This window comes from Streptomyces lasiicapitis, from assembly GCF_014646335.1.
In the GTDB taxonomy this organism is placed as follows: domain Bacteria; phylum Actinomycetota; class Actinomycetes; order Streptomycetales; family Streptomycetaceae; genus Streptomyces; species Streptomyces lasiicapitis.
Genome location: NZ_BMNG01000013.1, coordinates 57,123 through 285,047 on the forward strand (window position 1 = coordinate 57,123; position 227,925 = coordinate 285,047).

The following is a 227,925-nucleotide window of genomic DNA, read 5'->3' on the forward strand; positions in this document are numbered from 1 at the left end:
CATGGGCGTCGGGGCCCTGGTCGAGGAGCGCGGGCACGACCGGCCCCACGGCGGCAGCCGCGTCCAGGTGCTCCACCACACGCGTGCCCGCGCCCCGCACCGCCTCCAGATAGCCCTCGGCGACGAGCTGCCCGAACGCCTCGACGACCACGCTGCGCGAGACGCCCAGGTCGTCCGCGAGGCGGCGGCTGGACGGCAGCCGGGTGCCGGGGTGCAGAATGCCCTCCGCTATCTCCTTTCTGATGAAACGCTGTATCTGCGAGGTCAGGGACTGCTTTGATTCCCTGACGACGTCCACCGCGATGTGCAGGGCCACGGCCCCTCCCTCTCCTGTGCTCCGTGAACTCCTTCGAGTTCTTCTGGAATTGGCCCGTACGGCTCCTCGGAAAGTGGTCTGGAATGTGCGTCCGCCGCTCTCCAGAATGAAAGGGACGTGCACTTCTTCTTCGAGGATTCGAGGAGAATTCCCGTGACTGCCGACGTGACTGGCGACGAGACTGCCGACGAGACACAGGGCCGTACCTGGCCGGAACTGCTGAACGCGCTGCTGAGCCGCAGGGATCTGTCCGCGGCGGAGACCGCCTGGGCGATGGATCAGGTGATGTCGGGCGCCGCGGGGCCCGCGCGGCTCGCGGGTCTGATGGTGGCGCTGCGCGCCAAGGGCGAGACGGTCGAGGAGATCGACGGTCTCGTCGACGCCATGTACGCCCACGCCGTGCCGCTGGACGTGGCCGGGCCCGCGCTCGACATCGTCGGCACCGGCGGCGACGGCTCCCACAGCGTCAACGTCTCCACGATGTCGGCCGTCGTCGCGGCCGGTGCCGGGGCGCGCGTCGTCAAGCACGGCAACCGCTCGGCGTCCTCCGCGTGCGGCTCCGCCGATGTCCTGGAGGAGCTGGGGGTCGCGCTCGACCTGCCGGCGCCGGAGATCGCGGACGTCGCCGAGGAGGTGGGCATCACCTTCTGCTTCGCGCCGCTGTTCCACCCGGCCATGCGGCACGCGGCCGGGCCGCGCCGCGAGCTCGGCATCCGCACGGTGTTCAACATCCTGGGTCCGCTGACCAACCCCGCCTCGCCCGTGGCCCGTGCGGTGGGCGTGGCCGACGCGCGGCTCGCGCCGCTGCTCGCGGGGGTGCTCGCGCGGCGGGGTGTCTCGGCGCTTGTCTTCCGGGGCGACGACGGGATGGACGAGCTGACGGTCACGACTACCTCCACGGTCTGGTCGGTCTCCGGCTCCGAGGTGCGCGAGGAGTCCTTCGACCCGCGGGACATCGGCTTGGCCCACGCCGGCGCGGACGCCCTGCGCGGCGGCGACCGGGCGCACAACGCGCGCGTGGCCCGGGAGTTGTTCGCGGGAACGCGGGGCCCGGTCAGGGACGCGGTGCTGCTGTCCGCCGCCGCGGGTCTCGCGGCGCTCGAACCCAGCGGACGCCCGGTGACGGAACGCATCGCGGACGGCATGGAGAGGGCGGCCGAGTCCATCGACTCGGGGTCGGCGGCCGCGGTCCTCGACCGCTGGGCGACGGTCACGACGAAGCGGCAAAATCACGGGAGTTGAGGGCGGGCGTGGCAAAGAAGCCGAGGGACTCTCAGGGAAACCGGGAGTCCCTCAGGTACGGGGCCCTTCAGGTACGAGAGCCCCTCACGTACAGCGGCCCCTCACGTACACAGCAGGTCCGTCACGGAGACGTCACCACCCCGCCCCGCCCGCCGCCAAGGCGCCCCGCGGCCACCAGCTCCGCCACCGCCTTCCTGCTGTCGCCCCCCGTCACCACGGATTCGCCGACCAGGATCGCGTCGGCGCCCTGCGCGGCGTACGCCACCGCGTCCTGGGGGCCGCGGACGCCGGACTCGGCTATGCGCACGACGCCTTCCGGGATCTCCGGGGCGAGGCGGGCGAACACGCCGCGGTCCATTTCCAGGGTGCGCAGGTCGCGGGCGTTGACGCCTATGACCCAGGCGCCTGCGTCCAGGGCACGCTTGACCTCCGTCTCGTCGTGCACCTCCACCAGCGGCGTCAGGCCTATCTCGGCAGCCAGGGCCAACAGCTCGGCGAGCAGCGGCTGTTCGAGGGCGGCGACGATGAGCAGCGCCAGGTCCGCGCCGTGCGCGCGCGTCTCCCAGAGCTGATACGCGTCGACTATGAAGTCCTTGCGAAGCAGCGGCACCCGCACCCGCGCGCCCACCGCGTCCAGGTCGGCGAGGGAGCCGCCGAAGCGGTGCCGCTCGGTCAGGACGCTGATCGCGGCGGCGCCGCCCGCCTCGTACTCGGCGGCGAGGCCCGCCGGGTCGAGGATGTCGGCCAAGCGGTCCCCGGGCCGGCACGGCACGCTCGACAGATGCGTCGGGCTGTTCCGCTTGACCTCGGCGATGACCTTCAGGCCGTCGGCCCCGGAGAGCAGCGCGGCGCAGTCGAGACCCGGGCCGACCTCGGCCACCCGGTCCGACAGCTCCGCCTCCGGAATCAGCCGGCGCCGCTTCGCCAGATCGGCGCGCACCGCCCCGATGATCTCGTCGAGCGCGTTCATCCATGCGTCCTTCCCCTATGCCAACAAACCTAAGGACGGCAGGAGCGCCGGACCACACCCTTTAGCGTTCGATGAAAGTCCCAGGTGGGACGGGTCGAACAGACAGCACAGACAGCACAGGCGGAAGGGTGGTCCGGCTCCCGGCCGCCGAGCCGCGAAGCCGCGCGCGACCCGCTTCCCCGTTGGGCGGGCCGCGCGGCTCAGGTCATCGACACCACCACCTTGCGCGTGCCGGTGAAGGACTCCCGGCCGTGCAGGACGGACATGTTGTCGACGATCATGATGTCGCCGGTCTCCCACGGCTCCGCGATCCGGTGCGCCCGCTGGGCCGCGCGCACCTCGGCCAGGTCCTCGTCGGTGAGCGGCGCGCCGTCGGCGTACGTGATCCAGTGCGGGAGTTCGTCGTAGCTGTCGATGAGGGAGAGCAGGGTCTCGGCCTCCTCCGGCGGCAGGTTGGACGGGTGCCACTGGTCGGCCTGGTTGAACCAGGTGTCGCGGCCGGTGCGGGGGTTCTTGCGGATGCCGGGCCGGTGCTGGCGCACCCGCAGGCCGCCGTCGCCGGTCCACTCGAACTCGGCGTCGGAGGCGGTCAGGAACTCCTCGACGACCGCCTTGTCCTCGGTCTCGAAGGTGGCCTGCCAGGACTTGCCGAGCCCGAAGCCGCCGTGCAGGAACTGGTGGTAGACGACGCCGTCCGCGAACCGCGCACGCACCTCGGGCGAAAGCCCGCCGAGCAGCGCCTCGCCGTCGCACACCGGGGTCGCGCCGCCGGTGTCGGGGGCGTCCAGGCAGCAGAAGTACAGCCGCGTCGGCCACTTGGCGGCGTACGACATCTCGTTGTGCAGGGAGATGTCGTAGCGCGCCGGGTACTCGGTGGACGTGAACACGCCGTCGGACACGGTGGCGCGCGGGGTGTTGCCGCCGCGGTAGCTGTCGATGAGGGAGTCGCCGAAGCGGGTGACGGTGCGGTGGAAGGCGGCGGCGTCGGCGATGCCGAGGCCGCGGACGAGCACCGCGCCGCACTCGGCGATCAGCTCGTCGGCCCGCACGCGCACTTCCTCCCAGGAGTCGGATCCTCCGCTTCCGGCCCCCTTACCCAGCTGATCGCTGCCGAAGTCTCCGTCCACGGAGCCGAGTTCCACACCCGCGGCGAAGTCCCACTCCGCCGCGAAGGCCCCGTCGACGTGCAGCACGGCAAGCGTCGTGCCTCCCACTGTGCGCCTCTCGTCACGCATCGCCGTCCGTCCCTTCCGTGGCCCGCTCCGCCGTGAGGGCGACGGGCAGACCGCTGTAGCCGTGCACGAAGTTGGAGTAGAGCCGCCGCGCGGGACCGCGCAGTTCGACCCGCGCGACCTGGTCGCGCAACGCCTCGACCATGGCGTTCACATGGACCCGGCCGAGGAACGCGCCGAGGCAGAAGTGCGGCCCGTGCCCGAAGACGACGTGCTTGTTGGGGCTGCGCCCCACGTCGAAGGAGTACGGATCGGCGAAGACGTCCTCGTCGAAGTTGGCGGAGCTGTTCCACAGCGTCACCACGTCGCCCGCCTTGATGACCTTCTCCCGCAGGGGTACGTCGACGAGGGCGCGCCGCCCGAAGTGCATGGCGGGCGTGGTCCAGCGCAGGATCTCCTCGGTGGCGCTGTCGGAGGTGACGTCGCCCGTCTTGAGGCGGCGCCACTGCTCCGGGTTCTCGGCGAGCGCGATGAGGCCGCCGGCCAGGGACATCCGGGTGGACTCGTCGCCGCCGAGGATGAGGCTGTAGCAGTTGAAGATGATCTCGTCCTCGGTCAGCGGCTCGCCGTCGACTGTCGCGGTGGCCAGGACGCTGATGACGTCCTCGCCGGGGTTCCTGCGCCGCTCGGCGGCGAGCCCGGAGAGATAGAGCAGGATCTCGTTGCGCGCCATCAGCGATTCCATCTCGCTGTCCGCACTGTCGTGCCGGGACAGCGTCTGGGTGTTCCATTCGACCAGACGCGGCCGGTCGGCGTAGGGGATGTCCATCAGGTCGCCCATGGTGTGGATCGGTACGTGATCGGCGACGTCGGTCACGAAGTCGGCTTCGCCCGAATCGACGGCGCGGGCGACGAGTTCGCGGGTGTGCCGGTGCACGCCGTCCACGACGGGCTGGAGCACGCGCGGCGCGAAGGACTTCAGCATGAGGTTGCGGATCGCGCGGTGCCGCGGCCCGTCGGTGACCGCGAGCATCTTGCCCGCGGCGGAGTCGCCGCCCTGGAGCAGCGTGGCGAGGACGTTGCCCTTCTCGGAGGTGAACCGCTTGTTGTCGCGGTAGACGGCGACGGCGTCCTCGTACTTGGACACCACCCAGAAGCCGGGCGCGCGCTCGGTGGCCGGGTGCCAGTGGACGGGGCTGAGCTCGCGGAACCGCCGCCACAGGGCGTGCGTGTCCACGTCGTGGAAGGTGCGGGGGTCGGTGAGGTCGACGGCCGCCGGGTCCGGCGGCGCCAACACCTGGGGTGCGGGCATGAGTTGACTTCCTTCAGGCTTCGCTTGCGGCTTCGGGGGGCGGCAGGCTCAGGAGCCCGCGGTACGGAACCGGCGCAGGCTCACGACCACGCAGGTCGCGAAGAGCACGCTCAGGGTGAGGGCCACGACGACCAGCGGATGCTCGCCGGGGAAGCCGCCGCCGGTGGTGGCCGGGTTGCCCCACAGGTCGCGGCAGGAGGCGATGACGGCGCTCACCGGGTTCCACTCGGCGACCGGCCGGACGGCGCCCGGCATGGACTGCGGCGCGAGGAACGCGCTGGACAGGAACGGCAGCACGACCACGATGAACGGCGCGACCACGCTGATGGTCTCCACGCTGCGCAGTGTCATCGCGAGCAGCACGCCGAGCCAGAGCATCGCGTACAGGAAGAGCGCGACGATCCCGAACCCGGCGAGCGTGGAGAGGAGTCCGGTGTGCGACCGCCACCCGAGGGCGAGGCCCGCGCCCGCCGTGACGGCGAGCCCGGCGAGCCCCACGAGGAGGTCGGCCAGCGTGTAGCCGAACGGCACCGCGGATCTGCTGATCGGCAGCGACCGGAACCGATCGACGAGCCCGCCCCGCAGATCCATGGCGATGGACACCGCGGTCGGCCCGACGCAGGCAAGACCGACCTGCACGGCGCCGCCCGCGAAGACGTACTCGGTGTACTCGCCGCCCGCGGGCAGCGTGATCGCGTCCCGGAACAGATAGCCGAGCAGCACCAGCGACACCAGCGGATTGAGTACGACGCCGATCGCGCGGCCGGGCGCCCGGCTCAGCCTGCGCAGGCGGCGCCCGGCGACGGCGAGGACTTCGGTGAGCACGGCGGCGGGCCCGGACCGGGCGGCCGGAAGACCGGGACCCGCAGAACCACCGGAGCCGCCAGGCCCCACGGGGCCGGGCCGCCCGCCGGGACGCCCCGCCCCGTCAGTACGACCCGACTCCGTCAGCGTCGTCGCCGTCATGACGTCTCACGCCCCTCCGACTCGGCCTGCGCGCGGTCCAGTTCGGCCCCGACGATCGGCCCGATCTCCGCCAGCGGGCCCGGGTCGAGCATGTCGTCGTGGGCGCACTCGACGCGGTGGACGGCCGGCTCGGCCGCGCAGTACGGCTCCCACAGCCGTTCCTTGTCCGTCACGTCGCCCCAGGGCGAGTGCTCGGCGAGGAACAGGAGCATCCGGCCGTCGAAGGCGCCCGGGGTGTAGTCGGGGATGATCGCCTGGTGCCGCGCCATGAGCCGCAGCATCCGGCCCATGCGCTCCTCCCCCAGCCGTGCGAGGGAGTTGCCGTCGCGCCGCAGCACGCCGATGACGTCGTCGGGGGTGAGGTCGCGGTCGCCGAACTCCGAGCGGTGGTGCCCGATCCCCTCCAGGAACCAGGCGAGCATGTTCTGCTCCCCACCTCGGGTGTCGGCCACTCCGGTACGCGGATACGAGTCGAGGTTGGCCACCAGACCGACCTCGTCCCCGGCCGCGCGCAACTGCACGGCGATCTCGTACGCGACGATCCCGCCGAACGACCATCCGACGAGGTGGTACGGGCCGGTGGGCCGTACGCCCTTGATGAGCCCGACGTACGCGGCGCCGATGTCCTCGATGCTGTCCGGCAGCGGGGCGCCCGCGACGACGGCCGGCGCCTGGATGCCGTACACCGGGTGCTCGGCGTCGATGTACGGGGTGAGCGGCAGGTACGACAGAGCGAGTCCGACGCCGCTGTGCAGGCAGAACACGGGCGGGCGCGAGCCGGTCCCGCGCAAGGGGAGCACGGTCGCGAAGGGGTCGGCGTCCTCGTCGTCCGCGGCCACCTCGTCGATGGCGGCGGCGACGATCTGCGTGGTGCCGCGCGGGGCCGGGGTCGGCTGCGGTGCGACGGCAGGTTCAGGAACCACGGGAGGTTCGGGAGCCGCAGGTGCGACCCCCGGCAGCGTCCCCGCCAGCGCCCGCACGCTCTGGTGCGCGAAGACGTCCGCGATGCTGATCGGAAGCCCGGCCTTGCGCGCCTGGCTGACGAGCCGCAGCGACTTCATGCTGTCCATGCCGCCCGGCGCCTCGAAGAAGTTCTCCTCGACACCGAAGGAGCCGACGCCGAGGAGCTTGGCGACGATGCCGCACAGCGTGTCCTCGGCGGTGCTCGGGCCGGCGTCCCCGCCGGTGGCGACAGCGGCCTCGGCAACAGACCCCGACACCTGCTCCGCGGCGACCCCCGCCCCGGACTCAGCCCCGGACTCAGCTCCGGACTCAGCCCCGGGCTCAGGCAGCTCGATCCCGCTCACCCGCACGTCCGGGTCGGCCGCGACGCTCCGCAGCACCTCCATGAACTGCGCGGTCATCCGCTCCACCGTGCCCCGCGCGTACAGATCGGTGCTGAAGGTGAGCAGTCCGCGAAGGCCTTCGTGGCCGGGCCAGGCGACGAGTTCGAGCAGCAGGTCGAGCTTGGAGTGGTCGGAGCCGACGTACTCGGGAAGGGCGGTCAGGCCGGGCAGGTCGAGCCCCGTGACGCCTTCGGTGCGTACGCCGAGGCCGATCTGGAACAGCGGGTTGCGGCTGAGCGAGCGCGCGGGCCGGAGCGCGTCGACGACCTGGTCGAACGCCACGTCCTGGTGCGCGTACGCCGCCAGGTCGGTCTCCCGGAGCCGGTCGAGCAGCTCGCGGAAGGTGGGGTCGCCGCTCGTGTCGCCGCGCAGGACGAGGGAGTTGATGAACATGCCGACGAGGTCGTTCAGGGCCTCGTCGGCCCGCCCTGCCACCGAGACGCCGAGGGGGATGTCGGTGCCCGCACCCAGGCGGGTCAGCAGGACCGAGAGGGCCGCCTGGAAGACGATGAAGTCGGTGGTGCCGGTGGAGCGGGCCAACGCGGCGAGAGTGTCGGCGAGTTCGGGCTCCACGTCGAAGAGGACGACGTCGCCGTGCGACGCGCTCACCTCCGGTCGCGGGAAGTCCGTCGGCAGGTCGAGCTCCTCGGGCAGGCCCGCGAGCGCGTCCCGCCAGAAGGCGAGCTGCCGCCCGGCCAGGCCGTCCGCACCCTCCCCGTCGAGGAGTTCCCGCTGCCACACCGCGTAGTCGGCGTACTGCACCGGCAGCGGCGTCCAGCGCGGGGCGTGCCCGGCGGCGCGGGCACGGTAGGCGGTGGCGAGGTCGTTCTGCAGGGGGTCCATGGACCAGCCGTCGAAGACGATGTGGTGCAGGACCAGGAGCAGTACGCACTCGTCAGGCCGCACCGGGAACAGGCGGGCGCGCCAAGGGAGTTCGGCGGTGAGGTCGAAGCCCTTGTCGGCCTCGGCGGCGAGCGCGTCGGCAAGCCCCGGCTCGGGCACGGTGACGGTCCTGAGGCCGGGCCTGCCCGCCGCGCCCTCGCGCACCTGGGGCGTGGGCACGCCGTCGGTCTCGGGGATCACCGTGCGCAGTACCTCGTGGCGCTCCGCCACGTCGGCGAGCGCCTGCTGGAGCGCGGCCGTGTCGAGCCGTCCGGTGAGGCGGAAGGCCAGGAGCGTGTTGTACGAGCCGTCGCCGCTGCCCTGGCGCCGGTTGAGGAACCACTGGCGCTGCTGGCTGTACGACAGCGGCCGCACGGCTCCCTCCGGTGCCGGGGTGAGCGGGGGCCGCGCCTGGGCGGCCGACTCGACGTGTCCGGCGAGGGCGACGACGGTCCGGGCGTCGAACAGCGCGCGGATGGGCAGTTCGACGCCGAGCGCGGTACGGGCCCGGCTGATGAGCCGCGTCGCGAGCAGCGAGTGCCCGCCGATCTCGAAGAAGTCGTCGTCGATGGAGACGTGTTCGGCGTCGAGGATGTCGGCGAACAGGCCGCAGAGGATGCCTTCGGTGAGGGTGCGCGGCGCGCGGCCGCGCGATGTCGCGCCGAGCTCCGGATCGGGCAGCGCCGCCCGGTCCAGCTTGCCCTGCGCGGTCATCGGCAGCGCGTCGAGGACGACGACGGCCGAGGGCACCATGTAGTCGGGCAGGGCTTGGGCGAGGCGGTCGCGCAGGGTGGTGGTGACCGCGGGGACTCCCGGCACGTCACGTGCCGCAGGGGCTCCGGACGCGGCGGCCGGTTCCGCCCCCGCTCCGGACGACGCCGCCGCCACTACGTACGACACCAGCCTGCGCTCCCCCGCCCCGTCCTCCCGCACGACCGTGACGGCCTGCTCGACGCCCGGCTGCGCGAGCAACGCCGAGGAGATCTCGCCGAGTTCGACGCGGATGCCACGGAGTTGGACCTGGTCGTCGACGCGGTCCAGGTAGTCGAGCTCGCCGTTCGGCAGCCAGCGCACCAGGTCGCCGGTGCGGTACATGCGCTCGCCCGCCGGACCGTAGGGGTCGGCGACGAAGCGTTCCGCGGTGAGCCCGGGGCGGGCGAGGTAGCCGCGGGCGAGGCCGCCGCCGACGTACAGCTCGCCGGGCACGCCGGGCGGGGTCGGCCGCAGGTCGCGGTCGAGGACGTACACGCGGTGGGCGTTGGTGGGGCGGCCGATGGGCGGGCGGCCCGACGGGGTGAGCGGGCCGCTCACGGTGCAGCCGACGACGGCCTCCGTCGGCCCGTACCCGTTGAACATCCGCACCGACCCGGCCCAGCGCTCCACCACCTCGGCGGGCACGGCCTCGCCGGTGCCGACCAGGCGCAGGTCGGCGGGGAGCGTGGCGCCCTCGGGGAGCGCACCGAGCACGACGGGCGGCAGCGCGACCAGGTTGATGCGCGCGTTGTTGATGAGGTCGACCAGGGGGTGCCCTGGCGCACGGCACTCCTCGTCGGCGATGACGAGGGTGCCGCCGGGCAGCAGCGCCAGCATGATCCCGAAGATCGACGCGTCGAAGCTGAACGACGCGAACTGCAACACCCGCGTGTCGGCGTCGAGTTCGAACCGGTCGGAGAGGCTGTCGACCATCGCCAGGAGCCCGGTGTGCGCCACCACGACGCCCTTGGGGCGGCCGGTGGAGCCGGAGGTGTAGATGATGTACGCCGGGTGCTCGGGCCGCAGCGGGGCGAGCCGGTCCGCGTCGGTGAGAGCGGTGTCCGCGAACGCGGCGAGCCTGGCTGCCGTCCCGGGATCGTCGAGGAGCACCAACTTACTTGAGCTGTCCCGCTGTTCGGCCCGGTCGGCGAGGTCGCCGTTGGTCAGGAACACCGTCGGCCGGGCGTCCGCCACCATGTACGCGACGCGGTCCGCGGGGTACTCGGAGTCCACCGGGACGTACGCCGCCCCCGCCTTGACGGCCGCGAGGGCGGCCACGATCAGGTCCGGGGTGCGCGGCAGCATCACCGCGACCGCCGTCTCGGGTCCGGCGCCGAGCTCGACGAGGAGCCGCGCGAGCCGGTTGGCGCGCGCGTCCAAGTCCGCGTACGACAGCTCCTGTTCGCGCAGTACGACGGCGGCCTTGTCCGGGGTCTCGGCGGCGCGGGCCTCGAACACGTCGGTGACGAGGCCGCCGCGCGCGGGCCGGGCGCCGCCGCTGCCCGACCAGTCGCCGAGGACCTGGCGCAGCTCGTCCTCGCCGAGCGCGTCGAGCCGGCCGAGGCTGGTGCCGGGGGCGGCGGCGAGCTGTTCGAGGACGCGGGTGAAGCGGCGTACGAAGACGGCGACCTGGTCGGTGTCGAAGATGTCGGGGCGGAACTGGGCTTCGAGGCGCATCCGGTGGCCCTCGACGGGGAACACGCCGAGCGCGAGCGGGTACTCGGCGACGACGCGGGCGTTCCAGTCGCGCATGGTGAGGCCGGGGATGTGCTCGCCCAGGGTGTCGAGGGCGCCCGACGGGTAGTTGTGGAAGCTGACGACGGTGTCGAACAACTCGCCCATGCCCGCGCCCTGTTGGACCTCGGCGAGGCCGAGGTGCTGGTGCGGCTCCAGGCCGAGCTGGCGGTCCTGGAGGTCGGTGAGCATCGTCTCGAACGGCACGGACGGGTCGAGCGTCACGCGCACCGGCAGGGTGTGCATGAACGCGCCGACGATCCGCTCCACGTCCGGCAGGTCCGCGGGACGCCCTGACGCGACCGCGCCGAAGGTGACGTCGCGCCGCCCGGTGAGGCGGCCGAGCGCGACGGCCCAGCAGCCCTGCATGACGGTGTTCAGGGTCAGTCCGCGCGAGTGGGCCCACGCGGAGACGGCGGCGGTCAGCTTCTCGGGCAGGTCGGCCGTGAGCGTCTCGGGCAGCACGGAGACGCGCGGGCGGTCGGCCGGGCCGAGCCGCGTCGGCTCGTCGATCCCGGCGAGGTCCTTCTGCCAGGCCTCCCGCGCGGCGGACTTGTCCTGCGCGTCCGCCCACTCCAAGTAGGCGCGTACGGGTGCGATTTCGGGGAGTACGGAGGTGTCGGCGCCGTTGGCCCACAGGGTCACCAGTTCGCTCGCGAGGACGGCCGACAGGGACCAGCCGTCGACGAGCATGTGGTGGGTGGTCCAGACGACGCGGTGCCGCTCGGCGCCCGCGCGGTAGACGGTGAAGCGGGTCAGCGGGCCCTCGGTGACGTCGAAGCGGCGCAGCCACTCCTCGTCGGTGCGGCGGGCGAGCTCGGCGTCGAGGGCGTCCGCGGGGACGCCGGTGAGGTCTGTGAGGTCGGTGAGGTCGACCTCGCTCCACGGGACGTCGGCCGAGCCCGGGATGAGCTGGACGGGCTCGCCCGCGTCCCGGTCGCGGAAGCGGGCGCGCAGCCCGGGGTGGCGGGCGACGAGGGCGGTGGCGGCGGCGCGCAGGGCGGCCGGGTCCAGGGGCCCGTCGACGTCCATGACGACCTGGAGGGTGTAGGCGTCCATGCCGTGCCGGTCGAACTCGGCCTGGAAGAGCAGGCCGCGCTGCAGCGGTGACAGGGGCAGGATGTCGTCGAGCTGCGCGAACTCCGCTTCGTACGCCTCGATCTCGCGCTGCCCGACGGTGACCAGCGGGAACTCGGACGGGGTCCTGCCCCCGGCGTCCGGCCGCTCCGCGTGCGCGGCAAGCGCGTCGAGCGCGCGGAACCAGCCGTCGGCGAGCGCCCGCACGTCGTCCTCGGCGAGCAGGCCGCCCGCCCACGTCCATTCGGCCACGAGCACCGGTCCCTCGGGGCGGTCCTCGGTGAGCGAGACCAGTTCGAGTGCGTGCCGCAGCGGGGTGTCCGGCGACGCGGCGAGGCCGAAGGTGCCGGCCTCCATGGACCAGTCGTGCCGCTCGCCCACGGTGAAGCGGCCCAGGTAGTTGAAGCCGACGCGCGGGGTCGCGGCGCGGGCGAGCACGGCGGCGGTCTGCGGGTTGAGGTGGCGCAGCAGTCCGTGGCCGAAGCCGTGGTCGGGCAGGGCACGCAGGGTCTCCTTGACGCGCTTGAGCGCGGCGGAGCAGGCGGGGCCGCCCGCGTGGACGTCGGCCAGGTCGATGCCACCGCCGTCACCGATGTCGAGGGCGACGGGGAAGACGCTGGTGAACCAGCCGACGGTACGGGACAGATCGGTGTCGTCGGCGGCGGCACCTGCGTCGGAGGTGTCCGCGAACTGCTCGCGCCCGTGCCCCTCCAGCTCGATCACCGAGCGGGTGACGGCCGGGCCGCCGTCGCGGCTGCCCCGCTCCGCGAGCGCCAGCGCGAGTCCGGTGAGCAGCACCTCGTTGACCTCGGTACCGAAGGCGGCGGGCAACCGGGTGAGCAGGGCGTGCGTACGGTCGGCGGGCAGCTCGACACGCAGCCTGCCCGCGGTGTCGTACACGTCGGCGGCCGGGTCGAGGGGCCGGTCACCGAGCGCGGCGGCGTCCGGCCCTGCCGCCGACTGGGCGGTCCACAGGGGCAGTTCGGCCACACGGCGCGCGCTGCGGGCCTCGTCGGCGAGCAGGGTCGCCCAGCGGCGGTAGGAGGTGCCGACGGGGTCGAGGCGGGGCGTGCGTCCGGCGGCGAGCGCGGTGTACGCGGCCTGGAGGTCGGGCAGCAGGATGCGCCAGGAGACGCCGTCGACGGAGAGGTGGTGGATGACGAGGAGGAGCCTGGGGGTGGCGCCCTCAAGCAGCACCGCCTGCACCATCAGCCCGTCCTCGGGGCGCAGCCGGGACCGGGCCGCCGCCACCTGCTCGGCGAGCACCGTGTCCGGGTCGGCGGACGCGTCGGGCGTGACCCGGGTGAGTACGTCGGCCGCCGCCACCGCGCCCTGCGGCAGGGTCTGGAGGGACCACAGGCCCGCGACCGGCACTCCGAGCCGCAGTCGCAGCGCGTCGTGGTGGTCGAGCACCGTCTGCAGGGCGCGCTCCAGGAGCGCGGCGTCCACGTCGGCGGGCACCGAGGCCGTCACGTACTGGCTGAACTCCCGTGTAGCGACGGAGAGTTGGGAGACCTCTTCGCGGAGCTGGTCGACGATGGGGGTGAGGGCGACCTCGCCCACGCCGTCCACCGCGCCGCCGTGGGCGGGGGCCGGCTTCGCGGTGGCGGGCCGGGCCACGGCCGCGATCGCGGCCGCCGTCCGGTGCTTGAAGACGTCCCGCGCGGTGACGACGAGGCCCGCGCGGCGGGCCCGGCTGACGACCTGGATGGAGCTGATGCTGTCGCCGCCCAGCTCGAAGAAGCTGTCGTCGGGGCCGACGCCGGGCAGCCCGAGCACGTCGGCGAGCACCCCGCGGAGGATGCCCGTCGCCCCGGACTCCTCCGAGGTGTCCGACGCGCTCACCGCGGGCTCCCACGTCGGCGCGGGCAGCGCCTTGCGGTCGACCTTGCCGTGGGCGGTCAGCGGGAGTTCGTCGAGGGTCACGAGCACGGACGGCACGAGGGCGGCGGGCAGCAGCCCGGCCAGCGCGGACCGCGACGCGGCGGTGTCCAGGTCGGCCGCCTCCGCGACCACATACCCCACGAGCCGCTGCTGCCCCGCCGGATCCGTGACCGCCGCGGCCACCGCGTCGGCCACCCCGGCAAGGCCCCGCAGCCCCGCCTCCACCTCGCCCAGCTCGATGCGCTGGCCGCGGATCTTGACCTGGTGGTCGCGGCGCCCCACGAAGGCGAGCTGCCCGTCGGAGCGCAGCACCACCTGGTCGCCGGTGCGGTACATGCGGGAGCCGTCGGCCGCGAACGGGTCGGGCACGAACGTGAAGGCGGTGCGCCCCGGGTCGTTCAGATACCCGCGCCCGACGCCCCACCCCGCGATGAACAGTTCGCCGGGCACCCCGCGCGGCACGGGCCGCAGATCGTCCCCGAGGACGTACAGACGGGTGTTGCGCAGCGGCCTGCCGATGGGCACGACCGGCGCGTCCAGGTCCGCGACGGAGCGGGCGTACGCGTGCGTGACGTCGTCGGAGCACTCGGTCGGACCGTAGAGGTTGGCGAGGGGGATGTCCGGGTGGCGGTCGAACCAGCGCGCGCACAGGTCGGCGGGCAGCGCCTCGCCGTTGGAGATCATCCACCGCAGACCGGGCAGCGCGGGCGCGCCACCGGCGGCGTCCCACACGTCGAGGGCGGCCCGCATCAGGGACGGCACGACTTCGAGTACGGTCAGCCGCTCGTCGGCGATGACGCGGAACAGGGCGTCGGGGTCGGCGATGTCCAGGCGGTTCACGGCCCGCACCCGGCCGCCGACCAGGAGCGTGGTGAGGGTCTGCCAGACGGTCACGTCGAAGGTGACGGGCGCGTTGTGCACGAGCGCGTCCGCGCGGTCCAGGCCGAACTCCTCGACCTTGGCGAGCATGTGGTTGACCATGCCGCCGCGCTGCACCATCGCGCCCTTGGGCTTGCCCGTGGACCCGGAGGTGTAGATGACGTACGCGAGATCGCCGGGGCCGCCGAGGACGGGCGCCAACTCCTCTTTCTTGTCCCAGAGTTCATCGAGTACGTGGACGGGGAGCGCGTCGCCGTCGACCGTGGCCGCAAGACGCTCGGCCAGCTCCCGGTGCGTGGCGTCGGTTAGGACGTGGCCCGCGCCGCTGTCCTGGAGCAGCGCGGTGAGGCGGGGCAGCGGGGCGCCCGGGTCGAGCGGCATGAAGGCGCGTCCGGCGCCGAGCACGGCGAGTTCGGCGGTGACGAAGTCACGGCCCGGCTCGGCGAGGATGGCGACGGGGCCGCGGCCGACCGCGACTCCGGGCCCCACGAGCCGTCGCGACACCGCGCTGGCGCGCCCCACGAGCCCCGCGTAGTCGATGCTGCCGCCGTCGTCGGTGACGGCCACCGCGGCCGGGGTCTCGGCGGCCCGCTGCCGCACGCGCTCCACGACACCCAGGTAGGGCGTCTCGCGCACGGGCCCTGTGAGGTCGGCGTCGCTCTCGCCGGGCGCGGCGACGTCGAGGTCGGACAGCGGGGTGTCGGGGGCCGCGCTCAGGAAGCGGTCCAGGTAGCCGGTGAAGCGGGTGAGGTGGTCGCGGATGTCGTGGGCGTCGTAGCGGGCGTCGTTGCCGCTGAGGTCGACGGCGATGCCGTCGTCGCCCTTGTCGACGACGGTGAACTCCAGGTCGTCGACGAGTCCGGGGGACGGCGTGTGGATGGTCACGGCGGCCTGGCCGATGCCGAGCCGCTCGGACAGCGGCAGGAAGTTGACGAACGGCCCGAACTGCCTGCGGTCGTCGCTGGTGAGGCCCATCGCGCGGCGGATCGAACTGACGCGGTGGCGCTGGTGCTTGAGGCCGTGGGTGAGTGACTGGTAGGCGTCCGCGAGGAGTTCGGCGCGCGTCGCTCCCGCGTGCGCGGAGAGGCGCAGCGGCAGGTAGTTGACGACGACGCCGGGCGTGGCCTGCATGGCGGCGCCCACGCGCGCGGTGACGGGCAGGGAGAGCAGTACGTCGTCGGTGACGGCCATGCGGCCGGTGTACGCGCCGATGGCCGCGACGAGCGCGGTCTGCCAGGTCACCCGGGCCTCCCAGGCCACGGACCGCAGCCGCTCGGCGACGTCGTCCGCGAGCACGGTCACCTCGCGCAGGAAGGTCTGCGCGGGCGGCACGTCACGGGCGGCGAGGGTCACGGGCACGGGGTGGTCGGCGACCCGCGCCTGCCAATACGCGCGGTCGCGTTCGGCGCGCGCCGTCCCCGCGTACGCCGCCTCCGCGTCGACCAGCGTCCGCAGCGGCGCGAAGGCGCCCTCGTCGAGCGGCGTACCGGCGAGCAGCGCGTCGTAGATCGCGGCGAGCCGCCGCCACAGCAGCACGACGCTGAAGCCGTCCGCGATCAGGTGATGGCTGACCAGGCTGAAGAAGGCCCGGTCCGGGCCGAGCGGGTACAGGCCCGCGCGGAAGAGGGGCACGTGCGGCGCGGCCGTCACCGCGAACGCGGTGCGCAGGTCGGCGTCGACGGCCGCGCGGGCGGCGGCCGCCGGGTCGGCGGCGCCGCTGACATCGGTGACCGTGTAGGGCAGGCCCGCGTCGAGCTCCTCGACGAACTGCCGGGGCGTGCCGTCGTCCCCGGCCTCGGCGAACCGCACGCGCAGGCACTCGGCCTCGGCGACGAGCCGCTCCAGGGCCGTCCGGAACAGGACGGGGTCCAGGGGGCCGCGTATGTCCCAGTAGGCGGCGGTGTTGTACGTCGCGCCGCCGCCGGACAGCTGCTCGTCGAACCAGATGTCCTTCTGGCCGGCGGTGAGCTTCAGGCCCTGCGACCCGGAGTCCTCCGTCGTCGCGTGGTCCGTCGGTATGTGGGTCATAGCAATCCCCTAGCGAAGGTCACTGATGTCACAGCCTCGATGGCCTCGATGGTCGGAAACCCGCGCTGACAGCGGGCTGATGCCTGTCTGACACCTGGTCCGTCAGCAGGTCCACGAACGCGTCGAGCCGGTCGAGGCCGAAGCAGCGTCTTGTTCCGTGGACGAAGAAGGGCACGCTGAACACGCCGTCGTCGCAGGCCTGGAGGAGGCCTGCGATGGCGTGGGAGCGCAGCGCGGGAACGTCGCTCGCGCGGGCCAGTTCCCTTGGGTCCAGGCCGAGTTCATACCCGATGTCGCCGACCGTCGCGCGGTCGCAGAGGTCGCGCCCCGACACGAACCGCGCCCGGAACGCGCCCTCGATGAAGTCGTGCCCGCGCAGGGCGGGCGCCCGGTGCCGGATCATCAGCTCTTGGTGGGCGAGCCAGGAGTAGGGGCTGCGGAAGGAGAAGTAGCAACGGGGCACAGGCAGTTCGGCCAGTTCCGGCATGGCGCGCCCGCCCCTCACACAACGAGTCCGCCGTCGACCCCGAAGACCTGGCCCGTGATGTACGAGGCGCGGTCGGAGGCGAGGAAGGACACGAGGTCGGCGACCTCCTGCGGGCGGCCGAAGCGGCCCAGCGGGATGCGCTCGGTCATCTTGCGCACATGCTCGTCGGACAGCTCGGAGAGCATGTCGGTCACGATGAAGCCGGGCGCGACGGCGTTGGCGCGGATGCCGTAGCGCCCCGACTCCTTGGCGAGCGCCTTGGTGAAGCCGATGATGCCGGCCTTGGTGGCCGAGTAGTTGGTCTGTGTCGCATTGCCGTAGACCCCGGCCACCGACGACAGGGTGATCACCGACCCGGCCCGGCGCTTCATCATCGCGAACACGGCGGCCTTGCAGAGGTGGTACGTCCCGTCGAGGTTGACGCGTACCACCTGGTCCCAGTCCTCGGGCGAGAGCATCACCAGGGGGTTGTCGCGGACGATGCCCGCACAGGACACGACGGTGTGCAGCGGGCCGAGGTCCTTCTCGGCACCACGCACGAAGTCACGTACGGCGTCATGGTCGGCGACATCGGCCCGCGCGGTGAACACACGGGCACCGGCCGCCGTCGCCTCCTCGACGACTGCGTCGGCGGCCTCCTTGTTCGACTGATAGCAGAAGGCGACGTCGTATCCGTCCTGGGCGAGCCGGATCACCACGTGCCGCCCGATGCCCCGCGATCCCCCGGTCACCAGGGCCACGCGTCGTTCGGTTGCGGACATGCTGCTTCTCCTCTGTTGTCAGCCCGTCGAGGGGGTCCCCCTGCTCCTTAAGAGCTTGGGGGAGTTTGAGGACGAGGCCGTTCAGGCCGATACGGGGGTCTGGGGGCGGAGCCCCCAGGGACGGCACCCAGGCCACGGGACAGGCCGTCACCCGCCAAGCAGGGCGCAGCCCACCGTGCCGTCGCGTTCGACCCCGGTGACCAGGGCAGTCTCGCCGGGGCCGAGGCCACGCGCCCCCGCCGCGGCGAGGACGGCTGCGATCTGCAAGCCGGTGGCGGCAGCCGAGGTGTCCCCGAGCAGCTCACTGACCCGCAGCCTCCGCGGCCGCACGTCGCCGAGCGCATCGGCGATCCCCTGCTCCTCCTGCCCCGCAAGGGCCCCGCCGAGGCCGAGCGGCGCGACGACGCGTACGGAGTCGGCGCTGACCCCGGCCGTCTCCAGTGCGGCAAGCACACACGCGGCGAGCGCCTCCCGCGCCCCGTCCGGCGCGTGGAAGGCGCGGAACCGGGTGGCGAGGATCCGCGCGAGCGGCCCCCGCCCCGCGGCACGAGCGCCCGCGGCGGGCTCCACCAGGAACACGGCGCCGCCCTCGCCGAGCGGCACGTCCCGCTCGGCCTCGCCGCGGCCGTGCCACTCCAGCCAGGCGCGCTGCGTGGAGTACTCCTCGGCGGCGCCGCACAGGACGCGGGCGCAGTGCCCGCCCTTGTAGAGCCGCTGCGCGTAGCTGAGGGCGAGCAGTCCGGTCAGGGAGCCGCCCGCGACGGTGGTGTTGGGGCCCTTGATGCCGTGCCGGATGGCGCTCTGCCCGGTGGCCCGGTTCATGACCGTGCTCGGGAAGCGGGCCGGGTCGACGTGGTAGGGCCGCTCCCCCGTCAGGGAGTCGCGGGTGAAGTCCATGATGCTCTGTACGCTGCCGGATCCGGTGCCGAGCACCAGGCCGACCTCGTCGGGGCGCTCGGTGAGGGCGTCGCCGCAGTCGGCGATCAGCCGGCCGAAGGCGGTGACGGCGATGGCGGTCTCCCGGTCCATGGTCCGGGTGCCCTTCTTGCCGACGTACTTGGCGGCGCTGAAGTCCGGGATCACGGCGCCGCGCGTGAACGGGCCGGGGTGGGTCTCGCGGTCGAGTACGGCGACGGCCTCGCTGCCGGAGGTGACGCCGGCGCGGAATGGCTCGCCGCCCACGCCGTAGGGGGTGACCGCCGACCAGGCGGACAGGACGAGGTCGTTCATCGCGCGGCCTCCCGGTGGTGCCGGCCGAGGATCAGCACGGCGTTGTTGCCCGCGAACGCGAGCGCGTTGTTCTGCACCACGTTCAGCTCGGCGGGGCGCGCCTCGTTCGGCACGCAGTCCAGACCGCACTCGGGGTCGGTCTCGCCGTGGTTGACGGTGGGCGGGATGAAGCCCTCGGTGAGGGCGAGGGCGCAGGCGGCGGAGGCGAGCGCGCTGGCCGCCCCCATGGAGTGGCCGATCATGGACTTGATGGAGACGGTGGGCGGCGGGGTTTCGAAGACCTGCCGGATGGCGCCGGTCTCGGTGACGTCGTTGGCGCGGGTCCCGGTGCCGTGCGCCGAGATGAAGTCGATGTCCTCGGGCTTCACTCCGGCGTTGCGGTGCGCCACCTCCATGCAGCGGGCCAGGGAGTCCTGGTCGGGGGCGACGGGGTGGTGGGCGTCGCAGTTGAGGCCGTAGCCGAGCACCTCGGCGTAGATCCGGGCGCCGCGGGCGAGCGCGGAGTCCAGGCTCTCCATGAGCAGGATGCCCGCTCCCTCGCCGGTGAGGATGCCCTTGCGGTCCTTGTCGAAGGGCTGGCAGACCTCGGGGGCGACGGTGCCGAGGCGGTAGAAGCCGACGAAGTTCTTGCGGCACACCGCGTCCGCGCCGCCGCACAGCGCCACGTCCACGTCGCCGTCGCGGATCGCGTCGAAGCCGTTGCCGATGGCGTAGTTGCCGGCCGCGCAGGCGGTCGGGATGGTCAGCGCCTCCACGTCGGTGAGGCCGAGCTCCCGGACGATGCCGGTGGAGAGCCGCCCGGCCTGCGCGCGGCGCGCCACCTTCGGGTCCAAGGCTTCGGGACCCTCGGCCAGTTGGACCCCGGTGAGGGCGTCCAGGTCGCGGGTCTCGGCGTCGGTGGTGCCGACGGACACCAGGGACCTGCGCGCCCTCAGCTCCTCCTGGCTGAGGCCCGCGTCGGCCACGGCCATGCCCGCGGCGGCCACCGCGAACTGGGTGGCGCGGCCGAGCCCGTCGGGGTCGACGTGGTGGATCCAGCGCGCCGGGTCGAAGTCGTCGACCTCACAGCCGTTCGCATGTGCGAACCCCGTGGTGTCGAAGCCCGTGAGGGGCTTGACCCCGCCGCGGCCGGATCGCAGCCCGTCGAGAAAGGCGGTCACGCCGAGGCCGATGCTGGTGACCGTGCCGAGGCCGGTGATCACCACGCGGCGCGGCCGCTGCTCCTTGTCGTACACCATGCCCTCCAGTGGTCCCAGTCGTGGATGGCCCGCGGGCCCGAGCACGAATTCCGCCAGTACGACGGCTAGTTGCCGTCGGCGGAACGGGCGGCGAGGGCTTCGGCGACCACCGCGACGATGCCGTCGAGGTGCACCATGCGGGGCAGGTCGGCCTGGTCGATGTCGGCGCCGAAGGCGCGCTCCAGCTGGGAGAGGATCTCGATGGCGGCCATCGAGTCCGCGTCGTGCTCCTCCTTGAACAGGCTGGTGTCGGTCAGCTCGTCCGGCTCGATCTCGAGGATGTCGCAGACGATGTCCTTGATCTTGGCGCGGTCCACCGCTGCCAGTTCATTGGCTGTAGTCATGCCGACGATGCTGGCGAAGGACCCCTGACAAGTGGCTGATTTGTGCGTGCCGACGTCCGGAAGCCCCGCCTCCGCCACACACGTCAGCCCCCGCGCCGCCGGGCGTGGCGGTGCGGGGGCTGACACATATACCCGTACTAAAACGAACGTTCTATCCAGGGCGTTCCCACTAGGAGGGAACGACCGGCGGCGTGAAGCCGTTCAACTCCAGGAAGTCTCTGGGGTGTTCGACGATCCAGTGCCAGTACCCGGGCACGGTGCGGGCGTACTCGCCGTAGTACTGGCGGACGGTGTCGACCAGCTTGCGCAGGGTCTCCCGGGGCACGGCGCCGCTGCGCCACACCAGGAGCATCTCGACGCGCTCGGGACCGGTGAGCGGCACCAGGCGCACGTCCGTGGTCGCGCCGGTGGGCGGGGTGAGCGCGGCGACGCCGAGGTCCCGCACCCAGTTCATGGCCTCGCGGTGCCCGTCGACGCGGTGCAGGACCTCCAGGTCCGGGTGGTCGAAGGCAGCGAACAACTGCCGTTCGATGGCGTGGAACCAGTGGTCCTGCGAGTAGCGCACCCAGCCGAGCGTCGCCAGCTCGCCGGGCTCCAGGATGTGCCGTCCGGCCAGCGGATGCTGCAACGGCAGGGCGAGCCAGACGGGTTCGCGCACGATCAGCATCTTGCCGAGGGCCGGCTCGGGGCCCTCGGCAGCTTCGGCGACGGTGATGCTCGGGACGAGGGCGGCGGTGAGCGTGCCGCTCTGCACCCCTTCCACGGCGGTCGCCGGGTCCATGGTGACCGTCTGCAACTCCACGGCGGGCAGCGCCGATTGGAGCGCGCCGCGCAAGGTGGGCGGCGTCCACTCCATGTTGCCGAACCGCAGCGGTCCCGAGGTGGGCGCGGCCGCCGCGGCCATCACTTCGTCCGCGCGTTTGACCAGGTCGGACAGCATGGGGATGAGCCGTTCGCCGAGTGCGGTGCGGGTGACCCCGGCGCGGGACCGGATGAACAGGTCGCCGCCCACCGCTCTTTCGATCCTGCGTAACTGTGCGGTGAGGCTGGGCTGCGGCAGATTGAGCTCGCTCGCTCCCTTGGAAATGCTTCCGGCACTGTCGATTGTGGCCACTATCCGCGCGTGGCGCAGTTCTATGTCCAAGTCCCCGTAACCCCCTGAAGGCAAATCCCCCGAACGCCTCACGGAAGTTGTTGAAGAGGTGCACTTGAACTGAAACGACCGCATGCGAGACGCCCAAGAACCTTAACCAGGAGGGGCGTTGACTGTCTACTGACCATCGCATTAACCGACGCCGGGTGAACGGAAGTTCACGGCGTTCAGGCCATACCGACAGGATTGGCCGACGATCCCCATTGGGGGTAATTCGTCAGGATGTTTGCCCCACGTAAGCAAGCGCCTGGCGGGGCTCGCCCAGGCCCTCGTCCTGCTGGAGGATCGCCTGGTAGACGCGGTTCAGGGCGCGGCCGGGCTCAAGACCGAGGTCGGTGGCGAGGCGCTGGCGCGCTCCGTGAAAGACCTCAAGTGCCTCCGCCTGCCGTCCGTCACGGTAAAGGGCGAGCATCAGAAGTTCACTGAGCCGCTCGCGCTCGGCGTGTTCCGTGGCGAGCTGGCGCAATTCGGTCACCGATACGCGGTGTGCCTCGACCGCGAGTTTGGCGGCGGTCAGATCCTCGTACGCGGTGATGCGGCGCTCTTCGAGCTGGGCCGCGCTGATGCGGCAGCGCAGTCCCTCGCAGGCGTCGAGCAGGGCGGGCCCGCGCCACAGCGCGAGTGCCTGTTCCAGGCGGGCGATGGCCGCGGCCGGGTCGCGGTGCACCAGGTCGGCGCCGGAATCCGCGAGCTTCAGGAATCGGTGCGCGTCCACCGTCTCCGGCGGTACGTCGAGGAGATATCCGCTGCCGACGGTGCGAATGAGGTCGACACCGCTGGTGCCGGTGATGGATTCCATGAATTTGCGCAGCCGGCCGACATTGGCGTGCAGGGCGTTGCGCGCATTCGCCATGCGGCGTTCGCCCCAGAGTTCGTCGACGAGCTGATCGGACGGAATCGGCTCCCGCGGTGTGAGTGCGAGAACGGTGAGCACGGAACTCACACGCCGGGACGCCATCGCGTACTGCTTGTCTCCATGGGACAGGAAAACAGAGCCAAGGATTTGAATTTCCATCGTGCCAGACCCCCGTAACGATTCGTCTGTCAGCTCGTGTTCCACATGGTGCCCCGGCGGCGACCGCGCCGGGAAATACCATCCGGCGGTGCGGCGGGGCGGGAGGTGGTATGGCCGCACGTGTCACAAGCTTGAGCGGCGCTCGTACGCAGGTCGAAGGCGCCGGACCGGCGGGGGATTCCGGTCCGGCGCCCGTCTCGGGGGGCGGGCTAGCGCGTGTGAGCAGCCACGACGGGGACCTTGGGAGCGTCCGTCACAGGAGCCTCGGGGGCAGCTGCGGGCTCGGCGGCCTCGGCGGCCTCGGCCGCGCGGCGCAGCCTTGTCGACGGCCACCAACTGGCCTTGCCGAGCAGGACCATGGCCGAGGGCAGGATCAGGATGCGGATGATGAAGGCGTCCAGGAGCACGGCCACGGCGAGGCTGAAGCCGATCTGCTTCATCTCCGCGAGGTGCAGGAAGACGAAGGTGGAGAACACCGTGACCATCACGACGGCCGCGCTGGTCACGACCTTGGCCGACTTGGCAAGACCGTCCATCACCGCCTCGCGGGTGGGCATACCGGCGAGCGCGGCCTCCCTGATGCGGCTGACGACGAAGACCTGATAGTCCATCGAGAGCCCGAAGAGGATCACGAACAGGAACAGCGGGACGCGCGAGCCGATCTCACTGGTGGCACTGGCCTCGAAGCCGAACAAGGTGGAGGCGAGGCCCCACTGGAAGAACACGGTGAGCACGCCGAACGCGGCGGCCACGGACAGCAGGTTGAGGACAACGCCGATGAGTCCGAGCACCACGGAGCCGAAGACGAGGACCGTCATCACGAAGGTGACGAGCAGCAGCACGCCGAGGATCAGCGGCATCTTGGAGTTCTGGTTGTCGAGATAGTCGCGGTCGACGGCGATCGGTCCGTCGACTCCGTACGCCGCTCCCTGGACCTTGCCGACGGTGGCGGGGACGTAGTCGTCCCGCAGATGGGTGAGGGAGTCCTTGGCCTGGTCGGAACCGAGTTTGAAGGGCACGCGCAGGGTGAGCAGGCTGGTCCTGCCGTCCTTGGAGGTGCGCACCTCGGCGGGGGTGCGGGCGAAGTCCGGGTCGGCCTTCGTCTTCTCCTTGAGCGCGGTGAGGGCGTCGCGGATCTCGCCCTGGCTGCCCTGGGGGCCGTGCACGACGACCCAGTGCTCGCCGCGCAGTTGCGGGAAGGCGTCGTTGAGGCGGTCGTAGGCGCGCATCTCGGGGATCTGGCGGGAGTGGGTGTCCTTGTTCAGTACGCGCAGCTCCATGCCGAGCGCGGGGGCGGCGAGGCCGAGCATCACCAGGACGGCGACGACGAGCGTGGCCACGGGCCGCTTCTGCGCGGGCTTCAACAGGGCTGCCCAGACACGGCCGTTCTTCTCCGGGGTGCGGCGCTTGAGGGGCTTGCCGCGCTCCATCGCGCGCTGCGCCTTGCGGTCCATGCGGCGGCCGATCTTCACCAGGAGCGCGGGAAGCACCGTGATGGAGCTGATCATCGCGACGACTACCACCACGATGGTGCCGGTGGCGAGCGTGGAGAAGATGGTGTCGTTGGCGAGGAAGAGCGTGGCGGTGGAGACGATGACGGCGAGGGCGGAGACGACGACCGCGCGCCCCGAGGTCGCCGCGGCGATGCCGACGAGGGCCTCCGGCGAGAGCCTGCCGCCGGCCAGCTCACGCTCCTCGCGCTCCCGCTTGAGGTAGAAGAGGGTGTAGTCGACGCCTACGGCCATGCCGATGAGCAGGATCATGTTCATCCCAAGGCCCGAGTCGGGCACGGCGTGCGAGACGACCATCGACAGGCCCACGGCGCCCACGATGGAGGTGAGCGCGAGGAGCAGCGGCACGCTGATCATGATGAGCGAGCCGAAGACCACCAGGAGCGTCACCAGCGTGACGGGGAACGTGATGAGTTCGGACTTGGTGAGGTCCTTGCCGCGCTGCTTCTCCAGGCCGTACGTCACCGACGCGTCGCCGATCTCCTCGACGACCAGGCCGGGGTGGGCCTTCTGTACGGCGGCGGTCTCGTCGAGCAGCGGTTCGATGTAGTCCTTGGCCTCGCGCTTGGTGCCCTTCATGGACACCTCCACGCGCAGCATCTTTCCGCTGTCGGCGGTCACTGGGTCGCGTACGCCGACCACTTCTGGGAGCTGCTTCATCCGGGCAGTGACGTCCCGGGCGGCGGCCTCGGCCTGCCCTGAGTCCAGGGCGCCGGACTTGGCGTAGATCATCACGTGCTCGGTGGGCCGGTCCTGCACGTCCGCCTTTAAGGCGATGGCTTCGGCGCGGCCGGACTCGCCGACCTGGAAGTCTCCGTCACCCGCGCGCTGGTTGCCGAGGGCGAGGCCGACGGCGAGGCAGACGGCGACGAAGACGAACCACCCCACGATCGCCTTGCCCGGGTGCAGGGCGCTCCAGTTGGCCACTCTCAGGACGGTCGGCTGCTTCTTCATGGCACCGGCTCCTCAACATCGGTCAGTACGTTCTTTCATGTGTAAGTTGAGGATTACAGGTGCCCGGAAGGGGCGTCAACCACGCCTCGGCCCGGCCCCGGGATCTGGCCGAGTCCCGACCGTCAGGGCCGGTCCGGCGACCGGAACGGCCTGGTCCGCGTGTTCTCCACCGGGAATTCGGGAGGCCGAAAACAGCCGTCGTGATCACCGGGACATCAGGGCACACAGAGGCCCGAAGCTATGCTTGCGAACTCCCGCTGACAGTTCTCTGACAAGCGCGAAGCACTCCGTGTGAACGGTCGCGTTCCTTCTCTTCACCTGCGAGTTTCGGTCGATGCTTAAGGACCTGGTTCGGCGCGAGGCGCACTCCTAGGCTCATTTTCAATCGTGAAGCCACCCGACGGGAGTCACCAATGCTCAACCGTGTAGTGATTGTTGGCGGCGGAACTGCAGGATGGATGACGGCCTCGTACTTCAAGGCCGCGTTCGGCGATCGAATAGACATAACGCTCGTGGAATCCGGCAACGTCGGTACGGTCGGCGTCGGAGAGGCCACGTTCAGCGATATCCGCCACTTCTTCGAGTTCCTGGGGCTCAAGGAGAAGGACTGGATGCCTGCGTGCAACGCCACGTACAAGCTCGCCGTCCGCTTCGAGGACTGGCGCGAGAAAGGGCACTACTTCTACCACCCCTTCGAGCAGATGCGGTCGGTCAACGGCCTGCCGCTGACCGACTGGTGGCTCCAGCAGGGCCCCACGGACCGGTTCGACAAGGACTGCTTCGTGATGGCCTCGGTCATCGACGCCGGGCTCAGCCCGCGCCACCTCGACGGCACGCTGATCGACCAGCCCTTCGTCGAGGGCGCGGACGAGATGCAGGGCCTGACGATGTCCGAGCACCAGGGCAAGACCCAGTTCCCGTACGCCTACCAGTTCGAGGCCGCCCTCCTCGCCAAGTACCTGACGAAGTACTCCGTGGAGCGCGGCGTCAAGCACATCGTCGACGACGTCCAGAAGGTCGACCTGGACGAGCGCGGCTGGATCTCCGGGGTCAGCACCACCGACCACGGCGACATCACCGGCGATCTGTACATCGACTGCACTGGCTTCCGCGGCCTGCTCCTGAACAAGGCCCTGGAGACCCCGTTCATCTCGTATCAGGACACGCTGCCCAACGACAGCGCGGTCGCCCTCCAGGTGCCGATGGACATGCAGAAGCGCGGCATCCTGCCGTGCACCACGGCGACCGCCCAGGACGCCGGCTGGATCTGGACGATCCCGCTCATGGGCCGCGTCGGCACGGGCTATGTGTACGCCAAGGACTACCTCTCGCCCGAGGACGCCGAGCGCACCCTGCGCGAGTTCGTGGGCCCCGCGGCCGCGGACGTGCCCGCCAACCACATCAAGATGCGCATCGGCCGCAGCGAGAACTCCTGGGTGAAGAACTGCGTCGCCATCGGCCTGTCCAGCGGATTCGTCGAGCCCCTGGAGTCCACCGGCATCTTCTTCATCCACCACGCCATCGAGCAGCTCGCCAAGAACTTCCCCGACGAGGCCTGGGAGCCGGCGCACCGCGACCTCTACAACACCGCGATCGCCAACGTCATGGACGGCGTACGCGAGTTCCTCGCCCTGCACTACGCCGCCGCCAAGCGCTCCGACACCCAGTACTGGCGCGACACCAAGACCCGCCCGCTGCCCGACGGGCTCGCCGATCGCATCGAGAAGTGGAAGGTCCAACTGCCCGACTCCGAGACCGTCTTCCCCTACTACCACGGCCTGCCGCCGTACTCGTACATGTGCATCCTGCTCGGCATGGGCGGCATCGACCTGAAGCCCTCGCCGGCCACCCGGCTCAGTGAACCGGACGCGGCGGCACGCGAGTTCGCCGCCATCCGCGAGAAGACGAAGGCCCTCACCTCGGCCCTGCCGCCGGCGTACGACTACTTCGCGCGGATGCGGTGACGACCGGCACCCCCGGCCGCGCCACCGACGTCCCGGGCACCCCGGCCGCGCCCCCCGCGGCCGGGATGCCCGCCCCCACCGAGCCAGGAAGGCCCTCCCATGAGCGATCCCGCCCTGCAAGTGGCCGCCGAGGCGACACCCGACGGCTTCCGCACGATGATGAGCCGCTTCCCCACCGGCGTCTGCGTGGTCACCGCGCTCGACGCCGCCGGTGAGCCGCGCGGCATGACCTGCTCCGCGGTGTGCAGCGTCTCCATCGACCCGCCCACCCTCCTCGTCTGCCTGCGCGCGGACAGCCCCACCCTCGCCGCCGCCCTGGAGTCCGGCGCCTTCACCGTGAACCTGCTGCACGAAGGCGCCCAGGACGTGGCCGAGCTGTTCGCCTCCGGCAACCCCGACCGCTTCCGCATGACGCCCTGGGAGCACACGGCCGAGGCCGCGGGCCCCCATCTGATCCGTGACGCGCACACGGTCGCCGACTGCGACGTGGTCCTGACCCAGCGCATGGGCAGCCACGTCACCGTCTTCGGCGAGACCCGCCGCATCACCCAACGACACGTACAGGAACCGCTGTTGTACGGACTCCGGCAGTTCCGCTCCTGGTCCCGGACCTGACCTCCCGGCCCACGGCACCCCTTTCGGCGCACGGCCCGACGGCACACTCCGCGACCCCGCCCCATCCACTCCCGACGAAGGACGCATTCATGAGCGGGACCTCAAGCCCCGACACCCAGGAAGTCGTACGGCTCGACGCCGTGCACAAGATCTACGGCGGCGCCAAGGGCCAGAAGAACCAGGTGACCGCCCTCGACGGCGTGTCCATCGGCCTCGACCGGGGCACCTTCACCGCCGTCATGGGCCCCTCCGGCTCGGGCAAGAGCACCTTTCTGCACTGCGCCGCCGGCCTCGACCGGCCCACGTCGGGCTCGGTGCGGCTCGACGGCGTGGAGCTCTCCGCCCTCAAGGAACGTGCGCTGACCAAACTCCGCCGCGAGCGGATCGGCTTCATCTTCCAGGCGTTCAACCTGCTGCCCGCGCTCAGCGTGCTCGACAACGTGACGCTGCCGCTGCGCCTCGCGGGCCGCAGGCCCAAGCAGGACGCCGTGGACGAGGTCCTGCAGCGGGTCGGGCTCGCCGGGATGCAGCAGCGCCGTCCCGGCGAGCTCTCCGGCGGCCAGCAGCAGCGCGTCGCCATCGCGCGCGCCCTGGTCACCGAGCCCGCGGTCATCTTCGGCGACGAGCCCACCGGCGCCCTGGACACGCACACCGCGCGCGAAGTCCTCATCCTGCTGCGCGAGGCCGTGCAGTGGGCGCGGCAGACGATCGTGATGGTCACGCACGACCCGGTGGCCGCCGCGCACGCCGACCGCGTGGTGTTCCTCGCCGACGGCCGCATCGTCAGCTCCCTGGAGCGGCCCACTCCCGACCAGGTGGCCGAGCGGATGACGCACCTCGGGGCGTGGGGGACGGAGCGGGTCGCGCCGGAGGCGGCGCAGGTGGCGGAGCGGGTGGCCGGGGCCGGGGTGGCCGACGGCGGGCTCGGGCAGGTCCCGGGTGCCGGGGGCGGGTCCGGGCAGGCGTCCGGTGGCCGGTCCGTGCGGCCGTCCGTGCAGGCGCCCGCGTGGGAGGGACTGCGATGATCAGGATCGCCCTGCGCACCCTGCGCCATCACCGGACGGGGTTCCTCGCCTCGTTCATCGCGCTGTTCTTCGGCGCCGCGATCGTCGTCGGCTGCGGCGGACTGCTGCAGAGCGCCCTGAAGAGCACGGCGCAGCCCGAGCGCCTTGCCGCCGCGCCCATCGTGGTCAGCGCCGACCAGCGCTATCTCGGCACCCAGAGCGAGGAGCCGTTCATCGAACGCGTCCCCGTGGACGCCGAGTTGGCCAAGAAGCTGAAGTCCGTCGAGGGCGTCGGCGCGGCCGTGCCGGACGTGTCGTTCCCGGCCGCGCTCGCGTCCGGTGACGGCAAGCAGGCCGCCGCGAAGGTCACCGGCCACGGCTGGTCCTCCGCCAAGCTCACGCCGTACCGCGTCAGTTCAGGCGCCGCGCCCTCCGGACCCGGCCAGGTCGTCCTCGACGAACGCCTCGCCGGGCAGGCCGGGTTGAAGCCCGGCGACCGCGTCCGGCTGCTCGTCGGCGGCGGCGCCCAGAACTTCGAGGTCTCCGGGCTCGCCCGGGGCGACGGCGGCTCCGGCAGCGTCTTCCTCAGCGACGCGCGGGCCGCCGAGCTCTCCGCCCGCCCCGGCAAGGCCGACGTGATCGGCGTGTTCCCGGCCTCCGGCGCGGACGCCGGACAGGTCGCGAAGGCCGTCGAGAAGGCCCTCGGCACCCCGGCCCTCACCGTCCTCACCGGCTCCGAGCGCGGCCGCGCCGAGAACCCCGACATCGTCTCCGGCGGCGACGACCTGGTCGCCCTCGCGGCGGCCTTCGGCGGACTCGCCGCGATGGTCACCGTGTTCGTGGTCGCCAGCACCCTCGGCCTCTCCATCCAGCAGCGTCAGCGCGAGATGGCGCTGCTGCGCGCGATCGGCGCCACCCCCGGCCAGCTGCGCCGGCTGATCCTCGGCGAGACACTGCTGCTCACGGTCATCGCGGCGGGCCTCGCCTGCGCGCTCGGCCCGCAGTTCGGCCGGATGCTGCTCGACGCGTTCGCCTCCGCCGGTGTCGTACCGGACAGCATGGAGTTCCACGCCGGCAGCCTCCCGCTGATCGCGGGCGCGTCCACGGCGCTGATCACGGCGGTCGGCGCGGCGTTCATCGCGGCCCGCGGCCCGGCCCGCACCCGGCCCACGGAGGCGCTGTCCGAAGCGGGCCTGGAGCGGCGCTGGTTCAGCTGGCCGCGCGTGGTCCTCGCGGTGCTCTGCCTCGGCGGCGGCGCGGCGCTCGCCGTGGTCACGGCCGGGATGGACGGGCCCAAGGCGGCCGGGGCGGCGACCCCCGCGGCGATGGTGTGGACGGCCGGGTTCGGGCTGCTCGGTCCTGTGCTGACGCGCGCCATGACGGCGGGCCTGTTCCGGCCGGTGAGCGCGCTGTCGGGCCTCTCCGGGCGCCTCGCCACCCTCAACTCCAAGGCGCGCACGGCACGGTTCGCGGGCGCGGTGATGCCGGTCATGCTCGCCACCGGACTCGCCATCGCCCTGATCTACATGCAGACCACCAACTCCCGTGGCGCGGAGCGGGCGTTCGACGACAGCCTGCGCGCCGACCTCGCCGTCACCTCCGACGCCGGGGGCCTGCCCCTGGACATGGTCGACACGGTCCAGAAGCAGAAGGGCGTCGCGGCGGCCTCCGCGCAGGTCTCCAGCATCGGATACGTCGAGCCGCGGACGCCGGTCGAGCCGACCGCCGACAGCGGCGAGGGCGCGGCCGACCCGCCCGAGATGGCGCTCGCGGGCGTCACGCCCGAGGGCATCACGAAGACCACGGCGTTCCGCGCGACCGAGGGCAGCCTCGGCGCCCTGCGCGGCAAGACCGTCGCCCTGCCCACCCGCTACACCGACGGCCACAAGGTCGGCGACATGGTCCCGATGCGCCTCGGCGACGGCAGCCGCGTCAGCCTCAAGCTGGTCGCCACGGTCAAGGGCGAGCGGGGCTACGAAACCGCGCTGCTGCCCGCCGCGTTCCTCGCCCAGCACACCGACTCCGGCCTGATCCCGCGCATCATGGTGACGGCCGAGCCCGGCACCGACCGCGCCGAGCTGACCGCGACGCTCGACGCGCTGTCCGAGCAACAGCCCGGACTGCGCGTCACCAGCCGCGACACCCTGGCCGCCGCCCAGGCCGAACAGGACGACACCCAGGCCTGGATGGCCTACCTCGTCCTCGGCGTCGTCGTCGGCTACGCGGTGATCGCCCTGGTCAACACCCAGGCCCTGGCGACGACCGAACGCCGCCGCGAGTTCATGCTCCAACGGCTCATCGGCGCCACCCGCCGCCAGGTCATGCAGATGATGGCGATGGAGGCCGCCCTGGTTGCCCTCGCGGGCATCGTCCTCGGCTCGATCGTCGCGGCCCTCACGCTGGTGCCGCTGAGCATGAGCGTCCTCGGCACGGCCACACCGGAGGGCTCCCCCTGGATCTTCGCCGTGGTGGTCGGGGCGGCCTTCGCCCTCACCCTGGCCACGACCCTGATCTCGGCCCTGACGGTCCTCAGGAACCGGCCGGTGGAGGCGGTGGGGGTACGGGAGTAGGCCCCGGGCACGCCCGGGCCCCCGGGCACGAAGGAACCCCCGACGCGGGATGCGCGCCGGGGGTTCTTCGTACGGCTTGGCTTACTTCGTACGGCTTGGCCTACGAGGCGTGCCGCACGGTGCGCTGGGCCGGTATGGCGTCCAGGACGCGCAGCCGCGGAGCGGACTGGGTGCGGCGGCGGGGCGTGTGCTGCTCGGTGGCGGGACGTGCGGCCATGCCCTTGAGCAGGGCGACGCCCAGCGGGGTCAGCGTGTGAAGGACCGTGTTGCGGATGCGGCGCGTGGTGATGAGGCCGGTCTGGCGGAGCACCGCGGTGTGCTGGCTGGCGCCGGCCGCGGAGATGCCGAGGCGGTCGGCGAGCTGGCTGGTGGTGCAGCTGGCCCGCAGCACGTGCAGGGCGGCGGCGCGGGTCTGGCCGACCAGGGCGCCGAGGCTCTGGGCGCTCTCCTCGGCGTCCGGCTCGTCCCACAGCGCGGCCGCCTGCTGCACGTCCGGGGGCGTGGCGAAGGCGAGGACGACCGGGCTGTTCTCCCCCAGCTTCCTGGTGACGCGGCCCGCACGGTGGTTGAGGAACACCGACGGCGTGAGCACGAGACCGCGCCCGCCCAGGTGGATGTCCTCGTCGGGGCCGTCGTGGATCTCCAGGACCGGCGCCTTCCACGTCATCTTGGAGTGCAGGGTCGCGAGCAGCAGATCGACGCCGCCCGCCATCACCACCCGGCCGCGCGCGTCGCACTCGGCCTCCAGGTAGGCCACGATGCGGTCCCAGTACGGCGCCACGACCGCCTTCCACAACTGCGACAGCTCACCGGGCGCCTCCTGCGCGGGCACCTGCGGCACCGGCGCCGCCGCGTCCAGGAGATCACCGCTCATCGCCCGGTCGGAACGCTCGATGCCCCGCAGCAACGCGTCCAGGTCGGGCAGGTCGCCCGCGCCCGCGAGCAGCCCCGGCCGCTGCGCGAGGCGCTTGCCGACCTGGCTGCGCCAGCGCGCGAACGGCGCCCCGATGCCGCGCCCGAGCAGCCCGTACGCGAACGCCGTCTCGGCGAGCGGCCCGGCCGTCGTCTTCAGACGCGTCCGCGCGAAGTCCGCGGCGGTGAAGTGGATTCGTTGCATGGCGTTGCCCCCAGGTGTCCCGCGTGCCCCGTGTCCCTTGTGGGTCCCGCACGAAGAGAAGAAGTAGGAAGTGGTGAGAGGAAGAAGAAGGTGGGCCCGGTCCGTCGGGCTCGTGGGCCGTCGGCACCGTCGGCCGTGCGACCCGACCGGCGGGTGCTCGACCTGGCAGGCCTGGCAGGCCTGGCGGCCCAGGTGGCCCGGCGGTCCCGGTCGACGGCGGGCCCGTGCTCGCTCAGGCCGTCACGCCGACTACGTCGACTTGCCGGTGAGCGTGACGAACACGTCGTCCAGCGTCGGCCTGCGGAGCGCGAAGTCGGCCACCTCGACGCCCTGTTCGCGCAGGGCGACCGCGGCCGTGGCGAGTCCGCCCATGCCGTCGCCCAGGGCGATGGATATGAGGCCGTCGGCGTCCACGGACGGCTCGTCCGCCGACACCGCACGCAGCGCGGTCACCGCGGCGGCCACGCCGTCCAGCCGCGCCACCGACACCTCGAGCCGCTCCTCGCCGACCTTCCGCTTCAGCTCGTCCGGCGTGCCGTCGGCGATGACCCGGCCGGAGTCGATGACCGTGATCCGGTCGGCCAGGAAGTCGGCCTCCTCCAGATACTGCGTCGTCAGCAGCACGGTCATCCCGTCCGCGACCAGCTCGCGCACCACGTTCCACAGCCCCATCCGGCTCACCGGATCCAGGCCCGTCGTCGGCTCGTCCAGGAACAGCACGGACGGCGTGGCGACCAGACACGCGGCCAGGTCGAGCCGCCGCCGCATCCCACCGGAGTACGTACGCACCGGACGGTCGCCCGCCCCCGTCAGGTCGAAGCGGTCCAGCAGGCTCTCCGCCCGCTCCCGCGCCGACCGCCGGCCCAGGTGCAGCAGCGTCCCGATGAGGACCAGGTTCTCCCGGCCGGTGAGGTGTTCGTCCACCGCCGCGTACTGACCGGCCAGGCCGATCCTGCGCCGCACCTCGCGCGGCTGCCTCACCACGTCGAAGCCGGCCACCTCGGCGCGGCCGCCGTCCGGTTCGAGCAGCGTCGCCAGCATCCGCACGGTCGTCGTCTTGCCCGCGCCGTTCGGCCCGAGCAGGCCGAGCACGGTGCCGCCCGGCACCTCCAGGTCGACGCCGCCGAGTGCCTCGGTCTGCTCGTAGCGCTTGCGCAGACCCTCCGCCTGAATCGCCATGCCCACGAGTACTCCTCCAGCTCCCCGCTCCGGTGACCGACGGCCCGTCAGGCCGCCGTACTGCCCGACGACTCGCGCAGGCTGCTCGGGCGCATGTCCGTCCAGTGCTCCTCGACGTACGCGAGGGCCTGATCCCGCGGGCCCTCGCCCCACGCCACCGTCCATCCGTCCGGTCGCGGCGCGAACGCGGGCCACAGGGAGTGCTGGCCCTCGTCGTTCACCAGCACCAGGAAGGTTCCGTCCGGGTCCTCAAAGGGGTTCGACACGTCGCACTCTCCGTATCCGAGTCGTCAGGGCGGGCCTGGCGCTTGGTGCGGGAGCGCACGCTCCTGGCCCGTAGCGTCATGTTCTCGGCACGGCGCTGACAAGCCGCTGACACTTGGCGGAGCGGGCAAGTCGGCCTTCGGCCTCGACCTCAGGCGCCGGACGGGCTGAAAAACCGCCGGGTGGGGTGCGCCTAGTCGTCCAGCTGGCGGCGCGTCGCTGCTACATCGCACTTGCCGTTGGCGTTGAAGACTATGTGCGGGACCAGGCTGACCGACTCGGGGACGAGGGCCGAGGGGAGGGCCGCGGTCAGGGCTTCTCGGACCGTGTCGGGGAGGTCGGTGGCGGTGGTGGTGCCGTCCTTGGTGCGTATGAAGAGTTCGAGGCTGTCCACGGGGCCGCGGACTATGTCGAAGGCCGCGTCGGCGACGCCCGGGACGGACAGGACGTGGTGGCGCAGTTCGCCCAGTTCCACTCGGTGGCCGTTGACCTTCAGCTGGTCGTCGCCTCGGCCCAGGTACAGGAGGGCGCCTTCCGGGAGCAGTTCCACCATGTCCCCGGTGCGGTAGGCCCGGCCGGGTGCGCCGCCCAGGTCCCCTTCGTCGAGGAACTTCGCGGCGGCGTCCCGGCCGCCGAGATATCCGGCGGCTACCGCGCGGCCCGCGATGACCAGCTCGCCGGCCTGGCCCGGCGCGACCGGCCGGAGCTGGTCGTCGACGACATAGGCGCGGGTGTTCCAGGCGGGGCTGCCGATCGGAACCGTCGGGGTCGTGGGCACGCGGGTGCTGTCGAAGGCGTAGGCACAGCAGCCGATCGTGGTCTCCGTCGGGCCGTAGTGGTTGAGGAGCCGGACGCCGTCCAGGCGGGGGGCGAGCGAGGAGATGAGCGCCGGGTCCAGGCCCTCGCCGCCGAACATCAGCAGCCGCGTCGCGAGGTCGTACCTCGGCGGCTCCGCCAGGACGTCGAAGAAGCGGGCGTGCGACGGCGTCAGCTTCACGAAGGTGTACTTGTCCTCGCGGGCACCGAAGAGCGTCCCCTGGTCGTGCAGCCCTGACACCGTCACCACCCGCAGGCCCCGGGCCAGCGGCACCCACAGCGATGTCATCGCCAGGTCGAAGCCGAGGCTCGCGAACAGCGGGCTGCCGACGCCCGCGCCGCCGACCAGTTCACCGCACCACGACACGTAGTTGGCGAGGGAGGCGTGCGGCACCATCACGCCCTTGGGCGTGCCGGTCGAGCCGGAGGTGAAGACCACGTACGCGATGTCCTCCGGGCCCGGGAGCTCGGGCTCCGGCGGCGCGACGGCACCCGGCCGGCCCGCCGCGACCGACGCTCCCGCCGCCACCAGCTCCCGCACGTCGAGCACGGGCACCCGCACCTGGGGCAGCCGGGCCGCGGACGGACCCCCGTCGTGCAGCAGGGCGGATGGGTCGGCGCCCGCGAGGACGGCCGCCGTGCGGTCGCCCGGGTGGGAGGGGTCGATCGGTACGTAGGCAGCGCCCAGCGCCATCACGGCCAGCGCTCCGGTCACCACTCCGGCCGTGCGATCGGCCCACAGGGCAACGCGGTCGCCGGGGCCGACACCAGCCTCCTTCAGTCCGGCGGCCACGGCCAGGGCATCACCCCATAGTTGACGGAACGTCAGGAAGTGGCCGGCCGATTCCACGGCCACCGCGTCCGGCCGCAGCAGCGCGTGCTCACGCACCATCCGCACCACCGAGTCGGCTTCGACACGGCGTACGGCGCCGGACAGCACGCTGGGGTGTACCACTGACGAGACCATCGACGTCACCATCGTCCACTCCTGTCATCGTGCCGGGGCGCGCCCGGTCATCAGGGCCGGGAAGTCCCCGGCGTCCCTGGTCTCTCTCCGGTCCGCCGCGGGCCGGTCCATGCGGCGCAGCTCCGCCGTGACCACGGCGAGCAGCAGGACGTCGAGGACCAGGTCCTGGACGGCCGAGAACTGGTGGATCGTGAAGTTCAGGACCTGGCCCGGCAGCAGGTCGATCAGGACGCCCGTGCGCAGAGCGCGGAAGGCAGCGGGGCGGTCGCGGCGCAGCTTGCGGACCGCGTGCACGTACAGGCCCCAGGTGACCGCCGCGCAGGCCATGGCCACCACCAGCGCGTTCCACTCGCGCTCGCTGTCCGGACCCCCGAGGCCGCTCGCGGCCAGGCGGCCCAGGCGCAGGAAGCCGAACAGCACCGCGAGGACCACCGCCGCCCTGACCACGCCGGTGCGGGCCGCGAGCCCGCCGAAGCGGCGGCATATCTCTTCCCAAGCGCCGTGCCATGCACGGACCTTGGGCTCCCGCTGCGGCAGCGTGTCCAGGGCCCGCAGCAGCGCGCGGTCGGTCTCCCGTGGCGACCCTGCGAGAAGCAGGCGCGCCCTGGCCTTCTCGGCGGCCGTCAAGCCGTCGTCCACGCCGTGCAGCAGCAGCTCGGCCGCCTGGGACGTCCGCGTGGCCGCAGCGACGTCGGGGGCCTCGCGGCGCCCGCCCGGCAGCTTGTCGTCGGCACGCCAGGCGATCACGACGAGGACGGCGAAGCTGAGGTAGATCAACCCTGCCGCCGGGGCGTACAAGTACCCCTCGTTCGACACCTGTTTGCCGACCTGGTCTATGAACAGGCCGAAGCCGACGCCGCCGACCAGGGCCGCGCCTCTGCGCAGCCTGCGCCCGGCGAGGCCGAGGAGGGCGATCTGGCTCAGCGCCATCAGCAGCCCGCCCCACAGCATGTGCGAGATGTGCACCGTGGCGTCCGGGTCCTTGCTGCCGAGCTTGGGATAGCCGGCGAGCGCGAGGAAGGCGCGGGTGATGAGGACGGTGAGGATGCCCGACATCACGAACAGCCGCAGCAGGGGCGCCGAAGTGGCGGATCTGCGGGCGCCGATGGAGGTCAGTGGCTTCATGATTCGAGTGTTCCCGCGGCACGCCGCCCGCCATATCCGGACTGTCCCCCAGCCCGCCCTGACCCGACCCCTACGGGTCGCGTCGAACGGATCCCCCGCAGCACCTCCGCGCCCAGTGCGGTCGCCGGATTCCCCAGGTCGAAGGGCAGGTCGAAGTGGTGGCGCCCGCGCACGACCAGGTCCGTGACCTCGGCACGGCCGAGTCGCGCCCGACGCACGAACTCCTGCTGCTGTCGGGCGAATTCGCCGGTCTCGTTCTCGCCGCGGGCGACGATCAGGCGGGGCAGGGCGGGCACCCCGGCCGCCGGAGTGGGCGCCCCGGACGCCTCCGGCAGCAGCCTCATCGGGCTGCACTCGCGTGCCTCCGCCCCGTCCATGCCCAGCGCGTCGTTGACGTACGTGTGCCGCAGCAGTTCCAGGTCGTACACCCCGCTGACGAGTGTGGCCGAGGCGACCGCGGCGGACGGCTCGGTCCCCGCCTGCCGCCAGCCCGCCGTGTCGAGCAGCGCGGAGGCGACGAGGTGCGCGCCGGCGGAGTGCCCGGCCAGGTGCACCGTGCGGGGCGCGCCCGGCAGTCCGGCGCGGCCCGTGCAGATCCGGCGCAGGGACTCGACCGCCGCCGCCGTGAGCCGGCGCATCGAGTACGCGGGCGCCAGGCCGTAGCCGAGGGCGGCGAAGGAGATGCCCGCCGCCACGAAGTCCCGGGCGGCGAAGGCGGCTTCGGACTTGCTGAGCTCCTGCCAGTAGCCGCCGTGCACGAAGACGAGGAGGGGGGCGTCGGCGTCGGGCGCGGGGAAGTAGTCGAGGGACTGCTCGGGCAGCGGGCCGCAGGGGATGTCCCGATGGACGGTCAGTTCGGCACGGGCTCGGGCGCTGTCGGCCGCGTACCGGTCGAGGTGGTCGGTGAGGTCGTCCACGAGGGAGCTGGGCGAATACTCGCGATCGAGCTCACGTCGCTCCTCCTCGCCGCGCGGCGCACAGGGGGCAGTGGGCGCGCCCGGCGCAAACGGTGCACCCGGCGCAGCCGATGTACCCGGCGCGGTCGGTGCACCCGTCACGACGCCGCCGCCCACACATCCGGCAGCACCCTGCGCCGCGCCGCGAGCCAGAGGTACTTGGCGCCGTCCGACCCCGCCGTCCCCGTGGCACCGCCGAGGAAGCGCTCGGCGAGGACCGCGTGCCGGGCGCGCCATATCGCGAGCGCCTCGTCGAAGTCGATCAGCGCTCCACGGACCTGCTCGACGGCGGCCGGGTCGGCGCAGCCCTCGACGAAGTCGCGGTACGCCTCCTGTACGGAGCGCTCCTCCAGACGGGTGCGCAGCCGCGCCCGGTCGCCCTCGGAGAATCCCTCGGTGTTCAGAAAACGCGTGTCCCGCAGCCCGCAGAGATATTCGACCTCCCGGAACTGCGCGGACTGGAATCCGCTCGCGCTGCCCAGCTCCGTGCGTATCGCGTCGAATGCCGCGGGGGTGAGCGTGGCGAGGCCGTCGAACTGTCGCGTCAGCGTGCTCACGATGATGGGAAGCGGCGCGACCCGACGGGCGGCGAGAGGAGCGTCACCCGCGTCGAGAGCGGCGCGGACCGCCTCCAAGTGCCGCAGCATGACGGCGAAGAAGATCTCGCACGACTGGTGCGTGGCCAGGAACAGGACGCTGTCCACGTCGTCGTCTTCGTGCACGCGCGCGCTCTTCAGGAGTTCATCGAGCTGGAGTATCTGCCCATAGGACGGTTCGACGGCTCGGCCGTTCACAGCAGACCCCTTCCTCGCAGACGGAAGGGTCTGCGCTTGCACGCGCGCACCGAATTCCCGGCGGTCGCGTAATGGCGTGGCTTTGGGTTCGTATGACGTCGGCTTCTTATGGCGCTGAGACTTCGTACGACGTTGGCTTCGTGTTGCGAGCCTAACCAGCGGAAATTCCCCAAGCACCGTCATCAAGTGCACACTTAAAAGCGCACCTCACCACGGACCGCAAGCACGGAATACCAGGACGGTCAGATGCCCCGCACCACCCGCACCACCCGCACCACCCCGCTGGCCGCCCTCGCCCTCGCCGCCGCCCTCGCGGTGCTCACGAGCTGCTCGACCGACACCGGCTCCGCGAACGAACCCGCGAAGCGGAACCGAACCTCCGCGGACAACACCCCCCGCCCGCCGTCCCCCGACACCGCCTTCGACTACCAACTCGGCGGCGCCTACCCGCCCCCCGACGGCGTCCGCGCCGTCTCCCGCGACCGCTCCGCCAAGCCCGTCCCCGGCCGCTACAACATCTGTTACGTCAACGCCTTCCAGGCCCAGCCGGGCAAGGAGGCCGCCGCCTGGTGGGAGGACAAGCACCCCGGCCTGATCCTGCGCGACGACGACGGCGACCCGGTGATCGACGAGGACTGGGACGAGCCGCTGCTCGACATCTCGACCGCCGCCAAACGCGAGGAACTCCTCGGCGTCGTCGGCCGTTGGATGGACGACTGCGCTCGCGACGGGTTCGACGCGATCGAGCCCGACAACCTCGACTCCTACGCCCGCTCCGACGGCCGCCTCGACCCGGCCGACGCGACGGCGTTCGCCCGGCTCCTCGTCCGCCGGGCGCACGAGCAGGGCCTCGCGATCGCGCAGAAGAACACGGCGGAACTCCTCGGCAAGCGCATCGGATTCGACTTCGCGGTCGTCGAGGAGTGCGGACAGTACGACGAGTGCGGGGCGTTCTCGTCGGCGTACGAAAGGAGGGTCTTCGACATCGAATACGAGAAGAAGGGGTACGACGCGGCGTGCCGCCGCTGGGGCGGAAAGCTGTCCATCGTCCTGCGGGACCGGGACGTGCGGGCGGCTGGAGAGAGGGGGTACGTGTACCGGCGGTGCTGAGTCTCGCCGGGGGCGGTCCGCGTGGTCCGAGGTGCACCTCGCCCTGCGTGTCCGGCGCCCCGCGTGTCCGGCGCACTGTGTGTCCGGCGCCCTGCGTGTCCCTCACCCTGCGTGCCCCTCGCTCCGCGTATCCCGCGCGACGCGCATCCCGCGCGACGCGCATCCGGCGCGACACGCATCCGTCGCGACGCCTATCCCGCCCACCGCATATCCCTCGCACCGGTGAGGACGTGGCCCCTCGGCCGCCGCGATACTGGCAGCCGCCTCCGCCCGGGAGCCGCCCCATGCCGCAGCGCCGCAACCGTCCCGACCAGCCGTCCAACTCCTCCCACCCGACCGCCCTTTCCCGTCCCACTCGCCTTTCACGTCTGACCAAGCTGACCAAGCTGACCAGCCTCACCGGTCGGCATCCGTACGTCGTGGACTCCGCGCTCGCCGCGCTCGTGCTGTTCGCCGTGTCGATGCAGTTCGTCTTCCCCGACGACGGCGGCGACCGGCTGACGGTGCTCGGCTTCCTGCTCGCCGCCGGGACGGCCGTGCCGCTCGCGTGGCGGCGGCGGGCGCCCATGACGAGCGTCTATCTCGTCAGCCTGTTCACGCCCGCGATGGCGATCTACCGGCAGCCGCCTCCCGATGTGGCGTACGGCGGGCTCGTCGCGCTGTACACGCTGGCGCTGGTCGGGCGGCCGGTGGAGCGGCGGGTGGTGTTCGCGGTGTGGCTGGTCGCGTCGACGGCCACGATGACGTTCCGGGAGCGGGCCGATTCGTTCGAGTACGCCTTTCATCTACTGAGCTTCGTGAGTGCGTACGGGTTCGGGGTGCTTGCTCGTGTGCAGCGGGCGTACACGGCGGCGCTGGAGGACCGGGCGCGGCGGCTCGAGCGGGAGCGGGCCAGTGAGACGGCGCGGGCGGTGGCGGAGGAGCGGGCGCGGATCGCCCGGGACATGCATGACGTGCTGGCGCACGCGGTGAGTCTGATGGTGGTGCAGGCGGAGGCGGGGCCCGTGGTGGTGCGGAGCGATCCGGACCGGGCGGTGGGGGTGTTCGACGCGATCGGCTCCGCCGGGCGGGACGCGATGGTGCAGTTGCGACGGATTCTGGGGGTGTTGCGAGAGGCGGAGGACGCGTCGGCGCGGGAGCCGCAGCCGACGTTGGCGGCGTTGCCCGCGCTCGTGCGGGACGTGGAACTTGCCGGGATGCGGGTGGAGTTGCGGGTCACCGGGGAGCCGGTTGCCCTTCGGGCGGATGTGGGGGTGGCGGCGTATCGGGTGGTGCAGGAGGCGCTGACGAATGTGCTGAAGCATGCGGGGGCTGCGTGCGTATGCCTCGAACTCGCTTGGGGCAAAGGCGAGTTGGCGCTCACCGTCACGGATGACGGGGCAACGGATGACGGAGCAGGGGGCACTGTCAACGGTGGTGCGCGCGTTCACGGCTCCACCGGGGGCGGCCTCGGAGGGCACAAGGGCCAGGGGATCGTGGGGATCAGGGAGCGGGCGGCCGCCTGTGGGGGCTTCGCTGAGCTCGGGCCCGTCTCCGGTGGGGGATTTCGTGTCGCTGTGCGGCTGCCCACGGCATCCTTGACGGATGAGCATCCGCGTAGTGGTGGCCGACGACCAGGAGCTGGTCCGTAGCGGCTTCACGATGATCCTTGACGCGCAGCCCGGCATCGAAGTGGTGGCGGAGGCGGGTGACGGCGTCGAGGCGCTCGAAGCGGTGCGCCGCCACACCCCGGACGTGCTCCTGCTGGACATCCGCATGCCGGTGATGGACGGCATCGAGGCCGCGCGGGCCGTCTGCGCGGAGTCCACCTGCCGCGTGGTGATGCTGACGACGTTCGACGTCGACTCGTATGTGTACGACGCCCTGTACGCGGGCGCGAGCGGCTTCCTGCTCAAGGATGTGCGCCGCGACGACCTGGTGCACGCCGTGCGCGTGGTCGCCGCGGGCGACTCGCTGCTCGCCCCGTCCGTGACCCGGCGCCTGATCGCCGACTTCGTACGCAGGGGACGTACCACCGAGTCCGTGTCCGTCACGACGTCCCCCGCGCAGCGCCTCGCCGTGCTCACCGCCCGCGAGGAGGAGACGCTGCGCCTGCTGGCCCGCGGCCTGTCGAACGCGGAGATCGCCGCGGCCTTCGTGGTCAGCGAGCACACCGTGAAGACCCATGTCAGCAACGTCCTCTCGAAGTTGGCGCTGCGCGACCGCGTACAGGCGGTGATCTGCGCGTACGAGAGCGGCCTCGTCGTGGCGGGAGAGACGACGGACGCCAACGACTGACCGCGTGCGGTGACCTGGCGGCGCCTCCCTGCCTGAGGGCCCCGCCGACCCGAGACTCCGCCGACCCGTGCCCCTGTGGCCCCACCAAATCCTGGGCCCCGCCACCCCAAGGCATCCCCCGCCCGAGGGACCCCTCGCCCGCACGGGCGAGCCCCCAAGACCGCTCCGCACGGCGATCCGCGACCCCGCCCGCCCCGGCGAAGCTGTGGCCGACAGCAATCGTCAGCCGGCGCCGGTCGTCAGTCGACGCCAGCCGTCACTCATCAGCCATCGCCAGCCATCACCCAAGGATCCGGGGACAGGGACAAGCACAAGGCCGCCAGGGTCAGAGCGCCGCCCAAGGCCCCGGGGCCGGTAAGGAGCCACCATGCTCGCCCCCCTCGCGCGAACGGCGACCCGCCGCCCGCGCACCGTGCTCGCCCTCTGGTTCCTGCTGCTCGTCGTCGGACTCGGCTTCGGTACGCGGGTGTTCGGCGACCTCACCTCGACGGTGGAGGACGTGCCGGGCAGCGAGTCGCTCGTCGCGGACGAGCTCCTCGCGCGACTCGACCCCGACGGCGACGAGTTCACGGCGGTCGTCACCGGTGGCCCGGTCCGGGACGGCGCCGTGCGCGCGGCGGTGTCCGGGGCCCTCGCGGACGTACGTGAGAGCCCCGGCATCGCCCGTGCGGCCGACCCGTACACGACCGAGGGCCTGGTGGCCGCCGACGGCAGCGCGCTGCTGATACCGGTCACGCTCAAGGGCGGCCTCGACGACGACGCCGAGGAGGACGCGGTGGGCGACGCCGCGGACCGGCTGCGGGAGATCGCCGCGGCCCCGCTGAGCAGCGGCGACCGCGTCGACGTGGCCGTCAGCGGCGATCCGCTGCTCGGCGAGCAGATGGGCGGCCGGGCCGAGGAGGACGTGGCGCGGGCCGAGTTGATCACTCTCCCCGCCGTGCTCGTCGTGCTGCTGCTGATCTTCGGCGGGCTGCGCGCGGCAGGGCTTCCGCTGCTCGTCGCGGTGAGCGGGGTGGCGGGCGCGTTCCTGACGCTGTTCGGGTTCGGCCAGTTCACGGAGATATCGGTGTACGCGGTGCAGGTGGTCACGATGCTGGGGCTCGGCCTCGCCGTGGACTACGCGTTGCTGATGGTGATGCGGTTCCGCGAGGAGCGCGTACAGGAGAGCGATGTCGTACGGGCGGTGCGCGCGACGGTCGCGCACGCCGGGCGGACCGTGCTGTTCTCCGGACTGACGGTGGCCGTGTGCCTGTCGGGTCTTGTGTGGTTCCCGAGCCCGTTCCTGCGCAGCATGGGCCTTGCGGCGGGCGCGGTGGTCGTGGTCGACATGCTGGCGGCGCTGACGCTGCTGCCCGCGCTGCTCACGCTGTTCGGCGGCAAGATGACACCACGCGAGCGCCGCGTTCGTAAGCTGCCCAAGCTCAGTACGCAGCCCAAGCTCGGTACCCTGCCCAAGCTCCGTACGCTCCACAAGCTCCGTACGCGCACCGCCGCGGCGCAGCGCGAACCCGGCGCCTTCTTCGCGCGCCTCGCGCTCTTCTCCGTACGCCGCCCCCTGGCCGTCGCGACGACCGTCGTCGCCGCGCTCGCCGTGCTCGCGCTGCCGGTGTTCGGCATGCGCATCGAGATCGGCGACGCCCGCCAGTTGCCGCACGACACGGAGGCGCGGCAGTTGTACGACGCCGTGCGCGAGCACTTCCCGCCCGGCACGGACACCAACACCGTGGACGTGCTGATCAGGCCGGGCGCCGAACCGGACTGCGAGCGCAAGATCCGCGCGCTGCCGGGCGTGACGCGGGCGGAGAGCGAGCGGCTGAGCGACGGCACGACGCTCCTGAGCCTGACCCCGAGCGGTTCGGCGGACGGTCCGGCCGCGACCCGCCTGGTGGAGCGCGTACGAGATCTGCGGGGCGCCGAACCCGTCGAGGTCACCGGCACCGCGGCGAGCCTCGTCGACTTCCGCGGGATGCTCGCCGAACGCGCCCCGTGGGCCGTACTCACCGTCCTCGCGGGCCTGTTCGTCCTGCTCTTCGCCTTCACGGGCTCGCTGCTCAGCCCGCTGCGCACGCTCCTGACGACGCTGCTCAGCCTGGGTGCCGCGCTCGGCGTGGTGGTGTGGGTGTTCCAGGACGGGCACGGCGCGAGCCTGCTCGGCGGCGAGGGGCTCGGGGCGCTCAGCCTGACGGCGCCGCCGCTGATCATCGCGATCGCGTTCGGTCTGGCGATGGACTACGAGCTGTTCATCCTGGCGCGGATGCGCGAGTCCTGGACGTCGGGGCCTGCGGCGGGCGACCACCGGGCGGCGATCGTGGCGGGGCTGCGCAGTTCCGGTCGGGTGGTGAGCTGCGCGGCGCTGCTGCTTGCCATCGTCTTCGGCGGGTTCATGACGGGCGGCTTCTCACCGATCCTGCAGATCGGGCTCGGCCTGACGCTGGCGGTCCTCATCGACGCCACGGTCGTACGGATGTTCCTGGTGCCGGCGGCGATGGCGTTGCTCGGCCGCCGCGCCTGGTGGGCGCCGCCGCGGCTGCGGCGCCTGCATCAGCGGTACGGGCTCTCCGAGACACCGGAACCCACTCCCGAACCGACCCCGCAAGCACACTGACGGACCGCCGCCGTCAGGACAGCACCACCACATCCATGAGCAGGGCCGCGACCAGACCGGCACCCATCAGGTAGCTGCCGAGTCTGGTCCGGCCGCGTCTGCTGAGCTCGATGACCAGGCCGCAGAGTATGAGAAGCAGCCCGTACACGCCGACGACCAGGACGGACGACCGGCTCGCGAGCCGGATCCCGAGCAGCACCCCGGCGGCGGCCATCAGCAGCGAGGCCGCGGCGATGCGCAGCCGGCGGGCCTGGCGCGGGGTGAGTCCGGCGCGTTCCGGCTGGTCCGGCGGCACTTGGTCGGAGTCGCTCATGCCGAGATCGTAGTCGAGGGGTACACGTCAAAACGTACGAAGGAACTCAGCGAGGAACTCACCGAGGGACTCACGGACGTGCGGGCACTCAGGCCCGCAGATACGCCAGCACCGCGAGCACCCGGCGGTGCGTCCCCTCGGTGACCGGCAGGTCGAGCTTGGCGAGGATGTTGCCGACGTGCTTGCCCACCGCGGCTTCGGTGACGACGAGTTCGGCGGCGATGGCGGCGTTCGACCGGCCCTCCGCGACGAGCGCGAGCACCTCGCGCTCGCGCGGCGTCAGCCGCTCCAGCGGATCGCGCCGCCGCCGCAGCAACTGGCGTACGACCTCGGGGTCCACGACGGTGCCACCCTCCGCGACCCGCGTGAACGCGTCGACGAACTGCTCGACCTGCCCGACCCGGTCCTTCAGCAGATAGCCGACGCCGCCGCCGTCGCCCGTGTCCAGCAACTCGGCCGCGTACGACCGCTGGACGTACTGGCTGAGCACGAGCACGGGAAGCCCCGGCCGCTCGGCGCGCAGGGCGATCGCGGCGCGCAGCCCTTCGTCCTGGAAGCCGGGCGGCATGCGGACGTCGGTGACGACGACGTCCGGTGCGTACGTCGCCACGGCGTCGCGCAGCGCGTCCGCGTCGCCGACCGCCGCGAGGACCTCGTGCCCGAAGCGGCCGAGTACGCCGACGAGGCCCTCGCGCAGCAGCACGCTGTCCTCGGCGAGGACTACGCGGTGGCTTCGGGGCCGCTCGGTGGGCGCGGGCTGCACGGGATCTCCAAGGTCAGGACGGTGGGGCCGCCGGGCGGGCTGGTGAGCGTCAGTGTGCCATCGAGGACGGCGATGCGGTCGGCGAGGCCGGTGAGTCCGGTGCCGCGGGCGGGGTCGGCGCCGCCGGTGCCGTCGTCGCGGACGGTCAGGCGCAGGGCGCCTTCGGCGTGCCGGGCGCGGACTTCGGCGCGGGTGGCGCCGCTGTGCCGGGCGACGTTGGCGAGGGCCTCACGGACGGCGAAGTACGCGGCCGACTCGACGGGTTCGGGCAGCCGGGGCAGGTCGGCGTCGACGTCGACGGGGACGGCGGAGCGGTCGGCGGCGTCCTCGACGGCGGCGGGCAGGCCGTAGTCGGCGAGGACCTGGGGATGGATGCCGCGGATGAGTTCGCGCAGTTCGGCGAGGACGGCGTCGGCCTCGGTGTGGGCGGTGGCGAGGCGGGCGGCGAGCGGTCCTTCGGGGGCGGCGTCGAGGCGGGCGAGGCCGAGGGTCATGCTCAGCGCGACCAGGCGCTGCTGGGCGCCGTCGTGCAAGTCCCGCTCGATGCGGCGGCGTTCGGCCTCGAAGGCGGTGACCAGGCGGGCCCGGGAGCGGGTCACCTCGGTGAGCCGTGCCTGCGTCTCCGCCTCGCGCGGGGCGAGGAGCAGGCGGGCGAGGGCGGCGCGGGCGGCGGCGTACGCGCCGAGGGGGTAGAGGAGGACCAGGAGCAGGGCGAGGCCGAGGGCGGCGGTGCCGCAGGCGGCCGGGTAGCCCTCGACCAGCCAGAGCTTGGCCGGTCGTACGCCGCCGTTGTCGGGCCCGCCCGCGAGGGCGAGGTGGGCGGGGGCGGCGGCGAGCAGGAGCGGCAGGGCGAGGGTGCAGGCCGCGACCGCGAGGTCCAGGGGCCACAGGACGAACGCCATCAGGACGGTGTACGCCAGCTCGCGCCAGGTCGCCTGTTCGCGGGCGCGCAGACGGAGCCAGGCGGTGAGGCCCGGGGTGCTCGGGGGGAGGTGGGGGGTCGGCGCGGGTGCCGGATCCACGAGGCGCAGCCTGCGTCGTTCCAGGGCGCCCATGGGTACGCCCGCCAGGGCCAGGAGCGCGAGGAGGGGTAGGCCTACGGCCACGATGCTGAGGACCACGGCGGTGGCGAGGCCGGCCGCGAGTACCCCCAGTAGGGGTATGCCCAGGACGGCTCCTCCCGCCACATACGCGGCCGCCCTCCAGGGAGCGGCTCCGCGGAGGTAGTCCCGCCTCGGCAGGGCGGCCCACACACTGTCCCGTTGCATGGGTGCACGTTATTCTCCGCCGCTCCGCGGCGGTTTCCCACCCGCCCGCCGTGACTTGCCCTCCAGGACGCAGTCGGCACATCAGCCCCTCCGCGGCGGCCGAAGGGCCCGGCCCCTACCCCAGCAAGCCCTCCCTCCCCCTCTCCCTGAACTCCCCCACAACCCCCGCCACATCAGCCTCCGCAAACACCCGATACGCCCCGCCCCCACGCGGCCGCCACCACACCTCGCCGTCGTCCGCGCAGCGGAACCCCTCCCCCCGCAAAACCCCCCGCGCCACCTTGTTCGTAGCAGTCACCGGCAACCGCTCCACAACCCGCACGAACCTGGGCGCCATCTTCGTCCCCAAATCCCCCTGCGCCAGCAGGAACTCCGCGAAGCCCACCGGATCGAAATCCACCCCGTCGCGCAGGGCGAGCGCGGCCATGACCTGGTCGCCGGCGACGGGGTCCGGGACGGCGTACACGGCGACGCCGACCACCGGCTCCCAGCGGGCGAGGATCGCCTCGATGACGGCCGCCGCGAGGTTCTCGCTGTCGACCCGCAGCCGGTCGTCCGCGCGCCCGGCGAAGTAGAAGTACCCGTCCGCGTCGCGGTAGAAGAGGTCGCCGGTCCAGTACCACCCGTCACCCCGCACCCGCTCCGCGTCCGCCGCGGCATTGCGCCAGTAGCCCTCGAAGGGGCTCCGCCCCCGGTTGACCAGCTCGCCGATCGCGGCGTCCCCGTTGAGCAGCCGCCCGCCGGGCCCGAACGCGGCGGCGGCGCACTCCGCGCCGGTGCCGGGGTCGAGGACGGCGAGGTCGTCCCCGGGCGCGGCCCGCCCGATCGCGCCGTCGGGCGTCCCGGCCGTGCGCTGGATGGCCGCGCCGCCCTCCGACGACCCGTACCCCTCGACGAGCCGCACCCCGAACCGCTCCTCGAACCGCCGCGCGTCCACCGCCCCGGCCTCCGTGCCGAAGCCGACGCGCAGCGGGTGCGCGCGGTCGTCGTCGCGGGCGGGCGTGTCGAGGATGTACTGCACGGCACGCCCCACGTACGTGAAGTACGTCGCCCCGAAGTCCCGTACGTCGTCGAGGAATCCGGACGCGGAGAAGCGCCGCCGCAGCGCGGTCCCGGCACCGGCGGCGAGCGCGGGTGCCCAGTCGGCGATCACGGCGTTGCCGTGGAACATGGGCATGCAGATGTAGTGCACGTCGTCGGGGCGTACGTCGAAGTGCGTGACGAGGGAGCGGCCCGCCGCCGCGAGCCTCCGCTGGCTGCACACGGCGGCCTTGGGCGCGCCGGTCGACCCGGAGGTGAAGTAGAGGAGCATCCGGCTCGCCGGGGAGACGGTCGCCGACACGGACGGCTCGGCGCCCTCGTACGGCGCGAGGAGCTCCGCGTACGCCGCGGAGTCGGTGACCAGAACGCGTACGCCCGGCAGGTCGAGGCCGGTCAGCAGCGGCAGATGGACCCGCTCGGTGAGCAGGACCTGGCAGTCGGTGTGCCGGATGTCGCGGGCGAGTTCGGCGCCGCGCCGCGTCGGGTTGATCCCGGCGACGGCCGCCCCGGCCAGTGCCGCGGCGCTCAGCCACAGCGGGTACTCGGGGGTGTTGTCGAGCAGGATCCCGATGTGCGGCTCGCGGCGCGCGTCCAGCAGCTCGCGCAGCAGCGCGGCGCGTGCCGCGGCGCCCGCGGCGACCTGGTGGTGACTGAGCACCAGGTCCTCGAAACGCAGCCCGGGACGGTGATCGCCCCACCGCGCGAGCACCAGTTGCGCGACCGTGCCGTCGAGTTCCATGGCAGGGCACGGTAATTGATGGACCGTCAGATGTGGAGGGACACGGAGCGGCCGCACCCCGGGCAGAAGCCTGCGCACGCCGCCGTCATGAACGTACGGCGTGCGCAGCACCTACCCGTGGGGGGTGGCAAGACTCCTGAAGAACCTCGGAACCTCAGAACCTCAGCGCCTCGGTGTCAGAACCTCAGAACTGCACGTCCGAGCAGGCGTAGAACGCGTTCGACGTGTCGTGGACGGTCCACACCGCGACGATCACATGGTGACCGCTGCGCCCGCCCGGGATCGTGCCGCTGTGCGACAGCGTCGCCGGCGGCTGCTGACCGCCGTAGGGCACGTTGAGGAACGGCTGGGAGTCGAGCGCCGCCCGCGTGATCGGCTGACCCTCGTTCCAGCCCTGCTTGGTGATGTAGTACTTGAAGTCCGTGGTGCGGTGACGGGCCGTGAACTGCCAGCGGAAGCTGTAGTTCTGGCCGCCCGAGACCTTCGTTGTCGGCCAGGCGCCACCGCCCGGCTTGCTCGCCTTGTCGAGCGAGCTGAAGCCCGCGATGCCGGCGGAGCATATCTTTCCGTCGGCCGGACCGCCGCCCGGGAAGCCCTTGGGCCCCTCGACGCTCTGCGGTTCGTACTGGATCGCGCCGCAGCCGGTCACCACGCCCTTGGCGCAGTTGATCTGTCGGCTTGCTGGCAGGTCGGTGTAGCCATGGCTGCTGGCGCCGCCGGTCGAGAGCACGAACGCTCCCACCGTCGCCATCCCGAGCATGGCCGCGGTGATCTTCTTTCGCATGCTGCCGCTCCTGAAGAACGTGGGGGTGTTCCATGAGCCGTGCGCGCGCTAACGGTCGTGCGTCGCCCGCCGAGGCACCGTCGGTTCCCGAGACTGCTGCGTACCTCTGAGGCGATGGAGGTGTGCTGTGACTGTTGCACTTACTGAGACTGCTGGTAGAGCTGAGATGTGCGGGGAAGTGCGGTCTAGACCAAGTCTCAGATTATTGCCGTCAGTTGAACATGTCCATACCAATAGTGGAGAGGATCCGCTCGCACCGATCGCGCGATTCCTCCACAAGTTCACCGTTCGGAGCGTCGTTGTCCGCCACCCACGCCCGCGCCTCCGTCACCCCTCGACCACCGGTCAACTGCCGCTCCACCAGCCGCTTTTGTCGTACGTCACGAGGCGCGTCGACGTACCAGCAGGCCGCCATCAGCTCCCGCGCCGCCCGCCACCCCGGCAGGTCGCAGGCCAGGTAGTTGCCCTCGGTGACCACGATCCGGGCGGTGGGCGGGACGCGGTGGCGCGCGGCGACGGGCTCGTGGAGGGTGCGGTCGTAGTCGGGTACGTAGATGTCGAGATCGGTGGCGGTGTCGTCGAGGACCCGGCGGAGCAGGGCCACGTACCCGTACACGTCGAAGCTCGGCTCCGAGCCCTTGCGGGAGGTCAGGCCGAGGCGCTCCAACTGGGCGTTGGAGAGGTGGAAACCGTCGAGGGGCAGATACGCGGCCGCCGCACCGATCTCGGCGACCAGCGCGCGGGCGAGCGTGGACTTCCCGGCGCCGGGCGGGCCGGCCAGGCCGAGGACGACGCGGGGGCCGCGGGCGGACCCGGTCAGCGCGAGGGCGTCCCGCGCGAGAGCGGCCAGGTCGGGCGACGGGCGCCCCGGCTCCGTCGCGGTCCCGGTGTCCGTCGAGCTCGTCGCGGTCCCGGTCTCCGTCGAGTGATCAGCGTTCTCCATGCCCCGTATAGAACGCCACCGTCAGATCCTTCACCAGCGCCTTGCGCTCGTAGTCGTCCAGCTCGACCAGGCCCCGCGTGGTCAGCCGGGTCACCGTGTCCTCGACGGAGTCGACCACCGACGTGAGCACGCTGTCGCGGTGGCGCGCGTCGAGCGCGGCGATCCGGCGGCGGTGCATGGCGGCGGCGACCTCCGGCGCGTACTCGATGCGCGTCGGCTGTACGGAGAAGATCTCCACGCCGACCGGTTCCGCCTGCGCCGCGAGGGCCCGCGTCAGCGCCTGGCCGACGGCCTCCGCGTCCCGCAGCGTCGGCGCGTCCGCACAGAAGGCATCGCCGTGGAAGGCGTCGGCGGGCAGCCTGGACAGGACCCGCGCGGTGCTCGCCTCGACGCACTCGCGCAGATACTCCTGGTGGTCCTCGACCGCGAGCGTCGCCCGCGCGGTGTCCTTGACCCGCCACACCACGAGCACCACGACGCACAGCGCGACCCCGGCGCGGTCCACCGCGGGCATCGGCTCGCTGCGCCAGTGCCGCAGGCGTACGTCGACGCGGCGCCGCAAAAGCAGCGGGTTCACCCACAGCAGGCCGGTACGCCGCACGCTCCCCCGGTACCGGCCGAACAGCGAAAGCACCCACGCCCCGCCGACCCGCCCCCGCGCGAGCCCGCCGAACCCGAAGAGCGCGAGCGCCCCCGCCCCGGCGAGCGCGGCCCACTGCGCCCCGGAGATCCCGGCCGCCCCGGCCCCGCCGTACCCCGGCAGCCCGGCGAGCCGCACCACCGGTTCGGGCAGCACCCCCGCCCACCACAGCACGAGCACACACCCGACCGCGCCCACACCGCCACCGAGCACCCCGGCCGCCCCGGGCAGCACCCGGGCACGCCGCTCGACGAGCCCGGAGTCGACGACATCGGGAATGGACGGAGCGGTCGATGCAGCCCGCGCGGCCCGCGCAGACGAAGCAGCCGCAGCCGTAGACGAGGCAGCCACGGAATCCCCCGACGGCCGCTCCACCCTCCGCACCCCACCCGAAAGCACCGGCCCCCGCCGCACCACCGTCGGCCCGACCGACGCCGCCCCCATGTCCTGGGGATCGTCACGGAAGAGCAGGTGGACGGGGATCTCCGTCGTGGCCTCACTGTGAATCAGCCGCGCCGGACGGCCGGAGAACCCGGAAGGCCCGGGCACACCGGAGGAACCAACCGGACCGGCCGAACCGACCGGACCGGCCCCCTCGCCGGAATCAGGCGGCCACTCTGTCGTCGTACTCATCCGCGCCTCCGTCATCCGTCATGCGTTCCGTCATCCGTCATGAGTTCCGTACCGCGCGAGAGCCCCTCACGCGAAAACAAGGACCCCTCACGCGAAGAGCCGCCGCCACGTCTCCGGCCCCGGCATCCCGTCGGCCGCCCCGCCCCGCCACCCCTGCGCCCGCTGGAACGCCTCGACCGCGCGCCGGTCCGCCTCGCCCCAGCGCGGCCCGGGGCCCTGGGCGTAGTGCTTGCCGAAGCCGCGGCGCACGAGCTGCCGGCCGAGCTGCGTCACGTACGCGTTGGACTGGCCGGGACGGAAGTGCGCCTTGCCGGGGAAGGCCGGGACGCCGGCCGGTCCGGGACGCCCCGCGGTCGAGGGCCCTGCCCCGGCCGGAATGTCCTTGCCCTTGCCGCTGACCAGGTACGACCACGTCGTCGGGCCGGGCAGGCCGTCCGCGTCGGCGCCGGTCCAGCCCTGGGCCCGCTGGAACGCCCGGGTCGCCTTGAGGTCGGCGTCGCCCCAGCGCGGGCCGGGGCCCTTGCGGTAGAAGCGGGCGCCGCCGCGGGCGATCAGCATCTCGCCGAGCCGGGTGACGTGCTTGTTGTCGGCGCCGGGCCCGAAGTAGGCCGCCCCGGGGTAGCGCGCCGCGGCGGCCGTGCCGGAGCCGCCCTCAGCCGAGCCCGAGCCGGAGCCGGACTGCCCGGTCGGCCGCAGCCCCTTGTATCGGTAGGCCAGATAGTCGTCGCCGTCGGTCCAGTACGCGTACGGCGTGGCCTGCCTGCGGGCATGCGGGCGGGCCTGTTCGTAGGCGAGGTAATAGGTACGGGTGTAGTCGGTCCAGCCGCCGAATAGCGTCACGTGCGAACCTCTCTCCGGGTTCGCCGGATTGTGGAAGAGGAGAATGTCGCCGGGTTTCAGCTCGTCCTTGGAGATACGCGTCGCGTACTGGTCGAGGCTGCCCGTCCATTCGTTTCCGCCGAGATTCCAGGCCATCGAGACAAAGCCCGAACAGTCCTGCCGGTATCCGTCGGACCAGAACTTCCGCATGCTGTACGGCACCTTCGCGGTGACCCACAGCTTGGCCCGGGTGATGATCTCGGCGCGGGTGGTGGAGCGGGGCGCGGCGCTCTTGCCGGGCGCTCCGTGCAGGGCGCTCCGGCCGCCCTGCGGGGTGTCGGGGCCGTCCGCTCCGGGCAGCCCGGCCGGGGCCGCGGCGCCGCCCGCCCACCCGGCCCCACCAAGCTGCCCCGTTCCTCCCGCCACCGCTCCCACCTGCTCGGATGCCACCGCGGGCAGGCTCTGCCCGGCGCCGATGACGGAGCCCGCGGCGGCCGCGACGACGAGGGCGCGGCGGGCGCCGTGGGCGGCCGGGTGGCCGCCGAGCCGGGGCGGCAGGGCGTGCGCCCCGGAACGCCGCAGGTGGACACAGCCCGGACAGTCGCAGTCGCTCGCGGGCTCGAATTCCTCGAATACCGGAGCAGCCTCCATGCGATTCCCCTCACACTCCGGGCCCTTCCCGACGATGTCGGCGAATGGTCCCGGAAAAGCCTCTGAGCGCATCTGCACATCCGTCAGCTTCTCAACTGTCCGGGGATATCGCATGTTGACGGTCCGAATGATGGAGTGGCATCGCCCGCACCCGCCCCGGGGCCTCTCCGGCATGCGCCCCGGCGCCGCCCCGGGCACCCAGAGGCAGACCCCGGGTGGTCGGAAGCACCCTCCACCATCCGGTAGAGTTATCCAGGTCAGCAGGCGCCGCTAGCTCAGTTGGTTAGAGCAGCTGACTCTTAATCAGCGGGTCCGGGGTTCGAGTCCCTGGCGGCGCACAGACAGCGAAGGCCCTCCACTCCGGTGGAGGGCCTTCGTGCTGCTCCGGCGCAGATCCTTCGTACTGGTCACGCGACTCCCCTGTGCCGCCAGCGCCCCCGCACACCCCTGGGTCCGGCCGGGCGCGACCGCTACGGTTGCGCCATGGCACGCGACCTCCAGGAGCGGATCAAAAAGCTCATCATCGACCAGCGGCTGCCCTCCGGGTCCCCGCTGCCCACCGAGCCGGAACTGATGGAGCGGCTCGGCGTCAGCAGGAACTCGGTGCGCGAGGCACTGAAGGCGCTGCAGGCGATGGGCATCGTCGAGATCCGGCACGGCTTCGGCACCTATGTCGGGCCGATGTCGATGGCGCCCATGATCGAGGGCCTGACCTTCCGCACCGTCGCGGGCCACTACCGCGGCGAGGACAGCCTGCTCCAGCTCCTGGAACTGCGCGAGGCCGTCGAGGCCGGCCTGATCGCCCGCCTCGCCGGTTCCATACCGGCGGCGGACCTCGCCGACCTCGACGCCCTGGTGGACCGCATGGACGCCGAGGCCGCGGGGCCCGCCGGCGCCGTGCGCGCCGAGACCGACCGCGCCTTCCACGCCGCCCTCTACAGGTGCCTGGGGAACCGCCTGCTCAGCGAGGTCATGGAGGCCTTCTGGGACGCCTTCCACAAGGTCCGCACCGATCTGGTGGACGTGCCGCAGGACCCCAAGGTGACCTGCCGGCAGCACCGCGAGATCCTCGACGCGGTGCGCTCCTCGGACGTCCTGCGGGCCGAGCGGGCGATACGGGAACACTTCGGTAACATTCGCACCCGCCTGAACGCTCCCGCCTCAACAGCCCTCCCTCACCCCAGTTATGACCGGTAAACTGCTTGTTTCGCTCTTGCGATCATGCATAGGCGCGTAGAACCCTGACGGGAAGCCTGGGCACGGCCCGGTTCTCATGAGGCGCGCGGTACGGGGCAGTTGGGGGGCCTGTACGCCGACCGCACGAGAGCCCGTATGAACGCCTGGACGGGGGTCCCCGCGTTCATGAACGGATGCCGAGGGGGGCATCATGCAACCGGAAGGTCGTCTTTCGCTGTCTTACGCGAGGGTGGCCTGCCACTGACGCGTCCGCGAGGTCGAGGGGGGACCGGGCGGCCTACCAGGACCGACGAACGCGCGGGGAGCCGCGTGCGGGGGGATGACTCATGACGTCGACGCCGGAGGGCGAGCGGCACAGCGACCCGTCTCAGACGACCCAGTTGCGGGCTCTGACACACCGGACGGGCGGCTTCAGACGTATCAAGAAGTCGCTGCCACGCTACGACTACGAGCACTACAGCCGCCTTGCGGGCCCCCTCACCCAGCCCGACCCGGCGAAGCCGTACAAGGTCCAGTACCGCACGCTGCTGTCCCAGGAACCGCACCGCATCCGCGCCGCGCTGATGCTCGGCGCGGCCCCGCTGCTCTCCCTCGTCCTGCTCGCCTGGCTGCTCCAGCCCGAGCACTGGACCGAGCGTGACTACGTCGCCAACGACTGGCTGCCCACGCTCGACATCGTCATGCTCGTCTCGATCGGCCTGATCGAATTCTTCCGCTGCATGAACGTCCTTTCGAACGCACACGCCACTCTCGTGGCCCGCGACCCGGTCCCCGTGGTGCCCGAGACCGGCACCCGCGTCGCCTTCCTCACCTCGTTCGTGCCCGGCAAGGAGCCGATCGAAATGGTGACGAAAACCCTGGAAGCGGCGGTCAAATTGCGCCACCGCGGCCTCCTGCACGTCTGGCTGCTCGACGAGGGCGACGACCCCGAGGTCAAGGCGGTCTGCGCGCGCCTCGGCGTGCACCACTTCTCCCGCAAGGGCATCGCGAAGTGGAACCAGGCCAAGGGCCCGCACCGCGCCAAGACCAAGCACGGCAACTACAACGCCTGGCTGGACGCGCACGGCGACGGCTACGACTACTTCGCCTCCGTCGACACCGACCACGTCCCGATGCCCAACTACCTGGAGCGGATGCTCGGCTTCTTCCGCGACCCGGACGTCGGCTTCGTCATCGGCCCGCAGGTCTACGGCAACTACGACACGTTCGTCACCAAGGCCGCCGAGTCCCAGCAGTTCCTCTTCCACGCCCTGATCCAGCGCGCGGGCAACGCCTACGGCTCCCCGATGTTCGTCGGCACCTCCAACGCCGTACGCATCAGCGCGCTGAAGCAGATCGGCGGTCTGTACGACTCGATCACCGAGGACATGGCGACGGGCTTCGAGATCCACCGCCACCGCAACCCGGGCACGGGCAAGAAGTGGAAGTCGGTCTACACCCCGGACGTGCTCGCCGTCGGCGAGGGCCCCAACGCGTGGACGGACTTCTTCACCCAGCAGCTCCGCTGGTCGCGCGGCACGTACGAGACGATCCTCAAGCAGTTCTGGAAGGCGCCCTTCTCGCTGCCCCCGGGCCGCCTCTTCAACTACACGATGATGGTCATCTTCTACCCGATGTCCGCGATGAACTGGATCCTGGCGGCGCTCAGCTGCGCCCTGTTCCTGGGCCTGGGCGCATCCGGCGTGAACATCGACCCGACCATCTGGCTGATGCTGTACGGCAACGCCTCGGCGCTCCAGATCGGCCTGTACATCTGGAACCGCCGCCACAACGTCTCGCCGCACGAGCCCGAGGGCTCCGGCGGCATCGCGGGCATGGTGATGTCGGCGCTGTCCGCGCCGATCTACGCGCGCTCCCTGCTGGACGCCGCGCTGCGCCGCAAGTCCAAGTTCGTCGTCACGCCCAAGGGCGACTCGGCGAGCCCGGACACGCTGTTCGGCACGTTCCGCATCCACTTGTTCTTCATCATGGTCTTCGCCGGTTCCATAGCGGCGGCGTACGTGTACGACCACGCGCATCCCGCGATGATCATCTGGGCCACGTTCGCGCTGCTCGTCACGGCCGCGCCCATCTTCGCCTGGCGGCACGGCATGCGGCAGGACAAGAAGAAGCAGAAGCCCGGCGCGCACGCGGGACCGCCCGCCGGAACGGGCCCGCAGGAGACCCGCGTCCCGCAGCCGCGGTACGCCGCGCCGACCGCTCAGGCACCGCAGGCACCGCAGCCCATCCCGCAGCACGCCCAGCCACACGGCCAGCCGGGTGCGCAGCCGTATCCGCAGCAACAGCAGCCCCAGCAGTACCCGCCGCACTCCGCGCCCCAGCACGCGCGCCCCGCGCCGCACGCACCGCAGCAGAAGCCCAGTTGGGCCTCGAATGACGAGACCATGCAGATCGCCCTCGGGAGCCACGAACAATGAAAGACCCGTCCAGCCGCCGCCGCGCCCGCCGCATCGCGATAGGCGCGGCGGTCGTCATAGCTCTGGCCGGAATGAACGGCCCCTGGCTGTGGCGCGTGGGCTCCGAGAAGTACCACAACTACAAGATCAACCAGCCGGAGTACAAGGCCGACAACGGCCACTGGAAGGTGATCGACTTCCCGGAGGAGTACCGGCAGAACACGATCCACGCGTCGCTGCTCCACACCGGCAAGATCCTGATGGTGGCCGGGTCGGGCAACAACCAGAAGAACTTCGACGACAAGAAGTTCGACACGCGCCTTTGGGACCCGGTCAACAACACGATCAAGAAGATCCCGACGCCGGTCGACCTGTTCTGCACGGGCCACACTCAGCTCGCCGACGGCAAGCTGCTCATCGCGGGCGGCACCAAGCGCTACGAGAAGCTCAAGGGTGACGTCACCAAGGCCGGCGGCCTGATGATCGTGCACAACGAGAACCCGGACAAGCCGATCACGCTGCCCGCGGGCACCAAGTTCACCGGCAAGAAGAACGGCAAGACGTTCGTGTCGAAGGACCCGGTGGTCGTCGAGCGCGCGAAGAAGGTCTTCGACAAGCAGACCGGCGCGTTCCTGCGCAACGACCCCGGTCTCGGCCGCATCTACGTCGAGGCGCAGCAGAGCGGCGCGAAGCACGAGACCGGCACGCAGGACAACTACCGCGTGCAGGGCCTCAGTGGCGGCGACACCCGCAACACGTACGGCATCGCGCAGAAGCTCGCCCTGGACAAGAAGGACTTCCAGGGCATCAAGGACACCTTCGAGTTCGACCCGGTCGCCGAGAAGTACATCAAGGTCGACCCGATGAACGAGGCCCGCTGGTATCCCACGCTGACCACGCTCACCGACGGCAAGGTGCTCAGCCTCTCCGGCCTGGACGAGATCGGGCAGTTGGTGCCCGGCAAGAACGAGGTGTACGACCCGAAGACGAAGAAGTGGACGTACACCAAGGGCATCCGGCAGTTCCCGACCTACCCGGCGATCTTCCAGATGGCCGACGGCAGGCTCTTCTACTCCGGCTCGAACGCGGGCTACGGCCCCGACGACGTCGGCCGTGACCCGGGCGTCTGGAACCTGCGGACCAACAAGTTCAAGAAGATCCCGGGCATGAGCGACCCGGACCTCCTGGAGACCTCCAACACCGTGGAACTGCCGCCCGCGCAGGACCAGCGGTACATGGTGGTCGGCGGCGGTGGCGTCGGCGAGTCCAAGGACTCCTCGCCGAAGACCCGGATCGTGGACCTGAAGGACGCGAACCCGAAGTTCACCGACGGCCCGGAGCTGGAGAAGGGCACCCGCTATCCGCAGGCGTCCGTCCTGCCGGACGACTCCGTCCTCGTCTCCGGCGGCTCCGAGGACTACCGCGGCCGCGGCGCCTCCAACATCAAGCAGGCCCGTCTCTACGACCCGAAGACCAACAGCTTCGACAAGGTCGCCGACCCGCACGTGGGCCGCAACTACCACTCGGGCTCGATCCTGCTGCCCGACGGCCGCGTGATGTTCTTCGGCTCGGACTCCCTGTACTCCGACAAGGGCAACACCAAGCCGGGTGTCTTCGAGCAGCGTGTGGAGATCTATACGCCGCCGTACCTGTACCACGGCTCGCAGCCGACTCTGGGCGAGGGCCCGAAGTCCATCAAGCGGGGCGGCTCGGGCACGTTCCCGACGGAGCACGCCTCGTCCATCAAGAAGGCCCGCCTGATCCGGCCGTCCGCCACGACGCACGTGACGGACATCGACCAGACGTCCATCGCCCTCGACATGAAGAAGCAGGGCAACAAGCTGACGGTCACGGTCCCGAAGAACCGCAGCCTGGTCGAGTCGGGCTGGTACATGCTCTTCGTGACGGACGACCAGGGCACCCCGAGCAAGGCGCAGTGGGTTCACATTCCGTGAGGTAGTCCACTAAGGGGCGCGGGAAATCCCGCGCCCCTTAGTGGACTTTCCTAGTCGCTGGCCTTGGCAAGACCCAAGGCGTACTCGGGCCACCACTGCCCCGCCTGCGGGCCACCGCGACACGTCCCGTCGGACTCGCCAGGGCGCTTGACCCACACATAGGCGTCGACGAGGTCATCACCAGTCTTGGTGGTGGGCGCCTCACCAAGGGCCCGCCCCGGCGGATTGCACCAAGGGTCCTTGCCCTTGCCCGTATAGGGCCCGCGCCCGTTGCGGCTCGTGTCGACGATGAACGGCTTGTCGCCCACCTTCGACGACAGCGTCTTGCCGTACGCCTTACTGGCCTCGGTGGTCTGGAAGTTGGACACGTTCACGGAGAACCCGTCGGCCTGCTCGACGCCCGAGCGCTTCAGGGGGTCGTGGAGCGAATCCGGCTTCGACCAGCCCGCGTTGCCCGCGTCCAGGTACACCTTCGTGTTCTTCAGGGACTTGAGCTTGGCGACGGCGCCCTTGAGGAGGTCGTACCGCTCCTCGTGGAACTCCGGGGGCGTGCACTGGTCGACCATGTGCAGCACCGCGTCCGGCTCCAGGATGACCGTGGCGGGGCGGTCGCCGATGCCCTTGGCCACGCCGTCGATCCACGCCCGGTACTCGTTGCCGTCGGCCGCGCCGCCCTTGGAGAACTGGCCGCAGTCGCGGTGCGGGATGTTGTAGAGCACCAACAGGGCGTCGCGGTCGGCCTTCTCGGCCGCCTCCGTGTACCCGCGGGTCTGCTTCTCCGGGTCCTCGGGGAGGATCCACTCGGCGACGGGCTGTTCGGCGATCTTGCGGATCTGCTCGGCGTCGTCCTTCTTCCCGTCCTTCTCGTACGCGGCGACCTGCTTGGCCGCGTTCCCCTCGGGATTCACCCAGAACGGGTCCTTGCCCTTGGGCTGTTGACTCACGCCGCTGCCGGAATCCTCCCCGTCCTTGCCGTCACCGTCGGAGGAGCAGCCGGACAGCAGCAGCGCCGCTCCCGCGAGCGCGACCGTCGCCGTCACCCCCCTGGCCGCGAAGCCCCGCCCGCGACCTGTGTGTTTGAGGTACATCCACTCCCCCTTGGGTGCACTGTCCGGTGCTCAATCCTGACATAACTACAGACGGCCCACGAGGCCCGGCCATCCGGGCGACGTACCTGTAGGAGACCTGTTACAGCACGCCGAACCGGGGTAGGCGTGGGGCGTTGGGGGGCGGGCAAGAAGGGGAGTGCCATGCAGGACCGCACCCCTGCGCACAGGCTGGCGCAGGTCCTGGTGGAAGCCGTGGACACGGTTGCCGACGACTTCGACACCGGGCGCCACCTGCGCCGTGTGTCCCAGCACTGCGCCGAACTCCTCGGCGCGCTGGCCGCGGGCGTGATGTACACCGACGTCGGCAGCACCGTCCGCATCGCCGCGAGCACCCGGGGCGGTGAGCTGGCCCGGGACCTCCTGGAGGCCCAGCACCTGGGCGGGCCGTGCCTGGACGCGTACGGCACCGGCCGCCCCGTGCCGCCCGTGCGGCTGGCCTCGGCGGACGCGCTGACCCGCTGGCCGGCCTTCACCGAGCGGGCCCGCGCGCAGGGCGTGGGCGCCACGTTCGCGGTGCCGCTGCGGGCCCGGGAGCGGGTGCTCGGCGTGCTCAACGTCTTCTCGGCGGCGGCCTCGAACGGGGCACGGCCCGCCGCAGGACCGCAAGAGACCGAAACCGACAGCGCGTTGGCGCTCGCGCAGGCGCTCGCCGACGCCGCCGCCGTCGGGTTGCACAACCACCGCGCGTACGCCGGCTATCGCAACCTCTCCCGGCAGCTGCAGGCCGCGCTCACCAGCCGCGTCCGGATCGAGCAGGCCAAAGGGATACTCGCCGAGCGCTGGGACACCGGTCTTGACGTGGCGTTCGAGGCGCTGCGGAGGTACGCGCGACGGGAGCGCCTGGTGATGGACGTGGTCGCCGGAATGGTGATCAAAGGTGCCCTTGACGACGCGACGCTGCGCGGCAACGGGCCGCCTCCGCCGCCGGCCGCCCGCGAGAACCCGCCGAACCCGTAGAAAACGCAACGACACGCGGGCGTGCGTACCCATGCGACCTGCGGTAATAACGCGCCGGATGCAAAAGGTGGCTTGGCGTCAAACCCCCTCTAGGCCACGGCCGCCTGACGTTCTAAAGTCTGTCCTACGGCCCAAGCCCCCGGCCCGAGTTGACCATTTCCACACCGTTCTCACACCGCTGGAAACACCCAAAGACCTCCCGTGCCGGCGCCGGGTTTCTCCCGCAGCTCGTGCGCGCGCGGTCGAGGACCAGCCCGGTCGACGGCTCCGGGGGGAGCGGGTCGTTGGCCGGGCCAGGTTGTGTCCGGGTCCGCCGCGCGCCGGGGTGCGCGCCGTGCGCACGAGTCCGCACGTCAGGGGTGCGAGGACTGGTTGACAGTGTCCATGACCAACTGGGACTCTCCGGGCGACAAGTCCATACATCGAGGCGACGGTTGCCAGGAACCCGGTGCGAACTCCGGGACGGTCCCGCCACTGTGACCTGCGCGCGTACCGCTCACGCGCGCACGGAAGTCAGGAACTGACCCGTCGTCCTCCTGCTTTGGGGCGTGGAAACCCCAGAAGGAGGCCCACCCGCATGTCTGTCACGTCTGCGCACGGCACAGCACACAGCGACACGGCGGCGATACAGTCCGCGACGATCGAGACCCGCGACTGGCTGATCGCCGCGGCCGCGGCGATCGTCGCACTGATCGCGCTGTACGCCGTCTTCATGGACAACGGCTCGCTGATCTCGGCGACCGGCGACTACCTGCACGAGTTCGCGCACGACGGCCGGCACCTCTTCGGTGCCCCCTGCCACTGATCGGGGCCGCGCGCACCATGACGAAGTCCCCCGAATCCCCGGACTCCCCCACCGCTCCCCGCACCACCTCCAAGTCCCCCTCCCCTACTACCACTTCCTCCCCCGTGCTGCCGCTGCTCGGCCGCGGTCTGCTGGCGGGCGGGATCGGCGGCCTTGCCGCGGGCCTGTTCTCGCTGCTGCTCGCAGAGCCGCTGATGGACAAGGCGATCCGCGCCGAGGAGGCCCGCGCGCACGAGCACGAGCCCGCGGGCGGTGCCGTCGAGCACCACGAGGAGCTGTTCTCGCGCTCCACGCAGCACGCGGGCCTGGTCATCGCGCTGGTCGTGGCGGGCCTCGCGATCGGCGTCCTTTTCGCCGTCGCGTACGCCCTCGTGCACCGGCGTGATCCGCGCGGCAACCCGTGGCCGCGGGCGCTCGCGTTCTGCGCGGCCGCGTTCTGTGCCGTCTCGCTGTTCCCCGCGTTGCGCTATCCGGCGGCCCCGCCCGGGGTCGGTGACGCGGGCACGGTGGGCGACCGGCAGCAGATGTGGCTCGGCGCGGTCGTCATCGGTGTGCTCGGCATGTTCCTGGTGTGGCAGGTGTACGTACGTCTCGCGCCGCGTCCCGTGCCGTTGCGGCAGGGCGCGGTGGCCGTGACGGCGGCGCTGGTACTCGCCCTGCTGTGGACGCTGCCCGACAACCCCGATCCGGTGCCGGTCAGCGCGACCCTGCTGTGGGACTTCCGGATGCTGTCCCTGGCGTCGCACGTGCTGATGTGGGCGGTGTTCGCGGCGGTCTTCGGCGGCCTCGGACTGCGTGCCGTCCGCGCGAAGGCACCGGCCCCGACGGACACAGCGGACGAGGCGGAGTCGGTGGAGGCCGACTACGGTTCGGTCGCGCCGGTGAGATAGGCGGACACGACCACATTGGCCGAGTAGGTGCGGCTGGTGCGGTCGAAGGTGCCGCCGCAGGTGATCAGACGGAGCTCGGCCCGGCCCTCCTCGCGGGGGCCGTAGGCCGTCTTCGCGCTGAAGCCGTCCCGGCCGAGCACCTGCACGTCGTCCACCGTGAACTCGGCGAGCGACCCGTCGTCCCTGGTCACCCGCACCTTCGCGCCCGCGCGCAGGGCGCTGAGGTGGTAGAAGACGGCGGGTCTGCTCTCGGTGTCGACATGGCCGACGAACAGCGAGGTGCCCTTCGCGCCGGGGCGCACCCCGCCCCCGTACCAGCCGACGACGCCGGGCTGCGCGTACGGCGGCGGATCGATGGCTCCGGCCTGGTCCAGGCCCCGCGCGACCACGGGAGCGCGCACGCCGAGCGCCGGTACGTCCACGCGCTGCGGGCGGGCCGCGGCCAGGGGTTCGCGCGCGGGCGGGAGTTCGACGCCCGCGGGGCGGCCCACGGCGGCGACGTCGCCGGTGGTGGGGTCGGAGAGCCCGCCGCGTACGTCGGTGATCTCGTTGCCCCACAGCCACAGGCCCACGAGCAGGAGCGCCCAAGCGACGCCCATGACGAGGCGGCTGGAGCCGGGCGGAGGCGGGTTCTCTTCCGTCTCACTCACTCCGGGCGGCGTCGGCGGACGCTGCGCAGCGCCACCGCCACGGCCGCGACGGCCGCGAGGACCAGGCCGATGACCGCGTGCCGGGTGCCGGGTCCGGTCTCCTCCGGGGCGGCCGCCGCCGAGGTCAGGGGGGCGGTGCCACCGCCTCCGGCGTGCACCGGGGCGGTGGGGGTCTGCGGGGCGGCGCCGCCCACCTGGACGGTGCCGACGCCCTGGTGCGGGTGTCCGTCACAGGTGACGGTGATCTCGTACGTTCCGGATACGCCCCGCTTGACCCGGGTGGTCCCTGTCAGGGTGTTCTGCTTGCCGTCGCGGCCCGTCAGCTCGGCGTCCCGGGTGAACGCCCCCGACCCGGCCGCCCCCGTGGTGCCGCTGCACCCCTTGACCCGCACCTCGACCTGACCGCCCGGCGCCGCGTTCTGGGGGGTGACCTGGGCTTTCACCTGGTCCTGGTCGTGCGCGGATGCTGGCGGGGGCGCCCATACGGCGATGAGGACGGCGGCTCCCGCGCCACGCACGGCAAGCGAACATATACCCATCGTGAACCTCCTGTACCAGCAGGTTCCCGCCCTCCCGGGACCCTCGCATCCCCGACACACCCGTCCGAGGCGAGGAGCGCCCCGTAAGGGGCGCGGGGAACTGCGCGACCAGCCACGAAAAAGCCGCAGACGCGTCTGCTCGCTGCTCGGCAGATGCGTCTGCGGCTTTTCTAGGGCTGAGCGCGCAGTTCCCCGCGCCCCTTAAAAAACGGTCCCTCGGGTCAGACCCGGTCCACCAGGTCCGCGATGGAGTCGACCACGTTGGACGGACGGAACGGGTGGCGGTCGATGTCCGCGCGGGACGTGAGACCGGTGAGGACCAGGAAGGTCTCCATCCCGGCTTCCAGTCCGGCAAGGACATCCGTGTCCATGCGGTCACCGATCATGGCGCTGGTCTCGGAGTGCGCCCCGATCGCGTTCAGTCCCGTCCGCATCATCAACGGATTCGGCTTCCCCGCGAAGTACGGCTGCTTGCCGGTCGCCTTGGTGATGAGGGCGGCGACGGCGCCCGTGGCGGGCAGCGGGCCCTCCGTGGAGGGGCCGGTCTCGTCCGGGTTGGTGCAGATGAAGCGGGCCCCGCCGTTGATGAGCCGGACGGCCTTGGTCATGGCCTCGAACGAGTACGTCCGGGTCTCGCCGAGGACGACGTAGTCGGGGGCGTGGTCGGTGAGGACGTACCCGATGTCGTGCAGGGCGGTGGTGAGACCCGCCTCGCCGATGACGTACGCCGTGCCGCCGGGACGCTGGTCGTCGAGGAACTTCGCGGTGGCGAGCGCGGAGGTCCAGATGTTGGCGACGGGGACTTCGAGGCCCATGCGGGTCAGCCGGGCCTGGAGGTCGCGGGCCGTGTAGATGGAGTTGTTCGTGAGGACCAGGAACGGCTTGCCGGAGTCGCGGAGCTTCTTGATGAACGCGTCGGCGCCGGGGATCGGCACGCCTTCGTGGATGAGTACGCCGTCCATGTCGGTGAGCCACGATTCGATGGGCTTGCGCTCTGCCATGGGGTGCACTCCTGCGTTCTGCGCGAACTGATGCTGCTGGGGGCGCCGGGACGACTGTGTGCCGACGCCCCCAGCCTAATCACGAAGCGCTGATCTTCACCCCGTCGATCACCCAGAACCAGTTGTTGCCTCCGGTGTAGCGGAACCGGACCTGAGCGGTCCGCGCGCCCGCCGGGACCTGGAGCCGCAGGGACTCGACGACGGAGGGGGTGTCGGCGGCGTACGTCTTCACGACGACCGGCGTCCCGCCGTCGTAGGAGACGAGCACTTCGCCCTTCTGCGGCGCCTCGTGGCGGTAGAAGGTCGTGTACGTGAGGGTCGCCGCCGCCCCGCCCCGTACCTCGTACGCGGGGCTGATGAGCGTCGAGTCGAAGGTGCCGGTGACGGCCTTGTCGGACCACTCGTCGCCGTCGGCGACGGCGAAGACGTTCCGGGCGCGGATGTTGAGTTCGCGCTGCTGGTCGCGCTGGGTCTTGGTCCAGAATTCATCTGTCGTGAAGGACCAGCCGCGCCACTCGGTCATGCCGCCGCCACCCATCCGGGAGTTGTCGACGGACCAGCCGCTCGGCGGGGTGTGCGTGAAGCCGATGACGCCCGCGCCGACGCCGGTCTCGTCGACGGGCGGCTTCAGGGTCGCCCGCAGCGCGTCGAAGTCGTCCGGCGACGGCTGCTGGAAGGCGCGGCCGTCGAGGCCCCAGGCCGGGTCGACGGCGACACCGAGGTGCGCGAGCGCGCTGACGGCGACGTCGGGCATCCGCACGTCGTGCCGCACCGACCCGGCCGTCGTCCCGCCCCCGCGCGCGATCAGGAACGTCTGCCGCTCGGGCCAGCTCGACCCGCCGTGGCCGCCCGCGTCGGTGTGCCCGTGGTCGGCGGTGATCATGATCAGCCAGTCCTCGTCGCCGTACGAGGCGCGGGAGGCGACGGCGTCGAGCATCTGGCCGACCTGGCCGTCGGCGGTGCGGATGGCGTCCAGGTACGCCTGGCTCGCGGCGCCGTCGCTGTGCCCGGCGTGGTCGATGTTGTCGAGCTGCACGAACACGGCGTCCGGGTCGGTGTCCTTCAGGCGGGCGACGGCGCGCGTGGTGGTGCCGGTGTCGTACTCGGCGGCCGGCGTGGACACGCGGGCGTCGACCTTGGGCGAGAAGATCGTGTCGGTGATCGGCGCCCAGGACGAGACGGCGTACGTGTTCAGGGACGGCTTCGCGGCCTCGATCCGGGTCATGAAGTCCGGGTAGCGGGCGAGGTCGTGGCCGGTGAAGTCGTTGTTGAGGACCTTGTGCTTGTCGGGCCAGACGCCGGTGATGAGCGTGGACCAGCCGGGCCCGGACGAGGTGGGCGCGAGGGGGCCCGCGTAGAGGGCGCTGGGGGCGGTGAGGCCGTCCGCCATCAAGGACTTGAGGGTGGGCGCCGCGGCGTCCTTGATGCGGTTCAGGAGCGCGCCGTCGAGGCCGATGATCAGGACCTTGGGCTTGCGCGCTGCGGCGCGGGCGACGGCGGCCAGCGGCCCGGCGGAGACGGCGACGGCCGCCCCGAGGGACGCGGCGGAGACGAGGAGCGAGCGGCGCGACGGACTGTGGGACACGGTTCCTCCAAGGGGAGTTGGCTCGAGCGGGACATGCGGGCACGCCAACGCCCCTGGCGGAGCAGGGGCGTTGGTCCAGACTCGTTACCGTCAGGGGCGACGGCGGGGGTGCTCAGCTGCCGGTGGCCGACTTCCAGTCCTCGACGTACGACTTGAGGTTCTTGGAGATGTCGTCCCAGTCCGGCTCGAAGACCTCGACGCCGTCCATGAGCTTGTCGAGGGCGATGGCGTTGGCGTCGGTGGCCTTGATGTCCTTGCGCGCGGCGAAGCCGCCGCCGACCTCGCTGACCTGCTGCTGCGCCTTCTGGCTGAGCAGGTAGTCGAGGAACTTCTTCGCGTTGGCGTCGTGCGGCGCCTTGTTGACCAGTCCGGCGGCGTAGGGCAGCGCGAAGGTCGTGGGCTTCTTGCCCTGCTTCGCCGGGAACCAGATGCCGAGGTTCGGCATGTCCTTGGACTGCGCGTAGTTCATCTGTACGTCGCCGTTGGCCACGAGCAGTTCGCCCTTGTCGACCTTGGGGGCGAGCTTGCCGGTGGAGGCGGACGGGCCGACGTTGTTGGACTGGAGCTTCTCCAGGTACTTCATGGCGGGCTCCTTGCCGCCGAAGTCGTGCATCGCCTTGATGAGGACGGCGGTCCCGTCGCCCGCGACACCGGGCGTGGAGTACTGGAGCTTGTTCTTGTACGTGTCGTCCGTCAGCTCGTCCCAGGTCTTGGGGGCCTTGGAGCCGCCGAGTTCCTTCTTGTTGTGGATGAACCCGAAGTAGTTGTTCACCACGGAGGTCCACTTGCCGTCGGCCGCCTTGTTGGCGCCGTCGACCTGCTCGGACCCCTCGGGCTCGTACGCCTTGAGCAGGCCCTTCTCGTCGGCCTGCTGGATGAAGGGCGGGAGCGTGATGATGACGTCGGCCTGCGTGTTGGACTTCTCGCGGACGGCGCGCTGCACCATCTCGCCGGAGCCGCCCTCGACGTACTTGACCTTGATGCCGGTCTTCTTCTCGAAGTCCTTGAAGACCTTGTCGTACCAGCCGTCGCCGTTCTCGCCCTTGAGGCCGTCGGCGCTGTAGACGGTGACGACCTTGGCGTCGGACGCGGCGGAGTCGCCGCCGCAGGCGGTGAGGGTGCCGGCGAGGACGAGGCCGCCGGAGAGGGCGGCGAGCGTGCGGACGGGGACGCGGGGGTGGCGGGACATAACGTGTCGTACTCCTAACGAGTCACGAGTCACAACGGGACACAGGGGCAGGGGAGTTGGGGAGGGCAGCGGAGGTCAGCGGTAGGAGGCCTTCGTACGGATCCGGGAGACGGCGAAGAGGACGAGCAGCGTCGCCGCCATGAGGACCACGGCCAGGGCGGCGCCGGTGAAGGTGGCGCCGCGGTCGGTGGCGGCGTAGATCCGCACGGGCAGCGGGGTCCAGTCCGGCGGGTAGAGCATCATCGTGGCGCTCAGCTCGCCCATGGACAGGGCGAAGCAGAGGCCCGCGGCCGCGGTCAGGGACGGCAGCAGGAGCGGCAGCTTCACCCGCCACAGGACGTACGCGGGCCGGGCGCCCAGGGACGCCGCGGCCTGCTCGTACGCCGGGTCGAGACGCAGGATGGCGGCCGAGACCGACTGGTAGGCGAACGCCGTGACAAGAATGGCGTGCGCCAGGACGACGATCGTGGACGTGCCGTTGAGGATCATCGGCGGCTTGCTGAAGGCGACGAGGACCGCGAGGCCCACGACCACCGACGGCACGGCGACGGGCAGCATGAACAGGGTGTCCAGGGTCCGCCCGCACAGCCGCGAGAGCCGGGTCGTGCCGTCCCCGCGCTGCTTCAGGCGGGCGGCGGCGAGGGCGGCCCAGGTGCCCGCGGCGAGCGCGATGAGGCTGGCGCCGAGCGCGGTGAGCAGGCTGGTGGTGAGGGCCTGGAGGGATTCGCCGCGGGTGGCGGCGGAGTAGTGCTCGCCGGTGAAGCCGGAGGGGAACGCCCCCGACCAGTGCCCGGCGAACGACGCCGCGACGATCACCAGCAACGGCAGCGCGAACAGCGGCAGGAACAGCACGAAGAACGCCGCCCACGTCGCCCACTTGCCCTTGCGGCTATGCACCAGCACGACGGCTCACCACCCGGTACAGGCCGTAAAGGCCCACGGAGATCGCGATGTTGACGACGGCGACGACACAGGCCGCCGGGTAGTCGGACTCGAGCATCGCCTTGCTGTAGACGAGCATCGGCAGCGTCGTGACGTCCTTGGCCCCGGTGAACAGCACGATCCCGAACTCGTTCAGGCACATCACCAGGACGAGGCTGCCGCCGGCGGCGAGCGCGGGCAGCGCCTCCGGCAGGATCACCTTCCGTACGACCCGCAGGGGCCGCGCCCCCAGCGAGGAGGCGACCTCCAACTGCGCCGTGTCGATCTGCGAGAACGCGGCGAGCAGCGGCCGCATCACGAACGGCGTGAAGTACGTGATCTCGGCGAGCAGCACGCCCCACGGCGTGGTGAGGAACTGGAAGGGACCGTCCCCGCCCGCCCCGGTCGCGCCCGTCCACATCCCGTTGGCCATGCCCTTGGTGCCGTAGATGAACAGCAGCGCGAGCGTGATCAGGAACGACGGGAAGGACAGGAACACGTCGATGAACTTGGCGACGGCCTTGCCGCCCGGGAACGGCACGAACGCGATCACCAGCGCGAGCGCGAATCCCAGCACGAGACACCCGACGGTGGCCCCCACCGCCAGCCACACCGTCGTCCCCAGCGCCTCCCGGAACGACTCGGAGGCGAACACGTCGGAGTACGGCTGAAGCGAGGTCCCCCCGGTGTCGGGCTGCACGGACTGCTGCACGACGAGGGCGAGGGGTACAGAAAGACGAGCCCGAGGAGGGCGACGGGCGGCAACGCCCACACCCATGTGGGCACCTTGAGAGGGGACTTGGCCTTCTCCGGCGGTGCGGTGAGCGTGGCGCTAGTCATGGGTGACTCCCGCGGAGAGCAGCACCGCGTCCTCGGGGGCGAAGTGCACCGTGACCTCCTCGCCGAGCGAGGGCGGCTTCCTGAGCTCGCGAAGGTCGGCCTTCACCGACTGCCCGTCCACGTCGACGTAGAGCCGATGCGTGGCGCCGCGCCACTGGACCTCGGTGACGGTCCCGGCGAGCGCGTTGGGCCCGGGCCCGAGCCCGACCAGATGCGGCCGCACACACAAGGTGGCGGAAACCCCCGCGGCCACCTCCCCGGTGTCGACCTTCACCTCGGCCCCGCCCAGGGAGACCGACCCGACCCCCACCGAGACCGGAAGCAGGTTCGCGTTCCCCACAAAGGAAGCCGTGAACTCGTTCCGCGGTCTCCGATACAGCTCCTGCGGAGTCCCGCAGTCCTGCAACCGGGCCCGGTCCATCACGGCGATCCGGTCGGCGAGGGTGAGCGCCTCGACCTGGTCATGGGTGACGTACAGAATCGAGACGTCGGGCAACTCCCGGTGCAGTCGCGCCAGTTCGGCGAGCATCCCGGACCGCAACTGCGCGTCGAGCGCGGACAACGGCTCGTCGAGAAGCAGCACCCCCGGCCGGATGGCAAGCGCCCGCGCGATGGCGACCCGCTGCTGCTGCCCACCGGACAGCTCGCGCGGAAACCGCTTGGCGTACGCGGCCATCCCGGTCATCGACAGGGCGTCGGCCACCCGCCCGGGAATCTCCGCCCTGGCCACCTTCTGCGCCTTCAGGCCGAAGGCCACGTTCTCCTCGACCCGCATGTGCGGGAACAGCGCGTACTGCTGGACGACCATGCCGATGCCGCGCCGATGCGGCGGCAGCGAGGTGACGTCGCGGTCGCCGATGAACACCCGCCCGGACGCGGGCCGCACGAACCCGGCGACGGCCCGCAGCGCGGTGGTCTTCCCGGACCCGGAGGGCCCGAGCAGCGCCATCACCTCACCGGGCTCGACGGTGAGATCGAGGCCGTCGAGCACGACATTCTTGCCGTACGCGACCGACACCGAGTCGAACCGTATGCCGCTGCTCATCGCGCGAGACCTCGTCCGGAATCCCGGAGCAGCGCGGGCAGTTCGGCCACCGAGCCGAGGACGTGGGTGGCCCCGGCGCCCGTGAGCGCGGCCGCGTCGTGGGCGCCCGTGAGGACACCGGCGACGACCCCGGCCCCGGCGCGCACCCCGCTGCGCATGTCGTACGCGGTGTCACCGGCGACGGCGATCTCGCGGACGGAGTCGGCGGCGCCGGTGCGCAGGAACGCGGCGAGCACCATGTCGGGGTAGGGCCGCCCGCGCCCGCCCGCGTCGGCGGGGCACAGGGTGAGGGCGACGAGGTCGCGCCAGCCGAGGGCGTCGAGGATGGCGTCCTGGGTGACGCGGGCGAAGCCGGTGCTCAGCGCCACGGTCAGGCCGTCGGCCCGCAGCTCCTCGACGGCCTCGCGGGCCCCGGGGATCGGGGCGATCCGCCCGCCGTCCACGAGCTGCCCGTACGCCTTCTCGAAGGCCACGTTCGCCTGCTGCGCGAGCGCCTCCTCGCCGAACAGGTGCCGGAAGACGGAGATCTTCGACTCGCCCATGGTGGCGCGGACGTACTCCAGCTTCGCCTCGTGGTCGGCGGAGCCCTCCTCGACGCCCAGCTCGCGCGCGGCGGCGGAGAAGGCCTGCTCGACCAGGCCCCCGTCGGCGACGGTGGTCCCGGCCATGTCGAGCACCACGAGTCGTACATTGTCGGTCGGCTTGTCCGTCATTTTCGTTACCATCCCAGCTCGTCGGCGGTCTTCTCGGCGATCGCGGGCGAGCAGGTCATGCCGCGCCCGCCGGGCCCGGTGACCAGCCACACGCCGTCGCGCACCTGCTCGCGGTGGACGACCCGGCTGGTGTCGACGCACTGCGCGTACACCCCGGCCCAGCGCCGCCGGATCTTCGGCAGCGGCCGTCCCAGGAAGCCCTCGACGACCTCGGTGAGGTGGTCGTAGGGGTCTTCGAGGGTGTCGAAGGCGAAGGGGTGCTCGTATTCGTGGGTGTCGCCGATGGTCAGTCCGCCGTCGGCGCGCTGCACCATGAGCAGCTGCATCTTGTGGGCGGCGGCGGTCGGCTGCTGCGTCTGCCCCGCGTTGAGGGCGTCCAGCTCCGGTGACTTGTACGCCGGGTAGTACCGGAAGCTGTCGGCGTCGGCGACCGAGGTGGTGAGCGGCTCGCCCAGCGGATCGGTCTGCATCATCTGCAGCCGGACGCGGCGCACGGGCAGCTCGGGGGCGAGCTCCCGCACCAGACCGCCGAGCGAGGCGCCGGTGCACAGCACCACGACGTCGCCGGTGTGCACCTCGCCGTGATCATCGCGCACCGAGCCGACACCGACGACCTCGCGGACCTCGCGCCCCGGCAGGAACGTGTAGTTCGGGGAAGCCAACAGGGCCTCGCGCAGCCGCAGTTGAGCGGTCCGGGGCTCGACCGCGGCGTCCCGCTCACACCACAGCGCGCCGGTGAACTCGCCGCGCAGCGCCGGGTTGATCGCGCGGGCCTCGTCCGCGCCGAGCAGCTTGTAGCCGCGGGCGGCCGCGTCCGGGCGGGCGAGCGCGGCCTCGGCGACGGCCCGCTCGCGCTCGTTGCGTACGAGGGTCAGCGAGCCGATGGCACGGAAACCGAGCCCCGGCACGCGGGCGCCGATGTCCTCCCACAGCTCACGGGCGCGCAGCGCCGTGTCCAGCTCCTCGCCGCCCGCGCGACCGCTGACCCATATCTGCCCGAAGTTGCGGAGCGACGCCCCGCGGGCCTCGCTCTCGCGCTCGATCTGTACGACCTCGTGGCCGCGCTCCACTGCGTGCCAGGCGTGCATGGTTCCCACCACGCCGGCTCCTACGACGATGACTCTCACGACGGCAACGCTCCTGTCGACGGGTGACCCGGCGGGGGCCACTTGGCAACGGGACGGTGAACGGCCCATCAAGCTTGGCCTAGACCCGTTATCGTTCCGTAACCATGAGGGGTCGGCGGGCGTACGGGAAGAGGGTCGACTGGCTTACCGGCAGCGGGAGTTCAGCCCCTGCTGGCCAGGTGCGTCGTGAAGGAGAAGCGGTCGCCGCGGTAGAGGGTGCGCACGCGCTCCAGGGGCTGCCCCTCGGTGTCGCGCGAGACGCGGTGGATCAGGAGCATCGGCAGCGCGGGCGGCGTACCGATGAGCAGCGCCTCGCGCGGCGTGGCGAGGACCGTCTCGATGCGTTCGTCGGCGTCGCCGAAGGAGATGCCGAGGCGTTCGCGCAGGTAGGCGTAGAAGGACGAGTCGGGCTCGAAGTCCTGGTCGAGGCGCGGCACCCGCTCCACCGCCACGTAGGTGGACTCCAGGCCCACCCGCTCCTCGTCCGCGAGCAGCACGCGCTCCATGTGCCAGACGGGCTCACCGACCGGGACTCCTATGTCGGCGGCGAGCGCGGCCGGGCAGGGGAAGCGGTCGAGCGAGATGAGGTTGCGTCCGGGGGTGCGGCCCTGTCTGCGGACGCCCTCGGTGTAGCTGGCGAGGGAGAGGGGCTGCTCCAGCTTGGGCCCGGCGACGACGGTGCCGCGGCCCTGCCGGCGAAGGCGTCCTTCGAGCAGCAGCTCCCGCAGCGCCTGCCGCACGGTCTCGCGCGCGACCTCGTACCGCTCGGCCAGGTCCCGCTCGGTCGGCAGCGGCTGCCCGTCGCCCAACTCGTCGATCAGCTCCGCGATGCGGGCCTTGACGGCGTAGTACTTCGGGATGCGCCCGTGCTCGGGGATGCCGGAGCGGATCGGCGCTCCGGGGGCCTGGTCGCGCAGATGGTCGGGCGGGGCGGCGTTGGGGTTGTCCACGGGCAGATGTTCGCACGTCGGCCGGGTACGAAGACGCCGGGCGCGAGGTGACCGGGTACGGAGAAGGCCGGGTCCGTGCCGCCGGTCTTGCTTGGCTGGGGGCGGCGCGGACTCGGCCTTTCCGGCTGGGCGGGACCGGCTGATCAGCTCCCTCTGGCCCGAAGGCGCCGAGATCCCACCACAAGGGCCGTGCCGCCGAGGAGGAAGGCGGCGGCGGTGGCCCCGAGCCCGAGGGGTCGCCCCGGGCCGGTCTGCGCGAGCTCACCGGCGTAAGGACCGGGGGGCCCGCCCGCGTCGACGATGTCGAACGCGTAGTCGTTGGACGCGCCCACCCAGTCCCCGTCGTCGGCGCGGCGCCGCACGACGGCGGCACTGGCGACGACCCGGTCGGGCGCGGCGTCGGAGGTGAAGGCGAGGCGGAGGCCGACGGTGACGGTGCGGCCGGGGGCGATGGTGAAGCCGGGGAAGGGGGCGGGGTCGTGGGCGCCGTCGGGGTCCTGCACCCCGCGGGTCCCGTCGATCCCGCCGGCCCCATCGCTCCCCTCGCCGCCGTGGGCCCCGCCCGTCGCACCGGTCCCGTCCCCGAGCACGCCGACGTTCTCGTCCCGGTCGGTCCGCTCGAACCGCACCGGCCGCCTGCGCTGCCCGTCGTCGAACTCCAGCAGGATCTGCCGGGGCCGCAGCGACTGCCCGCGGTCGACGAGTACGACGACGGGGTGGACGTTTCCGCAGGTCTCGCCGGTGGTGTTGGTCAGCTCCAGGGACCAGCCGCGGAAGCCGCCGCCCGGCTCGTACGTGGCGGGGCCGCCATCGATCCGCGTACCGATCGGGAAGTCGTCGCCGGCGGCGGTGGCGCAGGTGGGCCGGAGGGCGCCGGGCCCGCTCTCGCGCGGCGGTTCGCCCGCGGCCGCCGGCACCCCGGCCACGGCGGGCGCGAGGGTGACGGCGGCGGCGACGGCGACGCCTGCCGCGAGAGAACTGCGAAGTCGCATGGAGGGCCCTTGCTGGCGGCCGACCGGACGCGTTGCGGCACCCGGAGCGGCCAACTGACGGCGGAACAAAGCCCGTTGAGGGGGGCGGCGCGAGGGCCGGGAATCAACGGGTCGCGGCCCAGACCCTGCCACGCGCGCGCGACCCCGCACAGGGCTCGCCGCCCCCAGGGACCCGTTCGGCTGGCCGATTCCCCCCTAACAGCCGATTCTTCCGATCCTTCGTCAAGTCCGATTGGCGGGAAAGGCGACGCTCGCGCGGCCGAACAGCGGGGCGAGGACGAGCTGCGCCGCGCCTTCCGCGACGGCCCGCTCCCCGCCGGGCGCGACGGCCACGCCGACGGGCGCGCGGGCACCCTCGCGCCGGGCGCGCTCGGCGACGACGGCGCCGACACCGCGTACGAAGAGGTCCTCGGCGGCGGCGACGGTGCGGCCCCCGAGCAGGACGAGGTCGATGTCGAGCAGCGCGACCAGGTTCCCGGCGGCGGTGCCGAGCACGCGCGCGGCCCCGTCGAGGTCGCCGCGCGCGACGGCGGCCAGACACAGCGCCTCGACACACCCCCGAGCACCGCACCCGCACGGCGGCCCGTCCAACTGCACCACCTGATGCCCGAACTCCCCCGCCCCCGTACGGGCCCCGCGATACAACCCACCCCCCAGCACGAGCCCGGCTCCAAGCCCGGTCCCGAGATGCAGATAGGCGAACGACTCGGCACCCCCACCAAGCGCGAGCCCGAGCGCGGCGGCGTTGGTGTCCTTGTCCACGGCCACGGGCAGCCCAAGGCGCCGGGCCAGCACGTCCCGCAGGGGATACCCGTCCCACTCGGGAAACCCGGTGACGCGATGCAGCACACCGGAGGCGTGGTCGAGCGGCCCGGGAAGAGCGACCCCCACGCCGAGAACAGCCGTCCCGACCAGCGCGGCGACCGCGTCCGCGGCCACCTCCACGACGGAGTCGACCCCGCCCGCGAAGTCCAGCGCGGCCCGCCGCTCGGCGACGACGACCCCGCTCAGGTCCACCAGCACGGCGACCAACGAGTCCCGCTCGAGCTGTACCCCCACGGCATACCCCGCCCCGGGGACGAGCCGAAGCAGCGTCTGGGGCTTGCCCCCGGTGGAGGCCCGGCGCCCCGCGTCGGCCACGAGCCCCTCCCCCCGCAGCCGAGCGACGATCTTGCTGACGGCCTGCGGCGTGAGCCCGGTCCGCTCGGCGAGCTCGGGCCGCCCGACCCCGGCGCCCCCGGCGGCACGCAGCAGATCGAGCACCAGCGCCGCGTTGTGCCCGCGCAGCCCCGGCAGATTCACCCCGGCCCCCGGCCTGTACTCCCTGTTCACATCCCCATTGTCGCCCGCGCTTGCACTTTGGCAACACCGTTGCCAAAGTAGAACCATGACTGTAGGCACGAACGACCTCCGCGTGGGCCTGATCGGCTACGGCCTCGCGGGCTCCGTCTTCCACGCCCCCCTGATCGCCGCGACCGAGGGCCTGACCCTGGACACGGTCGTCACGTCGAACGCCGAGCGGCAGGCCCAGGCCCGCGCCGAGTTCGGCGACGACCTGCGCTGCGCGGCCGACGCCGACGGGCTGTGGGCCCGCGCGGACGAGCTCGACCTGATCGTCGTCGCGTCCCCGAACAAGACGCACGTACCGCTCGCGACCGCCGCGCTCAAGGCGGGCCTGCCCGTCGTCGTGGACAAGCCGCTCGCGGGCACCGCCGCCGAGGCCCGCGAGCTCGCCGCCCTCGCGGACGAGCGCGGCCTGCTGCTCTCCGTCTTCCAGAACCGCCGCTGGGACAACGACTTCCGTACGCTGCGAAAGCTCATCGCCGACGGCGAGCTCGGCGACGTATGGCGCTTCGAGTCCCGTTTCGAGCGCTGGCGCCCGCAGCCCAAGGGCGGCTGGCGCGAGTCCGGCGACCCCGAGGAGATCGGCGGTCTGCTGTACGACCTCGGGAGCCACGTGGTCGACCAGGCCCTGGTGCTCTTCGGTCCTGCGGTGCAGGTGTACGCGGAGGCGGACGTGCGCCGCCCCGGCGCGCAGGCCGACGACGACACGTTCATCGCCGTCACGCACGTGGGCGGCGTCCGCTCGCACCTGTACGTGAGCGCGACGACCGCGCAGCTCGGCCCGCGCTTCCGCGCGCTCGGCTCGTCCGCGGGCTATGTGAAGTACGGCCTCGACCCGCAGGAGGCCGCGCTGCGCGAGGGCAAGCGGCCCACGGACGAAGGCCCGTGGGGCGTGGAGCCCGAGGCGCTGTGGGGCACGGTCGGCGCGGGCGAGTCCCCGCTGACCGGCGGCGGCCGCCCCGAGCCCACGCTCCCCGGCGACTACCCCGCGTACTACGCGGCAGTGGCCGCGGCCCTGCGCGGCGAAGGCGACAACCCGGTCACCGCACAGGAGGCCGCCGCGGCGCTCGACGTCCTCGAAGCCGCGCGCCGCTCGGCCCGCGAGGGCGTGGCGGTGACGCTGTGAGCACGAAGCCCGCCGAGAACGCCGCACCCACACCCCCCGCCGCCCCCTCCATCCCCGAACTGGAGGACCAGGAGCGCCGCCTGACGCTCCCTCACTTCACGTACGAGGACGCGTGGGCGCTCGGCTCTCTCCTCGTGGAGATGGCGCGCGAGCGCGAGGCGCCGGTGGCGATCGACATCCGGCGCGGCGGCCAGCAGCTCTTCCACGCCGCGCTGCCGGGGTCGACGCCCGACAACGACGCCTGGATCGACCGCAAGCGCCACGTCGTCGAGCGGTACGGCTGCTCGTCGTACCTGGTGGGCAGCCGGTTCCGGGCCAAGGGCACGACGTTCGAGGACTCCTCGCGCCTCGACCCCGACCGGTACGCGGCGCACGGCGGCGCGTTCCCGATCGCGGTCGAGGGCGCGGGGGTCATCGGCACGGTGGTCGTCTCGGGCCTCCCCCAGATCGCGGATCACGCGCTGGTGGTGGCGGCCCTGGAGCGGTTCACCGCGTCCTGACGCGCGTCAGTCGGCCTGGTCCTCGGCGCGGCGGCGCATCATCACCACGAACCCGACACCGGTGCCGACGAGGGCGGCGGCGATCGCGCCCACGAGGGCGAGCTCACCGGACGAGGTGTCCGTGCCCGTGTGGGCCATCTCGTCGTCGGTCTTGGACGGGTGCGGGTGGGGATGCGGGTGCGCGGACGACTTGGACGGCTCCGGGCTGGGCCAGGGGTCGTCGCTGTCGGACGGGTCCGGGCTGGGCCAGGGATCGTCACTGTCCGACGGGTCCGGGCTCGGCCAGGGGTCGTCGCTGTCCGACGGGTCCGGTGAGGGCTCCGGGCTCGGGCCGTCGCTGTCCGAGGGGTCCGGAGACGGTTCGGGGCTGGGCCCGTCGCTGTCCGAGGGATCCGGAGACGGCTCGGGGCTCGGCCCGTCACTGTCCGACGGATCCGGAGACGGCTCCGGACTCGGCCCGTCACTGTCCGACGGATCCGGAGACGGCTCCGGACTCGGCCCGTCACTGTCCGACGGAGACGGCGAGGGCTCCGGATCGTCGCTGTCCGACGGGTCCGGTGACGGCTCCGGGGACTCCGACGGCGACACCGACGGCGTGGGGGACGGCGACGCGCACGACGGCAGGTCGCCGTTGAACGGGTACGCGTGGATCTCCTGGCCGCCGCCCACCAGCGAGCTGTGGGTGAGGGAACCCACCGTGAAGAAGCGCCCGTTCATGCCGGGCAGCGTCACCGTCGTCGCGCTCCCCGGCGACCCCACGAGCACGCTCCCCTGGAACTGCCCGCTGCCCGCGAACCGCACCGTGCTGGCGTCGGGCACGTTCCACAGGAGCCGCTCGCGCAGGCCGGCCGGCAGCGCGCCGATGTAGGTGCGGACGGTGCGGGCCTCCCCGAAGAGGTTCACGAGGACGGTGGCGCCCGCCGGGATGTTCCGGAACGCGATGCCCTGGTCGCCGCCGCTCCTGCTGACCATGTCGAAGTCGACGTTGAAGACCTGGATCTCGGAGCGGCCGTCGCCGGTGAAGACGGTCTCGCTGCCGTTGTTGACCGCCGAGCCCGTGACCTCGCGGGGCGAGCCGTTGTCGTACGCGTAGCACTGGCTGGCCGCCGTCAACTGGTCGGGCAGGCCCGCGTACCTGTCGCCCGCGGCCGGGTCCTGGACCGCGCGCGGCCTGACCGTGCCGGTGAGCGTGCCGCCGTACCGTACGACTCCGGAGACCGCGCCCTCCTCCGCGAGCAGCCGCTGGCCGGGGGCGACTGTCACGTCGTTGCCCGCGGTGAGGAAGTCGGAGCCGTTGGGCGGCGGCACCCTGGAGCCGACGCCGGCCACGCCCACGTTGTAGACCTGCGAGGCCCCGGCGCGCTTGTTCATGTCGAAGTCGCCGAGCACGACGACCTTGCCCTCGGCCTCCGCCGCCGCCTCGCGCACCAGCATGTTCTCGCCGACGAAGACGTTGATGTTCTCGTCGCGGCCCGCCACGGGGCCGTTGCCCACTTCCGGGTACCTCTCCGGACAGGCCGAACCTTTGCAGGGGCCGAGGCCGCCGGGCAGCGGGTCCGCGACTCCGAGCCCGGCCAGGCCGCCGACGATGGCGGCGGCCGCGACGGTGACTGCCGCCGCCACATACGCTGAACGTTTTCTTCGCATACACGGAAATATGCGTAATTCAGACAAAAGTAGCGGGCGACACGCTCGGCGCCTCCCCCAGTCAGGCCCCCTCGGACCCTCCTGGCCGGGATCGGGTCACGCCCCCTTCAGCTCCTGACGCTGCCGCCCGAGCCCGTCGATCTCCAGCTCCACGACGTCCCCCGCCCGCAGGAACGGCTTCGGCTCCGGCTGGCCGAGGGCGACGCCCGCCGGCGTACCGGTGTTGATCACGTCACCGGGGTACAGCGTCATGAACTGGCTCACGTAGCGCACCACTTCCGCGACCGGGAAGATCTGCTGGGCCGTCGTGCCGTCCTGCTTCAGCTCGCCGTTGACCCAAAGCCGCAGGCCGAGGGCCTGCGGGTCCGGCACCTCGTCGGCGGTGACCAGCCAGGGGCCGAGCGGGTTGAAGGTCTCGCAGTTCTTGCCCTTGTCCCAGGTGCCGCCGCGCTCGATCTGGAACTCGCGCTCGGAGACGTCGTGCGCGACGGCGTACCCCGCGACGTGCGCGAGCGCCTCCTCGTGCGACTCCAGGTAGCGCGCGGTGCGCCCGATGACGACGGCCAGCTCGACCTCCCAGTCCGTCTTCACCGAGCCGCGCGGTACGAGCACGGTGTCGTTCGGCCCGACCACGGTGTCCGCCGCCTTGAAGAACACGACGGGCTCGGCGGGCGGCTCCGCGCCGGTCTCGGCCGCGTGGTCGTGGTAGTTCAGGCCGATGCACACGACCTTGCCGATGCGGGCGAGCGGCGGCCCGATCCGCAGCCCGGCCGGGTCAAGGACGGGCAGCGTGCCCGCGTCGGCGGCGGCGCGGACGCGGTCGAGCGCGGCGTCGTCGGCGAACAGTGCGCCGTCGATGTCGGTGACCGTGCCGGACAGGTCACGCAGGGCGCCTCCGGCGTCGAGCAGGGCCGGACGCTCGGCGCCCGCCGTACCGACTCGCAGCAGCTTCATGGTCTGACTCCCTTGGGTCGGACTGGGCACGACCGATGGTTGCGGCATCGGAGGTTGGTCGATCCTCCAAGCTGGTCGTCCGCTCCGCAAGACCCCGTTCACGTACTGGACCGTCACATCCCGTCACACGGGGACCGTCACATCCCGGCAGCGACCCCCATGGCAGCACCGGTCCCGGTCGGCATGTCCCGGTACAGGAAGGCCCGCTCCACCGCGCTCCACGTCGTGCTGGTCACCACGTACAGCGCCGCCGCCAGCGGCACCACCGCCACCGTGAACAGCGTCATGAACGACATCAGCGGCATGAACTTGGTCATGGCGGCCATGGCACCGGCGCCGGGCGCCTGCTCGCCGCCGGGCGCACCGGGCACGGCCGGCGGGTTCGCGGCGAGCTGCAGCTTCGTACGCCGGTAGTTGAAGGTCGCGACGGCGGCGACGAGGGCGAAGAGCGCGAGGTAGAGCAGCCCGGCGGTGCCGAAGGGACCGCCGTCGCCGAGCGCGTCGGCCCAGCGTCCGCCGAGGGGCGCCGTGAGCAGGCTGTGGTCGAGGAGTTCGTTGGCCTTGCCGCCGATGTTCGAGCTGGAGAACAGGTGGTAGAGCAGGAAGAAGGCGGGGAGCTGGAAGAGGCCGGGAAGGCATCCGGCCAGCGGGGACACCTTCTCCTTGCGGTGCAGCTCCATGAGCGCCTTCTGGAACTTCTCCGGGTTCTTGGCGTGCTTCTTGCGCAGCGCGGCGATCTGCGGCGAGAGCTTGGCGCGCGCCTTCTGGCCGCGCGCGGCGGCCCGGGACAGCGGATGGACGAGCAGGCGTACGCAGACGGTGACGGCGACGATGGCGGCGGCCATCGCCGAGCCGTGGAAGAGCGGTGCGAGCAGGTCGGCGAGGTCGGCGACCAGGCTGGCGAAGACGGACATGGATGAGCCCTCCGGGGGTCTCGTCGTGCCGGGAACGCCTCGGGGGGAGGCGTGTGTGCGTCGGCATGACGACCCGCGCGGGGTCGGGCAGAGGTGGAGCCCGGGTTCCCTACGCGGCCGTCAGGAGGGAACGGCCGGGTGCTCGCGGGCGGGTGCGCCCACGGGCGTCGGGATCGCGCTGCGGCAGGAACGCGGTGCGTTGCTCGCGGTCGCGGATGGCCGTACGCACCCGGGTGCGGGGCACGGCGGGCGCGCAGCGCGCGGCGAGCAGCGAGCACAGGGCGAGGGCGGAGCCCGCGGCGGCGGTCGCGGCGAGCGCGACGGCGGCGGAGAGGCTGCCGGTGTCGACGAGGACGGTCTCGACGAGGAGGAAGAGGAACAGGGCGGCGGGGCGCAGCGCGGCGGTCCACTTGCCGATCACGTTCCTGACCGGGTTGCCGGTCCGGTTCTTGATCACGTCGCCACCTCCTGCCGTCGCCCTCGTCCACGTACGCCGTATGCGTACGAATGTGCTGCTGCCGTTATACAGGATCGATCTCGACCGGCTGAAGGAGCCTGCGGGGCTTGAGCAGTTCACGGCTGACCGGATCCACCGGGTCCGGATCGAGCCCGGGGCCTGGCAGCATCTCGACGTCCTCGACCGGCACGAGGCCCCCGCAGGCGGGACACTCGCCGACGGGGCCCAGTTCCGTGCCGCACGCGGCATGCCGGAAGTACCGCGTCGGCCTGTCGTGGCCGAAGGTGTCCATGCCCCAGGTGCCCAGCACGCACAGCGTCGGCCACAGGGCACGGCCGCGCTCCGTGACGACGTACTCGTGCCGGCCCGGCCTGCGCTCACAGGGCCGCTTCTCCAGGACGCCCGCGGCGGTCAGCGTCTGCAGCCGTGTGGCCAGGACCGCGCGCGGAATGCCGAGATGGGCGAGGAAGTCGTTGTAGCGCCGCACGCCGTACAGCGCGTCGCGCACGACGAGCAGCGTCCAGCGCTCGCCGACGACCTCCAGCGCGCGGGCGACGGAGCACTCCTGCGCCGCGTAGTCCTTGCCGAGAGCCATGGCCCCCACTGTAGTCACTTTGCCGAGCTTAGGTTCAGTCATTGAACTCCAAATGCTACGGTCACCTCGCGACCGCAGGTTCAATGACTGAACCCACAGGTGAGCCCGCGGCCGGACCACCCCGTCCCCGCATCCCGAAGAGGCCCCCATGCCACGGCCCGCCACCACTCCCGCAACGCCCGCGCCCGCCCCCGCGCACGCCGCACCACCGTCGCCCGCATCACCTCCCACCGCCCGCCCCACCGCCACCCTGGCCGTGACCGCCGCCGCGACCACCGTCACGCTCATGACGTACAGCGCGCCCATGGTCACGCTCTCCGACACCGCCGCCGCCCTCGGCACCCCGCTCTCCGCGCAGGCCTGGCTCCTGAACGGCGCCCCGCTCGGCCTCGCCGCCCTGCTCCTGGTCACCGGCAGCCTCGCCGACGACTACGGCCGCCGCCGGACCTTCCTCGTCGGCACCTTCGCGCTCGGCCTCACCACGGCCCTCGCCGCCCTCGCGCACACCACGCTCCTGTTCACGCTGGCGCGCGTCGCCCAGGGCGCGGCGAGCGCCGCCGTCCTCACCAGCAGCCTCGGCCTGCTCGCGCACGCGTACCCGGCCGGGCCCGGGCGGATCCGGGCCATGGGGGTGTGGGGCGCGAGCGTCAGCGGCGGCATCGCGGTGGCCTCGCCGTTCTCCGGCGGGCTCGCCACCCTCGCCGACTGGCGGCTGCCGTACGCCGTGCTCGGCCTGCTCGCGCTCGCCGTCGCGGTCGCCGCGCCGCGCGCGCTCAGCGAGTCCCGGGCCCCGCGCGCGGGCCGCCCCGACCTGGCGGGCGCGCTGGCCCTCGGCCTCGCCATGGTGGCCCTGCTCGCCGCGCTCACCCTCGGCCGCGACGGCTGGCTGCGCGCCCCCGTCGGCGTGCTGCTCCTGGCGGCCGTGCTCCTGACCGCCGTCTTCGCCTATGTGGAGCGCCGCTCGGCCGCGCCGCTGCTCGACCTCGGCCTGCTGCGCCGCCCGCCGTTCCTGGCGGCGACCGCGGGCGGCCTGTTCACCGGCTTCTCCGTCATCGGCCTGTTCAGCTACCTGCCGACGCTCCTCCAGGCCGCGAACGGCCTCTCGGCGATGCACGCGGCCTGGCTCTTCGCGTTCTGGTCCGGCGTCTCGCTCCTTGTCGCCCTCCAGGCCAGGCGCCTCGCGGGCCGCGTCCCTGCCCGCCACCAACTGGCCGTCGGCTTCACTCTGCACGCGGCGGCCCTGCTCACCATGCTCGGCGCGTTGGCGGCCGACTCCTGGGTCCGCCTCCTGCCCGGCCTGCTGATCTCCGGCGTGGGCAGCGGCCTCCTGAACGCGGCCCTGCCGCTGCTCGCCGTCGAGTCCGTGCCCGCCGACCGGGCCGCGATGGGCTCCGGCGCCAACAACACGGCCCGCTACCTCGGTTCGGCGGCGGGCGTCGCCCTGATGATCGCGGTGGCGACGGCATCGGGTTCGTCTCCGGACGACCTCGCGCACGGCGCGGACACCGCGCTGGTGGTGGCGGCGGGCCTCGCGGCCGTGGCGGCGGTCAGCGTCGTCCTGCTGCGGGAGCGCCGCCCGGCACGGAGCTGAGGTCGCCGCCGGGACCGTCGCGGTCGTCGTCCGCCGGGTCGCGCGCGAGCACCTCCCCGTCCGGCCGACTGTCCTGGTCGACAGGACCCGCGTACGAAACCGCCAACGCCACCGCCAGATTGGCCGCCAGCGCGAGAATCCCCGCGTTCACGCCGAACACCGGGTCGTGCTCGGTGAACACGAGCCCGCACACGACCGCCACCCCCACCACGAGCCCGCTCACGGCCCCCGCCAGGCTCAGCTTCCGCCAGACCAGGCCGAGCAGCAGCATCGGGACGAGCTGCGCCATCCCCTCGTACGAGATGAGGGAGAGCCGTACGAGGGTGTTGGGCGCGGTGTACGTCATGACGAGCGCGACCGCGCCCGCGACCACGACGACCGCCTGCGAGGCCCGCTTCTGCCGCACCGGCGCCTGCCACCGGGGCAGCAGCGACACCACGCTGCTGCCCCACATCGTGCCGATGACCAGCATGAACACGGCCATCGGCACGATGGACGACAGCGCGGCCGCGACCCCGACGACACCCACCAGCCAGGCCGGCAGCGAGTCTACGACCAGCTTGAACAGCGCCAGGTTCGACCCGGCGCCGGTGAGCCCCGGCACCACGAACAGGGCGGCCATGCCGAGCAGCATCGGGACGAACAGCAGGATGTTGTAGGCGGGCAGCAGGACGGCGTTGCGGCGCAGGCCGTCGGCGCTGCGGGCGCCGAGGTATCCGGCGACGGTGGTCGGGAAGATGCACACGGTGAGGGCGTTGAGGAAGGTCGTGGTCGCGAACCAGGCCTGCCCATAAGGACTTTCACCGGCCCCCGGCAGCGTCAGCCACTCCCCCTTCTCCTGTACGACCCGGTCGAGGAAGTCCCCGTACCCGTCGAAGTAGTGCAGCGGCACGTACACGACGAGGAACGCGAGCGTGCCGATGACGAGCACGTCCTTGAGCACCGACACCCAGGCGCTGCCCCGCAGCCCGCTCACCACCACGAACCCCGTGGTGACGGCGAAGCCGATGAAATAGGCCCAGTTGAGGCTGATGGCGCCGTACGAGATCGTCGAGACGACGACGCCCATGCCCGTGATCTGCAACTGGATGTACGGCAGCAGGAACACCGTCACCATGACGGCGACCGCGGCACCGAGCCAGGGCCGGTCGTAGCGGTGGGCCACCATGTCGGTGATGCCGACGAGCCCGTGGCGGCGGGCGTAGGCCCAGAGCATCGGCCCGACGACGTACCCCACCGCGTACCCGCACGACATGTAGGCGACGACGTACAGCACGGGCGCGCCGTAGTTGTACCCCCACCCCGCGGCGCCCAGATAACTGAAGCTGGTGTAGCCCTCCCCCGCCATCAGCACCCAGATCAACACCGTCCCGAGGGACCGCCCGCCCACGGACCACTCGGCGAGCGCGCCCTTCGGGGAGCTCTCGCCGGAGCCCTTCTTCCGCCCTCGCACGGCAAGCAGCCCGAGGGCGACGGTGGCGACCATGAAGAAGCCGAAGATGGTGGTGGCGGTCGTGGCATCGGCGTTCATGAGGCCCGCCGCTTCTGGTCACCGCGGTAGGCGAGCCACACGGCGACGGGCGTGAGCAGCGTGGCCGCGAGCAGCCACGCGAACAGGAACGGCAGCCCGAGCACGAGCGGCCGTACGCGATTGACGAAGGGCAACGCCCCCACGTACAGCACGAAGGGCACGAGGAGCCAGAGGAGGTGGGGGCGGCGCTTGATCACGGAGCAGGAGCTTAATCGGGCCGCTCGGCCTGGGCTGCGGTGGCGTCTCGCTGCCGGTCGGCGGGCCGCGTGTGGCGTGCCGCGTGCCGCGTGTCGCTCAGCGGGGCCGCATGGACGTCAGCTTTCCCCAGACCACAAGGCGGTACTTGGAGGTGTACTCCGGGGTGCAGGTGGTGAGGGTGAGGTAGTACCCGGCCCGGTCGTACCCGTGCCCCCGCCGGACCGTGCTGCGCGGCACGGGCGCGATGACTCCGCCGTCGCGCGGGGCGGTCCGGGCGAGGGTCTTGTCGACGGTGTACGTGTACACGGCGTCCCGGGTCCCGACGGTCATCCGGTCGCCGGGGCGCAGCCGGTTGATGTACCGGAACGGCTCGCCGTGCGTGTTCCGGTGCCCGGCCAACGCGAAGTTGCCGGGGCGGCCGGGCTGGGCGGTGCGGGGGTAGTGGCCGACGTACCCCTTGTTGAGCACCCCGCCTTTGCTGACGCCTTCGGCGACGGGGGCGCGGAGGTTGAGGCGGGGGATGCGGAGGACCGCGTAGGCGTGGTCGGTGGGGGGTCTGGCGGGGGCGCCTTGGGCTGGGGTGTCTTGGGCGGGGGTGTTCGGGGCCGGGGGCGCGCCGGTGTCATTCCCGGGTGAGACGGGGTCGCCGCGGTCGCGGACGGCACCGCGGCCACCCCCGCCGGGCGATCCCCGACCGCCTTCCTCCCCCTCCCTCTCCCCCTCCCCCCACTCCCTCTCCAGGGAATCGACCTTGCTCTCCGCCGCGGCGCGGGCCTGACGGTTGGTCCACCAGAGCTGGTGTACGACGAGGAGGAGCAGGACGAGGCCGAGGGTGAGGGTGGCTTCGGCGGCGTACCAGAGGGCTCGGGCGAGGGGGCGGCGCCGGGCGGAGGCCTGCCCGTGGACGACGACGGGGACCCGCGTCCGGGATCGCCGTACCCATGGACGTACCACTGGACCGCCTCCCTCCGGGCCGGGCAGCCGCAAGATAGGCGCGGCGCCCCCAACAGACCAGACCCACGACACCCCCAACAGACCAGACCCGCGACACCCTCGACGAACCGGAGCCGCACGCGACCGGACCCGTAATGACGCCACCGCGCCGCACCCCATACACCCCACCCGGGGAACGGCAGTACGGTGTCACCCATGCGCCCCGACACGCCTGCCGACCACGTCGACCACATCGCCGAAGCGGAGCGCCTGGAGCGCACCGCGGGCCTCTACCCGGAGGACGCGGAACACCTGCTGCTGCAGGCCGCGGCCCACTTGGAGCTGGCCGACGCCCGTGACCGCGCGACGACGCTCTACGACCGCCTGATCTCACCCTCGGCCCCGCACCCGCCGGAGAACCCGACCCTGATCCGCGCCCTGAAGGCCGCGAACCTCTGGGAGTACGGCCACGAGGCGGAGGCGCGGGCGATCATCGAGGGAGTCCGCGGCACGGCACCGGCGGACGCGGCGCCGTGGGTGATCGTGGCGGAGGCCCTTGAGGCCCACGACGAGCTGGACCAGGCGCACGAGACGTTCACGCAGGCGCTGACGGCTCTGCTCCCGTCGACGAGCGCGGATGCGGGGGCCGAACCCCCGTACCCCACCCACCCGTTGCTGTTCGGCCGCCACCGCGTACGCCGCCTGCTCGGCGCGGAGCACGACGCGTGGGACGGCCTGGCGGACCGGGTGCACCGCTCCCGCGCCGCGGCGGCGGGCCGCACCCCCGTCCCCCTGGACGAACTCCACGACCCCAAGCGCGTCTGGGCCCTGGGCTCGGAGAACCCCGCCGACCTCCGAGCCGAAATCGCCCGCCTCCAGGCGGAGTTGGGCTCCTACCGCGAGGCCCTCTCCCGCCCGTTCCCGGTAGCGGTCCTGCACTGGCCCGCCACGGAACTGACGGAACTCCTCACGGCGTACCCGTCCCTCTCGACGGAATACCCCTCCCACGAGACCCACTTGGCGACCATAGAGTCCTCCCTCCGCGAACTCTCCACCTCGGGCACCCCCAACTTGGGCATCGTGACGGGGACGGTGCCGTCCTACGAGGCCTTCGCCGCCTCGGAGGGCGCCTCTCCGGGCGATTCGTCGCTGCTTCCGCTGTACGCGACGACGCTGGCTGCGCGGGGGCGGGCTGCGGGGTGGCCGCCGGAGGTGGGGGGTGGGTGTTGGTGTGGGTCGGGGCGGGCGTACGGCGACTGCCACGGGGGCGAGTGACGGCATCGGCCGGCGCCACCGATTCCTGCCCCGGGCCGGACCGCCGGCACAATGCCCCCGTGCCCGACGCAGCCCCGTCCTCCCCCTCCGTCTCGGCGCGCATGAGCCGCCAAGGCTCTCGCGACACGGCCCCCGAGATCGCCGTCCGACGCCTCCTGCACGCAGCCGGGCTCCGCTACCGGGTCAACGTGCCCGTGCCCGGAATGCCCCGGCGCACGATCGACATCGCCTTCGCCAAGGCCAGGATCGCGGTGTTCATGGACGGCTGCTTCTGGCACGGCTGCCCTGACCACGCGACGAGCCCGAAGGCGAACGCCGAGTGGTGGCGGGCCAAGCTCGACAAGAACATGGCCCGCGACCGGGAGACCTCCCGACACCTGGAGGCGGCGGGCTGGACCGTGTTGCGCTTCTGGGAGCACGAGCGCCCTGAGGACGTCGCCGCAGCAGTCGACCGCGCACGGCACGACAGCCACGCTCAGACATAGCCGGGGCATCGACGCCATCCCGATTTACGGGAGTTCTGCCCTGTTGTCCGACCTCTGCACTACGGTCAAAAACGCTTGATTGACCTACATGGCCGCGGCACCCACCACGGCCATGTCCGCATATGACCGAGGACGTTCATGCGCAGCAGCACACTCACCGGCATAGGCTTCACCCCGTTCCCTCACCAGAAGGACATGCTGGAGCGCTTGGAGGTCGAGCGCGCAGTCCGTGGCCGTCGCCGCAACCTTCTCGTTGCCGCGACAGGGACGGGTAAGACGGTGATGGCTGCACTCGACTACGAGCAGTTGTCGCGCAAGGCGCGCCGCAGGCTGCGGCTCCTCTTCGTCGCGCATCGCAGGGAGATCCTGGAGCAGTCGCGGGACACTTACCGGCGCGTCTTGGGCGACGAGGCTTTCGGCGAGTCGTTCCACAGCAGCGAACGTCCCGAGGAGTGGGACCACGTCTTCGCCAGCGTGCAGTCGCTCAACTCTCGCGCGCTGGAACGGTTCTCGCCTGACCACTTCGACGTCATCGTCATCGACGAGTTCCATCACGGTACGTCCCCTACGTACCGGAAGATTCTTGACCACTTCGCACCCACGGAACTCCTCGCGCTCACCGCGACACCCGAGCGCATGGACGGAAAGAACATCCAGGACGAGTTCTTCGAGGGGCACATCACCGCAGAGATGCGCCTGTGGGAGGCCCTGGAGAACGAACTACTCAGCCCTTTCCGGTACTTCGGGATCAGCGACGAGACCGACTTGAGCGCCGTGGAGTGGAAGCGCGGAGCGTACGACTCAGGACAGCTCAGCAATGTACTCACCGGAAACGATGCACGCGCCCGACTGATCGCGAAGGCCGTGCGTGACAAGGTCAAGAATCCGAGATCCATGCGCGCGCTCGGGTTCTGCGTGTCCGTATCGCACGCCCGCTTCATGGCCGAGCACTTCACCAGGGATGAAATTGCTGCCGTTGCCCTCTCCGGCGAAAACCACCGTGATGAGCGCAAGCAGGCCCTCGATGATCTCAAGGACGGGAAGATCCAAGTGATCTTCTCTGTCGATCTGTTCAACGAGGGACTCGACATCCCCGACGTCGATACGCTGCTCCTCCTCCGCCCCACGGAGAGCGCCACGCTCTTCCTCCAGCAGCTTGGCCGAGGCCTGCGGCGCACACCGGACAAGGACGTACTCACGGTCCTCGACTTCATCGGCCAGCACCGCAAGGAGTTCCGCTTCGAGAATCAGTTCCGGGCGCTGACGAACCTCACGCGGAAGCGTCTGTTGAACGGCCTTGAGCAAGGGTTCCCCATGCTGCCGTCCCGCTGCCAGATCATCTTGGAACCCAAGGCCAAGCAGACCATCATCGGCAACATCAAGGACCAGCTCAAGGTCAACGCCACTACACTCGTCCGCGAGGTGTCCACGTACGCCGAGTTGCGGCTGGCTACCTACCTGGAAGAGAGCGGTCGGGAGATCAAGGAAATCTACCGCGGCAATGGCAACTCGTGGACCAAGCTCCTACGTGGCGCCAAACTCCTCACTGGGACTGCACCTGAAGGCGAGTTGGAGCTGCTGAAGCGCGCCCCTTCCTTCCTTCACGTCGATGACAAGGAACGCATCGATGCCTACCAGCGGATCCTGGCCGACGATGCCCCCGCGTACGACGCATTGTCCCCGCGGGAGCAGGCGTACGCCCGCATGCTCTTCTTCAACATCTGGGACAAGGCCGGTGGTCACTCCACCTACCAGGAGGGGCTTTCTTCACTTCGCAAGCACAAGCCCGTTCGCGAAGAACTCCTCCAGGTTCTTGACCACTGCCTCGCCCACGCGGACCACTTCCCCTTGCCGCTGAAGGGTCCGCACAGCGAGCTCCCCTTGAAGGTGCACAGCTCGTACAACCGATCCGAGATCCTCGCCGCCCTCGGCGTAGCGCGCTTCGGCGGTCAGATGCCGGGCTCCTTTGCCCAAGGGGTCGTTGAGGTGAAGGACATCAGCACCGATGCCTTGCTCATCACCCTGGAGAAGGACGAGAAAGAGTTCTCGCCCACCACGCGGTATCAGGACTACGCCATGAGTCCGACCCAGTTCCACTGGGAGTCGCAGAACGCGACCGCCGAAGACTCCGCCACGGGGCGCCGCTACCGCGAGCACGCCCAGCGCGGAAGCCACATCTTGCTCTTCGTCCGCCGCTACAAGAACACCGACATCGGCGGCGCCGAGCCTTGGATGCTCTTGGGACCCGCACGCTATGTCGCGCATGAGGGCAGCAAGCCCATGGCAATCACTTGGGAGCTTGAGCACGAGATGCCGGCGGACGTGTGGACGTACTCGTCGATCCCATCGAGCTGACCAGTCGGAACAGCCACGCTGTCAGCTCCCCGCCTCCACCTCCGCCTCGAAGTGCATCTGCGCTCGATCTAGCGCTTCGTCGGGGTCGCAGCCATGGGCCTGGAGCCAGTGAAGGAGGTCGGCGATCAGATCGATCGCCGTCTCCTCAGCCACAGCTACGCCAAGACGTCCTGAGGGAGAGACCAGCCCAGAGCGCTCGGCGCCATACAGCGCGAGGTGACCTTCCGCCCGCGCCGCCCGTGGGCCTTCAGTGTGATCAGCCGAGGGGACAAGGTCCGTCGCCAACTCACACCACACGACCTTGGATGCTTCGCGAGGGATGACGCCCCAGCGATGGTCAGTAATCGCATCCACGAGAGCCATGCCCCGCCCGGATTCCGCGTCGCGCCCAGGAGCGAGGAGCGTCGGTAGCGCTCGCGCATCAGGGTCGAGCATCTCGATGCGGACGAAGGTGCCCGCCATGGAGATCGTGAGCGTCACAGGTGTACCGGCGCCCACGTGCTTGATGACGTTTGAGGTCAGTTCCGTGACACACATTTGAGCTGCCTCAACCACCTCCGGCAGACCCCACAGAGTCAGCCGCATCCACACCGCTCGCCGCAGGCCTGCAACTTCGCAAGGCTCCGCCGCGAAGGACCGTCCCCAGGGGTCCCGCCCACCGAATTCGCTGGCGTAGATCATCGCCCCTACCTCCTGCGCACCCCATCGTGCACTGCGTGACCATCGATCACTCTTAGTGAGAGAGTCGCAGCGCTCATCCCGCCATGCAACATGCATAAAGAGATTCCCCCAATGGGGTGATTGGCCTTTCGCGTCACTTCCGATGGGATGGAACATCCGCTACAGCACCAGGAGTTGACATGGCAGGCTCCCCCACCGCACGCCGCCGTCGATTGGCCATCGAGCTCAAAAGGCTCCGCGAGGACAACGGCTTCACCTGCAGTCAGGTGGGCAAGGAGCTGGACTGGAGCAGCTCCAAGGTCAACCGCATGGAGACGGGACAGGGCCGCGTCCAACCATCCGACGTCGAAGCTCTGTGTCGCTTCTACGCCACCTCCGACGAGCTGCGCGATCTCCTCAAGTCCTTGGCCAAGGAGTCAAAGACGAAGGGGTGGTGGCACGCCCACGGAGACGCCGTCCCCTCCTGGTTCTCCGTCTACGTAGGCCTGGAACAGGCAGCATCGAGCCTGCGCAGCTACCAGGGCGAGTTCATCCCAGGCCTACTCCAGACACCTGCGTACGCATCGGAGCTCAGTTGCGCCTGGGTTGATCACACACCCGAAGACGTACAGCGCATGGTCGAGGTACGGATGCGACGACAGGACCTGCTACTGGGTGACAGCGCACCGGATCTGTGGGTCGTCGTGCACCAGAGCGCTCTTATGCACGTCATCGGAAACCGTCAGGTCATGGCGGGCCAGCTCGAACGTATGCTGGAAATGGCGGAGTTGAGGAACGTGACGGTTCAGGTCCTACCGTTCGACGCGGGCGCCTACCCCACCACAGGATCGTTCACTGTCCTTGGCTTCCCGGAGCAGGAGGACCCGGACATGGTGTATCGAGAAGGGCTGACAGACTCCGTCTACCTCGAACACCCCCAGGACGTGGACCTCTACGCGAAGGCGTTCGACCACCTCAGGGCGCTGGCCTTGAGTCCACAACGGTCAGTCCTGCTGATCAAGAGAACTCTGGAGGATCACTCCCGATGACGCTGCCCTCAACCACCAGGTGGCGGAAGAGTAGTTACAGCAACGGCATGGGTGGCGAGTGCGTTGAGGTTGCTTCGTTCCGTGGCGAGATATCCGTGCGGGACTCCAAGGCCGCACCTGGGCCGTGGATCACTGTTGCCACCAGCACCTGGGAATGCTTCGTGGGCGCCATCCGGGAGGAGAAACCCACCAGGCGTGCGACAGAGTAGTGAGTCCTGACTGCTAGGCGACGGGCTGGTCGGGGTCGCGGAGCACCTCACCTGCTCGGTCAAGGAACTGCGTACGAACGTCAGTCACGTGCTCACTCCTCTCCATCCAGTCCTGCCATCGAACCTCAGATTCCACAGCCCCCTGGCCCGCCTCCTGCTCCGCGAGCTTCAGTGCTTGCGCCGCGTCGGCCGTCGCCGCCCTGAGCACTTGAGCCAGGACCACTACGGCCTCCGGGCCCCAGAGGGCTAGTTGGCTCGTGCAGGACTGCATGGCGGAGACCTGGCCTCGGAATGCGTCGCGCTCAGCGGCGGGGAACTGCTCACCTCGGCGTATGGCAACGGCTGCCCGCTTCAGTGTGTCCTCGGCTGCCGAGTGAGCATCGAGCAGCTTGGCGCAGGCTTGTTGCCGCTGCTCCTTAACCCACTGCTGATGCCCAGTCGCGGCTTGCCGATCTACTTGGGCAAGCGCCGCTTCCACGCCCTTTTCACCGCCAATGCGTGCACCGCGAACGCTGGCGAACGCACCTACAGCTGCTCCGCCCACCGCACCGGCCACCCCGACAACTGCGGCAACTATCGCCGCCGTCCCTCCATCCATGCGGCCATCATCCCCCAAGACTCCTCCGCTCCACCTGCGACGGCTAAAGAACCCGGGGTACGTCAGGCGAGTTGAGGTGCTACGTGTCAACGCCGCCTACTAGCCTGTGCACATGTCAACTGTTGCTCCCTCCTTCCAGCCTGGCGACATCCTCACGCGAGCGGATATCCGCAAGGAGTTGGGAGGAAGCCCACAGGGCGGCATCTGCCCATCCGTGGAGAAGAAGACGGTGGTCCTCTACTCCGACATCAAGTCGGGCGAGCAATACGGCTACCACGACGGATGGCATCGGGAAGAGGATCGGCTGGGTCCCCTCTTCGAGTACACCGGAGCTGGAACTGAGGGGGATCAGACGTTCACTGGAGCCACCGGTGCGGGCAACGCGGCGATACTCCAGCATGCTCTTGACGACCGTACTCTCCACCTGTTTATCGGGCATGGGAAAGTCCCTGGCACGGGCATTAGGACACATCGATATATTGGCGCGTTCGAGGTGGATCGCGAACGCCCTTACGTCATAAGACAGGCTCGCGACAAGTCCCAGCAGGACCGCGACGTCATCGTCTTTCGACTGCGCCCACTCGGCACATACCAGCGGTCCGAGGACGACGTGATCCCGCCGGTCACCCAGACCAGAGTGAATTTTGTTCAGTCTGGAACCAGACGTCGCCCGGAGGCGCCAGCCCGTCTCCGGCAAGCATGGGAACGAGACAGGTCGGCGGCAACTGCAACCTACCGCCGTGAGCAAATAGCGGCCGAGTTCGGGGACATACTCACCAACCGCCAACACCGCGTTGGCCGCTTGGAAGTACAGGTCAGAGGCGTGGAGGAGGCGATGGAAGCAGCCCTCTTCGACCAGAGCGAGCGCACCATCTATGAGCCAGCAGACAGCAACTCGCGGCAAGCACTGAGGGACGCCCTAATGCAACTCATGGACCTCAGAATGCACTTGAGCAGAATCGAGAAAGGAATGCCGATTCGCTGCATGGTGCTCGCGCCTGGGCCACCCAGCGAGGATACGCGCCAACTGCTGTCAGAGTACGGCGTGGGAGTTGTCTACCGTAACGCGAATGGAGACTTCAGCGAGCTGCCAAACGATGGGCAGAACCCTCCGACGGACGGAGTTCCGAGTACCTTCCCTTGCGTTAACTGCCCAACGCGCTCGATCTAGACGAGCCAGACTTGAATGAGGGTGCCCCGCCATGGCCAGTGACTGGGAAGTCGACGTACAGCTGCTGCTCGACGTCACCGACGATGAGTGGGCGCGGCTCCAGGAAGGCATGGTCGACGCGATGGAAAAGGAACCGCAGTACGAGATCGTGCCGACCGCCACGTCCAATAGCCCGACCGGAGCCCTCTTCTCTGTCGGCGCCACCGTGCAGGTCTCGGCCGCGACGCCCGGCGAGGCAACGGACACCGCTGTCGCCGTGACACGGAGGGCTCTCCAGTCGGCTGGAGGAAGCGTGGATCGCGGCGTAGCGGAGATCAACGTCCGCCGAGGTGGCGTCGACCCCCGGCTCCTGGGCCGGTAGGTCCACGCGTCATCCTCTTGGGCCGGGTAGGCCCACGCGCCGTCCTTTGGCTCTCCGTACGCCACGAAATAGCCACACGTTACGCTCAGGCCATAGCTACAGATCCCTTCCCCAACAGGGTGAAAGCGAGGCAGGCATGGCGAACGTGGTGGCGAAGGTGCCGGCGGCCGCGGTGGCCGCGGGTGGGCTGGTCGGTGGGTACGCCGTGGCCCGGTTCACCAAGAAGCGCCCCCTCGGCGGAGCCGTGCTGGCCGTCGCCGGGGCCGCGGCCGCGCAGCAGTGGCGGCAGCGGGCCGGGGCGAAGACCGGCGCCGCGCTCAGCGCCGCGTACGTCGCCGGGTTCGCCGGGTCGCATCCGCTGGCCAAGAAGGTCGGCGCCTGGCCCGCCGTCCTCGGGGTCGCGGGGAGTGTGGCGCTCGCCTCTTGGGTGATGGTGGACCGCCGTCGCTGATCGCGGTTCGGCCGACGTCGGGGCCTCACGTGCGGCTGTCGTCGGTCAGTCCTCGTGTGCGAGGGGCCGGAAGGGCTCCGTACGCACCGTCAGCGACAGCAGCGCCGCCGTAGCGCACAGCGCCGCCGTCCCCACCCACACCAAGTCGTACGACCCGAACGCGTCCCGGGCCGCGCCGCCGAGGAACGCGACGGTGCCCGCGCCCACCTGGTGGGCGGAGTTGACCCAGCCGAAGACGACGGCCGCGTCGGGGCCGAAGTGGGCGCGGCACAGGGCGATCGTCGGCGGCACCGTCGCCACGTCGAGCAGCCCGAAGGCGATCACGAAGGCGACGAGCGGCGGTCGCACGGTCGCGGTGAGCAGCAGGGGCAGCGTGAGCAGGGCGAGGCCGCGCAGGGCGAAGTACGCGGCGAGGAGCCGCCGCGGGTCCCGGCGGTCGGTGAGCCAGCCGGAGGCCACCGTGCCCGCCACGTTGAAGATCCCGATCAGAGCCAGGAGCGAGGCGGCCGCCGTCATCGCCATGCCGTGGTCGTGCGCGGCGGGCGCGAAGTGCGTCCACATCACGCCGTTCGTCGACGCCCCGCAGATCGCGAAGGTCGCGGCGAGCAGCCAGAAGGGGCCGGTGCGGGCGGCGCGGAGCAGGACGCGTACGGCGCGGCGCGCGGCACCCGGGACCGGCGCGGGCCGCGGCACGAACTGCGCCGACCCGTACGGGCGTTGCCCCACGTCCGCCGGATGGTCCCGCAGCGTCAGCCACACCAGCGGCCCGGCGAGCACCGCCGCGCCCGCCGGCGCCAGCGCGGCCGCCCGCCACCCGTACCGCCCCACGACCTCCGACAACACCGGCAGGAACACGAACTGCCCCACCACGCTCGCCGCCGTGAGCAACCCCGTGACCAGCCCCCGCCGCGCCACGAACCACCGCTCGGTCACGGTGACCGCGAACGCCGTCGCCGTGGCGCCGGTGCCGAGCCCCACCAACACGCCCCAGTAGACGGCGAATTGCCAGGCCGCCGTCATCGCGGTGGCGGTGAGCACGGCGCCGACGCCGACGAGACCGAGGGCGCCCGTCGCCACGTACCGCATGCCGAAGCGGTCCATGAGCGCGGCGGCGAACGGCGCGGTCGCCCCGTACACGACCATGTTCACCGCGCTGCCCACCCCGATCGCGCCGCGCGACCAGCCCAGCTCGGCGTGCAGCGGCCCGACGAGGAGCCCGGCGAGGGTGGTGAAGGCGCCGGCGGTGACGAGGGCGAGGGCGGCGGTGGCGGCGACGGTCCAGGGGGTGAGGGGGAGGTGCGGTGTTCGCCCTGCCTCACCCGTGGCCGTCGGCTTGGTCCGCCCGGTCGGCTTGCTCAGCGACGTACTCATGAACTGAGCGTCCGTCCGACGAGGTGATCGCGACGAGTGGCCAGATGGCCAGGATGTGCAAGTATCTGGCCATGGCGACACGGCGGACTGCAAAACCGGAAACAGGGCGCCGCACCATCGCTGTCCTCGTCCGCGACGGCGTCCTGCCCATGGAACTCGGCCTGGTCCACCAGCTCTTCGGCAGCGCGCGCGACCCCGCGGGCGCCCCCCTCTACACGCCCCTGACCTGCGCGATGCGCCCCGGAATGGTCGACACCGACGCCGACTTCCCGATCCGCGCGCCGCACGGCCCCGAGGTCCTGGCCACCGCGGACACGGTGCTCGTGCCCGCCTCGCACCACGAGGACGAGTCGCTGCGCCCCGGGCAGCTGCCCGCCCCGCTGGCCGAGGCCCTCGCCCTCGCCGCGTCCGCGCGCCGCATCGCGTCGATCTGCACGGGCGCATTCGTCCTGGCCGCCGCGGGCCTCCTGGACGGCCGCCGGGCGACGACGCACTGGCTGTCGGCTGACCTCTTCGCGCGCGCCTTCCCCGCCGTCACGGTCGATCCGGATGTTCTGTACGTCGACGAGGGCGCCGTGCTGACCTCCGCGGGCGAGGCGGCCGGGGTCGACCTGTGCCTGCACCTGATCCGCCGCGACCACGGGGCGGCGGTCGCGGCGGCCGTGGCGCGCCGCACGGTGGTGCCGCCGCACCGGGAGGGCGGCCAGGCGCAGTACATCCAACGCCCGGTCACCGAGCCCGCGTTGACGTCGACGGGCCCGGCGCGCGCCTGGGCCCTGACCCGCCTCGGCGAGCCCTTGACGCTGGCCGAACTGGCCGCACAGGCCTCCATGAGCGTCCGCACCTTCAGCCGCCGCTTCCGCGACGAGACGGGCCTGACCCCCGTCCAGTGGCTCACCCAGCGCCGCGTGGACCGCGCCCGCCAGCTCCTGGAGGAGACCGACCACACGGTCGACCGCATCGCCGCGGAGTGCGGCTTCGGTACGGGGGCGTCGCTGCGGGCGCACTTCCAGGCGGGGTTGGGGGTGTCGCCGGGGGCGTACCGGGCGACGTTCAGGGGGCGGCTGAGTTCAGGTGAGTGATCGCGTACGCATACGCGGCTGAGTACGCGTACTCAGGCACGGCCGCGTCCGGACCGTCACCGTCGTACACATGAACGCATCGAGCTCGCTGCTGAACGTACCGACTCCTCGGCGGAACGCACTGCGCCTGCTGCGGAACGCCTTCCGCCCGCTGCGTGGCCGGCCGTTCGCCGAGCGCTGGGCGACGCGACTGCTCGGCGCGGGTGCCGGCGCCGCCGCGTACCTCCTCTTCATCCCCTGGGACCTGCGCAACCGTGTCGAGACGCCGGGCGCGATCAACGAGACCTCGCCGGTGACGGACACGGGCATCACGCTCCTCGTGGTCACCGTCGTCGCCCTCGCCGCCTACTTCGGCTTCCGCGACCGCGTGCGCTGGATCCTCCCCGTGGTGGCCGCCCCGCCCGCCGCCCTCCTCTACGCCTCCTTCGCCACGCACAAGACACTGGACGCCTCGCCGTGGCCGGTGGCGTGGCTGGTCTTCGTGATGGCGGGGAGTGGGGTGGTGCTGGCGGTGGCGGGGTGCGCGCGGCAGTTCAGGGAGGACGGGGCTGCGGGCGGGTCGGCCGGGTCGGGAGTCTAGGGCCGGACGGGTCGGGCGGGTCGGGGGCCTAGAGCCGGACGGGTCGGACAGGTCGGGGGCCAGGGTCGGCCGCCCGGTGGGGCGGGGGTGTGGCCGCGCGGGGGCGTACGAGGCGTACGGATCGGGGCAGTTGACGCCCCCGGGACCGTCACCCCTGCCGTCCCCGCCACGCCTCCCCCGCCCACGCACTCCTCCCGTACCAGGAAAGGTCCCGGCCCCGGCGAGGTGGGACGCCCCGCGGCCTCCTCACACCTCCGCGCCCACCCCTGGCCGAACAGGCGGACACGCACCGCGACGACCAGCCGTCCCAAAGGCCCGCTCTACGACCGAAAGAGCCTGTTACGTCACACCAGTACGCCGCCTACGTTGAGGTCCGCCCGGTTGCACACCGCCCCTCTCTCGTACGGAGGTTGACGCATGGCTCCGATCATCCCGGACGGCGAATACTGGATCAGGAACGCCGCGTTCGAGGACCTGTACGTGGACCTGAGCGGCAGCTCCACCTCCCCGAACACGCCGATCAGCGGCTGGGAGCTGCACAAGGGCACCAACCAGAAGTGGCGCATCTCGACCACCAACGGCGTGAACCAGTACGTCATCAAGAGCGCCGCCGGCGAGTCGTACATCTCGCAGAGCGACATCCGCATCTACCCGCCCCTGATCGCGGGCCAGCCCGTCCCGCTCCAGTGGTCGATAGAACCGGTCGGCGAAAACCTGTTCCGCATCGCCTTCGTCTACGCCAACGGCGTCATCACCCTCCCTTCGAACAGGAAGGGGACGCAGCTCAACTTGGAGGAGTGGGTGGGGGAGCGGAACCAGAAGTGGTTGTTCGAGTCGGCGTGACGGTCTGAGGAACTGTCGGGGAAGCGCGGCCCCGTGCACCGGATCGGTGCGCGGGGCCGTTCGGGGTCGAGGCGGGAGCAAGTGGTCAAACGTAAAGGTGCATGCATATCCGACAACTTGGAAGAACACGGTTAACAGTGGGGCAACTCCGTTGGAAAGCTGGGAAGTTGACGTGTGGCATGGCTCACTCGCCTGGGACTGGAATGGTCCAGACCAACGGGTAGAGTCCCGTGCTCGGTGCGGCGGATAAGTTCCGCATCAAGTCAAGTGAACTGGAACACAGTGAAAAACCCGATATCTCTATGTTCTCCCCAAAGAAGGGCATCTGTCGTAGCCGGGGTCATCGCCCTGGCGACACTCTTCGGCCCCGCAGCGACCCATGCCGCCGCCCTCGACGACCTGCGGACCACCACCGCCGCCACCGGTGCGGGGTCGTCGGCCACCGCTCCCGTCGACGAGCGGCCATCGGCGACACCGCCCCACGTGTTCGGTGAGCCCGCTCCCCGGTCGTCCGGCGCACCGAGCGCCGCAGCAGCCGCCGCCAACCGTGCGCCGAACACCCCCAAAGCACCTGAAGTCGGCCCGCCCTTCAAGCAGGCATCCGGCGTATGGCAGACCAATACGCTGACCCCCACCTTCCGCAACACCGTGGTGGACCCGGACAAGGACAAGACGACCAGCACCTTCGAGGTGTGGACCGCCAAGGCGGACGGCACCGCCGGGTCCAAGGTGAACCTCACCGACGACAACAAGTTCGACGTGCTCGTCTCGGGCTTCGCCGCCTCCGGCACGCCGGCTTCCGTCACCGTTCCCAAGGGGAGGCTGAAGGACGGTTCGACCTACCTCGTCCGTTCCTCGGCCTATGACGGCTCCGCCTACGAGGCGGACTGGTCGCCGTGGGCGAAGTTCAAGGTCGCCGTTCCCCCCGTGGTCCCGCCCGGTCCCGTCACCGATGGGCGCGATGACGTTCCGGCCGATGTGAAGGCGCAGTGGCAGAAGCTCGCCAAGGACGCCCTGGCCTCGTACGACAAGGACCAGGCCGAGCTCGCTCGGATCAAGTCCGGGGGCTCCATCGCCTCCGGCGCGGCTGCCGTCAAGCAGCTGAACATGAACGACGTCAAGCTCCCCGACAACGGCTACTTCGGTGTGCCGCGTCAGTTCATGGCCGCCCGCGTGTACGACTCCCGCGCCACGGACAACCCCACGGTGTCCATGGTCGGCGCCTGCGAAGGTGCGCTGCACTGCACGCAGAAGTTCCGCCTGGACTACACGCTGCGCGTCGACACGTTCTACTGCACCGCTCAGGATGCGGCCGCGAACGTCGGCTCCAAGTGCCCCGAGAACGAACTGCACTGGGTCGGGTTCTCCGCCGAGGCGCAGTCGGAAGAGTTCACCCGCGAGTACAACCGGATCACCGACGGCTTCGACAAGTTCCTGGACCAGATGGTCGGAGACCTGCCGAAGATCTTCACGCAGTGCGTCACCGGTGACACGTCCACCACTGAGCCCCCGGTCGTCGCGGCGCCGCGGCCCCCGGCCGTCGGGGTCCTGCGGGCCACGGCCGACCAGTGCGCCGAGGCCGGCATGCAGCTCGGCGCCCTGCTGCCGCTGGGCCGGGTCGGCGGAGCCGCCAAGGTCGTCTCCGACCCGCTGGTGGAGGTCAACTTCACGGCGGCGCAGATCGCGAAGGCCAAGGGCGCGCTGAACGAGCTGAAGCTCGCCCAGGGCAAGAACCAGTACGCCACCGCCCTGCGGGACGTGATCGGCGCGGCCGTCAAGGCCGACAACACCGGTGGCCTGTCGTTCACCCTCAAGCAGGTCATCGACCTGCCGAAGATCACCGCGAACATGCGGCCCGAGCCTCAGAAGCTGATGACCGGCTACAAGCCGATGGGCAACATGACCATCGAGCAGTGGTTCCACAAGTTCTGGGACAAGGACGCCAACTGGTTCAAGTACCCGCCGCAGAACGGCTTTGAGGGCGCGGCCAAGGTGCACCTGCCGAAGGTCGGCGACCACATGGACCGCTTCGGCGGCCCGAACGGAGGGTTCCTCGCCCCCAGGGACGGCACCCCCTACACCGAGCGGGCCCTGCCCCCGTCCAACGTGAGCGCCGACGCCAGCGCGAAGGGCCCGGGATATCACGCCTACCGGTGGGCCAGGGACTGGGGACCGGCCGAGGTCGCGCAGTACGGCAACATCCAGGGCGGCAAGATCGCGCCGTGGTTCGGCCAGCCGGGCGGCGGCACCCAGTACCTGCTGCCGAAGGGCATCAACGTGCAGTGGCTGCTGGACAACAGGTACATCGCGGAAGTCACGGACTAAGTGACGGCCTACTAGGTGATGGCCTACCAGGTGACGGACTAGTGGACACCCGGTAACTCCGGGACCTGAGTCCGGTGGGAGGGGATTGCTCCGGCGCCCCTCCCACATTCATGTTCAGGAGTCGACAGGATGACGGTCGACGTCGTGAAGGCCGAGGCCGGAGAAGCGCGTCTCGACGGTGGCACGGAAGCGCTCCGCCCAGGCCGGGTTGACCGTGTTCAGCAGCTGCAGCTGCTTGGCGACCCACGCGATACGGGGGTCGAAGTCCGGGTCCTCGACCGATCCCGTGCGGTGTGCGAGCTCCCAGTCTCTGGCCAGGCCGGATGTCGCCTCCTCGGCCAACTGGTACAGGAAGTCGTCGAGGTCGGTGTAGACGGCGATGAGGTCCACGTCGGCGCGTTCTCGTACGAGGTAGTGGACTTTGCCGTCGTGCAGTTCGGCGTACGGCCACCCGTCGAGGGGTGGGTGGAAGGGGATCACGGTGTCCGGGTCGACGCGGAGCGCGGAGGCGATGGCGCGGGCGCCGGCGGTGATCTCCGCCTCTGTAATCGTCATACTGACATTATAGGGCTGGCTCGAGAGCCGCGCGTGTCACGGCGACAGCGGCGTCCGGGCCAGGAAACGCCCTAACCCCCCAACGCCCGCGAAACCGTATAGATCACCAACCCCGCGAGCGAACCGACCACCGTGCCGTTGATCCGAATGAACTGCAGGTCGCGCCCGATATGAGCCTCGATCTTCTTCGAGGTGTGTTCGGCGTCCCAGCCCGCGACGGTGTCGGTGATGAGGGAGGTGATCTCGTCGCGGTACGTCGTCACGACGTACACCGCCGCGCCCTCGACCCAGCCGTCGACCTTCTCCTGGAGGCGGGCGTCGGTGGACATGCGCCGGCCGAGGGAGAGGAGGGCGGCGCGGACGCGGAGGCGGAGTTCGCTGCGTTCGTCCTCGGCGGCGGCGACGATCATCTGGCGGACCGCGGACCAGGCGGAGGCGATCAGGTCCTGGACCTCGCCGCGGGCGAGGACCTCGCGCTTGAGGTGCTCCACGCGCGCGCGGGTGTCCGTGTCGGACTGGAGGTCGGAGGCGAAGTCGGTGAGGAAGCGGTCGAGGGCGCCGCGGGCGGGGTGCTCGGGCATGTCACGCATCTCGGTGACGAAGCGGAGCAGTTCCTTGTAGACGCGCTCGCCGACTTTCTTGTCCACGAAGCGTGGCGTCCAGCCGGGCGCGCCGCCCTGCACCGCGACCATCACCGAGTCCCCGTGCGTCACCAGCCAGTCGTGGGCGCGCACGCACACCAGGTCGACGACCCGCTTGTGGCCGCCGTCCGCGACGACCTTCTCCAGCATCTTGCCGAGGCCGGGCGCGATCTCCTGGGCGTCGGCGCGGCGCGTGATGGCCTCACCGACGACGGCCTGCACGTCCGAGTCGCGCAGCACGGTCAGCGCGCCGCGCAGCGCCGTGGCCAGCTCGGCGGTCACGCGGTCGGCGTGCTCCGGCTCGGCCAGCCAGGTGCCGAGGCGGCTGCCGATGCCCACGGCGCGCAGCCGCTGGCGTACGACCGTCTGGGAGAGGAAGTTCTCCCCTACGAAGTCGCCCAGGGACGCGCCCAGCTGGTCCTTCTTCTTCGGGATGATCGCCGTGTGCGGGATGGGGATGCCGAGGGGGTGGCGGAACAGCGCCGTCACGGCGAACCAGTCGGCGAGCGCGCCGACCATGCCCGCCTCGGCCGCCGCCGCGACATAGCCGGCCCAGGCGCCGGCGCCCGTGTTCTGCGCCCACTTCGCGAGGACGTACACGACCGCGACGAACAGGAGCAGGCCCGTCGCCGTCAGCTTCATCCTGCGTACGCCGCGCTGCTTCTCCTGGTCGGCCTCGCTGAAGGCGCCGGGTCCCGACGGCCCGCCGCCCGTGCTTGGGGGACGGCCGGCGCGGGCATGCATGTCCCTGCCCGTCCCGGCCGATTCCGCCGTCTTCGTACGTTCCATCCCTGGCGCCCCGTCTTCGCGTCGCTGTGCGTTTTTGCTCGTACGTGTCCCCGTACGCATTGTCCTTCCAGCCGTCCTTCTAGTCCGACTCCCGGAACGAACCACAAGTTCCCGGCGTCTGAGTGAGCGGAGGGGGGCACCGTCGGCCCTCTCGCGGCCCATGACGCATCATGGGGTGTTCACACCGGAGCCTCGGGCTCCCCCTGCCCGAGGAGACACAGCCCGCATGACCAAGCGTCACGGTTATGCCCTCCTTGCCGCCGTGCTCACGGTCATAGTGGTCGTTTCCGCCGCCATATACATCGGCGTCACAGGCACCGACGACGACACGAAGGACCAGCTCAGCGCCAGTCCGCGCGGGCCCCGCAACTCCGCGGCACCGGCCTCGTCGGGCACCTGGGTCGGCACCTGGTCGGCCTCCCCGGCAGGGGCCGAGCCCGGCACCGAGTCGCACGGCATGGCGGGCCGCTCGGTACGCAACGTGGTGCACACCAGCGTCGGCGGCGAGAGCGCCCGCATCACCCTGTCGAACCTGTACGGCACGCAGCCGCTCACCATCACGCACGCCTCCGTCGCCGTGGCCGCCGCCTCGAACAACCCGGCCGCGGCCGTCGACACGCTGCGCCGCCTCACCTTCCGCGGCGACACCTCGGTGGTGATCCCGCCGGGGCAGCAGATCGTCAGCGACGCCGCCCGCCTGCGCGTGCCGCACGACGCGGACCTGCTGGTCACGACGTTCTCCCCGGCCACGTCCGGGCCCGTGACGTACCACCCGCACGCCCGTCAGATCAGTTACGTCGCCGACGGCGACCACACCGAGGACCCGAGCGGTTCGGCGTACCACGAGCAGAGCCCCTACTGGCGCTACCTCTCCGCCGTCGACGTGCTCAGCAGCGAGAGCGACGGGACCGTCGTCGTCATCGGTGACTCCATCACCGACGGCATCTCCTCCACCATGGGCACCAACCGCCGCTGGACCGACGTTCTCGCCGACCGGCTGCGCGAGGAGTCCGGCGCGCCGCGCTACAGCGTCGTGAACCAGGGCATCAGCGGCAACCGTGTCCTGTCCGACGGGAGGCCAGGGCTGCGCGGCGGGCCCGGCGCGAACCCGAGCGGGCTCTCCCGCTTCCACCGCGACGTGCTCGGCCGCACCGGCGTGAAGGCCGTCGTCATCGCCCTCGGCATCAACGACATCCTGCGCAACCGGGAGACCGACGCGCGGCGCGTCGCCGACGGGCTGCGTGAGCTGACCCGGCAGGCGCATGCCCGCGGGCTGCGGGTCGTTGGGGCGACCCTCACGCCGTTCGGCGGGCACCGCGGCTTTACGCCCGCTCTTGAAGGCGTACGTCGTTCCGTGAACGACGAGATCCGCTCCGGCAAGGTCTTCGACGAGGTCGTCGACTTCGACAAGGCGCTGCGCGATCCGTACGACCCCCGCGCCCTGCTCGACCGCTACGACTCGGGCGACCACCTCCACCCCAGCGACGGCGGCTTCCGCCGCATGGCGCAGACGTTCAACTTGACCCACTTGAAGGGCACGTCAGCCGCGGAGCTGTAGCCCGTCTGGGGCTCCGCCCCTCTCCCCCTGTCGGCGCTCCGCGCCTCGTCCTCAAACGCCGGACGGGCTTTCCCCCACCCACCCGCCCTTTTAGCCCGTCCGGCGTTTGAGGACGAGGCCGTTCAGGCCGATAGCGGGGTCCAGGGGCGGCAGCCCCTGGTTTCGGGAAGGGGCGGGGTTGGGGAGGCCCCCGGCAGGGTCAACGCCCCCGCCGCTCCTCCCGCCGCCGCGCATGCAACGCGTGCCGTTCCTCCCGCCGCCGAGCCTGCAGCTCCCGCCGCTCCTCCTTGAGCCGCGCCCGCACCTCCTTGCGGAGCTTCCGCTCGACGCCCACCCCGCCCATGAGGGCGAACCCGGTGACGACGACACGGGGCGACCCAGGCGTGCCGGCCCCGGTGGCGTCGTCGCCGAAGCCGCCCATGATCCCGAACCCCTTGACGGTGACGTCGAGCTCGGGCGGCACGGTGACCTGAATGCCGCCCATGAGCGCAAAGCACCGGATGACGACGTCACGCTCGGCGAACCGCGCCTCGCGCAAGTCGATCTCCCCGCCACCCCACATCGCGAAGGACGTGAAAAGGCGCCCGACCGTCCACCCGCCCTTGCGGGAGAACCCGCCCCAGATCGCGACGGCCCCCGTGGACGAGGGCTCACCGCCGACGACCCGCTCGGCCCAGTCGATCTCCCCGGAGTCCCCGTCCTCGGGGCGCTTGACCATGGACACCTTGGGTGCGGGCGCCACGGCGGAGGGCAGATCGCGGGTGAGGGGCGCCAGTTCCCCGTACGTACGGGCCTGATACACCGCGTCGAGCCGCTCGCCGAACTCCTCCATGTCGAGCCGCCCCTCGGCCACCGCCTCGCGCAGCACCTCGGCGACCCGCTCACGGTCGGCGTCGGAGGCCCGCAGCTCGGCGTGGCTCGGCTCGGCGGGGGCCGACCGGACGGCAGGCGGCTGAGCCGCGGGCTGCTGAGCCGCGGGCGGCGGACCGGAAGCATCCCTTCCGGATGAGGGCGGCTCCTCCGGCGGTGGTGTGGGCTCGGCGTCCGTCATGGCCGCAAGCCTACGAGGTCGCCCGGTCGGCGTACATCTTGGCAATCACGGCCTCGATGTCGGGCTCCCGCACCGAGAGGTCGACGAGGGGATAGCGCGCCGCGACGGCGGCGACCAGCGGCGCGGCCGACGCCGCGGCCGGGAACGCCAGCCACTGCCGCGGCCCCTCGACCTTCACGACCCGGGCCGACTCGACCTCCAGGGGCGGCAGTTCGCGCTCCAGGTCGACGACGAGGGTGCGCTCGCTCTCGCCCACCTCGTGCAGCCCGGCCAGCGGCCCGTCGTACATCAGACGCCCGTGGTCGATGACCATCACGCGCTTGCACAACTGCTCGATGTCGGTGAGGTCGTGGGTGGTCAGGAGCACGGTGGTGCCGGACTCGGCGTTCAGGTCGCGCAGGAAGGTGCGGACCTTCGCCTTGCTGACCACGTCGAGCCCGATCGTCGGCTCGTCCAGGTACAGCACCTCCGGGTCGTGGAGCAGCGCAGCCGCGATGTCGCCGCGCATCCGCTGCCCGAGCGAGAGCTGGCGTACGGGGACGTCCAACAGCTCGCCCAGGTCGAGGAGTTGGACGCACCGGTCGAGGTTCTCGGCGTAGCGCCGGTCGGGGATGCGGTACATGCGGTGCATCAGGCGGTACGAGTCGATGAGCGGCAGGTCCCACCACAGGGTGGTGCGCTGGCCGAAGACGACGCCGATGCGGCGGGCGAGCCGGGTGCGCTCGCGCGCCGGGTCGATGCCCGCGACCCTGAGGCGCCCGCCGCTGGGCGTGAGGATGCCGGTCAGCATCTTGATCGTGGTCGACTTGCCCGCGCCGTTGGGCCCGATGTAGCCGACCATCTCGCCGCGCGGCACCCGGAAGGTGATGCCGTCGACGGCCCGCACCTGGTGCCGCTCGCGGCGCAGGAAGCCGGTCTTCTTGCGTACGTCGAAGACCTTCTCGATCCCGTCGAGCGCGATGAAGTCGGCGTCCGGGTCGGGGTCGGGGTCCCGGTCGGGATCGGGGTTCAGGGCCGTGTCCATGGCGTATCAGCTCCCTGTGCTGCGGTACGAGCGGAGTCCCGCGCGCCACGCGAGCCCCGCGAGCGCGCAGCAGGCGACGGCGACCAGCGGCGGCGTGAAGGCGGCCCACGACGGCAGGTCGAGCGGATAGGGGCGGCCGAGCACGTACAGGCCGGGCAGCCAGTTCACGAAGGCGATCGGTACGAGGAAGGTGGCGCCGCGCACCAGGTCCTTGCCGAACACGGACGGCGGGTACTGCAGGAGCGTGTTGCCGCCGTAGGTGAACGCGTTCTGCACCTCGGAGGCGTCCTGCGCGAGGAACTGGAAGGCCGCGCCCGCGATGAAGACGGACATGAAGATGGCCGCGCCGCTGACCAGCATCAGCGGGATCAGCAGGACCTTCAGGGGCGTCCACGTCACGTCGAGGGCGAGCAGCGCGAATCCGAGGATCAGCAGGCCCTGCGTCACCCGCCCCAGCCTGCGCAGCGCGAACCGGTCGGCCGCGACCTGCGCGAGCACCGGCGCGGGCCGCACCAGGAGCGTGTCCAGGGTGCCGTCGCGCACCCGTCTGCCGAGCCGGTCCATCGAGCCGATGGCGAGGTCGGCGAGGCCGAAGGCGGTGGACGAGGCGCCGTACAGGAAGGCGACCTCGGGAAGGCGGTAGCCGCCGAGCGCGTCGACCTGCGAGAACATCAGCAGGATCGCGACGAAGTCGAGGGCGGTCGCCGCGAGGTTGCCGAAGGCCGTCATCGCGAAGGACGCGCGGTAGGCCATGGTGGAGCGGATCCACATCGCGGCGATCATGCGGTAGGCGCGAAGACCGTCCCGCGCCCGGTCCAGCGGGCGGTCGGGAACGCCGTCGGCAAGCCGGCCCGGCCCCGCAAGGTCACCGGCCTGCCCCTTCTCGTGTCGCAGCAGCTCAGCCACCCTGCACCACCACCCGCCTGGTCGCGACGGCCTGCAGCAGCCGTCCGGCCGTGAGCAGCACGGCCGCCCATCCGGCCTGGAACGCGTACGTGGCGAGCAGGTCCATGCCCTGGTGCTTGCCGAGGAACACGTCGGCCGGGACCTGGATCAGCGCGGACCAGGGCAGCGCGCGGGCGATCTCGCCGAGCGCCCCGGGGAAGACGTTCAGGGGCAGCAGCATTCCGGAGAAGAACGTGCTCGCCAGCCAGGCCACCTGCGAGACGCCCGCGCCGTCCAGGAGCCAGAAGGCGCTGAGTGCCACCAGGAAGCGCAGCGCGAAGCTGACCACCACCCCGAGCAGCACGGCGAGGGTCGCCGCCAGCCACGTCAACACGTCGCCCGGAAGAGCCAGTTGGAAGCAGAGCGCGCCGAACGCCATCGGGACCGCGCCGCGCGCCAGGCACTGGAACGCCGCCCGGCCGACGTCGCCCGCCAGCCACCAGGCCTGAAGATCGGCGGGGCGGTAGAGGTCGATGGCGACGTCGCCGGTGCGGATGCGCGCCATCAGCTCGTCCTCGAAGCCGCCGCCCATCACCGCGACGGTCGTCAGGAGTGCCTGCCCGAGCCACACGTACGTGAGAGCCTGCGCCTGGTCGTATCCTCCAAGTCCAGGCTTCTCGTCCCACAGGGCAATATAGGTGTAGGTCAGGATCACTCCGAAGACAGTGTTGGTGAACACACCCGCCACGGTCGCGATCCGGTACGTAGCGAATCGCCGGAAGCTGCCTGCGGCGACGGCCGCGTACAGGCGGAACCGTCCTGTTCCCACGAACATCCCCTTCAGAGAGCCTCGTCCCGTCCCAGGCCACCACGCCCGGTCCGATTCCGGACCGAAGCGCAGGAGCCTAGTGCGGTCGGGGCCGCCCGTGCCAGGCAATTTCGCCGCACGGTGCGTGCCTGGTCAGTGAGGCACGTGATGACAGTGTGCAATGGGTCGTACGAGGCCTACTGGATGTACGAGGCGTACGAGATGTACGACGCGAACCGGGAGTTCCGCGAGACATGAGCAGCGACGAGCCACAGCGGCAGCCGGGCGACGGGCAGGAGGAGCCCGCCGCCGGTCCGGACGAGCGGACCTCCCGGCCGGGGCCGAGCGACTCTGCTTCCGGCGGTGAGGCGCGTACATCCGGGGCGTCCGGTGGGTCGGGCGGGTCCAGCACGTCCGGCGGGTCGGGCGGATCCGGCGGGTCCGGTGCGTCCGGCACGTCTCGCGGGTCCGGTGCGTCTGGCGCGTCCGACGGGCCCGGCAAGGACAGTGCCGCGGCCCCGAAGGACGGCCCCTCCACCCAGCAGCTCCGCCCGATCCGGCCGAGCGGTCCCGCGCCTCGGCAGAACGGCGCCTCGGCCCAGCCGAGCGGTCCCGCCCTCGGCAAGGGCGCGCCCACTCCCCCGCCTCCCGGCCCCGGCACGCCTCCAGGCGCCCCCCGACCCTCCGCACCGCAGGCCCGCACCGCCTCGGCCCAGGGCGCCCCCGACCCCTCCACCCAGCAGCTCCGGCCCGTCACCGCGAAGACGCAGGGGCAGGGCCAACAGCGTCAGGGGTGGGCGCCCCGTGAGCCGGAGCAGGGCCCCGGCGCGAGCGCGGCCTCGCCCGACGCGGCTCCCGGCGCCCCGGGCGGTCCGGCGGGCCCGCCCGGCGCCGTCCCCGGCACCAAGGGCAAGAACGGCAAGAAGAAGCGCCCCAAGCGCAAGGGCTGGCGGCGCCTCTTCCCGACCTGGCGGATGGTGCTCGCCGGGTTCATCTTCGTGGTCCTGCTCCTCGTGGGCGGCTTCACCGCGGGCTATCTGCTGATCGACATCCCGCCGGCGAACGCCATGGCCACCAAGCAGGCCAACGTCTATCTGTACGCGGACGGCACCGAGCTCGCCCGTGACAGCAGCAAGGGCGCGAACCGCGAGAACGTCCCGCTGTCCCAGGTCCCCAAGCACGTACAGCACGCCGTGCTCGCCGCCGAGGACCGGGACTTCTACGGGGAGTCCGCCGTCGACCCGAAGGCGATGCTCCGCGCCGCCTGGAACACCGTCACCGGCAAGGGCAAGCAGTCCGGCTCGACGATCACGCAGCAGTACGTGAAGAACTACTACCTGGGCCAGGAGCAGACCGTCACCCGCAAGGTGAAGGAGTTCTTCATCTCGATCAAGCTGGACCGCGAGGTGAGCAAGGACGACATCCTCGAGGGCTATCTGAACACCAGCTACTTCGGCCGCAACGCGTACGGCGTGCAGGCCGCCGCCCAGGCGTACTACGGCAAGGACATCGAGAAGCTGTCGGTCGCCCAGGGCGCGTACCTCGCCACGCTCGTGAACTCCCCGAACGCGTACGACGTCGCGACGCACCCCGAGAACAGGGCCAACGCCGAGGGCCGCTGGAACTACGTGCTGAACGGCATGGTCAAGGAGGGCTGGCTCGACTCCGCCGACCGGCAGGAGCAGAAGTTCCCGATGCCGAAGCAGGCCAAGGGCGCGGCGGGCATGTCCGGGCAGCGCGGCTATGTGAAGGACGCCGTGAACGACTACCTCATCGCGAACAAGATCGTCGATGAGAAGGCCCTCAACAAGGGCGGCTACCGCATCACCACCACCCTGCAGAAGCCGAAGCAGGACGCGTTCGTGGAGGCCGTCGACGAGCAGGTCATGTCGAAGGTCGACAAGAAGGCCCGCAAGATCGACAAGAACGTGCGGGTGGGCGGCGCCTCCGTGGACCCGAAGACCGGCAAGGTCGTCGCGATGTACGGCGGCATCGACTACACCAAGCAGTTCGTCAACAACGCGACCCGGCGCGACTACCAGGTCGGCTCGACCTTCAAGCCGTTCGTGTTCACCTCGGCCGTGCAGAACGGCTCGACCACGCAGTCCGGCCAGACGATCACGCCGAACACCGTCTACGACGGCAACAACCGCCGTCCGGTGCAGGGCTGGGACGGCGGCCAGTACGCGCCCGCCAACGAGGACGACGGGATGTACGGCGACATCACCGTGCGCGAGGCCACGGACAAGTCCGTGAACTCCGTGTACGCGCAGATGGCCGTCGACGTCGGCTCGGACAAGGTCAAGGACACCGCGGTCGCGCTCGGCGTCCCGGAGAAGACCCCGGACCTCACCGCGTCCCCGTCGATCGCGCTCGGCCCGTCCACGGCGTCCGTGCTCGACATGACGGAGGCGTACGCGACGCTCGCCAACCACGGCCAGCACGGCTCGTACACGATGGTCGAGAAGATCACCAAGGGCGGTGAGGAGGTCGCGTTGCCCGAGCGTGGGGAGCGGACCGCGGTGAGCCGCGAGGCCGCCGACACCACCACGTCGATCCTGCGCAGCGTCGTCGACTCCGGCACGGGCACGGCGGCGCTCGCCGCGGGCCGCCCGGCGGCCGGCAAGACCGGCACCGCGGAGGAGGACAAGGCGGCCTGGTTCGCGGGCTACACGCCGGACCTGGCGACCGTCGTCGCCATCATGGGCGCGGACCCGGCCACGGCCAAGCAGACCCCGTTGTACGGGGCGCTCGGCGAGGCGCGCATCAACGGCGGCGGCTATCCGGCGCGCGTCTGGGCGCAGTTCACCAAGGACGCCCTGGAGGGCAAGCCCGCCAAGGAGTTCGACCTGGAGCTGGAGGCCGGCGCGGACGTGCCGGTGCAGCCGGACCCGTCGGACGGCGCCGAGGAGCCGGGGACGGGTGACGAGGACACCGGCGGTGCCACCGGCGGCGACGAGGACACCGGGGGCACGGCCGACGGCGGTGCCACGGACGGCGGCGCCACGCCCGGACAGGACCAGGGCGGCCAGACGCAGGGCCAGGACCAAGGTCAGACGCAGGGCCAGAACCAGGGTCAGAACCAGGGGCCGACCGGGGGTCAGGACCAGGGACAGACTCAGGGGCAGACCCAGGGTCAGAACCAAGGGCCGACCGGGGGCGGCGCCGACGGCGGCGCGGCCGACGGAGGTGCCGCGGACGGCGGGGCGGACCAGGGCGGCCAACAGGGCGCCCTGGGCGGGCTCACGCAGGGCACGACCACCGGGCGGGGCGGCGGCAGGAACGGCGACTGACCGAGTGCGGGACTGGCTGTGGCCAGTCCCGCACCCCCGCACTCAGTGGCCCGACGTCGCCTTCAGGCCCACGACGGCCACAAGGAGCAGACACACGAAGAAGATCCGCGCCGCGGTGGTGGGCTCGCCGAGGGCGAGCATGCCGACGACCGCGGCACCCGCGGCGCCGATGCCGACCCAGACGCCGTAGGCGGTGCCGATCGGCAGGGTCTTGGCGGCGTACGACAGCAGGAACATGCTGGCGACGATGCCCGCGCCGGTGAACACACTCGGCCACAGGCGGGTGAACCCGTCGGTGAACTTCATTCCGATCGACCAGCCGACCTCGAGCAGACCGGCGACGACAAGCAGGACCCAGGCCATGACGGCACCTCCGAAAAAGGGACTTCAGGGGTGCGTCGTCTTTGCGGATCCCGGTACGGCGCGTCTCGTCGGGGTCCTTCCAAGGTAGCAAGGGGAATGCGAAAGGGGCCGGTGACGATGGTCACCGGCCCCTGAGGCGCAGGTCGAAGGCCTGGCAGCCCCGCCAGAGGTCCCCGCTACAGGTACAGCCCCGTCGAGTCCTCGGACCCCTCGAAGCGGTCCGCCGCCACGGCGTGCAGGTCGCGCTCGCGCATCAGGACGTACGCCACGCCCCGCACCTCGACCTCGGCCCGGTCCTCCGGGTCGTACAGGACCCGGTCGCCCGGCTCGACGGTGCGCACGTTCTGCCCCACGGCGACGACCTCGGCCCAGGCCAGGCGCTTGCCGACGGCCGCGGTCGCGGGGATCAGGATGCCGCCGCCGGAGCGCCGCTCGCCCTCCGCCGTGTCCTGGCGCACGAGCACGCGGTCGTGCAGCATCCGGATCGGCAGCTTGTCGTCGTGGCTGCTTGGTTCATGTGTCTTGGCGCTCACGCCCCGAACCTACCTGCCCGCGAGCGCCCTGTACGCCCCCGGGTCAGCCCCTGCGGCGCCTGGAGCCGACCGCGAGGAGCCCCACGAGGCCCACCACGACCAGGGCCACCGGCACGATCCGCTCCAGGCGCGGCGCGCCGTCCTCCGCGACGAGCTGGCCCTTCACGTCGGAGACGAAGCGATTCGCCCCCACGTAGGCCCGCCCGAGGGAGTGGTCGACGCTGGAGGCGATCTTGGCCTTGGCGTCGCCGACGATCGTCTTGGGGTGGACCCTCACGCCGATCTCGTCGAGGGTCTCGGCGAGCTGGTCGCGCCGGAGCTTGATGTCCGCCTCGATCTGCGCGGGAGTCCTGGCATCCGCATCCGCATCCGACACCGCGCTGCCTCCGTTGGTGTGTTCTGGTCCGGTCGTTCCGGTCGTCGCCCAGTCTGTCAGCTTCGCCCTCGTCGCACCCCATGGCACCCCTATTACGCTCGACTCCGTCACCACATCCCGATGCGTACGCACCCGCGTACGAGCTGTCCGAGGAGACCGAGCATGAGCGAGCGACTGCAGCCCGGCGACACCGCCCCCGCCTTCACCCTGCCCGACGCCGACGGCAAGGAGGTCTCCCTGGCGGACCACAAGGGCCGCAAGGTCATCGTGTACTTCTACCCCGCAGCGCTCACCCCCGGCTGCACCAAGCAGGCCTGCGACTTCACGGACAACCTGGACGTGCTCGCGGCCGCGGGCTACGACGTCATCGGCGTCTCCCCCGACAAGCCGGAGAAGCTCGCGAAGTTCCGCGAGAAGGAGAACCTGAAGGTCACCCTCGTCGGCGACCCGTCCAAGGCGACCCTGGAGGCGTACGGCGCCTTCGGCGAGAAGAAGCTGTACGGCAAGACCGTGACCGGCGTGATCCGCTCGACGGTCGTCGTGGACGGGACGGGCAAGGTCGAGCACGCCTTCTACAACGTCAAGGCGACGGGCCACGTAGCAAAGATCATCAGGGACCTGGGCGTCTGACCTCCCCGGCCACCTGACAAGTTCTGACTCCCCGGGCAGGCGCGGCCGGGCGGCCATTACGATGGCTCCGGCACGCGGCCGTGGTGGAATTGGCAGTCACGCTGGGTTTAGGTCCCAGTGGGGTAATACCCCGTGAGGGTTCGAGTCCCTCCGGCCGCACGCGTCACGAAGGGCGCCTCGGTGAGGCGCCCTTCGCCGTGTCCGGTCCCGTGTCGTGCCGTGTCCGGCAGCCGGGCTCAGCCCAACAACTCCCGCACCACCGGCACCAGCGCCCTGAACGCCTTGCCGCGGTGGCTGATCGCGTTCTTCTCGTCCGGGGTCAGCTCGGCGCAGGTGCGGGTGTCGCCCTCGGGCTGGAGCACCGGGTCGTAGCCGAAGCCGCCGGTGCCCGACGGGGTGTGCCGCAGGGTGCCGAGCAGGCGGCCCTCGACGACCCGCTCGGTGCCGTCGGGCAGTGCGAGGGCGGCCGCGCAGGCGAAGTGGGCGCCGCGGTGCGGGTCGTCGATGTCGCCGAGCTGGGCGAGCAGGAGCTCCAGGTTGGCGCGGTCGTCGCCGTGCCGGCCCGCCCAGCGTGCCGAGAAGATGCCGGGGGCGCCGCCGAGCACGTCGACGCAGAGCCCCGAGTCGTCGGCGACGGCGGGCAGTCCGGTGGCCTGGGCCAGGGCGTGCGCCTTGAGGAGCGCGTTCTCGGCGAAGGTGACGCCGGTCTCCTTGACGTCGGGGATGTCCGGGTAGGCGTCCGCGCCGACGAGCTCGTGGTCGAGCCGGGCGTCGGCGAGGATCGCCTTGAGCTCGGTGAGCTTGCCGGCGTTGCGGGTGGCGAGGATGAGGCGGGTCATGGGACAAGTATCCGGCCCGTCGGCGGGCCCGGTGTCCCGCCCGCCGCGCACCGCCCGCCCCGTCCCGTCACCGTGACAAAGATCGGCTCAGTCGGTGCAGACCTTCGTCAGTTCCTTGGCCGCGTCGCCGACCGGGCTCATGTCGGGCGTCTTGTCGCCGCCGTCCTTGGTGGAGTCGCGGATGTTGTCGACGGCCTTCTCCAGGTGGTCGATGGCCTTGTCCACGTCGGAGTCGTCGGACTTGTCGCGGATGTTGTCGAGGTTGTCCTCGATGTCGTCGAGCGACTTGTCGGCGTCCCCGGGGTCCAGGGCGGCGTCCTGGACGGCTTCCTGCATGTCCTGGATGTTGTCGTGGATCTCGTCGGCGGTCTTGGCGCAGTCGATGGCCTTGTCGACGGGGTCGCAGGCCACGAGGCCGGCGCCCGCCGTGACGGCGATCAGAACGGTGGCGATGGCGGTAACGGTACGGCGGTGGCGCGCGGCCATGCGTGAATCCCTCCCCGGTGCGGGCAGGCGTACGGCTTGGCCCGTACGCCCGCACTCGTAAGAACGCCCGTCCGGGCCCCGAAGGTTGCTTCCCGCGCCGCGCGGCCCGAACCACAACTCGCCCGCACCGCACGCCACTTGACCGCGACCCGCACCCCCACACACAGGTGCCGGTTATGCCCTACTTGACCTTTTCGAGCGCTTCGTTCTGGTACGCGGCGAGGTCCACGCAGCCGCCGACGGCGAGGTCGAGCAGCGCGTTCAGCTCCTCGCGGGCGAACGGCTCGGCCTCGGCGGTGCCCTGGACCTCGACGAAGCGGCCGTCGCCGGTGCACACGACGTTCATGTCGGTGTCGGCCTTCACGTCCTCCTCGTAGCAGAGGTCGAGCAGCGGCACGCCGCCGACGATGCCGACGGAGACGGCGCTGACGGTGCCGGTGAGCGGCTTGCGCCCGGCCTTGATCAGCTTCTTGCCCTGGGCCCAGGCGACGGCGTCGGCAAGGGCGACGTACGCGCCGGTGATGGCGGCGGTGCGGGTGCCGCCGTCGGCCTGGAGGACGTCGCAGTCCAGGACGATGGTGTTCTCACCGAGCGCCTTGTAGTCGATGACGGCGCGCAGGGAGCGGCCGATGAGGCGGCTGATCTCGTGCGTACGGCCGCCGATCTTGCCGCGGACGGACTCGCGGTCGCCGCGGGTGTTGGTGGAGCGCGGCAGCATCGAGTACTCGGCGGTGACCCAGCCCTCGCCGCTGCCCTTGCGCCAGCGGGGCACGCCCTCCGTCACGGAGGCCGTGCAGAAGACCTTGGTGTCGCCGAAGGAGATGAGGACAGAGCCCTCGGCGTGCTTGCTCCAGCCGCGTTCGATGGTGATCGGGCGGAGCTGTTCGGGGGTACGGCCGTCGATTCGAGACATGGCGTTGAGCCTAGCCTTTGCGCCGAACCGGGGCTGCCGCCCCTGGACGCTCGGGCGAGGGAAGCCCGTCCGGCGTTTGAGGACGAGGCGCGAAGCGCCGACAGGGGGAAAGGGGCAAAGCCCCAGACGACGATCGGCGGCACAAGACGGCACACACGAGGGCCCCGTTCCGGCAACCGGAACAGGGCCCTCGACGCACGCTCAGCTCAGCGCAGCGTTACATCATGTCTTCGATGTCGGCGGCGATCGGGTCCGCGTCGGTCCCGATGACGACCTGAATCGCGGTGCCCATCTTCACGACGCCGTGCGCGCCCGCGGCCTTCAGGGCCGCCTCGTCGACCAGGCCCGGGTCGTTGACCTCCGTGCGGAGGCGGGTGATGCAGCCCTCGACCTCTTCGATGTTGTCGATGCCGCCGAGCCCGGCAACGATCTTCTCAGCCTTGCTGGCCATGGTGTTCTCCCTGCTCTGAAAAGGACGCGGCCTCACGACACCGTAGGTCCGCTTTGTCACGGTAACGCACGGTTGGCCCATCTTCGCGGGCGGTCACGGCACTCGTCCTCAATCATGACGATCAAGGTGTCACCCCTTGTGGGGGCGTACCGACCACCCGTCCGCAACTGGTCTACACCAGTTTTCAACGCCCGCCAAACCTGGCTGGTTCCGGGAGGAACGCAGATGAGTTCCGACGCCGCCGCGGTGCCGCGGAACGTGCCGCAGAAGAAGTGGTGGAACGGCCTCTTCCAGGGGCTGCAGAAGATGGGCCGCAGCCTCCAGCTGCCCATCGCCGTGCTGCCCGCCGCCGGCATCCTCAACCGGCTCGGCCAGCCGGACGTCTTCGGCGACGACGGCCTGGGCTGGACCAATGTGGCGAAGGTCTTCGCCGCCGCGGGCGGCGCCCTGCTCGACTCCTCGCTCGGCCTGCCCCTGCTGTTCTGCATCGGCGTCGCGATCGGCATGGCGAAGAAGTCGGACGGCTCCACGGCACTCGCCGCGGTCGCGGGCTTCCTCGTCTACTACGCGGTCCTGCGCGCCTTCCCCGACGACTGCCCCGCGGGGGCGGACTTCGCGGGCGCGGGCATGTGGAGCGGGGTCTGCGTGGCCGAGGACGGAACCCCGGCACAGGCGGCGTACCAGAATCCCGGAGTCTTCGGCGGCATCGTCATGGGCCTGCTGTCCGCCTGGTTCTGGCAGCGCTACCACCGCGTGAAGCTGGTCGACTGGCTCGGCTTCTTCAACGGCCGCCGGCTCGTCCCGATCATCATGGCGTTCGTCGGCCTGATCTTCGCGGGCCTGTGCGTCTGGGTCTGGCCGCCCATCGGTGACGGCCTCACCAGCTTCTCCAAGTGGCTGGTGGACCTCGGCTGGCTGGGCTCGGGCATCTTCGGCGTGGCCAACCGCGCGCTGCTCACCGTCGGCCTGCACCAGTTCCTGAACACCTTCGTCTGGTTCCAGTTCGGCGACTACACCAAGGCCGACGGCACGGTCGTGCACGGCGACATCAACCGCTTCCTGGCGGGCGACCCGACCGCGGGCCAGTTCACGTCCGGCTTCTTCCCGATCATGATGTTCGCGCTGCCGGCCGCGGCCCTCGCGATCACGCACGCGGCCCGTCCCGAGCGCCGCAAGGTCGTCGGCGGCATGATGCTCTCGGTCGGCCTGACGTCGTTCGTCACCGGCATCACCGAACCGATCGAGTACTCCTTCCTGTTCATCGCCCCCGCGCTGTACGCGATCCACGCGCTGCTCACCGGCGTCTCGATGGCGGTCACCTGGGGCCTCGGCGTCAAGGACGGCTTCAGCTTCTCCGCGGGCCTCATCGACTACGTCATCAACTGGAGCCTGGCGACGAAACCCTGGCTGATCATCCCGATCGGGCTGTGTTTCGCAGCGGTCTATTACGTCTTGTTCCTCTTCGTGATCAAGAAGTTCAACCTGGCCACTCCAGGACGTGAACCGGAAGAAGAGGCAAAGGCGTTGGACGAGGAGCAGACCAAGGCGTAGGCACGCGCGGACACGGAAGCGGAACCTTCCGCGATACCCTTTCTCAGGCCCTCGGACCCTATGGTCCGGGGGCCTTTCGTCGTGGATGCGGCGCTATGGCCGACTTATGGCCGACCCCACAGGAATCGCGGGTTCCTTATGTCGCCTTGACCGTGTTAAAACAGGTCTACACCACTGAGTGGTGTAGACCACCTGGATGCTGTCGCACCCCCTGAACTGTCCCCTGACAGCACCCGCACATGGAGGAAGTCATGAGTACGGCCACCGCCAAGGCGGCGCCCGCGAAGAAGCGGGGCTCAAGTCTGTTGCAGGGTCTGCAGAAGGTGGGACGCAGCCTGCAGCTGCCCATCGCCGTCCTGCCCGCGGCCGGCATCCTGCTGCGCCTCGGCCAGCCGGACGTGTTCGGCGCCGACGGCCTCGGCTGGGGCAAGGTCGCCACGGTCTTCGCCAACGCCGGTGACGCCGTGTTCGCGAACATGCCGCTGCTGTTCTGCATCGGTGTCGCGATCGGCTTCGCGAAGAAGGCGGACGGCTCGACGGCGCTTGCCGCGCTCGTCGGCTTCCTGGTCTACACGAACGTACTGAAGGCGTTCCCGGTCACCGAGGCGAAGATCACCAAGGGTGCCGACATAGCCGCGACCTACAACGACCCGAAGGTCTTCGGCGGCATCATCATGGGCCTCATATCCGCCGTGGTCTGGCAGAAGTTCCACCGCACCAAGCTGGTGGACTGGCTCGGCTTCTTCAACGGCCGCCGCCTGGTCCCGATCCTCATGGCCTTCATCGGCACCGCCCTTGGCGTCTTCTTCGGCCTGGCCTGGGGCCCGGTCGGCGACGCGATCACCAGCTTCGGCGAGTGGATGACCGACCTCGGCTCGGTCGGCGCGGGCATCTTCGGCGTGGTCAACCGCGCGCTGCTCCCCGTCGGCATGCACCAGTTCGTGAACACCGTCGCCTGGCAGGAGATCGGCTCCTTCACGGACTCCGCGGGCGCCGTCTGGCACGGTGACATCCAGCGCTTCATGCACGGCGACCCGACGGCCGGCCAGTTCATGTCCGGCTTCTTCCCGATCATGATGTTCGCGCTGCCCGCGGTGGCCCTGGCCATCACGCACACCGCCCGCCCCGAGCGCCGCAAGGTCGTCGGCGGCATGATGATGTCGCTCGCGCTCACCTCGTTCGTCACCGGCATCACGGAGCCGATCGAGTTCGCGTTCATGTTCATCGCCCCGGCGCTGTACGTCATCCACGCGGTCCTGACGGCCGTCGCCATGACGGTCACCTGGGCCCTGGGCGTGCACCACGGCTTCACGTTCTCGGCCGGCGCCATCGACTACATCCTGAACTGGAAGTTCGCAGAGAAGCCCTGGATGATCATCCCGATCGGGTTGGTGTTCGCGGCGATCTACTACGTCGTCTTCCGCTTCGCGATCGTCAGGTTCAACATCCCCACCCCGGGCCGCGAGCCCGAGGAGGAGATCGAGGACCTCACGAAGGCGTGAGCCGCACCTCGACGGCAGCATGACGTGGGCCCCGGAACCGTTCGCTCGGTTCCGGGGCCCATGTCGTCGTACGGCGCTCCCGCCTCAGACCTCGTACGTCGCCCCCGCGGCCGCGAGCTCCGCGGGACCGCTGAAGACCTCCCGCGCGTCCGCGAGGTTGACCTGCGGGTCCGTCCACGGCGGGATGTGCGTGAGGACCAGGCGCCCGGCGCCCGCGCGGCGGGCGGACTCGCCGGCCTCGCGGCCGTTGAGGTGCAGGTCGGGAATGTTCTCCTTGCCGTGCGTGAACGCGGCCTCGCACAGGAACAGGTCGGTGCCGGAGGCGAGTTCGTCGAGCGCCTCGCAGGCACCGGTGTCGCCGGAGTACGTCAGCGAGCGGCCGCCGTGCTCAAGGCGGATGCCGTACGCCTCGACGGGATGGCACACCTTCTCCGTACGCACGGAGAAGGGGCCGATGTCGAAGGCCCCGGGCTTGACCGTATGGAAGTCGAAGACCTCGCTCATCGAGGACGCGGAGGGCGTGTCGGCGTACGCCGTGGTCAGGCGCTGCTCGGTGCCCTCGGGGCCGTACACCGGGATGGGCGCGCAGCGGCCGCCCTCGTGCCGGTAGTAGCGGGCCACGAAGTACGCGCACATGTCGATGCAGTGGTCGGCGTGCAGATGGCTGAGGAAGATCGCGTCGAGGTCGTACAGACCGATGTGGCGCTGCAGCTCGCCCAGGGCGCCATTGCCCATGTCGAGCAGCAACCGGAAGCCGTCGGCCTCGACGAGGTAGCTCGAGCAGGCCGAGTCCGCGGACGGAAACGACCCCGAGCAGCCGACGACGGTGAGCTTCATAGAGCTGGAACCTCCACGCTGGCGGTCGGGGGGAATCGGGGGCGTGCGGTCCGTCGAGCGTAAGGCGCAAAACGACGGCTCGCTCCTCCGTCGTGTGCCGTTGTGGGCGAAGTCACCGGTCACGTCACTCTTCCCCCGTAGTTCCGGGGGGTGGGCGTAACCCTGCGCGGCCCGAATCAGCACCGGGTCAGCACGGTGCCGCAGAACCCCCGCTAGGCGGCCAGGCTCAGCACGCCGTGCAGCGCGCGGGCTCCCCGCTCCGTGGAGTCGGGAAGGAGGTGACCGTAGATGTCCACGGTCGTGGTGATGCTCTTGTGCCCAAGCCAGCGGGACACGTCCAAGATCGGCAGACCGGCCGCCAACGAGGCCGACGCGAAGAAGTGACGGAAGTCGTGGGGCGTCCATCCACGCTCTCCGTAGCCTGCCGCGTTCCGGGACTTGGTGAAGGCGTCCCGGAGCGGGTTCTCACTGAGCAATCCTCGGGAGCGGATGCCCCTGAAGATCACCCCATCGGCCCCCGTACCGAACCGGCGCACATGCCACTGAAGACGGTCAGCGACGACTTCGGGAACGGGTACGTCACGCCACTCGCCCGCCTGTCGGTGCTTGAGCGGTACGAGGGCGGGTCGGAGCAGCCCTTCCTTGTCCTTCCGGCGCTGCACCTGCTGCCGAACCCGCAGGACTCCCGGACGGAAGTGGGGCTCCGCCACCCCACAGACCTCCCCGATCCGCAGACCACACCCCGCCATGAGCCAGGGCGCCAGGGCGTACTCAGCAGGCATGCCACGGGACACGGCATCGATCTCCGCAGCCCCAGGGAGCTGCGTCTCATCGACCGCAGCGGACGGCATGGCCGGAAGATCAGCACCCCGGAACGGGGACTCGACGATGACCCGCCGCACCACGGCGTGATGGAAGATCGACCGCACAGGGATGAGCCGCGTGAGCGCGGTCGAGACTGCCAGACCTCCCTTGGTCATCGACGTGAAGACGTCCTCGATGTCGTCGGAGTGAACTCCGGCCATCGTCTTGGACCCGATGACGGGTAGGACGTGGAGCCGGAGGGCGGTGTCATACCCCTCGTAGGTGCGGACCCCTATCTGCTGCCGGGCCAGCCATTCCTTCGCGTACACCTTCACTGGCGTACGCCCCTTGTCCGGATCGATATACACCCCCGCCCGCTTGTCGTTCTCCATCTTGACGCCGTAGTCGCCAGCTTCCTTCTTCGTGGGGAACGTCTTCTCCCGCTGCCGTCCCGCACGGCCACCGGGCTCCCTGTAGCGGACGGTCCAAGCGTGTCCGCATCTCGCCTTGGCGCAGGGATCTTCCGTGGCTCTCTTGCACTTCTGGAAGACAGTTGCCACTAGTTCCGTTACTCCCCTTCTATTGGCTTTTCCTGTGCGGTTTCTGCGGCGACGTCGACGATGGAGATCCGCTCACCACCTGGGACGACCCGGGTCAGAATCGCAATTGCTTTGAGAGTGAGCACACCACCAGCGCGCCCCGGAGTCCCGATGAGCAGCCCCCGCTTCCGCGCTTGCCAGAGGTGCCCCTTGATCGTCGACTCGCCCTTGCCGACACGTTCGGCGAGGTGCGCCAATGGGCCCTTCCCGCCGCCGCTCAGGTAGTTGACATAAGCGCTGGCCAGCATGGCCAGGTACTCATCCGTCACCCCCTGAGCCAGGGCCTGCCGAAGACGTTCGGTACGCCCTGCCTCATATTCCTCACGGGCCTGGGATCGCATCTCAGAAGTCGCCGCTTGGGCGCGCAACCTCTCGGCCGCTGCCTTGAAGTCGATCTCACGCAGCACGGTGGAACTGATGCCGCCAAGCGGCCGGTTTTCCCTGTCCTTGGGCCGCACCACGAGCACAGCGGGCCCACCCTGCGTCACCCCCTCCGGCCACTGCATCTCGACCACCCATGGGCCGATGTCCTGCGCGACGACCGGGCCGCCCTGCTCTCCTTGCTGCTCACTCATGGGACGAAGCTAGCATGCCCAACCAGTTTGGCAAACCTGGTTGACTGAGTGGGTTGATCGGCGTACTTCTGGAGTCAGCCGGACAGCAACGGGCGGAGAGGCCGCCCACTGGATGGCCATGGGGAGGGACCTTTGGACAAGCTCATGACGCTGGACGACGTGGCAGCGCATCTGGGGAAGCCGCGTTCCTGGGTCTATGGGAACTGGCGTAGGGAGGAGATCCCGTTCCGCAAGGTCGGACAGGCACTTCGCTGCCGACCGAGAGACTTGGACCAGTGGCTCGACGCACAGGGGGCAGAGTGAGCTACCGCTTCGCCAAGGTGTATCGACCGGAGCACCGCAACCCGGCCATCGGAAGTCCTGGGCTGCACCTTGAACTCCGTATGTGGCTCCTGGCAGTCGATCGCATGCAACGCGGGGGCCACGCACCGCTCGGCTCCGGAGAACTTGAATTGATCCTGGACAAGGACGACGGCAACCCCTACAACCCGAGTCGTTACCGACAGGCCAGGGGCAATCTGATCAAGGCAGGCTTGCTTGCTCCGTCAGCCAACGCTCGGTGCCTGCTCGTGCCGCACACGGTTGCCTCAATGGACGCACGGTCAAGGAAGAAGCGGGAGGAGTGTGCGAGGCATGGCCACAACATCCCCTGGGACGGCCAGCATGGTGACTGGCTGTTCGAAACCCAGGAAGCGGCCCACAGATGGGAAGCCGAGTGCGACAACATCGGCAGACGCGGCAGTTCGTTCCCCACGGGTGAGTGGGCGCGATCGGTGCGCCTGCAAGCCGAGGAGAGCGTTAACAGATCGGAGCCCTCAGCGGCTTGATACCAAGGGGCAGTACTACGCCCCTTCTTGTATAAGCATTGGTCGCCCCGCACGGGGCGAGCCTAGGCTGGTTCCAGATCCAGATAAGAAGACAGCTTCCCCTTAAGGGGTAGTCATTGTTAGACAGTTAAACCCCCCTCCCCTTAAGGGAGGGCGTGATGTTGCACCGACGCACCCTGTTCCTTCAACTGCCGCTAGCCCAAATTTCCAGAGCAACCACGACGACGGATGCGAACGCGGCTAGCTTCGACAGGATCCGAGCGAAGGTCACGGACCTCCCAAGGGCATGAGAAAGACCCCCAGAGGGGGCCGGATGCATGTATGCAGGACTGAGAACAACGGGCCAAAGGGCGTGGCCTAAGGGGGACGTGTGGCGAACAACAACGCAGATCGACGGGTGAGGCTTCGACTGGCACGGCAACGGCCTCGGCCTAGTGCAGTGCGAGCACGGGAGCGGGACGGCTCACAGGACCAGACGCCGGAGCGCGGACGATGGAGACGCCTCAACTGGTGGGTTCAGGCCGGGACCGCCCTCGCAGGACTCGCGGCCATCGGAGGCATCGTGTTCACCGGAATCGCCACCTACTACAGTGCCCGAACTGCGGAAGATCAGTTGAAGCAGTCCCGCGAGGAAACGGATGAATCAGCGCGCTCTCAGGCATCCAGGGTCACATTCTACGGTGACGTTGAAGAGGATCTTAAAAGTCATCAATACTACATCGTTAACCGGTCGGCAGACCCAGTATCGAAATTGAACGTGATGCTTGAGGCCAGTGTCGAACGGAAGGAGGAGGGAACTGCTGAACCGCAACGAGAGCACAGGTACCTGGTCCTCGGGATTTGGAGTATTCCACCCTGCTCCCGCATCGTCCTGCGAAGCGTGAACTTGGCTATCGATCCGGCAAGGGAAGGGAATGGAACAGTCGCTCGCAGTACTGTGATTATTCCGGGGCAATACTTCAAGGCCGATCGAATCTATTTCACTGACAGTGGCGGGAGACGTTGGAAGAGGAGTCTCTTTGAACTAGTAAGCTGGTCGAAGCCGTTCGACCACTCCCCATCTACATCAGGGGCGATTGAGAACACTCTTCCCATCTTCGTCAAACTGGTCAAGAGTCCAAGGATTCAGACAGCGGAGGCAAAGCCCTGCGGTGGCTCCTAGTGGTGATCTTGATCTGAACTAGCACGCTTCTGCTGGCAGGGGCACGGGGGAAGCTGCGCGGCCGGGACGGCGGCCGTTCTCGTCGAGCTGGGCGAAGCCGAGCGGACGACCAAGACGGCTCTGAGCCACCTCCAGGCCCCGACTCTCGACCTGTCACAGCACTGCTGTGGATCTTGGTGGATAACTCATCGGTTGTGGACAACTCCGTCATCCTCCTGAGAGAGGATGGGCCGAATTAGCCTCTCGTGACTGGTGATCCGATCTTCAGTTCGGGACAGCCTGGGTTGGCGAGCCCAATAGCCGATGGGAACGGGACTGGGGGATCCGATTCGGCTGTGCGTGCGTCTCTGCCTGTGGCACCAACGCAGGTAGGGGGGACGATGCCCGCCGACATGGGACACCGACGTACACGGGCGCGCCTTGCAAGACAGCGCCCTCGGCTGGACCGAGTAGGCCCGCGGCGACGTTTGCGGAGGACATCCGGGCAACGGAGATGGCTTCGAGTCGACTGGGTCAAGGCCGGTGTTGTTGTCACGATCGTTGCCAGCATCGGAGGGCTTCTCTTTACGGGAGTGGCTACCTATTTCGGAGCCCTCGTTGCAGCAGATCAGCTAACAGAATCCCAAGAAGTCACTCGCACCAAGGAACGCGATCAGGCCAAAAGGATCACCTTCTGGGTAACTCCTGATCACAAAGGGAATGAACGGATGCATTTTGCCAACAGGTCACCTGACCCTGTAACCAAGGTATCCGCACACTTCCTTATCAACGCTGACGTCGGAGGAGAGCGGGAGAGCGCGGTACCGATCATCTCCTTCGGCTATCTAGCACCATGTTCGGAGGTAACCATCAACAGGAATGATCTGAAGAGCTGGGATACAAAGAGAGAGATTCCATATGGGGACAGGACGCGTATCGGCATCATGGCTCTCGTGTTCACAGACAGCAGCGGCAAAGAGTGGGTTCGAACCCCGTGGTCCCTGGACAACGATGTGTCCGTTCTTCCGGGCATCACAAGGATCAAGCATCTGGGTACCAAGCCCTTAGTCACCATGCGATCGATCAGCCCTTGTGGAGTTGCAGTCAGTCCTTAGTGGCCCGTTGAAGTCACCGGCTTCGGAATCTTTCATCAACATCCCCACCTTCAGGGGTGGGGATGGATCAGATCAGTAGTCATCTAGCGGGGGGTATATAAACCCCCCGCATAGATAATGTACGTGTCCTGTGTTGTCTGCCAGGACAGCGATGTGACGCAGGCAACAAGGCGGAGTTTCGAAACCCGTACATGGGGACCGAACGGCGCCCCTGCGGTCCTCATGGGGTGAGAGCCAAGGCATTACCCCCAAGATGTCAGCCGCAGGTGCACCGCAGGTCCCGGGGGCCGTAGTTCTTCGGCTTGTGGCACTGAGGGCAGTCCTTCAGCACAGGCATTCCCGATCCACCGCCCTGTCGTCGTGAGCACCCGAGGCATGGTCACGGATCTCCGTGCTGGCCTTCACGGCCGCACCCAGGTCGTCACGGCTGATGGCTTCGGCGCGCTGCTGCCAGAGGGCTGCACACACACCGCAGTAGGCCACTGGCGCGCAGTCGAGCAGCCAGGCATTGAAGCCTGCCGGAATGGTCGCAAGGTGGGGAGGGAGGTTAGTCCGCGTTCTGGGGGTCATGGGTCATCAGGATCCGCACCGAGGGCCGCCGTAACGACGGCATCCGGGGTGTCATCGGAGCGTCACTCAAAGGCGTCATTTCGGTGTCATTTCAAGGCTGTTGGACCTACCTTGGTTCGTATGACGACGACCGCTCAGCACGTACCCAACGATGTTCTGCGGGCCGTTCGTATCGGCCTGCGCATGTCCCAAGACGACTTCGCCAAGGCGCTCCGCAGGGCTGGGGCGGAGCTGGGTGAGCCGAACGAAGCCAGCAAGCGGCTCGTGCAGCGCTGGGAGTCCGGGATCAGTAGGACGCCGCGAGGGGTCTACGCGCGGGCCCTGGCGCATGTGACGGGGCGTCCGATAGAGGCACTGGGTTTCTCTCTCCCCGTGCCCATGGCACGCGTCCACGAGGACGGCACTGGAGGTCATGACATGGCTGCTGGGTCGGAGGGAGTCGCAGAGGCTTCGGGGAGCGTTCAGACGGCCGCTCAGGCCGTTACGGAGAACTACTCAGGGGTCTGGCTCTCCCGCTATGAGTTCTACTCGTCCAGCCGTGACGAGACGTACGAAGCCAAGCACTACATAGTGATCGTTCAGCACGGGAATCGACTCACCGCTCAGAGCCTGCCCGGGGCGTCGACGAATCCTGACTCGCCTCTGGCTCTGGATCTCACCGTTGATCGGAGCGTCGTCACCGGCACCTGGACGGAGCAGACAGCCTCTGACGGGTACTACCAGGGGGCCCGGTACCACGGCGCCATTCAGATGCTCGTGGAGCCCACAGGGCGCCGTATGGCCGGTAAGTGGGTCGGGTTCGGCAAGGACTTCGATGTGAACACCGGGCCCTGGGAGCTGCGGCTCATGGATACGTCGATGTCCAAGGCGACGCTGGAGCAGTACTCCCAACAGCCTGACTGACCAGGGGTTTTGCCCCTGTCGAGGTCAGCACCAGCTCAGCACACGGCCCCTCAAAGCACGAAAACGGCCCGGAACGCTCATGAAGAGCGACCGGGCCGTTTCCCTTCTGACCTGCACGCTTGCCTGGTGTGACCAGGGGTGCTATCCACCCCTCCACCCTCACGGATGTGAGTCGTGGGCGAACTCACCTGCGGTGTCACCGGTTCGGGGGCCCCGGGGCGGCGTGGTGGGGCGGTGGGGCGGCGGTACCGTCGTGGCCATGGACACGTCGTGGTGGCTCGCGTTGGTCGCCGTGGTGGTGCTCGCGTTCGGCGTCGCCCTCGTGGACGGGTGGGCGCGGTCCGGGCGGCCGGCGCGGCGGCGGGGGGTGCGGCGGCCTCCCCGGCGGGAGCGGGGTGGGCGGCCTCGGCCCCGGGCCGGGGAGATCTGGTGGGCCCGGGTGCCCTATGAGGGTGGGGGCGGGGGGAAGGATCGGCCCTGTCTCGTGCTGGTTGTCCGCGGGGACAGCGTGCGGGTTGCGAAGATCACCAGTAAGTACCGGGATGAGCGGGCCGGGGTGATTCCGTTGCCGCCCGGGGCCGTCGGGGACGCGCATGGGCGGGCCAGTTTCCTGGAGACCGATGAGTTGCGGGAGGTTCCCGTGTGGGACTTTCGGCGGCGGGCGGGGGTTGTGGATCCTGTGCTTTGGGATCAGGTGCGGTATCTGGCCGGGTAGGCCCTGGCGGGGCATTCCCCAGTCCCGCCCCTCCCCGTAACCAGGGGGCTGCCGCCCCCTGGACCCCCGCTATCGCCGCTTCGCGGCTCGTCCTCAAACGCCGGACGGGCTAGAACACCCAGCCGCGCCGGCGTTTGAGTCTCCGGCAGGGCTCACGCCCACAGCTGGCCCTGTACTGCCGCGATGGCCTCCTCGTCCGTCGCCGCCGTGTAGACGCCCGTCGAGAGGTACTTCCAGCCGCCGTCGGCCACGACGAAGACGATGTCGGCGGGGGTGCCCGCCTTGACGGCCTTGCGGCCGACGCCGATCGCGGCGTGGAGTGCGGCGCCGGTGGAGACGCCCGCGAAGATGCCCTCCTCGCGGAGCAGCTCCCGGGTGCGCGTGACCGCGTCGGCGGAGCCGACGGAGAAGCGGGTGGTGAGGACGGACTCGTCGTAGAGCTCGGGGACGAAGCCCTCGTCGAGGTTGCGCAGGCCGTAGACGAGGTCGTCGTAGCGGGGCTCCGCTGCGACGATCTTGATGTCGGGGAGCTGCTCACGGAGGAAGCGGCCGACGCCCATCAGGGTGCCCGTGGTGCCGAGGCCCGCCACGAAGTGGGTGATGGACGGCAGGTCCGCGAGGATCTCGGGGCCGGTCGTGGCGTAGTGGGCGCCCGCGTTGTCCGGGTTGCCGTACTGGTAGAGCATTACCCAGTCCGGGTGCTCCGCGGCCAGCTCCTTGGCGACGCGTACGGCCGTGTTGGAGCCGCCCGCCGCGGGCGACGAGATGATCTCCGCGCCCCACATCGCGAGGAGGTCGCGCCGCTCCTGCGAGGTGTTCTCCGGCATGACGCACACGATGCGGTAGCCCTTGAGCCTGGCCGCCATCGCGAGCGAGATGCCGGTGTTGCCGGAGGTGGGCTCCAGGATGGTGCAGCCGGGCGTCAACCGGCCGTCCTTCTCGGCCTGTTCGACCATGTGGAGCGCGGGGCGGTCCTTGACGGAGCCCGTCGGGTTGCGGTCCTCCAGCTTGGCCCAGATCCGCACGTCGGCCGACGGGGAGAGCCGGGGCAGGCGGACCAGCGGGGTGTTGCCGACGGCCGCGAGCGGGGAGTCGTATCGCATCGGCGATGAGCCTGTCAGGCCATGCCGCCGGCGACGGCCGGCAGGATCGTGACGCTGTCGCCGTCGGTGAGCTTCGTGGAGACGCCGTCGAGGAAGCGGACGTCCTCGTCGTTGAGGTAGACGTTCACGAAGCGGCGCAGGCTGTTGCCCTTGTCCTTGTCGATCAGCCGGTCCTGGATGCCCGCGTGCCGCGACTCGAGGTCGGCGAAGAGCGCGGCGATGGTCTCGCCGGTGCCCTCGACGGCCTTCTCGCCGTCGGTGTAGGTGCGGAGGATGGTCGGGATGCGGACCTCGATGGCCATGCGGTGGGCTCCTGTCGGGAGTCGGTTCGGAGTGGTGCAGGGGCCGGGACCGGTTGGGTCCGGTGCGGGATTCGGGCTTCGGGCTTCGGGCTTCGGGCTTCGGGCTTCGGGCTTCGGGCTTCGGGCTTCGGGCTTCGGTGCAGATCGTGGCACGGGCGCGCGAAACCCTGTACGCGGCGGGGTGCGGAGTGCGCGTTGCGGCGCCGCGGCACACGGCCGCGGGCGGCGGGGTGGCGCCCGTCAGGGCCGACAGATGGCGCTGGCGAGACGGCACAGGTCGACGTGCAGCCGGCCGACGAGCAGAGCGCCCGGCGTCGTATCGATGCTCACGTCGTTCGAAACCATGCGGTCATCGTATCGATTCCCGGTCCGGGACCTGGAATGTGATCTCGGATGCCGGACGGATCCCGTTCGGTGGGCGGACGGGGGCGGGGTGCTGCGGCCGTCAGGGGCGGATCGCGCCCGGTACCCCGGGGAGATACGTCACCGTCGGCGCCCCCGTCGCAGGATGCACCGCCACCTCCGCCGCCACCCCGTACACCTCCGCGAGCAGCTCCCCGGTCAGGACGTCCTTCGGCGGCCCGGAGGCGACGACGCGGCCGGCGTCGAGGACGTACAGACGATCGCAGTAGTACGCGGCCAGCGTCAGGTCGTGCAGGGCGAGCAGGTTGGCCGTGCCCAGGTCGCGGACCAGGCCGAGGATCTCCAGCTGGTAGCGGATGTCGAGGTGGTTGGTCGGCTCGTCGAGGACGAGGACGGCCGGTTCCTGCACCAGCGCCCGCGCGGTCAGGACGCGTTGGCGTTCGCCGCCGGAGAGCCGGGCGAAGGAGCGTCCGGCGAGGTCCGCCGCGCCCACCCGCTCCAGGGCCCCGCGCACCAGCTCCCCGTCGGCCGCTGTGTCCGCCTCCCAGAAGCGCTTGTGCGGGGAGCGGCCCATGGCGACGATCTGGCGGACGGTGAGCTCGAAGCCCGCCTGGCCGTCCTGCGGGACCGTCGCGATCCGGCGCGCACGGGCCTTGGCGCCCGCGTCCGCCAGGTCCTCGCCGTCCAGCAGGACCCGGCCGCCGGTGGGCCTGAGCGCGCCGTACACACAGCGCAGGAGCGTCGTCTTGCCGCTGCCGTTGGGGCCGACCAGGCCCACCGTCTCGCCTGCGGAGACGGTGAGTGAGACGGCGTCGACCAGGCGGCGGCCGGAGGGGATCTCGTACGTGAGGTCTTCGGTGCGCAGTCTCATGCCGGCGCCCCCTCCCGTGCCCGGCCCCGCCGCAGCAGCCACAGGAAGAACGGGCCGCCCGTCAGCGCCGTCAGCACGCCCACCGGGATGTCCTGCGGCGCCGCCACCGTGCGTGCCGCCAGGTCCGCCACCACCAGGAACACCGCCCCCATCAGCGCTGCCACCGGCAGCAGCGCCCGGTGCGCGGCCCCCACCAGCATCCGCGCCGCGTGCGGCACCATCAGGCCGACGAAGCCGATCGCCCCGCTGTGCGCGACGAGTACGCCGGTCACCAGCGAGGTCAGCACGAAGACGCCCGCGCGGAACCGGGCCGTGTCCAGGCCGAGGACCGTCGCGCCCTCCTCCCCCACCAGGAGCAGGTCCAAGGGGCGGGCCAGCGCGATCAGCAGCGCCGTGCCGACCGCCAGGACCGTCAACGGCAGCGCGAGCATGTCCCAGCGGGCGCTGCCCAGGCCGCCGAGCGTCCAGTACAGGACTTCCTTCAGGTGGTCCGCGCGTGCCGAGACGACCAGGATCAGGCTGGTCAGGGCCGACAGGACGTACGACACCGCCACGCCCGCGAGGATCAGACGGGTCGTCGTGAAGCCGCCGCCCGGCTCGCGCGCGAGGGCGTACACCACCAGCAGCGCGAGGAACGCTCCCGCGAAGGAGGCCGCCGGGATTGTCACCGTTGTCGCCATGCCCGCGCCCACGCCGAGCACGATCACCGAGACCGCTGCCGCGGAGGCTCCCGAGGAGACGCCCAGGAGGAAGGGGTCCGCGAGGGGGTTGCGGACCAGGGCCTGGAGGGTGGTGCCCACCACTGCCAGGCCTGCGCCTACGGCTGCGCCGAGGATGACTCGTGGGAGGCGGACGTCCAGGACGATCGTGCGGTACGGGGAGGGGTCCGCGTTGCCCGTCAGGATCTGGATCACGTCGGCTGTGGGGATTCTTACGGAGCCCAGGGCTAGGGCTGCGAGGGCTGCGGCCGTGAGGGCCAGGACTAGGGCCGTGATGACGAGGGTGTACGGGAGGGTGCGGGTGGGGGGCCCTGCCGGGGGCTCCCCAATCCCGCCCCTTCCCGAAACCGGGGGCTGCCGCCCCCGGACCCCCGCAATCGCCGCTTCGCGGCTCGTCCTCAAACGCCGGACGGGCTGGAATTCCCTCACCTGAGCTGCTCCGCCAGCTTCCCCACCGCCCCCGGTGCCCGCACTCCCAACACCACATCCGACAACGGCAACACCGCGAACCGCTTGTTCTTGATCGCCGGGACGTCCTTCAGAGCCGGGTCGTCCAGCAACCGCTTCTTCTTCTGGGCCACCGTCGACGCGCCGTAGTCGTAGATGAGGATGACGTCCGGGCGGCGGTCCACCACCGTCTCCCAGGACGCGTCGCCGAAGGACTTGTCGAGGTCGGACATCACGTTGCGGGCGCCGGCGCGCTCGATGATGTCGTTGCCTATGCCGCGGCCGCCCGCGGTGAACGCGGTCTTGTCGCCGCTGTCGTAGACGAAGACGGCGGGAGCCTTGCCGCGCTTCGCCGACTTCTTCGCCGTGGCGGCCAGTTCCGCCTTCGCGCCGCGCACCCACTTCTCCGCCCGGTCCCTGACCCCGAACGTCGCCCCGGCCTCCCGTACCTCTTGGTACACGTCGTCCATCGTGACCGGCTTCTTGGCGCAGCCCTCGATGTTGAGGCGGGTCTTGATGCCGGACTTGGCGAGGGCGTCGCGGGAGCGGCCGTCGCCCGCCGCGAAGGCGCTCGCGTAACCGCCGTACACGAAGTCGGGGTTGGCGGCGAGGAGCTTCTCGTAGGAGGGGTACTCCTTGGCGAGGACGGGCGTTGATCTGTACGCCTTCTCGTATGTGGGGAGCACCTTGTCGTCGAGGTAGGCGGTGCCGGTGATGCGGTCCTTCAGGCCCAGTTCGAGGAGGATCTCCGTCGCGTGCTGGTTCATCGTGACGGCTCGCTTCGGGGGCGCTTCGTACGTCGTCTTCTCGCCGCAGTTGGTGACGGTGTACGGGAATCCGGCGGCTCGCGAGCCGGGTTTCCCGTCGGAACCGGAACCGGAACCGGACTCCGAAGACGAGCAGGCGGTCAGCGGGAGCAGGGTCGCCGCCGCGACGAGCAGCACGCGGGTACGCATGACTGTGCGGTCCTCCTCGAGGGGATTTCCGCGTCCCCTGCGTCAAGTGGGAGGAGGCGGCAGGTCAGTTCCTGACTCCCGGGCCCGAGGGGTCCGGTCACAGTGGCGGGACCGCGCCGGATTCGCACCGGCTTCCTGGTTCCCGCCGCCTCAAGGGTGGTCGAGCGAAAGCTCGTGCTCAGTATGCCTGGACCACCCGCACGTCCTCCTCGGTGACCTCGCCCTCGACGATCCGGAACGAGCGGAACTGGAAGGGGCCCGCGTCGTCCGTGTCCGCGGTGGAGACGAGGACGTAGTGGGCGCCCGGCTCGTTGGCGTACGAGATGTCGGTGCGGGAGGGGTACGCCTCGGTCGCCGTGTGCGAGTGGTAGATGATCACCGGCTCCTCGTCGCGGTCGTCGAGGTCGCGGTACAGCTTGAGCAGGTCGGTCGAGTCGAACTCGTAGAACGTGGGCGAGCGGGCCGCGTTCAGCATCGGGACGAAGCGCTCGGGGCGGTCACTGCCCGCCGGGCCCGCGACGACGCCGCACGCCTCGTCGGGGTGGTCCTTGCGCGCGTGCGCGACGATCTGGTCGTGCAGGGCCTGGGTGATGGTCAGCATGTCGGCCAGGATAAGCAGCGGGGCGGCCCCGTACCGAAGTGTGGTACGAGGCCGCCCGCATGCTGGACAGAAGGTGTCCGGGGTCAGTCCTTGGTGACCGGTGCGGCGTCCGCGGCGTTCTCGACGCCCTGGCCGGTGTGCACGCGCTTCTTGAAGGCGGCGGCCTCCGGGTTGCGGCTCTTGAGGACCAGGTAGGACACGCACAGGATCGCGGCCCAGATCGGGGCGCAGTACAGGGAGATCCGCGCGTCCTTGTCGACGCCCATCATCACGATGACCATGCCGATGAAGGCGAGCGCGAACCAGCTCGTGTACGGGGCGCCCGGCGCGCGGAAGGTGGACTGCGGGACGAGGCCGCGGTCGGCCTTGCGGCGGTAGTTGATCTGGGAGATCAGGATCATGATCCAGGCCCACATGCCGGAGATGGTCGCGAAGGAGACGACGTAGTTGAACGCCTCGCCCGGCCACTGGTAGTTGATCCACACGCCGACCAGCATCAGCGCGGCCGAGGCGGTGGTGCCGACCAGCGGCAGGCCGTTCTTGGTGAGCTTGGTGAAGAACTTCGGACCCTGGCCGTTGAGCGCGAGGTCGCGCAGCATGCGGCCGGTGGAGTACATGCCCGAGTTGCAGGAGGAGAGGGCGGCGGTAAGCACCACGAAGTTCACGATCGCGGCGCCGACGCCGAGGCCCATCTTCTCGAAGGCCGCGACGAACGGGGAGACGCCCGGCTGGAACGACGTCCACGGCACGACCGACAGGATCATGATGAGGGCGCCGACGTAGAAGACGGCGATGCGCCACGGCACGGTGTTGATCGCCTTGGGCAGCGTCTTCTTCGGGTCCTTGGACTCGCCCGCGGTGACGCCGACCAGCTCGACGGCGAGGAAGGCGAACATCACGATCTGCAGGGTCATCAGCGTGTTGCCGATGCCGTTGGGGAAGAAGCCGCCGTTGTCCCACAGGTGCGAGACGGACGCGGTGTCACCGGCGTCGGAGAAGCCGATGGTGAGGATGCCGGCGCAGATCAGGATCATGCCGATGATCGCGGTGACCTTGACCATGGAGAACCAGAACTCCAGCTCACCGAAGAGCTTCACGGAGATCAGGTTGGCGCCGTACAGAATGACCGTGAAGATCAGCGCGTACGCCCATTGTGGAACGGAGCCGTGTGTCCAGTACTGCATGTACTGGGCGGCCGCCGTGACTTCCGTGATGCCGGTGACGACCCAGAAGAGCCAGTACGTCCAGCCGGTCACGAACCCGAAGAACGGGCTGACGAACTCACGGGCGTACTCCGAGAACGAGCCCGACACGGGCCGGTACATCAGGAGCTCGCCGAGCGCGCGCATGATGAAGAAGATGACGAGTCCCGCGATCGCGTACGCGAGGATGAGGCTCGGTCCGGCCTTGTGAATGGCCTTGCCCGCGCCGAGGAACAGGCCGGTGCCGATGGCACCGCCGATCGCGATCATCTGGATCTGCCGGGCGCCGAGCCCGCGCTGATAGCCCTCGTTGTCGCCGGACGCGCCCTCTGTGGCCGCCGCGGCCTCATTGCCGTCGTGGTGTTCTTCGACCTGCACTGAGGTCATGGTGACGCCTTTCTCCATGCTGATCCGCGCCGCGAACTGCGGTTTCGCCGCGGACCAGGTCCTGATCCCCCCGGATGGTGATGGAGTGCCGCCGACGGTCTGCCGGCCCATAGCGCCCCCGGCGACATGGGTGGCGTCACCGAGCGGTCGTGAAGATTTATCACGACCGTCACGGTGATCGAATGAGCCACGTGTGGGGCACACCACAGGAAGAAGCGGACAAAAATCACCCGACGCCACATAAGCGGGCAACGAGGTGACAGGATCGTTATGCGGATTTGAGCGTCCGTTGAGCGGACGCCAACGATCTTCAAAAAGACGTCACGCGGGCGTCGGGAATCCGTCACACCATCGGCGCGGAATCCGCCGGTGCGGGAGCGGTGTTCGTCACGTCACCGACGCGCGCGCCTCACGACATCAACGTCTCGACGAGCGTCTCCTGGAGCCCGCCCAACCACAGATACGCCATCACCATCGGCTTGCGCGGGTCGGAGTCCGGCAGCCGGTAGAGGATGTCGGTGTCCTCCTCGTCGGTCACGTCGAGCCGGGCGCCGATCGCGAGCCGCAGGTCGTTGAGCGCGCCGAGCCAGCGCCGCGACTCCTCCGGGGACAGCTTCAGGACGGCGCCGCCCTCGCCCGCGACCGTGAGCGCGTCGAGGGAGCGGATCACGGCGAGCGCGTCGTCCCGCTTGCGGGCCCGCAGGTCGTTCTCGGTGAAGCGCCTGAACTCGGCGGAGTACGCCCGCAGTTCGTCGGCGTGCTCAAGGGAACCGGTCTCGCTGCCCGGACCGCCGTACGCGTCCGGAAGGAGCCGCTTGAGCACCGGGTCGGTGGGCGGCTCGCTCGGGCCCTCGGCGAACAGCTCCGCGAACGGGTCGCCGTCGTCGCCGGCCGGCTCGTCGCCCGGACCGATCAGCTCCAGGAGCTGCACGGCGAGCGAGCGGATGATCGAGATCTCGACCTCGTCGAGGGCGACGGCGGCGCCGCCGCCGGGGACCGCTTCGAATTGTCCTGGCATCAGTCGCGTCGCTACTTCCGGTCCTGCTGGAGCGTTGCCCACAGCCCGTATCCGTGCATCGCCTGCACGTCGCGTTCCATCTCCTCGCGGCTGCCGCTGGAGACGACGGCCCGGCCCTTGTGGTGCACGTCCATCATCAGCTTGGTGGCCTTGTCCTTGGAGTACCCGAAGTACGACTGGAAGACATAGGTCACGTAGCTCATCAAATTGACCGGATCGTTGTGCACGAGCGTGATCCATGGGACGTCCGGCTCGGGGACAGCGAAGGTCTCTTCTTCCGCGTCCGGGCGGGTGATCTCTACGGGAGCAGCGCTACTCACTTGTCCCATGCTGCCACCCGGGAGGGCCCACCGCACAAACGGGCCCCCGAAATCGTCAGAGTGACGAGATGCGGGGTAGCATCCTTGTCATGAACTCTGGGGAGCATGATCTGGGGTTGCCGGTGGACGTCCCGTCCACCGCGCTCTTCACGGATCACTACGAGTTGACGATGTTGCAGGGCGCGCTGAAGTCGGCCACCGCCGACAGGCGCTCGGTCTTCGAGGTCTTCACCCGCAGACTGCCCGAGGGCCGCCGCTACGGAGTGGTGGGCGGCACCGGCCGGGTCCTGGACGCCGTCGAGAACTTCCGCTTCGACGCCGGTGTCCTCGCGTTCCTGCGCGAGCGCGCCGTGGTGGACGAGCCGACGCTGGAGTGGCTGGCGTCGTACCGCTTCAGCGGGGACATCTGGGGCTATCCCGAGGGCGAGGTGTACTTCCCCGGCTCGCCGATCCTGCGGGTCGAGGGCAGCTTCGCCGAGTGCGTGCTCCTGGAGACCGTGATCCTCTCGATCCTCAACCACGACTCGGCCATCGCGGCCGCCGCGTCCCGCATGGCCTCCGCCGCGGGCGACCGGCCGCTGATCGAGATGGGCGCGCGCCGCACGCACGAGCTGGCGGCGGTCGCCGCGTCCCGCGCCGCGTACGTGGGCGGGTTCACGACGACCTCCGACCTGGCGGCCGGGTTCCGCTACGGCATCCCGACCGTCGGCACCTCCGCCCACTCCTTCACGCTCCTGCACGACAGCGAGCGGGACGCCTTCCGTGCGCAGGTCGACGCGCTCGGCCGCGGCACCACGCTGCTCGTCGACACCTACGACGTGAGCGAGGCGGTCCGCATGGCCGTCGAGATCGCGGGCCCCGAGCTCGGCGCCGTGCGCATCGACTCCGGCGACCTGCTGCTCGTCGCGCACCGCGTGCGCAGGGAGCTGGACGAGCTCGGCGCCACCAACACCAAGATCGTCGTCACCTCCGACCTCGACGAGTACGCCATCGCCTCACTGGCCGCGGCGCCCGTGGACGCGTACGGAGTGGGCACCCAGCTGGTCACCGGCTCCGGGCACCCGACGTGCTCCATGGTCTACAAGCTGGTGGCCCGCGCCCGCTCCGCCGACCCCAAGGCGCCGCTCGAACCCGTCGCCAAGAAGTCGCTCGGCGGGAAGTCCTCGCTCGGCGGCCGCAAGTGGGCGGCGCGGCGCGTGGACGCGGACGGGGTGGCGGAGGCCGAGGTCGTCGGCACGGGTCCGGTGCCCACCGACCTCGCCGACCGCCAGCTCCTCGTCGAGCTGGTCAAGGGCGGCGACGTCGTCGCCCGCGAGCCGCTCGACACCGTCCGGGAGCGGCACGCGGCGGCGCTGGGGCGGCTGCCGCTGTCGGCCGCCCAGCTGTCCCGCGGTGACGCGGTCATTCCCACGGAGTACGTCGCGTGAGCGCCCCCTCCCGGAACGGCCCGGGAGTCTCTAGGCTCGGTTCATCCAGCTAGCTAAGGAAACCGCCATGCGTCGCGCCCTGATTGTCGTGGATGTGCAGAACGACTTCTGCGAAGGGGGCAGTCTCGCGGTCTCCGGCGGGGCGGATGTGGCTGCCGCCATCACCGAGCTGATCGGGCAGGCCCCCGCCTGCTACCGCCACGTCGTGGCCACCCGTGACCATCACGTCGATCCCGGTGGCCACTTCTCCGAGCACCCCGACTTCGTCGACTCGTGGCCGCCGCACTGTGTGGCCGGGACGGAGGGGGTGGGCTTCCATCCGAACTTCGCGCCCGCCGTGGCGTCCGGGGCGATCGACGCCGTCTTCGACAAGGGGGCGCACTCCGCCGCGTACAGCGGGTTCGAGGGGGTCGATGAGAACGGGGTCTCGCTCGCCGAGTGGTTGCGGCAGCGGCAGGTCCGTGCGGTGGACGTCGTCGGGATCGCCACCGACCACTGCGTGCGGGCCACGGCGCTCGACGCTCTCCGGGAGGGTTTCGGCACCCATGTCCTGCTGGACCTCACGGCCGGAGTGTCCGAGGCGACCACGGAGCGGGCCCTCGACGAGCTCCGCGAGGCAGGCGCAGAACTGACCGGCAAGCCGGTGGTGTGACCCTCGCGGGGCGCCCCAGCCCCGCCCCTTTCCCGAAACCAGGGGGCTCCGCCCCCTGGACCCCCGTATCGGCCTGAACGGCCTCGTCCTCAAACGCCGGACGGGCTGGAAGCTTGCCGCAACGGGCACATATTCAGCCCCTCCGGCGTTTGAGGAGCGGGGGTCTGGGGGCAGAGCCCCCAGTTTCGGGAAGGGGCGGGGTTGGGGGCTACGCAGCAGCGGACCGTCTCAGCAACGCCCGGATCGGGTGCCACAGCTCCTCCGCCGACGTGGCGTGACCCGGCGCCGTGCGCCATATGAGGCCGTCGGGGTGGTGCAGGACGGCGGTGACCTCGTCAGGGGTCGGAGGCTCCGCGTTGCCGCGGAGGTAGACGGCGCGGAGGCCAAGGTTCCGGAGCCGGGTCAGCGCGCGGGCCCGATTGGCGGCGTGCACAAGCACGCGTACGCTGCCGCCGGCCCCGACCGGCGAACCGGGACTCGGCAGGGTCATCGCCACCACCACACTGCCGTTCGGCAGCTTGCAGAAGCCTCCTGCGGCCATGGTCTGTCACACCCCCGTGAGACGTCGTGTCAATAAGAGAACCACAGGACGCACTCAAACACGATCGGCCGCCGCCCGCTAGAGGGCGACGGCCGATCGGCAAGAAACAGGCCTCTGACCTGCGATGACGCAAATTACTTCGAGGAGGGGCCCACCTCGAGCGTGATCGTCGAGCCATCCTTCGGCTGCTTGACGATCTTTATCCGGGTGTTGGTGTCAGTGACCTTGACACTTCCCGTGGGGTTCTCCGCGTACCAGTAGGTGCCCTTGCGGTCGTCGAAGACGGAGACACCCTTCTTCGACTTGATCTTGAGGGCGACGTCGGCGTTGTGAAGGGTGAACGCGTCCGTCGCGTACTTCGAGAACGGCGCGTCGAACGGCTGGATCTTGTTGCGCAGGAGCGAGCCGTCCTTCCACTTCATCGGCTTGGCGTGGGCGTCGACCGGGAGGATCAGACCCTTGCCGGGGTGCTGGCTGACGTTGTTGTCCTTCTGGGAGGTGTCCCACTGCCAGACCATCAGGCCGGTCTGGTACGGGTAGTGCTCGACCCAGTCGGGACGGGAGGCGGAGAAGCCGAAGTTGTACGGGCCGACCTTGAGGGTCTTGTCGTACGACACGTACTGGCGGTTCTCCGCGAGGTAGTACTGCTCGTACTGCTTGGTGAAGGACTCGCCGATGCGCGAGAAGCCCTTCGTCCTCCAGCCGTTGTCGTCGCCCTCGGCGCCGTCCTCGACCAGCTTGGCGCCGTCCGCGGTCAGCGTGATCGCGTCGGCGGTGAAGCCCTTGAGGGCGGTGCCGCCGTCGGTGGCGTAGCGGAAGCGGACGTCGATCTTCTTGCCGGCGTAGGCGTCCAGCGGGAAGACCAGCTTCTGGTACTTCGTCGAGGAGCCCGTCAGCGCCGGCTTGTCGCCCGCGTCGCGGGTGATCTGCTTGCCGTCGGCCGTGCCGTCGACGGGCGTCCAGTTGGCGCCGGAGTCGGTGGACACCTCGGTGTAGAGGTAGTCGTAGTTGGACTCGATGTCCCACCAACCCTGCAGGGAAAGCTCGGCCTTGGACTTGCCGGTGAGGTCCACGCTGCGGGTGAGCGTGTTCTTCAGGTCGTCGTCCTGACCGCTCCACCACTGCTTGGTGCCCTCGGCGGGCTTCACGACCGTCGTGGTGACCGCCTTCTTGGGCAGGTCGACCAGGAGGGCCTGGCGGTGGCGGGTGTTGTACTCGGACACGCCGAGCTTGTGCTCGGACGTCGTCGCGGCCTTCGCCTTGGCGTAGTCGAGCCAGCCGAGCTGGAACTTGTCCCAGGCCGTCATGTCGCCGGGCAGGTCACCGATCGCGTTCTTGCCGGTGCCGAGCCAGGAACCGGCCGACATCAACGACCAGAAGCCGACGGAGTTCTCGGCCTTGCCGGTGGTGTCGTACAGGTCGGGCAGACCGAGGTCGTGGCCGTACTCGTGGGCGAAGACGCCGAGGCCGCCGTTCTCCGGCTGCATCGTGTAGTCGCCGACCCAGATGCCGGAGTCGCCGATCTGGGTGCCACCCGACTTGTTGTCGGACGGTCCCGTCTTGCCCGCGTCGTTGCCGTACGCGTACCAGCGGTGCGCCCACAGGGCGTTCTCGCCCTCGGCGCCGCCGCCCGCGGACTCGTCCTCGCCCGCGTGCACGATCTGGAAGTGGTCGATGTAGCCGTCGGGCTCGTTGAAGTTGCCGTCGCCGTCGAAGTCGTAGCGGTCCCACAGGTCGTACTTGGCGAGGTCCGCCTTGATCTGCGCGTCCGTGCGGCCCTTGGCCTTCTGGTCCTTGACCCAGGCCGTCGTGCCGTCGCGCACCGCGTCCCACACGTTGGCGCAGTTGGTGTCGCCGCAGTAGTTGGAGCCGTAACGGGCCTCGTTGTAGTCGACCTTGACCCAGTCGGAGACTTCGCCGTCGACCGAGTAGCGGCCGGAGGAGGTCTTCTCGTAGTACGTCTTCAGCGAGTGCTTGGGCTTGCCCTTGGCGTCCTTGCCCTCACCGAAGTACAGGTCCTTGAAGTGCTTCTGGTTGTAATCCGCCTGCCAGGCCGTGCTGTTGTCCTTCGCACGGTCCGGCTTGGCTATCTTGTTGTGCGCGGGGCCCGCCTTGCCGCCGTACTTCTTGACCGGCTGCTCGGGTCCGTCGGGACCGTCGGGGTCGTACATGGTGGTGTCGTCCACCTTGTCCCCGAACTCCACCAGGATCGTGAAGATCTTGTCGGTCTTCTCGCGGCCCAGCTCGACGTACTTCTTGTCGTCGAGCTTCACGACGTTGGAGCCGCCGCGCTTCTGCACCTTGGCGTCGCCCGCGACGACCTGCTCCAGGGCGGCCTTGCGCTGCTGGGCCTGCTGCTTGCTGAACGGCCCCTCGAGGTCGTGGTCGACGTGGGCCTTGGCGTCCGCCGGGTCTCGGCGGTCGATTCCGGACGCGGGCGCCTTGCCGCCGCTTCCGCCGTCGTCGGCAGCCGCACTTCCGTACGCCGAGAACGTCGCGGTCGCCGCCGCGAGGGCCACCGCGGCCGCGGTGGCTCTGAACGTCCGTCTTTTGATGGTCACTTGATGCTGTTCCTCCCCCGCGCCCGCACTACGGACCGAAATTTCCCGGTCGAGGAGGTCCGCGCGCGATATGCGCGTCACAAGTGACGACATTCGACCGGAGAGAGGGGAGAAAAGACAGACCTTGACTTGAACAGGCCAAGTGCTCTATGCGGCCTCGACCGTCCGTCATGCGAACGCGGCCACGATGGCGCGAGGCGGCGCACCCGGGTCGCCCGCGGTCTCCTCAACGGGCGCGCCGCACCGTCCAGTTGGCGGGACGCATGAATCCATGCGCCCCCTGTGCACCGGCACCGTGGGTTAGGTCACGCTTACCGCACGTTCCCGTCGGGCATGCAGGCGAATAGAGTCATTTCGACGGTGCGCACGGGTACTCGGCGAAGCTTCCAAGTCGCCACCTTTGAGCACCCTTTGATTCGTATACGTACATATCGTCTCGCAGCGTCTAGATCTTCTCGACCGTCTCGATCGTCTCGACCCTCTTGACCGCCTTGATCTTCTGCGACTTGCTGAATCCCCCGCACCGCTGTCCCGAGGACGGATCACGCCATGCCTCGCCCCATGCCTCGTCCGACCGTCGCACAGCTCGCCTACGGTTCCGCGACCGTCATCTGTTCCGCGCTCGCCATGCTGCTGCTCTCCCAGGCCGGTTCGGTGGCCGGAATCGCGGTCATCGTCTTCGCCGCGTTCGGCCTCGGGCTGCTCGTGGCGTTCACGGTCCCGTTGCCCAAGCCGGCGCCGGAGCCCGTGGCCGCTCCCCTGGAGGAGCGGATTCCCGTACAGCGCACGGTCATCGCCTCCGAGTCCTTGCCCGCGGCCGCGCCCGCCGCGGTACACCACCCCGTACGCGAACCGGCGGGTCCGTGACGCCCCACGTGCCTCGCACGTGACGTCGACGAACCCGCCGGAGGTACCGCCCGGCGCCGCCGCAGCGCCGGGCCATAGCCGTGTTCGGCCTCAATTCACGGTGACCACCACGGTCTTGGCCGCCTTGTCGTGCAGGCCCTGTTTGTACGGCTTGTCGAAGAAGCTCCAGCCGCCGCAGATGGCCGTCCAGACGCAGGCGCAGCAGAACGCGAACGGCAGCCACAGGACCGCGGCGCGCACGAGCGCCGTCTGCAGGGTCGGGTTGGCGCCGTCGTTCAGGTTCGCCACCCGCAGGCCCAGCCACTTCTTGCCCAGCGTCTGGCCCGTCTTCGAGATCAGATAGCTGTCGTACGCCATGTAGAGCACGGCGGCGAGCAGTCCCTGGCCGAACGACTTGCCCGCCTCGATCTTGTCCGGGTCCAGGTCGTACTCGTTCGTCCGGAACAGCAGGGTGAGCAGCCAGACGACTACGCCCACCAGGAGCATGTCGATGATGCGGGCGAGGACGCGTTTGCCGCTGTCCGCCAGCGGGGGCATCCCCGCGAGGGGGTCCTGGCCGCCGGGTCCGCCCCCGTAGGGGTCGCCTCCGTAGGGCGGGGGCGGGGTGCCGCCGCCGTAGGGGTCGCCGGGGCCCGGCGGGGGCGGCTGCTTCTTGAACGGGTCGTTGTCGTCCGGGTCCGGGGGGCCGGGGTATTGCGGCGGTTCGGTGCTCATGGGGTGAGTGCACCTCGAAGTGGGGGCTTGCGCGAGTAGCGGGCGGCTGTCCGGGTGACCCGGCTGGGAGCTCCCGAAACTGGGGGCTCCGCCCCCTGGACCCCCGATCGGCCTGAACGGCCTCGTCCTCAAACGCCGGACGGGCTATTTCCCACCCACCCGCCCAAACTTGCACGACGGCACGCAGCCGGCACTACCAGCCCGTCCGGCGCTTGAGGACGAGGCGCGGAGCGCCGACAGGGGGAAAGGGGCGAAGCCCCAGACGAGGAGCGGGGGTCCAGGGGGCGGAGCCCTCTGGGGGCTAGCCCGCGACGAACGTGTTGGCGGCCTTGTCGTGCCAGCACTGGCGCCACGGCCGGTCGAAGAGGCACCAGACCACGCCCACCACACCGATCAGCAGCACACCGGGGACGCTGTAGACAAGCCACCGCTTCAACGCCGCCCCGAACGACGGCGCCGCATGCTCCTCGATGTCCCGCACCTCGACCCCGCACACCTTCTTGCCCAGGGTCCGCCCCCACTTCGCGGTGGGCACCGCCTCGTACAGGACGCCGAAGACCAGCAGGACCCCGAGCACGATCCCCAGGTAACCCGCCGTCGTGCCGTCGAGCAGCCACACCGTGACCTTCTCGCCGGACAGCTTCGCCGCGTCGATCTTGCTGTCGATGTGGTCCGCGGCCCGCGTACCGAGCGGCAGCGCCGCCCCGGCGGTGACGGCGGCCAGCACGACCGTGTCGATGAGCCGCGCGGCGAACCGCCTGCCGAGCCCGGCGGGCCGAGCCGACGCCTGCGCCTGCGCCACCGCCGCGAAGGGATCCGCGGCCACCGGCTTCCACGGCAGTACGGGCCCCTCGCCCTGCGGCGCCGACTGCCCCTGCGGGGGCGTGCCCTGACCGGGCGACTGGGCGAGCTGGTGCACCTGCTGCGCCCACGACGCCGACCCGCCCCCGGGCCCCGACGTCACCGGCGACGCCCCGGCCCCACCGGGAGCACCGGAAGCACCGGCCTGCGGCGGCACGGCCTGAGAAGGGGCACCGGCCTGCGGCGGCACAGCCTGGGAAGGGGCAGCGGCCTGGGGAGCCGCGGCTTGGGGAGGCGAAGACTGCTGGAACCCGGCCTGCGGCGGCACCCCACCCTGCACACCACCCTGCTGCTGCGGCACCGCAGGCGCCGCCTGAGCCGCCGCCGCAGGCGAACTCGCCGCGGAGGGCGCCGACTTGGGCCGCAAGGCCCGAATCGCCATCGTCCCGTCCGTGCCACCGTCCGCGTCCGGCGTCCCGGACCCCGCCGGCTTCACCGGCCCCGCCGGCCGCCGGAACGTCACGGTGCCCTCACCCGTGGTGGGCCTCGGCACCCCGGGCTTGACGGCCCGGATGGTCACCGTGCCGGGACTGTCGCCCTCGGCCGGGTCCGGCCGGTCGCCGGGCGCCGGAGCCTGCGACTGTTGCCCCGGCTCCTGCCGCGCAGCGGGCTGCCCTTGCGCGGGCACGCGCCGCGCGCCGCTCTCGGCCGCACTCCCCGCGTCCGCTCCCGGGGACGCCACCGCGCCGGGCGCCGCCCCGTCATCGGCCGACCGCGGGTCTCGCGGATCACGCGGGTCCGGCTGGCCGGGCGCACCCCACGACACCCACTGGTCCCGCTCGCCGCCGAGCCCGGTCTGCCGGGCCGAGTCCGCCTGCCAGGCCGAGGCGGGCTCGGGCCTGGCCCCGTGCTGCCCGGCCGCCGCCGCACCGGAGTCGGCGGCGGGCGTCGCCCCGGTCTCCTCGGGGCCGATCTGCGTCACCCCGCCCGGCTCCTCGTCGAAGAACACGGGACCGGTCTCCTCCGCCACCGCGGGCGCAGCGGAACGCGGCGGCGCGGGCAGCGGTTCACCGTCGGACGGCGCCGGACGGCTCGTGCCCGGCACCCAGGCCGCGCCGTTCCAGTACCGGACATATCCCGGAATGGACGGATCGGGGTAGTAGCCTTCGCGGGGCCTGTCGTCGCCGGGGGCCGGGGTTGGGGCGCTCATGTCCGTCGTCCCGTATCTGCTCGGGGGTCTTGTAAGGCTCCACATCTATCAGACCTGCGCGCCCCGTCGGGCGGCTCCCGCCGCACCACCCCCGTCCGTGCACGGTTCCTCCCCGTCGTACGAACGCACACTGCCGACCCTCGCGACCCGCTCCGGAATCGTCCGGGAAGCCGGTCCGAAAAAACTTCCGCGAAGTCGCGTAATGATCGGCCGCCCACGCGCTCTGACTCTCTGCGGGCCTGATTCCAGGCCCCGTACACGGACCTGCTCGCCCGGGTCCGCGTACGCCGCAGCGAGAAAGGAAGCGCAAGCGACATGCACACCGTGGTGGAACGCGAGCTGGAGCTAAAACTCGTCCTCTCGCCGGAACGGTCGATCCCCGTCCCGGCCCGGCTCAGCTACCGCACCGACGATCCGTACGCAGTCCACATCTCCTTTCACATCGGGTCCGAGCACCCCGTGAACTGGACGTTCGCCCGCGAGCTCCTGGTGGAGGGGGTGTTCAGGCCGTGCGGCCACGGCGATGTGCGGGTGTGGCCGACGAAGGTCGAGGGGCGCTCCGTCGTCCTGATGGCGCTCAGCTCGCCCGACGGCGACGCGCTCCTGGAGGCGCCGGCGCCCGCCGTGTCCGCCTGGCTGGAGCGCACCCTGCGGGTGGTCCCTCCGGGCTCTGAGGCCGAGCAGCTCGGCATCGACGACGGCCTGGCCGAGCTGCTCGCCCCCACACCCGGCCGCGCGGACGACCTGTGGCTGCGCGACCCGTGGCCGAGCGACGAGTCGAAGGACGGTGAGTGAGCACTAACGACACGGGGGGTCAGAAGAGCTTGCCCGGGTTGAGGAGGTGGTGCGGGTCGAACGCGGCCTTGACGGCGCGCTGCATCTCCACGCCCACCGGTCCGAGCTCGCGCGCCAGCCACTCCTTCTTCAGGACGCCGACGCCGTGTTCACCGGTGATGGTGCCGCCGAGTTCGAGGCCGAGGGCCATGATCTCGTCGAAGGACTCGCGGGCGCGCCGCGACTCGTCGGGGTCTGCCGCGTCGAAGCAGACGGTGGGGTGGGTGTTGCCGTCGCCCGCGTGCGCGCAGACCCCGATGGTCAGGCTGTACTTCTCTGCGATGCGCTCCACTCCTTCGAGCATGTCGCCGAGCCGGGAACGGGGTACGCAGACGTCGTCGATCATCGTCGTGCCCTTCACCCCTTCGAGGGCGGTGAGTGACAACCGCCGCGCCTGGAGCAGCAGTTCGGACTCGGCCGCGTCCTCCGCCGGGACGACCTGGGTCGCGCCCGCGGCCTCGCACAGGGCGCCGACGGCAGCGAGGTCGGCGGCCGGGTCCGGGGTGTCGAAGGCGGCCAGGAGCAGGGCCTCCGTGGTCTCCGGCAGGCCCATCTGGGCCAGGGCGTTGACGGCGCGGATCGTCGTACGGTCCATGAGTTCGAGGAGGGACGGCACGTGGCCGCCTTCCATGATCCGGCACACGGCGTCGCACGCCTCGGCCGCCGAGCCGAACTCGGCTGCCAGGACGAGCTGTTGGGGCGGTTGCGGCTTCAGCGCGAGGATCGCGCGGACGACGATGCCGAGGCTGCCCTCCGAGCCGACGAAGAGGCGGGTGAGGTCGTACCCGGCGACGCCCTTGGCCGTGCGGCGTCCGGTGCTCATCAGCCGCCCGTCGGCGAGGACCACGTCGAGGCCGAGGACGTACTCCGCCGTCACCCCGTACTTCACGCAGCACAGGCCGCCGGAGGCCGTGCCGATGTTGCCGCCGATGGTGCACGTCTCCCAACTGGAGGGATCCGGCGGGTAGTAGAGGCCGTGCTCGCCGACGGCGCGCGAGAGCGTGGCGTTGACGACGCCGGGCTCGACGACGGCGATCCGGTCGACGGGGCTGATCTCGATGATCCGGTCCATCTTGACGAGCGACAGGACGACGCAGCCGTCGCTCGCGTTCGCCGCGCCGGACAGGCCCGTGCGGGCGCCCTGCGGGACGACGGGCACGCGCAGCTCGGTGGCCGTGCGCATCACGTGCTGCACCTGCTCGACGGTGCGCGGCAGGACCACGACGGCGGGGGTGCCGGCCTCGCAGAAGCTCGCCATGTCGTTCGCGTACGAGGCCGTGATGTCCGGGTCGGTGAGGACCGCCTCGGCGGGGAGGCCTGCGCGGAGGCGGTCCACGAGGGTCGCGGGGTCCGCGGGGTCCGCGGCGACGTTCCCGGCGGGGGTGTCCGGCGTGCTGTGCGTGCCACTGCTCATGATCACAGCCTCGCACTCGGGGCCATCGGTGTGAACCCGTGTGCGACGCCGTTCGCGTGCCGGGACGCACTCTTCGTATTGACGCACAGTGAGCGCCATGGAGACCGAGGAGAACCCGCAGGCCGCGGCCGCTTCGCCGCCCCCGTCGCAGGCGTCGGGGCGGCCTGCCGCGCAGAGCTCGGGGGTGCCCGCCGCGCAGGGCTCGGGGCTGCCCGCCGTGCAGAGCTCGGACGGCCGGATTCCGCGGCGCTCGCGGACCTCGCTCGGCGGTCCGGGGCCGCGGTCCCCCCTGGGCCCGCGCCGCTCCCCCGTCGTGCGGCGCGCGCTGATCGCCGCCGTCGCGGGGTGTGCCGTTCTCGGCGGGGTGCTCGTGCTGCTTCCGGACGGGGGCGGGGATTCGGCGCCGCCCGCGCTCGGGCCCGCCGGGCGGGCGATGGCCGCGGTGGGGGCGGGGGCGCCGGCCGCGCTGCCCGATCTCGCGGTGCTCATCGGTGAGCGCGAGGCCCAGGTGCGCAGGCATCCGCTGGACGACGAGTCGTGGGCGGTGCTGGGCTCCGCGTACGTCGAACGGGGGCTCAGGACCGCCGACTCCGCGTACTACCCGAAGGCCGAGCACGCGCTGCGTACGTCCCTGAAGGCGCGGCCCGAGCGGAACCTCCCCGCCCTCACCGGGCTCGCCGCGCTCGGCAACGCGCGGCACGACTTCCGGGCCGCGAAGAAGTGGGGCGAGCAGGCGGTGCGGCTCGCGCCGAAGCGGTGGTCGGCGCATGCGGCGCTGCTCGACGCCTATCGGGGGCTCGGGGACGCCAAGGGGGTCGGGCGGGCGCTCGAACGGGTGCGGGAGTTGCGGTCGGGGGCGGCGGTGCGGGTGCGGGCCGGGGCGGTGTACCGGGACCGGGGGTGGCGTGAGGACGCGGCGGCGGCGCTCTCGGAGGCGGCCGCGCTCGCGACGAGTCCGGCGCAGCGGGCGGCCTGCCTCTACCAGGTCGGGGAGTTGGCCTGGGAGCGGGGCGAACCCGGCGACGCCCTGCGCTACTTCGACGCCGCGCTGGCCGCCGACCCCTCCCACCACCCCTCGCTCGCCGCCAAGGGCCGCGCCCTTGTGGCCCTCGGCCGCACCTCGGACGCGTTGCGCGCCTATCAGGGCGCGCTGGCCCGGCAGCCCGCGCCCGAATACGCCCTGGAGTTGGGCGAGTTGTACGAGTCCCTGGGCCTGCGGCCGGCCGCGCGGGCGCAGTACGACCTGCTGCGGGCGCGGGTGAAGCAGGCCGGACTCGGCGGCGTGAACGACGAACGCGTACTAGGCCTCTTCGAGGCGGATCACGGGGACGCGGAGGCGGCGGTACGACGCCTGACCGCGGAGTTCAAGCGCCACGGCAGCCCGGAGAACGCGGACGTGCTGGGCTGGGCGCTGCACCGCTCGGGGAAATCGAAGGCGGGCCTGAAACACATCGAGACGGCCGTGAAGAAGGGCCCTCGCAGCGCCCTCTTCGCCTACCACCGAGGCGAGATCGAACGCGAACTCGGCCACTACGGCGCAGCCCGCCGCCACCTGAACGAGGCCCTGCGCATCAACCCGCACTTCTCCCCCCTGGGAGCCCCCGCCGCCCGGGACGCCCTGGAGGCACTGGGCGACCCCCCGTCGGGCGGCCCGGCCGAGGTCTACCCCCCACACCCCATCCCGGCAAGCGAACGCACCCCGACCCGCCCACCCAAGCCCAAGCGAAAGCCGTCCCCCAGCGTTCGGTGAACGGGCGGGCGGATGTCTCCCACCCACCCACCCGCAGACAAAGACCCGCTCAGAGGTTGCCGCGCTTCTCCTGCTCGCGCTCGATCGCCTCGAACAGCGCCTTGAAGTTGCCCTTGCCGAAGCCCATCGAGCCGTGCCGCTCGATCATCTCGAAGAAGACGGTCGGCCGGTCCTGGACCGGCTTGGTGAAGATCTGGAGCAGGTAGCCGTCCTCGTCGCGGTCGACGAGGATCTTCTGCTCGCGCAGGGTCTCCACGGGCACCCGGGTCTCACCGGCCCACTCGCCGAGGGTGTCGTAGTAGCTGCCGGGCACGTCGAGGAACTCGACACCCGCGGCCCGCATGGCCTTCACGGTGGCCACGATGTCGTTGGTGGCGAGCGCCATGTGCTGGACGCCGGGGCCGCCGTAGAACTCGAGGTACTCGTCGATCTGCGACTTCTTCTTCGCGATCGCCGGCTCGTTGATCGGGAACTTGACCTTCTTGGTGCCGTCCGCGACGACCTTCGACATCAGGGCGCTGTACTCGGTGGCGATGTCGTCGCCCACGAACTCCTTCATGTTCGTGAAGCCCATGACCTTGTTGTAGAAGGCGCACCACTCGTTCATCTTGCCGAGCTCTACGTTGCCGACGCAGTGGTCGATGGCCTGGAAGGTCCGCTTGGCGGGGGGCTCCACGATCGGCTGCGCGGGGACGAAGCCGGGCAGGTAGGGGCCGTCGTAGCCAGTGCGCTCGACGAGGGTGTGGCGGGTCTGGCCGTACGTGGCGATGGCGGCGCGTACGACGGTGCCGTGCTCGTCCTTCGTCTCGTAGGGCTCCTCGAGGCCGGTGGCGCCGTGCTCGACGGCGTAGGCGTACGCGGCGCGCGCGTCCGGGACCTCGATGGCGAGGTCGACGACACCGTCACCGTGCTCGGCGACATGGCCCTCGAGGAAGCGGCCCCAGTCGGTGGAGGCCTTGATGACGGAGGTGAGGACGAAGCGGGCGGCACCGCTCTCCAGCACGTAGCTGGCGGTCTCGCGGCTGCCGTTCTCCGGTCCGGAGTAGGCGACGAGCTTCATGCCGAACGCCGTGGAGTAGTAGTGCGCGGCCTGCTTGGCGTTGCCCACGGCGAAGACGACCGCGTCCATTCCCTTCACCGGGAAGGGGTCGGCCTCGCGCGCGGTTTCGGGGGTGGTGTGTGTGGTCTGAGTCATAGAGGGAGGCTCCCGCCGAACCACAAGATGCGCAATAGTTCGCGTATTCACTGAGCAATCTGCCCAGCATTCGACCCGAAGCAGCGGGCGTTCTGTACACGATGCTCATTACGGAGGCGGCATGGCGATCGATCATCTGGACGGCAGGCTCATCGTGCTGCTCGCGCGCGAGCCGCGGATCGGCGTCCTGGAGGCGTCCCGGCGCCTGGGGGTGGCGCGCGGCACGGTGCAGGCCCGGATGGACCGGCTTCAGTCGAACGGAGTCATCCGCGGCTTCGGCCCGGACGTCGATCCGGCGGCGCTCGGCTATCCGGTCACGGCGTTCGCGACGCTGGAGATCAAACAGGGGCAGGGCGCCGACGTACGGGCCCATTTGGCGACCGTGGCCGAGGTCCTCGAACTGCACACCATCACCGGCCACGGCGACATGCTCTGCCGTCTGGTGGCCCGTTCCAACGCCGATCTCCAACGTGTGATCGACCGGGTGGTGGGTTTTGATGGCATCGTCCGGGCCTCCACGGCGATCGTCATGGAGAACCCGGTCCCGCTGCGGATCATCCCCCTGGTGGAACAGGCGTCCGACGACACAGGACCTGGGTAGAGACGACGGGTACGGCACGCGGCTGCCGGGAGACTCCCGGTGCCGTCCGAGCGCTCTCGGCGAGGTGAACGGCACGGATGAACTTCTGGGACTACCTCGGCAACCGCCATCAGCAGTTGCTGACGGACGCCTTCCAGCACGCAAGCGCCGTCTTCCAGTGCATGGTGGTGGCCACGGCCATCGGCGTGCTGATCGGCGTCCTCACCTACCGCAGCGAGTGGGCGGGCAATCTGGCCACCACCGCGACCTCCACGATCCTCACCATTCCGTCGCTCGCCATGATCGGTCTGCTGATCCCCGTCGTCGGCCTGGGTGTCGCGCCGACGGTGACGGCCCTGACCCTGTATGGCCTGCTGCCGATCGTGCGCAACTCCATCGTCGGCCTGCGCGGGGTCGACCCGACCCTGGTGGACGCCGCGAAGGGCATCGGCATGTCGCGGGTGCACCGTCTCGTACGGATCGAGCTGCCGCTCGCGTGGCCGCCGATCCTGACCGGCATCCGGGTGTCCACGCAGATGCTGATGGGCATCGCCGCGATCGCCGCCTACGCCTCCGGGCCCGGCCTGGGCAATGAGATCTTCCGCGGCATCGCGTCCCTCGGCAGCAAGAACGCGCTCAACCAAGTGCTCGCGGGCACGCTGGGGATCGTCGTCCTGGCGCTGCTCTTCGACGCCGCGTACGTCCTGATCGGCCGGCTGACGATTCCGAGGGGTATCCGTGTCTGAGACGTCCGAGACGAGCACCACCACCACTGTTCCGGAGGAGGCGCCGAGCCCGCACGCCACCACCGGCGCGACGATCGAGCTGGAGCACCTCACCAAGCGCTACCCGGGCAGCAGCGACCCGGCCGTGGACAACGTGAACATGGAGATCAAGGCGGGCGAGATCGTCATCTTCGTGGGCCCCTCGGGCTGCGGGAAGTCCACCACGCTGAAGATGATCAACCGCCTGATCGAGCCGACCAGCGGCCGCATCCGCATCAACGGCGAGGACGTCACGGACATCGACCCGGTGCGGCTGCGCCGCAAGGTCGGCTACGCGATCCAGTCCTCGGGCCTGTTCCCACATATGACGGTCGCTCAGAACATCGCCCTCGTACCGAAGATGACCGGCTGGGGCAAGCAGAAGATCAAGGCGCGGGTGGAGGAGATGCTCGACCTGGTGGGCCTGGACCCCGGCGAGTTCCACGGCCGCTACCCCCGCCAGCTCTCCGGCGGCCAGCAGCAACGCGTGGGCGTGGCAAGGGCGTTGGCCGCCGACCCACCCGTCCTGCTGATGGACGAGCCCTTCGGCGCGGTCGACCCGATCACCCGCGACCACCTCCAGGACGAGCTGATCCGCCTCCAGCACGAGCTGCACAAGACGATCGTCTTCGTCACGCACGACTTCGACGAGGCCATCAAGCTGGGCGACCGCATCGCCGTCCTGCGCGAGCGCTCGCACATCGCCCAGTTCGACACCCCCGAGGCCATCCTCACCAACCCGGCCGACGACTTCGTGTCCGGGTTCGTGGGCGCGGGGGCGGCCCTGAAGCGGCTGAACCTGACGCGCGTACGCGACGTGGAGATGGCGGACGTACCGACGGTGACCGTCGACGACCCACTCCAGACGATCTTCGACAAGCTGCGCGCGAGCGGCACCAACGAACTGCTCCTGCTCGACAAGCGGCGCCGCCCCTACAAGTGGCTGCGCCGCGGCGACCTGATGCGCGCCAAGGGCTCCCTGGCCCGCGCGGGCACCCTCGTGCACGACACGGTGACCCGCGACGCGACGCTGCGGGACGCCCTGGAGGCCGTACTCACCGACAACGCCGGAAGGGTCGCCGTCACCGGCCGGCGGGGCGAGTACACGGGCGTCGTCGACATGGAGACGCTGATGAACTCCGTGCAGGAGATGCTGGAGGCCGACCGGCTCGAAGCCATGGAGCACCAGCACGAACTGGAGGAGCAGCGCGCCCAGTTGACCCACCAGGAGCAGGAGGGTCACGCAGGGGAGGCGAAGGCGTGAGCCCGACCCCCGGGGGCGAACCCCGCATCCCCGAACGCAGACCCGCCGCCAAGGTCCCCGCGCGCCCGCGGGGCGAGCACGAGGTCAAGGGCCTGGCGTTCCGCGACGACGGCGAGGCCGAGCAGGAGGCGCCCGCGCCGCCGGTGGCCGCGCGGCAGCCGCGCCGCATCACCTGGCAGAAGCTGACGATCCTGCCCGCCGTGCTCGCGGCCGTCCTCCTCGCCACCTGGCTCTGGTTCGAGCAGGCCGACCTGGACTCGATCTCCGAGAACGCGCTGTCCAACGGGCAGGTGGGCAAGGCGCTGCGCCAGCACATCGAGCTGACGGCGATCTCCACGTTCTTCGTGCTGATCATCGCGATCCCGCTGGGCATCCTGCTCACCCGCGGCGCCTTCCGCAAAACCGCTCCGGTGTTCATGGCCCTTGCCAACATGGGCCAGGCGACCCCGGCGATCGGTCTGCTGGCCCTCCTCGTCATCTGGATGGGCATCGGCGAGAAGGCGGCCCTGACGGGCATCATCATCTACGCCGTCCTGCCCGTGCTCTCCAACACCATCGCGGGCCTGCGCGCCAACGATCCCACCCTCCTGGAGGCCGCACGCGGCATCGGCATGTCCCAGCTGGGCGTGCTCGCCAAGGTCGAACTCCCGCTCGCCGTACCGCTGATCCTCGCCGGTGTGCGCACCGCCCTGGTCCTGAACGTGGGCACGGCGACGCTCGCGACCTTCGGCGGCGGCGGGGGCCTCGGCGTCCTGATCACGACGGGCATCACCAACCAGCGCATGCCGGTCCTGATGCTCGGTTCGATCCTGACGGTGGTCCTCGCCCTGCTGGTGGACTGGCTGGCCTCCCTGGCCGAGCTGGTGCTCAGTCCGCGCGGCCTGGAGGTGCGGTCATGAGGCTCGTGATGCGTACGCGTACGAAGGCGCTCGCGGCCGTGGGCGGGGTGCTGCTCGCGGCCGCCGGGTGCGGTCTGACCAGCGGCTCGCCCATGGTGGACGACGTGAAGCCCGGCATCGTCGGGCAGGGCAAGCCGCTGGAGGGCGCCGATCTCACCGTCACCTCCAAGGAGTTCACCGAGCAGCTCATCCTCGGCGCGATCATGGGCATCGCCTTCCAGGCGGCCGGCGCGGACGTCCTCGACCGGACGGGCATCCAGGGTTCCATCGGCGCGCGCGAGGCCGTCAAGGGCGGTGACGCGGACGCCATGTACGAGTACACGGGCACCGCGTGGATCACCTACCTGGGCAACTCCGACCCCATCCCGGACGCGCACCAGCAGTGGGAGGCCGTGAAGAAGGCGGACGCGAAGAACGGCGTCTCGTGGCTGCCGCCCGCCTCCCTGAACAACACCTACGCCCTGGCGATGAACGAGTCCAACTTCAAGAAGTACGGCACGAAGACCCTCTCCGACGTCGCCGCCCTGTCGAAGTCCGACCCGAAGGCGGTCACCCTGTGCGTGGAGGGCGAGTTCGCCAACCGCGCGGACGGCCTGCCCGGCATGCAGAAGAAGTACGGCATGAAGCTGCCCACCGGGAACATCACGCAGATGGACACCGGGATCATCTACACCCAGGCCCAGAAGGGCAGTTGCACCTACGGCGAGGTGTTCACCACCGACGGCCGCATCAAGGCGATGAACTTGACGACGATGGCCGACGACAAGCACTTCTTCCCCATCTACAACGCCGCCCCCGAGATCAACAGCAAGACCCTGAAGAAGCACCCGGAGATCGCGGAGGTCCTCGCCCCCATCACCAAGAAGCTCAACAACAAGGTGGCGCAGGAGCTGAACGCGAAGGTGGATGTGGACGGGCAGGATCCGCACGGGGTGGCGCTGGACTGGATGGTGGAGGAGGGGTTCGTGAAGGAGTAGACGGGCCACTGGGCCTTCGGCCGTCTGCCTCTCAACATACAAAGATTCCGTTGCAAAGAAACCGTTGCAACGGAGTCTTTGCATGCGTACGCTGCTGAGCATGACGGAGAAGGAACAGTCGCCCGAGGAGGCGGCGTCGGCCCGGAAGGTCCTCCACCTCGACCCGCGCTCGCTGCGCGGAATCGCGCACCCGCTGCGGATGCGGATCCTCAGGTCGCTGCGCATGGACGGCCCCGCGACGGCCTCCCAACTCGCCCAACGCATGGGCGAGTCGAGCGGAGCCACGAGCTATCATCTGCGCCAGCTCGCGGAGTACGGCTTCGTGGAGGACGACCCGGAGCGCGGCAAGGGGCGGGAGCGGTGGTGGCGCGCCGTCTATGAGGGCACGCACGTGGGCGACGATCTCAGCCGGGACGCGGACCCCGAGGTGCGCGGCGCCTACAGCACCTTCATGCACGAGCACGCGACGAACCACGCCGAAGAGACGTCCACCTGGATCGCCACCGGACACGAGTGGTCGCGGGACTGGGTCGAGAGCGCGGACATCAGCGACTTCACGCTGCATCTGACGCCCGACCGCGCCGCGGAGCTCAAGGCGAAGATGCACGAACTCATCGAGGGATACCGGGCGTTGGCACCGGAGGACGGCACCCCGGACGCCGCCAAGGTCCGCGTGCACACCCACCTGATCCCCACCCGCCACACGGACTGAGGAGGCACCCGCGCCATGCACCCCGACGCACATCTGTACGTTCACCATGCCCGCGCGGCGGAACTACAGCGCGCGGCGCCCGCCCGGCGACCTCCGCGCTCCCCGATCCGTACTCAACTGGGCTGGACCCTGGTCGAGTTGGGCCTCCGGATGGTCAGCAGCTCGGGACCTTCTCGCCCTTCTGCAGGGCTCGCAGCGCGTCGACCGTACTCGCCAGCGTAGTCACCGGGACGAGCCGGAGGCCCTTGGGCTTCTCGGCCTCGGCGTCCGAGCACTCGGCCTCGGGGACGAGGAAGACCGTGGCGCCGTCGCGGGCCGCGGCCTGCGTCTTCATGGAGACGCCGCCGACCGGGCCGACCTTGCCGCTCGCGGAGATCGTGCCGGTGCCCGCGATGGTGCGGCCGCCGGTCAGGTCGCCGCCGCTGCCGTCGCCGTCGCCGTCCAGCTTGTCGATGACGCCGAGCGACAGGAACAGGCCCGCGCTGGGCCCGCCGATCTTGCCGAGGTCGGCCTTGACCTTGATCTTGTCGGTGCCGTCCACGCCGTTCGCCCGCAGGTAGCGGAGGGCCGCCTTGGTGGCGTCGTCCTGCGATTCCCGCATGTCGCCGAGGTTGTGCTCCTCGACTTCCTTGACGTTGTCGCCCTCCGGGTAGACGGAGTCCTTCGGCATCACGGCCCGGTCCGTACGGAACCAGCCGTCGATGACGTCGCCGAGCCGCACGTCCATCTGCGGGCCCGTGGCCACGATGGTCGTCATCCGGAGCTCGCCCTCGGTCTTCCGGGTGGGCGCGCCGCTGATCGTCAGGACCTGCTTGCCCTTGTACTCCCCCAGTACGTCAGCGGTGCCGCCCGGCTGGGCGACGGCGAACGGGAGCGGGGCGAGGGCGGTGACGCCGAGCAGGGTGACGACGGGCACGGCGGCGACAGCCAGGGCCTGGGGGCGGCTCAGACGAGCGAGACGAGACAGCACGCGTCCAATCTAACGCGAGGGGAGATCAAGCCCGTCCGGCGATTGAGGACGAGCAGGCCGAAGGCCGCGATCGACGGCGCGCGGGCGCGGCCTCAGCGCAGCGCGTCTGCTACCTCCCGGGCGGCGTCCACGACTCGCGGCCCCACCCTCTCCGGTACGGAGTCCGCCAGCATCACCACACCCACGCTCCCCTCTATCCCGGTCACCCCGACCAAGGGGGCGGCGGCGCCACTCGCACCGGCCTCCAGCTCGCCGTGGGTGAGGGCGTACCCAGGATCAGTCACCTGCCCCTGCCGGGCGGCGAGAATCGCCTTGCCCGCGGCGCCCCGGTCGAGGGGGTGACGGAACCCCGTCCGGTACGCCACGTGGTAGTCGGTCCAGGTGGGCTCGACGACGGCGACGGCGAGTGCCTCGGTGCCGTCGACGAGGGTGAGGTGCGCGGTCGCCCCTATGTCCTCGGCGAGGGAGCGCAGGGCGGGCAGCGCGGCCTCCCGGACGAGCGGGTGGACCTGTCGGCCGAGCCGCAGGACGCCGAGTCCGACGCGGGCGCGGCCGCCCAAGTCCCGCCGCACGAGGGCGTGTTGCTCCAGGGTGGCGAGGAGGCGGTACACCACGGTGCGGTTCACACCGAGCTTGTTGGACAGCTCGGTGACGGTCAGGCCGTGGTCGGTGTCGGCGAGCAGCTTGAGGACGCGCAGTCCTCGGTCGAGCGTCTGAGATGTCTCCGCGGTCACGACGCCCACTCCTTTAGTGGTGAGGGTCGACGGCCCCCTCTGCGGCGGGCACCGGCTGCGCTCCGCGGCGGCGCTGCCACGGGGCGTTGTGTAGCGGGGACAGTAGCGAGGGCGTCCCGCTCAGCGGAAGACTCCGTCCAGAATCCGGTCAAGGGGAAGGAAAGAGCGACCGGAATACCCCGATACGTCCCGCCGTATATGGACGCAGCGCGCACAGTGTCTGCACGTGGAGCGCACGATTCCTTACGGGACGTACGCAGGACGGACGGTGACGCGCTGGGCCCGCCTACTGGCGGGTCACTTCATGCGCGTCGCCCACTCCTGGACCTTCGCGACGCGCTGGCGGAGCTGGCCGGCCGTGGCCTCCGCGCTGGGCGGCCCGCCGCAGGTGCGCCGCAGCTCGGTGTGGATCACGCCGTGCGGCTTCCCGCTCTGGTGGGAGTACGCGCCGACCATCGTGTTGAGCTGCTTGCGCAGTTCGAGCATCTCCTTGTGGGAGACGACGGGCCGCCGCTCGGCGGGGATCTCCAGGAGGTCGGCCTCCTCGGCAGGCTTCTTCTTGCTGTGCGCGATCTGCCGGGCCTGCCGCTTCTGGAGCAGCATCTGCACCTGGTCGGGTTCGAGCAGCCCGGGGATGCCGAGATAGTCCTGCTCCTCCTCACTCCCCGGGTGCGCCTGCATGCCGAACTCGGCGCCGTCGAAGAGCACCCGGTCGAAGACGGCGTCGGACTCCAGGGCCTCGAAGGAGAACTGCTCCTGCTCGCCGGTGTCCTCGTCCTCCTGGCGGTTGGCCTCGTCCATCTCCTGCTCGGACTCGGCGTACGGATCCTCCTCGCCCTGCTTCTTCGGCTTGTCGAGCACGTGGTCGCGCTCGACCTCCATCTCGTTGGCGAAGCCGAGCAGGTCGGGGACGGTGGGCAGGAAGACGGAGGCGGTCTCGCCGCGCCGCCGTGAACGTACGAAACGGCCCACGGCCTGGGCGAAGAACAAGGGCGTGGAGATCGTCGTCGCGTACACACCCACCGCGAGCCGCGGCACGTCCACGCCCTCCGAGACCATCCGCACCGCGACCATCCACCGGTCGTCGCTGCCGCTGAAGTCGTCGATGCGCTTGGAGGCACCGGCGTCGTCGGAGAGCACCAGAGTGGCCTTGGTGCCGGTCAGCTCGCGGATGAGCTTGGCGTAGGCGCGGGCGGAGTCCTGGTCGGAGGCGATGACGAGGCCGCCGGCGTCCGGAATGGCCTTACGCACTTCGCTCAGGCGCTGATCGGCGGCCTTGAGCACGTTCGGCATCCAGTCGCCGCGCGGGTCGAGCGCGGTGCGCCAGGCCTGCGAGATGGCGTCCTTGGTCATGGGCTCGCCGAGCCGGGCGGCGATCTCGTCGCCCGCCTTGGTGCGCCAGCGCATGTTGCCGCTGTAGGACAGAAAGATGACGGGCCGCACGACACCGTCGCCGAGGGCGCTCCCGTACCCGTAGGTGTAGTCGGCGGCGGACCGCCGAATCCCGTCATTCCCCTCCTCGTACGCCACGAAGGGGATCGGGTTGGTGTCGGACCGGAAGGGTGTGCCGGTGAGCGCGAGCCGCCGGGTCGCGGGCTCGAACGCCTCCAGGCAGGCCTCGCCCCAGGACTTGGAGTCACCGGCGTGGTGGATCTCGTCGAGGATGACGAGGGTCTTGCGCTGCTCGACGCGGTTGCGGTGCAGCATGGGGCGTACGCCGACGCCGGCGTACGTCACGGCGACGCCCTGGTACTCCTTGCTGAGCGGGCCCGCGCTGTACTCGGGATCCAGCTTGATCCCTATCCGCGCGGCCGCCTCGGCCCACTGCTTCTTCAGGTGCTCGGTGGGCGCGACCACGGTCACCTGCTGCACCACGTGGTGGTGCAGGAGCCAGGACGCGAGCGTCAGCGCGAACGTCGTCTTGCCGGCACCGGGCGTGGCGACCGCGAGGTAGTCACGCGGCTGCTCCTGGAGATAGTTCTCCATCGCCCCCTGCTGCCAGGCCCGCAGCTTGCTCGCGGTGCCCCAGGGGGCGCGGCCTGGGAAGGCGGGGGAAAGGTGGTGGGACGAGTGTGACGAGGAGGCGGCGGTGGTAGTCACGGTCTCCGGTTCGTTCGGGCTCGGCGGCACGGCTACGTATGACAACCGGGCCACCTTACCGGTGCGACTCCGGGGGCGTCGGGTCGACGACCCCGGGGGCGGGGCGGGTGGGACACGTCTCACACCGGGAAGCGCTATCGCTTTCCCCCAGCCCACCGGCACCCTCCCAGCCCACCCCGGCTGGCTTTCAGCCCGTCCGGCGCTTGAGGACGAGACGCGAAGCGGCGATACGGCGGGGTCCTGACCCACCCGCCCGGGACCTCCACCCTTCAGCCCGTCCGGCGCTTGAGGACGAGGCGCGGAGCGCCGATCAGCGGGGGTCCAGGGGGCGGCAGCCCCCTGGTTACGGGAAGGGGTGCCCGCGCGCGGAGCGCGCTAATGGACGCAGTGGGGGCTACGCAGCCGCGTCCCCAACCACGCCCCGGCCAGCGCGACCGCCGCCATCGGCAGGAACACCGCCGTGAAGGCAGCGGGGTGAGAGCCCGCCACCTCGGCGGTGTGGCCGGCACCCGCCATCCCCCCACCGAGCGCGGCGAACGCGGCGCCGCCCCCGGCAAGCAGCAAGCTGTTGGACAACCCGTCGGAAATCTGAAGCGCAGCAGAGTTCGACCCCGCATCCTCGGGCGGCGAAAGCCGAAGCAACAGCACGCTGGTAGAGGCAATCACCATGCCCATGCCGAGGCACCCGAAGGCCCAGGCAACGGCGATGGTCCACACCGGAACGGCGTCGATGAGAACACTCGGCGCGGTGGCGATGGAAGCGGCCACAAGAACCATGCCGCTGACGACGAGCTTCTCCCGATGCGGCTCCATACGGGGCCGCGACTGCACGTACGACCCAAGAGCCCACGTCGCACCGCCCGAAGCCAACGAGAGCCCGGCCAACGTCGGGGACAGCCCACGCTCGGTGACGAGCATCAGCGGCACGAAGGACTCGGCGGCGATGAAGGACCCCGCGGCGACGCCGCGAAGGAGCACGACGGAGGGCAGCCCGCGCGCAGCCCGGTAGGTGCCGCGCGGCAGCAGCCCGAGCACGGCGGGCACGAGGACGACGGCGCCGACCACGGCGGGGAGCAGGGACAGCCAGCGCAGATCCTGCCCGGCGTACTGAAGCAGCCCGGCACCGAGCGAGATGCCGAGAGCGAGACGGATCCGGCGCCGATCGAAGGCCTCGACGGGGGCGTCAGGATCAACCGGCCCCGCAGCCGTCCGCCGTATCGCGGGCAGGGCGAGGGCGAGCGGGACGGCGACGAGTGCGGGGATGCCGAGGAACACCCAGCGCCAGCCCGCGTGTTCGGTGACCGTGCCGGCGATCAGCGGCCCGATCACCGAGGGTATGACCCAGCTCGCGGCGAACGCGGCCAGGATGGACGGCCGCAGCGCCTCCGGGTAGGCCCGGCTGACGACCACGTACAGCGCCACGATGACGAGCCCGCCGCCGAGCCCCTGCACCGCGCGCCCCAGGATGAACTGCCACATCGCCCCCGCGGTCCCCGCGAGCAGCAGCCCCGCCGCGAACGCCCCGATCCCGGCGGCCAGCGCCCCCAGCGGCCCGCGCCGGTCGGCCCACTGCCCCGAGAGCACCATCCCGAACAGGCTCGTCGTGAAGTACGCGGAGAACGCGAAGGCGTACAGCGGAATCCCGTCGAGCTCCCGCGCCGCGACGGGCATGGCCGTCCCGACGGCGGTCGCCTCGAAGGCAATGAGAAAGACGACCGACACGATCCCGATGCTGAGCGCCCGATACGGCTTCCCGAGCACCCCGCCCACTGGCTCCTCGTCGAGCACGGAGGCCGCCTCCGGGGCGGCCGAGGCGATGGCGACGTCGGCGTCGCGGGGGTCTCGGGAGTCTCGGGCAGTCATAGGGGCCAGAGTAGGAGCGCCGACCGACACCGTGCCCCTGTCTGCGGGCGGGCTGTTGATCGTCCCTTGGTCTTAGGCCCACCTACCCGGTGTGGGCGACGCCCTCGACCCCCGTGTCTCCGCCACCCCCACTTCCGCCGCCGCTCCCGTCCGTGCCCCCGGACCCCGTCCCGTCCTCCGACCAGTCCAGGAACCTCTTGTACGTCTCCTTGCCGGTTCTGCCCTTGTCCCAGGTGACCGTGAGGGTGTTGCCGCCGGGGAAGATCAGGTCGCCGTAGATCTCCTTCTTGTCGCGTTCGCAGAGGAGGCCTATGCGGTAGCTGCGGCCCGGTTCGATGACGCGGCGCAGGCCGGTGCAGCGGCCGCCGTCGAGGAGGGACACCGACGCCTTCTTCGGCTTTGTGCTGTCGGGGCTGTCGCGGAGTCCGAGGATGCCGCCGCCCGGCTTCTCCGAGCGCCAGAAGCCGACGAGGGTGGTGCCGGTCGGGCCGCCGCCGCTGGGTTCCTCGGACTCCTCCGTGCCGTCGTCGGGGTCGGCGTACGGGTTGTCGTCCGTGTCGCCCGAGGATTCCGGGCTGGGCGTCGGGGTCTCCCGCGGTTCGGCTCCCGCCGTCGCGCTGTCGCTCGGCTTCGCCTGGGGCTTCTTCGACTCGTCGTCGTCCCCCTGGCCCACCGCGAACCACACCCCGCCCGCCACCACCGCCATGGCCAGCACGGCCGCCCCAACTATCAGTCCTGTCTTGCGCTTTGGGGGCGGAGGGGGTGGGGGCGGGTATCCGCCGCCGTACTGCGGAGTGTGCGGTGCGTACGGTGCGTACGGGGTGGGTTGCATCGGCTGCGCCGGCTGTTGCGGCTGCGCGTACGGGTTGTCCGTCGTGCCGTACGGGCCCTGCGGCGGCGCGTACGGACCCTGCTGCGGCACTCCGTACGAACTGTGTGGCGCGCCGAAGCCGCCTCCTCCTCCGCCCTGCCACGGTTGCGGCTGCGGCTGCGGCTGCGGCTGGCCGGGCTGTTGTCCCGGCGGCTGCGTCATCTGTGGTTCCTCCCCCGTTGCTCAGTCAACAGACGCTCCAGCCAAGTCGCCCACGCATGTGCGTTGCAAGTGCAATATCAGCCAGTCGACGCGCTGGCCAGGACGTCGTCCACCGTCTGCTTCTCCGCGCTCGTGCCGGGCATCGCGATTCCCAGCAGGAACGCCGTCCGCTTGTCGTCCACCGTGATCAGCGTCAGGCGCAGGTGCGCGGTGCCGCCCTCGCCGTCCTTCACCGCCAGCGCCACGGTGTGTGCCGGGCGGCCGTCGACCGTCGTGGCCTTCGACTCCTCCCGCTTCGACGATCCGTCCGGGAAGAAGAACTCCGCGTTCGAGCGGGCCGAGCGCTCCGTCTGGCTCTTCAGCGCGGGCTCGGGGACCGGGGCCGATCGGCCCGCGAGGACCGTGACGCCGGTCTCGTGCCCGGCTTCGTCCTCGTCCTTGTCCTCGCCCTTGTCCGACGGTCCGATCGACGACGTGAACGCGCCGATCAGGCCGCCCTTCTTGCCCTTGTCGGTACGCTTCCAGCCCTCCGGAATCCCGTACGAGAGGCCGGTCTTGGCGTCCGTCACCCGCGGCCTGCCCGCCAAGGGGTCCTCGTCGCCGGACCGCGTCCACCACCACGCGCCGAGGCCTGCGGCCAGCAGTGCGGTGACCAGGGCCGCGGCGATGGTGGTCGTCCCCGCCCGTGCCCGGCGGCGGCCTTGCGACTGCGGTGCGGGGGCCTGCGGCGGCAGCGGGGGCATCGGCGGCGCGGTTGTCATGCTGACAGCTTTGCGGGGTCGAACCGGTGTTCCCTGAGTACGGCTACTCAGGGCTCTACTCAGTTGCGTATGCGATGAAGTCGACCCAGGCAGTTGGGGGGAGGGCGAGTCGGGGGCCGGCGGGGTTCTTGGAGTCGCGGATGTGGATGCTGCGGAGGTCTACGGCGACCTCGACGCAGTCGCTTGGGTTGCTGCTGTCGCTGTAGCTGCTCTTGCGCCACTCCAGCGCGACCTCGACGCAGTCGTTGATGTTGCTGCTGTCGCTGTAGCTGCTCTTGAACCAGTTGAGCTCATAACCGTCCCCGGCAGAGGGCTTTTGGGTCATGTCTCTCCCCGCACTCTCTCGATGAAGGCCAACGACTCCCGTGGCCTGAGAGCCTGCGCCCGGATCATGCCATACCGCAGCTCAAGGATTCGGAGCTGCCTTGGGTCGGAGACCGGGCGGCCGTTGAACTCGCCTTCGGAGCGCCCCACCGCCGTTCCGTCCCCGAACTTCAGCAACTGAATCCGTCCGCCTTCGATTCCGGCATGCCCTTCGCTGTCGGTCGGCATCACCTGGAGCGTCACGTTCGGCAACTGACCGATTTCCAGCAGACGTTCGAGCTGCTGGCGCAGGACCATTCTTCCCCCGATGGGCCGTCGCAAAGTCACCTCCTCCTGAACGAAGCTGAAATCCGGTGCCGGTGACCGCTCGAAGACCGTCTGTCGGGCCATACGTGCCGCCAAGCCACGCTCCACCTGGTCCAGCGAGTACGCAGGCCGCTGCAAGCCGAACAGTGCCCGCGCGTACTCCTTCGTCTGCAGCAGGCCATGGAGGTTGTGGTTGCCGTACGCCGCGATCTCGACCGCCCGCGCCTCCAGCTTCGCCAACTCCCGTACCTTCTTGGGGTACCGGGCCTTGGCCATCTCCTCCTTCATCGCCAAGATGAACCCGTTGGCCCCAAGGACCTCGTCGGCACGCTCCAGGTACTCCGGCCGTGGAATGCGCGCCCCGCGCTCCACCTTCCGGACCAAGTCCTCGCCGTATCCGACGGTCTCCGCGAAGTCGACCACCCGCAGCCCGGCCGCCTCGCGCCACAGCTTCTGCTGCCGCCCCAACGCCTCGACCACCGAGGCGATCTCATCCTCCGGGTCGACGTCCCAGCCAGGCTCATCCGCCATGTCATCTGTACGTTCGCTCATGCGCGCCCACCTCCGACGTACCGTCCAAGCTCAACGCGCACCCGTACCCAAATGTCACGCCGGACAGCCAAGACAAGGCAGGACAAGCACCAGACAAACGGCATACGCACAGCCAGTCGCACTGTGCACGGCACACCCACGCCACCACGCTGAGTGACGTGAACCAAAAACTCAGCCACGCCCCCACCCCCGTACGCCAGTTCACGATCCTGCTGTCCTCGACCCGCAGAGGCGCACGCCTGGCCCGCCGCCTGACGGTGGCCCAACTCGCAGAGTGGCGCAGCCAGTTCACCCACGCGGAGCAACTCGTCGCCGAGCTGGCGAACAACGCCGCGCTGCACGGCCGGACGCCGGGCCGGAACTTCCGGCTCACGCTGACGGTGACCGGGGCCACGCTCCGCGTGGAGGTGACCGACACGCGGGGCGACGAACTGCCCAAGGCGCGGCACGCGGGCCCCGACGCAGAGTCGGGCCGGGGCCTGCTCCTGGTCGAGGCCCTCGCGACGCGCTGGGGCACGGAGGTGGGACCGGCCCCGTGCAAGACGGTGTGGGCGGAGATCGACGGCTGAGCCGAGCAGCCGCGAGCCGCGACGGCTCAGGCGAACGTCACGTCGGGCGTCCGCACCGTACCCCCGCGCCGACCGGGCGCTTCCTGCCGGTGCCAGTACAGGTTGGTGTGCGCGATGACCAGGTCGGGGGTCGGGGCGCCGTACCCGCTCAGGTCCTCCGTGGTGTGCGCGTCGGCGACGAGCGTGGCGTCGTAGCCGCGAGTGAAGGCGCCGTGAAGGGTGGAGCGGATGCACGCGTCGGTCTGGGCGCCGGTGACGACGAGGTGGCCGACGGCGTGTTCGGCGAGTACGGACTCCAGGTCGGTGGCTTCGAAGGAGTCGCCGTAGTGCTTGTGGACGAGGGGTTCGGTCTCGCGGCGGACGAGTTCGGGGACGTAGGCCCAGCTCTCGGCGCCGTGCGGGAGCTCGTCGTCGGAGTGCTGGATCCAGATGACGGGTACGTCGGCCGCGCGGGCCTTGTCGACGACGGTGGCTATGTTCGCGATGACGGCGTCGCGCTCGTGCGCCTCGGCGACCACGCCGTTCTGCATGTCGATGACGAGGACGGCGGTGCGGGGGCGGTCGGGCAGGGTCGTCATGGGCCTCTCCAGTGGGAACCGTGGGTTTCATGAACGCCGCATGGCAGTCGCGTTGCAGCACCGCCCCGACGCTTGAGCGGTGCGGGCCGCGCTGCCTACGGTCGTTGTGTCACGTACGGCGGGAGCCTACGACGTGGCCGTGTGCCCGAGTGGCTTAGGGATTCGCCTGCAAAGCGAAGCACACCGGTTCAATTCCGGTCACGGCCTCCACGCAGTGAGCCGGCGCCCCGTGGGACTCCACGGGGCGCCTTCTGGCCAGCTTTCCCCTGTGACCCGGCGCACTCCTCATGGAGCATCCGTGAAGATCTTTCACGCTATCCTCACCTAAGGCGCAGGATTTGCGGTCTGCGTGCCGCCAGGACGTATCGGCAGCAGAATTACGTTCGTCCAACTCTGCACATTTTACCCGCAGTTGTCCGTAATAAGGGGCGCTTCTTCCCGCCGATTTCGGCGCCGCACCGACCTCCCTGTACGCATGGCCTGGGCACTCCGGCCGACCACCGGAACCGCCCCTTCACCACGCTCACTTGGGGGTTTTACGCATGTCCGGAATCACCCGCCGTCAGGCCATCGGCGCCGCCGCGAGCGCCGCCGCCGGTCTCGCCGCCGTCGGCGCGGCCCGCGCTTCGGCGATGGGCGCCGAGCCGCACGACCAGGCCCACGCGGGCGCCGAGCCCGACTCGTTCGACGAGGTGTACCTGGGCCGCCGCATCCAGGGCGCGCCGTCCCACGACGGCGGCCACCACGCAGGCCACGGGGGCGGCCACGGCGCCGGCTACTCCGTACGCATCGACGGCGACGAACTGCACATCATGCGCAACGCCGACGGCACGTGGATCAGCGTCATCAACCACTACGAGCCGCGGGCGACCCCGCGGGCCCTGGCCCGCGCGGCGGTGGTCGAGCTGCAAGGCGCCACCCTCGTCCCCCTGCCCCCACCCGCCGTCTGATCCCGACCCCAACCCCGACCCTGACCCTCACCCTGACCCGGAGCAGCACCGCCATGACCGTACGCAAGAACCAGTCCCAGCTCACCGCAGACGAGAAACGGCGCTTCGTGAACGCGCTGCTCGCCCTCAAGCGCGACGGGCGCTACGACGCATTCGTCAGCACGCACAACGACTTCATCATGAGCGACACCGACAACGGCGACCGCGTGGGCCACCGCTCGCCGTCCTTCCTGCCCTGGCACCGCCGCTTCCTCATACAGTTCGAGGAGGCGCTCCAGTCCGTCGACCCCTCAGTGGCCCTCCCCTACTGGGACTGGACCACCGACCGCACCCCGGCCGCGTCCCTGTGGGCCCCCGACTTCCTCGGCGGCACCGGGCGCAGCCGCGACAGCCAGGTCACCGACGGCGCGTTCGCTTCCTCCGGCAACGGCTGGCGCATCAACGTACGCGTCGACGGCCGCGACTTCCTGCGCCGCAGCCTCGGCGCGGGCGTGCGCCAACTCCCCACCAAGGCCGAGGTCGACTCGGTCCTCGCCATGTCCACGTACGACATGCCGCCGTGGAACAGCGCCTCCGACGGCTTCCGCAACCACCTCGAAGGCTGGCGCGGCGTCAACCTCCACAACCGCGTCCACGTCTGGGTCGGCGGCCACATGGCCACCGGCGCCTCCCCCAACGACCCGGTCTTCTGGCTCCACCACGCCTACGTGGACAGACTCTGGACCCAGTGGCAGTCCCGCCACCCCAACTCCCCCTACCTCCCCACCTCCAACACCCGAGACGTGGTCGACCTGAACGACACGATGCGCCCCTGGGGCAACGTCACCCCGGCCGACATGCTCGACCACACCCGCTACTACACGTACGACACGGCGGCGTAGGAGCCTTCAGGGGCGCTGAGGGCTCCCGGGGGGCCGCAGTCCCAGGCAGCCGGTGCGCGTGCTGCCAGGCCGCCCGGCGGGGTGCGGCAGGGAAGCCCCGTTGCGGCGCCCACGCCCGAGCGGAGCGGGCGTCGCCCCCGGTCACTTCCGCAGCGCGCTGCCCGCCCTCCACTCCTCCCACGGCACATTCCAGTCCCCGTACCCGTTCCCGGGCGCCACCGTTTCCTTCGAGCCGGTCACGCGGACCACGTCGCCGGGGATGACCTCCTCGAAGAAGCGGCGGGCCGTGCCGTCCGTGGCGAGGCCTATGCAGCCGTGGGTGACGTTCTGCGTGCCCGCGTAGGTGTTGGCCTTCGGGTTCTCGTGGAGGTAGGTGCCGGACGTGGTGAGGTGGACGGCGTAGTTGTAGTCGTCGTTGTACGCGTCCCCGTAGCCGACCGTTCGCGAGTCCATGCGGACGCGGCGCTGCTTGTCGGAGACGACCATCGTGCCGTTCCAGGTGTCCATGCCGGGCGCCCCCGCGGTGACCGGCACGCGCCGGGTCGCGCCGTCCTTGACGACCGTCATCGTGTGGGTGCGTACGTCGACGGTGGCGACCAGGGAGCGGGCCACCGTGAAGCGGCGTACGGTTCCGGAGCCCACGCGGACGGTGACCTCGCTGCCGGGCTTCCAGTACGTCTTGGGGCGGTAGTCGACGCGCCGGCCGTCGTGCAGGTTGCGGTCCTTCACCCAGCTCCAGGAGCCGGGGGTGGTGTTCGGCGTGGTGGTGCGGACCGTCAATCTGCGTTCCACCGCCGCGCGTTGGGCCGCCGGGACCGGGCGGGCGAACGTCACCGACACCGGCATGCCCACGCCCACCCGCTGCCCGTCGTGGACGTTGACCCGTACGCCGCCCCCGCGCAGCGCGGCCGGTTCCACGACCGGCTTCGCGCGGGGCGTGGGCGTGCCCGCGTCGACAGGCTTGCGGTCCTCGGACTCGGCCGACGGCCCCCGCCCGCCCTCTTCCGAACCGCCCCCGCAGCCCACGAGTACGGCCGCGCACAGCGCCGCGGCCACCGCCCCGCGTACGGCGTGACGCGTTCCGGCGCGCCTGGTCTTCCTGGTCATCGGGCTCCCCCTGTGATGTTCCTGCGTTCTCGCGGCCGCAGACCGGCCCCCGCCGGTGTGCTTCCATGTACGCCACCCATACGCACGGCGGAGACCGCCGGGTTGCATGCTGCGTACGGGAAATTTCCGGGGATGTGGGGCGGGGGGTGCGGGTGGCATGACGGAGGACGAGTTCGACGCGTTCTACGCCTCGGCGTTCCCCCGCGTCGTCGGCCAGGTCTACGCGCTGACCGGCGACCACGGGCAGGCGCAGGACGTCGTCCAGGAGGCGTTCGTACGGGCCTGGGACCGGCGCCGCGAGTTCGGTGCCGTCGCGGTCCCGGAGGCCTGGATCCGCACGGTGGCCATGCGGCTCGCGGTGAGCCACTGGCGCCGCGCCCGCCGCTGGCTCGAACTCGTACGCCGCGACGCACCGCGCGAGCACGCGCCGGGGCCGGGGCCCGAGCACGTCGCCCTGGTCCAGGCGCTGCGGCAACTGCCGGACGCGCAGCGGCACGCGATCGTGCTGCACCACCTGTGCGACCTCAGCGTCGAGCAGGTGGCCGCCGAGACCGGCGCCCCGACCGGCACCGTCAAGGCCCGGCTCTCCCGGGGACGGGCCGCGCTGGCCAAGCACCTTTCCGCGAGCGAAGACGCGAGGGGCGACGACGTGGCCGACGCAATCGACGTGATCGACGTGATCGACGGCAAGGCACTCGCCAGTGACGTACTCGGCGGGAAGGAGGGCGACCCTCATGCCCGATGAACGACCCCCGATGCGCGGTGCTCAGCCCCCGCTGCCCGGTGACCAGCCCCCGACACCCCGTCCCGCCGAGCCCGACGCGCTCTCCGCCGCCCTGCGCGGCCTCGCCGACAGCGGCCGCGCCCCGGCCCCCGGCCCCGGCGCCCAGGTGCGCCGCCGCGCCGTGACCCGCGGCCGACGCCGGCGCGCGACCATCGCGGGCGGCGCCGCCATCGCGACCGCGGCCCTGGTGTTCGGCCTGGTCACAGGCCTCGGCGACGACTCCGCCCCCCGCCCGGCCCAACCCGCCGCACCCACCGAGTCGGCCTCCACCGCCCCCGCCGTCACCGTCGACCTCACCCGGCGCACGCTGACCGTACGCGGCCGCACCCTGCCCCTCTCCTCCGGCACCGCCGCCCACCCCACGAAGCCCGGTCGCATGACCGTCGTCGCCAAGCACCGCACCAAGAGGCTCACCGGTGGGACGGCCGGCCTCGGCGACGAGTACGACGTCTCGCTCCCCTGGGTCGTCGAGCTGCGCGACACCACGGGCCGCACCAACTACGCCGTCGCCCTCACGTACAACGAACAAGCCCCCGGCAAGTCCGACGTGACCCGAGGCGTACTCGGCCTGCGCACGTCCGACGCCAAGTGGCTGTACACACAGGTCAGTTCGGGCTCCGTGGTGACGATCGAGGGCAAGGCGCCCGGCGCTGCGAACTGACGTTCCCCGTCTGGTGTCTCCGAGGCGCGGAGAGGCACGGAGAGGCACGGAGAGGCACGGAGAGGCACGGAGAGGCACGGAAAACGCGCGAAAAAGGGGCGGCCCCGTCCGGGACCGCCCCTGTCGGCGCCTCAGTTCGCAAGGCCCCGCTTCACGTTCGACACGCCGGGGTCAGCCCCAGCCCGTGTCACCGTCATCCCCCATGATTTCCCCCGTAGTTGTCACGTAATTGCTCGGGACACTTCCGATGGTGCCTTGCAACTCGCGCCCGTCAAAAGGGATTTATGGGGGGATGACATGCCTGAGGCGTCATCGCGACCGTATGGGCACCGGTCGGTGACATTCCACTCTCAGACCACCGCCGCCTCGCCGAGCCGCGCCAGAATCGCGTCCACCGTCTGATCCACCGTCAACTCCGAGCTGTCCAGCCACAGTCCGATACGTGGCGTGGTGGCGCGCAGTCCTTCGTCCAGGGCCTCGACCGTCCACTCGCCGTAGCCGGTCTTGCCGCGGGCGGCCTCGCGCGCGGCCACCGCGGCGGGGCGCGGCGCGAGCACGACGACGTGCAGGGGACGGGCCCGTACCAGCTCGACGTAGTCCTTCAGCTCCTCGCCGAGGATGACGTCCTGGACGATCGCGGTGAATCCCGCGGCGGCGTACGCGTCCGCCGTGGCCGCCGACAGGCCGTAGCGGAGCCGGAGTTGGGCCTCCGCCTCGCCGCCCGCCCCGGGCTCGTACTCCTGGCGGCCGGAGACGATCATGCGCCGGAAGACGTCGCCCCGCACATGCGCGGCGCGGGGCAGCCGTTCGGCGAGGGCCTGGGCGACGGTGGACTTGCCGGCGGCCATGATGCCGGTGATGACGATGACCCCTGCGGGGGTGGTGGCAGCGTTCACACGCGCGAAGTTACCTCGGCGTGGCCGAGGGTTCCTCTCTTTTTCCGGGGCTCTGGGTACCGCCGGGTCCCGCGCGGGGCGCCCCAGGCCCGCCCCTTTCCCGTAACCAGGGGCTGCCGCCCCTGGACCCCGCTATCGGCCTGAACGGCCTCGTCCTCAAACGCCGGACGGGCTAAAACACCAGCCGCACCGGCAAGGGGGGCAGCGACGCGCCGCGAGCTGTAAGGGCGGGTGGGTGGGGAGAAAGCCCGTCCGGCGTTTGAGGACGAGCCGCGGAGCGGCGACAAGGGGGAGAGGGGCGAAGCCCCAGACGGGGAGCGGCGGCGCAGACGGGCTGAGAGCTCACCGGCACCGGACAGGTCGATAGCTCGCCAGCACCGGACAGGCCAAAATGGCCCCGGCTACGCCAGCTCCGCCCCCACCGCCGCCTGCGGCCTGATCGGCAGCCGGTTCACGGGCCGCCCCGTGGCGGCCCGCACGGCGGACGCGATCGCCGCCGGGGACGTCACCACCGGCACCGCGCTCGCGGCCTTCGCGCCGAAGGGGGCGACCACGTCGCGCTCCTCGACGAGTTTCACGATGCGGATCTCGGGGGCGTCCAGGGCGGTGGGCAGCGCGTAGCCCGTCAGGTCGGGGTGGCGGACGAGGCCGCGCGGGGTGCGCAGGTTCTCGGTGAGCGCCGCGCCGACGCCCTGGGTGACGCCCGCCTCGATGCGGACCCGCAACTGCGCGGGGTTGAGGATGCGGCCGACGTCCTGGGCGACGGCGATCTCCACGACGCGTACGGAGCCGATCTCGATGTCCACGTCGACGACGGCGCGGACCGCGCAGAAGGCCATGCCCACGAAGGCGTCGCCCTGCCCGTCGGCGTCGAGCGGCTCGGTGGGGTGCGGGCGGCACTGCGCCGTGGCCCACAGCTCCTTGCCGTCCATCGCCTCCTCGACGGTGGTGGAGAGCACTCCGTCGTACGAGGTGATCTTGCCGTCGGCGATCTGGAGCAGCTCGGTCGACATGCCGAACTTGTGCGCCAGGGGCTGCAGGAGCTGCGTACGCACCATCTTCGCGGCGCGCTCGACCGCCCCGCCGGACACCCAGGTGTGGCGGCCGTGGCAACTCGGCCCGGCCGGGGGCTGATCGGTGTCCACCGGAGCCACGCGGACCTCGTCGATGCCGAGCGTCTCCTGGACGATCTGCCGGGCGAGGGTCGTGAAGCCCTGGCCCGTCTCGACGGCCGCGCAGATGACCGTGGCGATGCCGTCGTGGACCTTCACCGTGGCCGTGGAGACCTCGTCCGCGCCCTCGGCGCCGAGGAGTTGGACCATGCCGAGGCCGTAGCCGACGCCGCGTCGCACGGCGGCCGGTTCGCCCGCGCCCTCGGGGCCGCCGGGCAGCAGCCAGTCCTCCTGCGGGGTGTCCTTGGGCAGGTCGGGCAGCGGGAAGTCCTGTACGGCGGCGAGGAGTTCGGCCACCGGGGCCGGGCACGTCACCGTCTGTCCGGTCGGCAGGATGTCGCCGGTCGCCATCGCGTTGCGCAGCCGCAGGTCGGCCGGGTCGACGCCCAGTTTCTTCGCGAGCTTGTCCATCTGCGCCTCGTAGGCGGCGCAGACCTGGAGGGCGCCCTCGCCGCGTACGTGGCCGGACGGCGGGTTGTTCGTGCGGACCGCCCAGCCCTCGATGAAGGCGTGCGGGACGACGTAGGGACCGCAGGCGAAGGAGACCGCGGCGGCCAGGGCGTCCGCGGAGGTGTCCGCGTACGCGCCCGCGTCGAGCAGGATCTGCGCCTCCACCTTCACCAACTGCCCTTCCGCGTCCGCGTGGTGGCGGTAGCGAAGGAGCGTCGGGTGGCGGTGCGCGTGGCCGAGGAAGGACTCCTCGCGGGTCGCGGTGAGCTTGACCGGGCAGCCCGTGCGCAGGGCGAGCAGGCCGAGCGGCAGGTGGAAACTGGCGTCCTCGCGGTCGCCGCTGGCGCCGGGGACGCCGGTGACGACGACCTTCACGCGCTCGGGGGCGAGGCCGTAGCAGGCGGCGGCCATGTCGCGGTCGCCGTGCGGGTCGGTGGAGGCGATGTACAGCTCGACGCCGCCGTCCGGACGCGGCACCGCGAGCCCGGCCTCCGCGCCGATGGGCGCCGGGTCCTGGCGTCCGATCCGATAGAGCCCCTCGACGACGACCTCGCCGGCCGCCTCCGGGTCGCCGTGGCGCAGCGGGATGTGGCGGATGAGGTTGCCGTCGGGGTGCAGCGGGGCGGCCTCGAAGGACTGCTCGGGGTCGGTCACCGGGTCGAGCAGTTCGTACTCGACGACGATCGCGGCGGCGGCCATCCGGGCCGTGTCCGGGTGATCGGCGGCGACCGCGGCGATGGCCTCGCCGTGGTGGCGTACGACATCGGAGGCGAACAGCGGGCGGTCGGGGGTCTTGCGGCCGTGGTTCGGCTCGCCCGGCACGTCTTCGTACGTGACGACCGCGCGTACGCCCGGCATCTCCTGCGCCTGCGTGATGTCGATGGTCACGATGCGGGCGTGCGCGTGCGGGGAGCGAAGCACGGCCGCCCACAGCAGGCCTTCGGCCCACAGGTCGGCGGCGTACGGGAACGTGCCCTCGGTCTTGGCCCTGATCTCCCCCGACGGCAGCGAGGAGCCGATGCCGTGCGGCAGTTGCTCCGCGCCCGGCGCGGGCGCGGCGACGGTCTCGTTGCTCACGCCTGGCCTCCGTCCTGGCCGTAGGGGCCCGCTTGATGCGGCACGCGCGGGGCGCCGGGGGCGGCGCCGTTGCGACCGGGCCCGCCTTGCCCGTGCTGCTCCTGCTGTTGTTGCTGTTGCTGTTGCTGTTGTTGCTGCTGTTCCCGCTGCTCCTGCTCGCTCGCGGCGCCCTTCGCCTCGCGCTCGGCGACGACGTCGCGGACCGCGTCGAGTACGCCCCGGTAGCCGGAGCAGCGGCACAGGTTGCCGCAGAGCGCGCGGCGGGTCTCCAGGTCGCTGGGGGCGGGGTTGCCTTCGAGCAGGTCGTGCAGGGTCATCGCCATGCCCGGTACGCAGAAGCCGCACTGCACGGCGCCGCAGTTGGCCAGCGCGCGCTGCACGTCCGAGGGGCGGCCGTCGACGGCGAGGCCTTCGACGGTACGCACCTCGCTGCCCGCCGCGGTGGCCGCGGGCACCAGGCACGACGCGACGAGCCGCCCGTCCACCTGCACGTTGCAGGCCCCGCACTCGCCCTGCGAACACCCGTCCTTGGCCCCGGCGAGCCCGAGCCGCTCACGCAGCACGTACAGCAGGGACTCCCCGATCCAGGCATCGGTGACGGGCCGGTCGGCGCCGTTGACACGGAGGACGTAGGAGACGAGGGGGTGCTCGTCCTGCGGGACGGGGGCTGGCTCCGGAGCCTTGGTCGGGTGTGTGGGGTCGGGATTGGGGGTGGCTGCGAGGTCGACGTCGGTCTCGGGGTCGGTTTCGAGGCTGGCTTCGGGGCCGGTCTCGGGGCCGGTTTCGAGGTCGGTGTCGGCTTCGGCGTCGGGGGTGGCGTCTGCCTCGGCGTGGGCTTGTTCTGCTTGGGCGCCGGGGGCGACCGGGTTGGGGCCGTGGGGGCCGTGTCCGGTGCGGGGGGCGTCGCCGGTGGGAGTGGTGCCGGGGGTGGCGGCGCGGGGGGCGCTGAGGCCGGGGGCAGCGCCGGGGCCGGGGGCGGCACCGGGGGCGAAGGCCGCGTCGGAGGCGGTGTCCGCGTGGGAGGTGTGGCCTGCGTTCGGGGCGAGGTCGAGGTCCTCGTCCGGGGCCAGGTCGGCGTGCGGGGCCGGGCCCACGCCCGGGGCGAGACCCGTGTGCGGGGCCAGAGCCGCGTCCGGGGCGAGACCCGCGTGCAGGGCCAGGTCCGCTTCGGAGGCTTCGTCCGGCTCGGGGGCGAGTGGGGCTTCGGCCGCGTCGAGGACGTCGTGCGCGTCGAGGGCGTGGTCGGTTTCGGGCGCGCCCTCGGCGTGACGGGGGTGGTCCGCCCGGGGAGCGTGGTCCGCCCCGAAGGCGCCGTCCTCGTCACGGAGGTGGTCGGCGTGGCTCGGCCCGTAGGCGGGGTCCGCGCTGGGGCCGTGGTCGCCGTCGGGGTCGAAGTGCGCGTCGGACGCGTGGCCCGCGCCGGGGGCGAAGCCTGCGTCGGACGTGCCGTCAGCGTCGTGGGGGTGGCCCGCGCTACGGGCACGGCCGACTGCGGACGGACGACCCGAGCCGGGCGCGTGGCCCGCCCCAGGGGCGAAGCCCGCTCCGGGACCGTGGTCCCCCTCGGGGGCCTGGTCCACCCCGGGCCCGTGCCCCACGCCGGAGGCGAAGTCCGCCTCGGACACGTGATCCACGCCAGGAGCAAGGCCCGCCTCGGACACACCATCCACGTCACCAGGACGACCCGCCCCACGGGCACGACCCGCTACGGACCGTCGGCCCGAGCCGGATGCACGGCCCGCCCCAGGGGCGAACCCCTCTCCCGGACCGTGGCCCCCATCAGAAACCTGGTCCACCCCAGGCCCATGACCCGCACCGGAAGCGAAGTCCGCCTCGGACACGTGATCCACGCCAGGAGCAAGGCCCGCCTCGGACACACCATCCACGTCACCAGGACGACCCGCCCCACGGGCACGACCCGCTACGGACCGTCGGCCCGAGCCGGATGCACGGCCCGCCCCAGGGGCGAACCCCTCTCGCGGACCGTGGCCCCCATCAGAAACCTGGTCCACCCCAGGCACATGACCCACGCCGGAAGCGAAGTCCGCCTCGGACACATGGTCCACGCCAGGAGCAAGGCCCGCCTCGGACATACCGTCCACGTCACCAGGACGACCCGCCCCGCGCGCGCGACCCGCCGCGGGTCGGCGGCCCGAGCCGGGCGCATGGCCCGCCCCAGGCACAGAGCTCACCCCAGGTGCGAAGCCCGCTTCCGGACCGTGGCCCCCCTCGGGGGCGAAGTCCGCCTCGGAGACACCATCCGCGTCACGGGCATGGCCCGCGTCCACCGCATGGCCCGCCCCGGGCGCGTGATGCGCGGGCGCGGCCTGCACACCCGGTGCGAGGTTCACGAACGCGGGGTCCACGTCGTGTGCTTGGTTCGCGGCGTGCGTGGGGACCTCGTGTGCGAAGTCCGCCCCCGTGATGTGGTCCGTCCCGGGCACATGCCCGTGCGCAGGCCCACCCGCGTGGGTCGCCCCACCCGCAGCGTCCCCTACGTACCCAGAACCAGGACCCGTCCCGGGCGCCAAGCCCTCCGGAGCCGACGCGTCAACCTCGCCCGAACTGTCGGCCGTTTGACCCGATACGTCCCCTGCGTTCCCGCCGTTCCCCTGTCCCGCAGGACCCAGCGACCCATCCGGGCGCCGGCCCACGACGAACAGCTTCGCCGTCCGCTCGAAGGGGGTCTCGGGGGCCTCCTGGGCGCCCGACTGCCCGTGCCGCACGGGCGCCTGGCCCATGGGCGCCTGACCCGCCGGATACCCCAACGACTGCGGAGCCTGGGGCGCCTCCGGGAACGGGGACGCCTGGGGCGACTGCGGGGTCTGGGCCGGCCAGGACGTGGCCCAGGGCGCGGGCGCCCCGCCGGGCAGCGTCGCGGGCGGGGTGCCGCCCAACTGCGCGGCGAGCGACGACGTGGTGAACTCGCCCGATTCGTCCGGGAGATCACCATCTGCGACAGGGATGGACCACTGTCCGGTCACGTCGTGGGGAGCGGGGGCAGGGGCGGGAGCGTGACCGTGTCCGGCACCCGCCTGCTCCTGCGCAGGCATCGCGTCCGGGAACGTCCACTGCCCCGTGGCCCGCGGATCGTACGCGTCGGGGGCGCCCTCGCCAGGAAGCTGCTGCTGCGGATGCGCACCCGCGCCCGTGCCGGGCTCCGGCCACGTCACGGACTGCCCCGCACCGGACGCGGGCATGACGCCCGTGATCTCGGGGGGCAGCACCCACACACCCGTGGACGCCGGGTCGGTGGCGTCGGACGCGGTCGGCGCGACCGTTATCTGCGGCGGCACATAGCCGTGCCCGGGGGCGGCGAGCGGTGTGCTCACGGCGTCGGCCGCACCCTCGGGGAGCTGCACGAACGCGGTGGCGTCCGCGTCGTACTCCCCCTGCGGATGCGGCTGCCAGCCGCCGTTCCTCTGACCGTCGGTCACGACAGCGCCCTCCCCAGTGCTCGTCGGGCCAGCGCGGCGACGGTGCGCCGCAGATGCAGTACGGCGGGCGGCAGCGGCTGCGCGGTGCCGTCCTCGGCGGGCGGATGGTCGGGCACGCACGCCGCGGCGACGTACTCACCGAAGGCGGTCAGCGCCTCCGGCACCAGCCCCCGCTCGCCGTCCCAGTCGATGAGACCGGCCACCCACTGCTCGGCCTCAAGGGGCCGCAGCGGCATGGGCGCGATGGCGCCGACGGCGCACCGCACTCCCCTGCGCGCCGGGTCGAGCACCAGGGCGACCGACGCGGTGGCGCGCCCCGGTCCCGTGCGCCCGGTCGCCTTGAGGAAGACCTGGGGGGCGTGCAGCAGCGGCACGCGTACGAAGCCGATGAGCTCGCCGGGGGCCAGCATCTCCATGCCCGCGAGCAGGTGCGACACCGGGATCTCACGGCGGGTGCCACCGGGCCCCGCGATGATCAACACGGCTTCCAGCGCAGCGAGTACGGGCAGCGAGTCACCGGTGGGCGCGGCCGAGGCGATGTTGCCGCCGAGGGTGCCCGCGTTGCGGATCTGCGGCGGCCCGGCGGCGCGCGCGGCGGCGGCGAGCGCCGGGATGAGCGCGGCGAAGTCGGGGCGCCCCATGCGCGCGTGCGTGAGGCCCGCGCCGAGCAGCCCGTGCCCGTCCTGGTACTGCCAGCCGCGGATCTCGCTGATGCGGCCGAGGCCGACGAGGGCGGCGGGACGGAGCTGGCCCGCGTTGACCGACGCCATCAGGTCCGTGCCGCCCGCGACGGGCACGGCGGCGGGCACGGCGGCGAGCGCCGCGACGGCCTCGTCGAGCGTGGCAGGCAGCGTCACAGACTGCGCCCCCTGCGCCGCCCGCGGTGCGTGCGTGGTCAAAACCGGCTGCCCCTTCCCGATGGCCCGGCGGCTTGCTCGCCGTTCTCACCGTTACGCCTGTTCCGCCGTACGGTACGTGCTCACAACCCGGACGTGGCAACTCTGGCACATCTTCGCGGGGCCCCGGCGCGGGGGTCCGCTAGGAGACGTTCGTCCGCAGACCTGGGGGATATGCCGTTTTCGCACGCCCTTGCCGGTCAGCGGGAATTGCCACCCTTCGGTGATCCTTGTACGGCTTCCTCCTGGCGGCCCACGGTCGCACCGCGAGCCGCCTGGAGCACGCGCTCGGACGTCGCCTCACACGTTTGGGGGCGCCCCCTCGATCGGGCGTCCGAGCACTCCGGGACGTTTCTGCCACGGCAACGGGCCACCCGGCGGGCGGTAGTCGACGCCGAGGGCGTCAAGTCGCGCGTAGTGGGCGGTCATTCGCCGTTCGAAATCGTCGAAGTCGCGCTCGGCGGGCGCCGGGAGCGCACGCCACGCGACCTCGGCGAGCGCCGCGAGCCTCGGGAAGACCTGGTAGTCCACCCTTCCCTGGTACTCCATCACTTCGGTCCACACGTTGGCCTGCGTCCCCAGGACGTGCTTCGCCTCGTCCGCGGAGAGGGCGGCCGGTACCGGCTCGAAGCGGTAGACGTCCTCCAGGGTGCGTACGAAGCCGATCGGCACCGGCTCGTCCGGACCACCGTGCTGACGGTGGTCCAGGTAGACGTGCTGCTCGGGGCACATCACCACGTCGTGGCCCGCCTGGGCCGCCGCGATCCCGCCGCCGTACCCGCGCCAGGACGACACGGCCGCGCCCGCCGCAAGCCCGCCCTCCAGGATCTCGTCCCAGCCGATGAGCCGACGCCCGCGCGCGGAGAGCCACTTGTCGAAGTGCTGGATGAACCAGCTCTGCAACTCGTCCTCGTTGCTGACCCGCAGCTCCTCGATGCGGGCCTGCACGGCGGCGGAGTCCTTCCACTGCTCCTTGGGGCACTCGTCGCCGCCGACGTGAATGAAGGTCGAGGGGAACAGCTCCAGCAATTCCTCAAAGACCCCCTCGTAGAAACGGAGGGTGCCGTCCGTCGGCGCGAGCACATTCGGTGTGACACCCCAGCTGTCCCACACCGAAAGGGCGGCCGTGTCGACGACATCGGTGTTTCCGAGCTCGGGATACGCGGCGATGGCCGCCTGCGAGTGCCCCGGGACGTCGATCTCCGGGACGACGGTGATGTGCAGGGCCTCCGCGTACGCGACGATCTCGCGGATGTCGTCCTGCGTGTAGTAACCGCCGTGCGGCTTCTCGTCCCACAACTCCGAGGCGCGGTGCCCCCACTTGGTACGCGGCCGCCAGGCGCCGACCTCCGTGAGCCTCGGGTAGCGCTTGATCTCCACCCGCCAGCCCTGGTCGTCCGTCAGATGGAAGTGGAAGACATTGAGCTTGTGCGCGGCGAGCAGGTCCAGATAGCGCAGGACCCCGTCCTTCGGCATGAAGTGCCGCGCGACGTCGAGCATCATGCCGCGCCAGCGGAAGCGGGGGGCGTCCTCGATGACGCCCTGGGGCACGGTGCGTTCCTGGCCGGGGGCGACGGGTGCCTTGCGGAAGGCGTCCGGGCCGAGGAGCTGACGCAGCGTCTGCGCGCCCCAGAACACCCCGGCCGCCGCGCCACCACGGATCTCGACACCGTCACCTGTGACACTCAGCCGGTACGCCTCCGGCTCCATCCCGTCGTCAAGGCGCAGTGAAACACCGCCCGGCGCACCTTCCGCCCCGGGCGCGAACGGAAGCCGAAACGCGCCACCCAGCGTGGCTCGCAGCCAGCGCTCGGTGGACTCCGTACCAGGTCCTGCCCAGAGCGTGGTCGATGCGTCAAGTCTGAATCCGTCGCCACCGGGGGCCTCGGCGCGTGCGGGCGCCGGGATCAGTTGCTCAAAGGTCATGGAGCGAGGCTGCCACGCGATTGCGCGGTGCAAAAGGGCCGTTGCGGGGCATGCAACGGTCACATGCGCAGGCCCTCAGTACGCACACGTGCGGTGCGTACTGAGGGCCTGGGCATGGTCGGCCGACCAGGAGGTGGCTACTTCTTGTTGCCGTCCTTGCCGCCCTTGTCCTTGTCGCCGCCCGCCCCCATGGACTCGTAGATCTCCTTGCACATGGGACAGACGGGATACTTCTTGGGGTCGCGGCCGGGGACCCACACCTTGCCGCAGAGCGCCACGACGGGCGTACCGTCGAGGGCGCTCGCCATGATCTTGTCCTTCTGGACGTAATGCGCGTAGCGCTCGTGGTCGCCGTCACCGTGCGACACCTGTGGCGTCGGCTCTACGAGGGTCCCCGTACCTGCCCCGCGCTCGGGCTCGGGCTCAAGAGTGCTCATAGGTGCCAAGGGTACTCACGCCGGGCGCGTCCTGGCAGCGCCCGCCGCCCGAGCCGCCGGGGGTGGGGCCCGTGCGCCGCGCACGGGCCGCCACCACGTGCAGCGCGAGCCCCAGAGCGGCCACCCCGGCCGCCACCCAGGGGAGCCGCTCCGCCCCGAGCCCGGCCGAAAGCGCGAGCCCGGCCGCGCCGGATCCGACCGCGCTGCCGAGGTAGAGCGCGGAGTTGTTCAGGGCGAGCGCGACCGTGCCGCGTTCGGCGTGCAGCGCAAGGAGCCGGTGCTGCTGCGGCACTTGCAGGGCCCAGCCCGCAGCGCCCCAGACCACTAGCGCGGGGAAGGCGGCCGCGCCGAGCGGCACGAGGGCCACCTCCGCCACCACCAGAGCCACCATGACGCCCGCGACGAGCGCGTGGACCCGCCCCCACCGGTCCACCAGCGGCCCCGCGAACACGCTGCCGAGCACCCCGCCGATCCCCCACGCCCACAGGTACGGCGCCACGTCCCCCTCACCCACACCGCCCGCGGCCTCAAGGACAGGCGCGAGGTACGTGTAGAGCCCGAGGCTCGACACCGCCGCCAGGAAGGAGACGCCGACGACCGGCAGGACGGCCCGGTCGGCGAGCGCCCCGAGCCGCGCCCGCACCGGCACCGGCGGCTCGGCGGGCACCTGCGGAAGCCCGACGGCGAGCCCCACGAGCGCGACCGCGCCGAGCCCGGTGACCAGCCACATCGTCGACCGCCACGAGGTGTGGTCGGCGAGCAGCACCCCGAGCGGCACCCCGAGGACCGTGCCCGAGCTCATGCCGCCCATCACGAGGGCGAGGGCACGGCCGCGCCGCTCCGGTCCGGCGAGGGACGCGGCGGCGGCCGTGGACAGCGCCGAGTAGACCCCGGCACCCACCCCGGCCACCACACGCGAGAGGAGCAGTACGGCGAGGCCCGGTGCGAGCGCGGTGGCGCCGTTGCCGAGAGTGAAGACGGCGAGCGAGGCGACGATAAGCACGCGCGGGCGTACGCCTGCCAGGAGGCCCGCGACGAGCGGCGCGCTCACCGCGTACGCGAGCGTGAACACCGTGACCATCTGGCCGGCGAGGGACACGGTCGTGTCCAGGTCGTCCGCGACCACGGGCAGCAGCCCCGCCATCACGTAGGCGTCGAGCCCCAACGTGAAGGCCCCCAGCATCAGCAGCCATATTCGCCGCACCGCACCCAGCTCCCTTCGTTCGTCCCGCGGCACGGGTCACGTGCCGCGAGTCGGAAACGTAGGCAGTCTCCGGTTCGGTGGGGAAATGTTCGCGGAGGTGGATTTATGCTCCGGAGGCATGGATGCCTCGCACCCCAGTCCTCAGCCCAAGGCAGGCCCCGACGGAGTCGAGCTGCGGCATCTGCGTGCCTTCCTCGCCGTCGCCGACGAGCTGAGCTTCACGCATGCCGCCGCCGTCCTGCGCGTCGGCCAGCCCGCGCTGACGCGCACCGTGCGCGCCCTGGAGGAGGCCCTCGGCGCCCGGCTCCTCGACCGCACGACCCGCAGCGTCGAACTCACCGACGCGGGGCGGCGCCTGCGCGACGAGTTGGCCCCGCTGGTGTCCCGTCTCGACTCGACCCTGTGCGCGGCCCGCGGCGGGCCGCCGCTGCTGCGACTCGGGTTCACGTCGCTGCTGCCCGAAGCCTGCGGCCCGCTCAACGCCGCCTTCGAAGCCGCGACCGGGGCGGGGGTCCGGCTCGTGCGGCGGGACGAGCCGTTGGCGGGGCTCGCGTCAGGGGCGTGCGACGTCGCTGTCGTACGCGGTGAGATTCCGCCGGGTGCGGCTGTTCGCAGTCGCGTCTTGCTGTACGAACCGCGCGTCGCCGTTGTCGCCCGGGGGTCTGCCGACCTGGCGCATCGTCGGGTCGTCGACTGGGCCGAGCTGGCGGCTGTGCCCCTCGTCGTGAACACCGTCACCGGCACCACCCGGCCCGAGCTGTGGCCCTCCGGGCGGCGGCCTCGGCTTGCCTGTACCGCTGACAACTTCGACGAGTGGCTGGAGGCGGTGGTTGCCGGGCACGGGGTCGGCGTCGCCCCCGAGCCGGTCGCCCGCAGGCACTCGCACCCGGGGCTGCGCTACGTACGCGTCAAGAACGCGCCGCCGGTCGCCGTGCGGTTGGCCGTTCCGGCGCGGGGGGCGCATCCGTTGGCTGAGCGGTATTTGCGGGAGCGGGTCGGGTAGGGCGGGCCTTGCCGGGGGCTCCCCAATCCCACCCCTTCCCGTAACCAGGGGGCTGCCGCCCCCTGGACCCCCGCTGTCGGCCTGAACGGCCTCGTCCTCAAACGCCGGACGGGCTGGGAGTGCCGGCTGCGTGCGGTAGTGCAAGTTGGGGCGGGTGGGTGGGATATAGCCCCTCCGGCGTTTGAGGAGCGGGGTCTGGGGCGGAGCCCCAGGAACGGCGCGTCAGTTCAGGGACGGGTCGTCCGGATACGTGGCCACCATGGCCAACTCGCTGCGCTGACGGCGCAACACCGCTCGCCAGAGCTGCTCCGGATCCGGCGAGGACACGTCCCCCGGCTCGGACTCGACGACGTACCAAGCGCCTTCCACCAGCTCGTCCTCCAGCTGGCCGGGCCCCCAGCCGGCGTATCCGGCGAAGATGCGGAGGCTGCCGAGGGCGGAGGCGAGGAGCTCGGGGGGCGCCTCCAGGTCGACGAGACCGATCGCGCCGTGGACGCGGCGCCAGCCGAGGGGACCTTCCTCGCCGGGGATGACGGCGACCCCGAGCGCGGAGTCGAGGGAGACCGGGCCGCCCTGGAAGACGACGCCGGGGGTGCCCGCGAGGTCGCCCCAGCCTTCGAGGATGTCCGCGACGTCCACCGGCGTCGGACGGTTGAGGACGACGCCGAGGGAGCCCTCCTCGTCGTGGTCGAGGAGCAGCACCACCGCGCGGTCGAAATTGGGGTCCGACAGGGCGGGTGTGGCCACGAGCAGCCGCCCTGTGAGCGAGGACACCTCGGTCATGCCAGACATGATCCCGCATCTTGGGCCCGCGCGGGGAGGCAATGGGCCGACGCGGGGGAACGCAGCTCAGGGGGTAGCGGGGCGCCTGGGGCGCCCTGTCGGCGCAGTGACCGTGAGCGTCCGGTTCCGCACGGTTCGTGTTGTAGCGGACTCATGACGCGTTTGAGCCGTCCTCGGGCTTACAGAAGGGGGGTACGCGGCCATTACGCTTACCCTTTCGTCCCCCCGTCCACCTCATCGGAACGCGAGATTCATGACCGTCACCGACGATGTCCTGCTTGTCCACGGCGGCACCCCGCTCGAGGGTGAGATCCGTGTCCGCGGCGCGAAGAACCTCGTGCCCAAGGCCATGGTCGCCGCGCTGCTCGGAAGCGCTCCGAGCCGGCTGCGCAATGTCCCAGACATCCGCGACGTACGGGTCGTACGCGGCCTGCTGCAACTGCACGGTGTGACGGTCCGTCCAGGTGAGGAGCCGGGCGAGCTGGTCCTCGACCCCTCGCACGTGGAGAGCGCGAACGTCGCCGACATCGACGCGCACGCGGGCTCCTCCCGCATCCCGATCCTGTTCTGCGGGCCGCTCCTGCACCGCCTCGGGCACGCCTTCATCCCGGGCCTCGGCGGCTGCGACATCGGCGGCCGGCCCATCGACTTCCACTTCGAGGTGCTCCGCCAGTTCGGCGCGACCATCGAGAAGCGCGCCGACGGCCAGTACCTGGAGGCGCCGCAGCGCCTGCGCGGCACCAAGATCCGGCTGCCGTACCCGTCCGTGGGCGCCACCGAGCAGGTGCTGCTCACGGCCGTCCTCGCCGAGGGCGTGACGGAGCTGTCCAACGCCGCGGTGGAGCCGGAGATCGAGGACCTGATCTGCGTACTGCAGAAAATGGGCGCGATCATCGCCATGGACACCGACCGGACCATCCGGATCACCGGTGTCGACAAGCTCGGCGGCTACAACCACCATGCCCTCTCGGACCGCCTGGAGGCCGCCTCCTGGGCGTCCGCGGCGCTCGCGACCGAAGGCAACATCTACGTCCGCGGCGCCCAGCAGCGCTCGATGATGACGTTCCTGAACACCTACCGGAAGGTGGGCGGTGCCTTCGAGATCGACGACGAGGGCATCCGCTTCTGGCACCCGGGCGGCCAGCTCAAGTCGATCGCCCTGGAGACCGACGTCCACCCCGGTTTCCAGACCGACTGGCAGCAGCCCCTGGTCGTCGCCCTGACGCAGGCCACGGGCCTGTCCATCGTCCACGAGACGGTGTACGAGTCGCGGCTCGGCTTCACGTCCGCGCTCAACCAGATGGGCGCGCACATCCAGCTCTACCGCGAGTGCCTGGGCGGCTCCGACTGCCGCTTCGGCCAGCGCAACTTCCTGCACTCCGCGGTCGTGAGCGGCCCCACCAAGCTCCAGGGCGCCGACCTGGTCATCCCCGACCTGCGCGGCGGCTTCTCGTACCTCATCGCGGCCCTCGCGGCGCAGGGCACGTCCCGCGTCCACGGCATCGACCTCATCAACCGCGGCTACGAGAACTTCATGGACAAGCTCCAGGAACTCGGCGCGAAGGTGGAACTGCCGGGCAAGGCGGCCTTGAGCTGATCGCCCCCGGCCGGGCGGATCCAGCCCGGCCGGGAAGATCCAGCCCGGCCGGGAAGATCCAGCCCGGCCGGCGTTTGAGGCCATCTTTTCCGGCGGCACGCAAAGAGGGCGGCCACCCCACAGGGGTGGCCGCCCTTCTCGCTGCTTAAGGCTACTTGCCCTTAGCTGCTTCCTTCAGCTTGGAACCAGCCGAAACCTTGACGCTGAAGCCGGCCGGGATGTTGATCGGCTCGCCGGTCTGCGGGTTGCGGGCGGTGCGAGCGGCACGGTGGGTGCGCTCGAAGGTCAGGAAGCCGGGGATGGTGACCTTCTCGTCGCCCTTGGCAACGATCTCGCCGACGGTCTCGGCGAACGCGGCCAGCACGGCGTCGGCGTCCTTGCGGGTCACCTCGGCGCGGTCGGCCAGCGCGGCCACCAGCTCACTGCGGTTCATTTTGTACTCCCGTGTTCTTCTTGCTGTTGAGGCGTGCCTCGCGGCGGAGCCGCATATCGGGCACAGCGAAGCCGATGCTGCCAGGGTCCTGAGGCGGCCCCCGGACCCGGGTCCGTCGTCGGACCCTCGCGCCCAGAGACGCATCCTGCCCCCACCTGCGGCGGGAAAGCCAATCCGGCACCCCTGGGAGTCACACGAAAAGCGCCCTTTCTCGGCTGGGTGCCTCGAAATGGTGACGCTCCGTCCGCTCCCGGTGCCGGACCGCATGCCTGCCCGACCGGTGGGCCCTGCACGGGCCCTGGCGGGGGCCGGTAAGGCCGCGCGGGCCCTGAGGCCCGCGTCCCGCCACCCTAGAGGGCCGTCACGGGCGCCACGTTCCGCGACGCGCCGTGTGGTCAGGCCGTGGCGCCTGTCACAGCCGCCCCGGCCGCCTTGGCGGCGCCCCGTACGGCTCCGGCGACCGCGCCCGCGACCTTGTCGTTGAAGACGCTGGGGATGATGTAGTTCGGGTTCAGCTCGTCCTCGCTGACCACGTCGGCCAGGGCCGTGGCCGCGGCCAGCATCATCTCCGTGTTGACCGTGCGCGACTGGGCGTCGAGCAGGCCGCGGAAGACTCCCGGGAACACCAGGACGTTGTTGATCTGGTTCGGGAAGTCCGAGCGCCCGGTGGCCACAACTGCCGCGGTCTGGCGGGCGATTGCGGGGTCGACCTCCGGGTCCGGGTTCGCGAGCGCGAACACAATGGCGTCGTCCGCCATGGCCGCCACGTCGTCCCCGCCGAGCACGTTCGGGGCCGAGACGCCGATGAACACGTCGGCGCCGACGACGGCCTCCTTGAGGGTGCCGGTGACGCCCTCGGGGTTGGTGTTGTCGGCGATCCAGCGCAGCGGCGAGCCCGCCGCGGCCTCCACCAGGTCCTCGCGGCCCGCGTGCACGACGCCGTGGATGTCGGCGACGACGGCGTGCTTCACGCCCGCCGCGATGAGCAGCTTGAGGATGGCCGTGCCGGCCGCCCCGGCGCCGGACATGACGACGCGTACGTCCCCGATTCCCTTGCCCACCACGCGAAGCGCGTTGGTCAGGGCGGCGAGGACGACGATCGCGGTGCCGTGCTGGTCGTCGTGGAAGACGGGGATGTCGAGGGCCTCGCGCAGGCGGGCCTCGATCTCGAAGCAGCGCGGCGCGGAGATGTCCTCGAGGTTGATGCCGGCGAAGCCGGGGGCGATCGCCTTGACGATCTGGACGATCGCGTCGGTGTCCTGGGTGTCCAGGCAGATCGGCCAGGCGTCGATGTCGGCGAAGCGCTTGAAGAGGGCCGCCTTGCCCTCCATGACCGGCATCGCGGCCATCGGGCCGATGTTGCCGAGGCCGAGCACCGCGGAGCCGTCCGTCACGACCGCAACGGTGTTGCGCTTGATGGTGAGGCGGCGCGCGTCCTCGGGGTTCTCGGCGATCGCCATGCACACGCGGGCGACGCCCGGGGTGTAGACCATGGAGAGGTCGTCGCGGTTGCGGATGGGGTGCTTCGACTGCATCTCGATCTTGCCGCCGAGGTGCATCAGGAACGTACGGTCGGAGACCTTGCCGAGGGTGACGCCCTCGATGCCGCGGAGTTCCTCGACGATCTCGTCGGCGTGCGCGGTGGAGGTGGCCGCGATCGTGACGTCGATGCGCAGCTTCTCGTGGCCGGACGCCGTGACGTCGAGGCCGGTGACCGAGCCGCCGGAGGACTCCACGGCCGTGGTGAGCTGGGAGACCGCGGTTCCGCTCGCGGGCACCTCCAGCCTGACCGTCATCGAGTAGGAGACGCTGGGCGCCGTTGCCATGGCGGACTTCCTCTGCTTTCACCTTGTAGCTGTTGCCGTCCGATCGTCGCACCTACCACTGAGTACGTGGTAGCCGCCCCGGATTGCGGACGTTTTGTTCACGGACCCGTTGCCGCGCTTTCGGAAATCGACTTCCACCATACGAGAAGTCGCGGATCGCGGGAAGGGGTGCCGGAGAAACAGAGAGAGGTCCACGTCACTGGTGACGTGGACCTCTCTCGTACGTTCATGACACCGACCCGCCATGCTCGCCTCGCGGCAAGTGGTCGCTCGTAGCGACGAAGGTTGGGCCCGGGGGCTTGGATCGAGCCGGTGCCACATCAACGGTAACAAACGATCCCCGTAAGGCAATTCCCCCACGGCAGCTCACCCGGGATCACTCGGGATCACCCGGGCTCACTCGCGGAGCAGATCCGGCACACCCTCCCCGTCCGGCTCGTCGCGTTCGCCCGAAAGGACGGTGAGCTGCTGCGTGGCACGGGTCAGCGCCACGTACAGAACACGCAGGCCCGCAGGGGACTCGTCGGCGATCTCGGCGGGCGACACGACGAGCGTGGCGTCGTACTCCAGGCCCTTGGCCTCCAGGCTGCCGAGCGCCACGACGCGCTCCCCGAGACCGGCGAGCCAGCGCGCCGCCTGCTCGCGGCGGTTCATGGCCACGACGACGCCGACGGTGCCCTCGACCCGCTCCAGGAGCCGGGCCGCCTCGTCGCGCACGGACCGGCCGAGGTCTCCGCCGCGTACGACGGCGAAGCGGGGCTCGATGCCCGTGGAGCGGACCGCCGACGGGGACTCGGCGCCCGGCATCGCCAGGGCCAGGACCTTCGCGGCGAGGTCGGCGATCTCGGCCGGATTGCGGTAGTTGACGGTGAGCGTGAAGCGGCGGCGCGGGCGGGAGCCGAGCGCCTCGTCGCGCGCCGCGGCCGCCTCGTCCGGCGACGACCACGAGGACTGCGCCGGGTCGCCGACGACCGTCCAGGTGGCGTGCCGGCCGCGGCGGCCGACCATGCGCCACTGCATGGGGGTGAGGTCCTGCGCCTCGTCGACGATGACGTGCGCGTACTCGGTACGTTCCGCCGCGAGGCGTTCGGCGCGCTCGCGCTGGGACTCCTCGCGCTGCGGCATCAGCTCGTCCAGGCCGGTGAGCAGGTCGAGCGGGTCGAGGTCCTTCTTCTTGCGGGGGCGGTGCGGGGTGCCGAGGATCGCCTGGAGCTCGTCGAGCAGGGCCACGTCGTGGACCGACAGGGCGTCACGTCTGAGGGAGCGGGCGACCTTTCGGGCCTCGCCCGGGTTCAGGACGCGGCGCGACCAGCGGTTCAGGCTGCGTTCGTCGCCCATCGCGGAGAGGACGCCGCGCGGGGTCAGCTCGGGCCACCAGGCGTCGAGGAAGGCGATGAAGTCGTCCTCGGAGGTGATGTCGTCGTCGAAGGACGAGCGGAGTTCGGCGGCGAGTTCGGGGTCGTCGTGCCGCCCGGCCGAGCCGGACTGGTCCCAGAGGGCGTCCAGGAGGAGCTTTCTGGCGCGGGGGCGCAGGAGGTTGACGGGGGCTGTGCCGCCCAGGGCCGACTGGCGGATGCGGTCCAGTTGGCCGGCGTCGAGCTCCAGGCGGCGGCCGAAGGCGACGACGCGAAGGCGGGTTGGGGTGCCCTTCGCCGCCTCGGCTTCCGGCTCTTCCTCGCCGAACGCCAGTTGCTGCGTGTTCGCCGCGGGACGGCCGCTCGCGGCGGGAACTGCGCCGTCCCGTTCCAGCGCGCCCCGCGCAGCCCTCCGCAACACCTTCAGCATCCGCGACGACCCCTTGACACGAGCCACTGCCGGGCTGTCGTAGACCGTGGCCTCGGTGCCGTCGACCAGGGAGCCGACCGCGCGGATCGCGACCTGGCCCTCCTCGCCCAGGGACGGCAGGACGCCCTCCGTGTAGGCGACCAGGAGCGGGGTCGGGGAGACGATGAGGATGCCGCCCGCGTACCGGCGCCGGTCCTGGTAGAGGAGGTACGCGGCGCGGTGCAGGGCGACGGCGGTCTTGCCGGTGCCGGGGCCGCCCTCCACGTACGTCACCGAAGCGGCGGGCGCGCGGATCACCAGGTCCTGCTCGGCCTGGATCGACGCCACGATGTCCCGCATGGAGTGGCTGCGGGCCTGGCCGAGCGCGGCCATCAGGGCGCCGTCGCCGACGACGGGCAGTGCCTCGCCGTCCAGGAACGCCGTCAGCTCCGGGCGCATCAGGTCGTCCTCGACGCCGAGGACCTTGCGGCCCTTGGAGCGGATGACGCGGCGGCGCACGACCCGGCCCGGGTCGACCGGGGTCGAGCGGTAGAAGGGCGCGGCCGCGGGCGCGCGCCAGTCGATGACCAGCGGGGAGTAGTCGGCGTCCAGGACGCCGATGCGGCCGATGTGCAGGGTCTCGGCGATGTCGGCGTAGGTGCCGCTCTCCTCGGTGCGGACCACGCCCTCGGCCGGCTCGACGGCCGTGTAGGCGCCGTCCGGGCCCTTCTTGCCGTCCTTGCCGAGCAGCAAATCGATTCGGCCGAAGAGGAAGTCCTCGAACTCGTTGTTGAGGCGGTTGAGATGCACACCCGCGCGGAAGACCTGCGCGTCCCGCTCGGCGAGCGCGCCGGGCGTGCCGACCTGGCCGCGCTTGGCCGCGTCGTTCATCAGGAACTCGGCCTCGTGGATCTTCTCTTCGAGGCGGCGGTAGACCTGGTCGAGGTGTTCCTGTTCGACGCTGATCTCGCGCTCGCGTACGTCGGCCACCGGGGCCCCTTTCCTGACGTGCTGCTGCCCGTATTGAGCAGCCGTCCACCGTACGCGAAAGGGGCCCCGCTTGTGCAGTCGTCGGGCCGCGGCCCGCCGTATGACCGTCGCCTAGACGTCCACCTCCACCAGGCGCTTGCCGTCGAACGTGGTGACCTCGAAGTGGTCGATGTCGTTGCGGTCGAACGCCGCGCCGCCGTGCACGTACAGCGGGTTCTGCGCGGCCTCGTGCGGGCTGTCCTTGATGCCGTAGCCCCACTGGGGCACGGACCAGGTCGTGACGGTCTCCTTCTTGCCGTCCTTGCCGACCGCGATCAGGGAGCACTTCAGCGGGCCCTTGACGTTCTTCAGCTCCAGGACCGTGTGGGTGCCCCAGGCCTTCTTCTCGGTGCCGACGGTGGCGGTGACCTTGGTCTTGGGGTCGGTCGCCGCGATCTTGTCGTCCATGTGGTTGAAGAAGGCGTCCTCGGCGGGGGATGTGGGGTGCGGGTCGCCGCCCGCCACTTCCTTGGTGCCGCCGTCGTCGTTCACCGCGAGCACCGCCACCGGGCCGCCGATGATCAGCGCTGCCGCCGCCGCGACCAGGTACATACCGCGCCTGCGCCGCTGCGCGCGCTTGGCCGCGACCTCGTCCACGAGCCGCTCGGCGAGCCGCGGGCTCGGCCTGGCGGCGAGCTGTTCACCGATCTCCGGTACGCCGCGCAGGGGGCCGCGGGCCGCGGGGACGGCGCCTGCGGGCGGGCCACCGTACCCGGAGCCCGAAGGCGGGCCGCCGAAGCCGGGCCCCGCGAAACCGGGGTCGGCGAAACCGGGGCCACCGCCCGCCTGCGCCGCGCCCCGCCCGCCGACCGGGCCCGGCAGCCCCGCGCCGGGGAAGTCCGCGAGCGCGGCCAGCATCGGCTCCATGCCGGAGAACTCGTCCAACTGCTGGGCGCAGAAGTCGCAGCCCGCCAGGTGCGCTTCGAAGGCCGTGGCCTCCGCGTCGTCGAGGATGCCGAGCGCGTAGGCGCCCACGGTCTCGTGCACGGCGCCGGGGCCGGAGCCTTCGCCGGAGCCGGGACCGGCGCCCCACGGGTCCTGCCCGTGGCCGTGTGCGTCGTACGGCGTACTCATGCCGTCACCCCCCGCTCCTCCAGCGCAAGCTTCATCGAGCGCAACGCGTAGAAGACCCGCGAGCGCACCGTCCCGCTGGGTATACCCAGTGTCTCCGCCGCCTCATTGACCGTACGCCCTTTGAAGTAGGTCTCGACAAGTACCTCCCGGTGCGCCGGAGTCAGGTCCTCCAACGCGTCCGAGAGTGTCATCAGCCACAGCGCCTTATCGATCTCGTCCTCCGCGGGGATGACCTCCAGCGGCGACGGGTCGACCTCCTGCGGCCGGGCTTGCCGGCTGCGGTGGCCGTCGATGACGATGCGGCGCGCGACCGTCACCAGCCAGGGGCGTACCGAACCGGTTGCTCGGTTGAGCTGACCGGCGTTCTTCCAGGCACGGATGAGCGTTTCCTGTACGACATCTTCGGCGCGCTGCCGGTCGCCCGCCACAAGCCGGAGCACATAGGCCAGAAGTGGCCCGGCGTGCTCGCGGTAGAGAGCGCGCATGAGTTCCTCGTCCGGCTCCGGGGCGGGAACCGGGGTCAGTCGATGTCGTCGGTGCGGGCGTTCATCGGCCACGGCGGAATCCTTGCGCACGACTGCCTCCGCTGTCCGCTGTTCGTCTCGGCTGCCCATGTCGGCCGTGCTCTCCGCCCTGGTCGGTCTCGTCGGCCTCGCTGGCTGGTCACCCTGGACGTACGGACGGGGGTGTGCGCGCGTTCAACGCGTGGCGGAAAATTTCGGCGGCTGCGCGCCGCGTGCTTCCGGTTGTCCACGCCGCGTGGGCGAAGTTCTCCGCTCCGCGTGGGCGAACGTTACTGCTCAGGCCCGCGCGAGCGCCGCCCTGCGCCGGTGCCTGGCCACCCGCTCCCGGTTGCCGCACACCTCGCTGGAGCACCAGCGGCGACGCCGCCCGCGCGAGGTGTCCAGGTACACGATCGGACAGTTGTCGCCCTCGCACTGGCGCAGCAGGGAGCGCGCGACGGGGTCGGTGAGCAGTTCCACGGCGTCCCGCGCGACGGCGCCGAGCAGCGCGGCCCGGCCCGGGGCGGTGTGCAGGGCGCGGGTCAGGCTGCCGTCGGCGTGCCGCACGGCGAGCGGGGCGGGCGGGGCCACGGCGGCGAGGGTGTTGACGCGGGCGAGTGCGACGTCGGCGGGCAGGCCCGCGAGCTCGGCGCGGACGAGCTGGGCGATGTGGCCGCGCAGTTCGCGGAAGGCGGCGAGCCAGGCGGCGTCGGCCCCCGGCAGCGGGGTGCCCGCAGGGACCAGGCCCGCGCCGACGAGCCAGTCGTGCAGCCGCCGCACGCCGTCGAGGCGCTCGACGGGGTGGGTGGTGGCGACGAGGTCGAGGCAGGTCCTGCCGGCGTCGAAGCGGAGTTCGTGGAACGCGGAGTGGTACGCAGCAGGGGTCGCGGACTTGGTAGTCGCACCCAACACCATGCGCCTTTCACCGCCCTTGGGGTGTGCCGGTGAGTGCCGTACCCCTACAGTGCCCGCCCATGGGCGCCACCGGAACCCCTGCCACCGGGGGTGATGCGCAGACGCCCGCGTATGCCGCCGCGCTTCTGAGCCATGGCCCGTGCCCGCGCCGCGCGATTGACTCCATACATGAGCGAAAATGTGGCGACAGCACGCAATACGACGGCGGCACGCAAGGGCCGCGGCACCGGTCTCGTCCTGGGCGCCGCGACCGTGGCCATGGGCCTGATCGCGGGGACCTTCTACATCTTCGCGTGCGGCGTGATGCCGGGCCTCGCGCGCAGTTCGGACCGTGCGTACATCGAGGTCATGCAGGACATCAACGCGGCGTTCGAGAACGCGGTGTTCTTCGCGAGCTTCATGGGCGCGCTGCTGCTCACGGCGGTGGCGGCCTGGATGCTGCGGCGCGGCCCGGTGCGCTGGTGGGTGCTCGCCGCGCTGCTCGCGTACTTCCTCACGTTCGTCCTCACCGTCACGGTGAACGTGCCCTTGAACGACGAGCTCGCGGACGCGGGCGATCCCGCGAAGATCGCCGACCCGGCCGCGGTGCGCGCGGACTTCGAGGACACGTGGGTGGCGTGGAACGTGCTGCGGGCACTGCTGAGCACCCTGGCCCTCGGGCTCCTGGTGCGGGCGCTCGTGGTGTTCGGGCGGACGCGCAGGGACGGCACCGGCGCCGATCAGTCGGCGTACTTGGACCCGGCCGCCGGGTCGAGCGCGAGCCGGTAGCCGCGCTTGACGACGGTCTGGATCAGCTTCGGCGTCCCCAGCGCCGTACGCAGCCGGGCCATCGCCGTCTCGACGGCGTGCTCGTCGCGGCCCGCGCCCGGCAGCGCGCGCAGGAGTTCGGCGCGCGCGACGACCCAGCCGGGCCGCCGGATCAGCGCCCGCAGGAGCGCCATCCCGGCGGGCGGCACGGCCCGCAGCTCGTCGTCGACGAGCACCGCGTGCCCGCGGACCTCCACCCGGTGCCCGGCGATGGGCAGCGACCGGGCCCGCGCGGGCAGCTCCTGACACAGGAGTTGTACGAGGGGTCCGAGCCGGAAGCGTTCGGGCTGCACGGTGTCCAGGCCGCGGGACTGCAGCGGCAGCGCGGTGACCGGGCCGACGCAGGCGGGCAGCACGTCGTGCAGCAGCGCCGCGGTGACCTCGGCCGTCATGCCCCGCTCCTCGGCGCGGGCGAACAGCGAGGCGGCGGCGGGCGCCGAGGTGAAGGTCAGGGCGTCGACGCCACGGCTCACGACGGCGTCGAGGAGCCGGTCGACGGGGCTGAGGTCGATCGGCGGGAGCCACCGGTAGACGGGGACGAGGACGACGTCCGCGCCGCCCGCCCGCAGCGACTCGACGAACCCGGGCAGCGGCTCCCCGTGCAACTGCAAAGCGATGCGCCGCCCTTCGACGCCCTCCCCGAGCAGCCGGTCGAGCACCTCGGCCATGGACTCCGACGACGGCGACCAGTGCTCGGTGAGCCCGGCGGCCCGCACCGCGCCCTTCACCTTCGGCCCGCGGGCGAGGAGTTCGACCCCGCGCAGCCGCCCGAGCAGCGCCTCGCCGTGGCCCCACCCGTCGGCGGCCTCGATCCAGCCGCGGAACCCGATGGCGGTGGTGGCGACCACGACGTCCGGGGCGTCGACGATCAACTCCTTGGTCGCCGTGAGGAGTTCGCTGTCGTCCGCGAGCGGCACGATGCGCAGCGCGGGGGCGTGCAGGACGGTGGCGCCGCGCCGCTGGAGCAGCGCGCCGAGCTCGTCGGCGCGCCGGGCGGCGGTGACGCCGACGGTGAACCCGCTGAGGGGTCCGTGCTCCTGGCTGACGTTCATGGCCATCGAGCCTCCCAACGGACGGTGACGGTCCCGGATCACCACGATGTCCTCCGTGTTACGTCCCCTCGCGGCGGGCGTGACCTGCGCCTCCTCACACCTCGGCGTACGTGAGCTGCGGCTCCTCGGCGGTGGCGGGCGCGGACCGGGTGCGGGCGGCGGCCGGGCGGCGAAGGTATACGGCCCAGGTGACGGCGAAGCACGCGGCGTAGCAGAGGAGGAAGGCGACGAACGCGCCGGTGCCGGAGCCCGCCGTCTGGAAGGACTGCCGGAAGGCCAGGTTGATCCCCAGACCACCGAGCGCGCCGACGGCCCCGATGAGCCCCATCGAGGCCCCCGAGAGCCGCCGCCCGTAGGCCGCGGCAGCCTCCCCGGTAAGCCCCTTCCGCACAGCCTTAGCCTGAAAAATGCCCGGAATCATCTTGTACGTGGACCCGTTCCCGAGCCCGCTGAGCACGAAGAGCACCACGAACGCGCCCGTGAACAGCGCGAGTGACTCCCGCATCGACGCGACCACGACCACACCGGTCGCCGCCGCCATCCCGACGAAGTTCCACAGCGTGATGCGGGCCCCGCCCCATCGGTCCGCGAGCCGCCCGCCCACGGGCCGGATCAGCGACCCGAGCAGCGGCCCGAGGAAGGTGATCTGCGCGGCCTCCAGGGGCGTACGCCCGAACTGCGTCTGCAGTACGAGCCCGAAGGCGAAGCTGTACCCGATGAACGACCCGAACGTCCCCACGTACAGAAAAGCCATGATCCACGTATGCGGATCCCGCACGGCCTCCTTCGCCGCCCCGGTGTCGTTCTTCACGGAAGCGATGTTGTCCATGAACAGCGCGGCGCAGACGGCGGAGACGACGATCAGCGGAATGTAGATCCCGAGCAGCACGCGCGGCCCACCGCTGGCCCCGATGACGGCGAGCGCCACGAGCTGCACGACGGGTACGCCGATGTTGCCGCCCCCGGCGTTGAGCCCGAGCGCCCACCCCTTCTTCCGCAACGGAAAGAAGGAATTGATGTTGGTCATCGATGAGGCGAAATTGCCGCCGCCGATGCCGGTGAGAAGCGCACACACCATGAAGGTCGTGTAGGAGGTCCCCGGCTCCATCACCGCGAACGCCGCGACCGTGGGCACCAGGAGCAGCGTCGCGGCGACGATCGTCCAGTTCCGCCCGCCGAAGCGGGCGACGGCGAAGGTGTACGGGACCCGGACGACGGCGCCCACCAGCGTCGCCATCGACACCAGGAAGAACTTCCCGGCGGCGTCGATCCCGTACTCCGGGCCCATGAAAAGGACCATGACCGACCACAGGGTCCAGACGGAGAACCCGATGTGCTCCGAAAGCACCGAGAAGGCGAGATTCCGCCGAGCGACGCGGACCCCTTCCCGCTCCCAGAACTCCTCGTCCTCGGGATCCCACCGCGCGATCCACGACGACCCGCGCTTCTGTGTGCTCGTCTGCGTACTGACGCCCTCGGTACCCATCCCACGCCTCCCCGGCAAGCGGCTGATGATCCCGAAGGTAGGGATGGCGCGTTTCAGCCCTGTGCCGGCGGGTGACCGGTGGGGAACTTCGGGCTCACGGCGGGGGGTGGGGGGAGGTGAGGCCGCCCTCCCGCCCCCGCCGCGGGCTCACCGCGTGGGTCAGATGCCCCCGGCCCACTTGAGGGTGTCGGAGCCGCCCTTGTCCCAGTCCATGACGACGGATTCGCCGGAGCGGGACAGATCGGCGCCGATGAACTTCTCCTTCGCACCGCTGCCGCACTTGAGCGCGAGCCGGAACTTGCCACCGGCGCGGTCCTGCCCGAGGCCGGTGCACATGCCGTCGCCGCCGGGGTCGAGGTACGAGACGATGTGCTTGCCCGCGGCCTGACCGGTGGACTGCTTGTCGGCGATGGTGAGGGTCTTCAGGGCCTCGTTCTGCCACTGCCCCTTGAAGCCGGTGGCCGGGGCGGGCCCGTCGTCATCGCCGCCGATGCCGCCGCTGGACGGGGCCTCGGTGCTGGGGTCCTCGATGCCGGTGCTCACGTCCGGGGTGGGTATGGAGGGCGTCTCCTCCCCCGCGCCGTCAGACGGCTCGGCGGGCGCGCCCGGAGTCACCTCGGCGGACGCGCTCTTGTCGGCCTGCGGCTTCTTGTCGTCCTTGTCCTTGTCGTCACCGCTGGCGAGGAAGAAGACCCCGCCTCCGATGACGAGGACGGCGGCCACGGCGGCACCGATGAGGATGGCCCGCTTCTTGGGGTCGGTGCCGGTGGGCGGGGGCGGCGGGTAGGCGCCGAACTGGGGCTGGCCTTGCGGGGGTTGGCCGTACGGGGGCTGACCGTAGGGCGCCTGGGGCTGACCGTAGGGAGGCTGCCCCTGCGGCTGGCCGTAGGGAGGCTGCCCCTGCGGCTGACCGTAGGGATCGGGCCCGCCCTGGCCGGGCTGGCCGTAGGCCGGGGCTCCTTGCGGGGCCGGGGGCTGCGGGTAGCCGTAGCCGGGCTGCGGCGGGGCGGCGGGCGGCTGGCCGGGGTAGGGCGGCTGCGGCTGGTTCGGCTCGTACGGCCCGTTCGGCTGGTGCTGCGGAGCACCGAATCCGTCCTGCGGCGGCTGGCCGGGAGGCTGCGTCATAGCGCGTGAGCCTAATCGCCGGGGGCCGGGCGTCACATCCGTCGACCGAACGACTGCGTCACACCCGGGGGGCGAGGAACAAGGATCTGACCGGCACGCTCGTGCGGCTGCGGGCTCGGCATCTGCCTGTCATACGGTGGCTCCATGCCTTCCTACGACAGCTCCCGGGCACGGTTCCGTCTGGCCGATCGCCACTTAGCGGTGCTCGCCCATCTCCTGGACGGTGAGAACCCGCCCGACGAGCTCTGGCCCTCGCTGGGCGAACTCATGGAGATCGGCCTGGTCGGCGAGGAGGGTGAACTGGCGCCCCTCCTCAGGAATCTCCTCGGTGCGCTGGCGGCGCCGCTGGTCATGGCGACCGTCGAAGTCACGGGAGAGCACGGGACGATCAATCACGGAGTCATCGTCGGCCAGGAGGCCGTGATCGCTCACGAGGGCTGGCCCGGCGAGGAGGAGTCCGAGTACACGCCCATCGCCCCGCACAGCCTGGTCTGGGAGTTGGCCCGCATGGTCAACCTGCAGGCCGATGACGAAGCGAACTCTGAGGTCTCCCGCATCGAGACGACTATGGGTGCCCTAGACGCCGCACTCTCGGCTCTCGACGAAGGGCAGGGCGACGAAGCCGCGACCAAGGAGCTCATCCGCAAGTCGCTGACCGAGGCCGGCACTCCCAAGGAGCCGGAACTGTCCGAGCTCACCGAGCTCGTCATGGCCATGAACGCGATGTGGCGCATCAGCACCGCCTGGGACGGCAAGCACGAGGGTGAACGGGCCGCGATGGTCCGGGCGCTGGCGGTCTGGGACTGCGGACCGCGCGGCTACTGGGTCCGGGAGAAGCCCGAAGAGCCCATCCTGGAGGGGCAGGTCGGGCCGGAGAGCGAACTGTGCCTGGTACGGACGAGGAACGGCAAGATCTGGGAGAAGATCACGGACTTGCTCCCGGACAAGGAAGACATGATCGACGCATAACGCCCTGGCAGGGGGCGCGGACGGAGTCCGGCCACGCCGACAACGGGGCGACAACACAGTGGCGTTGCGCCCCGATCCCCTGCCGCAGCGTCAGAACAAGTTCCTTGGATCGAGCTTGCGGCCAATTTTCTTCCCTGTCCCGACAGGGTCCCGCACAGCCTCCTTGGCCGTCTCACCCACCTCGTCGACCACTTTCCCCGCCCCCTTCTTGATGCCGTCCCAGTGCTCGACGACCTTGGCGCCCACGTAGACACCGCCGAACACGACAGTGGCGCCGATGGTGTAGGGGTTGGGCGCGACGGTCGCCGCGGTGAGCGAAGCGTGGAAGCCGACTTCGGCGACGTTGGCGACGTATCTCGCGCCCTTCTGGCGGGTGCTGAAGTTGCCGTGGTTCCACGGCAAGCCACGGTGGACGAGCTGGTCACCGGCGAGGTAGGTCGACCAGACTCCGCCGACGACTCCCACTCCACGCAGCGCACCCGAAACCTTTCCGGCACCGGCCAGTCCCTTGGTCAGCGCCAGCCCTCGGGACCAGCCGACGGCACGACCCCGGGTGAAGATTTCCTTTCCCACCTTGAAGAGGTTGGCCTGACCGGCGCGGGCGACCGCCTCACCGGAGTGGGTCGTCCCCCCGAAGCGCTTGGCGAGCGTGTCGTTGCCGACGATCGCATTGATGGCTTTGTTCGCGGTGATGCCCCGCCAGACGGGAGAGTCCATGAAAGGCAGTCGGCGAGCGGCGTCGTAGCGCATGGATACGCGATCATCGATCATCCCGCTGACGAGGGGAATATTCCGCGGGGCTCCGGCCCATAAAGCGAGCCTGCTCGGCAGCCAGCTTCCCGGCGCAGAAAGTGACTGAAGCTCGGGCCGAAATCTGACCAACTGGCTGCCCGCATCACGGACCCATGGATGGGAAGAGCCGCGAAGGACCGTACCTGCCCGGATCTTCCAGGAACGCAGCTGCGCGCTGCGAAAAAACGAGTTGGTGACCAATACTCTGGTCAACGCCACACCTTGGAAGGTGGCGACACCAGCGGTGTCGGTCACGCTCCGCCAGTCGCCATAGAGCCCGACCAAGGTCTGGATGGTTTGTTCATGCGACTGCAGGCCGGGGATCTTCGCTAACGCCTGGGCTTTGACACGGTCGATCCAGTCGACTATCGCCTCACCGTCCTGGCGCGCGAACCCCTTCGCGCCAGGTTCGTCACTGGCGGCAACCGAGTTGGCAAGCAGCAGGTCATCAGGAGTGAGGTCTCGCCCCTCGTACTTCTTCAGATCCTCGGTGGTGAATCCGGCCCAACGCAGGCCCGCTTCAGGATCACCGTTCTCAAGTCGGACAAGCGCCGCGCGCCTGCGGAGATCCGACCCCTGCTCAGTGGCCCACGCATCGAGCGACCGCACAGTCGACAGCTTGGAGGTCACCCCGAGGTTCGACGCCCGGGTGAACGCTTCCTTGAGCTTGTCTCCTACTCCGCCCCTACCGTCGATAAGCTTGGAAAGCTGTTCCAGATCCCCTGGGTTGACATTACGCACCTAGCCCCCTGAACTAGCGGACGGGTCCCTCCCCCGTCACCACTCGACCTTCTGGCGCACTCAGCTGTCCCCGATGACAGCGAATGCGAAGGCAAGACGACGGTCCAGCCAGTCCGCCTTGACCTTGAGCATTTTGATGCTCTGGGAGACCATGACCAGCTCACCTCCGGACCACCACTCCAACTGCCGGCTCCGACGTTGGGAGCCGCTATCACCAGAGGCCGTGTTCTCACCCGCCGGCAGGATGTGGGGCAGGCTGTTCAGCGCCTCCGACACAACCTTCCCGGCTGCCCGGTCCGCAATTCGCTTGGCGCCGCCACTGATCCACTCGTTACGTCCGACAATTTCTGGATGCCCGGGTTGATCAATGCGCCAAGTGTGCTTGACAAGCTTATTCGAGGGCGGGATACGTCGAATAACACCAATTTCCTTGCCATTCGCGACGTATACCCGGAAGCAGCGTTCGCCGCTCCCTTTCTCCTCAGTAACGAGGTAGCACAGTAGATGCTGCGAGTCGGGATCCTCATACAAGCAGGACTCCATTGCGGACGGTGGCGCCGGAGGGGCGGCCCGAGCGACGTAAGCGCAGGGAGCAAACACCTTCGCCGCGCCCGCGCCCTTGGGCACGCGGATGGCCCATGGCCCACGCACTGGGCGGGGGCGATTCTTGGTGACCGGACGCTCAACGGTGCCAATGGTGAACTCACGCACGTCGGCCCACTCAACCGCGGGTAGGGGAGCTTCCTCTCGCACCCCGCTTCCCTCCTCCCGCCCCCTACGCTTCCCGAACGCCACGTCATCTCCTCAAACTCGCTCACATCACCAACGGCACAACCGTAGCCGTCGGCCCATATAGCAGTGGAGCAAGGCCGTGTTGACGAGCCGAGGGCAGGGCGGCCCCGCCTGCACGGGGCCGAAAGTCGACGCGGTGACATACGTAGGCGAGTCCGGCTGTCCACCCAGTTCGGTGTGCCGTAAGCACCGATCCCTGCCGAGCGCCATTGCGACAGCGCACCTCGGCGAAATGGCTCAAACAGGACGGCCGCCCCGACTCGCATAGCCGGGACGGCCGTTCGCCTGCGTAGTGCTACTTCCTCAGCGGTTGATCGCCTGAATCTCCTGCACCACGACATCCTGATCGGCGCCGAACTCCCCGTCGGGCAACGGCTGTTCCCCGTCGGTGCCCGTCCCGGTCCAGTGGATCTTCCAGGTGACGGTGGCCTTCAGGGGGTACGAACCGTCGCCGGACGAGCGCAGATACTTCACGCCGCACGGCGGGGTCTCCTTCGCCTTGCCCTTGGCGTAGGGCTCGCCGATGCGGTCGTTGGCGCCCAGGGGGCATACGCCGGAGGCCGGGTAGGTCCGGGCGTCCTCGGTACCGGGGTCGATCTTCAGGGAGACGGGCTCGGCGGTGGTCGTGGCCTGGATGCCGAGTACGGGCACGGAGGCCGTCACGGACACCGGCTTGAACTCGGCGCCGTCCAGCCAGGTCCAGGTCGGCAGGTTGACCTTGGTGCCGCCCTCGGGGGCCATGGCCACCTTCGTCCCCGGCACGCGGATCTCGGCGTACGCGAGGTGGGCGAGCATCTCCGTGGTGATCGCCTCGGGCACCTCGGCCGGGGGCGGGTCGCCCTTGTCCACCCAGAAGGTTTCCTTGTCGCACTTGTCCCAGCCGGGCGGATAGGACTTATTGGGGTACGAGGACCACCAGTACCCCTTGTCGGCCTTGTCGAGGTTGAAGTTCTTGTACGGGTGCCCCTCGACGTACCGCTTGCGCTGCTGCGTGTCCCACTCGTGCCCCGTCGAGCCGACGCCCCAGACCGCCTCGCGCTCCTTCTTGAACTGGGCGGCGGTGTAGCGCGGGGCGTACCAGCAGGGGGGCGGCGACCAGTCGCCGGCGGCCGTCACGGCACCGGTCTTGGCGCCGGTACCGTTCTTGGAACGGTCGTAGACGACGGCGCCCGCCTCGGCGGACAGCACGTCGTCCTTCGCGTTGCCGGACGCCGGCGGTTTGCCGTTGGTGCTTCCACCGTGTCCGTACTCGGCCCAGGCCGGCCCCTGCAGAAGCAGGGCGGACGCCATCGCGACGGCCCCTACGGTCGGCCAATGCTTGCGGCTCACTCCTGGCATGCTGCGCTCCCCCGTTCGGATGTGGTCTGCTCAGTGATCCAGACACCCTGCTTGTCGCGGTGCAGTCGACTGCTGTAGATGACGAGGTCGTCCTTCGACGGCTGCGCGGAACCCTTGTCGGTCTTCCCCGTCTTCAGGCTCTTGTTGAACGCCTTGCCCTGGTCTTCGCAGTAGACGATGGACGCCTTGGTCCCGCCCGTCACATTCACCTTGGCGTTGAAGAACCGCTTGGTCCCGGCGATCCGGTCCTTGTGGTCGACGAATTCCTCGATGAACTTCTGGCTCCCGGCCGCCGCCTCTCCCTCGGAGTAGAAGCGGTACGCCTTGTGGGCCGGGTCCTGCTCGGCGACGGCCACGTCGACGGCCTTGAGGTACTGCTCGGTGTCGGACAGGACGGCGTCCTTGCCCTTGTCACCCGTCTTGTCCCACTCGATGTCGTACTGGAGATCCGTCGGCAGCTTCACCGCCGGCCGCTTGGCCGACGCCGCCTCCGACGGGCTGGGCGAGGACGACTCCTCGTCGCCCTGCCCCGCCCCCTCAATCTTCTCGTCACCACTCTTCGACCCGCCCCCGTCATCACCACCACCGCAGGCGGACAGCGAAACCACCGCGACAGCGGTCATCGCGGCTGCGGCGAGCAGGACGGGTCGGCGGCGCTTCACGATCGGCTCCCGGTGGGGCGAGGCGTCTTCGGAGCGCCCCAAACTAGCCACCGTGGCCTGCCGAAGCCATAGTCAGTTATGTCAACTCCCGTGACAGGAGCGGTCAAATACCGACAGTACGGACGCCACAAGGCGGTAACGGCGGCCCTGCCACCCCGACATCACGCCAAACGGCCACCCCGCGTGACTCGCACGGGGTGGCCGTTCCCATCTCACGTCTCACATCTGCACAGCGTCACCGGTCCACCGGTTGTTGCCCGCTCACCGGTTGATGGACTGGATCTCCTTGACGGTGACGTTCTGGTCGGCGCCGAATTCGCCGTCGGGCAGCCGGCCACCGGGCTCGGTCGTGCTCGTCCAGGTGATTTTCCACGTGACGGTCGCGTTGAGCTTGTACGACCCGTCGCCCGACGACCGCAGGTACTTCACTCCGCACGGCGGGGTCTTCTTGGCCTTGCCCTTGGCCCACGGCTCACCGATCCGGCCGTCCACGATGGGGCATTCACCGGAGGCCGGGTAGGTCGTGGCGTCCTTCGTACCGGGGTTGATCTTCAGCGAGATCGGCTCGGCGGTTGTCGTGGCCGAAAGGTTCGTGTCGGGCAGGCTCGCCGTCACCGAGACCTTCCGGAACTTGGCCTTGTCGAGCCAGATCCAGGTGGGCAGGTTGACCTTCGTCTCACCGTCAGGGGCCATGGTGATCTCGGTCTTCGGAAGCGGGAGTTCGTCGTACGCGTACTCAGCGAGGACCTTGGGACTGACGGCGAGCGGCTCCTTGGGCGTTTCGCTTTCCGGCACCCAGAACGGCAGCTTGTCGCAGGAGTTGGCTTCCGGGTCGTCCTTGCGGTTGGGATTCACCGCCGCGGCCCAGAACATCCCTTCGCCCTGCTTGTCCAGGTTGTAGTCCTTGTAGGGTTCGCCGTCCTTGTAGTACCCGTCGAAGACGTCGCCCACGAAGTCTCCGATCCCGAAGAGCTTCACCTTCCGCCAAGCCTTGACCTTGGCTTCGATCTCCTTGGGCGAGAAGGCGGGCTCATACCAACAAGCCGGCGGGGTCCAGTCACCGTCGACGGACGAGAGCTTCCCGGGCTTGGCGGGACCAGAACTGCCGTTGACCTTTGTCTGGACCCTCGTCTCGACGTTGATCTTGCCGTTCTGCAGCCCGCCCCGCGAGCTGGAACTGTCGCGCTGGTTCTTGGGTCCTCCTTCGCCACCAGCCGCGTAAGCGGTGGCAGGCACAGTCGTAACCACCGCGGCCAACGCGATCGCGGCCAGCTTGGTGGTCCCCCTCGGACGTATCACATGCACTTCTTCGCTCCCGTCTCGGACAGGACATCGACCGACTGCCAGACTCCCTTGGCGTTCTTCTTCAGGCGCTCGTTGAAGAACGTGTAGTCGTTGGCAGACTCAGGGATGGACCTGTCGACTTTGCCGGTCTTGCGATCCTTGGGATACGTCTTCGTCGCATCGGCGCAATACGTGACGGTCGCCTCGCTTACCCCGTGGAACGTGACCTGCCGGTCGTAGTAGCGAGTAGCGCCGACGTAGCTCTTGCCGTCGTCGTAGTAGCCCTGGATGTAAGAGGCCGTGGCGATGAGAGCCTTGCCCTTGTTGTAGAACTTGAGCGCCTTCTGGGAAGACTTTCCGCCCACGGTGATCGCGACGTCGATGGCATCGAGGTTCCGCGCGTTGTCCGCGAGGACGGCATCCTTCTTCGCGTCCCCGGTCGCCCCGCCCTCGAAGACATTGCTCACGCCCTTGGGCATGTCGACCTTCGGCCGGTCGGAGCGCTCGTCCGCCGACGCCGACGGCGAAGCCTTCTCACTCGCCGTCGACCCGGCCCCCTCGATCTTCTCGTCACCCTTGGAGTCACCGTCTCCGCCACCGCAGGCGGAGAGCGACAGGGCCGCGGCGGTGGTCAGCGCGGCCACCGCGAGCAAGGCAGGTCGGCGGTTCACAGTCAGCTCCCGGTGGGACGTGGGTTCAGTGGGTTCACTTGAGTGAACCCACGCTATCCACGGGCAAAGCGCGATGCGAGAGTGAGGTATCCCCAGCACGGGGACACATGTGGGCATACCGAAGCCCTGTGCGGGACGTTGTTGCCTAACAGTCGCACAACACCCCGTGATGATTACCTCCTTGTGTCAGGAGGGGGCATTGCGCTTCGTACGCGCGGTGCCGAGCCGGGACCGCCGCCCCGCCCGCCGTCCGTCCGGCCACAACCGCGGCCCCCGCCCCGCCGCCAGGTCCTCGACCCACCCCACCGCGAGGATCATCAGCGCGATGAGGGGCCAGACCAGCACGGTCATCCACAGCAGGTACGTCGCGTCGAGGGCGGACATCATGCCCTCGTCCATGAAGGGGAAGTCGTACGCCTGGTCGATGAGCGGGACCGTGGCCATGATGAGGAGGTTGTGCCAGAGGTAGATCGTGACGGCCCTGTTGTTGGACAGGGTGATCAGTTTGTCCCATTTCGCCAGGCGGCCGGGGAGTTCCGACCACGACGGGGAGTAGACGAGCAGGATCACTACGAAGCCGAGTGACCATGTCGCCTGGGCCAGGGGGATGTCGTTCAGGTCCCAGCCGTCGGGGCCGAGGTGGCCGGACGCCCACCACAGGCCGAAGGCCATGAGCGTGGTGGAGAGGGAAACCGCCAGGTAGCGCGGGACTCGGGCCAGCGCGCCCTCCTGGTGCGCGATGCCCAGGATCCAGCAACCGCCGTACACCGCGAAGTCCGTGACCGCGTTGCCCGTCTCGCCGGGGATGCGGATGATCTCCGTGGTGAGGAGGACGGTAAGGGCCAGAGGCGCCAGCAGCGTCGCCCGCGGCGCCCTGCGGAACGCCCACAGCAGGAGCGGGGACGCGATCACGAACCACAGGTACGCGCGGATGTACCAGAGGGGGCCCACTGCCTGCACGGGCCAGGTGGCTTCCAGAAGGCCCCCCTCGCCCCCGATGTGCCAGGGGAACGGCGGCGCGCCCACCGGGAAAACGTAGTTGGCGAGGCTCAGCAAACCCCACGTTCCGCCGTGGTCGGGGTCCTCGCCCGGGTTCCAGCCGCCCGCGAACAGCAGGAACAGGGCCGCCGCGCTGAACACCCAGAGGGGTGGGAGAAGGCGGCGTACGCGGTCCCTGATCACCGACCACGGCGGGCGGCGGTCCAGCGACCGCGCCATCAGCGAGCCCGCCAGCGCGAACATCACACCCATGGACGGGAAGAGGACCGTCAGCCAGGCCCAGCCGAAGAGGTGGTAGACGACGACACGGACCAGGGCGAGGGAGCGCAGCAGGTCCAGGTAGCGGTCACGGCCACCGCTACGGCTGCGTGCATGATCACGATCACCTTCACTGTTGCCAGCACCTTCACTGTTGCCGTCACCGTCTCGGCCGACGGGCTGCGCGAACGGCGCGGACCCCTCGGACCTCTCGGACCTCTCGGCCCCGCCACCAATCGGATACGCAGGCATCGGATTCGTCATCCCACAGGACTCCGTTCCACCCCGGCACCCACCCGCTCCCGCGGCCCCGGCGCGGCCGGCAGACCCGGCGGCGCCCCCACCGCCCCCGTACGCCGCAGCTTCTGCCACCGCAGCCGCCCCCCGGTGAGCGCCGTGATCCAGGACTGCAGCAGCACCACGTACATCAACTGCCGGTAGAGGATCTGCTGGAGGGGCAGCGAGACGAGGTGGGTCATCGGCTCGCGGTCGAGGCGGAAGGCGTACGCCGCGCAGACCGCCTGGACGGCGAGGACGCCGAGCCAGGCCGCGACGGTCTTCTGGGTGGGGCCGAAGACGAGGCCGTAGAGGAGGAAGACGTCGATGAGAGGGGCGAGGAGCGGGGCGAGGACCATGAAGAGGGAGACCAGGGGCAGGCCCACGCGGCCGAAGCGGCCGGACGGGCCGCGCTCGACGAGGGCGCGCCGGTGCTTCCAGATGGCCTGCATGGTGCCGTACGACCAGCGGTAGCGCTGGGACCACAGCTGCCGCACGGTCTCCGGGGCCTCGGTCCACGCGCGTGCCCGCTCGGCGTACACGACCCGCCAGCCGTCGCGGTGCAGCGCCATCGTGATGTCGGTGTCCTCGGCGAGGGTGTCGTCGCTCATGCCGCCGACGCGCCGCAGGGCGGTGCGGCGGAAGGCGCCCACGGCGCCGGGGATGGTCGGCATGCAGCGCAGCACGTCGTACATCCGGCGGTCGAGGTTGAAGCCCATCACGTACTCGATGTGCTGCCAGGCGCCGATGAGGGAGTCCCTGTTGCCCACCTTCGCGTTGCCCGCGACCGCGCCCACGCGCGGGTCGGCGAACGGCCGCACCAGCTCGCGCACGGTCGACGCCTCGAAGACGGTGTCGCCGTCCATCATCACGACGAGGTCGTGACGGGCGTTCGCCAGGCCCCTGTTGAGGGCGGCGGGCTTGCCCGCGTTGTGCTGGCGTACGACGCGTACGTCCGGCAGGCCGAGGTCCTCGACGATGCGGGCCGTGCCGTCCGTGGAGCCGTCGTCGACGACGATCACCTCGATGGGGTGATCGCTCGCCATCAGGGAGCGGACGGTGCTCTCGATGCACTTCGCCTCGTTGTACGCGGGTACGAGGACGGACACCGGCTCCGGCGCGGAGATCGGCTCCCGCACAGAGATCGGCTCCGGCACGGAGGTCGGACGCGTCGCCCCCGTAGAGCCGTCGCCCCAGCCGAAGCCCGGCCTGCGGACCCTGCGCGCGTGGATCGCCGAGAGCACCAGCATCAGCCCGAAGCGGGCCATCACCAGGAAGCCGATCACCGCGAGGCCCACCACGAGGGCGTCCGTGATGTGCTCCGAAGCGCCGACCAGGAAGACCCAGGCCCGGCCCTTCCACAGCTCGACGCCCTGCACGCGCGCGTGCGCGCTGGGTGCGTCCAGCGCCTCGGTGAGGTGGGTGAACTCGTAGCCCCGCTCCTTCAGTTGGGGCAGGAGACGGCCGAGTGCCGCGACCGTCTGCGCGCGGTCGCCGCCCGAGTCGTGCATCAGGACGATGGCGCCCTTGCCGTCGACGGGCGTGGCACGGCGGATGATCTCGGCGACGCCGGGCCGCTTCCAGTCCTCGCTGTCGGTGTCGTTGACGACCGTGAGGTAGCCGCGGCTGCCGATGTAGCGCGTGACCGGCCACGACTTGTTGTCCATGGCGTCGGCGAACGACGAGTAGGGCGGCCGGAACAGGGAGGTGCGGATGCCCGCCGCGCCCGCGAGCGCGAGCTGGTTCTGCGACAGCTCCCGGTCGATGCGCTCCTTCGACTGGTACGACAGGTCCGGGTGGTTGAAGGTGTGCAGGCCGACCTCGTGGCCCTCCTCGACCATGCGCCGGACCAGGCCGGGGTGGCGCGAGGCCATGGTGCCGGTGACGAAGAAGACGCCGTGCGCGTCGTGTTGGGCGAGGGCGTCGAGGACCTTGGGGGTCCACTTCGGGTCGGGCCCGTCGTCGAAGGTGAGCACCAGGTGGTGGCCGGGGACGCGCAGGGACGCCGGGCGCTCGCCGCGCATGTCGATGACCGGGCCGCCCCTGAGGACCTCCTTCGGCACCTGGTCGGTGGCCACGGGCGGCCGCACGCGGTGGTCGGCGAGGATCTCGCTGTGTACGTAGCCGCGGAGCATCAGCATCGCGAGCAGGGCTACGAGGATGAGGGAGGGCAGCAGGTAGCGCATGGGGAGGCGGCGGCGACGCGCGGCACCGCGGCCGCCGCCCTCCGGACCCTCCGGACCCTCCGGACGTGAACTGCGCCTGGTCGAGCGGGAGTTCATGCGCGTCCGACCTCCGGAACCCCGTCGCTGGACGCGGTCGGCACGTCGACGGCGGGGGCGGAGGTGGTGGCGGGGGCGGAGGGCGAGCCGGTGTCGGTGCCGACGGGCGTCTCGCCACCCGCCTCCGATCCCGCCCCGGCACCGCCACCCTCGCCGCCGTCCGCCGTCCCGCCGCCGCCCGCTTCGCCGCCGCCGGTGTTTTCCGGTGTCTGCGTGGGCGGGCCGACGGTCGGGGTGGACTCGTCCGTCGGTTCGGGGTCGACGTCCGGGTCGAGGGCGGGGGCAGGGCGTGTGGGGCCGTCGCCGGACCCCGTGCCGGGCCGTTCGCCGCCACCGGCCGGGCGGGAGCCGGGCTTGCCGCCACCCCGCGTGTGGTCCGGTTCCGCGGAACCGCCGGGCCTGTCCCCCGAGTTCCCCTTCCGCGAGGACGCGGCGCGACCCGGCTCACCGGCCGCCTCGGCCGTCGAACCCCCGCCGGACCGGGGCGCACCCGGCTTCGGCGCCGCCCCGGACGAGGACGGCGACGTGGGCGAGACCACCGGCTCCGCGGAGACGTCCGGGGTGTCGACCTTGCCCGCGGGCTGTTCGTCCTTGGGCCCTGGCACCGGCAGCCAGGGCGCGCTGGAGTTGCCCGAGGCGAGCGTGGCCACGATGACCACCGCGTACCCCGCGCAGAGGAGACCGACGGCCCCGCCGATCCGGCGGTACCGCCTGCTGCGGCGGCCCGTCTCATCGACGAAGACCGGCCTGTCGGCCAGTTCTTGAGTGTCTGGAATTCCCTGCTGCCCCTGGGTGACGTCGACCACACCACCGGACTCACCCGCCAAGTGCCTGCCCAGGCCGTCGACTTGGACGGTGACCTCGTTCGGGTCGTGCGTCGGCGCGGGCAGACCTCCCTCGCGCCCCGGCAATGCGCCGTCGGCCCCCAAAAAACCCGACGTATGCCCTGGTCGGGCGTCTTCTCGCCAATTCTCCATGCGTACGCGAACCCCCCACGTAAACCGAATCGGGCGCGCACGACTCCCCGGGCACTCGCCGTCCGGACCGGACCCCCATCCAATCCGAGCGCGCCCCTACTATCACACCGCGTCCGGACCGAGAACGTAGCGCACAGCAGTGACAGCCGTGGTTTCAGTCACTGCTGGGTCATCATGATGAGTGCATCCATGGCCGGAATCCATGCGTCCACCGGACGGGTGAGCCACCCTTCGGCCGCCGCGAGTTCGGCCGCCGCGCCGCGCAGGGCGTCGATCCCGGGGTGGCGCAGACCGCGGCGCCACACCAGCGACACCGGGGACAGCGGTACGGGGTCGACGAGCGGCCGCAGCACGGCGCCCGGCAGCTCGGGGAAGCCGACGACGGCGAGGACGGGGTTGCGGTGCTTCGCCATGATCCGCGCGAATTCCTCGGGGCCGACGGCGAGCGGCGCGGGCGGCGCGACCTCGATGCCGCGGCCTTCGAAGAGGCGGCTCGCGAGGTCGGTCCACTCCGGGGTGCGGTCGTTGCCCGCGCCCGCGTACACGCGCTCGCCCGCGAGCCGGGCGAGCGGCACCTCGTCGAGCTCGGCCAGCGGGTGGCCGGTCGGCAGCAGCACCGCCATCGGCTCGTACCGCACGGGCTGCTGCTCCAGCCCCGCGCGCACGGCCACGGACAGACCCGCGTACCGGCCGAAGGACGCGTGCAGGCGCCCGGCCGCGATCTCGGCGGCGGCGCCGGTCAGGCCGCTCTCGTAGCGGGCCATCAGCTCGCACTGCGGGGCCAGTTGGCGGGCCCGGTCCAGGATCCGGCCGAAGATCAGGCCGGGGGTGTTCAGGTCGACGAGCAGCGGGCGGGCGGCGGCCGCCGCGCCCCCGCGCGCGAAGGCGGCGGCCAGCTCGTCGTGCGCCGCGAGGACGCGCCGCGCGTACGGAAGCAGCCGCTCGCCCTCGACGGTCAGCGTCACCTGCCGCGTCGACCGCGCGAACAGGCCGATCCCCAGCTCCCGTTCGAGCCGCCGCACATCGCGGCTCAGGGCCTGCTGGGCGACGTAGAGGCGGGCGGCGGCACGGGTGAAGTGCAGCTCCTCGGCGACGACGAGGAAGGCGCGCAGGAGGCGGGGGTCCACGTCACGGGGCTCTCCGGTCATCCCGGGAACTTACAACACAAGTGCGTGAATGGGCACTCAGAAGGTGTTGGACCAGGCACTGGGGCCCCGGCGAGGGTGAGCACATGCCCCAGGCCCGCCCCACAGCCCCCGACACCCGCGACACTGCTGCCTCTCCCGACTCCCCCGCCACCCCGCCACCCGCCGGCACCGGCACCGGCACCGGCACCGGCACCGGCACCGAAGGCGTCAGCACCCCCCGAACCCGCAACCCCTACGCCCACCTCTTCGCCATCCCCGGCGCCACCGCCTTCACCATCGGCAACCTCATAGCCCGCCTCCCCATGGGCATGTTCAGCGTCAGCGCGGTGATCATGATTGCCGGGGCCCGTGACTCGTACGCGCTCGCGGGCGCCGTCACCGCCACCGGGCTCGCCGCGACCGCCGTCGTGGCGCCCTGGACGGCTCGCCTGGTCGACCGGCACGGGCAGGCGCGGGTCGCCGTGCCCGCCACGGCCCTTGCGGTGCTCGGCTCGCTGTCGCTGCTGCTGTGCGTCCGCTTCGGGGCGCCGGACTGGACCCTGTTCGCCTCGTACGCCGCCACGGCCACCACCCCGAACACCGGCGGCATGTCGCGGGCCCGCTGGTCGCACCTGCTGAAGGGGCGGCCGGACGCGCTGCACACCGCCAACTCCTTCGAGCAGTCGGCGGACGAGCTGTGCTTCATGCTCGGCCCGGTGCTCGCGGCGTTCCTGTGCGGGTCCCTGTTCCCGCAGGCGGGCACCCTGGTGGGCGCCGTCCTGCTGCTCACCGGCGTGCTGCTCTTCGCCGCCCAGCGCGCGACGGAACCCCCGCCCCGGCAGCGTACGAGCGACTCCCCGAAGGCGAAATCGCCCCTCCGCGCGCGCGGGATGCCCGCCCTGCTGTCGGTGTTCCTCGCGACCGGCGCCGTCTTCGGCTCGATGGAGGTGGCGACCCTGGCGTTCGCGGACGCGCAGGGCCACAAGGCGGCCGGGGGCGTGATCCTCGCGCTCCAGGCGGCCGGGTCGTGCGCGGCAGGACTCGTCTACGGAGCGCTGCGGCCGAGCGGCCCACTGGACCGCCGGCACGTGTGGTGCAGCGCGGGGATGGCGGCCCTGATGACGCTGCCGCTGCTCGCCGTGGCGGCGACCGGTTCGCTGGTGGTGCTCGCGGGGGCGCTGCTCGTCGCCGGGATGGCGACCGCCCCGACGATGGTCACCGGTATGACGCTGGTTCAGCGGTACGCCCCCGAGGGCCAGTTGAACGAGGCCATGACGCTGGCCGTGACCGGGCTCCTCGGGGGCATCGCGTGCGGCGCGGCGGGCGGCGGCTGGGCGGTGGAGCACCTGGGCCCCACCGCCGGCTACACCGTCCCGGCCGCGGCCGCCCTGTGCGCGCTGCTGCTCAGCACCGCGCGGGCTTGCGCCACGAGCACTCGAGCTCGCCGCTCTGCCCGGACCCGCGCTCCGTACGGGGCTTGACGAGGACGGCCTTGTCCTCGTCGGACTTCGCGAGCGTCACGACGATCGCGTCCTCCAGGGCCTTCACCGAGGAGGGCAGGTAGTTGTTGAGGACGATGCTGAAGACCAGTTCGCGGCCGCCCGCGTCGGTCACGTACCCCGAAAGGGCGGAAGCCCCGGTCAACGACCCGGTCTTCGCGTGCACGTTGAGCGCCGCGGGCGTCCCGCACATCCGCGTGCGCAACGTACCGCCGTCGAACTTGTCCGGGTCGCACGCCACCGGCAGCGACCGGTACCAGTCGGCGAACCACGGCTCGCCCTTCGCCGACCGCAGCAGCTTGATGAACTGGTCGGCGGCGACGTTGTCCTTGCGCGACAGGCCGGAGCCGTCGACCTGGCGCAGCTTGCCCGGGTCGACCCCGGCCGTCTTCAGATAGCCGGCGATCGCCGCGATGCCGTCGCCCCAACTCCCGGGCCGCCCGGTCGCCTTGTGCCCCATGGCCTTCGTCAGGGACTCCGCGTGCATGTTGTTGGACAGCTTCATGAAGGGGATCAGCAGGTCCCGGAGCGCCATGGAGTCGTGCGTGGCCAGCTCGCGCGCCCCCTTGGGGGTCGGAATCCCGGCCCTGGTGGGCCCGCCGACCTTCACCCCGTGGGCGGCCAGCGCGTCCCGGAAGATCGCGGCGGCGTACCGGGTCGACTCCCAGACGGTGATCCACTCCTTGGTGGTGGAGCCGCCGACGGGCACGTCACCGGTGACGGTGATGGTGTTCTTGCCGTGCTGCCGCTCGACGGCGACGGTGTCCGAGCCGCCCGCGGCGACCGTCTTGGCCCGCAGATCGATGTCCACGTAGTCGGTCTTCGGCGTCACGGTGACCTTCGGCTTGTCCCCCGCGGTGGCCCCCGGCGCGACCTCGACGATGACCGTCCCGGTGTCGTAGTCCGTGTCGGGGGCGACGCTCAGCGCGGAGATCTGCGCGGCGTAGTACGAGGACTCGTCGTCGGCGCCCCAGGTGTCGCCCTGGCGCCGGTCGTCGAACCGGGTGTCGTCGGCGACGAGCCGGCCCGAGACGCGCTTGATGCCCTTGGCCGCGATGTCCGCGGCCAGCTTGTCGTAGTCCTTGGCGAGCGTCGTCGGGTCGCCGGTGCCGCGCAGGTACAGGTCGCCCTTGAGCACGGGCCCGTGCCGGTCGCCGTGGGCGAGCACGTCGGTGGTGAAGCGGTGGTCGGGGCCGAGCAGCTCCAGGGCGGCGGCGGAGGTCAGCATCTTGGTGTTGGAGGCGGGCATGAGGCGCCCGCTGGGCAGGTGCTGGTAGAGGGTCTCGCCGGTCTTGGCGTCGGCGACCACGACGCTCGCGGCGCCACCCTCCATCCGGGGGTCGCCGAGGATGGTGTCGATGGCTTCGGGCAGCCCGCTCCGGTCGGAGTCGGCTCCGGCCGGGGCGCTGAGCGAGCCAAAAGAGAACGTGGCCACGGCGAGGCCGAGCACGGCGGGCCAGATCCAGTGGCGCATACGGTGGTTGACGCGTCTCACGGGTCTTCTCATGACCCTGGAGCATCCCCGATGACGGCCGCGGGCGACAGTAGGCGGCACCGTACGACGAATGTCCGGTGGTCACGACGAACGCCCGATGGTCACGACGAAGGCCCGGTGGTCGTGGTGACCACCGGGCCTTCGTCTCACATGGGAATTGTGGAGATGGCGGGAATCGAACCCGCGTCCAACGGTGCGGAATCAGGGCTTCTCCGAGCGCAGTTCGCTGCGATTTTCTCGGCCCCGGAAATCTCGCGAACAGGTCTCCGACGGGCCCAGTCACTGTTTGATTTCCCGTCGAACCCCGTGACCGGGCTCGACGGTTTAGTTCCCTAGATTATGCCAGGGTCCGGGTCGGGAACACCCCCGGGCTGACACCCATTAAGGGTCCTTCAGTCACTGCTTATTAGGCAGCGAGGGCGAAGGACTGGGAATCGCTCTTGGAATTGGCGATTATTGGTTGCGACATATGGTTTACGAGATCATTGCCGCTTCCTCGGCTCGCTTCCCCTGCTTCGACATCCGCTGTCGAAACCGATCATCCCCATGTTGATTTTTCAAACCCTCCGAGGAGGGCGCTCGCCCCTGCGTGCGGGACGTTGTCCATCGTACGTGACCAACGCACGACCGTGCCAGCGTATTCCTGGCGGCCTGCCGATCGGCGGCTAGCCGATCCCCTGCCGGCGCCGGGCCGACGAGATCGCCCGGTTCGTCTCACGCGTGTCCTGCTTCTCCCGCAGCGTCTGCCGCTTGTCGTACTCCTTCTTGCCCTTGGCGAGCGCGATCTCGACCTTGACACGGCTGTCCTTGAAGTACAGGGCGAGGGGCACGATCGTGTGGCCCGTCTCCTGGGACTTCGACTCCAGCTTGTCGATCTCGGCCCGGTGCAGCAGCAGCTTGCGCTTGCGCGTGGCGGAGTGGTTGGTCCAGGTGCCCTGGACGTACTCGGGGACGTGGATGTTGTGCAGCCACGCCTCGCCGTGGTCGATGTGCACGAAGCCGTCGACCAGGGACGCCCGGCCCATGCGCAGCGACTTGACCTCGGTGCCCATCAGCACCAGGCCGCACTCGTAGGTGTCCAGGATGGTGTAGTCGTGCCGCGCCTTCTTGTTCTGCGCGACCATCTTCCGTGCGGGGGCCTTCTCGTTGGCCTTGGCGGCCTTGCGCTTTACCTTTTCCTTCGCCATAGTGCGGCCATTTTCGCACTACGAGGGGGGTCCGAGGCCACTCAATACTGTCTCGGCCCGCTCCTGGGCGCCGTCCTCGACCTCCAGGTCCGGGGTGATGCCCCGGCCGTCGACCGCCTTCCCCGAAGGGGTGCGGTAGTGCCCGACCGTCAGCTCGGCGACGGAGCCGTCGGGCAGCTTGCTCGGCATCTGCACCGAGCCCTTGCCGAACGTCCTGGTGCCCACGACGACCGCGCGGCCGCGGTCCTGGAGGGCCCCGGTGAGCAGCTCGGCCGCGCTCATCGTGCCGCCGTCGACGAGCGCGACCACGGGTCTTTCGGTGTCGCCGCCCTGCTTGGCGTGCAGCGCGCGCTGCCTGCCCCGTACGTCGTACGTCGCCACGAGGCCGCCGTCGAGGATGGCGGAGGAGGCCGTGGTGGCCTCGGAGACCAGGCCTCCGGAGTTGCCGCGCAGGTCCAGGAGGACGCCGGCGCCCCTGGGGGCGCGGCGCACCGCTTCCCGGACGGCCTTGCCGGAGCCCTTGGTGAACGCCGCGACCTTGATCATCACGGCGCCGCCGCGGAGCCGGGTGACGGTCACGGAGTCCGTGGACAGGCGGGCGCGGCGCAGCGTCTCGGTCCACGCGCGCGTGCCGCGCTTCAGGCCGAGGGTGACCGGGGTGTTCTCGCGGTCGCCGCGCAGCAGGGCCACGACGTCGGTGACGGGGCGACCGGTGACCTTCTTGCCGTCGATGGCGGTGAGCTTGTCGCCCTCGCGGATGCCCGCGCGGTCGGCGGGTCCGCCGCGCTGCACGCGGGACACCTCGATCCTGCCGTCGGCGGCGCGCCTGGCCCACAGGCCGACTCCGGTGTAGGCGCCGTCCAGGGACTGCTCGAACTCGCGGTACTCCCCCTGGGAGTAGACCGACGCCCAGCGGTCGCCGCTGCGGCTCACGACGTCCTCGGCGGCCTTCTTGCCGGACTTGCCGTCGGCCATCGCCTCGGCGGCGGCGTCGGCGGCCTCCTCGGCGGGGTCCCGCTCGCGGTCGCTGTCCCGGGAGGAGGCCACGGAGCGGGTGGAGGGGGCCGGATTCCGGCCTTCCGGTGGCTCCTCGCTCCAGGAACCGGTGGCCGCGCCGGTGGCGAGGACACTGGCGAACACCAATGTCAGGGCCGCCCCGCGGCGGATGCGGCGGGGCTCGGCGAGCCATTCGGGGCCTGACATGTCGGTGAGTCTAGGACAACGAGGGGCGCCGCACGGCTGGTTGACCGCACGGCGCCCGAGGCACTCCTCACACCCTGAGGACCGGGAGATGTCCCCCGCCTCACACCTTCAGGTACTTGCGCAGGGCGAAGAACGCGGCGAGCGCGGGCATGAGCAGTCCGATGGCGAGGACGAGCGGCAGCTTGGCGAGCACCGCGTCCCAGCCGATGAAGTTGATCAGGTTGAGCTTCTCGGACAGCTGCAGGCCGTGGTCGATGATGAAGTACCTGCCGAGGAGCAGGAATCCGCACGCGAGCCCGCCGCCGATCAGGCCTGCGACGGCCGCCTCCAGGATGAACGGCATCTGGATGTAGAAGCTGGAAGCGCCGACCAGACGCATGATCCCAGTTTCACGTCGACGGCTGAACGCCGAGACGCGCACCGTGTTGACGATCAGCATGAGCGCGACGACGAGCATGAGCGCCATCACCGCGAGCGCCGCCCAGTTCATGCCGTTGAGGAGCTCGAAGAGGTTGTCCAGGACGCCCTTCTGGTCCTCCACGGACTGCACGCCGTCCCGTCCGGAGAAGGCGGTCGCGACCACCTGGTACTTCTCCGGGTCCTTCAGCTTGATGCGGTACGACTCCTGCATCTGGTCCGGCGTCAGCGAGCTGGACAGCGGGGAGTCGCCGAACTGCTCCTTGTAGTGCTTGTACGCCTGGTCCGCGGTCTCGTGCTGGACGGTGTCGACGACCGGCATCTTCTTCAGATCGGTGAGGATCTGTGTCTTCTGCTCGTTCGTGACGGCGCCCTTGGCGCACTTGGGGTCCTGCTCGGCGTCCGCCTTGTTGCAGAGGAAGATCGAGACGTTGACCTTGTCGTACCAGTAGCCCTTCATGGTGCTCACCTGGTCGCGCATGAGCAGCGAGCCGCCGAAGAGGGCGAGCGAGAGCGCTACGGAGACGACGACCGCGAAGGTCATCGTGAGATTGCGGCGGAGACCGACGCCGATCTCCGACAGGACGAACTGGGCGCGCATGGCGGCCTTTCAGTGGATCAGGTGGAGCGGAGGGAGCGGGCACGGGAGCGGACCCCGGCGGCCATGGCAGGCGCCGGGGCCGGGTCAGTGCTGGTAGCCGTAGACGCCGCGGGACTGGTCGCGGACCAGACGGCCCTTCTCCAGCTCGATGACGCGCTTGCGCATCTGGTCCACGATCTGCTGGTCGTGGGTGGCCATCACGACGGTGGTGCCGGTCCGGTTGATGCGGTCGAGCAGCTTCATGATGCCGACCGACGTCTGCGGGTCGAGGTTGCCCGTCGGTTCGTCGGCGATCAGCAGCCGCGGCCGGTTGACGAAGGCGCGGGCGATGGCCACGCGCTGCTGCTCGCCGCCGGAGAGCTCGCCGGGCATCCGGTCCTCCTTGCCGCCGAGGCCGACGAGGTCGAGGACCTGGGGGACGGACTTGCGGATCTCGCCGCGGGACTTGCCGATGACCTCCTGCGCGAAGGCCACGTTCTCGGCGACGGTCTTGTTGGGGAGGAGCCGGAAGTCCTGGAAGACCGTGCCCAGCTGGCGGCGCATGTGCGGCACCTTCCAGTTGGACAGGCGGGCCAGGTCCTTGCCGAGGACGTGCACCTGACCGTGGCTGGTGCGCTCCTCGCGGAGGATCAGCCGCAGGAAGGTGGACTTTCCGGAGCCGGATGACCCCACCAGGAAGACGAACTCGCCCTTCTCGATCTCCAGCGACACATCGCGGAGGGCTGGGCGGTTCTGCTTCGGATAGGCCTTGGAGACGTTGTCGAATCGGATCACGGATGCACCACGGGTCGCCGGGGGTAGGTGAGCGTGACCATACGCGAACCGGGTAGGGCCGCGCAGTCGGCGTCCTGAGTTGCGCGTTTTGTTGCGGATCCGACTCCGCACAAAAGGGGTGGGGGACGGCGGGCCGCGCCGAATTCCTTCGAAGCTGGCACAGTGGTAGGGGGAACGGTTGAGGTTCCCCGAGCGTTGGGCAGGCTGAGACTGTGCGGGAGGAGAAGCGCATGACCTATGACAGGTTGGTGTGCGCGAACTGCGCGGCGCCTGTGAGCGAGGGGCGCTGCCCCGTGTGCCGGGCCAACCGGGAGCGGATGCAGCACGAGGGCCCCTTCGGCGGCCTCAGCCCCGCGGCCCTGATAGGGCTGCTGCTTGTGCTGATCGCGGCGATGGCCCTGCTGGCACACCAGACCGCGTAGCCGTTGGGCACTGGGCCGCAGCGGCCCTCGGGGCACCGGAGCGATGACCTCCGAGCGGGCACACCCACAACGGACGCATGGCGCGCGGAAGGGCCCGGAGCCGATGAGGCTCCGGGCCCTTCGTCACGCTACGTAGCGCGCCACTGACCGTGAGGTCAGGCCGCGGCGCCGCGGTTGCCTGCCAGGCGCGGCAGGAAGCGGAAGCCGACGCCACCGGCGATCATGGTGGCGGCACCGATGATCAGGAAGGTGGTCTCGGTGGCACCCGTCTCGGCGAGCTCGCCGTCGTTCTTGCCGCTGCCGGTGTCGGAGACCCGCTCGACCGGCTTGGAGCCGGTGTCCTGCAGGCTGTCCTTGCCGCCCTGCTCGGCCGGGCCGGAGCCGCCGTCGGGGTCGGTGTCGTTGCCGCCGCTGCCGCCGCCGGTGCCGTTGTTGTTGTCGTCACCCGGGTCGGTGGGCTGGGTGGGCGGGTCCGAGGGCTCCGTGGGCGGGTCCGTCGGCTCGGTCGGCGGGTCCGTGGGCTCGGTGGGCGGGTCCGTCGGCTCCGTGGGCGGGTCGGTGGGCTCGGTGGGCGGGTCCGTCGGCTCGGTCGGCTCGTCGGTCGGCTCCGGAGGGTTGGTGGGCTCCTCCGGGTCGTCGGTCTCGTCGTCCCCGCCCGGCAGGTCGACGTCGACGCCGATGCCGTTCTCGTCGGCGGAGGCGCTCGCGCCGGTCCCGCCGAGCTCGACGCCGACGTCCAGGGCCGAGGCGGCGCCGGCGGCGGTCAGCGAGGCGCCGGCGGCGATCACCGCGCCGGCGGCTATCCGCGCGATGCGGATCCGCGTCTTCTTCGTCATCTGGCTGCTACCCCCAGTAGCTGAATCGTCAGTGAGGCAGCGTCTCGGACCGCGGTCGCGGGGTGGCTCTCGATCGGCCCCCCGGATCACACGCGCCCCAGAGATACGCATGCCGCCCGCTAGCCTTTCCAGTTTCCGAACCACCGTCAAGGTCGTTGCGGGCGCGATGCCCGTTATGGGGACAGTTGACCGGCGTACGGACATGCGACTGTGACGTAAAAGGCGCAAGAAGCCCACAAGAGGCCCGGGAAGGCCCAGAAACAGAGGCAACTGCCGCCCCGAGGGCGACAGTTGCCTCGCTGAATCTCGCTCAGCTTTGTCGACTTAGCGTCGAAATTACTTCTCCTGCTGCTTGCGCCAGCGAATTCCGGCCTCCAGGAAGCCGTCGATCTCGCCGTTGAACACGGCCTCGGGGTTGCCGACTTCGAACTCCGTGCGCAGGTCCTTCACCATCTGGTACGGGTGCAGGACGTACGAACGCATCTGGTTGCCCCAGGAGTTGCCGCCGTCACCCTTGAGGGCGTTCATCTTCGCCTGCTCCTCCTGGCGGCGGCGCTCGAGGAGCTTCGCCTGGAGGACGTTCATCGCGGTCGCCTTGTTCTGGATCTGCGAGCGCTCGTTCTGACAGGAGACGACGATGCCGGTGGGCAGGTGGGTCAGGCGGACCGCGGAGTCGGTCGTGTTGACGCCCTGGCCGCCGGGGCCCGAGGAGCGGTACACGTCGATGCGCAGCTCGCTCTCGTCGATCTCGATGTGGTCCGTCTGCTCGACGACCGGGAGGATCTCGACGCCCGCGAAGGACGTCTGACGGCGGCCCTGGTTGTCGAACGGCGAGATGCGCACCAGGCGGTGCGTGCCCTGCTCGACGGAGAGCGTGCCGTACGAATACGGGGCCTGGACGGCGAAGGTGGTCGACTTGATGCCGGCCTCTTCCGCGTACGACGTCTCGTAGAGCTCGGTCTTGTAGCCGTGGCGCTCCGCCCAGCGCAGGTACATCCGCTGGAGCTTCTCGGCGAAGTCGGAGGCGTCGACGCCGCCGGCCTCCGCGCGGATGGTGACGAGCGCCTCACGGGCGTCGTACTCCCCGGAGAGGAGGGTGCGGACCTCCATCTCGTCCAGCGCCTTCTTGACCGCGGTGAGCTCCGACTCGGCCTCCGCGCGGGTGTCCGGGTCGTCCTCCTCCTCGGCCATCTCGAAGAGGACGCCCAGATCGTCGATACGCCCGCGCAGCGCCTCGGCCTTCCTGACCTCCGCCTGGAGGTGGCTCAGCTTGCTGGTGATCTTCTGCGCTTCGTCCGGGTCGTCCCAGAGGGACGGCGCTGCCGCCTGCTCCTCGAGCACGGCGATGTCTGCCCTCAGCTTGTCGAGGTCCAGGACGGCCTCGATCGACTCCATGGTCGAGGAGAGGGACTTGAGCTCTTCGGATACATCGACGACTGCCACGACTCCAGCCTAACGGCTGCGGCAAGCGGTGTTCTCCGGCGCCCGTGGGCTCGGCCTCGCCCCTGACCATGGGGCTGCGCCCCTCTCCCCCCTTTCGGCGCTCCGCGCCTCGTCCTCAAACGCCGGACGGGCTGATACGGCACACGCCCGGACGGGCCGAGTCGGCTCAGGGGACCGGCGGCGCCGAGTTCCTGTTGTCGGGGGCCGCTGGGTCCGCGTCGTCGCCCGACGTGGCGTACCAGGCGCCCGCGCCCACCGCCGCGGCGAGGACGACCCCGGCCACGCCGAGTGTGACCCTGCGGCGTCGCGCCGAGGCGCGGTGGCGGGCCGAGCCGGGGCGGACGGCTCCGGGGGTGCGCGGGGCCCGCGCGGTGCCCCTGGCGCCCCCGGCCAGCTCGTCGGGCGCGGGTACGCGCATGGAGGTGTGTGTGTCCCGGTTGGCGTCCGAGGGGGTGGCCCCGGGCACCAGGGGCACGGCGCCGCGCCGCGGGGGCTGCTCGCGCGGCTCCGGCGTCGTCTCCTCGTACGCCTCGTCGGCCTGGGCCTCCGCGTCCGGTTCGTCGACGTCCAGCGGCGGCATGCCCGCGAGGAGCGGGAGCTGCTCGCGCAGCCGGGCGGCCAGCTCGGAGGCGCGCAGGCGGGAGGCCGGGGCCTTGGCCAGGCACTGGACCATGAGCTGCCACAGCTCGTCCGGGATGCCCGGCAGCGGGACCACGGTCTCGGTGACGTGGCGGCGCAGGACCGCTCCGGGGTGGCCGCCGCCGAACGGCGTGAAGCCCGCGAGCAGCTCGTACAGGACGGTGGCGAGGGCGTAGATGTCGACGGCCGCGCGCGGGGGCAGCCCTTCGATGATCTCGGGGGCCAGGTAGTCCGGGGTGCCGATGATCTTCGTCGCGCGGGTGCGGCGCGGGGAGTCGATGAGCTTGGCGACGCCGAAGTCCGTGAGCAGGGCCGGGTGCGAGCCGCCGGGGCCGAGGGGGCCCTGCATGTCCAGGAGGACGTTCTCGGGCTTCACGTCGCGGTGCACGATCCCGGCGGCGTGCGCCGCGGCGAGGGCGTCGGCGACGTCCGCGACGATCGCGACGGCGGCCTCGGGGGCGAGCCGTCGCTCGCGCTCCAGGCGGGTGCGCAGGTCCGTGCCGCGTACGAGGTCCATCACGAGCGCGAGGTCGTTGCCGTCCACCACCAGGTCGTGGACGCCCACCACGCGCGCGTGGTCGAGGCTGAGCAGGGCCGTGCGCTCCTGGACGAAGCGGCCGACGAGCTCCTGGTCGGACGCCAGGTCCTCGCGCAGCAGCTTGATGGCGACAGGACCTTCGGGTCCCTCGCCGAGCCACACCGTGCCGGCGCTGCCCCGTCCCAGAATCTGGTGGGCCGTGTACCGGCTGCCGATCTTCCGTCCCAAGACTGCTCCTACGGATGTGTGTTGGCCCAAAACTACGCGGCCAGGGCGCCAACCATCACATCCACAGGGGAAATCACCCCGCAGGAGTCGACAAATCCACAGAGTCGGCCGGGTGCGACTGCCGCACCCGGCCGGACGTCAGTTCCCGCCGACCTTGCTCGACCAGTCGGACACCGTGTTGTAGACGTCCTTGATCTGGTCCCAGTAGCTCTTCGTCGTGCCGATCCAGTCCTGGAGCGGGCTCAGCTCCCAGACCAGCCAGCTCGCGACGAACAGGATCACGAGGACGACCAGGCAGCCCTTGAGGCAGCCGAGGCCGGGGATCCGGGTCCGGTTCGGGTTCGGCTGCCGCTGGCGGCGCGGCTCCGGGGGCGCGGGCTGCGGCGGCGCGGGCTGCTGCGGCGGCTGGTACGGCTGCGGCGCGTACGGCTGGGGCTGCGGCTGCATCTGGCGCGGCTGCTGCGGCGGCTGGTACGGCTGCGGCTGGTGCTGCGGGGCGTACGGCTGCGGCTGCTGGGGCTGCTGCGGGCGGGCCACCTGGCGCTGCGGGCGGCGGCGCAGCGGGTCCTGGCTCGGGTCCAGGTACTGCACCTGCGTCTGGTCGTTGCGGTCGCGGGCCGCGCGCATCTGGTTCTGCCAGGGGTGCGGCTCGTCGGGGTTGTTGCTGTTGCCGCCCTGGTTGTGGCCCACGGGTGGCATGACGGCCGTGGGGTCGGCGTTCGGGCCCTGGGGGGCGCCGGTGTTCGGCATGACGCTGGTGGCGGCGTGCGGGTCGTACGCGCCCGCGTTGGTCGGCAGGACCTGCGTGGGGTCGGCCGCGCCCTGGGTGTCGGGCACCGGCGCGGGCGACGGGTCGGGCATGAGGAGGGCGGCGACGCCCTCGGCGGCGGCGATCTGCGCGGCGTTCGCGTGCACCCCGATGCCGCCGGCGACGGCGCGCAGGCCGCGCGCCAGGTTCTCGGCGCTCGGGCGGTGGTCGGGGTCCTTGCTCAGGCAGCGCTCGATGACCGTCCACAGCGGGTCGGGCACGGTGGAGGGGCGGCGCGGCTCGGCGCTCAGGTGCTGGTGCAGGACTTCGAGGGCGGAGCCCCCGGAGAACGGCGGCCGGCCCGTGACCAGCTCGTACAGCAGGATGCCCGCGCCGTAGATGTCGACGGCGCTCGTCTGCGGGCGGCCCTCGGCGGACTCCGGCGCGACGTACGCGGGCGTGCCGACGAACTCCTGGGTGCGGGTCAGGCCCGGGGAGTCGGCGAGGCGGGCGATGCCGAAGTCCGTGAGCATCGGGTGCATGCCCTCGGCGTCCTGCTTGACCAGGACGTTCGCGGGCTTCAGGTCGCGGTGCACGACGCCGTCGGCGTGGCTCGCGGCCAGCGCGTCGGCGATCTGGGCGGTCAGCAGGGCCGCCGCGGCGGGCGTGAACGGGCCGTTCTCGCGCAGGTACTTGTGCAGGTCGGGGCCGTCGATCAGGTCCATCACGAGCGCGAGCAGATCGCCCTCGACGACCAGGTCGCGGGTCCGCACGATGTTCGGGTGCGTCAGCCTGAGCAGGACGGAGCGCTCCCTCAGGAAGCGCATCACCACGTCCGGGTCGTTGGCGAGCTCCTCCTTGAGGACCTTGATCGCGACGGTCTCGCCGGGCTGGCCGGGCACGGCGGCCTCGGCCCCCGCGGTCTCCCGCTGGCGGGCTCGCCAGACGGTGCCCGTGGCGCCGCGCCCGAGCGGCTCCTCGAGCAGGTACTTGCTGCCTACCGGCCGCACGTCATGCGCTCCCTGCTGGTCTGATCGGTCGCTGGTCCGTTGGTTTCGTTCCGACCCACTGTAGTGCCGCCGAACGGGCCATCAGCCGACGATCTTGAGCCCACTTGGGAGTGGAACCGGCCGCACTGCGGACCTTTGTTCGGAGGGAAGACGCGCGACCAGCGCGGTTGGTTGCCGATGCCGCCGGAACCGTCCCGGAAACGGACTTTGGTCCCGGTCTCCGGCCGGGCTCGCGTGGCCATGACCGTCCACATCGGTCCGAGCAGGCACTTCGCAGGCACTTTGCGGGCACTTTTCCGAGCAGAGCCGACCAATCAAGATCACTTACGGGTGGGGGGCGGGCGTGTTGTCAGTGGCAGGTGCGAGGATGCTTTCCGTACTGGCCGACGTGCCCGTGTGCGGTGGGGGGAATCACAGCGCGAGTCCCCGTGCCGGGCGCCCAGCGCAGAAGGGACCGCTGACGGCGATGCAGATCCGGCTGACCGTCCTCGGGCCGCGTGGCGGCCAGACCGAGCCGGGGGGACGCCCCGCGGCGGCCTGCGACGTGCTGGTCACCGCCCCCGCCGGGACCGCGCTCGCCGCGGTCGCCTCCGGCCTGGCCGCGTCCGTCGCCGCGGGCGACGGGCCCACGGTTTTGTACGCGCAGTCCGACCGCCTCGACCTCCAGCGCTGCACGCTCGGCGAGCCGCCCCTGGTCGACGGCGCCGTGCTGTCCGTCGGCACCCCCGCCGAGCCCGGCCCCGAGCTGGCCGACGCCGCCACCCGGCTGCACGTGGTCGCCGGGCCCGACGCGGGCGGTGTGCACCTGCTGCACGGCGGCCAGATCCGCGTCGGCCGCTCCGCGTCGGCCGACGTGCCCCTGGACGACCCGGACGTGTCCCGGCTGCACTGCGCCGTCACCCTCGACCCGGACGGCCGCGTCACGGTCACGGACCTCGGCTCCACGAACGGCACGACGGTCGACGGCCGCACGGTGTCCGCCCGCCCCGTCCGCCTCGCCTCCGGCTCGCTGCTGCGCATCGGTGAGTCGGTGCTCCGCCTCACCACGGGCGCCGGTGCGGAGGTGGCGCCGCTGCCCAGCGCTCCCGACGGGGAGGGGCATGTCCGGGTGCGGGTCGCCGGGGCCTCGGCCGGTGCGGAGGCCGGGGTGCGGGTGGGGGATGTGCCCGGGCCTCGGGTGGGGGGTTCCGGGGCGGCCGAGAGGTCGGGGGGTTTCGGCGGTCCGGGTGCACCGGACGGTGCCGGTACCCCTGGCGGGGGCGGCGGTCTCGACACTTCGGGCGCTCCGGCGGCCCCGGGACAGGGGTTCCAGCAGGCCCTGGGCAGCGCGACGCAGCACTCGTACGGCTCGGCGGACTGGGGTTCGGCGGGGGGCAGTGGTGTGGGGCCCGACGGGTCCGGGCGTTCGGGAGGGCAAGGGGACCAGGGAGGCCAGGGAGGCCAGGGAGGCTCCGCTGCTTCAGCGGGTCCGGGTGGCGTCCCGCAGGCTTCCGCGGCCGCAGCGGTCCCGGGAGCGCCGGATGCCCCGGTGGGCCCGGCGGCTCCTGCAGCCCCCGGAGCCTCGGGGGCCACACCAGCCGTACGAGCCTCGCAAGCCCCACAGGAGTCGTACTCCCCGTACGCCGCACAGGCTCCGCAGGACTCACAAGCCCAGCACGCGCCTCAGGCCTCACACGCCTCGCAGGCCCAGCATGCCCCGCGGGACCCACAAGACCCGCACGCCCCGCACTCCCCCGAAGCTCCCGTCGTGCCCGCGCAGGGTGGTGTGCCCGAGCAGGAGCGGCATCGGGTGGGGACGCCGCCTCGGGGTACGGCCGTGCCGCGTGGGGTGCGCAAACGCGGTGGGCTCTCCGCGTGGGCGCGGCGGCTGGCCGGTGGGCGGAGCGAGGAGACGGAGCGGGAGCACGCCGCGTACGACGAGACGTACGACGGACCCCGGGACGTCGAGGCGTACGAGACGTACGAAGGGGGACGGCCCGGAGCGCCGGGCGAGGGCGCGGGTGACGCGGGGGCGCGTGTGCCCGAGGCGTGGCCCGACGCGGCGGCGCTGCTCCTGACGGCGCTCGGGCCGGGGACGCGGCTCTGGGAGCGCGACCCCGGGCACCCGGAGGCGCTGGCCGTGCGGCTCGGCACGGTGGACCGGGCCGCTCCGGACGCGTCCGGGCTGCTGCCCGCCGTGCCCGTGACGGTGAGCCTGCGGGAGGCGGGGTCGCTCGGGCTCGCCGGGCCGCGCGAACGGCTCGCGGGGCTTGCCAGGTCGGTGCTCGCGCAGTTGGCGGCGCTGCACTCGCCGGCCGCGCTGGAGATCGTCCTGATCAGCACGGACCGTACGCGTACGCCGCGGGAGCGGGCCGACGAGTGGTCCTGGCTGGGCTGGCTGCCGCATGTGCGGCCGGGCCACGGGCAGGACTGCCGGCTGCTGCTCGCCTACGACAGGGACCAGGCGGCGGCCCGCGCGGGTGAGCTGTTGCGCCGTCTGGACGAGCCGGAGTCCGGTGAACAGGGCTTCTCCGTAGGGCAGTTGGACGGCTCCGCCGAGGGCGTGGCGACGGACGGGCCGCGGACGGTGGTGGTCGTGGACGGCGACCCCGGCTCGGCCGGGCTGCGGGAGGCGGCCATGCGGCTCGCGCGCGAGGGGGCGCGGGCCGGGATCCATGTGGTGTGCCTGGCCGAGACGGCGGCGGCCTCGCCCTCCTCGCCGGTGACGGACACGTACGAGGCGGCGTGCGAGGTGTCGCCCGCGTTCCGCGCGTGCGGGGCGGCGGCGCTGCTCAGCGGGGACGTGGCGACGGCGCTGCGGGTGCTGCGCACGGCGGACGGGCGGCCCGCGGGGCACGGCACGGTCGCGGTGGTGGACGCGGTGTCGGCGGCGTGGGCGCAGCGGTTCGCGCGGGCGCTGGCGCCGTTGCGGCCCGACGCGGTGGGCGGCGGGCACGCGCGCGTGGCGGCTCCGTTGCCCCAAGCGGCGCGGCTTCTGGACGAGTTGGGGCTTGCGCGGGCCACGCCCGCGTCGCTGATGGCGCGGTGGGCTGCCGCCGCGGACGACGCCCAGGCGCTGGGCGGGCGGGCCTGGGCGGTCCTCGGCGCGGGCGCGCGCGGGCCTGTCGTCGTGGACCTCGTGGCGGACGGGCCGCATCTGCTGGTGGAGGGCCCTTCGGGGAGCGGGCGTACGGAGTTGCTGCGGTCGGTCGCGGCGTCCCTCGCGGCGGCGGAGCGGCCGGACCGGCTCGGGATCGTGCTGATCGACGGGCGGGACGGCGGGACGGGCGGGGGCGCGGGTTCCGGGGTCGGTGGCGGGGCAGGTGCGGTTGCCGGGGCCGGGGAGCGGTCGGGGGACGGGTTGCGGGCCTGTACGGAGCTGCCTCACGTCACGACTCACCTGGCCGCCAACGACCCTGTCCGGATGCGGGAGTTCGCCCAGTCGCTGTCGGCGGAGCTGAAGCGGCGGGCGGAGTTGCTCGGGCGGGTGGGGTTTGCCGAGTGGCACAGGGGGCGGGAGGTTTCTGGGCGGATGGTGGCTCAGCGGTCTGGGGTGGGTGGGGGTGGTTCGGCGGGGTCTGCGGGTTCTGCGGGTTCTGCGGGTTCTGCGGGTTCTGCCGAGGGCGTTTCGGCGGGTTCTGCTGGGGGTGGCTCTGTGGGTTCCGGCGGGCGTGGGGGCGTGGCTTCCGCCGGGGGTGGCTCCGTGGCCTCCGCCGGGGGCGAGGGTATGGCCTCCACGGGAGGTGGCTCTGCGGCTTCCGGCAGGGGTGGAGGTACGGCTTCCGCCGGGGGTGGCTCTGCGGCTTCCGTCGAGGGCGGGGGCGTGGTTTCCGCCGGGGGTGGGGGTGGTGCTTCCGGTCGTGCGGGGGCTGCCCCGGACGCGGGGGCCTGTGCGGGCGCAGGGGGCGTGCAGGGCGCGGAGGGTTCGGGGCGCTCGGGGGGCGGTCCGGCTGACCCGACCTCAACCCCAACCGCCCCTCCCGGCACGGAACTTGAGACGCAGACGAGTGCGACGTTGCGGTTGCGGCCCGTCGGGGCCGGGCGGGTCGAGCCGGGGCCCGCGCTCGCGCGGATGGTCGTGCTCGTGGACGACTTCGACGCATTGCTCGCGCCCGCGCTCGGGTCGCCGGGTCGGCCGGCGGCCGGGTCCGTGGTGCGTGCGCTGGAGGCGGTGGCTCGGGACGGGGAGCGGCTCGGGGTGCACCTGGTGGTGGCGGCGCGGAGTGAACGGGCCGGGGCTTCGGAGGTGGGGCGGCGGACCGGGCTGCTGGTCGCGTTGGACGCGGTGGGGTCGGGGGCGGAGGATCCGGCTCCGGGGCGGGGTGTGTTGAGGGGTGTCGACGGGCGGGTGGCCGCCTTCCAGGGCGGGCGTGTCACGGGGAGGATTCCGCGTACCGCGACGTTGCGGCCGACGGTGGTGCCGCTGGAGTGGGAGCGGATGGGGGATCCGCCGGCGCGGAGGCCTGTGCGGGAGCTGGGCAATGGCCCGACGGACCTCGCCCTGCTGGCCAGCGCACTGGACCGGGCGGCGCGCTCTGTCTCCGCCGACCGGGTGCCGTCCCTGCTGTGACCCCGGCCGGGGCAGCCGCCGCACGCCGCGCGAACGCCGCCCGTAACGGTCCCGTCGGCCTGGGATGCCCAGCTGCCCACAGCAGGGACGGGCAGGCCCGAAGGTGACCGCCAGCCGCGCTGCCGTACAGCGGGGACCAGGACCAGCGGGCGCCTGCAACCCACGTCACCGCCGTCCATAACCGCCCGTCGGCTTGGGCTGCCTTTAGGGTCGGGAGTCGCCCCTGGCGGCGCAGCTGCCCACAACGGGAACGGGCAGGCTTGCAGGTGACCACCAACCCGGCTGCCCAGAGCGGGGAGGGGGCCGGAGGTGACCGCCAGCACAGCTGCCCACAGCGGGGAGCAGCGCCCCCGCACCCGACAAACCACCGCCGTGGCGGGCGAGCCGCGCCCCACAGTGACGGGCGGGCGGGTGGGAGAAGCCGCCGCGCAGCGGCGCGAACGCAAGGCGCAGCCAACAGACCACCGCCCGTGGCGGGCAACCCGCACCCCACAACCACAGGCAGGCGGGCGGGAGAAGCCCCCGCACAGCGCCGCGAACCCAAGGCGCACCCGACCCCCCCCCCGCGGCGGGCAAGTCGCGTGCCACGGTCACGGGCGGGCGGGTGGGACACCCCGCCCGCGCAGCGGCGGGGACGCAAGGCGCACAGCGGCACAGGGACACAGCGGCACAAGGGCACAGGCGCACAGCGGCACAGGCGCACACCCGCCCAGCCGCACGGGTGCAGCCGCACACGGGCCCAAGCCCCGCGGGACACACACGTCCACCCCCGCCCAAAGGCCCCGTTCAATAGGCGCCCACGCCAGGTGACTGCACGTCACAACGGCATCACGATCGCTGACTTGACGCCGTTGACCATCTTGCCGCCCCTGACCGCGCGGGCGTAGACAGACCGCACGGGACCAGCCGGAAGAAGAGAACGGGGCAGTGATGCGCAGCACTCTTCGTACACGCACACCGAACACACGTCGCGCTCGTCGCACGCGTGGGGCGGCCGCCAAGATAGTCGCCTCCGCCGCCGTCGGCGCCCTCGCGCTGGGGCTCACAGCGTGCGGGGGCGACGACAAGGACAAGGATGACGACAAGGCAGGCGGTGGCGGCAAGGAGAGCGCGGCCACCGTGCAACTGCCCAAGCTGAACGGCGAGAAGGTGTCCGTCGCCGCGGTGTGGGGCGGCGCCGAGCGGAAGGTGTTCCTCCAGGTCCTCGACGAGTTCGAGAAGCGGACGGGGGCGGAGGTGGCGTTCGTACCGGCTCAGGACCCCATCATCAGCTTCCTGGAGTCGAAGGTCGCGGGCGGGCAGCCGCCGGACGTCGCGATGCTGCCGCAGGTCGGCGCGATCGAGCAGGCCGTGGCCAACAAGTGGGCCAAGCCGGTCGGGGCGGAAGCGCAGAAGCAGCTCGACAAGAATTACGCCCAGGGGTGGAAGGACCTGGGGGCGGTGGACGGCAAGCAGTACGGGGTGTACTTCAAGGCGGCCAACAAGTCGCTGATCTGGTACAACACCAAGGTTTTCGAGAACGCAGGCGTCCAGGAGCCCAAGACCTGGAAGGAGTTCATGAAGACCGCGCAGACCGTGTACGACTCGGGCGTCACGCCGGTGTCGGTGGGCGGCGCGGAGGCGTGGACCCTCACCGACTGG

General features: G+C 71.0%; 195 protein-coding genes, 3 tRNA genes, 1 other RNA gene, 2 pseudogenes and 3 riboswitches (2 of these 204 running past the window's edge). Of the genes and pseudogenes, 69 read left to right on the forward strand and 132 right to left on the reverse strand.

Annotation, left to right across the window (positions count from 1 at the left end; all coding sequences use genetic code 11):
- Positions 1-316, reverse strand: partial view of a MocR-like pyridoxine biosynthesis transcription factor PdxR gene (gene pdxR / locus IEY91_RS27550; protein ID WP_189176063.1) — the 5' portion only. It extends 1,100 nt beyond the left edge of the window; 316 of the gene's 1,416 nt are visible here — the first part of the coding sequence; it begins with the start codon at positions 314-316; its stop codon lies beyond the left edge, outside the window.
- Between the two features lie 153 nt (positions 317-469).
- Between pdxR and trpD the strand changes: the two genes are divergently transcribed.
- Positions 470-1,558: an anthranilate phosphoribosyltransferase gene (gene trpD, locus IEY91_RS27555; protein WP_229697258.1), complete on the forward strand. Its 1,089-nt coding sequence runs from the start codon at positions 470-472 to the stop codon at positions 1,556-1,558.
- A gap of 121 nt (positions 1,559-1,679) precedes the next feature.
- Here trpD and trpC read toward each other — a convergent pair whose 3' ends face one another.
- The 13 genes from trpC to IEY91_RS27620 all read right to left on the reverse strand — a co-directional run bounded on the left by trpC (position 1,680) and on the right by IEY91_RS27620 (position 25,254).
- Complete coding sequence (gene trpC, locus IEY91_RS27560; RefSeq protein ID WP_189176064.1) at positions 1,680-2,528, reverse strand: indole-3-glycerol phosphate synthase TrpC; 849 nt, start codon at positions 2,526-2,528, stop codon at positions 1,680-1,682.
- Between the two features lie 200 nt (positions 2,529-2,728).
- Positions 2,729-3,763 carry a TauD/TfdA family dioxygenase gene (locus IEY91_RS27565; protein ID WP_189176065.1) on the reverse strand — a complete coding sequence of 345 codons (1,035 nt, stop codon included), beginning with the start codon at positions 3,761-3,763 and terminating at the stop codon, positions 2,729-2,731.
- Positions 3,756-5,012, reverse strand: coding sequence for a cytochrome P450 (locus IEY91_RS27570; RefSeq protein ID WP_189176066.1), 1,257 nt, complete (start codon positions 5,010-5,012; stop codon positions 3,756-3,758). Before IEY91_RS27570 ends, IEY91_RS27565 begins: the two co-directional genes overlap by 8 nt.
- Before the next feature lie 48 nt (positions 5,013-5,060).
- Entirely contained in the window at positions 5,061-5,978 is a 918-nt protein-coding gene (locus tag IEY91_RS27575; protein ID WP_189176067.1) for an ABC transporter permease, read from the reverse strand.
- Positions 5,975-16,561, reverse strand: a complete 10,587-nt coding sequence (locus IEY91_RS27580; protein ID WP_189176068.1) for a non-ribosomal peptide synthetase — start codon at positions 16,559-16,561, stop codon at positions 5,975-5,977. The genes IEY91_RS27575 and IEY91_RS27580 overlap by 4 nt, the downstream gene beginning before the upstream one ends.
- 28 nt (positions 16,562-16,589) lie before the next feature.
- The gene (locus IEY91_RS27585) at positions 16,590-17,048 is read right to left on the reverse strand and encodes a DsbA family protein (protein WP_189176069.1); all 459 of its coding nucleotides are present in this window, start codon (positions 17,046-17,048) and stop codon (positions 16,590-16,592) included.
- Between the two features lie 14 nt (positions 17,049-17,062).
- On the reverse strand, positions 17,063-17,809 hold the full coding sequence (fabG, locus tag IEY91_RS27590; RefSeq protein ID WP_189176070.1) for a 3-oxoacyl-[acyl-carrier-protein] reductase: 747 nt from the start codon (positions 17,807-17,809) through the stop codon (positions 17,063-17,065).
- 147 nt (positions 17,810-17,956) lie between these two features.
- Entirely contained in the window at positions 17,957-19,039 is a 1,083-nt protein-coding gene (locus IEY91_RS27595; RefSeq protein ID WP_189176071.1) for a beta-ketoacyl synthase N-terminal-like domain-containing protein, read from the reverse strand.
- Positions 19,036-20,277 (reverse strand): beta-ketoacyl-[acyl-carrier-protein] synthase family protein, encoded by a 1,242-nt coding sequence (locus IEY91_RS27600; RefSeq protein ID WP_189176072.1) that lies wholly within the window; start codon positions 20,275-20,277, stop codon positions 19,036-19,038. The genes IEY91_RS27595 and IEY91_RS27600 overlap by 4 nt, the downstream gene beginning before the upstream one ends.
- Positions 20,278-20,342: 65 nt before the next feature.
- On the reverse strand, positions 20,343-20,621 hold the full coding sequence (locus tag IEY91_RS27605) for an acyl carrier protein (RefSeq protein ID WP_164324697.1): 279 nt from the start codon (positions 20,619-20,621) through the stop codon (positions 20,343-20,345).
- 169 nt (positions 20,622-20,790) lie between these two features.
- Positions 20,791-21,807 (reverse strand): LysR family transcriptional regulator, encoded by a 1,017-nt coding sequence (locus tag IEY91_RS27610; RefSeq protein WP_229697259.1) that lies wholly within the window; start codon positions 21,805-21,807, stop codon positions 20,791-20,793.
- A 184-nt stretch (positions 21,808-21,991) separates the two neighbouring features.
- Positions 21,992-22,732: an AfsR/SARP family transcriptional regulator gene (locus IEY91_RS27615; protein WP_164324693.1), complete on the reverse strand. Its 741-nt coding sequence runs from the start codon at positions 22,730-22,732 to the stop codon at positions 21,992-21,994.
- Between the two features lie 266 nt (positions 22,733-22,998).
- On the reverse strand, positions 22,999-25,254 hold the full coding sequence (locus IEY91_RS27620) for an MMPL family transporter (protein ID WP_189176073.1): 2,256 nt from the start codon (positions 25,252-25,254) through the stop codon (positions 22,999-23,001).
- Between the two features lie 413 nt (positions 25,255-25,667).
- Between IEY91_RS27620 and IEY91_RS27625 the strand changes: the two genes are divergently transcribed.
- The 4 genes from IEY91_RS27625 (at position 25,668) to IEY91_RS27640 (ending at position 31,407) form a co-directional block, all read left to right on the forward strand.
- Positions 25,668-27,218, forward strand: a complete 1,551-nt coding sequence (locus IEY91_RS27625; protein ID WP_189176074.1) for a tryptophan halogenase family protein — start codon at positions 25,668-25,670, stop codon at positions 27,216-27,218.
- Between the two features lie 99 nt (positions 27,219-27,317).
- Complete coding sequence (locus IEY91_RS27630) at positions 27,318-27,833, forward strand: flavin reductase family protein (protein ID WP_164324689.1); 516 nt, start codon at positions 27,318-27,320, stop codon at positions 27,831-27,833.
- Between the two features lie 89 nt (positions 27,834-27,922).
- On the forward strand, positions 27,923-28,858 hold the full coding sequence (locus tag IEY91_RS27635) for an ABC transporter ATP-binding protein (RefSeq protein WP_189176075.1): 936 nt from the start codon (positions 27,923-27,925) through the stop codon (positions 28,856-28,858).
- Complete coding sequence (locus IEY91_RS27640) at positions 28,855-31,407, forward strand: FtsX-like permease family protein (RefSeq protein ID WP_189176076.1); 2,553 nt, start codon at positions 28,855-28,857, stop codon at positions 31,405-31,407. The genes IEY91_RS27635 and IEY91_RS27640 overlap by 4 nt, the downstream gene beginning before the upstream one ends.
- A gap of 100 nt (positions 31,408-31,507) precedes the next feature.
- On the opposite strand, the gene IEY91_RS42395 is transcribed toward IEY91_RS27640, so the two are convergent.
- The 7 genes from IEY91_RS42395 to IEY91_RS41990 all read right to left on the reverse strand — a co-directional run bounded on the left by IEY91_RS42395 (position 31,508) and on the right by IEY91_RS41990 (position 38,625).
- Positions 31,508-32,524 (reverse strand): ArsR/SmtB family transcription factor, encoded by a 1,017-nt coding sequence (locus tag IEY91_RS42395; protein WP_189176077.1) that lies wholly within the window; start codon positions 32,522-32,524, stop codon positions 31,508-31,510.
- 249 nt (positions 32,525-32,773) lie between these two features.
- On the reverse strand, positions 32,774-33,709 hold the full coding sequence (locus tag IEY91_RS27650; RefSeq protein WP_306309916.1) for an ATP-binding cassette domain-containing protein: 936 nt from the start codon (positions 33,707-33,709) through the stop codon (positions 32,774-32,776).
- Positions 33,710-33,750: 41 nt separating this feature from the next.
- A complete protein-coding gene (locus IEY91_RS27655; RefSeq protein WP_164324679.1) occupies positions 33,751-33,969 on the reverse strand; it encodes an MbtH family protein in 219 nt (72 codons plus the stop codon).
- A 191-nt stretch (positions 33,970-34,160) separates the two neighbouring features.
- On the reverse strand, positions 34,161-35,750 hold the full coding sequence (locus IEY91_RS27660) for an amino acid adenylation domain-containing protein (protein WP_189176079.1): 1,590 nt from the start codon (positions 35,748-35,750) through the stop codon (positions 34,161-34,163).
- Positions 35,751-35,774: 24 nt separating this feature from the next.
- A complete protein-coding gene (locus IEY91_RS27665) occupies positions 35,775-36,875 on the reverse strand; it encodes a hypothetical protein (RefSeq protein ID WP_189176080.1) in 1,101 nt (366 codons plus the stop codon).
- Positions 36,872-37,792, reverse strand: a complete 921-nt coding sequence (locus IEY91_RS27670; protein ID WP_229697261.1) for an alpha/beta hydrolase — start codon at positions 37,790-37,792, stop codon at positions 36,872-36,874. The genes IEY91_RS27665 and IEY91_RS27670 overlap by 4 nt, the downstream gene beginning before the upstream one ends.
- 137 nt (positions 37,793-37,929) lie before the next feature.
- Positions 37,930-38,625 carry a tryptophan 2,3-dioxygenase family protein gene (locus tag IEY91_RS41990; protein WP_229697262.1) on the reverse strand — a complete coding sequence of 232 codons (696 nt, stop codon included), beginning with the start codon at positions 38,623-38,625 and terminating at the stop codon, positions 37,930-37,932.
- A gap of 246 nt (positions 38,626-38,871) precedes the next feature.
- On the opposite strand from IEY91_RS41990, the gene IEY91_RS27675 reads away from it, so the two are divergent.
- The 4 genes from IEY91_RS27675 (at position 38,872) to IEY91_RS27690 (ending at position 44,617) form a co-directional block, all read left to right on the forward strand.
- The gene (locus IEY91_RS27675) at positions 38,872-39,735 is read left to right on the forward strand and encodes an endo alpha-1,4 polygalactosaminidase (RefSeq protein WP_189176082.1); all 864 of its coding nucleotides are present in this window, start codon (positions 38,872-38,874) and stop codon (positions 39,733-39,735) included.
- A 284-nt stretch (positions 39,736-40,019) separates the two neighbouring features.
- Entirely contained in the window at positions 40,020-41,366 is a 1,347-nt protein-coding gene (locus tag IEY91_RS27680; protein ID WP_189176083.1) for a sensor histidine kinase, read from the forward strand.
- Entirely contained in the window at positions 41,320-42,012 is a 693-nt protein-coding gene (locus IEY91_RS27685; RefSeq protein ID WP_189176084.1) for a response regulator, read from the forward strand. The genes IEY91_RS27680 and IEY91_RS27685 overlap by 47 nt, the downstream gene beginning before the upstream one ends.
- Before the next feature lie 367 nt (positions 42,013-42,379).
- Positions 42,380-44,617 carry an MMPL family transporter gene (locus IEY91_RS27690; RefSeq protein WP_189176085.1) on the forward strand — a complete coding sequence of 746 codons (2,238 nt, stop codon included), beginning with the start codon at positions 42,380-42,382 and terminating at the stop codon, positions 44,615-44,617.
- A 13-nt stretch (positions 44,618-44,630) separates the two neighbouring features.
- On the opposite strand, the gene IEY91_RS27695 is transcribed toward IEY91_RS27690, so the two are convergent.
- From IEY91_RS27695 to IEY91_RS27730, 8 genes are all read right to left on the reverse strand, one after another.
- Positions 44,631-44,930 (reverse strand): hypothetical protein, encoded by a 300-nt coding sequence (locus tag IEY91_RS27695; RefSeq protein ID WP_164324662.1) that lies wholly within the window; start codon positions 44,928-44,930, stop codon positions 44,631-44,633.
- A gap of 88 nt (positions 44,931-45,018) precedes the next feature.
- Positions 45,019-45,693: a response regulator gene (locus tag IEY91_RS27700; RefSeq protein WP_189176086.1), complete on the reverse strand. Its 675-nt coding sequence runs from the start codon at positions 45,691-45,693 to the stop codon at positions 45,019-45,021.
- The gene (locus tag IEY91_RS27705; protein WP_189176087.1) at positions 45,651-46,961 is read right to left on the reverse strand and encodes a sensor histidine kinase; all 1,311 of its coding nucleotides are present in this window, start codon (positions 46,959-46,961) and stop codon (positions 45,651-45,653) included. The genes IEY91_RS27700 and IEY91_RS27705 overlap by 43 nt, the downstream gene beginning before the upstream one ends.
- A gap of 115 nt (positions 46,962-47,076) precedes the next feature.
- Complete coding sequence (locus IEY91_RS27710) at positions 47,077-48,741, reverse strand: AMP-binding protein (RefSeq protein WP_189176088.1); 1,665 nt, start codon at positions 48,739-48,741, stop codon at positions 47,077-47,079.
- Between the two features lie 184 nt (positions 48,742-48,925).
- A complete protein-coding gene (locus tag IEY91_RS27715; RefSeq protein WP_164324656.1) occupies positions 48,926-49,525 on the reverse strand; it encodes a lytic polysaccharide monooxygenase auxiliary activity family 9 protein in 600 nt (199 codons plus the stop codon).
- A gap of 211 nt (positions 49,526-49,736) precedes the next feature.
- Positions 49,737-50,468 carry a nucleoside/nucleotide kinase family protein gene (locus tag IEY91_RS27720; RefSeq protein WP_189176089.1) on the reverse strand — a complete coding sequence of 244 codons (732 nt, stop codon included), beginning with the start codon at positions 50,466-50,468 and terminating at the stop codon, positions 49,737-49,739.
- A complete protein-coding gene (locus IEY91_RS27725; protein WP_189176090.1) occupies positions 50,455-51,741 on the reverse strand; it encodes an SPFH domain-containing protein in 1,287 nt (428 codons plus the stop codon). Before IEY91_RS27725 ends, IEY91_RS27720 begins: the two co-directional genes overlap by 14 nt.
- Before the next feature lie 87 nt (positions 51,742-51,828).
- Entirely contained in the window at positions 51,829-53,211 is a 1,383-nt protein-coding gene (locus IEY91_RS27730) for a peptidoglycan-binding protein (RefSeq protein ID WP_189176091.1), read from the reverse strand.
- A gap of 264 nt (positions 53,212-53,475) precedes the next feature.
- On the opposite strand from IEY91_RS27730, the gene IEY91_RS27735 reads away from it, so the two are divergent.
- From IEY91_RS27735 to glxA, 4 genes are all read left to right on the forward strand, one after another.
- A tRNA-Lys gene (locus IEY91_RS27735) sits at positions 53,476-53,549 on the forward strand.
- 145 nt (positions 53,550-53,694) lie between these two features.
- Positions 53,695-54,408 carry a FadR/GntR family transcriptional regulator gene (locus IEY91_RS27740; RefSeq protein ID WP_164324652.1) on the forward strand — a complete coding sequence of 238 codons (714 nt, stop codon included), beginning with the start codon at positions 53,695-53,697 and terminating at the stop codon, positions 54,406-54,408.
- A gap of 326 nt (positions 54,409-54,734) precedes the next feature.
- Positions 54,735-56,825 carry a glycosyltransferase family 2 protein gene (locus IEY91_RS27745; protein WP_189176092.1) on the forward strand — a complete coding sequence of 697 codons (2,091 nt, stop codon included), beginning with the start codon at positions 54,735-54,737 and terminating at the stop codon, positions 56,823-56,825.
- Entirely contained in the window at positions 56,822-58,759 is a 1,938-nt protein-coding gene (glxA, locus tag IEY91_RS27750) for a radical copper oxidase GlxA (RefSeq protein WP_189176093.1), read from the forward strand. The genes IEY91_RS27745 and glxA overlap by 4 nt, the downstream gene beginning before the upstream one ends.
- Positions 58,760-58,809: 50 nt before the next feature.
- Here the strand turns inward: glxA and IEY91_RS27755 are convergent, their stop codons facing one another.
- Positions 58,810-59,847, reverse strand: coding sequence for a glycoside hydrolase family 6 protein (locus tag IEY91_RS27755; protein WP_164324646.1), 1,038 nt, complete (start codon positions 59,845-59,847; stop codon positions 58,810-58,812).
- A gap of 162 nt (positions 59,848-60,009) precedes the next feature.
- Here IEY91_RS27755 and IEY91_RS27760 point away from each other — a divergent pair, with 162 nt between their 5' ends.
- The 3 genes from IEY91_RS27760 to IEY91_RS27770 all read left to right on the forward strand — a co-directional run bounded on the left by IEY91_RS27760 (position 60,010) and on the right by IEY91_RS27770 (position 62,520).
- Entirely contained in the window at positions 60,010-60,825 is an 816-nt protein-coding gene (locus tag IEY91_RS27760) for a GAF and ANTAR domain-containing protein (RefSeq protein ID WP_189176094.1), read from the forward strand.
- Positions 60,826-61,219: 394 nt separating this feature from the next.
- Positions 61,220-61,368: riboswitch (cobalamin riboswitch) on the forward strand.
- Between the two features lie 34 nt (positions 61,369-61,402).
- A complete protein-coding gene (locus IEY91_RS27765; protein ID WP_189176095.1) occupies positions 61,403-61,630 on the forward strand; it encodes a CbtB domain-containing protein in 228 nt (75 codons plus the stop codon).
- Between the two features lie 17 nt (positions 61,631-61,647).
- Positions 61,648-62,520, forward strand: coding sequence for a CbtA family protein (locus IEY91_RS27770; RefSeq protein ID WP_229697263.1), 873 nt, complete (start codon positions 61,648-61,650; stop codon positions 62,518-62,520).
- On the opposite strand, the gene IEY91_RS27775 is transcribed toward IEY91_RS27770, so the two are convergent.
- From IEY91_RS27775 to IEY91_RS27835, 13 genes and pseudogenes are all read right to left on the reverse strand, one after another.
- Positions 62,493-63,119: a class F sortase gene (locus tag IEY91_RS27775; protein ID WP_164328504.1), complete on the reverse strand. Its 627-nt coding sequence runs from the start codon at positions 63,117-63,119 to the stop codon at positions 62,493-62,495. The two genes, IEY91_RS27770 and IEY91_RS27775, sit on opposite strands and share 28 nt — an antisense overlap.
- Positions 63,120-63,166: 47 nt before the next feature.
- On the reverse strand, positions 63,167-63,709 hold the full coding sequence (locus IEY91_RS27780) for a hypothetical protein (RefSeq protein ID WP_164324640.1): 543 nt from the start codon (positions 63,707-63,709) through the stop codon (positions 63,167-63,169).
- 221 nt (positions 63,710-63,930) lie between these two features.
- Entirely contained in the window at positions 63,931-64,710 is a 780-nt protein-coding gene (locus IEY91_RS27785; protein ID WP_164324638.1) for an HAD-IIA family hydrolase, read from the reverse strand.
- A gap of 79 nt (positions 64,711-64,789) precedes the next feature.
- Positions 64,790-66,295: an alkaline phosphatase family protein gene (locus IEY91_RS27790; protein ID WP_189176096.1), complete on the reverse strand. Its 1,506-nt coding sequence runs from the start codon at positions 66,293-66,295 to the stop codon at positions 64,790-64,792.
- A gap of 112 nt (positions 66,296-66,407) precedes the next feature.
- Complete coding sequence (locus IEY91_RS27795) at positions 66,408-67,484, reverse strand: 2-aminoethylphosphonate ABC transporter substrate-binding protein (protein ID WP_189176097.1); 1,077 nt, start codon at positions 67,482-67,484, stop codon at positions 66,408-66,410.
- Positions 67,485-67,559: 75 nt separating this feature from the next.
- Positions 67,560-68,387, reverse strand: a complete 828-nt coding sequence (locus IEY91_RS27800; RefSeq protein WP_189176098.1) for an ABC transporter permease — start codon at positions 68,385-68,387, stop codon at positions 67,560-67,562.
- Positions 68,374-69,245: pseudogene (locus tag IEY91_RS27805) on the reverse strand (2-aminoethylphosphonate ABC transporter permease subunit). Before IEY91_RS27805 ends, IEY91_RS27800 begins: the two are co-directional and overlap by 14 nt.
- Positions 69,238-70,290, reverse strand: a complete 1,053-nt coding sequence (locus IEY91_RS27810; RefSeq protein WP_164324630.1) for an ABC transporter ATP-binding protein — start codon at positions 70,288-70,290, stop codon at positions 69,238-69,240. The pseudogene IEY91_RS27805 and the gene IEY91_RS27810 overlap by 8 nt, the downstream one beginning before the upstream one ends.
- The gene (locus IEY91_RS27815; protein WP_189176099.1) at positions 70,287-71,003 is read right to left on the reverse strand and encodes a phosphonatase-like hydrolase; all 717 of its coding nucleotides are present in this window, start codon (positions 71,001-71,003) and stop codon (positions 70,287-70,289) included. The genes IEY91_RS27810 and IEY91_RS27815 overlap by 4 nt, the downstream gene beginning before the upstream one ends.
- Positions 71,004-71,008: 5 nt before the next feature.
- Entirely contained in the window at positions 71,009-72,130 is a 1,122-nt protein-coding gene (locus IEY91_RS27820) for a TIGR03364 family FAD-dependent oxidoreductase (RefSeq protein WP_189176100.1), read from the reverse strand.
- 161 nt (positions 72,131-72,291) lie between these two features.
- On the reverse strand, positions 72,292-73,080 hold the full coding sequence (locus IEY91_RS27825; protein ID WP_189176101.1) for a GntR family transcriptional regulator: 789 nt from the start codon (positions 73,078-73,080) through the stop codon (positions 72,292-72,294).
- 143 nt (positions 73,081-73,223) lie between these two features.
- On the reverse strand, positions 73,224-74,072 hold the full coding sequence (locus IEY91_RS27830; protein ID WP_189176102.1) for a hypothetical protein: 849 nt from the start codon (positions 74,070-74,072) through the stop codon (positions 73,224-73,226).
- 222 nt (positions 74,073-74,294) lie between these two features.
- Positions 74,295-75,404, reverse strand: coding sequence for an ROK family transcriptional regulator (locus IEY91_RS27835; RefSeq protein WP_229697264.1), 1,110 nt, complete (start codon positions 75,402-75,404; stop codon positions 74,295-74,297).
- Positions 75,405-75,459: 55 nt separating this feature from the next.
- Between IEY91_RS27835 and IEY91_RS27840 the strand changes: the two genes are divergently transcribed.
- Both IEY91_RS27840 and IEY91_RS27845 read left to right on the forward strand, forming a co-directional pair.
- A complete protein-coding gene (locus IEY91_RS27840; protein ID WP_189176104.1) occupies positions 75,460-76,542 on the forward strand; it encodes a Gfo/Idh/MocA family oxidoreductase in 1,083 nt (360 codons plus the stop codon).
- A complete protein-coding gene (locus IEY91_RS27845; RefSeq protein WP_189176105.1) occupies positions 76,539-77,042 on the forward strand; it encodes a heme-degrading domain-containing protein in 504 nt (167 codons plus the stop codon). The genes IEY91_RS27840 and IEY91_RS27845 overlap by 4 nt, the downstream gene beginning before the upstream one ends.
- 6 nt (positions 77,043-77,048) lie before the next feature.
- On the opposite strand, the gene IEY91_RS27850 is transcribed toward IEY91_RS27845, so the two are convergent.
- The 5 genes from IEY91_RS27850 to IEY91_RS27870 form a co-directional block, all read right to left on the reverse strand.
- Positions 77,049-78,665: a choice-of-anchor A family protein gene (locus tag IEY91_RS27850; RefSeq protein WP_306309917.1), complete on the reverse strand. Its 1,617-nt coding sequence runs from the start codon at positions 78,663-78,665 to the stop codon at positions 77,049-77,051.
- A 120-nt stretch (positions 78,666-78,785) separates the two neighbouring features.
- Positions 78,786-79,643 (reverse strand): fumarylacetoacetate hydrolase family protein, encoded by an 858-nt coding sequence (locus tag IEY91_RS27855; RefSeq protein WP_189176107.1) that lies wholly within the window; start codon positions 79,641-79,643, stop codon positions 78,786-78,788.
- A gap of 137 nt (positions 79,644-79,780) precedes the next feature.
- On the reverse strand, positions 79,781-80,557 hold the full coding sequence (locus IEY91_RS27860; RefSeq protein ID WP_189176108.1) for a YidC/Oxa1 family membrane protein insertase: 777 nt from the start codon (positions 80,555-80,557) through the stop codon (positions 79,781-79,783).
- A 109-nt stretch (positions 80,558-80,666) separates the two neighbouring features.
- A complete protein-coding gene (locus tag IEY91_RS27865; RefSeq protein WP_229697265.1) occupies positions 80,667-81,014 on the reverse strand; it encodes a DUF6412 domain-containing protein in 348 nt (115 codons plus the stop codon).
- Positions 81,015-81,078: 64 nt separating this feature from the next.
- A complete protein-coding gene (locus IEY91_RS27870) occupies positions 81,079-81,609 on the reverse strand; it encodes a winged helix-turn-helix transcriptional regulator (RefSeq protein WP_164324612.1) in 531 nt (176 codons plus the stop codon).
- A 148-nt stretch (positions 81,610-81,757) separates the two neighbouring features.
- Between IEY91_RS27870 and IEY91_RS27875 the strand changes: the two genes are divergently transcribed.
- Positions 81,758-83,200 (forward strand): MFS transporter, encoded by a 1,443-nt coding sequence (locus IEY91_RS27875; RefSeq protein WP_189176109.1) that lies wholly within the window; start codon positions 81,758-81,760, stop codon positions 83,198-83,200.
- Here IEY91_RS27875 and IEY91_RS27880 read toward each other — a convergent pair.
- The 3 genes from IEY91_RS27880 to IEY91_RS27890 all read right to left on the reverse strand — a co-directional run bounded on the left by IEY91_RS27880 (position 83,157) and on the right by IEY91_RS27890 (position 85,883).
- On the reverse strand, positions 83,157-84,731 hold the full coding sequence (locus IEY91_RS27880) for a sodium:solute symporter family protein (protein WP_164324608.1): 1,575 nt from the start codon (positions 84,729-84,731) through the stop codon (positions 83,157-83,159). The genes IEY91_RS27875 and IEY91_RS27880 overlap by 44 nt on opposite strands.
- Entirely contained in the window at positions 84,728-84,928 is a 201-nt protein-coding gene (locus IEY91_RS27885) for a DUF3311 domain-containing protein (RefSeq protein WP_189176110.1), read from the reverse strand. Before IEY91_RS27885 ends, IEY91_RS27880 begins: the two co-directional genes overlap by 4 nt.
- 97 nt (positions 84,929-85,025) lie before the next feature.
- The gene (locus tag IEY91_RS27890) at positions 85,026-85,883 is read right to left on the reverse strand and encodes a class E sortase (protein WP_189176111.1); all 858 of its coding nucleotides are present in this window, start codon (positions 85,881-85,883) and stop codon (positions 85,026-85,028) included.
- A gap of 195 nt (positions 85,884-86,078) precedes the next feature.
- On the opposite strand from IEY91_RS27890, the gene IEY91_RS27895 reads away from it, so the two are divergent.
- The 3 genes and pseudogenes from IEY91_RS27895 to IEY91_RS27905 form a co-directional block, all read left to right on the forward strand.
- Positions 86,079-87,137, forward strand: a complete 1,059-nt coding sequence (locus IEY91_RS27895) for an SEC-C domain-containing protein (RefSeq protein ID WP_189176112.1) — start codon at positions 86,079-86,081, stop codon at positions 87,135-87,137.
- Positions 87,138-87,238: 101 nt separating this feature from the next.
- Positions 87,239-87,622 (forward strand): very short patch repair endonuclease, encoded by a 384-nt coding sequence (locus IEY91_RS27900; protein WP_189176224.1) that lies wholly within the window; start codon positions 87,239-87,241, stop codon positions 87,620-87,622.
- Positions 87,623-87,766: 144 nt separating this feature from the next.
- A pseudogene (locus IEY91_RS27905) lies at positions 87,767-89,977 on the forward strand (DUF3427 domain-containing protein); the annotation flags it as partial.
- A 21-nt stretch (positions 89,978-89,998) separates the two neighbouring features.
- Here the strand turns inward: IEY91_RS27905 and IEY91_RS27910 are convergent.
- Complete coding sequence (locus IEY91_RS27910; RefSeq protein WP_189176114.1) at positions 89,999-90,658, reverse strand: ATP-binding protein; 660 nt, start codon at positions 90,656-90,658, stop codon at positions 89,999-90,001.
- Between the two features lie 179 nt (positions 90,659-90,837).
- Between IEY91_RS27910 and IEY91_RS27915 the strand changes: the two genes are divergently transcribed.
- The 6 genes from IEY91_RS27915 (at position 90,838) to IEY91_RS27940 (ending at position 94,476) form a co-directional block, all read left to right on the forward strand.
- On the forward strand, positions 90,838-91,686 hold the full coding sequence (locus IEY91_RS27915) for a helix-turn-helix domain-containing protein (RefSeq protein WP_189176115.1): 849 nt from the start codon (positions 90,838-90,840) through the stop codon (positions 91,684-91,686).
- Positions 91,683-91,895 (forward strand): DUF397 domain-containing protein, encoded by a 213-nt coding sequence (locus IEY91_RS27920; protein WP_189176116.1) that lies wholly within the window; start codon positions 91,683-91,685, stop codon positions 91,893-91,895. Before IEY91_RS27915 ends, IEY91_RS27920 begins: the two co-directional genes overlap by 4 nt.
- 373 nt (positions 91,896-92,268) lie before the next feature.
- On the forward strand, positions 92,269-92,568 hold the full coding sequence (locus IEY91_RS27925) for a hypothetical protein (protein ID WP_189176117.1): 300 nt from the start codon (positions 92,269-92,271) through the stop codon (positions 92,566-92,568).
- A gap of 37 nt (positions 92,569-92,605) precedes the next feature.
- Entirely contained in the window at positions 92,606-93,664 is a 1,059-nt protein-coding gene (locus IEY91_RS27930) for an SRA domain-containing endonuclease (RefSeq protein ID WP_189176118.1), read from the forward strand.
- Positions 93,665-93,695: 31 nt separating this feature from the next.
- Positions 93,696-94,025 (forward strand): hypothetical protein, encoded by a 330-nt coding sequence (locus IEY91_RS27935; RefSeq protein WP_189176119.1) that lies wholly within the window; start codon positions 93,696-93,698, stop codon positions 94,023-94,025.
- Positions 94,026-94,173: 148 nt separating this feature from the next.
- Positions 94,174-94,476, forward strand: a complete 303-nt coding sequence (locus tag IEY91_RS27940; RefSeq protein ID WP_189176225.1) for a hypothetical protein — start codon at positions 94,174-94,176, stop codon at positions 94,474-94,476.
- 45 nt (positions 94,477-94,521) lie between these two features.
- On the opposite strand, the gene IEY91_RS27945 is transcribed toward IEY91_RS27940, so the two are convergent.
- Positions 94,522-95,847, reverse strand: a complete 1,326-nt coding sequence (locus tag IEY91_RS27945) for an MFS transporter (protein WP_229697266.1) — start codon at positions 95,845-95,847, stop codon at positions 94,522-94,524.
- A gap of 71 nt (positions 95,848-95,918) precedes the next feature.
- Here IEY91_RS27945 and IEY91_RS27950 point away from each other — a divergent pair, with 71 nt between their 5' ends.
- The 4 genes from IEY91_RS27950 (at position 95,919) to IEY91_RS27965 (ending at position 100,677) form a co-directional block, all read left to right on the forward strand.
- Positions 95,919-96,929 carry a GlxA family transcriptional regulator gene (locus tag IEY91_RS27950; RefSeq protein WP_189176121.1) on the forward strand — a complete coding sequence of 337 codons (1,011 nt, stop codon included), beginning with the start codon at positions 95,919-95,921 and terminating at the stop codon, positions 96,927-96,929.
- Between the two features lie 70 nt (positions 96,930-96,999).
- Entirely contained in the window at positions 97,000-97,509 is a 510-nt protein-coding gene (locus IEY91_RS27955) for a hypothetical protein (RefSeq protein ID WP_229697267.1), read from the forward strand.
- A gap of 417 nt (positions 97,510-97,926) precedes the next feature.
- On the forward strand, positions 97,927-98,352 hold the full coding sequence (locus IEY91_RS27960; protein ID WP_164324581.1) for an RICIN domain-containing protein: 426 nt from the start codon (positions 97,927-97,929) through the stop codon (positions 98,350-98,352).
- 282 nt (positions 98,353-98,634) lie between these two features.
- Entirely contained in the window at positions 98,635-100,677 is a 2,043-nt protein-coding gene (locus tag IEY91_RS27965) for a TNT domain-containing protein (protein ID WP_189176122.1), read from the forward strand.
- Positions 100,678-100,791: 114 nt separating this feature from the next.
- Here IEY91_RS27965 and IEY91_RS27970 read toward each other — a convergent pair whose 3' ends face one another.
- Positions 100,792-101,232: an Imm63 family immunity protein gene (locus tag IEY91_RS27970; RefSeq protein ID WP_189176123.1), complete on the reverse strand. Its 441-nt coding sequence runs from the start codon at positions 101,230-101,232 to the stop codon at positions 100,792-100,794.
- A 71-nt stretch (positions 101,233-101,303) separates the two neighbouring features.
- Complete coding sequence (locus tag IEY91_RS27975) at positions 101,304-102,662, reverse strand: DUF445 domain-containing protein (protein WP_164324576.1); 1,359 nt, start codon at positions 102,660-102,662, stop codon at positions 101,304-101,306.
- 226 nt (positions 102,663-102,888) lie between these two features.
- Here IEY91_RS27975 and IEY91_RS27980 point away from each other — a divergent pair, with 226 nt between their 5' ends.
- Positions 102,889-104,220 carry an SGNH/GDSL hydrolase family protein gene (locus IEY91_RS27980; protein ID WP_189176124.1) on the forward strand — a complete coding sequence of 444 codons (1,332 nt, stop codon included), beginning with the start codon at positions 102,889-102,891 and terminating at the stop codon, positions 104,218-104,220.
- A 199-nt stretch (positions 104,221-104,419) separates the two neighbouring features.
- Here the strand turns inward: IEY91_RS27980 and IEY91_RS27985 are convergent, their stop codons facing one another.
- From IEY91_RS27985 to IEY91_RS28000, 4 genes are read right to left on the reverse strand one after another with little or no spacing between them, the layout of a single operon-like run.
- Positions 104,420-105,271: a DUF1707 SHOCT-like domain-containing protein gene (locus IEY91_RS27985; protein WP_189176125.1), complete on the reverse strand. Its 852-nt coding sequence runs from the start codon at positions 105,269-105,271 to the stop codon at positions 104,420-104,422.
- A 10-nt stretch (positions 105,272-105,281) separates the two neighbouring features.
- A complete protein-coding gene (locus IEY91_RS27990; RefSeq protein WP_189176126.1) occupies positions 105,282-106,295 on the reverse strand; it encodes an ABC transporter ATP-binding protein in 1,014 nt (337 codons plus the stop codon).
- Positions 106,296-106,301: 6 nt separating this feature from the next.
- Positions 106,302-107,201 (reverse strand): ABC transporter permease, encoded by a 900-nt coding sequence (locus tag IEY91_RS27995; protein WP_189176127.1) that lies wholly within the window; start codon positions 107,199-107,201, stop codon positions 106,302-106,304.
- Positions 107,194-108,015 carry an ABC transporter permease gene (locus IEY91_RS28000; RefSeq protein WP_189176128.1) on the reverse strand — a complete coding sequence of 274 codons (822 nt, stop codon included), beginning with the start codon at positions 108,013-108,015 and terminating at the stop codon, positions 107,194-107,196. The genes IEY91_RS27995 and IEY91_RS28000 overlap by 8 nt, the downstream gene beginning before the upstream one ends.
- 947 nt (positions 108,016-108,962) lie before the next feature.
- On the opposite strand from IEY91_RS28000, the gene IEY91_RS28005 reads away from it, so the two are divergent.
- Positions 108,963-111,281, forward strand: coding sequence for a transglycosylase domain-containing protein (locus IEY91_RS28005; RefSeq protein ID WP_189176226.1), 2,319 nt, complete (start codon positions 108,963-108,965; stop codon positions 111,279-111,281).
- Positions 111,282-111,323: 42 nt separating this feature from the next.
- Here IEY91_RS28005 and IEY91_RS28010 read toward each other — a convergent pair whose 3' ends face one another.
- The 3 genes from IEY91_RS28010 to IEY91_RS28020 form a co-directional block, all read right to left on the reverse strand.
- Positions 111,324-111,644 (reverse strand): DMT family transporter, encoded by a 321-nt coding sequence (locus IEY91_RS28010; protein WP_164324566.1) that lies wholly within the window; start codon positions 111,642-111,644, stop codon positions 111,324-111,326.
- Between the two features lie 29 nt (positions 111,645-111,673).
- Positions 111,674-111,734, reverse strand: a riboswitch (guanidine-III (ykkC-III) riboswitch).
- 86 nt (positions 111,735-111,820) lie between these two features.
- Positions 111,821-112,123 (reverse strand): GroES family chaperonin, encoded by a 303-nt coding sequence (locus tag IEY91_RS28015; protein WP_106967814.1) that lies wholly within the window; start codon positions 112,121-112,123, stop codon positions 111,821-111,823.
- Positions 112,124-112,220: 97 nt separating this feature from the next.
- Positions 112,221-112,553: a DUF3618 domain-containing protein gene (locus IEY91_RS28020; RefSeq protein ID WP_189176129.1), complete on the reverse strand. Its 333-nt coding sequence runs from the start codon at positions 112,551-112,553 to the stop codon at positions 112,221-112,223.
- A 162-nt stretch (positions 112,554-112,715) separates the two neighbouring features.
- Between IEY91_RS28020 and bcp the strand changes: the two genes are divergently transcribed.
- Both bcp and IEY91_RS28030 read left to right on the forward strand, forming a co-directional pair.
- Positions 112,716-113,183, forward strand: coding sequence for a thioredoxin-dependent thiol peroxidase (gene bcp, locus IEY91_RS28025; RefSeq protein WP_189176130.1), 468 nt, complete (start codon positions 112,716-112,718; stop codon positions 113,181-113,183).
- 74 nt (positions 113,184-113,257) lie between these two features.
- Positions 113,258-113,342: transfer RNA gene (locus IEY91_RS28030), tRNA-Leu, on the forward strand.
- 77 nt (positions 113,343-113,419) lie between these two features.
- Here the strand turns inward: IEY91_RS28030 and rdgB are convergent.
- The 4 genes from rdgB to IEY91_RS28050 all read right to left on the reverse strand — a co-directional run bounded on the left by rdgB (position 113,420) and on the right by IEY91_RS28050 (position 115,872).
- The gene (rdgB, locus tag IEY91_RS28035) at positions 113,420-114,022 is read right to left on the reverse strand and encodes an RdgB/HAM1 family non-canonical purine NTP pyrophosphatase (protein ID WP_189176131.1); all 603 of its coding nucleotides are present in this window, start codon (positions 114,020-114,022) and stop codon (positions 113,420-113,422) included.
- Between the two features lie 87 nt (positions 114,023-114,109).
- Positions 114,110-114,508 (reverse strand): hypothetical protein, encoded by a 399-nt coding sequence (locus tag IEY91_RS28040; RefSeq protein WP_164324558.1) that lies wholly within the window; start codon positions 114,506-114,508, stop codon positions 114,110-114,112.
- A 181-nt stretch (positions 114,509-114,689) separates the two neighbouring features.
- A complete protein-coding gene (gene rph / locus IEY91_RS28045) occupies positions 114,690-115,421 on the reverse strand; it encodes a ribonuclease PH (RefSeq protein WP_164324556.1) in 732 nt (243 codons plus the stop codon).
- 217 nt (positions 115,422-115,638) lie between these two features.
- Entirely contained in the window at positions 115,639-115,872 is a 234-nt protein-coding gene (locus tag IEY91_RS28050) for a PTS sugar transporter subunit IIB (RefSeq protein ID WP_016638888.1), read from the reverse strand.
- A gap of 225 nt (positions 115,873-116,097) precedes the next feature.
- Here IEY91_RS28050 and IEY91_RS28055 point away from each other — a divergent pair, with 225 nt between their 5' ends.
- Together IEY91_RS28055 and IEY91_RS28060 are read left to right on the forward strand one after the other, a co-directional pair.
- The gene (locus IEY91_RS28055; RefSeq protein ID WP_164324555.1) at positions 116,098-117,423 is read left to right on the forward strand and encodes a PTS transporter subunit EIIC; all 1,326 of its coding nucleotides are present in this window, start codon (positions 116,098-116,100) and stop codon (positions 117,421-117,423) included.
- Between the two features lie 251 nt (positions 117,424-117,674).
- The gene (locus IEY91_RS28060; protein ID WP_164324554.1) at positions 117,675-118,925 is read left to right on the forward strand and encodes a PTS transporter subunit EIIC; all 1,251 of its coding nucleotides are present in this window, start codon (positions 117,675-117,677) and stop codon (positions 118,923-118,925) included.
- A gap of 84 nt (positions 118,926-119,009) precedes the next feature.
- Here IEY91_RS28060 and IEY91_RS28065 read toward each other — a convergent pair whose 3' ends face one another.
- From IEY91_RS28065 to IEY91_RS28075, 3 genes are all read right to left on the reverse strand, one after another.
- Positions 119,010-119,762, reverse strand: coding sequence for an MBL fold metallo-hydrolase (locus tag IEY91_RS28065; RefSeq protein ID WP_164324552.1), 753 nt, complete (start codon positions 119,760-119,762; stop codon positions 119,010-119,012).
- A gap of 212 nt (positions 119,763-119,974) precedes the next feature.
- Entirely contained in the window at positions 119,975-120,958 is a 984-nt protein-coding gene (locus IEY91_RS28070) for a tyrosine-type recombinase/integrase (protein WP_229697269.1), read from the reverse strand.
- A gap of 176 nt (positions 120,959-121,134) precedes the next feature.
- Positions 121,135-121,740, reverse strand: coding sequence for a hypothetical protein (locus IEY91_RS28075; RefSeq protein ID WP_189176133.1), 606 nt, complete (start codon positions 121,738-121,740; stop codon positions 121,135-121,137).
- A gap of 144 nt (positions 121,741-121,884) precedes the next feature.
- Between IEY91_RS28075 and IEY91_RS28080 the strand changes: the two genes are divergently transcribed.
- The 6 genes from IEY91_RS28080 (at position 121,885) to IEY91_RS28105 (ending at position 127,011) form a co-directional block, all read left to right on the forward strand.
- On the forward strand, positions 121,885-122,043 hold the full coding sequence (locus IEY91_RS28080; RefSeq protein WP_189176227.1) for a helix-turn-helix domain-containing protein: 159 nt from the start codon (positions 121,885-121,887) through the stop codon (positions 122,041-122,043).
- Positions 122,040-122,567, forward strand: a complete 528-nt coding sequence (locus IEY91_RS28085; RefSeq protein WP_189176134.1) for a hypothetical protein — start codon at positions 122,040-122,042, stop codon at positions 122,565-122,567. Before IEY91_RS28080 ends, IEY91_RS28085 begins: the two co-directional genes overlap by 4 nt.
- 562 nt (positions 122,568-123,129) lie before the next feature.
- Positions 123,130-123,729: a hypothetical protein gene (locus IEY91_RS28090; protein WP_189176135.1), complete on the forward strand. Its 600-nt coding sequence runs from the start codon at positions 123,130-123,132 to the stop codon at positions 123,727-123,729.
- A gap of 572 nt (positions 123,730-124,301) precedes the next feature.
- Positions 124,302-124,823, forward strand: a complete 522-nt coding sequence (locus IEY91_RS28095; RefSeq protein ID WP_189176136.1) for a hypothetical protein — start codon at positions 124,302-124,304, stop codon at positions 124,821-124,823.
- A 690-nt stretch (positions 124,824-125,513) separates the two neighbouring features.
- Positions 125,514-126,296: a helix-turn-helix domain-containing protein gene (locus IEY91_RS28100; RefSeq protein ID WP_189176137.1), complete on the forward strand. Its 783-nt coding sequence runs from the start codon at positions 125,514-125,516 to the stop codon at positions 126,294-126,296.
- 259 nt (positions 126,297-126,555) lie between these two features.
- Positions 126,556-127,011 (forward strand): type II toxin-antitoxin system PemK/MazF family toxin, encoded by a 456-nt coding sequence (locus IEY91_RS28105; protein ID WP_164324551.1) that lies wholly within the window; start codon positions 126,556-126,558, stop codon positions 127,009-127,011.
- 152 nt (positions 127,012-127,163) lie between these two features.
- Here the strand turns inward: IEY91_RS28105 and IEY91_RS28110 are convergent, their stop codons facing one another.
- The 10 genes from IEY91_RS28110 to clpS form a co-directional block, all read right to left on the reverse strand.
- The gene (locus IEY91_RS28110; protein WP_164324550.1) at positions 127,164-128,114 is read right to left on the reverse strand and encodes a PLP-dependent cysteine synthase family protein; all 951 of its coding nucleotides are present in this window, start codon (positions 128,112-128,114) and stop codon (positions 127,164-127,166) included.
- Positions 128,115-128,128: 14 nt separating this feature from the next.
- Positions 128,129-128,416: a MoaD/ThiS family protein gene (locus tag IEY91_RS28115; RefSeq protein WP_189176138.1), complete on the reverse strand. Its 288-nt coding sequence runs from the start codon at positions 128,414-128,416 to the stop codon at positions 128,129-128,131.
- 240 nt (positions 128,417-128,656) lie between these two features.
- Positions 128,657-128,761 (reverse strand): putative leader peptide, encoded by a 105-nt coding sequence (locus IEY91_RS42695; RefSeq protein WP_016638880.1) that lies wholly within the window; start codon positions 128,759-128,761, stop codon positions 128,657-128,659.
- Positions 128,762-128,861: 100 nt separating this feature from the next.
- Positions 128,862-129,650, reverse strand: coding sequence for an ABC transporter ATP-binding protein (locus IEY91_RS28120; RefSeq protein WP_164324547.1), 789 nt, complete (start codon positions 129,648-129,650; stop codon positions 128,862-128,864).
- Positions 129,647-130,699 (reverse strand): FecCD family ABC transporter permease, encoded by a 1,053-nt coding sequence (locus IEY91_RS28125; RefSeq protein WP_189176228.1) that lies wholly within the window; start codon positions 130,697-130,699, stop codon positions 129,647-129,649. Before IEY91_RS28125 ends, IEY91_RS28120 begins: the two co-directional genes overlap by 4 nt.
- Positions 130,700-130,794: 95 nt before the next feature.
- Positions 130,795-131,772 carry an ABC transporter substrate-binding protein gene (locus tag IEY91_RS28130; RefSeq protein ID WP_189176139.1) on the reverse strand — a complete coding sequence of 326 codons (978 nt, stop codon included), beginning with the start codon at positions 131,770-131,772 and terminating at the stop codon, positions 130,795-130,797.
- A 49-nt stretch (positions 131,773-131,821) separates the two neighbouring features.
- Positions 131,822-131,958, reverse strand: a riboswitch (cobalamin riboswitch).
- Positions 131,951-132,373: a M67 family metallopeptidase gene (locus tag IEY91_RS28135; RefSeq protein WP_164324543.1), complete on the reverse strand. Its 423-nt coding sequence runs from the start codon at positions 132,371-132,373 to the stop codon at positions 131,951-131,953. It overlaps the preceding riboswitch by 8 nt.
- An 83-nt stretch (positions 132,374-132,456) precedes the next feature.
- Positions 132,457-133,962: an amino acid permease gene (locus IEY91_RS28140; RefSeq protein ID WP_189176140.1), complete on the reverse strand. Its 1,506-nt coding sequence runs from the start codon at positions 133,960-133,962 to the stop codon at positions 132,457-132,459.
- Between the two features lie 409 nt (positions 133,963-134,371).
- On the reverse strand, positions 134,372-134,980 hold the full coding sequence (locus IEY91_RS28145) for a DUF2017 domain-containing protein (protein ID WP_164324539.1): 609 nt from the start codon (positions 134,978-134,980) through the stop codon (positions 134,372-134,374).
- 11 nt (positions 134,981-134,991) lie between these two features.
- Positions 134,992-135,309, reverse strand: coding sequence for an ATP-dependent Clp protease adapter ClpS (gene clpS / locus IEY91_RS28150; RefSeq protein WP_164324537.1), 318 nt, complete (start codon positions 135,307-135,309; stop codon positions 134,992-134,994).
- Positions 135,310-135,389: 80 nt separating this feature from the next.
- Between clpS and IEY91_RS28155 the strand changes: the two genes are divergently transcribed.
- Together IEY91_RS28155 and IEY91_RS28160 are read left to right on the forward strand one after the other, a co-directional pair.
- Entirely contained in the window at positions 135,390-136,727 is a 1,338-nt protein-coding gene (locus IEY91_RS28155) for a nicotinate phosphoribosyltransferase (RefSeq protein WP_164324535.1), read from the forward strand.
- Between the two features lie 67 nt (positions 136,728-136,794).
- Entirely contained in the window at positions 136,795-137,379 is a 585-nt protein-coding gene (locus IEY91_RS28160; RefSeq protein ID WP_189176141.1) for a nicotinamidase, read from the forward strand.
- A gap of 208 nt (positions 137,380-137,587) precedes the next feature.
- Here IEY91_RS28160 and IEY91_RS28165 read toward each other — a convergent pair whose 3' ends face one another.
- Together IEY91_RS28165 and IEY91_RS28170 are read right to left on the reverse strand one after the other, a co-directional pair.
- Entirely contained in the window at positions 137,588-137,920 is a 333-nt protein-coding gene (locus IEY91_RS28165; protein WP_164324531.1) for a hypothetical protein, read from the reverse strand.
- Between the two features lie 134 nt (positions 137,921-138,054).
- Positions 138,055-140,481: an immune inhibitor A domain-containing protein gene (locus IEY91_RS28170; RefSeq protein ID WP_164324528.1), complete on the reverse strand. Its 2,427-nt coding sequence runs from the start codon at positions 140,479-140,481 to the stop codon at positions 138,055-138,057.
- Positions 140,482-141,042: 561 nt separating this feature from the next.
- Between IEY91_RS28170 and IEY91_RS28175 the strand changes: the two genes are divergently transcribed.
- The gene (locus IEY91_RS28175) at positions 141,043-141,348 is read left to right on the forward strand and encodes a hypothetical protein (RefSeq protein WP_189176142.1); all 306 of its coding nucleotides are present in this window, start codon (positions 141,043-141,045) and stop codon (positions 141,346-141,348) included.
- Positions 141,349-141,438: 90 nt separating this feature from the next.
- Here IEY91_RS28175 and IEY91_RS28180 read toward each other — a convergent pair whose 3' ends face one another.
- Together IEY91_RS28180 and IEY91_RS28185 are read right to left on the reverse strand one after the other, a co-directional pair.
- A complete protein-coding gene (locus IEY91_RS28180) occupies positions 141,439-142,062 on the reverse strand; it encodes an RDD family protein (protein WP_189176143.1) in 624 nt (207 codons plus the stop codon).
- Between the two features lie 301 nt (positions 142,063-142,363).
- Positions 142,364-144,073: an RDD family protein gene (locus IEY91_RS28185; protein WP_189176144.1), complete on the reverse strand. Its 1,710-nt coding sequence runs from the start codon at positions 144,071-144,073 to the stop codon at positions 142,364-142,366.
- Between the two features lie 315 nt (positions 144,074-144,388).
- Here IEY91_RS28185 and IEY91_RS28190 point away from each other — a divergent pair, with 315 nt between their 5' ends.
- On the forward strand, positions 144,389-144,868 hold the full coding sequence (locus tag IEY91_RS28190) for an SsgA family sporulation/cell division regulator (protein WP_164324520.1): 480 nt from the start codon (positions 144,389-144,391) through the stop codon (positions 144,866-144,868).
- Positions 144,869-144,887: 19 nt separating this feature from the next.
- On the opposite strand, the gene IEY91_RS28195 is transcribed toward IEY91_RS28190, so the two are convergent.
- The gene (locus tag IEY91_RS28195) at positions 144,888-146,321 is read right to left on the reverse strand and encodes an FAD-binding oxidoreductase (RefSeq protein ID WP_229697270.1); all 1,434 of its coding nucleotides are present in this window, start codon (positions 146,319-146,321) and stop codon (positions 144,888-144,890) included.
- A 97-nt stretch (positions 146,322-146,418) separates the two neighbouring features.
- On the opposite strand from IEY91_RS28195, the gene IEY91_RS28200 reads away from it, so the two are divergent.
- Positions 146,419-148,071: a tetratricopeptide repeat protein gene (locus IEY91_RS28200; RefSeq protein ID WP_229697271.1), complete on the forward strand. Its 1,653-nt coding sequence runs from the start codon at positions 146,419-146,421 to the stop codon at positions 148,069-148,071.
- Positions 148,072-148,120: 49 nt separating this feature from the next.
- On the opposite strand, the gene hppD is transcribed toward IEY91_RS28200, so the two are convergent.
- Positions 148,121-149,266: a 4-hydroxyphenylpyruvate dioxygenase gene (hppD, locus tag IEY91_RS28205; RefSeq protein WP_164324515.1), complete on the reverse strand. Its 1,146-nt coding sequence runs from the start codon at positions 149,264-149,266 to the stop codon at positions 148,121-148,123.
- 121 nt (positions 149,267-149,387) lie between these two features.
- Between hppD and IEY91_RS28210 the strand changes: the two genes are divergently transcribed.
- From IEY91_RS28210 to IEY91_RS28235, 6 genes are all read left to right on the forward strand, one after another.
- A complete protein-coding gene (locus IEY91_RS28210; protein ID WP_030358359.1) occupies positions 149,388-149,867 on the forward strand; it encodes an Lrp/AsnC family transcriptional regulator in 480 nt (159 codons plus the stop codon).
- A gap of 77 nt (positions 149,868-149,944) precedes the next feature.
- Positions 149,945-150,592, forward strand: coding sequence for an ABC transporter permease (locus IEY91_RS28215; protein ID WP_164324512.1), 648 nt, complete (start codon positions 149,945-149,947; stop codon positions 150,590-150,592).
- Complete coding sequence (locus IEY91_RS28220) at positions 150,585-151,874, forward strand: betaine/proline/choline family ABC transporter ATP-binding protein (RefSeq protein ID WP_373288028.1); 1,290 nt, start codon at positions 150,585-150,587, stop codon at positions 151,872-151,874. Before IEY91_RS28215 ends, IEY91_RS28220 begins: the two co-directional genes overlap by 8 nt.
- Complete coding sequence (locus tag IEY91_RS28225; protein ID WP_373288029.1) at positions 151,871-152,773, forward strand: ABC transporter permease; 903 nt, start codon at positions 151,871-151,873, stop codon at positions 152,771-152,773. Before IEY91_RS28220 ends, IEY91_RS28225 begins: the two co-directional genes overlap by 4 nt.
- Positions 152,774-152,781: 8 nt before the next feature.
- Complete coding sequence (locus IEY91_RS28230; RefSeq protein ID WP_189176233.1) at positions 152,782-153,750, forward strand: glycine betaine ABC transporter substrate-binding protein; 969 nt, start codon at positions 152,782-152,784, stop codon at positions 153,748-153,750.
- Between the two features lie 100 nt (positions 153,751-153,850).
- Positions 153,851-154,462, forward strand: a complete 612-nt coding sequence (locus IEY91_RS28235; RefSeq protein ID WP_164324509.1) for an ArsR/SmtB family transcription factor — start codon at positions 153,851-153,853, stop codon at positions 154,460-154,462.
- A 154-nt stretch (positions 154,463-154,616) separates the two neighbouring features.
- Here IEY91_RS28235 and IEY91_RS28240 read toward each other — a convergent pair whose 3' ends face one another.
- The 8 genes from IEY91_RS28240 to IEY91_RS28275 form a co-directional block, all read right to left on the reverse strand.
- Complete coding sequence (locus IEY91_RS28240; RefSeq protein ID WP_189176145.1) at positions 154,617-155,432, reverse strand: S16 family serine protease; 816 nt, start codon at positions 155,430-155,432, stop codon at positions 154,617-154,619.
- A gap of 92 nt (positions 155,433-155,524) precedes the next feature.
- Complete coding sequence (locus tag IEY91_RS28245; RefSeq protein WP_164324507.1) at positions 155,525-156,166, reverse strand: IclR family transcriptional regulator; 642 nt, start codon at positions 156,164-156,166, stop codon at positions 155,525-155,527.
- A 297-nt stretch (positions 156,167-156,463) separates the two neighbouring features.
- Positions 156,464-158,266, reverse strand: coding sequence for a DEAD/DEAH box helicase (locus IEY91_RS28250; RefSeq protein WP_189176146.1), 1,803 nt, complete (start codon positions 158,264-158,266; stop codon positions 156,464-156,466).
- A gap of 375 nt (positions 158,267-158,641) precedes the next feature.
- Positions 158,642-160,129: an MFS transporter gene (locus IEY91_RS28255; RefSeq protein WP_189176147.1), complete on the reverse strand. Its 1,488-nt coding sequence runs from the start codon at positions 160,127-160,129 to the stop codon at positions 158,642-158,644.
- 82 nt (positions 160,130-160,211) lie between these two features.
- Positions 160,212-161,162, reverse strand: coding sequence for a hypothetical protein (locus IEY91_RS28260; RefSeq protein WP_189176148.1), 951 nt, complete (start codon positions 161,160-161,162; stop codon positions 160,212-160,214).
- 77 nt (positions 161,163-161,239) lie between these two features.
- Positions 161,240-161,923 (reverse strand): hypothetical protein, encoded by a 684-nt coding sequence (locus tag IEY91_RS28265; RefSeq protein ID WP_189176149.1) that lies wholly within the window; start codon positions 161,921-161,923, stop codon positions 161,240-161,242.
- Between the two features lie 55 nt (positions 161,924-161,978).
- Positions 161,979-162,248 carry a DUF397 domain-containing protein gene (locus IEY91_RS28270; protein WP_189176150.1) on the reverse strand — a complete coding sequence of 90 codons (270 nt, stop codon included), beginning with the start codon at positions 162,246-162,248 and terminating at the stop codon, positions 161,979-161,981.
- Entirely contained in the window at positions 162,245-163,105 is an 861-nt protein-coding gene (locus IEY91_RS28275) for a helix-turn-helix domain-containing protein (RefSeq protein WP_189176151.1), read from the reverse strand. The genes IEY91_RS28270 and IEY91_RS28275 overlap by 4 nt, the downstream gene beginning before the upstream one ends.
- A 158-nt stretch (positions 163,106-163,263) precedes the next feature.
- Here IEY91_RS28275 and IEY91_RS28280 point away from each other — a divergent pair, with 158 nt between their 5' ends.
- Positions 163,264-163,674, forward strand: coding sequence for an ATP-binding protein (locus IEY91_RS28280; protein WP_189176152.1), 411 nt, complete (start codon positions 163,264-163,266; stop codon positions 163,672-163,674).
- Positions 163,675-163,700: 26 nt separating this feature from the next.
- Here IEY91_RS28280 and IEY91_RS28285 read toward each other — a convergent pair whose 3' ends face one another.
- Positions 163,701-164,252 carry an isochorismatase family protein gene (locus IEY91_RS28285; protein ID WP_164324493.1) on the reverse strand — a complete coding sequence of 184 codons (552 nt, stop codon included), beginning with the start codon at positions 164,250-164,252 and terminating at the stop codon, positions 163,701-163,703.
- 135 nt (positions 164,253-164,387) lie between these two features.
- On the opposite strand from IEY91_RS28285, the gene IEY91_RS28290 reads away from it, so the two are divergent.
- The 3 genes from IEY91_RS28290 to melC2 all read left to right on the forward strand — a co-directional run bounded on the left by IEY91_RS28290 (position 164,388) and on the right by melC2 (position 166,083).
- Positions 164,388-164,462 (forward strand) — tRNA-Cys (locus IEY91_RS28290).
- A gap of 332 nt (positions 164,463-164,794) precedes the next feature.
- The gene (melC1, locus tag IEY91_RS28295) at positions 164,795-165,202 is read left to right on the forward strand and encodes an apotyrosinase chaperone MelC1 (protein WP_189176153.1); all 408 of its coding nucleotides are present in this window, start codon (positions 164,795-164,797) and stop codon (positions 165,200-165,202) included.
- Between the two features lie 53 nt (positions 165,203-165,255).
- Positions 165,256-166,083 carry a tyrosinase MelC2 gene (melC2, locus tag IEY91_RS28300; RefSeq protein ID WP_189176154.1) on the forward strand — a complete coding sequence of 276 codons (828 nt, stop codon included), beginning with the start codon at positions 165,256-165,258 and terminating at the stop codon, positions 166,081-166,083.
- Positions 166,084-166,224: 141 nt separating this feature from the next.
- Here melC2 and IEY91_RS28305 read toward each other — a convergent pair whose 3' ends face one another.
- Positions 166,225-167,190: a L,D-transpeptidase gene (locus IEY91_RS28305; RefSeq protein ID WP_189176155.1), complete on the reverse strand. Its 966-nt coding sequence runs from the start codon at positions 167,188-167,190 to the stop codon at positions 166,225-166,227.
- Between the two features lie 157 nt (positions 167,191-167,347).
- On the opposite strand from IEY91_RS28305, the gene IEY91_RS28310 reads away from it, so the two are divergent.
- Together IEY91_RS28310 and IEY91_RS28315 are read left to right on the forward strand one after the other, a co-directional pair.
- Positions 167,348-167,935, forward strand: coding sequence for a SigE family RNA polymerase sigma factor (locus IEY91_RS28310; RefSeq protein WP_164324487.1), 588 nt, complete (start codon positions 167,348-167,350; stop codon positions 167,933-167,935).
- The gene (locus tag IEY91_RS28315) at positions 167,925-168,635 is read left to right on the forward strand and encodes a L,D-transpeptidase (RefSeq protein ID WP_189176156.1); all 711 of its coding nucleotides are present in this window, start codon (positions 167,925-167,927) and stop codon (positions 168,633-168,635) included. The genes IEY91_RS28310 and IEY91_RS28315 overlap by 11 nt, the downstream gene beginning before the upstream one ends.
- Positions 168,636-168,985: 350 nt before the next feature.
- On the opposite strand, the gene IEY91_RS28320 is transcribed toward IEY91_RS28315, so the two are convergent.
- The 7 genes from IEY91_RS28320 to IEY91_RS28350 all read right to left on the reverse strand — a co-directional run bounded on the left by IEY91_RS28320 (position 168,986) and on the right by IEY91_RS28350 (position 180,130).
- Entirely contained in the window at positions 168,986-169,531 is a 546-nt protein-coding gene (locus IEY91_RS28320) for an AAA family ATPase (RefSeq protein ID WP_189176157.1), read from the reverse strand.
- Between the two features lie 401 nt (positions 169,532-169,932).
- Entirely contained in the window at positions 169,933-172,230 is a 2,298-nt protein-coding gene (locus tag IEY91_RS28325) for a xanthine dehydrogenase family protein molybdopterin-binding subunit (protein WP_164324483.1), read from the reverse strand.
- The gene (locus tag IEY91_RS42000) at positions 172,227-175,667 is read right to left on the reverse strand and encodes a 2Fe-2S iron-sulfur cluster-binding protein (protein ID WP_229697273.1); all 3,441 of its coding nucleotides are present in this window, start codon (positions 175,665-175,667) and stop codon (positions 172,227-172,229) included. The genes IEY91_RS28325 and IEY91_RS42000 overlap by 4 nt, the downstream gene beginning before the upstream one ends.
- A complete protein-coding gene (locus tag IEY91_RS28335) occupies positions 175,664-176,566 on the reverse strand; it encodes an FAD binding domain-containing protein (protein ID WP_164324481.1) in 903 nt (300 codons plus the stop codon). The genes IEY91_RS42000 and IEY91_RS28335 overlap by 4 nt, the downstream gene beginning before the upstream one ends.
- Before the next feature lie 297 nt (positions 176,567-176,863).
- Positions 176,864-178,489, reverse strand: coding sequence for a beta-N-acetylhexosaminidase (locus IEY91_RS28340; protein ID WP_189176158.1), 1,626 nt, complete (start codon positions 178,487-178,489; stop codon positions 176,864-176,866).
- 137 nt (positions 178,490-178,626) lie between these two features.
- Complete coding sequence (locus tag IEY91_RS28345) at positions 178,627-178,926, reverse strand: DUF3039 domain-containing protein (RefSeq protein WP_164324477.1); 300 nt, start codon at positions 178,924-178,926, stop codon at positions 178,627-178,629.
- Entirely contained in the window at positions 178,913-180,130 is a 1,218-nt protein-coding gene (locus tag IEY91_RS28350) for an MFS transporter (RefSeq protein WP_189176159.1), read from the reverse strand. The genes IEY91_RS28345 and IEY91_RS28350 overlap by 14 nt, the downstream gene beginning before the upstream one ends.
- Positions 180,131-180,248: 118 nt before the next feature.
- On the opposite strand from IEY91_RS28350, the gene IEY91_RS28355 reads away from it, so the two are divergent.
- On the forward strand, positions 180,249-181,133 hold the full coding sequence (locus IEY91_RS28355) for a LysR family transcriptional regulator (RefSeq protein WP_189176160.1): 885 nt from the start codon (positions 180,249-180,251) through the stop codon (positions 181,131-181,133).
- A gap of 222 nt (positions 181,134-181,355) precedes the next feature.
- Here the strand turns inward: IEY91_RS28355 and IEY91_RS28360 are convergent, their stop codons facing one another.
- A complete protein-coding gene (locus tag IEY91_RS28360; RefSeq protein WP_164324471.1) occupies positions 181,356-181,916 on the reverse strand; it encodes a YqgE/AlgH family protein in 561 nt (186 codons plus the stop codon).
- Between the two features lie 253 nt (positions 181,917-182,169).
- Between IEY91_RS28360 and murA the strand changes: the two genes are divergently transcribed.
- Positions 182,170-183,513, forward strand: a complete 1,344-nt coding sequence (gene murA / locus IEY91_RS28365) for a UDP-N-acetylglucosamine 1-carboxyvinyltransferase (protein WP_164324469.1) — start codon at positions 182,170-182,172, stop codon at positions 183,511-183,513.
- A gap of 151 nt (positions 183,514-183,664) precedes the next feature.
- Here the strand turns inward: murA and IEY91_RS28370 are convergent, their stop codons facing one another.
- The 6 genes from IEY91_RS28370 to IEY91_RS28395 all read right to left on the reverse strand — a co-directional run bounded on the left by IEY91_RS28370 (position 183,665) and on the right by IEY91_RS28395 (position 191,051).
- Positions 183,665-183,946, reverse strand: coding sequence for an HU family DNA-binding protein (locus IEY91_RS28370; protein ID WP_030680681.1), 282 nt, complete (start codon positions 183,944-183,946; stop codon positions 183,665-183,667).
- A 395-nt stretch (positions 183,947-184,341) separates the two neighbouring features.
- Positions 184,342-185,772, reverse strand: coding sequence for an NAD-dependent malic enzyme (locus IEY91_RS28375; RefSeq protein ID WP_164324467.1), 1,431 nt, complete (start codon positions 185,770-185,772; stop codon positions 184,342-184,344).
- A gap of 396 nt (positions 185,773-186,168) precedes the next feature.
- Positions 186,169-188,526, reverse strand: a complete 2,358-nt coding sequence (locus IEY91_RS28380; RefSeq protein WP_189176161.1) for a HelD family protein — start codon at positions 188,524-188,526, stop codon at positions 186,169-186,171.
- Positions 188,527-188,637: 111 nt separating this feature from the next.
- Positions 188,638-189,639: an anti-sigma factor family protein gene (locus IEY91_RS28385; RefSeq protein ID WP_189176162.1), complete on the reverse strand. Its 1,002-nt coding sequence runs from the start codon at positions 189,637-189,639 to the stop codon at positions 188,638-188,640.
- Positions 189,636-190,214: a sigma-70 family RNA polymerase sigma factor gene (locus tag IEY91_RS28390; RefSeq protein ID WP_229697274.1), complete on the reverse strand. Its 579-nt coding sequence runs from the start codon at positions 190,212-190,214 to the stop codon at positions 189,636-189,638. Before IEY91_RS28390 ends, IEY91_RS28385 begins: the two co-directional genes overlap by 4 nt.
- 225 nt (positions 190,215-190,439) lie before the next feature.
- Positions 190,440-191,051, reverse strand: coding sequence for a CGNR zinc finger domain-containing protein (locus IEY91_RS28395; protein WP_229697275.1), 612 nt, complete (start codon positions 191,049-191,051; stop codon positions 190,440-190,442).
- Between the two features lie 174 nt (positions 191,052-191,225).
- On the opposite strand from IEY91_RS28395, the gene IEY91_RS28400 reads away from it, so the two are divergent.
- Positions 191,226-191,825 (forward strand): anthrone oxygenase family protein, encoded by a 600-nt coding sequence (locus IEY91_RS28400; RefSeq protein ID WP_189176164.1) that lies wholly within the window; start codon positions 191,226-191,228, stop codon positions 191,823-191,825.
- Here the strand turns inward: IEY91_RS28400 and IEY91_RS28405 are convergent.
- The 3 genes from IEY91_RS28405 to IEY91_RS42520 all read right to left on the reverse strand — a co-directional run bounded on the left by IEY91_RS28405 (position 191,777) and on the right by IEY91_RS42520 (position 195,527).
- Positions 191,777-192,922 carry a uroporphyrinogen-III synthase gene (locus IEY91_RS28405; RefSeq protein WP_164324455.1) on the reverse strand — a complete coding sequence of 382 codons (1,146 nt, stop codon included), beginning with the start codon at positions 192,920-192,922 and terminating at the stop codon, positions 191,777-191,779. The genes IEY91_RS28400 and IEY91_RS28405 overlap by 49 nt on opposite strands.
- An 88-nt stretch (positions 192,923-193,010) precedes the next feature.
- Positions 193,011-194,402 (reverse strand): nitrate/nitrite transporter, encoded by a 1,392-nt coding sequence (locus IEY91_RS28410; RefSeq protein WP_189176165.1) that lies wholly within the window; start codon positions 194,400-194,402, stop codon positions 193,011-193,013.
- A 159-nt stretch (positions 194,403-194,561) separates the two neighbouring features.
- On the reverse strand, positions 194,562-195,527 hold the full coding sequence (locus IEY91_RS42520; protein ID WP_189176166.1) for a flagellar basal body-associated FliL family protein: 966 nt from the start codon (positions 195,525-195,527) through the stop codon (positions 194,562-194,564).
- Positions 195,528-195,671: 144 nt separating this feature from the next.
- Here IEY91_RS42520 and IEY91_RS28420 point away from each other — a divergent pair, with 144 nt between their 5' ends.
- Positions 195,672-196,496, forward strand: coding sequence for a hypothetical protein (locus tag IEY91_RS28420; RefSeq protein WP_189176167.1), 825 nt, complete (start codon positions 195,672-195,674; stop codon positions 196,494-196,496).
- Positions 196,497-196,586: 90 nt separating this feature from the next.
- On the opposite strand, the gene IEY91_RS28425 is transcribed toward IEY91_RS28420, so the two are convergent.
- The 10 genes from IEY91_RS28425 to IEY91_RS28470 all read right to left on the reverse strand — a co-directional run bounded on the left by IEY91_RS28425 (position 196,587) and on the right by IEY91_RS28470 (position 208,716).
- Positions 196,587-198,029 carry a PE-PGRS family protein gene (locus IEY91_RS28425; RefSeq protein ID WP_189176168.1) on the reverse strand — a complete coding sequence of 481 codons (1,443 nt, stop codon included), beginning with the start codon at positions 198,027-198,029 and terminating at the stop codon, positions 196,587-196,589.
- A gap of 60 nt (positions 198,030-198,089) precedes the next feature.
- Complete coding sequence (locus tag IEY91_RS28430; protein ID WP_189176169.1) at positions 198,090-198,560, reverse strand: hypothetical protein; 471 nt, start codon at positions 198,558-198,560, stop codon at positions 198,090-198,092.
- Between the two features lie 564 nt (positions 198,561-199,124).
- Positions 199,125-200,159: a hypothetical protein gene (locus tag IEY91_RS28435; RefSeq protein WP_189176170.1), complete on the reverse strand. Its 1,035-nt coding sequence runs from the start codon at positions 200,157-200,159 to the stop codon at positions 199,125-199,127.
- Positions 200,147-200,821 carry a hypothetical protein gene (locus IEY91_RS28440; RefSeq protein WP_189176171.1) on the reverse strand — a complete coding sequence of 225 codons (675 nt, stop codon included), beginning with the start codon at positions 200,819-200,821 and terminating at the stop codon, positions 200,147-200,149. Before IEY91_RS28440 ends, IEY91_RS28435 begins: the two co-directional genes overlap by 13 nt.
- Before the next feature lie 261 nt (positions 200,822-201,082).
- On the reverse strand, positions 201,083-202,057 hold the full coding sequence (locus IEY91_RS28445; protein ID WP_229697276.1) for a hypothetical protein: 975 nt from the start codon (positions 202,055-202,057) through the stop codon (positions 201,083-201,085).
- 59 nt (positions 202,058-202,116) lie between these two features.
- Positions 202,117-202,749: a hypothetical protein gene (locus tag IEY91_RS28450; protein WP_229697277.1), complete on the reverse strand. Its 633-nt coding sequence runs from the start codon at positions 202,747-202,749 to the stop codon at positions 202,117-202,119.
- A gap of 213 nt (positions 202,750-202,962) precedes the next feature.
- Positions 202,963-204,297 (reverse strand): acyltransferase family protein, encoded by a 1,335-nt coding sequence (locus tag IEY91_RS28455; protein WP_189176173.1) that lies wholly within the window; start codon positions 204,295-204,297, stop codon positions 202,963-202,965.
- The gene (locus tag IEY91_RS28460) at positions 204,294-206,591 is read right to left on the reverse strand and encodes a bifunctional polysaccharide deacetylase/glycosyltransferase family 2 protein (protein ID WP_189176174.1); all 2,298 of its coding nucleotides are present in this window, start codon (positions 206,589-206,591) and stop codon (positions 204,294-204,296) included. Before IEY91_RS28460 ends, IEY91_RS28455 begins: the two co-directional genes overlap by 4 nt.
- Positions 206,588-207,520, reverse strand: coding sequence for a translation initiation factor IF-2 (locus IEY91_RS28465; RefSeq protein WP_189176175.1), 933 nt, complete (start codon positions 207,518-207,520; stop codon positions 206,588-206,590). Before IEY91_RS28465 ends, IEY91_RS28460 begins: the two co-directional genes overlap by 4 nt.
- A gap of 206 nt (positions 207,521-207,726) precedes the next feature.
- Positions 207,727-208,716: a LysR family transcriptional regulator gene (locus IEY91_RS28470; RefSeq protein WP_189176176.1), complete on the reverse strand. Its 990-nt coding sequence runs from the start codon at positions 208,714-208,716 to the stop codon at positions 207,727-207,729.
- An 83-nt stretch (positions 208,717-208,799) separates the two neighbouring features.
- Here IEY91_RS28470 and IEY91_RS28475 point away from each other — a divergent pair, with 83 nt between their 5' ends.
- Complete coding sequence (locus IEY91_RS28475; protein ID WP_189176177.1) at positions 208,800-210,176, forward strand: MFS transporter; 1,377 nt, start codon at positions 208,800-208,802, stop codon at positions 210,174-210,176.
- Here the strand turns inward: IEY91_RS28475 and dacB are convergent.
- The 6 genes from dacB to ftsE form a co-directional block, all read right to left on the reverse strand.
- Positions 210,100-211,701 (reverse strand): D-alanyl-D-alanine carboxypeptidase/D-alanyl-D-alanine endopeptidase, encoded by a 1,602-nt coding sequence (gene dacB / locus IEY91_RS28480; protein WP_373288032.1) that lies wholly within the window; start codon positions 211,699-211,701, stop codon positions 210,100-210,102. The two genes, IEY91_RS28475 and dacB, sit on opposite strands and share 77 nt — an antisense overlap.
- 145 nt (positions 211,702-211,846) lie before the next feature.
- Positions 211,847-212,235, reverse strand: a transfer-messenger RNA (tmRNA) gene (gene ssrA, locus IEY91_RS28485).
- Between the two features lie 119 nt (positions 212,236-212,354).
- Positions 212,355-212,876 carry an SsrA-binding protein SmpB gene (gene smpB / locus IEY91_RS28490; RefSeq protein ID WP_164324433.1) on the reverse strand — a complete coding sequence of 174 codons (522 nt, stop codon included), beginning with the start codon at positions 212,874-212,876 and terminating at the stop codon, positions 212,355-212,357.
- An 18-nt stretch (positions 212,877-212,894) separates the two neighbouring features.
- Positions 212,895-214,079, reverse strand: coding sequence for a S41 family peptidase (locus tag IEY91_RS28495; RefSeq protein WP_189176178.1), 1,185 nt, complete (start codon positions 214,077-214,079; stop codon positions 212,895-212,897).
- A 100-nt stretch (positions 214,080-214,179) separates the two neighbouring features.
- Entirely contained in the window at positions 214,180-215,097 is a 918-nt protein-coding gene (gene ftsX, locus IEY91_RS28500) for a permease-like cell division protein FtsX (RefSeq protein ID WP_164324430.1), read from the reverse strand.
- Positions 215,098-215,181: 84 nt separating this feature from the next.
- The gene (gene ftsE / locus IEY91_RS28505; protein WP_164324428.1) at positions 215,182-215,871 is read right to left on the reverse strand and encodes a cell division ATP-binding protein FtsE; all 690 of its coding nucleotides are present in this window, start codon (positions 215,869-215,871) and stop codon (positions 215,182-215,184) included.
- 230 nt (positions 215,872-216,101) lie between these two features.
- On the opposite strand from ftsE, the gene IEY91_RS28510 reads away from it, so the two are divergent.
- On the forward strand, positions 216,102-216,293 hold the full coding sequence (locus IEY91_RS28510) for a hypothetical protein (RefSeq protein WP_164324426.1): 192 nt from the start codon (positions 216,102-216,104) through the stop codon (positions 216,291-216,293).
- A 155-nt stretch (positions 216,294-216,448) separates the two neighbouring features.
- Here IEY91_RS28510 and IEY91_RS28515 read toward each other — a convergent pair whose 3' ends face one another.
- The 4 genes from IEY91_RS28515 to IEY91_RS28530 all read right to left on the reverse strand — a co-directional run bounded on the left by IEY91_RS28515 (position 216,449) and on the right by IEY91_RS28530 (position 221,735).
- Positions 216,449-217,129 carry a hypothetical protein gene (locus tag IEY91_RS28515; protein WP_164324425.1) on the reverse strand — a complete coding sequence of 227 codons (681 nt, stop codon included), beginning with the start codon at positions 217,127-217,129 and terminating at the stop codon, positions 216,449-216,451.
- A 336-nt stretch (positions 217,130-217,465) separates the two neighbouring features.
- The gene (gene prfB / locus IEY91_RS28520) at positions 217,466-218,572 is read right to left on the reverse strand and encodes a peptide chain release factor 2 (RefSeq protein WP_164324423.1); all 1,107 of its coding nucleotides are present in this window, start codon (positions 218,570-218,572) and stop codon (positions 217,466-217,468) included.
- 166 nt (positions 218,573-218,738) lie between these two features.
- Positions 218,739-219,977 (reverse strand): serine/threonine-protein kinase, encoded by a 1,239-nt coding sequence (locus IEY91_RS28525; protein WP_189176179.1) that lies wholly within the window; start codon positions 219,975-219,977, stop codon positions 218,739-218,741.
- A 138-nt stretch (positions 219,978-220,115) separates the two neighbouring features.
- Positions 220,116-221,735 (reverse strand): serine/threonine-protein kinase, encoded by a 1,620-nt coding sequence (locus IEY91_RS28530; RefSeq protein ID WP_189176180.1) that lies wholly within the window; start codon positions 221,733-221,735, stop codon positions 220,116-220,118.
- Positions 221,736-222,201: 466 nt separating this feature from the next.
- On the opposite strand from IEY91_RS28530, the gene IEY91_RS28535 reads away from it, so the two are divergent.
- Together IEY91_RS28535 and IEY91_RS28540 are read left to right on the forward strand one after the other, a co-directional pair.
- Positions 222,202-226,284 carry an FHA domain-containing protein gene (locus IEY91_RS28535; RefSeq protein WP_189176181.1) on the forward strand — a complete coding sequence of 1,361 codons (4,083 nt, stop codon included), beginning with the start codon at positions 222,202-222,204 and terminating at the stop codon, positions 226,282-226,284.
- A gap of 930 nt (positions 226,285-227,214) precedes the next feature.
- Positions 227,215-227,925: the 5' portion of an ABC transporter substrate-binding protein gene (locus tag IEY91_RS28540; protein ID WP_229697278.1), read on the forward strand. The gene runs 702 nt beyond the window's last position; only the first 711 of its 1,413 coding nucleotides appear in the window; it begins with the start codon at positions 227,215-227,217; its stop codon lies beyond the right edge, outside the window.

Excerpts from the sequence above, each read along its gene's own strand:
- IEY91_RS28385 (WP_189176162.1), bottom strand. The coding sequence starts at position 189,639 with ATGAGTACGCCGTACGACGCACACGGCCACGGGCAGGACCCGTGGGGC.
- IEY91_RS27695 (WP_164324662.1), bottom strand. The coding sequence starts at position 44,930 with ATGAGCGACTCCGACCAAGTGCCGCCGGACCAGCCGGAACGCGCCGGA.
- IEY91_RS27970 (WP_189176123.1), bottom strand. The coding sequence starts at position 101,232 with ATGACGATTACAGAGGCGGAGATCACCGCCGGCGCCCGCGCCATCGCC.
- IEY91_RS27570 (WP_189176066.1), bottom strand. The coding sequence starts at position 5,012 with ATGCCCGCACCCCAGGTGTTGGCGCCGCCGGACCCGGCGGCCGTCGAC.
- IEY91_RS28475 (WP_189176177.1), top strand. The coding sequence starts at position 208,800 with ATGCCCCAGGCCCGCCCCACAGCCCCCGACACCCGCGACACTGCTGCC.
- IEY91_RS27615 (WP_164324693.1), bottom strand. The coding sequence starts at position 22,732 with ATGGCGTCCCGGCGTGTGAGTTCCGTGCTCACCGTTCTCGCACTCACA.
- IEY91_RS27565 (WP_189176065.1), bottom strand. The coding sequence starts at position 3,763 with ATGCGTGACGAGAGGCGCACAGTGGGAGGCACGACGCTTGCCGTGCTG.
- IEY91_RS27580 (WP_189176068.1), bottom strand. The coding sequence starts at position 16,561 with ATGACCCACATACCGACGGACCACGCGACGACGGAGGACTCCGGGTCG.
- IEY91_RS27705 (WP_189176087.1), bottom strand. The coding sequence starts at position 46,961 with ATGCAACGGGACAGTGTGTGGGCCGCCCTGCCGAGGCGGGACTACCTC.
- IEY91_RS27690 (WP_189176085.1), top strand. The coding sequence starts at position 42,380 with ATGCTCGCCCCCCTCGCGCGAACGGCGACCCGCCGCCCGCGCACCGTG.
- IEY91_RS27755 (WP_164324646.1), bottom strand. The coding sequence starts at position 59,847 with ATGTACCTCAAACACACAGGTCGCGGGCGGGGCTTCGCGGCCAGGGGG.
- IEY91_RS27875 (WP_189176109.1), top strand. The coding sequence starts at position 81,758 with ATGCCACGGCCCGCCACCACTCCCGCAACGCCCGCGCCCGCCCCCGCG.
- IEY91_RS28075 (WP_189176133.1), bottom strand. The coding sequence starts at position 121,740 with ATGAGTGAGCAGCAAGGAGAGCAGGGCGGCCCGGTCGTCGCGCAGGAC.
- IEY91_RS27730 (WP_189176091.1), bottom strand. The coding sequence starts at position 53,211 with ATGGAGGCTGCTCCGGTATTCGAGGAATTCGAGCCCGCGAGCGACTGC.
- IEY91_RS28255 (WP_189176147.1), bottom strand. The coding sequence starts at position 160,129 with ATGACTGCCCGAGACTCCCGAGACCCCCGCGACGCCGACGTCGCCATC.
- IEY91_RS28160 (WP_189176141.1), top strand. The coding sequence starts at position 136,795 with ATGCGTCGCGCCCTGATTGTCGTGGATGTGCAGAACGACTTCTGCGAA.
- IEY91_RS27945 (WP_229697266.1), bottom strand. The coding sequence starts at position 95,847 with ATGAGTACGTCGCTGAGCAAGCCGACCGGGCGGACCAAGCCGACGGCC.
- rdgB (WP_189176131.1), bottom strand. The coding sequence starts at position 114,022 with ATGACCCGCCTCATCCTCGCCACCCGCAACGCCGGCAAGCTCACCGAG.
- IEY91_RS27960 (WP_164324581.1), top strand. The coding sequence starts at position 97,927 with ATGGCTCCGATCATCCCGGACGGCGAATACTGGATCAGGAACGCCGCG.
- IEY91_RS28510 (WP_164324426.1), top strand. The coding sequence starts at position 216,102 with ATGACCTATGACAGGTTGGTGTGCGCGAACTGCGCGGCGCCTGTGAGC.
- IEY91_RS28270 (WP_189176150.1), bottom strand. The coding sequence starts at position 162,248 with ATGACCCAAAAGCCCTCTGCCGGGGACGGTTATGAGCTCAACTGGTTC.
- IEY91_RS27935 (WP_189176119.1), top strand. The coding sequence starts at position 93,696 with ATGGCCAGTGACTGGGAAGTCGACGTACAGCTGCTGCTCGACGTCACC.
- IEY91_RS28455 (WP_189176173.1), bottom strand. The coding sequence starts at position 204,297 with ATGACGAATCCGATGCCTGCGTATCCGATTGGTGGCGGGGCCGAGAGG.
- IEY91_RS28370 (WP_030680681.1), bottom strand. The coding sequence starts at position 183,946 with ATGAACCGCAGTGAGCTGGTGGCCGCGCTGGCCGACCGCGCCGAGGTG.
- IEY91_RS28460 (WP_189176174.1), bottom strand. The coding sequence starts at position 206,591 with ATGAACTCCCGCTCGACCAGGCGCAGTTCACGTCCGGAGGGTCCGGAG.
- IEY91_RS28420 (WP_189176167.1), top strand. The coding sequence starts at position 195,672 with ATGCCTTCCTACGACAGCTCCCGGGCACGGTTCCGTCTGGCCGATCGC.
- IEY91_RS27595 (WP_189176071.1), bottom strand. The coding sequence starts at position 19,039 with ATGAACGACCTCGTCCTGTCCGCCTGGTCGGCGGTCACCCCCTACGGC.
- IEY91_RS27815 (WP_189176099.1), bottom strand. The coding sequence starts at position 71,003 with ATGACGGACAAGCCGACCGACAATGTACGACTCGTGGTGCTCGACATG.
- IEY91_RS42395 (WP_189176077.1), bottom strand. The coding sequence starts at position 32,524 with ATGCAACGAATCCACTTCACCGCCGCGGACTTCGCGCGGACGCGTCTG.
- IEY91_RS28040 (WP_164324558.1), bottom strand. The coding sequence starts at position 114,508 with ATGGCCGCGCGCCACCGCCGTACCGTTACCGCCATCGCCACCGTTCTG.
- IEY91_RS28515 (WP_164324425.1), bottom strand. The coding sequence starts at position 217,129 with ATGACGAAGAAGACGCGGATCCGCATCGCGCGGATAGCCGCCGGCGCG.
- IEY91_RS28215 (WP_164324512.1), top strand. The coding sequence starts at position 149,945 with ATGAACTTCTGGGACTACCTCGGCAACCGCCATCAGCAGTTGCTGACG.
- IEY91_RS28180 (WP_189176143.1), bottom strand. The coding sequence starts at position 142,062 with ATGAGCACCGAACCGCCGCAATACCCCGGCCCCCCGGACCCGGACGAC.
- fabG (WP_189176070.1), bottom strand. The coding sequence starts at position 17,809 with ATGTCCGCAACCGAACGACGCGTGGCCCTGGTGACCGGGGGATCGCGG.
- glxA (WP_189176093.1), top strand. The coding sequence starts at position 56,822 with ATGAAAGACCCGTCCAGCCGCCGCCGCGCCCGCCGCATCGCGATAGGC.
- IEY91_RS27980 (WP_189176124.1), top strand. The coding sequence starts at position 102,889 with ATGACCAAGCGTCACGGTTATGCCCTCCTTGCCGCCGTGCTCACGGTC.
- IEY91_RS27920 (WP_189176116.1), top strand. The coding sequence starts at position 91,683 with ATGACGCTGCCCTCAACCACCAGGTGGCGGAAGAGTAGTTACAGCAAC.
- IEY91_RS27680 (WP_189176083.1), top strand. The coding sequence starts at position 40,020 with ATGCCGCAGCGCCGCAACCGTCCCGACCAGCCGTCCAACTCCTCCCAC.
- IEY91_RS27715 (WP_164324656.1), bottom strand. The coding sequence starts at position 49,525 with ATGCGAAAGAAGATCACCGCGGCCATGCTCGGGATGGCGACGGTGGGA.
- IEY91_RS28120 (WP_164324547.1), bottom strand. The coding sequence starts at position 129,650 with ATGAGACTGCGCACCGAAGACCTCACGTACGAGATCCCCTCCGGCCGC.
- IEY91_RS27620 (WP_189176073.1), bottom strand. The coding sequence starts at position 25,254 with ATGAAGAAGCAGCCGACCGTCCTGAGAGTGGCCAACTGGAGCGCCCTG.
- IEY91_RS28005 (WP_189176226.1), top strand. The coding sequence starts at position 108,963 with ATGGTGCTCGCCGGGTTCATCTTCGTGGTCCTGCTCCTCGTGGGCGGC.
- IEY91_RS27950 (WP_189176121.1), top strand. The coding sequence starts at position 95,919 with ATGGCGACACGGCGGACTGCAAAACCGGAAACAGGGCGCCGCACCATC.
- IEY91_RS27880 (WP_164324608.1), bottom strand. The coding sequence starts at position 84,731 with ATGAACGCCGATGCCACGACCGCCACCACCATCTTCGGCTTCTTCATG.
- IEY91_RS27910 (WP_189176114.1), bottom strand. The coding sequence starts at position 90,658 with ATGATCTACGCCAGCGAATTCGGTGGGCGGGACCCCTGGGGACGGTCC.
- IEY91_RS28190 (WP_164324520.1), top strand. The coding sequence starts at position 144,389 with ATGCACACCGTGGTGGAACGCGAGCTGGAGCTAAAACTCGTCCTCTCG.
- IEY91_RS28100 (WP_189176137.1), top strand. The coding sequence starts at position 125,514 with ATGACGACGACCGCTCAGCACGTACCCAACGATGTTCTGCGGGCCGTT.
- IEY91_RS27830 (WP_189176102.1), bottom strand. The coding sequence starts at position 74,072 with ATGCGACTTCGCAGTTCTCTCGCGGCAGGCGTCGCCGTCGCCGCCGCC.
- IEY91_RS28145 (WP_164324539.1), bottom strand. The coding sequence starts at position 134,980 with ATGCCAGGACAATTCGAAGCGGTCCCCGGCGGCGGCGCCGCCGTCGCC.
- IEY91_RS28165 (WP_164324531.1), bottom strand. The coding sequence starts at position 137,920 with ATGGCCGCAGGAGGCTTCTGCAAGCTGCCGAACGGCAGTGTGGTGGTG.
- IEY91_RS27785 (WP_164324638.1), bottom strand. The coding sequence starts at position 64,710 with ATGGCAGAGCGCAAGCCCATCGAATCGTGGCTCACCGACATGGACGGC.
- IEY91_RS28305 (WP_189176155.1), bottom strand. The coding sequence starts at position 167,190 with ATGACCAGGAAGACCAGGCGCGCCGGAACGCGTCACGCCGTACGCGGG.
- IEY91_RS28355 (WP_189176160.1), top strand. The coding sequence starts at position 180,249 with ATGGATGCCTCGCACCCCAGTCCTCAGCCCAAGGCAGGCCCCGACGGA.
- IEY91_RS27605 (WP_164324697.1), bottom strand. The coding sequence starts at position 20,621 with ATGACTACAGCCAATGAACTGGCAGCGGTGGACCGCGCCAAGATCAAG.
- IEY91_RS27710 (WP_189176088.1), bottom strand. The coding sequence starts at position 48,741 with ATGGAACTCGACGGCACGGTCGCGCAACTGGTGCTCGCGCGGTGGGGC.
- IEY91_RS28130 (WP_189176139.1), bottom strand. The coding sequence starts at position 131,772 with ATGCGTACCCGCGTGCTGCTCGTCGCGGCGGCGACCCTGCTCCCGCTG.
- rph (WP_164324556.1), bottom strand. The coding sequence starts at position 115,421 with ATGTCTCGAATCGACGGCCGTACCCCCGAACAGCTCCGCCCGATCACC.
- IEY91_RS27870 (WP_164324612.1), bottom strand. The coding sequence starts at position 81,609 with ATGGCTCTCGGCAAGGACTACGCGGCGCAGGAGTGCTCCGTCGCCCGC.
- IEY91_RS27745 (WP_189176092.1), top strand. The coding sequence starts at position 54,735 with ATGACGTCGACGCCGGAGGGCGAGCGGCACAGCGACCCGTCTCAGACG.
- IEY91_RS28285 (WP_164324493.1), bottom strand. The coding sequence starts at position 164,252 with ATGACGACCCTGCCCGACCGCCCCCGCACCGCCGTCCTCGTCATCGAC.
- IEY91_RS28010 (WP_164324566.1), bottom strand. The coding sequence starts at position 111,644 with ATGGCCTGGGTCCTGCTTGTCGTCGCCGGTCTGCTCGAGGTCGGCTGG.
- IEY91_RS27665 (WP_189176080.1), bottom strand. The coding sequence starts at position 36,875 with ATGAAGCCACTGACCTCCATCGGCGCCCGCAGATCCGCCACTTCGGCG.
- IEY91_RS28200 (WP_229697271.1), top strand. The coding sequence starts at position 146,419 with ATGGAGACCGAGGAGAACCCGCAGGCCGCGGCCGCTTCGCCGCCCCCG.
- IEY91_RS27640 (WP_189176076.1), top strand. The coding sequence starts at position 28,855 with ATGATCAGGATCGCCCTGCGCACCCTGCGCCATCACCGGACGGGGTTC.
- IEY91_RS28535 (WP_189176181.1), top strand. The coding sequence starts at position 222,202 with ATGCAGATCCGGCTGACCGTCCTCGGGCCGCGTGGCGGCCAGACCGAG.
- dacB (WP_373288032.1), bottom strand. The coding sequence starts at position 211,701 with ATGAGAAGACCCGTGAGACGCGTCAACCACCGTATGCGCCACTGGATC.
- IEY91_RS28070 (WP_229697269.1), bottom strand. The coding sequence starts at position 120,958 with ATGGAGAACGACAAGCGGGCGGGGGTGTATATCGATCCGGACAAGGGG.
- bcp (WP_189176130.1), top strand. The coding sequence starts at position 112,716 with ATGAGCGAGCGACTGCAGCCCGGCGACACCGCCCCCGCCTTCACCCTG.
- IEY91_RS28230 (WP_189176233.1), top strand. The coding sequence starts at position 152,782 with ATGCGTACGCGTACGAAGGCGCTCGCGGCCGTGGGCGGGGTGCTGCTC.
- IEY91_RS28310 (WP_164324487.1), top strand. The coding sequence starts at position 167,348 with ATGACGGAGGACGAGTTCGACGCGTTCTACGCCTCGGCGTTCCCCCGC.
- IEY91_RS28115 (WP_189176138.1), bottom strand. The coding sequence starts at position 128,416 with ATGGCCATCGAGGTCCGCATCCCGACCATCCTCCGCACCTACACCGAC.
- IEY91_RS27685 (WP_189176084.1), top strand. The coding sequence starts at position 41,320 with ATGAGCATCCGCGTAGTGGTGGCCGACGACCAGGAGCTGGTCCGTAGC.
- IEY91_RS27860 (WP_189176108.1), bottom strand. The coding sequence starts at position 80,557 with ATGTCCGTCTTCGCCAGCCTGGTCGCCGACCTCGCCGACCTGCTCGCA.
- IEY91_RS42520 (WP_189176166.1), bottom strand. The coding sequence starts at position 195,527 with ATGACGCAGCCTCCCGGCCAGCCGCCGCAGGACGGATTCGGTGCTCCG.
- IEY91_RS27985 (WP_189176125.1), bottom strand. The coding sequence starts at position 105,271 with ATGACGGACGCCGAGCCCACACCACCGCCGGAGGAGCCGCCCTCATCC.
- IEY91_RS27990 (WP_189176126.1), bottom strand. The coding sequence starts at position 106,295 with ATGGACACGGCCCTGAACCCCGATCCCGACCGGGACCCCGACCCCGAC.
- IEY91_RS27625 (WP_189176074.1), top strand. The coding sequence starts at position 25,668 with ATGCTCAACCGTGTAGTGATTGTTGGCGGCGGAACTGCAGGATGGATG.
- IEY91_RS27675 (WP_189176082.1), top strand. The coding sequence starts at position 38,872 with ATGCCCCGCACCACCCGCACCACCCGCACCACCCCGCTGGCCGCCCTC.
- IEY91_RS28155 (WP_164324535.1), top strand. The coding sequence starts at position 135,390 with ATGAACTCTGGGGAGCATGATCTGGGGTTGCCGGTGGACGTCCCGTCC.
- IEY91_RS28210 (WP_030358359.1), top strand. The coding sequence starts at position 149,388 with ATGGCGATCGATCATCTGGACGGCAGGCTCATCGTGCTGCTCGCGCGC.
- IEY91_RS27660 (WP_189176079.1), bottom strand. The coding sequence starts at position 35,750 with ATGGTCTCGTCAGTGGTACACCCCAGCGTGCTGTCCGGCGCCGTACGC.
- IEY91_RS27740 (WP_164324652.1), top strand. The coding sequence starts at position 53,695 with ATGGCACGCGACCTCCAGGAGCGGATCAAAAAGCTCATCATCGACCAG.
- IEY91_RS27585 (WP_189176069.1), bottom strand. The coding sequence starts at position 17,048 with ATGCCGGAACTGGCCGAACTGCCTGTGCCCCGTTGCTACTTCTCCTTC.
- IEY91_RS27775 (WP_164328504.1), bottom strand. The coding sequence starts at position 63,119 with ATGGGCGTCGCTTGGGCGCTCCTGCTCGTGGGCCTGTGGCTGTGGGGC.
- IEY91_RS28275 (WP_189176151.1), bottom strand. The coding sequence starts at position 163,105 with ATGAGCGAACGTACAGATGACATGGCGGATGAGCCTGGCTGGGACGTC.
- IEY91_RS27930 (WP_189176118.1), top strand. The coding sequence starts at position 92,606 with ATGTCAACTGTTGCTCCCTCCTTCCAGCCTGGCGACATCCTCACGCGA.
- IEY91_RS28235 (WP_164324509.1), top strand. The coding sequence starts at position 153,851 with ATGACGGAGAAGGAACAGTCGCCCGAGGAGGCGGCGTCGGCCCGGAAG.
- IEY91_RS28050 (WP_016638888.1), bottom strand. The coding sequence starts at position 115,872 with ATGGCCAGCAAGGCTGAGAAGATCGTTGCCGGGCTCGGCGGCATCGAC.
- IEY91_RS28140 (WP_189176140.1), bottom strand. The coding sequence starts at position 133,962 with ATGACCTCAGTGCAGGTCGAAGAACACCACGACGGCAATGAGGCCGCG.
- hppD (WP_164324515.1), bottom strand. The coding sequence starts at position 149,266 with ATGACTCAGACCACACACACCACCCCCGAAACCGCGCGCGAGGCCGAC.
- IEY91_RS28110 (WP_164324550.1), bottom strand. The coding sequence starts at position 128,114 with ATGCGATACGACTCCCCGCTCGCGGCCGTCGGCAACACCCCGCTGGTC.
- IEY91_RS28105 (WP_164324551.1), top strand. The coding sequence starts at position 126,556 with ATGGACACGTCGTGGTGGCTCGCGTTGGTCGCCGTGGTGGTGCTCGCG.
- IEY91_RS27770 (WP_229697263.1), top strand. The coding sequence starts at position 61,648 with ATGACGAAGTCCCCCGAATCCCCGGACTCCCCCACCGCTCCCCGCACC.
- IEY91_RS27840 (WP_189176104.1), top strand. The coding sequence starts at position 75,460 with ATGACTGTAGGCACGAACGACCTCCGCGTGGGCCTGATCGGCTACGGC.
- IEY91_RS27720 (WP_189176089.1), bottom strand. The coding sequence starts at position 50,468 with ATGGAGAACGCTGATCACTCGACGGAGACCGGGACCGCGACGAGCTCG.
- smpB (WP_164324433.1), bottom strand. The coding sequence starts at position 212,876 with ATGGCGAAGGAAAAGGTAAAGCGCAAGGCCGCCAAGGCCAACGAGAAG.
- IEY91_RS27900 (WP_189176224.1), top strand. The coding sequence starts at position 87,239 with ATGAGCCGCCAAGGCTCTCGCGACACGGCCCCCGAGATCGCCGTCCGA.
- ftsX (WP_164324430.1), bottom strand. The coding sequence starts at position 215,097 with ATGCGCGCCCAGTTCGTCCTGTCGGAGATCGGCGTCGGTCTCCGCCGC.
- IEY91_RS28055 (WP_164324555.1), top strand. The coding sequence starts at position 116,098 with ATGAGTTCCGACGCCGCCGCGGTGCCGCGGAACGTGCCGCAGAAGAAG.
- IEY91_RS27725 (WP_189176090.1), bottom strand. The coding sequence starts at position 51,741 with ATGAGTACGACGACAGAGTGGCCGCCTGATTCCGGCGAGGGGGCCGGT.
- IEY91_RS27810 (WP_164324630.1), bottom strand. The coding sequence starts at position 70,290 with ATGAGCAGCGGCATACGGTTCGACTCGGTGTCGGTCGCGTACGGCAAG.
- IEY91_RS27955 (WP_229697267.1), top strand. The coding sequence starts at position 97,000 with ATGAACGCATCGAGCTCGCTGCTGAACGTACCGACTCCTCGGCGGAAC.
- IEY91_RS27600 (WP_189176072.1), bottom strand. The coding sequence starts at position 20,277 with ATGGTGTACGACAAGGAGCAGCGGCCGCGCCGCGTGGTGATCACCGGC.
- IEY91_RS28470 (WP_189176176.1), bottom strand. The coding sequence starts at position 208,716 with ATGACCGGAGAGCCCCGTGACGTGGACCCCCGCCTCCTGCGCGCCTTC.
- IEY91_RS28065 (WP_164324552.1), bottom strand. The coding sequence starts at position 119,762 with ATGAAGCTCACCGTCGTCGGCTGCTCGGGGTCGTTTCCGTCCGCGGAC.
- IEY91_RS27760 (WP_189176094.1), top strand. The coding sequence starts at position 60,010 with ATGCAGGACCGCACCCCTGCGCACAGGCTGGCGCAGGTCCTGGTGGAA.
- IEY91_RS28400 (WP_189176164.1), top strand. The coding sequence starts at position 191,226 with ATGAGCGAAAATGTGGCGACAGCACGCAATACGACGGCGGCACGCAAG.
- IEY91_RS28345 (WP_164324477.1), bottom strand. The coding sequence starts at position 178,926 with ATGAGCACTCTTGAGCCCGAGCCCGAGCGCGGGGCAGGTACGGGGACC.
- clpS (WP_164324537.1), bottom strand. The coding sequence starts at position 135,309 with ATGGGACAAGTGAGTAGCGCTGCTCCCGTAGAGATCACCCGCCCGGAC.
- IEY91_RS28080 (WP_189176227.1), top strand. The coding sequence starts at position 121,885 with ATGACGCTGGACGACGTGGCAGCGCATCTGGGGAAGCCGCGTTCCTGG.
- IEY91_RS28315 (WP_189176156.1), top strand. The coding sequence starts at position 167,925 with ATGCCCGATGAACGACCCCCGATGCGCGGTGCTCAGCCCCCGCTGCCC.
- IEY91_RS42695 (WP_016638880.1), bottom strand. The coding sequence starts at position 128,761 with ATGGTTTCGAACGACGTGAGCATCGATACGACGCCGGGCGCTCTGCTC.
- IEY91_RS27630 (WP_164324689.1), top strand. The coding sequence starts at position 27,318 with ATGAGCGATCCCGCCCTGCAAGTGGCCGCCGAGGCGACACCCGACGGC.
- IEY91_RS27915 (WP_189176115.1), top strand. The coding sequence starts at position 90,838 with ATGGCAGGCTCCCCCACCGCACGCCGCCGTCGATTGGCCATCGAGCTC.
- IEY91_RS28195 (WP_229697270.1), bottom strand. The coding sequence starts at position 146,321 with ATGAGCAGTGGCACGCACAGCACGCCGGACACCCCCGCCGGGAACGTC.
- IEY91_RS28135 (WP_164324543.1), bottom strand. The coding sequence starts at position 132,373 with ATGCTGACCATCACCCAGGCCCTGCACGACCAGATCGTCGCGCACGCG.
- melC1 (WP_189176153.1), top strand. The coding sequence starts at position 164,795 with ATGTCCGGAATCACCCGCCGTCAGGCCATCGGCGCCGCCGCGAGCGCC.
- IEY91_RS28000 (WP_189176128.1), bottom strand. The coding sequence starts at position 108,015 with ATGTTCGTGGGAACAGGACGGTTCCGCCTGTACGCGGCCGTCGCCGCA.
- IEY91_RS28495 (WP_189176178.1), bottom strand. The coding sequence starts at position 214,079 with ATGTCAGGCCCCGAATGGCTCGCCGAGCCCCGCCGCATCCGCCGCGGG.
- IEY91_RS28435 (WP_189176170.1), bottom strand. The coding sequence starts at position 200,159 with ATGCCAGGAGTGAGCCGCAAGCATTGGCCGACCGTAGGGGCCGTCGCG.
- melC2 (WP_189176154.1), top strand. The coding sequence starts at position 165,256 with ATGACCGTACGCAAGAACCAGTCCCAGCTCACCGCAGACGAGAAACGG.
- IEY91_RS27895 (WP_189176112.1), top strand. The coding sequence starts at position 86,079 with ATGCGCCCCGACACGCCTGCCGACCACGTCGACCACATCGCCGAAGCG.
- IEY91_RS28375 (WP_164324467.1), bottom strand. The coding sequence starts at position 185,772 with ATGGCAACGGCGCCCAGCGTCTCCTACTCGATGACGGTCAGGCTGGAG.
- IEY91_RS28185 (WP_189176144.1), bottom strand. The coding sequence starts at position 144,073 with ATGAGCGCCCCAACCCCGGCCCCCGGCGACGACAGGCCCCGCGAAGGC.
- IEY91_RS28405 (WP_164324455.1), bottom strand. The coding sequence starts at position 192,922 with ATGGCCATGAACGTCAGCCAGGAGCACGGACCCCTCAGCGGGTTCACC.
- IEY91_RS28060 (WP_164324554.1), top strand. The coding sequence starts at position 117,675 with ATGAGTACGGCCACCGCCAAGGCGGCGCCCGCGAAGAAGCGGGGCTCA.
- IEY91_RS28260 (WP_189176148.1), bottom strand. The coding sequence starts at position 161,162 with ATGACGCAGCCGCCGGGACAACAGCCCGGCCAGCCGCAGCCGCAGCCG.
- IEY91_RS27795 (WP_189176097.1), bottom strand. The coding sequence starts at position 67,484 with ATGTCCCGCCACCCCCGCGTCCCCGTCCGCACGCTCGCCGCCCTCTCC.
- murA (WP_164324469.1), top strand. The coding sequence starts at position 182,170 with ATGACCGTCACCGACGATGTCCTGCTTGTCCACGGCGGCACCCCGCTC.
- IEY91_RS27765 (WP_189176095.1), top strand. The coding sequence starts at position 61,403 with ATGTCTGTCACGTCTGCGCACGGCACAGCACACAGCGACACGGCGGCG.
- IEY91_RS28410 (WP_189176165.1), bottom strand. The coding sequence starts at position 194,402 with ATGGGTACCGAGGGCGTCAGTACGCAGACGAGCACACAGAAGCGCGGG.
- IEY91_RS28175 (WP_189176142.1), top strand. The coding sequence starts at position 141,043 with ATGCCTCGTCCGACCGTCGCACAGCTCGCCTACGGTTCCGCGACCGTC.
- trpC (WP_189176064.1), bottom strand. The coding sequence starts at position 2,528 with ATGAACGCGCTCGACGAGATCATCGGGGCGGTGCGCGCCGATCTGGCG.
- IEY91_RS27855 (WP_189176107.1), bottom strand. The coding sequence starts at position 79,643 with ATGAAGCTGCTGCGAGTCGGTACGGCGGGCGCCGAGCGTCCGGCCCTG.
- IEY91_RS27575 (WP_189176067.1), bottom strand. The coding sequence starts at position 5,978 with ATGACGGCGACGACGCTGACGGAGTCGGGTCGTACTGACGGGGCGGGG.
- IEY91_RS27635 (WP_189176075.1), top strand. The coding sequence starts at position 27,923 with ATGAGCGGGACCTCAAGCCCCGACACCCAGGAAGTCGTACGGCTCGAC.
- IEY91_RS28340 (WP_189176158.1), bottom strand. The coding sequence starts at position 178,489 with ATGACCTTTGAGCAACTGATCCCGGCGCCCGCACGCGCCGAGGCCCCC.
- IEY91_RS27975 (WP_164324576.1), bottom strand. The coding sequence starts at position 102,662 with ATGGAACGTACGAAGACGGCGGAATCGGCCGGGACGGGCAGGGACATG.
- IEY91_RS28015 (WP_106967814.1), bottom strand. The coding sequence starts at position 112,123 with ATGCTGCACGACCGCGTGCTCGTGCGCCAGGACACGGCGGAGGGCGAG.
- IEY91_RS27780 (WP_164324640.1), bottom strand. The coding sequence starts at position 63,709 with ATGGGTATATGTTCGCTTGCCGTGCGTGGCGCGGGAGCCGCCGTCCTC.
- IEY91_RS28265 (WP_189176149.1), bottom strand. The coding sequence starts at position 161,923 with ATGACAACCGCGCCGCCGATGCCCCCGCTGCCGCCGCAGGCCCCCGCA.
- IEY91_RS28360 (WP_164324471.1), bottom strand. The coding sequence starts at position 181,916 with ATGACCGAGGTGTCCTCGCTCACAGGGCGGCTGCTCGTGGCCACACCC.